We start from the raw sequence: 217022 nt of genomic DNA, 5'->3' as shown, positions 1-217022 counted from the left end.
GCCGTCGCGCCCGCGATCGCCCGGGAGGCGAACAGGTTCCTGGCCCGGCTGGGTCTCGGGCAGGCCGGTGTGCTGCGGTTCGCCACCACGCACACGGTGCGCCGCCGGCTCGCCGCCGAGCACGCGCCGAACCTGCTGGCCCTGCTGTCGTCACGACGCTCCGTGATCGCCCGCCGCGCCCAGCTGGCGCGGCCGCTGCCGGTCGACCCCGCCGACGTCAGCTACCCGGCGGCGCCGGAATCAGCTGGCACGTGATCCGGGCGGTGCACACCCGCTTGTCCCGCTCGTCGGTGATGACCACCTCGTACGACGTCGTCGTACGGCCGAGGTAGATCGGGGTGGCGACGCCGGTGACCACGCCGTCGCGGACCGCGCGGTGGTGGGTGGCGTTGATGTCGACCCCGACCGCGACCTTGTCGTAGGCCGCCGCGTGCAGGGCCGAGCCGATCGAGCCGAGGCTCTCGGCCAGGACGCAGGACGCGCCGCCGTGCAGCAGTCCGTACGGCTGGGTGTTGCCCTTGACCGGCATGGTGGCGACGATCCGCTCGGGAGCGGCCTCCTTGACCACGATGCCCATCAGACTCAGCAGGGTGCCTTCGGTGCCCATCCCGGGGCCCAGATCCATGGCGTCATCACTCACATGCGCAGACTACGTCAGGAGCTGTGACAGAACTGTCGGCAGGAACCACTAGAGTCGGTACGTGGCTCCAGAAACCAACACCTCGACGATGACCAAGGACACCCCGCAGCCGGGCGCCGGCCGGCCGCGGATCCTGCTGCTGGACGGGCACTCGCTGGCGTACCGGGCGTTCTACGCGCTGCCGGTGGAGAACTTCTCCACCACCACCGGGCAGCACACCAACGCGGTGTACGGGTTCACCTCGATGCTGATCAACATGCTCCGCGACGAGCAGCCCACCCATGTCTGCGTCGCCTTCGACGTGTCCCGCAAGACCTTCCGCTCCGAGCAGTACGCCGAGTACAAGGCGGGCCGGTCGAAGTCGCCGGACGAGTTCAAGGGGCAGGTCTCGCTGGTCAAGGAGGTGCTCGAGGCGCTCCGGATCCCGACCACCGAGATCGACGGCTGGGAGGCCGACGACGTCATCGCGACGCTGGCCACGCAGGCGGCCGAGCAGGGCTTCGAGGTGCTGATCAGCAGCGGTGACCGGGACGCGTTCCAGCTGGTCAGCGAGGACGTCACGGTGCTGTACCCGAAGCGCGGCGTGTCCGAGATCGCCCGGATGGACCCGGCCGCGGTCGAGGAGAAGTACGGCGTGACCCCGCGGCTGTACCCGGATCTCGCGGCCCTGGTGGGGGAGTCCAGCGACAACCTGCCGGGTGTGCCCGGGGTCGGTCCGAAGACGGCGGCGAAGTGGCTGAACCAGTTCGGCTCGCTGAACGACGTGGTCGACCGGGTGAACGAGATCAAGGGCAAGGCGGGCGAGTCGCTGCGCGAGCACCTGGCCGACGTGATCCGGAACCGGCAGATCAACGAGCTGGTCCGCGACCTGACCCTGGACGTCACTGTGGACGACCTGGTCCGCACACCGTGGGACCGGGAGAAGGTGCACACGCTGTTCGACAGCCTGGAGTTCCGGGTGCTGCGCGAGCGGCTGGTCGCCGAGCACGAGGAGGTCGACGCGACCGTCGACCACGGCTTCGAGCTCGACGGCGTGCAGCTGAAGCCCGGTGAGGTCGCCGGCTGGCTCAAGGAGCACGTGAGCGGCGGTGAGCGGGTCGGCGTCGCGGTGCAGGGCAGCTGGGGTCGCGGCACCGGCGAGATCACCGGCTTGGCGCTGGCGAACACCTCGGGTGCGGCGGCCTGGTTCGACCCGACCACGCTGACGGCGGACGACGACGCGGCCTGGCAGGCCTGGCTCGCGGATCCGAAGCAGCCGAAGGCACTGCACGACGCGAAGGGCCCGCTGCTCGGCTTCCTGGAGCGCGGCTGGTCGCTGGCCGGGCTGAGCTCGGACACCCAGCTCAGCGCGTATCTGGCCCGGCCGGACCAGCGGTCGTACGACCTGGCCGACCTGACCGTCCGCTACCTCAAGCGCGAGCTGCGCAACGAGGAGGCCGACAACGGCCAGCTCAGCTTCGACGACGTCGAGGGCGGCCCGGCCGCGGACCACACGATGCTGCGCGCCCGGGCGATCGCCGACCTGGCCGACACCCTGGACGCCGAGCTGGAGAAGCAGGCCGGGACGGCGCTGCTGGCCGACGTCGAGCTGCCGCTGATCGACGTCATCGCCGGCATGGAGCGGGACGGGATCGCCGTCGACCGCCCGTACCTCGAGGAGCTCGAAGCGCGGTTCGCCACCGGGGTCCGGGAGGCCGCGACGTCGGCGTACGAGGTGATCGGCAAGGAGATCAACCTCGGGTCGCCGAAACAGCTGCAGGTGGTGCTGTTCGACGAGTTGCAGATGCCGAAGACGAAGCGCACCAAGACCGGCTACACCACGGACGCGGACTCGCTGCAGGCGTTGTTCGAGAAGACCGAGCACCCGTTCCTGGCGTACCTGCTGGCGCACCGGGACGCGACCCGGCTGCGGCAGACGGTCGAGGGGCTGCTGAAGACGATCAGCCCGAAGGACGGCCGGATCCACACCACGTTCAACCAGACCATCGCGGCGACCGGCCGGCTCAGCTCGACCGACCCGAACCTGCAGAACATCCCGATCCGGACCGAGGAGGGCCGCCGGATCCGGCAGGCGTTCGTCGTCGGGGAGGGCAACGAGTCGCTGATGTCGGCCGACTACAGCCAGATCGAGATGCGGATCATGGCGCACGTGTCCGCCGACGAGGGGCTGATCTCCGCGTTCAACTCGGGGATGGACTTCCACTCGGTGACCGCGTCCCGGGTGTTCTCGGTGGAGCCGTCGGAGGTCACGCAGGAGCAGCGGGCCAAGATCAAGGCGATGAACTACGGTCTCGCCTACGGCCTGTCGGCGTACGGGCTGAGCCAGCAGCTGAAGATCGGGGTGGACGAGGCGAAGGGGTTGATGGACGAGTACTTCGAGCGCTTCGGCGGCGTCCGCGACTACCTGCGCAGTATCGTCATCGACGCCGGCAAGAGCGGCTACACCGAGACGATCCTGGGCCGCCGGCGCTACCTGCCGGACCTGACCAGCGACAACCGGCAGCGCCGCGAGATGGCAGAGCGGATGGCGCTGAACGCCCCGATCCAGGGCTCGGCCGCGGACGTGATCAAGATGGCGATGCTGAAGGTCGACGCGTCGCTGCGCGAGTCCGGCCTGAAGTCGCGGATGCTGCTCCAGGTGCACGACGAGCTCGTCTTCGAGATCGCCCCGGGTGAGCGCGAGCCGCTCGAGGAGCTGGTCCGCCGCGACATGGGCCACGCCGTCGACATGGCCGTCCCCCTCGACGTCTCGGTCGGCGTCGGCCGCACCTGGCACGAGGCGGCACACTGACCTGACGGTGCTCCAGAGGTCCGACGTCAACTGGTAGAGCGCTTGAGCCGCGAGGCCGGCCTCAACGAACGTGAATTGCGTGACGTGCGTCTCGCGCTCAGGCGTTAGCCGCGGGCGAAGACCGGGGTCGGGTCGGGGGAGAGGGCGTTGACGATCGCCTGCTGTTCGTGGGGAGACAGCGGGGGAAGGTCCGACAGCGGGAACCAGGCGACCTCCAGCGACTCGTCGTCGTTGACGCGAGGGTCGCCATGCAGTGGGCGGCAGCGGAAGCAGAGGTCGAGGAACTGGACCTGGTCGCCGTTCGGGTAGCTGGACGGCGGCAGCGACTCCACGCTGATCAGGCGTTCCACCTCGACGGTGACCGCGGTCTCCTCCTGGATCTCCCGGACCAGGGCGACCGCCGGCTGCTCACCGGGCTCGAGGATGCCGGCGACCAGAGCCCAGCGGCCGTCGTCCGCACGCCGTACCAGCAGCACCTGCTCGGCGTCGTCCAGGACCACGCCGCTGATGCCGGTGAGCCACAGCAGGTCGTGGCCGATCTTCTCGCGGAGCTCGAGGATGAACTTCGGGGTCGCCATGGTGTGAACCCTATAGAAGCCGGGAAGACCCCTTAGTTTCCGCAAGAAAGTTGACCGCGGAACAGCAAAGGCAAGCGTTTTCCACGCAAGACACGGACAGTGCCGACTCGGTCCCGGTCAGTTAAGAGCGAACCCTTCCGAAGTCATCCGATCTGTGCCATTCTCCCGCCAAAGATCCGAGATCCTATCGGATATTTCGTCTCTTCTGTCCTAGACCGCCTTGGAGGACCCCATGCCGAAGAACGTTGCCGGGCCGACGGGACTCAGCCGTCGATCACTCATCGCCGGCGCGCTCGGACTGACCGCCGCGACCGCCGGTGGAGGTCTGCTCAGTGGCTGCAGCAGCTCGGGGAACGCGAGTGGCGCCGCCGGTGCCGCCGCGGGCCAGGCCGCCGCCCCCAGCGTCACGCTCGGGCCGAAACTGGCGGGGGTGCTGTACCCGGACGGCTACGTCGGCCCGGTGGCCCGTGAGCACAAGCTGCTCACCAACGAGAAGGTCACCTTCAAGATCGTGGTCAAGCAGGACGTGACGATCGGCGACTGGAAGACGAACGCCTTCACCAAGTGGCTGGAGCAGAAGACCAACGTTCACATCGAGTGGAGCCAGATCGGTGGCACCGACGACGACGTGATGACGAAGGTGAACGCGATGATCGCGGCCGGCGACATCCCGGACGCCTTCATGGGGATCGACTTCAGCCGCTCCCAGCTGTTCCTGTACGGCTCGCAAGGCCTGTTCGCCGACGTCGACCAGTACATCGACGGGTACGCGCTCAACCTGCAGCAGGCCATGAAGGACTACCCGGACGCGCGCAAGCTGGTGCAGGCGCCGGACAAGAAGATCTACTCGTTCCCGAACATCAACGACTGCTACCACTGCCGGGCCAGTGCCGGCCGGTCGTTCCTGAACACCAAGTGGATCAAGCAGGTCGGTCTGGCCATGCCGAAGACCACCGACGAGTTCCTCGAGGTGATGCGCGCGTTCAAGAAGGCGGACCTGGCCGGCAACGGCCGGACCATCCCGTTCGCCGGCTACAAGGACGCCAAGATCGATCCGTTCTTCATGAACGCGTTCCTCTACAACCCTGGCGACCCGTGGCTGGTCGTCAAGGACGGCAAGGTCGACGTCACCTTCAACAAGGACGAGTGGCGCGAGGGCCTGAAGTACATGAACACCCTGTACGGCGAGGGTCTGATCAACCGCGACGTGTTCACCGCCGACGAGGACCAGTTGCAGCGGTACGGCAACGCCCCGGGCAAGCCACTCATCGGGGGCGCCCGGGTGAACTACTGGGGCAACTTCGTCGACATCGACCAGAAGGACCCGAACGCCCGGTGGCGTGAGTACGAGGCGTGCCCGCCGCTGGAGGGACCGAACAAGGTCCGGTACGCGGCCTGGGACTACCTGAACGTAGGCGTCGAAGTGTCCCAGCTGGTGATCACCAAGAAGTGCGCCAAGCCGGAGCTCCTGGTCCAGTGGGCGGACGCGCAGCTGGAGCTGGAGGCGATCCTGCGTGCGTACGCGGGTCCGCAGTTCGCGTGGGCGAAGAAGGGTGAGCTCGGTATCAACGGCAAGCAGGCCGTCTACGGCTACGCGGCCACCTGGAACACCTCGAAGAACATCAGCTGGAGCCAGGACAACCCGATGTACCGCTCCCAGGACTTCCGCCTGAGCGAGCGGGTGGACCCGAAGGATCTCACCTTCGAGCAGCCGCTCTACCAGCAGACCAAGGACAGCTACTTCCCCTACAAGCAGCCGCAGGACCTGCAGTTCCCGCCGGTCACCTTGGACCAGGACCAGGCCGCGCAGGAGGCCGAGCTGAAGACCAACCTCGCGGGCGAGGTGGAGCAGTCGTTCGCCAAGTTCCTCACCGGGCAGCTCGACCCGAACGACGACGCCGCGTGGAACGACTACAAGGACCGGGTCGAGAAGATCGGTGTGAAGCCCTATCTCGAGCTGCAGCAGGCCGCCTACGAGACCTACAACTCATGACCGCCACCCCAACGCTGCCGCCGGACGAGAAGCGGATGGCGGTCGGGGCGCCGATCCAGGACACCCGGGGCGACAAGATCGCGCTGGCGTGCATCTACACCGCGCTCGGACTGTTCTGCCTGGCGGTGCTGTACCCGATCGTCTACGTCCTGAGCGCCTCGGTCAGCAACACGAAGCGGGTGGCGGCCGGTGAGGTCTGGTTGTGGCCGGTCGGCTTCACCCTGGACGCGTACAAGGCGATCTTCGACTACGACGCGATCGTCAGCAGCTTCGGCAACTCCGTGTACTACGCGGTGGTCGGAGCGGTCGTGGCCACGGTCCTCACACTGCTGGCGGCGTACCCACTGTCCCGGAAGGGGCTGCCGGGCAAGGGCTTCGTCATGGCCGCGTTCGTGTTCACGATGATGTTCAGCGGCGGCATGATCCCGACGTACCTGGTGGTGGACCAGCTGGGCCTGCTGAACACGCGGTGGGCGATGATCCTGCCGACCGCGCTGGCGGTCTGGAACGTGATCATCACCCGGACCTACTTCATGGTCACGATCCCGGAGGAGCTGGTCGAGGCCGGCAAGGTGGACGGCTGCAGCGACTTCGGGTTCTTCTGGCGGGTCGTGCTGCCGCTGAGCAAGCCGATCATCGCGGTGAACCTGCTGTTCTACGCGGTCGGGCAGTGGAACTCGTTCTTCAACGCGCTGATCTACCTGACCAACGAGCACCTGTTCCCGTTGCAGGTGGTGCTGCGGCAGATCCTGATCCAGACCAAGGTCGATCCGTCCCAGATGCCCGACACGAGCAAGCTGGCGCAGCTGAAGGAGCTGCAGCAGCAGCTGAAGTACTCGCTGATCGTGATCGGCATGATTCCGCCGTTGCTGGTCTACCCCTTCGTGCAGAAGCACTTCGTCAAGGGGGCCATGATCGGCTCGCTGAAGGGGTGACGAGATGACTGCTTCGACGGAAACCCGCGTCCAGCCCACCGCCAAGCCGCCGGCCCGGCACCAATCGCCGGGCCGGAAGAAGCGCCGTGCCAAGGAGCCGAAGCCTTCGGTCCGGCTGGGCATCCGGATGCGCCGGAACTGGCAGCTGTACGCGATGCTGGCGCTGCCGCTGATCTGGCTGGCGATCTTCGCCTACTGGCCGATGTACGGCGTCGTCATCGCCTTCAAGGACTACAACGTGGTGTCCGGGATCTGGGGCAGCCCGTGGGCCGGTTTCAAGTACTTCGACCGGTTCATCGAGTCGTACCAGTTCTGGAAGCTGATCAAGAACACCGTCTACCTGCACGTGTACGAACTGGTCGCGACGTTCCCGTTGCCGATCATCCTCGCGCTCTGCCTGAACACGGTCCGGAAGAAGTGGTTCAGCCGGTCGGCTCAGCTGATCACCTACGCGCCGCACTTCATCTCGACCGTGGTCGTGGTCGGCCTGATCGTCGTGCTGACGAACCCGAACACCGGGGTCTCGAACCAGCTGCTCGGCGTGTTCGGCATCGCGCCGGTCGACCTGATGGGTGACTCCGGGATGTTCCGGCACCTGTACGTGTGGTCGGGTGCGTGGCAGACGATGGGCTTCAGCGCGATCATCTACCTGGCCGCACTGACCAGCGTGCCGCCGGAGCTGCACGAGGCGGCGATCGTGGACGGCGCCTCGCGGCTGCGGCGGATGTGGCACATCGACCTGCCGGCGATCGTGCCGGTCGCGGTCATCCTGCTGATCCTGAACATCGGCTCGATCCTGTCGGTCGGGTTCGAGAAGGTGCTGCTGATGCAGAACAGCCTGAACCTCGACACCGCCGAAGTGATCGACACCTACGTGTACAAGATCGGTCTGGCCTCGGCGGTGCCGCAGTTCAGCTACGCGACCGCGATCGGGTTGTTCAGATCGGTGATCGGGTTGGTGCTGCTGGTGCTGGCGAACACCTTCGCCCGCCGCTTCGCCAAGTCGAGCCTCTGGTGAGTCAGTTGCTGTCGGTGGTCTGGCGGTGCAGTCCGGCCGCCAGAGCCACCGACAGCAGTACGGCGCAGCCGCTGGTCATTGCCACCAGCACCTTCACGCCGGCCATGCCGGTGGCGATGTCGGTGCCGAGGACGATCCCGGCGCCGATCGCGAGCACGACCAGGCCGATCCAGATCAGCAACGCGGCCCGCTTCTCCTGCTGAGCGATCGCGGCGTAGACGACCAGCTGCAGTACGGCGTACGCCGAGCCGGAGATCGCGAACAGCCAGGTGTACGGACCGAGTGGCGCGTAGTGCTCCTTGCCGCCGATCACGGCCACAACCAGGTCGGGCAACAGCAGTGCGCCGAGCACTGTGCACACACCGAGCCCCGCAACGGCCTGGATCGCCCGGCGCAGGCGGATCGTGTCGCCAGGGGAGCTGGCCAGCGACGGGAACACGATGACGATCACGAACTGCGGCAGGAACAGGCAGGCCTTGGCCACGATCACACCGGCCGCGTAGTACCCGCTGTGCCGGCCGTCGAGCAGTGCACGGGCGAACAGCACGTCGGCGTTGGCGATCGCGAAGAACGCGAGCAGCGTGTGCGTGCCGTGCACCGTCTCCCGCAGTACGTCCTTGACCTGCGCGGACGTACCGCCATTCGACCCACGCAGCAGGAAGCCACCCAGCAAGGCCGGTACTGCGGCTCCCAGCGCGAGACCGGCCATGGCTGCATTCAGGGACGGGTGGATGAGCAGCGCGCCGCCGCCCAGCAGCAGCCGCCCGACACCGACCGCGGTGTAGACGCCGGCGAGCTCGGTCCAGCGTTGACTGCCCTGGAGTACGCCGAGCTGCGAACCCATCAGCGTGAGACAACCGAGAGTGGGAGCGAGCAGCAGGATCGCGACCACGGAGTCGATGTGCAGCAGCCAGATGAACAGCGGCGTCGCCAGCAGGCAGACGACCGTCAGTCCGAGTGCGGCCCGGCGGCCTGCCTTCAGCATGGCGTCGGCCAGCACCTCGGCGCCCGTGCCGCTGTGGGTGGCGAGCTGGCGGGCGCCGGTCGCCTGCAGTCCGAGTGACGCGACGTTCCCGATCAGCAGCAGTCCGAGCAGCGCGGTGATGGCGCCGAACTGCTCCGGCACCAGCCGGTGGACGCAAATCAAGGTGAAACCGTAGGCGGCGACGTTCATGATGGCCATGCCGACGGCGACGACCGTCGCGCTGCGCAGGAAAGCGAGTCGCGGTGCCTTGGGCTCTTGCTCAGGGGTGGTCTCTGCGCTCATGCTCTACTGCCTTGTGAGGGAGCTACGGAGGGAGAGGTGGTCATGTCAGAACGTGCCGTGCGCGTTCTGTCCTGGCTGTGGCCTGTCCTGCTCACCCTGTTGATCACTGCTCCGCTACTCGCTCCGGGCTACGTGGTCGGCTACGACATGGTGTTCGTGCCGGACCTCACGGTACGACTTGACCTGTTCGGTGTCACAACGGCCATGCCACGAGCGGTCCCGTCGGACGTGCTCGTCGCCGTACTGGACGAGGTGGTCGGTGGCCAGGTGCTGAACAAGGTCGTCCTGGTGGCCATCCCGCTGCTGTCCGGGCTGGGCATGACGGCGCTGTGGCGTGAGCTCCGGCTCGGCGCCGCACTGCCCGGTGCCGCGGCCGTCACCCTCTTCGTCTGGAACCCGTTCGTCGCCGAGCGCCTCCGCCTCGGCGCCTGGGCCCTCCTACTCGGGTACGCCGCTCTGCCGTGGCTCGTGCGGTCCGCACTGCGACTGCGGAAGGGGACAGGGTGGCCGGGCTTCCTCCTGGCCTCCGCAGGCTGCGCGCTGACCGCATCCGGGGGAATCGTCGGCCTGCTGGTCGCCGGGCTCATCCTGCTGTGGCCGGGGCGTCGCGTGGTCTGGCCGCTCGGTGCGGCGGTGCTGCTCAACGCTCCCTGGTTGGTGGCAGGCCTTGTGCACGGCGGCAGTGCCACGGTCGACCCCGCCTCGGTGACGGCGTTTGCGGCTCGCAACGAGGGCTATGGGGGAGCGCTGCCGACGCTGCTCACGCTCGGCGGTGTCTGGAACGCCGACGTTGTCCCCGGCAACCGAGGCGACCTGCTGCCGGTCATCTTCGCGTTCATCATGCTGCTCATGTCGCTCGCAGGTGTCGTGCTCTGGTGGCGGCAGGACCGCATCGTCGGCGCACTGGTCGTGGCAGCGGTCGTCGCCTTGCTGGTGGGCATGGCCGGTGTCGTCGCGCCGGGTGCCTTCGCGGAGGTCGTGGCCAACGTCCCCGGCGCCGGCCTGTTCCGCGACGGCCAGCGCTACCTGGGTCCGCTCGTGTTGCTCGAGTCGATCGGCTTCGGTGTGGCTGTCCATGCGCTGCTGCAGCGCGTCCCACTGCACCGGGTCGTGGGGGTGACCGCCGTACTGCTGCCGATCGCGGCGCTGCCTGCGCTGGCGGGTGGGGCCGGGCTCAAGGTGTCGAACTACCCGGCGGAGTGGGTGCGGGCGCAGCAGGCTCTGGCCGGGCCGTTCATCCCGTGGCCGTTCGAGTCCTACCGGGCGCCGGTCTGGAACGACCGCCGTCCGGTGCTGGACCCGATGCCGCGGTACTTCGACCAGCCCGCGGTCGTTCCAGACGAGCTCATCGTCGCCGGCCACCGCCTGGCCGGCGAGGACGCACGCGCTACCGCAGTGGCGACAGCAGTCCGTACGGCGATGCGCGACGGGGCCGACCCGACTCCGGCGCTCCTGCAACAGGGCGTCGGCTGGCTCGTCTACGACCGTGATGCCGGCGGAGCGCCACCGCGCGACTCGATCCACGGACTGACCGAGGTCTACTCAGCGATGACGGTGAGCGTTTACCGCTTGGCCGGAACCCCTGTCCCACAACACGATCCGCCGTGGCGCGTCGCCGTCGTACTGGCCGCGTGGGCGGTCGCCGGGGTGACCCTGGCGGCCGCCCTGGCCGGTCTGGTGAACCGTCGCTCCATGGTCTGGCGGAGTCGCTGAGCGGTTGTTACTCTTCGGTTCACTTATCGAGGAGGGGACACGCTTCATGGGATCACTGATTGGCGCGGCCATTGCCGTCTTCGCGGGCCTGGCAGTGGCTACGACCACGGTTGTCGGGGTCGTGCAGTCGGTGCAGGAAGACCCGCAGCCGCCGGCGGGACAGACGCAGGGACAGGCTGACGTTCCGGTCGTGGGGTACGGCTCGAAGTAGTCAGCAGCCGATCGAAGGCCAGTGCGGTCGCTCCCCAGGTGAAGTTGCCCGCACTGGCTGCCGCTCCCTTCGACAGCCGCCGCCGAAGCTCTGCGTTCCGGAGCAGCTCGATGATCGCCGCGGTGAACTCACTCGGGTCGTCCACCAGCACACCTGACTCCCCGTCGTGCACCGACTCGGTCGGACCACCCGCACTCCGGTAGGCCACCGTCGGCACGCCATGCCCGGCGGCCTCACCGACCACCAGGCCCCAGCCCTCCTTCAGGCTTGGCAGCGCCTGTACCCACGCCTCGTCGTACGCCGCGTGCTTGTCGTCCTCGCTGACGTGGCCGAGGAACTCGACGGCGTCCTGCAGACCGCGCTCGGCGACGTACGTCTTCAGCGAGTCCTCCCACCAGCCCGAGCCGACCACGACCAGTCGCGCGTCGGGCAGCACCTTGCGTGCTTCGGCGATCGCGTCGACGGCGTGCTCGACCTGCTTGTGCGGCACGATGCGGCCGACGCACACCACGGTCGGTACGGCGGCCTTCGGTCGCTGCCGTGGTGGCGCCGGATCGGTGCCGTTGTGGATCACGTCGATGCTCTGCACGCCAAGGCTCGCCAGCTCGTCGCGGGAGGCCGACGACACGGTGACGTAGCGGCAGTCGGCGTACAGGCGTGGTGCGGCGACCGACTCGAGCCACCAGCCCAGCCGGCCGCGCCAGCCCGGGTACACGACCTGCCACTGCTCCTGGTGGACGTGGTGGACGAGGACGACGACGCCGGTGCGACGTACGAGGCGGGTAAAGAATGGGAGGCCGTTCTGCACGTCGATGACGTGGTCCGGACGCCGCAGCCAGGTGTGCAGCATGCCCCGGAGGTACACCGTCACCTTGGTGCCGCGGTACAGGTACCGCACGTCGTACCGACGCGACTCCCGTGGACTGCCCGGATAGGCCGCGCAGAGCACGGTCACTCGCCAGCCCAATGCCGCAAGGCCTCTCGCCACCTCCTCGACGTACCGCTCGGAACCCCCACCCTCCGGGTTGGTCGTGTCCCGCCAGTTCAGCAACAGCACGCTCTGCGCACGCACTCTGATAGCCCCACCCTCCGGTAACCTCCCCCGAGGTAATGGGGCGGGACGTTACCAAGGAGTAACGATGTCCGCCAGACCTCGCGAGATCCGTTAATGTCCCGCCTGTGCCAGTGATGACGAACCCCACAGCGAGTAGCGCGTGGACAGCCGACCTCGGTCGCGCCGTCCGGCTGTTCCGGGCGTTCGGGGTCGAGCAGACGGACCCGGATCACTTCTACGGCACGCTGGCCGCGGACTCGGTCGGCCAGCTCGGCCAGTACGTCGACCTGCGCGACTCGCTGATGCTGGACGTCGGCGGTGGTCCCGGGTACTTCGCGGACGCGTTCCGCCAGGCCGGAGCGACGTACTACGCGATCGACTCCGACCTGGGTGAGCTGAGTGGCCGTGGCGAGCCCGAGCCGGGCACTGTGCTCGGCAGCGGCATGGCACTGCCGGTCGCCGACGCGTCTGTCGATGTCTGTTTCTCGTCCAACGTGCTGGAGCACGTGCCGGACCCGTGGCTGATGGCCGACGAGATGGTCCGGGTGACCAAGCCGGGTGGAACGGTCTTCCTGTCGTACACCGGCTGGTGGGGACCGCACGGCGGCCACGAGACCGCGCCATGGCACTACCTCGGCGGGCACCGAGCGGCCCGTCGCTACGAGCGGACGAATGGCCACCCGCCGAAGAACCGCTTCGGCGAGTCGCTCTACCCGATCACTGTCGCCGGCGGATTGCGCTGGGCCCGTGCTTGCACCGGAGCGGACCTGGTCGCCGCAGTGCCGCGGTACCACCCGCGCTGGGCGTACGGCGTACTTGCGCTGCCCGGCGTCCGTGAAGTCGTGACCTGGAACCTCGTCCTGGTGCTCCGGCGGCGATGAAGAGGCTGAGGGCAGGCAGCACTGAGCAGGTGGTCTGGCGAGCGCGACTCGTACTGGGCTGCCTGGTCCTAATTGCCCTGTGCTTCCACCAAGCGCCGGGCAAGATCGTGCCGGACACCAAGCTCGACCTCACCGCCGGTCCTGGCGGCTTCCTGGCCCGCTCGCTGCACCTGTGGGACCCACAGGGCGCGTTCGGACAGCTGCAGAACCAGGCGTACGGCTACCTGCTGCCGGTGGGTCCGTTCCACTGGCTGCTGGACTCGCTGTCGGTGCCCGACTGGGTGACGCAACGACTGTGGTGGTCCGTCGTCCTCTGCGTCGCGTTCCTCGGCGTGTGGAAGCTCTGCAACGCCTTCGACTACGGCGTGCCCTGGACTCGGTTCGCTGCCGCGCTCCTGTACGCGCTGAGCCCGCGCATGCTCGGCGAAGTGTCGATCACCTCGATCGAGGTGTGGCCGATGGCGATGGCGCCGTGGGTGCTGCTGCCGCTGGTGACACCGCGGGCACGGTCGGGCTGGTGGCGGGTCGGCTGGTCCGCTGTGGCGTTCGCACTCGTCGGCGGTGTCAACGCGGTCGCCACAGGCGCGACGCTCGTACTGCCTGCGCTCTGGTTGGTCACCCGGCGGCTGGATCGGTCGACGCTGAAGGTCGCGGTCGGCTGGCTGGGCTGTGTGGTCGCCGTGTCGGTCTGGTGGCTTGTGCCGCTTGTGCTGCTCGGGCGGTACAGCCCGCCGTTCCTGGACTGGATCGAGGACGCCGCGGTCACCACCGGCACGGCGAGCGTCTTCGAGTCCTTCCGCGGTACGTCGCAGTGGCTCAACTTCCTGACCGGCTCCGGAGGGCCGAGCTGGCCGGCCGGCTGGCTCTACGTCACCCAGCCGATGCTGATCCTCACGACCGCAGTCATCGCGCTGCTCGGCCTCGTCGGGCTGGCGATGGGGTCGTTGAAGCACCGCGGCTTCCTGAAGCTCTCCTTCGTCGTCGGACTCGTGCTGGTCACCCTCGGCCACGCCGGTGCCGCCGGCTCGCCGCTGGCTCCGCAGCTGCACGACCTGCTCGACGGACCGCTCGCAGCGCTCCGCAACACGCACAAGTTCGAGCTCGTCGTCCGCCTGCCGCTCGCACTCGCTGCCGCGCATGCGATGAGCAAGCTGGCCGTGTTGGCGACCGCTCGAGGCCTCCACCGCCGGGTTGTCCCGGTGCTGGTCGCCTGCGTGATCGTGTCGGTCGCGGCGCCGGCGATCTTCGGCCAGCTGCCCAGACGCGAGGGGTACGACGCCATCCCCGCACACTGGCGTGAAGCCGCGACCTGGCTCGACACCCAGACGACCAGCGGCAGTGTCCTCGTCGTACCCGCTGCCTCGTTTGCCGACTTCACCTGGGGCTCTACCAAGGACGAGCCGTTCCAGGCGTTGCTGAAGCGACCCATGGCCGTGCGGGACGCCGTACCGCTGGGTTCTGCCGGTGCGACGCGGTGGCTGGACGAGGTGGAGCGGCGACTCGGCACGGGCGTCGGCGACCAGGGCCTGCGGCAGGCGCTGACCCGCGCCGGAGTCCGGTACGTCGTCGTGCGCAACGACCTCCGGTACGACGCGCAAGTGACGCCGACTGTGGCCGTGCACGAGAGCCTGGACGAGTCCGGCCTCAAGCGGGTGGCGTATTTCGGACCGGCGACCGGCAGCACCATCGAGCAGCCCGGTGTGACGCTCGACGGACACACCCGGCTGCCGTATCCGGCTGTGGAGATCTACGACGTCGGTGACACGAGTGCAGCCCGCCTGGTCCCGCAGTCGCAGCTCGTGGAGGTCCGTGGCGCCGCCGAAGACGTGCCAACCGCACTGACCGCGCTGGGCGGCGACCGCGACGCCGTGACCACCTCTGACGCCACCGGCAAGCTCACTGGCCTGCCACTGATCCAGACCGACGGCATGCAGCGTCGCGAGGTGTCCGTCGGCCGCCCGGCAGAGAACTACTCACCCGTCCTCACCGCATCGGAAGCCGGTCGCCAGGGCCGCCGCACCCTCGGGTACGACGTCAACCCGGCAGCACCGACGACGACGCGGACGTGGTCCGGTGGCGTGGTCGACGTACGGGCGTCGTCGTCGGCAGCCGACGCGACCGCCACGCTGCGCACCGGACCTGGCAACGGGCCGGCCGCAGCCGTCGACGGGGATCCGTCGAGCCGCTGGATCTCCGGCACGTTCGGACGCAGCAGTGGGGAGTGGCTGGAGCTGACGTTCGCGTCGCAGCGGTCAGTGGATGGGCTGAAGGTCCAGTTCTCGCTCGCGCCACCGACCACCGAGCCGGTCCGGACGCTGCAGGTGGAGACCGACGCGGGTTCGCTGACCTCGGTGGTGACGGGGTCGAGCGCACCGCAGAACATCCCGGTGCCGCCGGGCAAGACCCAGCGGCTGAGGCTCAGTGTCGGGATCACGGACGGCAAGAACCCGAACGGCGTGTCCATCGCCGAGGTGAGCCTGCCCGGGATGCTCGCGGTCAGCCGGCTGGTGGTGCCGTCGGAGGGCCGTCAGCCGAGCGCCCTGGTGTTCAGGAACCAGCAGATCGGCCGGTCTGCCTGTCTGCACGTGGCCACGCGACCGCTGTGCCGGCAGAGCGTTGCCAAGGACTCCGAGGAGCCGACGGGGATTCAGCGGAGCGTGGAGCTGCCGAAGAGTGCGTCGTACCAGCTGCACGGGACGGCACTGCCCAAGGACGGTGCGACGCTGGAAGGCCTGCTGGCCGTTCCGGGAGCCATCACTGCCTCCGCCTCGTCGCGCGCCGTCACGGCGCCGGAGGGGAGGCCGGGCGCAGCGGTGGACCGTGACCTGGGCACCGGCTGGGTCGCGGACCCGTCGGACGCTCGGCCGTCGCTGACCTTGAAGTTGCCAGCCGCAAGGAAGCTGAGCGGTCTGCAGTTCCTCACCGATCCCTACCTGACCGCGTCGCAGCCGGCCGAGCTCCTGATTCGGTTCGACGGTGGCCCGTCGACCGCGGCCAAGGTCGACGCGGAGGGCTACGTGCGGTTCGCCGCTCGGACCGCGCGGACGGTCCAGCTGACCTTCGCCGGCACCAGACCGCTGGTCGATTTCGACTCCGCGACCGGCTACGCGAACAACGCACCGGTCGGCGTGGCAGAGGTCCGGGTGCTGGGTGCAGACGATCTGCGCAAGGAGCTCGACCTGGACGCCCAGACCGGTGCGTTATGCGGCTACGGGCCCGGCGTGCGACTGGACGGCGTACCTGCGGACACGCAGGTGACGGCCACGGTGCGAGACATCCTGCAGCGGCGGCCGGTGACGTTCACGACGTGCGGCGAGGACAGCACAGTCGCTCTGCAGGCCGGACGGCACGACGTCGACGTCCTGGCCGGCGGTGGCTTCGTGCCGATCGAGACGACCTGGTCCAGAGCGGGCTTCGGCAACGTGTCGAAGTCGCCGGTGCAGTCCGTGGACGTGTGGCGAGCCGACCCGGCCGAGCTGACCGTCGAGGTGCCGGCCGCGGAAGAGCCGTCGGTGCTGACCATCGCGCAGAACTACAACGAGGGTTGGGAAGCGTACGACGGCAGCGGGCGCAAGCTCACGCCGATCCGGGTCGGCGGCTGGCAGCAGGGTTGGGTGCTGCCGGAGGGGCTCGAGCAGGTGGTCACTGCGCGCTTCATGCCCGACCGCACCTATCGGGCCGGCCTGCTGGTTGGACTGCTCGCTCTGCTGTCTGTGCTCGCGATGGCGCTGTTCTTCCGGCGCGGGTCTCGGCACTACGGGCACCGGCTGCGCGAAGGTCGCTTCGTGGGCCCATGGGTCGCTGGAGCAGTCGGGCTCGTTGCGGGTGCGTTCATCTCCGGCTGGATCGGCGTGGTGGCAGTCCTTGTCGCAGCAGCGTGCACGTGGTTCCTGTCCGGCCGGCGAGTGATCGCCGTCGCTGCTGGCGTGGTCCTGGCCAGCACGCTGATCGCTGCGGTTCAGCCTTGGCCGGACGGGGGAGCGGGACTCACTTCCGGAGTCGTCCAGGCGTCGGTCTTGTTCGGCTGTGCGCTGGTGCTGTTGTCGCGGCCGAGCGGTGAGACGTCGTAGCCCTTGTCACGCCGGCCGAGCCGCATGATCGGGCGTTCCATCCCGTAGTAGCTCGCGGCCGCGACGGCGCCCGACACCACCAGCGTCGGGAAGAACAGCAGCGCGAACTTCCCACTGAACAAGGTGTAGTCGCTGACCTGCTCCACGACGCTCAGCACGATCACGTGGTACGCGAAGACGCCGTACGAGATGTCACCGGCGATGTGACCGACCCTGCCGCCGAGCACCCGCGCAGTCCGCGCTGTCGGGCTCAGCGCCGGGAACAGAACGCAGGCCGCGATTCCTGTGTAGAGGATGCTCTTCACGAGGGCCTGGCCGGGTGTCGGCGCCGACAGGTTGTACGGGCCGGCCACAGGGGAAGCGGCGACGACCAGCAGCGCGACAGCGACGCCCCAGACCGTGCCAGGGATCTTGGTGAGGGTGTCCAGCGCGGACGGCCCGAGCCGCCCACTGCTACGGGCCACCTGCCACAGCGCAAGCCCCATGCCGACTGCGAACCAGCCGACGTACCCGGGCAGCCAGAGGCCGGCACGCGCGTGGTCAGTTGCGTTGACGCCGGCCATCCAGACCGGACCGAGCAGGGTGAACGCACCCAGCACGGCGAGCCGCCAGCGGACGCTGCGTCGAGTGGGACGCTCGTACCCCGTCAGAAGCTTCGCCAGCACCGGCAGCAGCAGGTAGAACGCGACCTCGGTCGCCAGGCTCCACATCTGCGTGAGCCCATCGGCCGCGATGCCGTCGAAGTAGATCTGGGTGAGCGTGGCGTGCTGGAGGTACGTCGTCCACGCCACGCCGTCCTTGTGCGGGACGACGAGTGCGGCGAGCAGTACGGCGACCCAGAGCGCGGGCAGGATCCGGAGCGCGCGGTTACGCAGGTACGGCAAGGTGAGCGGCGGCAGCGTGCCCTCGAACCACGCCACCACGTGCGGCCGGTAGAGCAGGAACCCGGAGATCGCGAAGAAGATCGCCACCCCGACGTCGAGCCGCGCCAGCAGCCCGGCGAGCGGGCCGTTCAGCGACGCGCCGCTGTGAAACCCGGCATGCGTCGTCAGCACCGCGAGCGCCCCGATCGCACGCAGCCCGTCGAGCGCCGGGAATCTCTGTCTCATCTGGGCAGTCCGATCTCGAGGTTCTCCACGCACAGGTTCGTCGCGGGATCGGAGGAGCGTAGCCGAACCTCCGTGGCGGTGATCCGCCGCGACGGACCGAAGTACATGGTGCCGACCCCCGCGGTCCACTTCGCGGCCGGCAGCGCCGCGACGTCGCCCGCGGCGTCGACGAGCTCGATGGTCACGTCGTTCTCCCGGTCCGAGAAGTACGCTGCCTTGACGAACCAGCTCGCGGTCGCGACCTCGTTCTGGGTCGGGGTCAGCGGAATGGTGAGCGGTTCGGTGCCGCGAACCAGCAGGTTGCAGAAGGGATTGCCGCGCGACGCCGGTTCGGCGCGCGACCACACCGCGAACTGAGCGGGCCGGAGCTTCCCGGTGTCGTCCACCAGCAGCGGTTCGCTGCCCGGCTGCTGCAACCGGAACGGGATCCGCGCCATTCGCAGTACCTGCGACAACCGGCTGTCCTTCATGAGCGCGGTGCCGATCGGGTGCGGCATCGGTGTGTCCCACAGGTTCACGTTGGGGCCGGCCCGGTCGAGGTCGGCGGTGACGTTCGCGAAGTACGGCTTCGCCGGGTTCGCCGCCCATGTCCTGGCAAAGCCCGCGTCGGACACCACGACGCCGACCAGCACGGCGCCCAACGCCAGGACCGGCACGAGCCGGGGGAGTCGCAAAGCCTTGGCGCTCAGGACGACGGCCAGCGTCAACGGGATCGAGAGATCGGACCAGTAGTGGTAGTGCACGGTGAAGACAGTGCCGAAGACCGAGAAGCGGCCGTAGGACACGAGCACGACGGTGACCAGCACGTAGCCGAGGACGGACGCCCACAGCAGCAGTGCTCGCCGGTCGTGCCGCCACGCGGCTGACAGGAGTACGGCGGCCATCAGCCCACCGACCACGAGCGCCCCGACGCCCGGATCGGCGAAGCTGAACGGCTGCCCGCTCTCGGCCCACGTCCAGGGTCCACCGGCCAGGGCAGACAACGGCACCTTGAAGCCGCGCGCGGCGAGCTCGAGCAACTGTCCGGCGGGGAGCCGGCCACGGGACGGGCTGCCGTGGGTGACGTAGAGGGTGCCGAAGGCAACTACGGCCGCGGTGAGAGCGGCGGCGAACGGCCAGGTACGGCGGAGCCAGCAGCGGATCGGCTCCTCGCGGACGTAGAGCGCCAGCGCGACGACCGTGAACAGGATCAGCGCGGACTTCTCCCAGCAGGCGAGGGAGACGAGCAGGGCCAACGGGCCGTAGCCGAGGGCCCGGCGGCGGCCGTCGTACCAGTCGATGGTTGCGTGTAGCAACAGCAGGCCGAAGACGTGCGCGGACAGGTTGTTCACGCCGCTCGACAGCGACATGAACGACGGCATGCTCAGCGGAGTGAGCGCGTAGATCAGGGTGCCGGCGACGACCCACCAGGTCGGGCCGAGGATGCGGAGCAGCAGGCGGCCGAGGAGGAAGATCGCCACGGCCTGCATCAGCACCCGCCAGGCGACGGTCAGGTCGTGGTTCAGCGGCGCGACCTCGGCGAAGACCGCGTAGACGAACCGCAGACCGGGCGCGATGTGGTCGTTGACCGGCGTGAGCAGCTCGGCCGGCGCGAACCCGCGGCTGCCCTGGACGAGGAACTCGAGGTCGTCGCTCAGCCACGAACCCCGCCGCGCGAGCAGCCCGAGCACCGTCGCCTGGACGACGGCGATCGCGATGACCAGCCCCTTGAGCACCGATGTCTCGGGCCCTCGGTCCAACGCCGTCGGCAGCCCGGTGATCCCCCTCATGCGGCGCGACTATATGTCAGTTCGGACACCGGCGAATTTTGTGTACTCCGCAGTCTGTTCAAGAGGGCTACCCGCTGGTAGCGTCCCGCGGACAGACCGGGAGGGGAAGCAGTGGGGACTCGTAGTCGAGCGACGTTGATCGGGCTCGGGGTGTTCTTCGTGGGCGTGGCCGCGCTGGCCAGGTTCTACGCGTATCCGGCGCTCGCGGTGGCGCCGGCGGACCAGGTCGCGCACACGGTGTCGGCCGGGCCGGACGCGACGATCTTCAGCATCGCGGAGCTGAAGGAGAAGCATGACGTCGAGCTGGAGGCCCGCCGGACCGTCCGCGGTGACGTGGTCGCGGCCGAGAAGATCAGCAAGGCGCTGAACCGCAAGGTCGTCGTGTTCGACACCGCCGTGGTGACCGACGACTCGAAGAACTACCAGTTCCCCGACGACGCCTCGAAGACCGCGGACCTGCCGCTGAGCTTCGTGCAGGAGCGGGTCGTGCTGGACGCGCACACCGGTGAGGCGGTGCGCTGGAACCCGTCGGGTGACGACAACAGCGGCGAGTACATCGCCACCACGATCGAGAAGGCGGACCGGCTGCGGCCCGACCCGAACAGCCCGCTGTTCAAGGGGCACGAGGGGTTGGTGCTGAAGTTCCCGTTCGGCACCGAGAAGACGACCTACCAGTTCTGGGACAGCACGCTGCGCAAGGCGTTCCCGATCCACTACAAGAAGACGGACACGCTCAAGGGCCTGAAGGTCTACGTCTTCGAGCAGGAGGTGCCCAAGCAGGAGGTCGCACTCGCGAAGCCGCTGCTGGTGCCGGGCAACCTGGTCGACGAGCCGGGCCGCGACTCGGTCGAGGTGCAGCGCACGTACAAGAACACCCGGACCCTGTGGGTCGAGCCGATCACCGGCGCGATCATCAAGGGCAGGGAGCAGCAGCAGGCCACCATCGCCTACAACGGCGAGGACAAGCTGACCGCGACCCAGGTGTCGATCGAGTACGACGACGCGACCGTGACGAAGAACGTGAAGGGCGCGGTCGAGAACGACGTCGCCGAGGGTGGCTACCAGTCGAAGGCGTTCCAGCTGAACCTGATCGGCTTCTGGGTGCCGCTGGTGTCGCTGATCCTCGGCCTGCTGCTGCTCGCGGCAGTCGCGTTCTTCCAGCTGCGGCCGCGCTCAGAGCCGGTGGGCGGACCAGATGGCGGTGCCGGGGACTAGCGGGCCACGGTCGGGCCCCCAGCCACCCCAGACCAGGTCGTGGCCGGCGGGCCACTCCGGCTCCAGCAGGTCGTCGACGACGAAGCCGGCTGTGGTGAGCGCGCGGATCCAGTCGCCGGTCGTCCGGTGGTGCTCGGCGTAGATCGGCGTACCGGTGTCGTCGACCTCGACGTACGGCGTGCGGTCGAAGTAGGAGTGGGTGATGCGCAGGCCGGACGGCGACGGGTCGTCCGGCATGGTCCAGCGGAACGGGTGGGTCACCGAGAACACCAGCAGCCCGCCAGGCTTGAGAGTCCTGGCGATCTCCTGGAGTGCGGTGCCCGCGTCGGCGACGAACGGCAGGGCTCCGAAGGCCGAGCAGACGATGTCGAAGGTCGCGTCCCGGTACGGCAGGGCCGTCGCGTCCGCGGCGACGGTCCGTACGGCGGTGCCGGTCCGCGCATCGAGTTGCCGGGCGATCCTGAGCTGCTCGAGCGAGATGTCGAAGGCGACCACGTCGGCGCCCTGCCCGACGAGCCAGCGCGAGCACTGGGCGCCGCCGCAGCCGACTTCGAGGATCCGTTTGTTCCGCACCGGGCCGAGCAGCCGGGCGTGCTCCTCGTCGACACCCTCCGGGCACCAGACGAAGCGGTCGTCGCCGAGGAACTCGCCATGCTCCGCGAGGTACTCCTTCGCCGCGGAGTCCCAGTAGGTGCGGCTGGCTCGTGAGGTCTGGGACTCGGTCAGCTCTACTCTGCGCGGCTCGGCCACCCGGTCAGGTTACGCGTCCAGCCGGTTGTCGGCGTACACGGCCATCGCGTCCCGCAGGTACTCGACCAGGGCGTCGTCGCCGCTGCCGATGTTCTGCCGGAAGCGTTCGTCGTCGACGTACATCTGCCCGAGGTTCTTGTACGCCGTACGTGCCGGCGTCCAGAACAGGCAGGTGACCTCGTAGTGCAGCTGGATCAGCTCCTGCACACTCAGCTCGACCACGTCGGTCCCCTTCGCCTTCAGCGCGGCCAAGCCCTCGTGCACCCGGGTGTAGCCGGTGCGGGCCTTCTCGGCGTCCGCCTCGGACCAGCCGCGCATCCGCTCGTAGCTGGCGTCCACGGCTTCGTCACCCCAGCGCTCACGAGCCTCGGCCTCGTACGGGTTGTGCTCGAACCCTTCGAAGACCTTCTCCGGTGACATCTCTCCTCCTTTCCTCAGGTTCTCGATCGTCGAGTCGACGGTCCGTACCAGCTGCCCGAGCCGCAGCTGCTCACGCAGCAGCCACTCCTTGTGCCGGGCAAGCACCTCGATGGTGTCCTGGCTGCTCCGGTGCTCGATGACCTCGGCAACCACGTCGAGGCTCAGCCCGAGGTCCCGCAGCAGCAGGATCTGCTGCAACCGCAGCAGCTGCTCCTGCTCGTAGTACCGGCGCCCGTTCGGGGCGGTCCGCGCCGGCGCCAGCAGCCCGATGGAGTGGTAGTGCCGCAGCGTGCGTGAGGTGACACCGGATGCCCGGGCCACCTCCGCGATCGACCACGCCATCGTGCTGCTCCTCTCCGTCGACACGCTCGACCCTAGATGTTGCCGCTACGTCAACTTCAAATCTATTTGGCAGGATCTCCGGCATGACTGATTTCGCGGCCAGCGCCGTGCCGCTGACGGGTGGGTACGGCGGTCAGACGTATGCGGTCAGCGCCGCGGGTGAGGACGCCGTGCTGAAGCTGTACGTGAAGGACCCGGAGCGGGCGGCTGTCGACGCGGCGTTGCTGCAGCTCGTGCGGGGGCTGCTGCCGGTGCCGCGGATCCTGGACGCGAAGCGGGAGGGCTCGCCGGAGGATCCGCCGTACGTGCTGACCGAGCGGCTGCCGGGGGTCAACCTGCAGCTCTACCTGGAGACGGCGGGCGCCGAGGACCGGCGGCGGGTCGGCGAGCAGTTGGGTGAGTTGCTGGTCCGGCTGAGCGGGATGCCGTTCCTCACTTTCGGGATGTTCCGCGGCGGCGAGCTGGCCGTGGAGCCATTCGGGTCCGGTGACCTGGAGGAGTACTTCGACAGTCTCGACCTCGGGTTCGACCACGAACAGGTCGCCGGCTTCCGGAAGGTCGTCGAGTACGCCGGTGACGTGCTCGCCGACGGGGTCGACCGGGTCTGCCTGGTGCACAGTGACTTCAATCCGAAGAACCTGCTGGTGGACCCGGCGACCGCGCGGATCACCGGGCTGATCGACTGGGAGTTCGCGCACGCGGGGTCGCCGTACACGGACTTGGGAAACCTTTTCCGGTTCTGTCAGGACCCGGTGCTCGCCGGTGCCGTGCTGAGCGTGCTCCGGGGGAGCGGGCTGGACCTGGGTGAGCCGCTGGTGGACCTCGGCCGGGCGGCGGACCTGTGGGCGCTGCTGGAGCTCGCCGCGCGGTCGACCGAGCACGAGATCGCAGCGGCTGCACACGATCTGGTTGCTCGGATGGCGGACACGAGTACGCTCGCTGGAGGACGGCCCGCCCTGGACGTCGTACATTGAGATGAGTGGCACGTCGGGACACCTCGGCGGGCGGCCGGTAGGGACCGGGTGCCCCAGGTTGTGCTGCCTTCGTCAAGACCGGTATTCTGTGATGTGCGCTATGGGCCCGCGCGACCTCGGACGGAGCAGGCTCGTGCTCGCAGCAGCTCGGTGGTGAATCTGTGCTCTTCAGGCAATCCAGCGGTTTGGTGCGATCCAACGGTTCATGACGCAACCGCACGACACCACCAGTCCACGGAGCAACCCACCACATGACGGCCAGCATCGAGGCACCTCTCGACCCCGCAGTGCGCAACACCCCGCAGGTAGCGGTCAATGACATCGGGTCGGAGGAAGACTTCCTCGCGGCGATCGATCAGACCATCAAGTACTTCAACGACGGCGACATCGTCGAGGGCACCATCGTCAAGGTCGACCGGGACGAGGTCCTGCTCGACATCGGTTACAAGACCGAAGGCGTCATCCCCTCCCGCGAGCTGTCGATCAAGCACGACGTCGACCCGAACGAGGTCGTCAACGTCGGCGACCACGTCGAGGCCCTCGTTCTCCAGAAGGAGGACAAGGAAGGCCGTCTGATCCTCTCGAAGAAGCGCGCCCAGTACGAGAAGGCCTGGGGCACGATCGAGAAGATCAAGGAAGAGGACGGCGTCGTCACCGGAACCGTCATCGAGGTCGTCAAGGGTGGTCTCATCCTGGACATCGGCCTGCGCGGCTTCCTGCCGGCGTCGCTCGTCGAGATGCGCCGGGTCCGCGACCTCCAGCCGTACGTCGGCCAGGAGATCGAGGCCAAGATCATCGAGCTGGACAAGAACCGCAACAACGTGGTCCTGTCCCGCCGGGCGTGGCTGGAGCAGACGCAGTCCGAGGTGCGGATGAACTTCCTCACCCAGCTGCAGAAGGGCCAGATCCGCAAGGGTGTCGTCTCCTCGATCGTCAACTTCGGCGCGTTCGTGGACCTCGGCGGCGTCGACGGCCTGGTGCACGTCTCGGAGCTGTCCTGGAAGCACATCGACCACCCGACCGAGGTGGTCGAGGTCGGCCAGGAGGTCACCGTCGAGGTGCTGGACGTCGACATGGACCGCGAGCGCGTCTCGCTGTCGCTGAAGGCGACCCAGGAAGACCCGTGGCAGCAGTTCGCCCGGACCCACCAGATGGGCCAGATCGTGCCCGGCAAGGTCACCAAGCTGGTTCCGTTCGGTGCGTTCGTCCGCGTGGAGGAGGGCATCGAGGGTCTGGTGCACATCTCCGAGCTGGCCGAGCGGCACGTCGAGATCCCGGAGCAGGTCGTCCAGGTCAACGACGACGTCATGGTCAAGATCATCGACATCGACCTGGAGCGGCGCCGGATCTCGCTGTCGCTCAAGCAGGCCAACGAGGGTGTCGACCCGGTCTCGGACGACTTCGACCCGACGCTGTACGGCATGACCGCGACGTACGACGAGCAGGGCAACTACGTCTACCCCGAGGGCTTCGACCCGGAGACCGGCGAGTGGCTCGAGGGCTTCGACAAGCAGCGTGAGGAGTGGGAGCGGCAGTACGCCGAGGCCCACGCGCGCTGGGAGGCCCACAAGAAGCAGATCGAGGAGGCCAAGACGGCCGACGTCGAGGCCGGCGAGGCGTCGACGTACTCCTCCGCCGCGGCTCCGAAGGACGACGCTCCCGTCGAGGGCGCGCTCGCTTCCGACGAGGCGCTGCAGGCCCTCCGCGAGAAGCTGACCGGCCAGGGCTGAGCCTGACCACAGCAGGACCCGAGACCCCCGCACCCCCGTACTGGGTGCGGGGGTCTCGCACGTCGATAGGGTGCTGCCTGTGCTGAGAGTGGGACTGACCGGCGGGATCGGGTCCGGGAAGAGTGCGGTGTCGGCGCGGCTGGCCGAGCGCGGCGCGGTGGTGATCGACTCCGACGTGCTGGCGCGCGAGGTGGTCGCGAAGGGCACCGCCGGGCTGGCCGAGGTGGTCGAGGTGTTCGGCGACGGCGTACTGACTGCCGAGGGTGAGCTGGACCGGCCGGCGGTCGGGCGGATCGTGTTCGGCGACGAGGCGGCCCGGCGGAAGCTGGAGGCGATCATCCACCCGCGGGTCCGGGCCCGGGCAGCCGAGATCGAGGCGTCCGCGCCGGCCGGTGCGGTGGTGGTGCACGACATCCCGCTGCTGGTCGAGACCGGTCAGGCCGGCAAGTTCGACGTGCTGCTGATCGTCGACGTACCGGTCGAGGTGCAGGTCGAGCGGCTCACCGCGCAGCGCGGGATGACCGAGGCGGAAGCACAGCAGCGGATCGCCAGCCAGGCGTCCCGGGAGCAACGGCTGGCGGTGGCCGACGTCGTCGTTGACAACTCAGGCAGTCTCGCGGACCTGGACCGCCGGGTCGCCGAGGTGTGGGAAGAGTTACAGACCCGCGCGAGCTGATTCAGGGCACGGTCCGGACACGAAAGCGTGACCCCTGCGCGGTAAATGATGAATCCTGGCCGGCCTGTACAAGAATCTGTCCCGGTCCGGCCCAGGCGACTGGGTCGCGAGCACCGCCGGCGCGGCCCGCGCCGGTGCGGACGTCCGAGGTTGGGAGGATGGCGTGGTCTGTCCGCGCTGCAACTCAGACGTCCCCGAGGTGTCGCACTTCTGCCACCACTGTGGCAACGACGTGCGCTCCGGGGACGCCGAGCGGAAGAAGGCGTACGCCGCCAGGCCGGATGAGCCGGTGGCGTCGTTCCGGCTGGTCTCCACGATCATGCCGCAGGGCTCGGGCAAGCAGCCCTACACGTACAAGGTCGCGCTGGGCATCGCGCTGCTGCTGACCGTGGTCACGGCCGCGCTCGGCGCGCTGCCGGTGGCGATCATGGTGGCCGCCTTCTCCATCCCGATCGTCTACATCCTCTACCTGTACGACGTGAACCTGTGGGAGGACGAGCCGATCCCGGTCGTCGCGGCCGCGTTCGTGCTGACCGGCGTCCTGGCCGCGGTCTTCACCTGGCTGTGGTCGGACAAGCTCGTGCTGTCGATCGACACGATCGGCGGCACCGACGCCGGCCCGGCCGCGCGGGACCTGCTGATCCTGCTCCTGCTGGTGCCGGTCGTGTCGGAGCTGATCCGGCAGGTCGGCCCGCTCTACCTGGCCTCGCGGCCGCGGTACGACGACCTGATGGACGGCTTCACGTTCGGCGTGGTGGCCGGAGTCGGGTTCGCCTGCTTCGAGACCCTGGTGCTGCACTGGGGCTGGATCAGCGGCGGGTTCGCCGGGCCGGGCAGCAGCGCCGGCACCTGGATCTCGATCGTGGTGCTGCACGGGTTCATCAAGCCGCTGATCTACGGGTCCGCGACCGGCCTCGCCGCCGCCGAGTTCTCCGGCCTGGGCGAGGGGTACGACGGGTTCACCCCGCGCTGGGTGGCCGGAGTCATCCAGGCGATCGCGGTCAACGCGCTGTTCCAGGGCGGGGTCTACCTGCTCGGGTTCGTCGGCGGCCACGGCTCGACGGTCGGCTCGATCCTCGGCGTGGTCTGGGGCCTGTTGCTGCTCGGCGCGCTGATCATCCGGGTCCGCTCGGTGCTGCACAAGGGCCTGCTCGAGGCGGCGCTGGAGGCGGCCGCGCGCGGCGGTTCCAACCACGCGTCGGGCGACCTGGCGTTCTGCTCGCGCTGTGAGATGCCGCTGCTGCCACACTCCGACTTCTGCTCCGCCTGCGGCAACTCGGTGCGATCCGTGCCGAAGTCCGCCCGCGGAGTGGCAGCGCCGGCTGCAGCAGGTGGGTACGAGGCGACGACCGGGGAGACGCAGGCATGAGCAACCAGCAACCGCCCTACGGGCAGGGCGGCCAGGGGCAGCAGCCGTACGGCGGCCAGCCGGGCTACGGTCAGCAGCCCGGCCAGCAGCCTGGGCAGCACCCCGGTCAGCAGCCTGGCTACGGACAGCCGGGTCAGCCGCAGCCTGGCTACGGGCAGCCCGGTCAGCCGCAGCCTGGTCAGCAGCAGCCGGGGTATGGGCAGCAGCCGGGTCAGCAGCCTGGGTACGGGCGGCCGCAGCAGCCTCCGCCGGGCTACGGTCAGCCGGGTCAGCCGCCGTACCAGGGCCAGCAGCCCGGTGGCCAGCCTGGTGGCCAGCAGTACCCCGGCCAGCAGCAGTACCCGGGTCAGCAACAGCAGTACCCGGGCCAGCAGGGCTACCCGCAGCAGCAGGGCTACGGCCAGCAACAGCAGCAGTGGGGTCAGTACGGCGGCCAGCCTCCGCGGGGCAAGGGTGGCAACAAGATCCTGTACCTGGCCGGCGGCGGCCTGGCCGTCGTCGCGGTGATCGGTGTCGTCCTGGCGCTGATCTTCGGCCGCGGTGACGAGAAGGAGGCGGCCCCGAACCCGGAGCCGACCACCACGACCACCGAGAACCCGTCGCCGTCGCCGTCGCCGGAGCCGACCAACGCCGACGAGGGCATCGAGGTCGGCGAAGGCGTCTACGTGAAGCCGCAGCCGGGCTACATCCGCAAGAGCCTGGACAACTTCAAGGGCGTCTACCTGCTCAAGCAGGGCGAGGCGTACTTCATGGTGAACGTGTTCAAGGCCGAGGGTGAGACCACGGCGACGGTGCTGCCGCAGCTGCTGAAGGCCGAGACCAAGGGCCTGTCGAACGTCAAGACGAACTCGCCGCGGGAGACCAAGCCGGGCGAGAACGACAAGACCCCGGTCAAGGTCGTCACCACCCAGAGCTACTCGGCGGTGTCGACCACCCAGAACGGCAGCCTGCAGGTGGTCGGGTTCGTCGGCGTCGTCGAGCGCGAGGACGGCGTGATCACCGTGATCCGGGTGTACGCGCGCAAGGACAAGGTCGCGACCGCCGAGGCGGACACCACCAAGATGCTGCAGTCGGTGGTCAAGAGCCAGTGAACGGCAAGCGCGACAAGGGTTCCGGCGGGGGCAACCCCTGGGTCAACCAGCCGGGACCCGACTCCGACGAGGCGGCAGCTGCGAAGGAACCGGAGCTGCCGCCCTCGCCGTGGAACCTCGAAGTGCCTCCGCCACCCAGTCCGTGGACGGATACGCCGGGCCCCGGCCCCGGTCCGGCCACGGAGACGAGCTCCGCCTGGGGCGAGAAGGTCGGACCGCCCTCGCTGCGCCGGCCGCCGCCGGAGAAGAAGGGCCCGCGGATCCCGCCGCTGCTGCTTCCGATCGGCGCCGGGCTGATCGTGGTCGTGCTGGTCGCGGTCGCGCTGGTGCTGCTGTCCGGTGGTGGCGACGACACCGCCGAGCAGCCGCCGACGCCGGCTCCGACGGTCAGCACGCCGGTGACGTCGTACGCGCCGCCTGCCAACGCGCTCCAGGTCGGCTTCGGCGTGTCGGTCGTACCGGTGGAGGGCTGGAGCCTGCTGGCGAAGGAGACGCAGGGCAAGGAGCTCGTCACGTACGCGCCGAACGGCGAGCCGCGGGCGTTCTTCTGGGTCCGGCAGAAGCAGAACGTCACCGCGCAGGCGTACCTGCTGGCGATCGTCGAGGGCGAGACCGAGAACGAGATCGCCCAGCTCGGGAACACCCGGAACCTGCCGTGCCCGAAGGACGTCTTGGAGGAGTGCGTCGCGATCAGCTACACCTCCACCGCCAAGGACAAGACCGGGCAGGACGTGAAGGTGCAGGGCTACGTCGAGGTGTACCGGCGCAAGGACAACGTGGCCACCGCCCTGGACTTCCGCACCAGGGTCGACTTCGCCCAGAAGGCCGAGGCGGACGCCGAGACGATGAAGAAGTCGGTGCTCGACAGCCTCTGATGACCACATCGATGACATACCGCGAGGAAGAACCATGAGTCAGCAGTACGGGCCGCCCCCGGGACCGCCACCCGCCCCCTCGGCCGGCGGCTGGGGCCAGGCCCCCTACGCCGGCGGGCCCGGTGGACCCCCGGCCGGCGGTTGGGGGACCGGACCGCAGCGGCCGCAGCAGCGGAAGTCGAACCGGTCGCAGTGGATCATCATCGTCGGCGCGGTGCTGGCCGTCGTCCTGGTCGCGGTCGGTGTGGTCCTGCTGGTCACCGGCGGGGACGACGAGACGCCGGTCGCGGAGCAGACGCCGAACCCGGTCGGCACCCTGTACACGCCGCCGACGCCGACCAAGCCGGTGATCACCAAAGGCCCGAACGACACCGGCGTCGAGGTCGGCGGCGGGATCTGGTTCACCCCGGCCCGGGGCTGGCTGCCGGACTGGGACAAGTCCAAGGGCGGCAAGAACTACATCCTGCAGCAGTTCAACGCGCGCGGCCTGATCGACGGCTACTACTGGGTCCGGCAGACCGAGCTGTACGACGCCAAGGGCTTCGCCGAGCACCTCGTCGACATCGAGTCGAACGACATGAAGAACGTCAAGATCGGCAAGGGCGTCACCTGCAAGCCGGCCAACGAGGCGATCAAGGCCTGCTACGCGCTGTCGTACAGCGGCATCTGGGTGGCCAAGAACGGCCGCCAGATCAAGATGCAGGGTTTCGTGACCGCCTACCAGGACCAGTTCGACAAGGTCACCGCGACCGACGCGGCGCTGGAGTCCAGGGTCTACAAGCGCCGGGTCGGCGAGCTGATCTACATGAACAACACCCTGGTCAAGAGCTTCTGAACAGCGTCTGACCTGGGGTTTTTAGAAACTGTCGGCGGCGCGCCGTACGGTGGAGGGCATGAGACAGGTCTCGGATCTCCAGCGGATGGTCGCGCCGCTCAAGGTCGTGTCGGATTTCGAGCCGGCAGGCGACCAGCCGACCGCGATCGCGGACCTCGAGCGCCGGATCAACTCCGGCGAGCAGGACGTCGTCCTGCTCGGCGCCACCGGCACCGGCAAGACGGCCACCATCGCCTGGCTGGCCGAGCGGATCCAGCGGCCGATGCTGATCCTGCAGCCGAACAAGACGCTCGCCGCCCAGTTCGCGAACGAGCTGCGGCACTTCTTCCCGGCCAATGCCGTCGAGTACTTCGTCTCCTACTACGACTACTACCAGCCGGAGGCGTACGTCCCGCAGACGGACACCTACATCGAGAAGGACTCCTCGATCAACGAGGAGGTCGAGCGGCTGCGGCACTCGGCGACCTGGTCGCTGCTGACCCGCCGCGACGTCGTCGTGGTCGCGACCGTCTCCTGCATCTACGGCCTGGGCTCCGCCGACGAGTACCTGAACCGGATGATCCACGTGAAGGTCGGCACCGAGATGGACCGCGACGGGCTCCTGCGGAAGCTCGTCGGGGTGCAGTACGCGCGCAACGACCTGGCCGGCACCCGGGGCACGTTCCGGGTCCGCGGCGACACGCTCGAGGTGTTCCCGGTGTACCAGGAGCTCGCCGTCCGGGTGGAGTTCTTCGGTGACGAGATCGAGCGGGTGATGACGCTGCACCCGCTGACCGGTGAGGTGCTGAGCGAGGAGGACGAGGTCTACATCGGCGCCGCGACGCACTACGTCACCGCGCCGGAGAAGATGGAGCGCGCGATCACCTCAATCGAGGCCGAGCTCGAGGAGCGGCTGGCCGAGCTGGAGCGCAACGGGCAGTTGCTCGAGGCGCAGCGGCTGCGGATGCGCACGACGTACGACATCGAGATGATGCGCCAGATCGGCACCTGCTCGGGCATCGAGAACTACTCCCGCCACACCGACGGCCGCGAGCCGGGGTCGGCGCCGCACTGCCTGCTGGACTACTTCCCGGAGGACTTCCTGCTCGTCATCGACGAGTCGCACGTGACCGTCCCGCAGATCGGCGGGATGTACGAGGGCGACATGTCCCGGAAGCGGACGCTGGTCGAGCACGGGTTCCGGCTGCCGTCGGCGATGGACAACCGGCCGCTGCGCTGGGAGGAGTTCCTGGAGCGGATCGGCCAGACCGTCTACCTGTCCGCCACCCCGGGGCAGTACGAGCAGGACAAGTCCGACGGGTTCGTCGAGCAGATCATCCGGCCGACCGGCCTGGTCGACCCCGAGGTGATCGTGAAGCCGACCAAGGGCCAGATCGACGACCTGATCCACGAGATCCGGCTCCGGGTCGAGCGCGACGAGCGGGTCCTGGTCACCACGCTGACCAAGAAGATGTCCGAGGACCTGACCGACTACCTGCTCGAGATGGGTATCCGGACCAGGTACCTGCACTCCGAGGTCGACACCCTCCGCCGCGTCGAGCTGCTCCGCGAGCTGCGGATGGGGGAGTACGACGTCCTCGTCGGCATCAACCTGCTGCGTGAGGGCCTCGACCTGCCGGAGGTGTCGCTGGTCGCGATCCTGGACGCCGACAAGGAGGGCTTCCTGCGGTCCGGCCGGTCGCTGATCCAGACCATCGGCCGTGCCGCCCGGAACGTGTCCGGCCAGGTGTTCATGTACGCCGACAAGATCACCCCGTCGATGGAGCAGGCGATCGACGAGACGAACCGGCGCCGGGCCAAGCAGATGGCCTACAACAAGGAAGCCGGGATCGACCCGCAGCCGCTGCGGAAGAAGATCGCCGACATCACCGACATGCTGGCCCGCGAGGACGCCGACACCGCTGAGCTGCTCGGCTCCGGCCGGACCCAGTCGCGCGGCAAGGCGCCGGTCCCGGGCGGCGGCAAGGCGAAGGCGGGGGAGAAGGCGAAGGAGCTGGCCGGCGGCCTGCCGTCGTCGGACCTGGCCGACCTGATCCAGCAGCTGACCGACCAGATGCACAACGCCGCGGCCGAGCTCCAGTTCGAGGTAGCCGCCCGGTACCGCGACGAGATCTCCGAGCTGAAGAAGGAGCTCCGCCAGATGACCGCCGCCGGCGCCAAGTAGCCGGCCGGTTGTCGGGGGCCCGCGTCGGCTAGGCCGGCCGGGTCAGGCCGGCGGCCTCAGGTCGGCGGGCTCAGGTCGGCGTTGCTCACGGACGCCGGACGACGGTCGGCTTGGGGGACTCGTCGACAGTGAGGGTGAAGACGTCCGGGCGGGCGTAGTGCCCGTCGGCGTCGAAGTCGAACTTCGCGCGGTCCAGGTCGCCGAGATCGAGCTCGGCGACCAGGACGCCCGGACCGCCGCGCAGCGGTCCGGCGAGCACCTCGCCGAGCGGCGAGACGAACACGCTGCCGCCGTCGATGAGCACGGTCTCCGGCGCGTCGCCCTGGATCGGGTGGACGTCGTCCGGCAGGTCGGCGCGGGTGAGGTACTGGTTCGCGCTGATCACGAAGCACCGGCCTTCGAGCGCGATGTGCCGCATGGTGGCCTGCCACTGGTCGCGGTCGTCGACCGTCGGCGCACACCAGAGCTGCACGCCCTTGGAGTACATCGACTGCCGGAACAGCGGCATGTAGTTCTCCCAGCAGATGGCCGCGCCCAACACGCCGACCTCGGTCTGCACGGCCGGCATGGTCGAGCCGTCGCCCTGTCCCCAGAGGTAGCGCTCCGCCGCGGTCGGCATGAGCTTGCGATGCGTCGCGACGAGCCCGCGCTGCGGATCGATGAAGACCGCGGTGCAGTACAGCGTTCCCCCGGCCCGCTCGATCACCCCGGCGACGAGGTGGACGTCCAGCTCCGCGGCCAGTTCTGCCAGCCGGGCGATCTCCGGCCCGGGCAGCTCCACCGCAGCCTCGCGGTACCGCCGGAAGACGTCCCGGCCCTCCGGCGACCGCGAGCCGACCGTGATCCCGAAGTCGAGCCCCTTCGGATACCCGCCCAGGAACGCCTCCGGCAGCACGATCAGCCGCGCGCCACCCGCCGCGGCCTCCCGCACGTACCGCTCCGCCGTCCCCAGCGTCGCGGGCGTGTCGAACAACGTCGAGCCGGCCTGCACGGCGGCAACCACAACGGAAGTCATGTCCGGCAGCGTACGGTTTCGTCGTGCGGGCGTAGGCGTGGCTGGAGGGGAAGTGGGATGACGAGACTGACCGGTGACGACGTGCTGGAGCACTGCCTGGGGAAGCCGGGGGCTTGGCAGGACGAGCCGTGGGAGGGGGACCTGGTGGCGAAGGTCGGCGACAAGATCTTCGCGTTCCTCGGTGGCGACGGGGTCGGGATCAAGTGCGGCGCCAACCGGGAGGAGGCCGACGAGCTGGTCGACACCTATCCGGGTGACGTCGAGAAGATGGCGTACATCGGCCGGTCGGGCTGGAACACGGTCCGGCTCGGCGGCGCCGTGCCCGACGACGAGATCCTCGAGCTGATCGACACGTCGTACGAGACGATCGTGGCCAAACTTCCGAAGTCGAAACGGCCGTGACGCCGGTCACACCGGGTGGTCGCCGGGTCGGTACGGTGGGTATACAGTACGCCGTACACAATCTGACTGGGTGTGATGAGGGCGACATCTGCGTACAACCAGTGACCGAATGGGGATATTCCCACTGCGGGCCGTGATCATTCCGACAAGAGGATACGGCGCTCCGGATTTGGTGACTTGGACATCGACCGGTCAGAATAGGGGTGGAGAAGGGGAGTATTCCTTCGCGGCGGTATCGTCATCACGGTCAAGGGACTCGCTTCCCGCGCCCGGTGCCGCCGGCCAGGCTCGTCGAGCGAGTCTGGCGGAAGAGACCTTCGGAGTCCTGTTCCGTCTGCGCTCCGGAGGTTTCTTGTGCACGTTGCTGACTACGTTTGGTACATCACCGTCGGTGTGCTGCTGGCGTTGCTCGCGTTCGATGTCTTCATCATCGGGCGGCGCCCGCATGAACCGACGACCCGGGAGTCGGCGACCGCGATCGCGTTCTACGTCGGTCTGGCGATTGTCTTCGGCCTCGGGGTCTGGGTGTTCTCCGGTGGTCAGTACGCGGGAGAGTTCTTCGCCGGCTGGCTGACCGAGTACAGCCTCAGCGTCGACAACCTGTTCATCTTCCTGATCATCATGTCCAGGTTCGGCGTGCCCAGGAAGTACCAGCAGACCGCGCTGCTGGTCGGCATCATCCTGGCGCTGGTGTTCCGCGGCATCTTCATCGCGGTCGGCGCGGCCGCGATCAACCAGTTCTCCTGGATCTTCTACCTGTTCGGCGCGTTCCTGGTCTACACCGCCGTCCACCTGGCCATGCAGGGTGAGAACGACGACGACGACTACAAGGAGAACGCGGTCATCCGGTTCGCCAAGAAGCGGCTGAACGCGTCCGACGAGTACAACGGCGTCAAGCTGACGATCGTCAAGAACGGCAAGCGACTCGTCACCCCGATGGCGATCGTGATCATCGCGCTTGGCACCACCGACCTGCTGTTCGCGCTGGACTCGATCCCGGCGATCTACGGCCTCACCCAGGAGCCGTTCCTGGTCTTCACCGCGAACGTGTTCGCCCTGATGGGTCTGCGGCAGCTGTACTTCCTGCTCGGCGACCTGCTGAAGCGGCTGGTGTACCTGTCGATCGGCCTGTCCGTCGTGCTCGCCTTCATCGGCGTGAAGCTGGTCCTGCACGCGATGCACGTGAACGAGCTGCCGTTCATCAACGGCGGTCACCACATCGAGTGGGCCCCGGAGATCCCGATCTGGTTCTCGCTGGGCTTCATCATCATCACTCTGGGCATCACCACGGTCGCCAGCCTCCGCAAGTCCGCCAAGAACCCGCCGCACTGGCACACGGACTCAGACGGCGGCGGCGAGCTGGACGAGTCCACCCCGGTCGAGACCCCGAACGGCAAGACCGAGCCGGCGATCGACGACAAGACCAAGGCGGAACTGGACTCCATCCCGGAGCCCGAGCAGTCGGACGCCAAGAAGCGCTGAGCAAGAACACAGTTCGCCCCAGACCATCATTTGGTCTGGGGCGAACGTGTGTCTGCAGGTGCTACAGACGGGCGGCTGCGACCAGGGTGCCGCGGCGGTCGTCGGTGAGGGGTTCGTTTTCGAGGCGCTTGCCGGTTTCGGAGGCGTGGAGCATGCCTTCGGGGGAGACGAAGCCGACGTGGTGGACGGGCTTGCCGGGGCGAGCGAAGAAGTAGAGGTCGCCCGGTTGGGCTTCGGCGATCGGGATGTTCTCCAGCGTGTCCGCCTGGTCGTGGGCGTCGCGCGGGGTGCGAAGGCCGAGCACCCGGCTCACCGTGTGCACCAGACCGGAGCAGTCCAGCCCGTAGGCCGACGTACCGCCCCACAGGTACTCGAGCCCGAGGAACTGCGCCCCCAGCGCCAGCCGATCCTCGGCCGACCCTGCGCCGGACCGCAGTGCGCTGTCAGCCAGCCAGCCCGACCCACCATCCGGTGTCGCCACCCGCGTGTACCCGTCCGCATGCTCAACCGACGCAAGCACCGTGGCAAACGACAAGTCACCCAGGACCCGAGCATCACCCGCCGGCTCAGCGAGCAGAGCAGCAGTCGGTACTGCGATGGCGACCGGAGCCGACGCGGCCGACGGCAACTCGCCCAGGTGGCTCGACGGCACCCAGCCCGGGTACCCCAGCTCGTCCTGCGACGACGGCTGCCACGGCGCGACGATCTCCGACCACCCGTCCCGTTCCGACCGCACCAGCACAGGCTCGGCGAACAGCAGTTGGGTGAGCGTCCGGTCGTGCAGTCCGAGGCGGGTCTCGGTGTCCATCGACTTCGCCCAGGCAGCCACGTCGGGCTGGGCGGCGATCGCGGGGGCGTCGATGTCCCGGGGCGCGTCCGGTGCGGTCCACACCGTGCTGACCGGGACTTTGGCGGCGACTAGCTTCATGCGGTCAAGCCTGTCACGCCGAGTCCGGGAGCCGACGGCAGGTGGATCAGCGCGCCTTCGTACCGGATCCCGCCGGTCACCGGCGCCTCCCGAAGCCACCACGCCGCGTCCAGGTCGTTGACCGCCGACGTCGGGTACGCCGACACCAGCGCAGCCGCCGCGCCGACGCCGACCGGACCTTCCATCATCGACCCGACGATGGTCTGGATCCTGTGCTCCCGGGCCAGTTCCAGCAGCGTCCGGGCCGGCCCGAGCCCACCGCACTTTGCCAGCTTCACGTTCACCATGTCCGCGGCGCCGTGCCGGATCACGGCCACCAGGTCGCGGACGCCGTACACGGACTCGTCGGCGAGGATCGGTGTGCTGACCCGGTCCGTCACCCACGCCATCCCGTCGAGGTCGGCCGCGGGCACCGGCTGCTCGACAAGCTCGAGGTCGCAGCCGGCGTCCTCCATCGCGCGGATCGCGGTCACCGCGTCGCGCCGCGACCACCCCTGGTTGGCGTCGAGCCGGAGCGACGGGCCGGGACCGATCGCCGCACGGACCTGGCGGACCCGCTCGAAGTCGGCGCGCGCGTCGCCGGTGCCGACCTTGATCTTGAGCACCGTGAAGCCATCGGCAACGCGAGCTTGTGCGGCGGTGGCGAGCGCGTCGGCATCGCCGACCGACAGCGTGACGTCGGTGGCGACCGTGTCCACCGTCGAACCGAGGAAGTTGTGCAGCGACTGCCCGCGACGCCGGGCGGCCAGGTCGTGCAGAGCGACGTCGACCGCGCCCTTGGCGCCGAAGTTGCCGACGGCAGCGTTCTGCACCCGGCGCAGCGCCTCGGTCAGGTCGTCCGGCTCGAGCCCGTCCAGCGCGGCCGCGATCGGTCCCTCGACACACGCCTGTGCGCCGGCGAGCGACTCCCCGGTGACCTTCCAGACCTGCGGTGCCTCGCCCCAACCGCTGACCGAGCCGTCGCTGATCTCGACCAGCAGCGAGTCGGCGTGCGTCGCCGTACGCAGGGCCGTCACGAACGGGGTGTGCAGCGGCGCCGACACCAGGTGCGTGGAGAGCTTCATCGAACGGCCTCCAGGTCGTGCCGGTGGTTCCAGGCCTCCAGCGCGATCGAGGCGATCAGCTTCTGTGCGTCCGCATCGGGCAGGTCGGACGTCGTGCACACCACGAGCACGAACGGTTCCGCGTCCGGCGGGCGGACGATGCCGCCGTCGTGCCGGATCCGGGTATCCCAGCCGTTCTTGTGCTCGACCCGGGTCCCGGTCGGCAGCAGCGCGGGGATCTCGCCGTTCCACTGGTTGCCGGCCAGCAGGTCGCGCAGGTACGTGCCGGAGGCGCCGTCCTGATTGCCCACTGCAACCAGTACGGCGGCCAGCCCGGCCGGGCTCATCTCGTTGCTGATCCCGGCCCGGCGCGCCGGGATGTCATCGATCCCACGCCGGATCGCGCTCGGTCCCGGCCGCAGCTCGGCATCGGCTGCCTCGACGCCGGTCAACTCCAGTACCAGGTTCGTCGCGAGGTTGCTGGACAGCGTGATCATCTCGGTCGCGAGCCAGCCCAGCGGCACCTGCGTGCCCAGCTTGGTCCAGGTCGCGGGCGCGTCGTCCTCGTCCTGGCGCACGCCGAACCGCCCGCCGGCCGCGGACGCGAAGTCGTTGTGCACGGTCACCAGCTGGTCGAGCGCCAGCTCACCCGCCTCGACCTTGCGCATCATCGCCATCGCCACCGGCAGCTTCATCGTGCTGGCGGAGTAGTGCGTCCGCTCTGCCTCGTGCTCGAACACCGGTACGCCGTCCAGCCGGCCCAGCCACACCCCGAAGTCGCCGCTCCCGTCGACCTCCCGGAGCAGTTCCGCGATTCCCATGCCGCTCACCCTTCCACACAGCCGCCTGGCAGACTGCCGAGGGTGTCCAGAGCATTGGGTCTGATCCTCGGCTTCGCCGCCGACCGTGTGCTCGGCGATCCGCGCCGCTTCCACCCGGTGGCCGGCTTCGGCCAGGTCGCGACCCGCCTGGAGCGCCGCTGGTACGGCGACTCGCGCGCAGCCGGCGCGGCCTACACCAGCGCCCTCGTCGGTACGGCGCTCGCCGGCGGAGCGCTCGTGGAGCGGCTGACCCGGAACCGCCCGATCCTCCACACCCTGGTCACGGCTGCCGCGACCTGGACCGTGCTCGGCGCCCGCAGCCTGGACCGCGAGGCCGAGCACATGGCCGGCCTGCTCGAGGAGAAGGACATCCCGGCAGCGCGCTCCCGGTTGAGCCACCTGTGCGCGCGGGATGCGACCGACCTGGAGGCCGATGAGCTGGCCCGGGCGACCGTCGAGTCGCTCGCCGAGAACACCTCCGACGCCTGTGTCGCGCCACTGCTGTGGGGCGGTGTGCTCGGAGTGCCCGGCCTGCTCGGGTACCGCGCCGCGAACACGCTCGACGCGATGGTCGGCTACAAGTCGGCGAAGTACCTGAACTTCGGGTGGGCGGCTGCCCGGCTCGACGACGTACTCAATCTGCTGCCGGCGCGGGCGTGCGCCGTACTGACCGGATTCGCCGCCGGGCGGCTGCGCGAGGCGGTCGGAGTCTGGCGACGGGACGCGTCGAAGCATCCGAGTCCGAACGCCGGTCCGGTCGAGGCTGCGTTCGCCGGCGCGCTGGACCTGCAGCTCGGCGGGCGGAACAGCTACGGGGACTATCAGGAGGACCGTGGCACGCTGGGAGACGGACCCACGCCGACGGTCGCGGACGTCCGCCGTACGGCTGCCCTCGCGCGGCGCGTCGGCGTCGCGGCGGTGGGAGTGGCGGCGATGCTGGCCGGAATGAGCCGGCGGAGGGGGAGACGCGTTGGGTAAGGACCTGAGCCGGCGGCCGCGGCGGATTGCGCTGATCCGGCACGCCGAGTCCGAGGCGAACCTGGACAAGACGATCTTCGAGCGCGTCCCCGACCACGCCATCCCGCTGACGCAGCACGGCCACGAGCAGGCGATCCAGGCGGGGAAGCGGCTGCGGGAGCTGTTCGACAACGAACCGGTCCGGGTCTACGTCTCGCCGTACCTGCGGGCCTGCCAGACACTGGAGTCGCTCGGCATCGACGACCTGCTGGAGGTCGTCCGCGAGGAGCCGCGGCTGCGGGAGCAGGACTGGGCCAACTTCCAGGACACCGCGGACATCGAGCGGCAGCAGCAGCTCCGGGACTCGTACGGGCACTTCTACTACCGGTTCACCCACGGCGAGTCCGGCTCCGACGTGTACGACCGGGTGTCCACGTTCCTGGAGACGATGCACCGCGACTTCGAGACGCCGGACGCGCCGCGGAACGTGCTGCTGGTCTCGCACGGGCTGACCATGCGGCTGTTCTGCATGCGCTGGTTCCACTGGTCGGTCCGGTTCTTCGAGACGCTGCGCAACCCGGACAACGCCGAAACACGCGTCCTGCTGCGGCAGCCGGATTTCCGGTACAAGCTGGACCGGCCGTTCGAGCAGTGGACACCTTACGAACCGACGGAACGGGAGCGATCGGCATGGTTGTAGAGCAGACCCGGGAGGCGGTCCTCGAGCTGCTGGCGAGCCTCTCGCCGGCCCAGCTGGACAAGATCAGGGCAGCGTTCGACACGCCCGACCACAAGGACTGGACGTACCTGCCCGGCGACCGGCCCGGGCTGCCGCTGGCCGAGCTGAACCCGGCCCAGCAGCGGCTCGCGGAGCGGCTGATCGAGGTCGGCTGCAGCGAGCGCGGCGTGGCCGACTCGATGGCCGTGCTGGAGGCGGAGGTGATCCTGCGCGAGATCCCCGACCTGCCGCCGACGGGGGAGTGGGAAGGGTCCGTGCTGGGTCAGCGGTACTTCCTCCGCGTGCTCGGCGACCCGTCCGACACGGAGCCGTGGGCCTGGCGGCTGAACGGTCACCACCTGGCTCTGCACGTGACGCTGGTCGACGGCGCGATCGCGTTCACGCCGCAGTTCATCGGGTCGAACCCGGCCGAGGTGAGGTCCGGCCCGCAGGCGGGCCGGCGGTTCCTGGCCGCCGAGCAGGACCTGGGCTTCCAGCTCCTGCACGCCCTCGACTCCGGCCAGCGCGCGGTCGCCGTCGTCTCCGACGAGGCGCCCGACGACATCCTCACCCGGCACGACCCGGTCGCCGACGCGTCCCTGCTGCACCGCGGCCTCGCGTACGGCGAGATGACCGCCGAGCAGCGCCAGGTGTTCAGCCTCCTGATCGGCCAGTACGTCGGCCGCGCCGCCGGGCCGATCGGGTTGCAGACCTGGCAGGACATCACCGACCACGGCATCGAGCGCCTGACCTTCGCCTGGGCCGGCAAGACCGAACCGGGCGTAGGCAACCGGCACTACTACTCGATCGCCGGCCCGACCTTCCTCGCCGAGTACGACAACACCCAGGACAACGCCAACCACATCCACTCCGTCTGGCGCGACCTCCGCAACGACTGGGGCACCGACCTCCTCGCCGCCCACTACGCCACGCACCGCTGAGTAGGGGACCGCCAGACCATCACAACCGCCACCCAACGGCGGCTCCACGCTCAGCGGCGAGCGACTGGCGCAATTGTGATGGCCTGGCGCTCCGGCCCTCTCAAAGCCGTCGGCTAGAGTCGGCGACGTCAACCGACGGCATCAGCAGGAACCCGGTGTGAGTCCGGGACGGTCCCGCCACTGTGACCACCTCGCGTGGGAGTCAGGAACTGCCGCCGTCGAACCTCCGGACGGGGCGTGGACACCCCGAGGAAGGACTCGTGGCGCGTGCCCGCGAACCTGCTGCTGCTCTCCACCGCCGACACCGACCTGCTGGCTGCCTCTGAGGCGGACGCGGGCTGGAAGGTCGCGAACCCCGCCCGGCTCGACCTGGCCGAGCTCACCCCGCTGCTTGACTCCGCCGAGGTCGTGGTCGTCCGCCTGCTCGGCGGCCGCCGGGCCTGGGAGGAAGGGCTCGACGCGGTGATCGCGTCCGGCAAGCCGGCCGTGGTGGTCAGCGGCGAGGCCGCGCCCGACGCCGAGCTGATGTCGCTGTCGACCGTGCCCGCCGGTGCGGTCACCGAGGCGCTCGCCTACCTGCGCGAGGGCGGCGCCGGGAACCTCCGGAACCTGGCCGGCTTCCTCCGCGACACGATCTTGCTGACCGGCGACGAGTTCGACCCACCGCAGGCACTCCCGGCGTACGGCGTCCGCGGCACCTTCGTCGAGGACCAGCGGCCGGTCGTCGGCATCGTCTACTACCGCGCGCACGAGATCTCCGGAAACACCGCGTTCGTCGACGCACTGGCCGCGGCTGTGTCGAACGCGGGCGCGCAGCCGCTACCTGTGTACTGCGGCACCCTCCGCGGACTGGATCCGACCAGCGCCGAGAACGCCGGCCTCTTCGAGCTGCTGCGCAAGTGCGACGTTCTGGTCACCACTCTGCTCGCCGCCGGTGGATCCGTCGCGGCGGACGCGAGCGCAGGCGGCGCGGACGACGCCTGGGACGCCGGTGCGCTCGCGTCGCTCGACATCCCGCTGCTCCAGGGCCTCGCGCTGACCTCGACGCGCGAGCAGTGGGAGGCCAGCGACGCCGCGGTGAGCCCGCTGGACGCGGCGACCCAGGTGGCCATTCCGGAGTTCGACGGGCGGCTGATCACGATCCCGTTCTCGTTCAAGGCGTACGACGAGGACGGGCTCGCTCGTTACGCGCCCGACCCGGAGCGTTGCGACCGGCTGGCCGGGATCGCGGTCGCGCATGCCCGGCTCCGGCACGTCCCGGTCGCCGAGAAGCGGCTCGCTCTGGTGTTGTCGTCGTACCCGACGAAGCACGCGCGGATCGGGAACGCGGTCGGTCTGGACACTCCGGCGTCCGCAGTCGTGCTGCTCGGGCAGCTCGAGGCGGCCGGGTACGACCTCGGCGGGCTCGACCTGAGTGAGCTGCAGGGCGCGGACGGCGCCGACGGGCTGATCCACCGGCTGATCGCGGCCGGCGGGCACGACGTCGACTGGCTGACCGACGAACAGCTGGCGAACGCGGTGGCGAAGGTCCCGCTGTCGACGTACCAGCAGTGGTTCGGCCGGGTCCCGGAGTCGTTGCGTGAGGCAATGACCGAGGCCTGGGGAGCGCCGCCGGGGGAGTTGTACGTCACCCCGTCCGGTGAGATTGCGCTTGCGGCCTTGCGGTTCGGGAACGTCGTCCTGATGATCCAGCCGCCGCGTGGGTTCGGCGAGAACCCGGTGGCGATCTACCACGACCCGGACATGGCGCCGTCGCACCACTACCTGGCGGCGTACCGCTGGCTGGAGGCCTCGGTGGACGAGGGCGGCTTCGGTGCGCACGCCGTCGTACACCTGGGCAAGCACGGGACGCTGGAGTGGCTGCCGGGCAAGGGCATCGGGATGGCGGCCGACTGCGCGCCGGACGCCGTACTCGGGAACCTGCCGATGGTCTACCCGTTCATCGTCAACGACCCCGGCGAGGGGACACAGGCGAAGCGGCGGGCGCACGCCACCGTCGTCGACCACCTGGTGCCACCGATGGCCCGGGCCGAGACGTACGGCGACATGGCGAAGCTGGAGTACCTGCTCGACGAGTACGCGACTGTGCAGGCGCTGGACCCGGACAAGGTGCCGACGCTGCGGGCTCAGATCTGGACGCTGATCCAGGCGGCGCAGCTGCACCACGACCTGCACACGTCGGAGAAGCCTGAGGACGACGACTTCGATGAGTTCGTGCTGCACCTGGACGGCTACCTGTGCGAGATCAAGGACGTGCAGATCCGCGACGGGCTGCACGTGCTCGGCGGTGCGCCGGCCGGCGAGGCGCGGGTCAACCTGGTGCTCGCCGTGCTGCGCGCCCGGCAGCTGTGGGGTGGCTCCTACTCGATTCCGGGTCTGCGTACGGCGCTCGGCGACACCTTCGGCGTTTCCGAGGCCGACCTGCTGGCCGACCCCGGAAAGGCCGTTGACCTCGCCGACCTGGCGACGCTGGCCGATCTGCCCGCGGTGACCGGCGCGGACGGTGTCGACCTGCTGGAAGCGGTCGCCCGGAAGCTGGTCGTCGGGATGGAGACGCTGAGCTGGGACGCGGCGAAGGTCCCGGTGGTCGTCGCCGAGGTCATCGGCCGGTCGTCCGCCGGCGTCGAGGCCTCGCTGACCTTCGCCGCGACCGAGGTGGTGCCGCGACTCGCGAGAACCGGTGACGAGCTCGCCAACATCCTGCGCGCGCTGGACGGCCGCTTCGTCGAGGCCGGTCCGTCGGGATCGCCGACCCGCGGTCTGGTGAACGTGCTGCCGACCGGCCGCAACTTCTACGCCGTCGACCCGAAGGCGATCCCGAGCCGCAATGCCTGGGACGTCGGCGTTGCGCTTGCAGACTCGCTGCTGAACCGGCACCAGGCCGAGACAGGGGAGTGGCCGCGATCGGTCGGCCTGACGGTGTGGGGTACGTCGGCCATGCGCACCCAGGGCGACGACCTCGCCGAGGTGTTGTGGCTGCTCGGCTGCCGCCCGGTCTGGGACGACGCGTCCCGCCGGGTCACCGGTTTCGAGGTGGTCCCGCTCGACGAGCTCGGCCGCCCGCGGATCGACGTCACGGTCCGGATCTCCGGGTTCTTCCGGGACGCCTTCCCGCACGTCGTCGCGCTGCTGGACGAGGCGGTCCGCACGGTCGCCGCGCTGGACGAGCCGGCCGCGGACAACTATCTTCGCGCGCATGTGGACGCCGATGTTGCTGAAGGCAATGATCTGAGGTCGGCCACCGCACGGGTCTTCGGCTCCAAGCCCGGCTCGTACGGCGCCGGCCTGCTGCCTCTCGTGGACGCGCGGAACTGGCGCACCGACGCAGAGCTCGCCGAGGTGTACGCCGTCTGGGGCGGGTACGCCTACGGCAAGGACCTCGACGGCGCCGAGGCCCGCGGGTCGATGGAGCGTGCGTACGCGCGGATCCAGGTGGCGGCCAAGAACGCGGACACCCGCGAGCACGACATCATGGACTCCGACGACTACTTCCAGTACCACGGCGGCATGATCGCGATGGTCCGCCACCTCACCGGCGCGAACCCGAAGGCGTACGTCGGCGACTCCGCCGTACCGGCGCAGGTCAAGACGCGGACGCTCGAGGAGGAGACCAGGCGGGTCTTCCGGGCCCGGGTGGTGAACCCGCGCTGGATGGCGGCGATGCGGCGGCACGGGTACAAGGGCGCCTTCGAGATGGCCGCGACGGTCGACTACCTCTTCGGGTACGACGCGACCGCCGGCGTGGTCGACGACTGGATGTACGAGACGCTGACGACCGAGTACGTCGCCGACCCGGAGATGGCCGAGTTCTTCCGCAAGTCGAACCCGTGGGCCCGGCACGGGATCGCGGAGCGGCTGCTGGAGGCGGCCCAGCGCGGTCTGTGGTCGGAGCCGTCCGCCGAAGCCCTCGAAACGCTACGCAGCGCAGTCCTTGAGACGGAGGGTGACATCGAGGACCGCGGCTGATTGGGTAGAGGTATGGCGCCGGAGAACCTGAGAGTCCTGATCACCAACGACGACGGCTACCAGGCTCCGGGCATCCGGGCACTCGCTCCCGCGATCGCCGAGCTCGGGTACGACGTACTGGTCGTGGCGCCGCTGGACGACCAGAGCGGTGTCGGCTCGGCGCGTGCCGGGATGGTCGGCCGCCCGATCCGGACCGACTCGGAGACGGATGGCGGCATCACTTACCACGGCATCGACGGGACGCCGGCGCTCGCGGTGACGCTGGCGGCCGTCGGGGCGTTCGGCGCTGTTCCGGACCTGGTCGTGTCGGGGATCAACCGTGGCCACAACATCGGTGTGCCGATCTTCCACTCCGGCACCGTGGCGGCGGCCCTGACCGCAGCCGGGCAGGGGTTGTCGGCGGTTGCCGTGAGCATCGACTCCGAGGACCCCGCGCACTGGGGCACGGCGGGTGCGGTGGCTGCCGAGGCGCTGACCTGGATCGTGCCCGAGCCGGCCGGGACAGTGCTCACCATCAACGTGCCGGACCGTCCGCTCGACCAGTTGGCCGGCGTACAGCACGCATCGCTGGCGCCGATCAAGCGGTCCCGGATCACCGGTGCGACCGCGCCGACCGGCGAGCCGATGATCGAGCTCTCACCGCCGGCCGCGAATCCGGTCCCCGGCTCCGACGAGGCCCTCCTCGCCGCCGGGTACGTCGCGGTGACCCCGATCATCGGCATCCGCGAGGTCAAGGACGACGCGGCCGCCACCGCCCTGGCGAAGCGACTGTCCAGCTACCGATGAAGCTGTACGTCGCGGAGTACGGCCCGCCGGATGCTCCACCGCTCCTCTTCATCCACGGCCACGGCGGGGGCTATCACTACCAGCGCTGCCAGGGCGATCGGCTCGGGCTTCGGCTGATCGCTCCCGATCAGCGCGGTGTTCTCCACTCGGGTCCGTTGGGTCCCGACGAGCCGATCAACCTCGACGTACTCATCGCGGACTTCGAGGAACTGCGCGAAGACCTTGGCATCGAGCGATGGGCGATCCTCGGGCACTCGGCCGGCGGCAACTACGCGGTCGAGTACGCGATTCGGCATCAGTCCGCGGTCAGCGCGGTTGTCTTCGACTGCCCGTGCTGGGACTTCGACGCCAACGACCGCCACCGGCTGCCGATCTTCGCCCGCCTGTACGACGAGCTCGGCGACCACGAGCGCGCGGCCCGCTGCCGGGAGCTGGCAGCCGTCGATCGCCGGCTGACGGCGGACGACAAGACGTACGAACTGGCCTGGGGCCTCGGCGACCGCTTCCAGGACCTGTCGTTCCACGATCCGTCCCGGCGGGCGGAGTTCCACCGGATCGGGGAGTCGGCCGGCTTCACCGACGAGATGTGGGAACGCGGCAACAGCCACCTGGTGACGCTGCCCGAGCTCTACACCTCCAAGCTCGACCGCCTGGCTTCGATCACCCAGCCGACCCTCCTGATCGAGGGCGTCGACGACCTCGCCACCGACCCGGTCTCGGTCCAGGCCTACCGCGACAACGTCCCCACCGGCCACGTCGTCACCTTCGCCCGCTCCGGCCACTTCCCGCACTTCGAGGAACCGGAACGCTACGCCGACCTCGTGCGCTCGTTCGTCCTAGAGGAAGCCCAGTAGCTCCGCGTTGGACCGCACCGGCTGCCCTTCCGGCCCGCTGAGCATGTCCTCGAAGCCGACCCGTACGTCGTACCCACGCCCGACGGCCCACCGCAGCACCGGCCAAGCCCACTCGTTCTCCCCGTGCACCAGCACGTCCCCTGTCGGCAGGACATCCAGCACCGCCTGGGCCGCCTCGATGCCGTCGGCCCCTGGCGAGATCCCCGGAATCGCCTCCACCAGCACCCGAGTCACCGGCCCACCCCACGCCAGATACTTCTCCGCGGCCGCCGGTGTGAACAACCCAGCCTCAACCCCGATCCCCTTCCCCAGCAGGCACTCCGCAACGTCCTCGGCCCCCACCTCATGAAAGTTCACACTCGCAAAGTCGGGCCCCCGCTCCCACCGGGAGATCAACTCCAACCGCCGCGCAAGCTCAGGCTCGATCCCTTCCCGGGTAGACACCCCCACCGGCACGCCTGGACACCGCGCCTGCACCGCGTCGACCGCGCGCCGAACGTCCTCCCACCGCAAACTCTCCAGCCCATCACCCCCACGCGGATGAACATGCACCGCCCCCACCCCGCCCCGAACCACACCCTCCGCGTCCCACCCCAACTCCTCCGCACTCACCGGCACCCCAGGGTGATCCCCCTTCGACCGATCCCCGTTCAAACAACCCTTGATCAACACCATCCCAAGCTATAGCCGCGCGTTCGTGTTCAGTCAGCCGGTCGCCGCTGCTCGGCCAGCGCGGCGGCAGCCACCCGGGGCGGTTCGGCAGACCACCTTCGGCGGGATCGCGGTGTGGTCGATGAAGCGCGATAAGCGCAAGCAGGGTGGATGGGAGCGCGCGGAGCGGGCGCGAAAGAGGAGCGGCTGGGGGAGCGTGCGTGGGGAAGATCTCTTGGCTTGTCGCTGAGGGAGGCGGTGAGGTGTGCCATGATCGGGCGGACGGGTGTGGAGGAACACCGGTGACCGGCTTGGCCGGGAGTCCGGGGCGGTCCCGCCACTGTGACCGGGGTGACCCGGGAGCCAGGACATCTGCACGCCGTCCGCCGGTTCGCGATCTCCGCGGTACGGCGTACCAGCTGCCGTAGCGGGCGTGGACACCCGCTCGACGAAGGGACCCCGCCGATGCGGCCTGCAGTTCAGAGCTTCCCGTTCACAGCGGTCGTGGGGATGGAGGAACTGCAGCTCGCGCTGGTGCTGTCCGCGGTCTCCCCGGCGATCGGCGGCGTCCTGATCCGCGGCGAGAAGGGTACGGCGAAGTCGACCGCCGTCCGCGCGCTCACCGAGATCCTGCCACCGGTGGACGTCGTCCCGGGCTGCCGCTTCTCCTGCGACCCCGACCACCCCGAACCAACCTGCCCCGACGCCCCCCACCACGACGGACCGCAGCACGGTGAGCGTGCTGTTCGGCCGGCTCGGTTGGTTGAGTTGCCTGTTGGCGCGACCGAGGACCGGGTGCTCGGGTCGTTGCATCTCGGGCGTGCGTTGGCCGAGGGCGTCACGGCGTACGAGCCCGGTCTGCTCGCCGCCGCGCACCGCGGCCTCCTGTATGTCGACGAGGTCAACCTCCTGCACGACCACCTGGTCGACGTCCTGCTCGACGCCGCCGCGATGGGTCGCGCGACCGTCGAGCGCGACGGCGTGTCGGTCACGCACCCCGCGCGGTTCGTCCTGGTCGGCACCATGAACCCGGAGGAGGGCGAGCTCCGCCCGCAGCTCCTCGACCGCTTCGGCCTGACCGTCGACGTGGTCGCCAGCCGCGATCCCGCCGTACGCGTCGAGGTGATGCGCGCCCGGCTCGCGTACGAGGCCGACCCGGACGCCTTCATCGCGAAGTACGACGGGGCGCAGCGCGAGCTCGCGGAGCGCATCGTGAAGGCGCGCGCCCTGCTGTCCGAGGTGATCCTGACGGACTCGGCGCTGCGCCAGATCGCCGAGATCTGTGCGTCCTTCGACGTCGACGGGATGCGCGCCGACCTCGTCACCGCGCGTACGGCGGTCGCCCACGCCGCCTGGTCCGGCCGGACGGTCGTCGAGGTGGACGACGTACGCGCCGCCGCCAAGCTCGCACTGCCGCACCGCAAGCGCCGGAACCCCTTCGACGCACCCGGCCTCGACGACGAGCAGCTCGAAGAGGCAATCAGGAACAGCACGCCCCCACCGGATCCGGACGACGACCCGGACGGCGGACCGGACGACCCCGGCGGTCCCGGCGGCCGCCCGGATGGCGAGGACGGCCGGGATGGCGACGGTGGCCCCGACAGCCCGGGCGGCGTCGACTCGGAGAACGAGTCGAAGGGAGATCAGCCTGCAGCGGGTAAGTCAGGCCCGGCTCCGGCGGGTGAGGTCGTCGCGAGCTCGGAGCCGTACAAGGCCCGCCTGCTCAGCGTCCAGTCGCCCGGCGCGGGCGTCGCGGGCCGGCGGTCTCGGGCGATCACCGACGTGGGCCGCGTCGTGGGCGATCGCCCGCGGATCGGGCGCGAGTCCGGCAGACCGCACCTGCTGGCGACGATCCGCTCAGCCGCGCCGCACCAGCAGGTCAGAGGACGCACGGGCCGCGGTCTCCATGTCCAGCCGGCCGACGTGCGGCTGGCCGTGCGGGAAGGCCGTGAAGGCAACCTCGTCCTGTTCTGCGTCGACGCGTCCGGCTCGATGGGCAGCAAGAAGCGCATGGGTGAGGTGAAGACCGCGATCGTCTCCCTCCTGCTCGACGCCTACCAGCGTCGCGACACCGTCGGCCTCGTCACCTTCGCCGGCGCCACCGCCACGGTCGCGCTCCCTCCCACCGGCAGCGTCGAGACCGCCGTACGACGCCTCGACAGCCTGCCGACCGGTGGACGCACGCCACTCGCCGAGGGCTTGCTGCAAACAGCGGAGGTACTGCGAATCGCGGCCATCCGTGATCCCCGTCGCCGCCCACTGCTGGTGCTCGTCACCGACGGCCGCGCGACCCACGGCGACAACGCCTTCGCCCGCGCCAAGCAGGCCGCCGGCTGGGTCGCCCAGCAAGGAATCGCCGCCGTCGTCGTCGACTGCGAACCGCGCCGCGGCGTACGGCTCGGCCTGGCCGCCGAGCTGGCCGGCGACCTGTCCGCGGAGTACCTGGATCTCGGAGAAGTTGCCGCTGGCAACCTCATCCGCACGGTCACCGAACGGCGGGCAGCCTGATGCCGAAGGGACAGCCGACCGTCGTCCCGCAGGACGGCCTGACCACCCGGCAGCGCCGGAACCGGCCGCTGCTGATGGTGCACACCGGTGAGATGAAGGGGAAGTCCACGGCCGCCTTCGGGCTGGCGCTGCGCGGCTGGAACCAGGGCTGGAACATCGGCGTGTTCCAGTTCGTGAAGAGCGCGAAGTGGAAGGTCGGCGAGGAGAGCGCCTTCAAGGCCCTCGGCCAGGTGCACGAGACGACCGGCCAGGGTGGTCCGGTCGAGTGGCACAAGATGGGTGAGGGCTGGAGCTGGTCGCGCAAGGCCGGGTCCGAGGAGGACCATGCCGCCGACGCGCTCGAAGGCTGGCGGGAGATCCAGCGCCGGATCCAGGCCGAGACGCACGACCTGTACGTGCTGGACGAGTTCACCTACCCGATGAAGTGGGGCTGGGTGGACGTCGACGAGGTGGTCGACACCCTGGTCAACCGCCCCGGTCACCAGTACGTCGTCATCACCGGACGGAACGCCGACCAGCGGCTGCTCGATGCCGCCGACCTGGTCACCGAGATGACCAAGGTGAAGCACCCGATGGACGCCGGCCAGAAGGGCCAGAAGGGCATCGAGTGGTGATCCCACGGCTGGTGGTCGCCGCGCCCGCCTCGGGCGCGGGGAAGACGACGGTCGCGGTCGGCCTGATGGCGGCGCTGCGGCAGGCCGGGCACACGGTCGCGGGGTTCAAGGTCGGCCCTGACTACATCGACCCGGGATTCCACGCGGTCGCGACCGGACGTCCGGGGCGCAACCTCGACCCGATGCTGCAGGGGGAGGAGCGGGTCGCCCCGCTGTTCGCGCACGGTGCCGCGGGCGCCGACCTGGCCGTCGTGGAAGGCGTGATGGGGCTGTACGACGGTGCCCTCGGGACCGAGGGCTACGCGTCGACGGCGCACGTCTCGAAGTTGCTGAAGGCGCCTGTCGTCCTCGTCGTCGACGCCTCCGCCGCCGGTCGCAGTGTCGGTGCCGTCGTCAACGGTTTCGTTGCCTTCGACACCGAGGTGCGGATCGTCGGCGTGATCCTGAACAAGGTCGGGTCGGACCGCCATGAGGCCGAGGTCCGGGCCGGCGTCGCGCCGACCGGCGTACCGGTTCTCGGCGTACTGCGACGGGACACGCGGCTCACCGTGCCGAGTCGTCACCTCGGTCTGGTCCCGGCCGACGAGCAGCGCGAGCAGGCGTCCGCCGCCGTCGAGGCAGCCGCCGAGCTGGTCCGGCAAGGCGTCGATCTCGAAGCCTTCGTCACCGCCGCACGTGCCGCCGGCACCGAACAAACTGAGGCATGGGATCCGGCCGCCGAGGTCGCTCCAGCGGAGGCGGGAGCGGGGGCCGAGGCCGCAGCTCGGGCGGCGGCGGGGGCGGCAGCTAGAGCGGGGTCGGGAGCGGGAGCCAGGCGGGTGGGTGGGCGGCCGGTTGTTGCGGTTGCCGGGGGGCCGGTGTTCTCGTTCCGCTACACGGAGACGACCGAGCTGCTCGTTGCCGCGGGTGCCGAGGTCGTCACCTTCGACCCGCTGTCCGACCCGTTGCCCGAAGCAACGGCCGCGCTGTACCTCGGCGGCGGCTTCCCCGAACTGCACGCCGAGGCATTGTCCGCCAACGACAAGCTCCGCAGCCAGGTGGCGTCCGAGGTCGCGGCCGGCCTGCCGGTGATCGCCGAGTGCGCCGGCCTGCTGTACCTGTGCCGCGAGCTAGACGGCCATCCGATGACCGGCGTCCTCCCCGCGACCGGCCGGATGACCGGCAGCCTGACCCTCGGCTACCGTACGGCGATCGCCGCGACCACGACCGCGTTCTTCGACGAGGGCCGCCGCGTCCGCGGCCACGAGTTCCACCGGACCAGCATCGACGTCGACGGCAACGTGGATCCCGCGTGGCACCTCCCGGGCGGTGCCGAGGGCATCACCCGGACCCGACTCCACGCGTCGTACCTGCACCTGCACTGGACCGCGACGCCCGATGTCCCCGCCCGCCTGGTCGCAGCGGCCCGCATCCACGCCGGGCTGGCGAAATGAACCTCGTCGTAGGCATCGGCCTGCGGTCCGGTACGTCGTACCGCGAACTGCGGGACCTGGTCGATGCAGCACTGACTGCAGCAGGCGGGGGAGTCGTGCGGATGGTGGTCACCATCGACGGCCGCGAGACCGAACCAGGCCTACAACGACTGGCAGCCTCCCTCAACGCACCCCTGCACACAGCGTCCCCCGACGAGCTGGCCCGTCAGCCGGTTCCGACACCGAGCCAGCAAGTAGCGAGACTGAAAGGTACGCCGAGCGTCGCCGAGGCAGCCGTAGTCCTGACCGGCGCCGAGCTGGTGGTCACCAAGCGCCGCTCGATCAACGCCACCGCAGCGGTCGGCCGACTGCATGCTGCACCCGGCTATCCACCGACCGAGCGGGACGTGGTGCACCGCGTGCTGGCCGAGCGCCGCGACGTACGGCGCGGCTTCGTCGACAAGCCGATCGCGGACGACGTCCTGATGCGCGTGCTGGAGTCTGCACACCGGGCTCCGAGCGTGGGATTGAGCCAGCCGTGGGACTTCCTGCTGATCCGCGACATCGCCACCCGGCGCAAGGTGCACGACCTCGCCACCGCCCAGCGGGACGCGTTCGCCGCCTCTCTCCCGCCGGACCGGCGACAGGCGTTCGACGGCCTGAAGATCGAGGCAATCCTCGACACTCCGCTGAACATCGCGGTCACCTGCGACCCCGGCCGCGGCGGCAGGCACGTGCTGGGCCGCCACGCAGACCCGCAGACGACCTGGTTCTCAGCGGCCATCGCGATCCAGAACCTCTGGCTTGCCGCGCGTGCCGAGGGCCTCGGTGTCGGTTGGGTGTCGTTCTTCGAGCCCGGCGAGGTTGCGGCGGTGCTGGACCTGCCCGCTCACATCGAGCTCGTCGGCTACCTCTGCGTCGGGCATGTGGAGGAGTTCGCGCCTGCACCCGAGCTGGTGCGGTCCGGCTGGGCTGCCCGTCGTCCGCTCGCCTGGGCCGTCCACCATGAGGAGTGGGGTCGGCGCAGCTCGTCGCCAGAGGACGACGCCGCGCAGGCCAGTGCGGACACAGTGGCCGCCGTCGGCACCCAGCGGGTGCGCCTGGTCATCGACGGTGACCCTGCAGAGCATCTGGGTGCCCCTGACGTGCTCGTCGTACTGCTGGGACCAGACAGGCCCACTGCGGACTTCGGTGTGCTCTGGCGGCCGGCTCGGACACCGGTGGAGGCCGTAGAACTCGGTGTCGAGGTCGCGAGGGACCTGGCGCTGCAGGGGGTCGGGCAACTCGCCGTACAGGTAGTAGAAGAGTCCGAGCGCGCAGATGGCTTCGTCCGCGGGCTCCGGGCGGGTGCAAGAGCCTGCGGGGTGAAAGACTTCCAGGCATGACAGTTCCACCGCAGGGTCAAGCAGCCATGTACGTGCCCGCGTTCTCGATGAAGCAGCGGATCACGATGATGGCGAACAAGTACGAGCTGATCGCCACCAATCCGGACGGCTCGGACGGGCAGCTGCTGGCGTTCGCGCAGCAGAAGCGGATGGCCTTCAAGGAGCAGGTCACCTTCTACAGCGACGACACCAAGACGCAGCCGGTGTTCTCGTTCAAGGCGCGCAAGGCGATCGACCTGGGCTCCGGGTACGACGTCCTCGACGCGAACGGCCGGCCGATCGGCTGGTTCAAGAAGGAGTTCGGCAAGAGCCTGCTGCGGTCGAGCTGGCAGCTGGCCACGGCCGGCCTGGAGGCGGACGGCACCGAGCGCAACCAGACCATCGCGATCGTGCGCCGGGTCTGGGAGTTCGTCCCGTTCGTCGGCGAGATCCCGCTGCCGTTCATCTTCCACTTCGACTACACCGACCGCGCGACCGGCCAGCTGGTGCTCTCGGTCGAGCGCAAGGTCTCGGTACGTGACCGCTACCGGATCAGCGTGCAGGACCCGCGCCTGGACTTCCGGGTCGCCGCCGCGATGACGGTGGCGCTGGACGCGCTCCAGAGCCGCTGACATCAACCCAGCGCAGTACGCCGTACGCCCGGCGTACTGCGCTCGTCGTATCCGGCCCTCACTCTTTTGGGGGAACAGCCCCTGAGACCACTTGGTTCCACGTTGTCACGGTGCGAGTCTTGAGACATGGGGATAGCGCAACGCGGTCGACGGTGGTTCGTACCGGTCACGGCAGTCGCGGTGGTCGCGGGGGTGGGCACGCTCGGTCCGGTGGTTGCGGACGCGTCACCCAACCTGCCCGACATCACCGCGCAGGAGCTTCTGACCAAGGTTCAGACCGCCAAGGTCGACGGCCTGAGCGGGACCGTCCGATCGGCGGCGGACCTCGGCCTGCCGGCGCTGCCCGGCGTCGAGGGCGGTAACCAGGTCCCCGACCTGCTGAGCGGTGAGCACACCGCCCGGGTCGCCTTCGCAAGCCCGAACAAGGCCCGCGTCTCGGTGCTCGACAACATGGCCGAGCGGGTCTGGACGACCGACGGCAAGACGGCCTGGGCCTATGACTCCTCCGAGCGCGAGGCGGTCAAGCTGACGCTGCCGGAGCGCGCCCAGCAGCCGAAGAAGGCGCCGGTCCGGCCGGAGTCCTACGACCCGTCCGCGGTCGCCAAGCAGTTCCTGGACGCGATCGACCCGACCACCAAGGTCGAGGTGAGCGGGACCCAGGAGGTCGCCGGCCGGGACGCCTACAAGCTGCGCCTGCTGCCGAAGACCGACAAGTCCACGGTCGGCTCGGTCACGCTGGCGATCGACGCGAAGAACTGGGTGCCGCTCGAGGTGACCGTGATGCCGAAGACCGGGGACGACCCGGCGGTGCAGCTCGGCTTCTCCTCGGTGTCGTTCGACGTGCCCTCGGCGAGCACCTTCACCTTCACCCCGCCGAAGGGTGTCAAGGTGAAGGAGGAGAAGGTTCCGGCCTGGAAGGCCCCGAAGGCGGGCGAGCCCAAGCGGCAGGCTCCGAGCGCCGGCGACAAGCCGACGGTGATCGGCGAGGGCTGGGAGAGCGTGGTCGCCGTCCGTGACGTCGACATCGACCGCTCCGGCCCGGTCGGCCAGCTGCTCGCGAACGCCCGCACGGTCGAAGGTTCCTGGGGCACGGGCAAGATCCTGACCAGCAAGATGGTCAACGCGCTGATCACCGACGACGGCCGCGTCCTGGTCGGCCTGGTCAGCCCGGACACGCTGGTCGCCGCCGCACCGAAGGCTCCACGCTAGCCGTGACAGGTCCCGCCTCGTCACCACCGGTGGTGACCAAGGGGCTGACCAAGCGGTTCCGGGGTGGGCAGGTCGCGGTCGACGCGATCGACCTCGAGGTGCCCGCCGGGAGTGTGTTCGGGTTCCTGGGGCCGAACGGGTCCGGGAAGACGACGACGATCCGGATGCTGCTCGGGCTGATCGCTCCGACGGCGGGCTCGGTCGAGCTGCTGGGCGAGTCGATGCCGAAGGCCCAGCTGCGGGTGCTGCCCCGGGTCGGAGCGCTGGTCGAAGGACCGGCGTTCTACCCGTTCTGGAGCGGGCAGGCGAATCTGCTCCGGTTCGACGCGGCCGATCGGACCGCCGACCCGACGACGCGCAAGGCGCGGGCCGGCCTGGCGCTGGAGCGCGTCGGGCTGTCCAACGCGGCGAACAAGAAGGTGCGCGCCTACTCGCTCGGCATGCGGCAGCGCCTGGCGATCGCGGTCGCGCTGATGCAGCGCCGCGAGCTGCTGGTCCTCGACGAGCCGACCAACGGCCTCGACCCGCAGGGCACCCGCGAGGTCCGGCACCTGATCCAGGAGCTCGCGAGCGACGGCACCACGATCTTCACCTCGACCCACCTGCTGGCCGAGGTCGAGCAGGTCTGCACCCATGCCGCCGTGATGTCCCGCGGCCGAATCGTCCGCCAGTCCACGGTCGCCGACCTGCGCGCCGAGCTGCGGCCCCGGCTGGTGGTCCGAACACCGGACCTCGGCCAGGCCGCCGAGACGCTGAAGAGCCTCGGTGTCACCGACCTGAAGACCACCGCCGAGACCGTCGAAGGTGACGCCGGTGAGCTGCCGATCGAGAAGTTCGCCGCCGCGCTGGTCGCCGCCGACGTCCGCATCCACGGCTTCGGCCTGGAACGCCCCAGCCTCGAGGACGCGTTCGTGGCACTGACCGGGGAGGGCTTCGATGTCGCCGAGTGAGACCGCGCCGTCGAGCCGGGACGCCGGTGGCACGGCCGTCGCCGAGACGGTGAACGTCGGCCGGCCCGGCGCCGGGCGGCACACGCTCGCGCTGTTCCGGTCCGAGCTCCACCTCGTCTTCGGGCGCGCCCGGACCTGGGTGCTGCTCGCCGTCCTGGCCGCGGTCCCGGTGATGATCGGGGTCGCGATCAAGCTGTCCGGCTCGGAGGGCGGCGCCGAGGGCTTCATCGGCCAGGTCGCCGGCAACGGGTTCTTCCTGATCGTGGCGAGCCTCGCGGTCTCACTGCCGTTCTTCCTGCCGACCGCCATCACGGTGGTGTCGGGGGAGTCGCTGGCGGGTGAGGCGAGCCTCGGCACGTTCCGCAACCTGCTGACGGCGCCGGCCGGCCGGTCCCGGCTGCTCGCGGCGAAGATGGTCGCACTCGCCGTGTTCTGCCTGGCCGCGACCCTGGTCATCTGGCTGTCCGGCCTGATCGCGGGCGTGGTGCTGTTCCCGGTCGGCGACGTCCTGCTGCTGTCCGGGACGACGGTCTCACTCGGCGACGGCCTGATCCGCGCGCTCGGCATCGCCGTACTGATCGGGCTGTCGATGCTCGGGCTGGCCGGGATCGGGTTGTTCGTCTCGTCGCTGACGTCGACCCCGCTGGCGGCGATGGCGGCCACGTTCGGCGCGTTCATCGTCTGCGGGATCCTCAGCGCGATTCCGCAGATCGACGTGATCCACCCGTGGCTGCTGATGTACGGCTGGCCGTCGTTCGCCGACCTGCTGCGCGACCCGCCGTACTGGGGCGCGATCGGGCGCAACCTGCTCCTGCAGGGCGCCTACCTGGTGGTCTTCTACGCGGCCGCCTGGGCCCGCATCACCAGCCGCGACATCAACGGCTGAGACAATGGGGCGGTGGATGCCGACCTGGTCACCGTGCTGCGCTGTCCCGTCTGCAGTGACGCGCTGGCGCTGACCGGGCGTACGGCGAGGTGCCCGCGCGGCCACGCGTACGACCTGGCCAAGCAGGGCTACCTCAATCTGTTGCCGTCGGCATCGACTGGGATCGACGGCGACTCGGCCGCGATGGTCGGCGCCCGCACGGTGTTCCTCGGCGGCGGCCACTACGCGCCGATCCGGGACGCGTTGATCCTGGCCGCGGCCGGCATGGGGGAGGACGACCTGCTGGTCGAGGTCGGCGCCGGCACCGCCTACTACCTGTCCGGCGTCCTCGGCACCGCACCCGGCCGCCGTGGGATCGCCCTGGACGTCTCCAGGTACGCCGCGCGCCGGGCAGCCAAGGTGGACCCGCGGATCGGGTCCGTGGTGTGCGACGCGTGGCAGGAGCTGCCGCTGCTCGACGACTCGGCGCAGCTGATGCTGAACGTGTTCGCCCCGCGCAACGCGGCTGAAATGGCCCGCGTACTCGCGCCCGGCGGCACGCTGCTCGTGGTCACGCCGAACCAGGAGCACCTGGCCGAGCTGGTCGGCGTACTCGGGCTGGTGAAGGTCGATCAGGAGAAGGAACGCCGGCTGCAGGAGTCACTGGCCGGGAAGTTCGAGCAGACCGGCACTGAGCTGGTCGAGTCGGTGATGCAGCTCGACCGGACCGCGATCGAGCAGTTGGTGATGATGACACCGAGCGCGCGGCACCTGAACCATCACGAGCTCGCGGCGCAGATAGCCGTACTCCCGGGGCCGGCGGTCGTCACGCTGTCGGTCACGCTGTCCACCTGGCGAGTCGCCTGAGTGATGCCGGCTCGAGCTCGGCACCACCGCGACGCGCTGCCTAAAGCAGACGTCAGGCGGCGTTGGCGGTGAGTTCGCGGGCCACCACGGTGCCGTGCTGCTCAGCGATGACGTGCGCCTCGGACTCGGACACCTTCGAGGCGTCGATGAGCTCTTCCATGCCCGGGGTGACCGGCGCGAGGGTGAGCTCGGCAGCGGCGGTCCGGATGTTCATGCCGAACACGTCGCCGAAGATGCGCTCCAGGTACGGCGTGGCGTGGTCCCAGCCGTGCTTCGGGGTGCCGGGGCTGTAGCCACCGCCCCGGGCGAGCGTGAGGATGACCGGCCGGCCGGCGATCGGGCTCGGGCCGTAGACCAGCTCGGGGTCGATCAGCAGCAGGTCGATCCAGGTCTTCACGTGCTGGGCGATGCCGTAGTTGTACAGCGGAACAGCGAGCAGGACCGCGTCGGCGGCCTTGATCTCGGCCGCGAGCTCCTCGGCCAGCGCCTTGGCCCCGGCGAGCTCCGGACCGGCGTCGCCGCCGAGCTTTGCGGTCACCAGCGCCGGCCAGGCGGCCACCGGGAGCTGGTGCTGACCGAGGTCCCGCCGGACCACGACACCGTCCGGGTGCTCCGCCTTCCAGGCGGCCTCCGCGCTGTCCGCCAGGGCGCGGCTGACCGATCCGTCGAGCCGGAGGCTGGCGTCGACACGTAGCAGGGTGGACATCAGGTTTGTTCTCCATCGTCGTGAGGGGGCGGCTCTGAATGAGCTGCTCCGAAGATAGTCTGTGGAGCAGAACATATTCAAGTCAGATCGTATTCCGGGTGGCGTACACCACGTACGATGGGGACATGACCAGTACTTCGCCCGACGTCAAAGGCCGGATCGCCCGTGAGGTGGCGCGCCGGGGCGCCGGCGGGATGGAGCCGCGGGTCGCCAGTGGCGCCCCGGTCGAGTCCGACCTGGGCTGGGCGCTGGGCGTGGTCTTCCGCCGGTACGCGAAGGCCGCTGCCGAGTCGCTCGACGACGTGCCCGGTGGGCCGCGGGGCTATCAGGTGCTGGCGACGACGGTCGCCGAGGGACCGAGGCGCCAGCTCGATCTGGCTGCGCAGCTCGGCGTGGACCGGACGGTCATGACATACCTCCTGGACGACCTGGAGAAGGCCGGCCTGGTGCAGCGGCAGGCCGACCCGGCCGACCGGCGGGCGCGGTTGATCGTGCCGACCGACGAGGGCAAAGAGACCCTGTGCGATCTCGAGCGGCGGCTGTCCACCGCCGAGGACGAGATCCTCGGCAGCCTGGACCAGGCCGAGCGCGCCAGCTTTCGGATGCTGCTCCAGCGGGTGGCGATGAAGGCGAACGCGGTCGACCCGCTGCACAACGCCTGCGCGCTGGCCGAGACGGACGACCCGGCCAGCACGTAGGTCGAGACGGACGACCGGGCAGCAGCAGGTCGGGACGGCCTAGTGCAGCGGGACGAAGCCTGACTCGTAGGCGCGGATCACGGCCTGGGTGCGATCCCGGGCGTTCAGCTTGGCGAGCACGTTCGCGACGTGCGTCTTGACCGTCTGCAGGCCCAGGATCAGCGCGTCCGCGATCTCGGCGTTCGACAGCCCCTTGGCCATCAGGCGCAGTACCTCCTGCTCCCGCTCGGTCAGCTGGTACTCGTCCAGGCCGTTCTGCTTCGACTGCTCCGCGCCCACGTGCGCGAGCGCCAGCGCGCGGATCGCCTCCGGGAACAGCAGCGACTCGCTGCCCGCGACCGTCCGGATCGCGGCGATGATGTCGTCGGGCGGCGTCCGCTTCAGCAGGAACCCGGAGGCGCCGGCCCGCAGCGCGTCGTACACGTAGTCGTCGTTCTCGAAGGTCGTCACGACCAGCACCCGGGGCGCCGGATCGAGGTTCTCGAGCAGCAGCCGGGTGGCCTGGATGCCGTCGACCGCGGGCATCCGGACGTCCATCAGCACGACGTCCGCGCCGGTCCGGCGGACGATCGGCAGCACCTCGGCGCCGTCGCCGGCCTCGCCGACCACCTCCAGGTCGGGTTCGGCGTTGATGATGGCGCGCAGCCCGCTGCGGATCAACGGCTCGTCGTCGACCACGACCACCGACAGGTTCATCTCAGCCCTTCGTCGTCACTGCGACCGGAAGTGTCACTGCGAGCCGCCACACGTCGCCGACCAGTCCGGCGTCGACGGTTCCTCGCAGTACGGCGACTCTTTCACGGATCCCGGCCAATCCACGGCCACCACCTGCGTGGTCCGTGCCGCCAGTGACCGGGTTGGTCAGCTCGAGCCGCAGCCCGGAGTCGTCCAGCCGGATCGACAGGTCCACTCTGAGCGCACCGGCCGGGCGGCCCGCGTGCCGGATGGCGTTGGTGAGGCCCTCCTGGACGATCCGGTACGCCTCCCGGGAGACCGCCGCCGGCAGCCGGCCCAGGTCGCCGTCCTGCTGGACCTCGACCGTGATCCCGCCCGCCCGGGTGGCCTCGACCAGCCGGGGGAGATCGCCGAGAGTCGCCTGGGGCGCGATCTGCGAGCCCGGCCGCCGGTCGTCCCGGAGCAGGCCGAGCACGTGGTCGAGGTCCTCCAGCGCGTCGCGGGCCGACGTCTCCATCGCCGCCAGCGCGGTCTCGGCGAACTCCGGGTCGGTCGCCAGCACCCGGCGCGCCGCGGCCGCCTGGATGGTGACCAGGCTCAGCGCGTGCCCGACGCTGTCGTGCAGCTCCCGGGCCAGACGGTTGCGCTCGGCAAGTGTCGCCGTACGGCGCTCGAGCAGCTCGATGCGCTCCGCCGGAGTCGGCCCGAGGACGCGCGGGGCGAGGTAGGCCAGCAGCGCGCCGACCGCGGCGGACAGGAAGAACAACCCGACGATCCCGCCCAGCGCGGCCGCGGGCATCCAGAGGTCGGTCCAGCCACCGGTGATCCGGTAGCTGATGTCGGGCATCAGCTCGTGCCGGCCGGGGGAGCGGAAAGGTGCCGCGAGCAACACGGCGCCGAGGCCGAACACGATCGTGCTGAGCGTGCCGACGATGCCGCCGGTGATCAGGTGCAGGCAGAACCAGGTCGTGGTCCGGCGGCGCTGCGCCCAGGTCCGGGCCGGGCCGAGCGGGCGCTCCTCGAACCGGACGCCGAGCAGCGACTCGACCGCGATGCCCTCGACCTCGCGGACCGCGGGCAGGGTGCCGATCGCGATCGGCGGGCCGACGACCAGGATGCCGATCAGGATGCCCGCGGCAACGGCCGGCAGGTCCAGGTCCTGCGCGAGCGCCCCGAGCGCGCTGTCGACCAGGATGAACGCCAGCACCAGCGCCGCCCCGAGCAGCAGGTAGACCCAGCGCAGGTACGTCGACGCGCGGCCGAGGCAGCCGGCGCCGCGGACCAAGGCAGCCGCCGTCCGCGCGAGCCTGCCCGCCGGACGCGCCGCTGCGCGCCCGGAGGCCGCCGACTCAGGTACCAGCCCGTCCACCACCCCACCATCGTCCCAAACCCCGGCTCGGCACACCTCCCTCCCCGGAGGGAACAACTGTTCGAGCAAATACGTGGGGTGGGTCACCCGCCACGGAGGGTTTACGCAAATTTGACGGGGGAAGGACCGGTTCGGAGCCGATCGGCGTCGCGATCTGCTGTCGAGGCATGTACGGTCTGTGGTCGGGGCGGGATGCCCGTCCGGTCCGGACAGGTATGGGGAACGGCTCCAGGACGGGTGGCAAGCGGGCTCTGTGGGGACCCGGCGCGGTGGACGTAAAGTCACTGTGAAGTCCCCGGGGGCCGATTGACCACCCTTCCATATTTGATGTTTGATCAAATATCGGAGGAGAGAGGTCGATATGAGGTTGAGGCGTTCCGCCGTCGCCCTGATGGCGGTCCTGGGGCTCGCCCTGGTCAGTGCGTGCAACAACAGCGGCAACGAGGGCCAGAGCCAGGACTCGGGCCTGCAGAAGGTCAGCTATCTGACCTCGTTCAACACCTTCGGTCGTGAGGCCTACGCGTACGTCGCCCTGGAGAAGGGCTACTTCAAGGACGCCGGGTTCGACGTCACCATCAACCCCGGCTCCGGCACCGTCGACGTGATGAAGCTGGTCGCGGGGGGCCAGGCCGACTACGGCATCGGCGACTTCACCGCCACCGTCATCACGCTCGGCAAGCAGAAGCTGCCGGTCACCACGGTCGGGATGATCCACCAGCGCTCGCTGGCCGCGATCGCGGTGCTCGAGGGCGGCCCGATCAAGACGCCGCAGGACCTGGTCGGCAAGCGGATCGGCGACCAGCCGGGCTCGACCAACCAGGTGATGTTCCCGGTCTACGCCAAGGCCATCGGCATCCCGGCCGACTCGGTCACCTTCGTGCCGTCGCCGCCGCCGGCGCTGCCGCAGCTGCTCGCCTCCAAGAAGGTGGACGGCATCGGCCAGTTCGTGGTCGGCGTCCCGCTGGTGGAGAAGGCGGCCAAGGCGAAGGCCCGCACCCTCCCGTACGGCGAGAAGCTGCCGGACCTGTACGGCAACGCGATCATCACCCGCTCCGACCTGGCCAAGGACCACCCGGACCAGGTCAAGAAGTTCACCGAGGCACTGCTCAAGGGCCTGCAGGACACCATCGACGACCCGGCCGCGGCGGCCACGATCCTGAAGAAGTACGTGCCGCAGACCGACCTCGAGGTGGCCACCAAGGAGCTCGAGCTGATGAAGCCGTACGTGAAGCCGGACGACTTCAAGGGCCCGCTCGGCGCCGTCGACCCGACCCGGGTGCAGAAGATCATCTCTGTGCTCGACAACGCCAAGGCGATCGAGCCGGCCGGCTCGGTCAAGCCCGCCGACGTGGTCACCGTCGACCTCGCCCCGAAGGGCTGAGGCCGGCTCACGATGATTCGGCTGGACGGTGTGGGGCAGGTCTTCGACGGACGCGAGGGCCGGGTCGTAGCCCTCGAGGAAATCGACCTGCACGTCCGGCCGAACGAGTTCGTCACGCTGATCGGCCGGTCCGGGTGTGGCAAGTCCACCCTGCTCCGGCTGATCGCGGGACTGCTGCCGCCGACGTCCGGCACGGTCGCGGTGGCGGGGGAACCCGTCACCGGGCCGCGCCGGGACGTCTCGTTCATGTTCCAGCGCCCGGCGCTGCTGCCGTGGCGGTCGGTGCTGTCCAATGTGATGCTGCCGGTCGAGATCGACGGCGGCGAGGGTGACCGGGGCAAGGCGGCGTACCGGGACCGGGCCCATCAGCTGCTGGAGCTGGTCGGCCTGCGCGGATTCGAGCGGCGGCTGCCGCACGAGCTGTCCGGCGGCATGCAGCAGCGGGTTTCGCTGTGCCGCTCGCTGATCCGCGACCCGCAGGTGATGCTGATGGACGAGCCGTTCTCCGCGCTCGACGCGCTCACCCGGACCGAGCTGTCCGAGGAGCTGCAGCGGATCAAGATGGAGCTGTCCACCACGATCGTGTTCGTCACGCACTCGATCGAGGAGGCCGTCGTACTGGCCGACCGGGTGGTCGTGCTGACGCCGCGGCCGGGCCGGTTGCGTGAGGTCGTCGACATCGACATCCCGCGGCCGCGCAGCCTGGGCCAGAACGCGCACCTGACCGAGGTCGCGCAGATCAGCGGTCTCCTGCACGGTCTGCTGGCGGAGAAGGCCGGTCAACCGATGGATGGTCGCCCGGTCGACGAGGTGCGGCCGTGAAGAAGCGCTCCTGGCTGACCACGTCACCGACCGCCGCCGTGCTGCTGCCGATCGTCGGCCTGATCGGAGCGATCGCGCTCTGGTGGGTGGCGACCGTCGTCTTCTCCATCGAGTCCTACCTGCTGCCCGGCCCGTACGACGTGATCCGGACGTTCCTCGACCAGCCGGCGTACCTGCTGAAGGAGACCGGCGTCTCGTTCCTGGAGACGATCGAGGGCTTCCTGCTGGCGATCGTGATCGGCGTCCCGATCGCGCTGCTGATCGTCCGCTCGGTGATCCTGGAGCGCCTGGTCTACCCGCTGCTGCTGATGGTGAACGCGATCCCGAAGATCGCGATCGCCCCGCTGCTGGTGGTCTGGATGGGCTTCGGGCAGTGGCCCAAGGTCGTCATGGTGCTGCTGATGTGCTTCTTCCCGATCGTGATCTCGACCGCGCAGGGGATGAAGTCGACACCGGTCGAGCTGGTCGAGCTGCTCCGGTCGCTGAACGCGAGCCGGGCCCAGGAGTTTTTCAAGCTGCGGCTGCGCTACGCGATGCCGCAGATCTTCACCGGCCTGAAGGTGGCCATCTCGCTGGCCGTGATCGGCTCGGTGATCGCCGAGTTCGTCGGCGCCACCCAGGGCCTCGGGTACGTGATCCAGCAGTCCGGCGCGAGCGCCGACACCGCGCTGGCGTTCGCGGCGATCACACTGCTCAGCATCATGAGCATCATCTTGTTCTACGGCCTGGTGCTGCTGGAGTACCTGTTCCTGCCGTGGGCGCAGGAGACCCGATGACAGCCCAAGCCTCCGACGCCGACCGCCGGGTCCTGGTCCGGCCCGCCTGGCTCGAGGCCACTGTCTCGGCCGTCTTCAGCGCGCTCGGCTTCGACCCGGCCGACTCGGCCAAGATCGCCACCGCGCTCGTCGAGGCGGACCTGCGCGGCGTGAGCTCGCACGGCATCATGCTCGTCCCGATGTACGTCGAACGCCTGAACGCCGGCGGTGTCACAAGAGAACGCGAGCTGGACGTTCTGTACGACGCCGGCGCCGCGCTGGTCGTGGACGCACGCGGCGGCATGGGCCAGCTGTCCAGCCCACAGGCGATGGGGCACGCGATCGAACGCGCCGGCCGGTACGGGATCGGCCTGGTGTCGGTCCGCAACGCGCACCACTTCGGCGCGGCCAGCCGCTGGGCCATGCAAGCCGGCGAGGCGGGCTGCGTCGGCGTCGCGATGTCCAACACGACTCCGCTGATGCCCGCTCCCGGCGGTGCCGAGCGGATCGTCGGCAACAACCCGCTGGCGGTCGCGGTGCCGACCTCGGCCGGCGTGGAGATCGTCCTCGACATGGCCCTGTCGGCTGTTGCCCTCGGCAAGATCCGGCTCGCCGCGTCGGCCGGGCGGCCGATCCCCGACACCTGGGCGACCGACTCGGCCGGGACTCCGACCACGGATGCCGAGGAAGCCGTCCTCGGCATGCTGCTGCCGGCGGCCGGGCACAAGGGCTTCGGGTTGGCGCTGATGATCGACGTACTGACCGGCGTGCTGAGCGGCGGCGGCTGGGGCGACCAGGTCCGGCCGTTGTACCGGGAGCCGGGCCGGCCGAACGACTGCGCGCACCTGTTCCTGGCGATCGACCCGGAGCTGCTGGGCGGGGTGGAGAGCTTCCGGCGCCGCTCGTCCGGCTTGGCCGCCCGAGTGCGCGGCAGCGCGACGGCACCGGGGGTGAGCCGGCTGTACCTGCCGGGGGAGATCGAGGCGGAACGGGCCGCGCACCAGCGGCGGCACGGTGTGCTGATCGAAAGGTCCGGGCTGGACGGCCTGCTGGCGGCCGCGCGCGCGGTCGGTGCCGTCGTCCCGGCGGGAGGGGTGTTCGACTGATGCCGAAGACACAGGTTTCGACGACCGACCTGCACAGCCCGAACGGCGTGTTCTCGCAGGCCACCACGGTGGAGGCGACCGGGCGGATGGTGTTCGTCTCCGGGATGACCGCGCGCCGGCCGGACGGCAGCATCGCCGGCGTCGGCGACGTCCGGGAGCAGACCCGGCAGGTGATCGAGAACGTGCAGGCGGCGGTGCGGGCGGCCGGTGGCACGCTCGCGGACGTCTGCCGGGTGGATGTGTACGTGCGCAACATGGAGGACTTCGCCAAGATCCACGAGATCCGGGCGCAGTACTTCACCGAGCCGCTGCCGGCCTCGACGATGGTCGAGGTCAGCAAACTCGCGCACCCCGACTATCTGATCGAGATCAGCGCGATCGCGGTGGTCTCAGAACCTGGGGGGTAAGCATGCGTGGCGTCGAGTGGACCTGAGATGCGGTACGTGATGGTGGAGCACGCCGGCCGGGAACGGCCGGGCGTGCTCGACGGGGACTCAGTGTCGTTGCTCTCGGCAAACGACCTGGTCGGGGTGATTTCGGATCCGGGCGCTGTGATCGGCGAGATCCCTTATCGCGAAGAGATTCTGCGGCCGCCGCTGCGGCGGTTCCGGCGGGACATCCTGTGCACCGGGTGGAACTACTGGGACCACTTCGAGGAGAGCCGCGGCAAGCGGGAGGGCCAGGACGTCGACCGGCCCGAGCACCCGGCCTTCTTCACCAAGGGACCGGACACGGTCATCGGCCCGTACGACGACATCGCCTGGGACCCCGCGATCTCGGCCAAGTGGGACTACGAGGCCGAGTTGGCGCTGGTGATCGGCAAGACCGGTCGCAACATCGCGGTCGCGGAAGCGCTCGACCACGTCTGGGGCTACACGCTGGCCAACGACGTGTCGCAGCGGGACCTGCAGCGGGCGCACGGCGGACAGTGGCTGAAGGGCAAGAGCATCGACAACACCATGCCGCTCGGCCCCTGGATCGTGACGGCCGACGAGCTCGGTGACCCGCAGGACGTGCGGCTGCAGTGCCTGGTCAACGGTGAGGTCCGGCAGGACGCGTCGACCAAGCAGATGGCCTTCGACGTCGCCACGCTCATCAGCGAGCTGTCGTTCGGTATGACGCTGCGCCCTGGCGACCTCCTGCTCACCGGGACGCCTGCAGGCATCGGTAACGCCCGGGAGCCGCAGGTCTTCCTGCAGGACGGTGACGTGGTCGTCACCCGCGCCGACAAGATCGGTGAGCTTCGCAACAAGGTGACGCGCGCATGAGCGGTCCGCTGGAGTTGCTACCAGGTGGGGGTCGCGGCGGGCGCCGTACGCTCGCCGAGCATGCTGCCGCCGAGTTGCACCAGCTCATCCTGTCCGGCGAGCTGCCCAGCGGTACGCCGTTGCGGCTGGTCGAGCTGGCGAGTCGCCTGGAGATGAGCCAGATGCCGGTCCGGGAGGGTCTCCGCCGGCTCGAGGCGCTCGGACTGGTCGAGATCATCCCGCACCGGGGCGCCTGGGTCCGGGACCTGTCGCTGGCCGACCTGCGGGACACGCACGAGACCCGGCTGGCGTTGGAGAGTCTCGCCGTACGCGCGGCTGCGGAGCATTTCGCCGAGGAGGACTTCCAGAAGGCGACCGCCGCGCTGGCCGAGCACCTCCGGCTGTCTCGCGCAGAGGACTCGGTGGGCGCGCGGCAGGCGCATGCGGACTTCCACTTCGCGATCTACCGCGCCGGCGGGTCGCAGTGGCTCGCCCGCGCGATCGAGCCGGTGTGGCAGAACAGTGAGCGGTACCGGTTCGGCAGCCGGCCCACCGCGGCCCTGATCGAGCGGAGCCGGGTGGAGCACCAGGCGATCCTGGACGCGTGCGTCGCGCGCAACCCCGAAGCGGCCGAGCAGGCGTTGCGCAACCACCTGGCTGGCGCGTTCCAGCGGATCACCGAGACCATGACGAGGCGGGCCGAGGGGGATCAGCGCGGCCCGTCGAAGAAGGAGACGTCATGAAGGTGAGCTTCGACGCGACCGGTGAGGTCGTGGTGATCACAGGTGGTGCGCAGGGCATCGGAGCGGCGCTGGCCCGGGCGGTGACTGCCTGCGGAGGCACTGCGGTCGTCTTCGACGTGGCGAAGCCTGACTTGGGGGTCGAGTACGTCGAGGTGGACGTCGCGGATCGCTCGTCGGTGGAGTCGGCCGTCGCGACCGTCATGTCTCGCTACGGGCGGATCGACGGACTGGTGGCGGGCGCCGCGGTGCAGCCTCGGTCGCCCGTGGTCGGGATGGACCCGGCCGAGTGGACCAGGACGCTGCAGGTGAACCTCGACGGGGTGGTGTGGGCGTGCCAGGCCGTCGTACCGCACATGGCGGCGCGGCGGTCCGGGTCGGTGGTCGTGTTCACGTCGGGCATGGCTGTCACCGGGTGGGCCGGTGCGGCGGCGTACGCGTCGAGCAAGGCCGCGCTGATCGCCTTCGCGAAGTCCCTGGCCGCCGAGGTGGCCGAGCACCGGGTGCGGGTGAACATCGCCGCGCCGGGCGTGATCGACACCGAGCAGTTCCGAGGAGCGAACGCCGGTGCGGACCGGGCGCACTGGCAGGACACCATAGGTATCGGAGACCCCGAGGACGTGGTCGGTCCACTGCTGTTCCTGCTGTCCGACGCGGCCGCGATGACCGGGTCGGTGCTGACCCGGGAACGCGCCTTTGCCAAGCTCACAACCTTCACGGAGTGAATGAGTGACTGCTGATCAGTTGCCCGTCGCGATCGTCGGAGCAGGCCCGATCGGCCTGACGACGGCGCTCGGCCTGGCGCACTACGGCGTGCCGTTCGTGCTGCTCGAGGAGGACGCGGTCCTGTCCTCGGACACCAAGGCCGGTACGACGCTCAGCCGCACCCTGGAGATCTGGAACAGGTACGGCGCGGTCGACGGCATCCTGGCCGCGGCGCTGCGGATCGACGAGATCGGTGACATCGACCGGGCCAGCAACACGCCCCGTGCCTCGGTGCGGCTGGCCGAGCTGGTCAACGACACCCAGTTCCCGTTCGTGATCAACCTGCCGCAGCAGAAGATGGAGCCGATCCTCGCAGCCGCGCTGTCGCAGCCCGTCCGCACGCAGCACCGGTTGACCTCCTTCGAGGTGCGTGACGACCGGGTCGTGCTGCAAGTGGAGACCCCTGACGGGTCCCAGGAGATCGAGGCCTCGCACCTGCTGGCGTGCGACGGCGGCCGGAGCAAGATCCGCGACGCGCTCGGCGTGACCGTGGTGGGGGAGACCCTGCCCGAGCGGTACATGCTGATCGACGTCGTGGTCGACCTGGACGTCGACAACGCCCGTGACTACCCCTACCTGGCGTACTTCGCGGACAAGGCCGAGTGGATGGTGCTGATCCGGCAGCCGGACAACTGGCGGTTCCTGTTCCCGCTCGGTCCGGGCGCCGAGCCGCCGGGGGACGAGGACCTGCTGGTCAAGGTCAAGCAGTTCATCGGTGAGGTGGACCGGATCGAGCTGCTCGGCTCGGTCGTCTACAACGTGCACCACCGGGTCGCGGACCAGTGGTCCGTGGACCGCAGGGTGTTCCTGATGGGCGATGCGGCCCACCTGATCACGCCGATGTGGGCGCTGGGGCTGAACACGGGTGCGCTGGACGCGTCCAACCTGCCGTGGCGGCTCGCCTGGGTGCTGCGAGGCTGGGCGGACGAGGCCCTGCTGGACGGGTACGAGCAGGAGCAGCGGCCGGTCGCGATCAACGGGTCTGGCGAGATGGCCGAGGCGGCCCGCAAGTACATGTCCCACCAGCACGGTGCGGTGACCGCGTCCGGCAGTGACTGGGCGACGGCGTACACGCGGACCCTGCTGAGCGTGCGGCTGGACGTGACGGGCGAAGGGGACTGGTCGATGGTGGCGACCGCGCCCGAACCACCCGCCGTACGAGCTGGTGACCGGGCGCCGGACCTGCAGCTGCAGGGCCCGTCCGGTCGGGTGACGATCCACGAGCTGTGCCGGCACTCGTTCGTGGCGCTCTACTTCACCGACGTACGGCGTCGGCCGGACATCCCACTCAACGAATCGCCGGCGTTGAAGCACTACGCCGTCTCCCGGTGGGACGCGCCGCACGACTCCGGCCTGCGGGACCGGGCTCTGTTCGATCCGGGGAGCATCGCCACCGACAGGTACGGCGTGGGCCTGGACACCGTCGTCCTCGTCCGGCCGGACGGGCACATCGCCGCAGTGGCGCCCATGCGAGCCGGCGTGGCGGACGAGCTCTACTCCGGCATCACCGGCCGACCCGTGCCTCGGGAGATCTGATGGCTTCGTTTGACGAGCCGCTGCGCGAGTTGCTGCTGCAGACGGACGACCTGGAGTGGGTGGACAAGTCCCTGGGCGGGCTGTCCCACAAGATGCTCTGGCGTGACCCGGAGACCGAGGCGTCGATCGCGCTGGTGCGGTTCGAGAAGGGGTCGGGCATCCCGTCCGAGCACAAGCACGCGTCGAACCAGTTCATGTTCTGCCTGTCCGGGCGGTACGTGTACCTGCCGACCGGGACGACGCTGACCAAGGGCAGCTTCTACTGGAACCCCAAGGGCAACGTGCACGGGCCGACGCTCGCCGAGGAGACGTCCGTCCTGCTGGAGGTGTACGACGGGCCGCACTACCCGGAGCGCCCGTCGTTCTACGACAACGACGAGGACGCCCGCTGACATGGCCGGTTGGGACGTCCACACCCACCTGATCCCGCCCACTGTGCTCTCCGCTGCGCACAAGGGTGAGTTCGGCCTGTCCGTCGACAACGGCGCGCTGGTCGTCGACGGACAGCGGCTGCCGTTGGGTCGGCTGGCCGACCCGGCCGCACTCCTGCGATGGATCGACGAGCAGGACCTGGACGGTGCTGTGGTCTCCGTGCCACCCGCACTCTTCCGGTACGACGCCGGCGTCGAGTGGGCCGAGTTGGTGAACCAGGGCCTGCGTGAGCTCGCCACACCCCAGTTGCGGGTGCTGGGCCAGCTACCACTACTCGATGCTGCCGCACCTGCGGTAGCTGCTGCCCTGGCTCGCGAGGGCGTCTTCAGCGGCTTTGCCTTGGGGACGCCGAGCTACGAAGGGCTGGATCCCGTGTGGAAGGTGCTGCACGCGCTGGAGGCCTTCACGCTGATCCACCCGGGGCACAGTGACGACAAGCGGCTCGAGTCGTTCTACTTGACGAATCTGTTGGGGAATCCGTACGAGACCGGGCTGGCCGCGGCCGGCCTGATCTTCGCGGATGTGCCGGGGCGGTTTCCGGGGATCCGGTTCTGCCTGTGCCATGGGGGTGGTGTGACGGCGGCGCTGGCCGGCCGCTGGCAGCGGGGGATCGACACGGCGCGGCCGGGGATCGAGCCGCCGTCGCTGGCGGTGGCGGACGCGTTGCGCCGGTTCTACGTCGACGACTTGGTGCACGACGACGCCGTACTGGAGTTGCTCGGCTCGACGTTCGGTCCGGAGCGGGTGCTGGCCGGCAGCGACTGGCCGTTCCCGATGGGCAGCGACTCCGTGTCCGGGCCGCGGGCGCTGGCGGCCGGTGAGCTGACCGCGCCGCTGGCGAAGGAGGTCGTCGCGCCGTGAGACGGCCTTTTCGTCAGGACAAAGTTGTGATCAGATATCAAATCATGGGGGTAGAACGATGAGCGCGCGGACGGGGGCTGTGCTGCGCAGTCATGGGCCTGGACAGCACTTGAAGGCCGAAGAGGTCGAACTGGTCGCCGGCCCGGGGGAGACCCTGGTCGAGATGCGCCTGGCCGCGGTGACGCAGGCCGACAGGTCGGTGCTGGCCGGCAAACAGCCGACACAACCTTTCGTGCCCGGGTCCGAGGGCGTCGGTGTCGTGGTGACCTCTGCCGACCTCGAGCCTGGGACGCCGGTGCTGATCCGTGGCGAGGGCGTCGGGGTGTCGCGGCCGGGCCTCTGGGGCCGGTACGCCGTCGTGCCCGATGCCGCCGTACATCGGCTGCCTGCGGAGTTGGACGGTGTCGTTGCTCTTGCTCTGCTGACGCCGGCGTTGACTGCGCACACGGCAGTGCGGCGCGTTGCCGCCGTACTGGAAGGCGAGACGGTCGTGGTCACTGGGGTGACCAGTTTGCTGGGGCGTCTGTGTGCCGCGATGGCGCGTGCGGCCGGCGCGCGGAAGGTGATCGGGCTGGCGTGGATTGGCGAGGCTGTGGACGCGGCTGCGCCGTTGGTCGACCAGATCGTGCGCGTGGACGAGTTGGGTCAGGTCGGGCGTGAGCTGCCGTGGTGCGATGCGGCGATCGACACTGTCGGCGGTCCGGTCACCAGTGGGGTGCTTGGCCAGATCACACCGGGCGGGCGGATCGCCGTACTGGGTTACAGGGCTGGTGAATTCACCACGATCGATCTGCACCAGCTGATCGGGCGAGACCTTCGGGTGCTGCCGGTGAACCTGCAACGAACAGTCCTCGAACCTGGTGCGGTCAGCGAGGCGCTGGCTGCGGTCGCGCCGGTGCAGGTGCGGCCGGACGTCGAGGTGGTGACTGCCGACCGGGCCGGCGACGCACTGGACCGGATCGCACCCGATCGCAGGGTTTTCCTTGATCTGACGGGGTTCTGACGCAGCTACCGGTTCGGTCCGCTGGACTAGACCAATCAGTGTTGCTGAGCAATCTGCTGTCGGAGTCCCGCAGATCACCCGCTGCCCGCTACGGTTACCTCCCAGAGTTGTGCAGTGGAGGAGAGAGGCAGCCCGCACCCTATGACCCGACGACTCGAGCTCACGCCCGGGGGACCGACCGGCCGTCGTACCCTCGCCGAGGAGGCGGCCGCCGAACTGCACGAACTCATCCTGTCCGGCGAGCTTCCGAGTGGTACGGCGCTCCGGCTCGAGGAGCTCGCGAAGCGGCTGGACATGAGCCAGATGCCGATCCGCGAAGGGCTGCGGCGGATGCAGGCGCTCGGGCTGGTCGAGATCGTTCCGCACAAGGGCGCGTGGGTGCGCGAGCTGTCGATGGAGGACCTGCGCGACACGCACCAGACCCGGCTGGCGCTGGAGTCCCTCGCCGTACGGGCGGCCGCGACTCGCTTCTCCGACTCCGACGTCACGCTGGCCCGGGCCGCGCTGGCCGAGCACGTGCGGCTGTCGAAGGCCGGCGACAACATCGCCTCCCGGCAGGCGCACACCGAGTTCCACTTCGCCATCTACCGGGCCGGTGGGTCGCGCTGGCTGCCGCGCGCCATCGAGCCGGTGTGGCAGAACAGCGAGCGCTACCGGTTCGGCTCGCGCCAGACCAAGGCGCGGATCGAGCAGACCCGGCGTGAGCACCAGGCGATCCTCGACGCGTGCGTCGCGCACGACGAGGCCGGCGCGGAGGCCGCGCTGCGCGAACACCTCGAGGGCGCGATGCAGCGCATCACCCAAACGATGGAGCGTCGCTACCAGAAGAGCTGAGCACTTCGAAGCGGTCTGTCTGCCAGCCACTCGCGTCGAAGATCGCACGCAGCAGCAGGGAGTCGCCGCGTCTGCCGTAGGTGGTGACGAGCTCGGAGATGTCCGTCGTACCAAGGCCGTTGTAGTACTGGTCCAACGCTTTGCGGCGCCGTTGGGCTGCTTCCGCTGTGCTGGTGATCTCTTGCAGGTCTGTTTCGCAGCCGACAACCAGGCCGGAGCCCACCTTCTCTCCGGGCAGCAACTGCTGCAGGTGGTTGTGACCTGCCTGCACGTCCTGCGCTCGCAGCCTTGCACCCAAGGCGTGACACCGCTGCTGTTGCACGGCTCGTGAGATGGCGATGTGGTCCGGGTGTCCTGTGAGCCCGTCCCTGCCGACCGTCAGCACCAGGTGCGGTTGGACCTCGCTGACGGCCCGCGCGACCTCTGCCGCGACCTCACCCGGCTCTGCACTCGCCAACGTGTGCGGACCGCCGGATCCACCGTCGTCGACCCAGCGGCCCGCGGTGCTCAGCCAGTCCCACTCGTCGATGCCGAGCAAGTCGCACGACGCTTGCAGCTTGTCCGCCGCGTCGCCGATCCCTGGTGTGGCGACCCGCAGTACGACGTGCCACCCCGCAGCGCTCAGCACTGCGGTGGCGGCACCGGTAGCGAAGACCTCGTCGTCCGGGTGCGCGTGGACGACGAGCGCCGTACGCACGCTCAGTCGGCCAGGCGGGCCGGGAAACCACCTGTCGCGACCGGGCCCCAGCGCTCCGGGGTGATGCGGATCAGGCACTTGCCCTGCGTTCGCATTGCCTCGCGGTACTCGTCCCAGTCCGGGTGCTCACCGGAGATCGACCGGTAGTACTCCACCAGCGGCTCCACTGCGTCCGGCAGCTGGATCACCTCGCCGCTGCCGTCCACCTGCACCCACGGGCCGTTCCACTCGTCCGACAGCACAACGACGCTGGTCTGCGGGTTCCGCTCCACGTTGGTGCTCTTGGCCCGCTCCGGGTATGACGAGATGACGATGCGGCCCTCGCTGTCCACCCCACCCGACACCGGGGACGCCTGCGGCGTCCCATCCGCCCTCGTGGTGATCAGCAACATGTGGTGCCGCGGCCGCACGAACTCCAGCAGCTCCTCGACCCCGACCTTCGTATTGGTGGCAATAGTCCTCGGCATGCCCCCACCCTATGTTTGCTCACGGCACCCGTGTCTCCTGCACGCCCAGCCACCGGACGCGGTCCCCGCCCGGCACCAGCACCGCGGTCGTCCGGCGGCTCGCTCCGATCGAGTGCCGCTCCAGGAACCTGACGATCGCCACCTGCTCGGTGCTGAGCACCACCTCGAACTCCTCGATGCCGATCTGCAGTCCCGGTACGGCGCTGTGCGCCTTCTCCAGCCCGGTTGTCAGGGCAGCGAGGTCGAGGCGGTCGCCGTCGATCGTCACGAGGATGAAGTCCGGGTGGTGCGCGGCGGTGAAGGTCTCCAGCAGCTCTGGACCTGCCGCACCGCCCAGCCAGTCGGCGAGGTGGTCGTGGTGGCGGACGACCTCGTCGTACAGCTGGTCCATCAGGTGTCCTTCCGTAGCAGGTCGTCCGGGGTGAGGAGTTGTTCCAGCTCTTCGTCGGTGAGGTGGTTGATGAGGTCTTTGGCGCGTTGGGCTTGCGGGGTGGTCGGGAGGGCGCCGGCGAGGAGGTCGGGGAGGAAGAGCTCGTATCCGGCGCGGGCCCGGGGCGTGTACCTGTGCCTGGTCCTGGCGACCGCCGAGGAGACCCGGATGGCGTGCTCGTTGCCCGGTGGTACGTCGGGGCGGTCGACCTCACGGGCAGCGAAGCGGAAGCCGTTCGCCTTGTCGCAGCTCACGCACCCGGCCGGGCCGGCGCCGAGGCCGGAGCCACACTCGCTGCACGTCAGCTGCTTGAGCGCACCGTCCACGACTCGCCAATCGAACTCGGAGGTGTCCTGCAGAACGACCTCGGCCAACTCCCGCTCGTCCGCCGTACCGGCTGTGACGCCCGACTCTGCGCAGAACGCCCGCCAGGCGTCGTCGATACTGTCCTCGACCGCCCGAAGCGCGTCCGTCAACCGCGCGTGCTCCACCCGCCGCATGCGCTGGACTCTAGTGTCCCGGTGGGCTGTGGACGACCGGATTGACATGTTCGAACAGGTGTTCGAACATGGATTCATGACGGGGAGAACGGCATCGGATCGAGCGCCGGCGGTCACGGCGCTGGATCAGGCGCGCACGCTCCTCGCCCGGGCCAAAGCCCAGAAGGCAGCGAGGGCTCAGGAGGTGGCTGAGACCGCTGAGCCGGTGCGGCTGAGGCCGGTGGTGGCGGCGCCGCGGACCACCGAGACGCGGGTGCAGCAGGCGTTGGACACCGCGAGTGTGGACCGGGTGCTGCCCACGGTGCCGGCGGTTTCCGAGTTGCTGGCGGGGGCGGGGTTGCGTGGTGGCGCGGCGTACTCCGTGCGGGGTTCGTCGGCGCTGGCGATGGCGATGATGGCCGGTCCGTCCGCGGAGGGTGCGTGGTGCGGGGTGGTCGGGTTGCCGTCGTTCGGGGCGGAGGCTGCGCGGGCGCTCGGGGTGGATCTCGAGCGCCTGGTCCTGGTGCCGGATCCGGAGCAGGACTGGCTGAACGTCGTCGCCGCTCTGGTCGACGCTCTGACGGTGGTGGTGGTTCGTCCGCCGGGGGAGGTGACGCCAGGTGAGGCGTCCCGGCTGGCCGCGCGCCTGCGGACCCGGGGTGCGGTGCTGATCGCGGTCGGCTCCTGGCCGGGGAGCGAGGCGCGGCTGGAGGTGGAGAGCAACGTCTGGAGCGGCTTGGGGTTCGGCGAAGGCCTGCTCACCGCCCGGCAGGCGACCGTCGTGGTCACCGGCCGGCGAGCCGCGGTGCGCCAGCGCCGGCACCAGCTCTGGCTTCCCGGACCGGACGGCGCCATCCGCTCGATCGGCACCGCGCCGGACACCGCCTTTCGCCCGGCCTCCGCGGACAGCGCCATTCGCTCGGTCGACACCGGGGACGGCGCTGTTCGCGCGGCGGACGACGCCTTTCGTTCGGTCGAATCGGGTGGCGCAGAGGGGCCGCGGTGGCAGGACGAGGCGGTGGGGTGATGGGGCGTGGGCTGACTCGCACGATGGTGGTCTGGGTGCCGGACTGGCCGGTGACAGCGGCCGCGGTGGCGGCCGGGCGTTCCCCGGACGAGCCCATCGCCGTGCTGGAGAAGGGCAAGGTGCTCGCCACCTCCGCCGCGGCCCGGGCCGGAGGCGTGCGCCGCGGTCTGCGCGCCCGGGACGCGCAGTCGCGCTGTCCGGAGCTCGTCGTGCTGAAGTACGACCCGGTGATCGACGCCCGCTCGTTCGACCCGGTGATCGGCTGCCTGGAGGCGCTCATCCCCGGCATCCAGGTGATCCGCCCCGGGATGTGCGCGTTGAAGGCGCGCGGTCCGTCCCGGTTCTACGGCAGCGAGCCGGCCGCGGCGGAGAAGCTGCTCGACCGGCTCGAGACGTTCGACGTGCCGGGGAGCCGGGTGGGGATCGCCGACGGCCCGTTCGCCGCCGAGCAGGCGGCCCGGTCGAGCTCGCCGGAGACGCGGATCCTGGTGGTCCCGCCGGGGGAGTCGGCGGAGTTCCTGGCGCCGTTCAGCGTCGACACGCTCGAGCAGCCGACGCTCACTGACCTGCTCCGCCGGCTCGGGCTGCGGTCGCTGGGTGCGTTCGCGGGGCTGTCTCCCACCGAGGTGCTGACCCGGTTCGGCCCCGACGGCGCCTTCGCCCACCGGCTTGCCTGTGGGTACGACGATCGCTCGGTGGTCGGCCGCGAGGTTCCGCCGGAGCTCATCCGCACCCTCGACTTCGAGCCGGCGGTGGACCGGGTCGACCAGGTCGCCTTCGCGGTCCGGTCGGTCGCCGACGAACTGATCGCCCGGCTGACCGAGCTCGGCCTGGTCTGCACGACGCTGCGGGTCGAGGCCGGCACCGAGTCCGGCCGGATCCACGAGCGGGAGTGGTTGCACCCACGCTGGTTCACCGCGGCGGACGTGGTGGACCGGGTCCGCTGGCAGTTGCAGGGGAGCGGGACGGCGACCACCGAGCTGACGTCACCCGTCGTACGGCTCCGGCTCGTGCCCGAGCAGGTCGACCCGGTCGGCGCGCATGTCGACGGGTTGTGGGGTGGCGGACCGGACGAGCGGATCCACCGGGCGCTGTCGCGGGTCCAGAGCATGCTCGGTCACGGGGCCGTCGCGTCGGTGGTGATCGGCGGCGGCCGCGGGTACGCCGAGCGGCAGACGCTGGTCCCCTGGGGCGACCGCCCGGTGCCGGCCCATCCCGCGGATCAGCCGTGGCCGGGCTCGATCAGCTCCGCCGACACCACGCGCTGGCCCACCCTCGCGCCGACCACCATCTTCCCCGCCCCGCTTCCCGCCCAGGTCCTCGCCGAGGACGGCACCCAGGTCTCGGTCAGCGCCCGCGGCGCGCTCTCCGGCACCCCCACCGCCTTCCGCCTCGGTCCCGCCGCTCAAGTTGCCGACAGCAACAAGCTGCACCCGATCACCGCCTGGGCGGGCCCGTGGCTGGTCGACGAACGCTGGTGGGACCCGGACACCGAGTCCCGCCGCGCCCGCTTCCAGTTCACCACCGCCGACACCCGGGCCTGGCTTTTCACTCTCCACCAGACCACCTGGCAAGCCGAAGCCACCTATGACTGACGATGGAGAGGAACAGGAGCGCCATCAGGACCGCCCCCGCCCACATGGACTGCTGCCAGCCGCTGACGAAGGACTCCTGAGCCGCCCGGATCAGGGCCTCTGCGTGGGGTCCGGCTTCGGGAGCGACTGCGACAGCGTTGGCGATGCCTTCGCGAGCGGTGTCCGCGGCTGGTTCGGGGATGCCCACGAGTCGCTGGTCGATGGCGTTGCGGTAGCCGGCCGACAGCACCGCTCCGAGCAGCGCGACACCAAGCGCGGTGCCGAATTCCCGGGTCACGTCGTTCAGCGCGGAGGCGACGCCTTGCCGTTCCCGCGGCAGCGCGCTGGTGATCGCCTCGGTGGACGGAGTCATCGACAAGCCCATCCCGAGTCCCATCGCGAGCATGCCCGGCAGGATCGAGACGTAGCCACCGGCCACGGAGACGAGCGTCGCCATCAGGACCAGACCGACGCCCCCGAGCAGGATCCCGGCCGCCATCGTCGCGCGGCCCCCGATCCGCGCAGCGAGCCCGGAGGCGAACATCATCAACAGCGCCATCGGCAGCAGCGCAAGCGTGGAGCGCAACCCGGACCAGCCGAGCACAGCCTGGAAGAACGGGAACAGTACGACGAAGATCCCGGCCTGCACACCGAACACCGTGACCAACGACACCGACCCACTTGCCAAACCACGCTTGCGAAACAGCCGTACGTCGAGCAGCGGCGCCGGCCGGCGCAGTTCCCACATCACGAAGGCGACCGCGCCGATCACACCCACCGCAAGACTCAGCAGCGTCAGGGGCGCGCCCCAACCCCGCTCCGGCCCCTCGTGCAGCGCGAGGACGAAGCCGACCACGGCCACAACGGAAGCCAGCGAACCGGCGAAGTCGAACCGGTGCGCCGACACCTCACGCGAGTTGGGCACCGCTCGCAGCGCCATCACAATCGCCACCACGACCAGAGCGACCGGCAGGACGAAGAGCCAGCGCCAACTCGCCAGGTCGACCAGGACGGCGGACAGGTACATACCGAGGATGCCGCCACCACCCGCGACCCCGGTCCACACGCCGATCGCCTTCGAACGGTGCTCGTCCGGGAAGGCCGAGGTGATGACGGCGAGCGTGACCGGCATGATCATCGCCGCGCCGACACCGCTGAGAAACCGGGCCGCGAGCATCATCTCCGACGACGTGGCCAAGCCGGCTGCTGCGCTGGCCACGCCGAACAGCACCAGACCGGCCAGCAGCACCGGTTTGCGGCCCCACCGATCGCCGGCCGCGCCGAGTGGCAGCAGCAGCGCGGCCAGGCTGATCGTGTAGAGGTTGATGAACCACAGGACCTCCGTCTGGGACGCGCCGAACGTGACCGCGAGCTCGGGCTGCGCGACGTTCAAGCCGGACACCGAGGCGATCACCGCCATCAGCGCGACACAGACCGCGACCAGGATCGTGCGCCGCCGGCGGGGGTCGTCGATGGTCGGCGCAGTGGCCGCCACGTGGGTACTCATGGGCTTCCCTTCACAACGTCGAGATTCACCACCGATGGTCCCGAGTGAGCTGCCAAATCAGCAAAGCTTGTTGCCGAATGGCAAAATGGGGCGCATGAGTGAAGCGGTGAACAGAACGCTGGACGCGGTCGGGCCCAGGCTGAAGCAGCTGCGCCTGCGACGCGAGGTCACGCTCGCCGACCTCGCCGACGAGACCGGCATCTCGATCAGCACGTTGTCCAGGCTGGAGTCAGGGCTGCGGCGGCCGACGCTGGAGCAGTTGCTGCCGCTCGCGGGCGCCTACGGGGTCACCCTCGACGAGCTGGTCGACGCGCCGCCTACCGGCAACCCGCGCATCAACCTACGCCCGATCGCCTGCGGCGACGGAATGGTCGTCCTGCCGCTCACCCGCCGGCCCGGCGGCATCCAGGCATACAAGTTCGTGCTCCCGGCCGCCCGCGACGACCAAGTTCCCGACCTTCGCACCCACGAGGGGTACGACTGGGCCTACGTCCTCAACGGCCGGCTCCGGCTTGTCCTCGGCGACCAGGAGCTCATCCTCGAGCCGGGCGAAGCCGCGGAGTTCGACACCCGCACTCCGCACTGGTTCGGCGCCACCAGCGCAGGTCCGGTCGAGTTCCTGAGCCTGATCGGAAAACAAGGCGAACGCGCCCACGTCCGCGCAGCCCCCAAGCGCAAACCGGCAGCCACCTGACGCTGTCGTCCGCACCAGCCACCAGCAGCTACGCGCGGGAACTGTCGGCGGTGGGGGTGAGAATGGCGCGATGGACGAACTGGGGCAGTTCGGGCCGCACCGGTGGTCGGCGGGGTACCACGGTGCGGACGAGAGATTTCGCGGGGCGACGTTCATGGTGGCGGATCTGCGCGGCGCGCGGTTCGTCGACTGTGATCTGACCGGGGTGAAGATCGTCGACGCGGCACTGGTCGACGTCGACATCTCCGGGTGGGTGAGCAACCTGGTCGTCAACGGCGTCGACGTCACCGAGTACGTCGACGCCGAGCTCGACCGCCGGCACCCCGAGCGGGTCCAACTGCGGACCATCCAGGACGCAGGCGGCTTCCGTGCGATGTGGGCGACGCTGGACGGGCTGTGGTCGGAGCTGACCGCCCGAGCCGAGCGGTTGCCCGAGTCCGTTCGCCACGAGCGGGTCGCGGACGAGTGGTCCTTCGTCGAGACGTTGCGCCACCTGATCTGGATCACCGACTCCTGGGTGAGCCGCACGATCCTCGACCAGGACCGACCGTTCCACCCGCTCGCACTCCCGCAGACCGCCTACAACCCCGCGGACGCCGCGACGCTGGGCATGGACCTCGACGCCAAACCGGCGTACGGCGAGGTCATCGAAGCACGCGCCGACCGGCAAGCAGTAGTCAGCGCTGTCCTCGAAGATCTCACCGACACCGCCCTCGGCCGCCGCTGCCCACGCTCACCCGCCCCCGGCTACCCCGAGGAAGACCGCACAGTCGCAGACTGCCTCGGAGTCCTCATGGACGAGGAGTGCGAGCACTACCGCTTCGCCCTCCGCGACCTCACCACCCTGGAAGCTCTCAGCGAGCGGCGACGGTCAGGGTGACGGTCGCGCCCGGTGCGAGCATCGTGCCGGGCGCGGGGGAGACGCTCAAGACGTCGCCGGGGAGGTAGTGCGAAGACTTCTTGGGCTGGATCTTCGGCGTCAGACCCAGTCTGGTGAGCGCCGCGGCGTACGTCTGGCCGGCACGCTCCGATCCACTCCCTCCGCGAACCGCCTGCTCGTCCGGCACGCCGACCCGGTTGGGCACGATCTGGATCCACGAGAGGATGCGATCGACCTCGGCGGCGTTCGTGGACGACTCGGCCCAGAACCACGTGTCCAGCGACGGGATGCGCACGACCCCCGAGCAGGTTCTGACCTCCCCGATGTTCTCGTCGGTGCAGGTCGTGCGCTGGCGCTCGGCGGGGACCCCGTCGATCTCGACGTTCTCGTCGGCGGTGAACTCGAACAGCGTCGGAGTGCCGAGCCCCAGTTGCACGCTCTCGACACCCGATGGACGGGGCGTCGCACACAGATGCCCGTCTCGGGCGAGGATGACCGTGTCCTGATAGGGCGTGAGGCAATGCGTTCGATCGGTGCCCCAGTTCTTGGGGATGGGGATCGCGGCGTGGCCTAGGCCTACCAAGCGCGTCTCGGTGGGCGCGACCTGCGGGCTGGTGGAGGCGACCTGTGGTGGGGTGACCGAGGCGCTGGGTCTGGTGAGGAGGGCGGTGCCGCCGGCTGCGGCCACCACGGCGACCGCGGCGGTGACACAGACCGCCACGGTGCGGCGGCGGCGTACTCGGGTGGCGTGGGCGTGCATCGCGTCGATCGGGGGCGGCCCGACGGTGGTGCGCTCGGCGGCGCGGTCGAGCAGGTCGGTCAGTTTGGACTCGTTCATCGGGTTCCCCGCAGTTCGGCCAGGTCCGGGTCCTCGGCCAGGGCCTTCACGGCTCTGGACAGCCGGGTGGTGTGGTCGACGCCGCCGCACTCGGGCACCAGCACGGCTGAGCGCACCAGCCCCGCCCAACGCGCCGCCACGTACTCGCTGAAGTCGTCGCTCAAGCCACCCGCTCTCCCCGTACCCCTCTCACGGTATAGACAGGCGAGGCCCGGGCCGAGGTTCCAAGCGGAGGATCAGAAGTCGATGCGCATCACCGTACGGCGCACGGTCGGCCGAGTGACCTCCTTGAAGCCGGCCTCCTCGAAGGCCTGGCGCGGCCCGACGTGCAGCTCGCCCCACGTGATCTGCTTGCCGGCTTGGGTGACCATCGGATAGGCCTCGAGCGCCCGGGCGCCGCGCGTCCGGGCGTGCTCGATGGTGGCGCGGGCAAGCAGATAGGTGAGGCCGCGGCCGCGGTAGCCTTTGCGGACGACCATGCAGGTGACCGACCAGACCCCGTCGTCGTCCTTGTCCTCCGACCGGCCGGTCCACGGGATGCGGGAGGTGCGGAGCTTCGGGTACGCCGTCCGCGGCTCGACCGCTACCCAGCCGGCCGGTGTGCCGTCGACGTACCCGACCAGACCGCTGGTCGCCGGGGCGGCGGGATCGCCGCAAGCGGTCTGGTCCTGCAGCATCGCCGTCCGCTCGTCCTGGGTGGAGTCGCGCCAGATCCAGCCGCGGATCTTGAACCGCTGGCACTGGCAGTGGCCGGCGTCGGCGGTCCCGAAGACCGCCTGCAGATCCTCCCAGGACGCCTCGTTCGCGGGGACGACGGTCAACTGCTCCGCCTCGATCGGCGCGTTCACCCTGTTCATGCCTGGCACGTTAGCCCGGGTTCCGGACGCTCTACTTCCGGAACACCTGCGCGAGCCGATCCGCGAAGTCCGCCGGGAACTCGTGGGCCACACCCGGCAACCACTCCACCGCGACCCCGAACCCGCGCAGCTGCTCACCAGCCTCCTCGACCACGTCACGCAGCTCGTCGTCCGTCCCCATCAACACCACCGCCGGCTCCAGCGCACCCTGCGCGGCATCCGGCAGCTGCCGAAGCGCAGGAGCCAGTACGACGACGCCGGCAACAGACCGCGGCTGTGCGGTGAGAGCCCAGTCGAGCGCCACCCGACCACCTGCGGAGAACCCAGCCGCGACGAGAGGCAGCGACTCCAGGTCCGCAGGCAACGCGGCGAGCGCCGAAGCCACATCGTCACGAGACTGTTCCGGAGAAGGCCAAGTGCGGTACATCGGTGACATCTGCTGCGACGACTCCACACACAGGAGCGCGTAGCCGAGTGACGTCACACTCGCCCAGTCGCGCCCCGCACGCGTAGCCCGCTGCCCGGCACCATGCAACGCGACCACGACGCCCTGCACCGCACCATCGGGCAGCTGCAAGATCGGTGCCGCAGGAGGCGTGACTGCGCGCTGCCTTCGAGAGATGTCGAGCAGCTCGGTGAAGCCCGGCAGCTCCTGGAGACTCGCCAGGTCGTCGTCCTCGGTCAGAAGCGACTCGTCCCACCAGGCGCCGGCCGCAGCGGCGGACTGGAGTACAGCCAGGCCTTCCGCCGGTCGACCGAGCACGCCAAGGAGACAAGCGCGCGTGTGGGTCAGCTCCGCCAGCCACGGGAGCACCGAGTCGTCGGCCTCGTCGAGCACATCCAGAGCTTCCCGGTAGGAGCCCTGCTCGTAGAACACGTCAACCCGATCGATCAGATCGTCGTACGTCGCTTCCGGTGTCTGCACTGGTCGATTCTGACCCACCTCAGAGGGCATCAGCGCGCGACTGCAGATAGCGCTGCTCAGGCACGCTGCCGGTGAGCCGGGCCGCCTGCTGGTAGGCGGCCCGGGCAGCGGGCAGGTCGCCGGACAGCTCCAGCAGATGCGCGCGTACGGCGGCCACCCTGTGATGGTCCTTCAACGCCGGATCCACGTCGTCGAGCAGCGCGAGCCCGCGGTCAGGCCCATGCACCATCGCGACGGCGACGATCCGGTTGAGGGTCACCATCGGCCCGGGCGCGGCGGACTCGAGCAGTTCGTACAGCATCAGGATCTGCCGCCAGTCGGTGTCCTCGGCACGCCGAGCCTGGTCGTGTACGGCGGCGATCGCGGCCTGCAACTGGTACGGCCCGACCGGTGCCGTGCGCAACGTCGACTCGATCAGCTCGGTGCCCTCGGCAATCGCGTCGGCGTTCCACAGCGACCGGTCCTGCTCCGGCAACGGCACCAGCGCGCCGTCGGCCGTCGTACGGGCCGGTCGCCGGGCGTCCGTCAGCAGCATGAGCGCCAGCAGCCCGGCAACTTCGCCCTCGGCCGGCAACTGCTCCCGGAGCTGCCGGGTCAGCCGGATCGCCTCGGCGCTCAGCTCGACCCGGTGCAGCGACGCACCGGACGACGCGGTGTACCCCTCGTTGAAGATCAGGTACAGCACATGCAGTACGGCGGCCAGCCGCGACGGCAGCTCGTCCGCCGGCGGCAGCGCGAAGCCGGCGTCCCGCAGTTTCGCCTTCGCCCGGCTGATCCGTTGGCCGATTGTTGCTTCCGGCACCAGAAAGGCCCGGGCGATCTCACCGGTGGTCAGCCCGCCGACCGCCCGCAGGGTCAGCGCGACCTGGGACTGCGACGTCAGCGCCGGGTGACAGCAGAGCATCAGCAGGGTCAGCGAGTCGTCGACCGAAGACGACTGTTCCGCCTCCGGCCACGCTGCCACCGTCTCCTCACGCCGTACCCGGGCCGCCTCGCTGCGCAGCACCTCGATCCGCCGCCGGGCCGCGACCGTGATCAGCCAGCTCCGCGGGTTGTCCGGCACGCCGTCCGCCGGCCACTGCTGCGCCGCCGCCAGCAGAGCCTCCTGGACGGCATCCTCGCAGGCGTCGAAGTCGCCGTACCGGCGGACCAGCGGCCCGAGCACCTGGGGAGCGAGCTCGCGCAGCAGCTCCTCGATCACATCAACGCGCCGAGGTCCCGGACCGGGCGGATCTCGACGATGCTGAACGGCGCCTCCGGGATCTGCGGCACGATCTCGACCGCGCGCTCCATGCTCTCGCAGTCGAGCAGGTAGAACCCGGCCAGCTGCTCCTTCACCTCGGCGAACGGCCCGTCGGTGGTCAGCGCCCGGCCGTCCTGGACCCGTACCTGCTTGGTCAGCCCGGGGTCGTCGAGCGACTCCGAGGCGAGCAGCTCGCCGCGCACGGCCAGCGCCTCGTGCAACGCCGTGTAGCCGGCCATCCCCTCCCGCTTCTGCTCGTCGGTCAGCGAGTCCCACACCTTCCGGGACTCCGGGTTCCCGTAGATCAGCACCAGGAACTTCACCAGCTCTCCTCCCGTTCAGGTCAGCGTAGAGGCACCACAAGCATCACCCTCCGATATCGATCGGGTCACCGGTTCGCAGCAGGCGTAGCGGGGACGGAGCGGCGGCGTTCAGGTATCAGGGGAAAGGCAGGGGCTGCCCCGGAGTGGCCGGGCGTAAACCTGTCGGGGCGGACAAGTAGAGTTACGACGGGTATCAGGGTGAGAGAGGGAGGGGTCGCGTGCCGGACTTGGAAGTGTCCGACCGGGTACTGACGATCCCGAACGCGCTCAGCTTCCTCCGGTTGCTGGGTGTGCCGCTGTTCCTGTGGCTGATCCTCGGGCCGGAGGAGGACGGCTGGGCGCTGCTGGTGCTCGCCGTCTCCGGCTTCACCGACTGGGCCGACGGCCAGATCGCCCGGCGGATGAACCAGACCACCCGGCTCGGCCAGATGCTCGACCCGGTCGCCGACCGGCTCTACATCTTCGCCACCGTGCTCGGCCTGGCGCTGCGCGACATCATCCCGTGGTGGCTGGCGATCGCGTTGCCGCTGCGCGACCTGCTGCTGACCTTCACCCTGCCCGCCCTGCACCGCCGCGGCTTCAACGCGCTGCCGGTGCACTTCCTCGGCAAGTCGGCCACGTTCTGCCTGCTGTACGCGTTCCCGCTGCTGCTGCTCGGTGACGGCGACAGCACGCTGAACCTGCTCGCTCGGGTGTTCGGCTGGGCGTTCGCGATCTGGGGCACCGGGCTGTACTACTGGGCCGGCGCACTGTACTTCGCTCAGCTGCGCCACCTGGTCCAGACGGTGCCACCGATCAAGGACCCGGCCGGGTAGACCCGTGACACAGCAAGCCCCACCGCAGGAAGGCCCACCCAAGAGGCGTGTCGATGCCTCGATGTCGCTGCTCAACAACCTGATGGCCCACCCGCTCGACGAGGGCTACGCCGTCGCCGCCCGCCGCCCGAAGCAGGACGGCAAGCCGGCCCGGACCAGGCACCGGGTCATGCTGGTGGCCGCCACCCTGGTGCTCGGCTTCCTGCTCGCGGTCGCGGCCTCGCAGAACTACCGCAGCGCGCCCGAGGCGGAGAAGCAGCGCAAGGAGCTGATCACCCGGATCAACCAGGCCGACACCCGGCTGACCGGGATGCGCACCCAGCAGACCCAGCTGGCCGACGAGGTACGGCGGTTGCAGGCCAGCGGACTGAGCAACACCAGCTCGGGCGCCGCCCTGCAGCAGCAGCTGGACACCCTGGAGCTGCAGACCGGCGCGATCGCCGCCACCGGCCCGGGGATCAAGGCCGTGGTGGACGACGCGAAGGACGCCGGCAAGGAAGGCCGGCTGCTCGACGTCGACCTGCAGCAGCTGGTCAACGGCCTGTGGACCTCCGGCGCGGAGGCGATCTCGGTGAACGGTCACCGGCTCACCTCGATGACCGCGATCCGCGGCGCCGGCAGCGCGATCACCGTCGACTACAGCTCGCTGACCCCGCCGTACACGGTGCTCGCGATCGGCGACACCGCGACCATGCCGGCCCGGTTCGCGCAGAGCTCGGGCGGCCAGTGGATGCAGTACCTGGTCAGCAACTTCGATGTCCGGATGACGATCACGACGGAGGACTCCTTGCTGGTGCCGGCCGATGCGACCATCGCGTTGCGCTACGCGAAGGTGGGACCGAGATGATCGCCGTACTCGGACTGGTGATCGGGGTCGTGGTCGGCCTGCTGGTCGCGCCCGACGTCCCCGAGTGGGCCCAGCCGTACCTGCCGATCGCGGTGGTGGCGGCCCTGGACGCGGTGTTCGGGGCGCTGCGCGCGTTCCTGGACGGGATCTTCGACGACAAGGTCTTCGTGGTTTCGTTCATCTCCAACGTGCTGATCGCGGCGCTGATCGTCTACCTGGGCGACCAGCTCGGGGTCGGCTCCCAGCTGTCCACGGGCGTGGTCGTCGTCCTGGGCATCCGGATCTTCACCAACATGGCCGCCATCCGGCGGCACATCTTCAGGGCCTGACATGAGCGACGACAAACCCGACCAGACCCCGGCCGCGAAGCCCGTGCAGCCCGAGGCGAAGCCCGTGCAGCCCGTGCAGCCCGAGGTGAAGCCCGTGCAGCCCGAGGCGAAGCCGGAGCAGCCCGAGGTGACGCCCGAGCCGGCCGCGGAGGTGGCGCACCCGGGGGAGCCGACGCCGATGCCGCAGCCGAAGAAGCCGCGGACGCCGAACCTGGCCTGGCGGCGGCTGAAGGCCGGGTTCAAGCCGTCCCGCGGCCAGGCGATCGTCGCCGTCGTGCTCGCGCTGGTCGCCTGCATGGCGGTCGTCCAGGTCCGGGTGAACCGGGCCGACGACGGCTACCAGAACGCCCGCCGCGAGGACCTGATCGCGATCCTCGACGGCCTCGGCCAGAACACCCGCCGGCTGGAGAGCGAGATCGCCGAGCTGGATGAGCGCAAGAACACCCTCGAGTCCAGCGCGGACAAGGCGCAGACCGCCCGCGAGCAGGCCGAGGCGCAGGTCCGGGTGCTCGGCATCCTGGCCGGCACCCTGCCGGCCCAGGGCCCGGGGGTGCGGATCACGCTGAACGACCCCGAGGGCAAGATGACCTCGAGCAACCTGCTGGACGCGATCGAGGAGCTGCGCGACGCCGGCGCGGAGGCGATCCAGATCAACGGCTCGGCCCGGGTGGTGGCCAGCACCGACTTCGTCGACGACTCGCCCGGTATCCGGATCGACGGCCAGAAGGTCACCTCGCCGTACGTGATCGAGGCGATCGGCGAGTCGCACAACCTCGCCGAGGCGGCGAACTTCCCCGGCGGCCTGGTCAGTGAGGTGACCGGTCCGCAGGTGGGTGGAACGGCCGAGGTGAACGAGCTGACGCAGGTGTCGATCACCGCCTTGCACGCGCCCGAGGAGCATCGTTACGCTCGCCCGGCGCCCAGCCCGACCAAGTAGCTGACGGACAGATCTGTACTTGAGTGAAAGAGGACCAAAGGTGTACCCCGAAGACCTGAAGTACACGGCCGAGCACGAGTGGGTGAAGGCCGACGGCGACGGACCGGTGCGGGTCGGCATCACCGACTTCGCGCAGGATGCGCTCGGCGACATCGTGTACGTGCAGCTGCCCGACGTCGGCAGCAAGGTGCGCGCCGGCGACGCCTGCGGCGAGCTGGAGTCGACCAAGAGCGTGAGCGACCTGTTCGCCCCGGTGAACGGCACCGTGACCGCGGTGAACGAGTCGCTGGCCGACCAGCCGGACCTGGTCAACACCGACCCGTACGGCGAGGGCTGGCTGCTCGACATCGAGGTCGAGGACGTCGAGGAGGTCGAGGCGCTGATGGACGCCGAGACCTACCAGGGCCAGCTCGACCAGAGCTGAGCCGCACCGGCCGCCTGGGTGCCTGGGCACCGCCCGTAACGGGCTTGGCGGCTCCTGATAGGTTGGCCGGACCTCAACCGCTGGTAGAGGGTTGAGGTCCGCGCTTTGGCGTCCACACTTGTTCATACGGGGTCTATCGAAAACGTCGCCGGACCGCCGGCGATCGGGAGGATCACAGCATGCCGTTCTGCAACCAGTGCGGGCACGAGAACTCCGAGGGCAGCCGGTTCTGCTCGCAGTGCGGAGCGATGCTCCCTGGCGCGGACCGCCCGGCGGCAACCCCGGCGGCACCCGGTGTCACGCCCGGTGTCACCGACACCGCGATGCTCACCCCGATCGGCGTCGAGCCCGAGCCGGCCGGCACCGGTGAGCCGCTGTCGGCCGACGACGAGGCCGCGGTCGGCGCGCTGCCGGCCGGGTCCGCCCTGCTGATCGTCCAGCGCGGGCCGAACGCGGGCAGCCGGTTCCTGCTCGACGTCGACGTGGTCACCGCCGGCCGGCACCCGGACAGCGACATCTTCCTCGACGACGTGACCGTGTCGCGCCGGCACGCGGAGTTCCGCCGGGACGCGTACGGCGTGAAGGTCCGCGACGTCGGCAGCCTGAACGGCACCTACGTGAACCGCGACCGGATCGACGAGGTCCAGCTCAACAACGGCGACGAGGTCCAGATCGGCAAGTACCGGCTGGTCTACTACGCCAGTGGCCAAGCCTGAGCCGTCCGCCGAAGGCCCTGTCGACGGCAGGGGCATCGGTGCGGTGCTGCAGCTGCTGCAGGCCGAGTTCGACGGCGTCACCATCTCCAAGATCCGCTTCCTCGAGGCCGAGGGGCTGGTGACGCCGGCCCGGACCGCGTCGGGCTACCGCAAGTTCAGCGCCGCCGACGTCGACCGGTTGCGGTACGTGCTGACCGCGCAGCGCGACCAGTACCTGCCGCTGCGCATCATCAAGGAGCACCTCGCCGCGATGGACCGCGGCCTGCGCCCGGCGGCCGCGGGCCCGCCGGTGGCCCCGAGCTCGCTGCCGGAGACCCCCGGCCTGCCCGCCGCCGAGGACTTCGGTGCCTACGGCACCGAGCTCAGGCTGACCCGGGACGAGCTGCGGACCGCGGCCGGTATCGAGCCGGAGCTGCTCGACCAGCTGGAGAACCACGGCCTGGTGGTGGCCCGTGGCAACCACTACGACGGCGACGCGATCCTGGTCGCCAAGCTCGCCGGTGAGTTCGCCGGCCACGGGATCGAGCCGCGGCACCTGCGCCTGTTCCGTACGGCGGCCGACCGCGAGGCCGGCCTGATCGAGCAGGTCACCGGGCCCCGCCGTACCGCGCAGACCGAGGAGCTGGCGGCGCTGGCCGTCCGGTTGCATGCGGCACTGGTCCGCTCCCGCCTCCCGCGCTGAAGCACGAGTTGTCCACCGGCGCACCCGAGGGCCTGCCCGGGGCTGCCCCGCGGAGTAGGCTGAAGGTGTGCGCGAAGTCGACGTAATCGGAGTCCGGGTAGAGATGCCCTCGAGCCAGCCGATCGTGCTGCTCCGGGAGGTCGGGGGCGAGCGGTACCTGCCGATCTGGATCGGCGCGGCCGAGGCGAGTGCGATCGCTTTCGCCCAGCAGGGCATGGAACCACCCCGGCCGCTGACGCACGACCTGTTCGCCGAGACCATCCGGGTGCTCGGGCACACCCTCAGCCAGGTCCGGATCGTGAACCTGACCGACGGCGTGTTCGAGGCGATCCTGGTGTTCGACGACAAGACCGAGATCTCCGCGCGGCCGTCGGACTCGATCGCGCTGGCGCTGCGCACCGGGACGCCGGTGTTCTGCGCCGAGGAGATTCTGGCCGAGGCCGGCATCCCGGTGCCGGAGAGTGAGACGTCCGGCGCCGACGAGGTGGAGGAGGAGGAAGAGGTCGAGCGGTTCCGCGAGTTCCTGGACCAGGTGACCCCGGAAGACTTCGACAAGAGCTGACCTACTGACCGGTCAGCTGTGGCAGATTTGAACGGTCTGGTACAAGGCACGCAAGGTAACGATTGAGGTCAGGGTTGCGACACGCTCTCGGACCAGGGCGGTGATCGTTGACCCTCCCTGATCGGCGGCTTACCTTGAAGGAGTTGTGGGGTGTTGTCACTCCACGGATGTGACCCGTTCCAGTCGGTACCCAGGGAGGCTCAGGCGTGACACGCACCGGCGACACGGATCTGACGGCGCAGTCGACGTCCGAAGCGCACGCCGAGGCGGCCGCTACCGCCGGCGTCCAGGGTCTGCTCTTCGACGACGACCTGCGGCCGATGCCGGAGGACGTCGGGTTCCGCGGGCCGACGGCGTGCGCCGCGGCCGGGATCACCTACCGTCAGCTCGACTACTGGGCCCGCACCGGCCTGGTCTCCCCGTCGGTTCGCCCGGCGACCGGCTCGGGCACGCAGCGGCTGTACGGCTTCCGCGACGTCTTGTTGCTGAAGGTGATCAAGCGCCTCCTGGACGCCGGGATCTCGCTGCAGCAGATCCGGACCGCGATCGCGCACCTGAGCAAGCGCGGGATCGACGACCTGACCCAGATCACCCTGATGAGCGACGGCGCCTCGGTCTACATGTGCACCTCGCCGGACGAGGTCATCGACCTGCTGGCCGGCGGCCAGGGCGTGTTCGGGATCGCGCTCGGCGGTGTCTGGCGGGAGGTCGAGGGCTCGCTGTCCGAGCTGCCGACCGAGCGCGCCGACGGGCACGACGACGGCGACCACCACGCGAACGACGAGCTCGCCGCCCGCCGCCGCGCCCGCATGACCGGCTGACCGACCCGAACCACAGTGCTGGACGAGTTCCTGGCTGCGGTCGGTGACTGGGCGGCCCGGCCGGTCGCGCGGAGGCTGCTGCCCGAACTGTTCGGCGATTCCTGGTAGCCTCGGGACAGCCGTACACAGCACTCGGGAGAGACCCGCTGACCCGGGCGCCGAAGGGGCAATTCCTCCCCGGAACCTCTCAGGCCCATGGACCGAGTGCCACAGGCGACTCTGGAGCGCGCACCGGGCGTGACAGAGGGGGAGGCCACCGGCAGAACTGTCAGCAACGGAGCCTCTAGTGAACGACACGCCACAGGTCTCGGCCGCCTTCGCCGACCGCCACATCGGACCGCGCCCGGACGAGGTCGCGCGGATGACCCAGCTTCTCGGGTACGACGACGTCGACGCGCTCGTGGACGCCGCCGTCCCCGCGTCGATCCGGTCCGCCGAGGCGCTCCGGCTGCCCGACCCGGCCTCCGAGGTCGACGCGCTGCACGAGCTGCGCCAGCTCGCCGCGCGCAACAACGTCGCCACCTCGATGATCGGCCAGGGGTACTACGGCACCTTCACCCCGTCCGTCATCGTCCGCCGCCTGGTCGAGAACCCTGCCTGGTACACGGCGTACACGCCGTACCAGCCGGAGATCTCCCAGGGCCGGCTCGAGGCGCTGCTGAACTTCCAGACCGTGGTCTCCGACCTGACCGGCCTGCCGACCGCGAACGCGTCGCTGCTCGACGAGGGCACCGCGGCCGCCGAGGCGATGACGCTGGCGCACCGGTCGAACAAGAAGAGCAAGTCGGACCGGTTCCTGGTCGACGCGGACTGCTTCGCCCAGACCATCGCGGTGGTGCAGACCCGGGCCGAGGCGCTCGGGATCGACGTCGTGGTCGCCGACACCACCGACGGCCTGCCCGAGGGCGACTTCTTCGGCTTCCTGGTGCAGTACCCGGGCGCCGGCGGCGTGGTCCGCGACCTGAAGCCGCTGGTCGAGGCCGCGCACGAGCGCGACACCCTGGTCGCGGTCGCGTCCGACCTGCTCGCGCTGACGTTGCTGGAGGCGCCGGGCGAGGTCGGCGCCGACATCGTCATCGGGTCGTCGCAGCGCTTCGGCGTACCGCTGTTCTACGGCGGTCCGCACGCCGGGTTCATGTCCGTGCGCACCGGCCTCGAGCGGTCGTTGCCGGGTCGCCTCGTCGGGGTCTCGGTCGACGCCGACGGCGCACCGGCGTACCGGCTCGCGCTGCAGACCCGCGAGCAGCACATCCGCCGTGAGAAGGCGACCTCGAACATCTGTACGGCGCAGGTCCTGCTGGCCGTGGTCGCGTCGATGTACGCGGTCTACCACGGGCCGGACGGCCTGAAGGCGATCGCCGCGCGCGTCCACGACTACGCCGGCAAGCTCGCCGAGTCGCTGCGGGCCGGCGGCGTGGAGGTTGTCCACGACAACTTCTTCGACACCGTGCTGGCCCGGGTCCCGGGCCGCGCCGCCGACGTGGTCGACGCCGCCCGGCAGAACGGCATCTGGCTGCGGCTCGTCGACGCCGACCACGTCGGCATCTCCTGCGACGAGAAGACCGACGCCCACGCGCTCCGCTCGGTCTGCGACGCCTTCGACCTGCGGTACGACGGCGCGGTGTCCGTGACCGCGTTGCCCGAGGCGGTGCGCCGTACCTCGGACTACCTGACCCACCCGGTGTTCAACACGCACCGGTCCGAGACCGCGATGCTGCGGTACCTGCGCAAGCTGTCGGACTACGACTACGCGCTGGACCGCGGGATGATCCCGCTCGGCTCGTGCACGATGAAGCTCAACGCGACCACCGAGATGGAGCCGGTCACCTGGCCGGAGTTCGCCGACCTGCACCCGTTCGCGCCGGTCGAGGACGCGGCCGGGTACGTGAAGCTGATCGGTCAGCTGGAGCGCTGGCTGGCCGAGGTGACCGGCTACGCGAAGGTGTCGATCCAGCCGAACGCCGGCTCCCAGGGTGAGCTGGCCGGCCTGCTCGCGATCCGCGGCTACCACCGGGCGAACGGCGACCAGGACCGCAACGTCTGCCTGATCCCGGCCAGCGCGCACGGCACCAACGCCGCCTCCGCGGTGATGGCCGGCATGAAGGTGGTCGTTGTCAAGGGCAACGACGACGGCACGATCGACCTGGACGACCTGCGCGCGAAGGCGTCCGAGCACGCGGACAAGCTCGCGGCGATCATGATCACCTACCCGTCCACGCACGGCGTGTACGAGGAGAGCGTCACCGAGGTCTGCCGGATCGTCCACGACCACGGCGGCCAGGTGTACGTCGACGGCGCGAACCTGAACGCGCTGCTCGGCCTGGCCAAGCCGGGTGAGTTCGGCGGCGACGTCAGCCACCTGAACCTGCACAAGACGTTCTGCATCCCGCACGGCGGCGGTGGCCCGGGGGTCGGCCCGGTGGCGGTCGCTGAGCACCTGGCGCCGTACCTGCCGAACCACCCGCTGCTGGACCAGGCCGGGCCGGAGTCCGGCGTCGGCCCGATCAGCGCGGCGCCGTTCGGGTCCGCGGGGGTGCTGGCGATCTCCTGGGCCTACATCCGGATGATGGGCGCCGAGGGCCTGACCGCCGCGACCAAGGCCGCCGTGCTCACCGCGAACTACGTGGCGAAGCGGCTCGAGGGCGTCTTCCCGGTGCTGTACACCGGCGAGAACGGCCTGGTCGCGCACGAGTGCATCCTCGACCTGCGGCCGATGACGAAGGAGACCGGGATCAGCGTCGACGACGTCGCGAAGCGGCTGATCGACTACGGCTTCCACGCGCCGACGATGTCGTTCCCGGTGGCCGGCACGCTGATGGTCGAGCCGACCGAGTCCGAAGACCTCGGTGAGCTGGACCGGTTCTGCGACGCGATGATCGCGATCCGGCACGAGATCGACCGGGTCGCGGCGGGGGAGTGGCCGGCCGCGGACAACCCGCTGGTGAACGCGCCGCACACCGCCGAGTCGGTCATCAACGACAAGTGGGACCACGCCTACACTCGCGAGGAGGCCGCGTTCCCGCGCTCGGTCGACCGCACGTCGAAGTACTGGCCGCCGGTCCGCCGCATCGACGGCGCGTACGGCGACCGCAACCTCATCTGCTCCTGCCCATCCCCGGAGGCCTTTGAGTGAGTTCTGTTCGCCCTGACACCGCCGCTGCGCTGTTCGCTGAGCTTGCGGCGGCGCAGAGTGAGTGGAAGTTGCCGTCGGTCAATGCCGGGGTGGTCCGGGACGGGGCGCTGGTGTGGACCGGGTCGCGCGGGCAGTTCGCGACGGCGGACGGCGGGGCGCCCGGTCCGGACGTGCAGTACCGGATCGGGTCGATCACGAAGACGCTGACCGCCGTTCTCGTGATGCAGTGCCGCGACGACGGGTTGCTGACGCTGAACGATGCTGTGGGCAAGCACCTGCCCGGGATCGCCTTCGGCGACAGGACGATCCGGCACCTGCTCGCGCACAGCGGCGGTATGAACGCCGAGCCGGAAGGCCCGTGGTGGGAGCGGAACCCGGGCGTCTCGTTCGAGCAGCTGGCGGCCGCGATGGACGAGTCGCTGGCCGCCGGTCCGGCCGACCGGCGGCACCACTACTCGAACCTCGGCTACGGCCTGCTCGGTGAGCTCGTCGCCCGGCTGCGTGGCGCGTCCTGGCTCGAGCTGGTCCAGGAGCGCATCCTCGACCCGCTGGAGATGCGGCGTACGTCGTACTTCCCGGCCGGACCGTCCGCGCAAGGGTTCTCGGTACATCCGTTCAGCGGGCAGTTGGTCGATGAGCCCGCGTACGACGCAGGTGCGATGGCGCCGGCCGGGCAGTTGTGGAGCACGATCGAGGACCTGGCCCGCTATGCGATGTTCTGGATCGATCCGGTCTACGAGGTGCTCAGCCGGGACACGGTGGAGGAGATGGCGGCGCCGTCGGCTGCGGATCCGCGGGAGGGGCTGACCGCGTCGTACGGGCTCGGCCTGCGGCTGATCGCCGACGACCCGCACCTGCTGATCGGCCACACCGGCTCGATGCCCGGCTTCCTGGCCGGGCTGTTCGTCGACCGGGCCCGCCGGATCGGTGCGGTGACGCTGGGCAACGCGACGTACGGCCGGGTGGCGTCGCTGCCGCCGGACCTGCTCCGCATCCTGGTCAGCCACGAGCCCTTGCTGCCGCAGGAGTGGGTGCCGGAGCCGACGCTCGACCAGGGCTCCGAGCTGCTCGGCCACTGGTACTGGGGCAACTCACCGCTGATGATGTCCGTCTCCGGCGGCATCCTGCAGCTCACCGGCGCGCTCACCTCACGCTTCTCGCCGCTCGGACCCGACCTCTACCAGGGCCGCGACGGCTACTTCGCCGGCGAAAAACTCCGCGTGATCCGAACCAACGGCTCGACCCACCTGAACCTGGCCACCTTCATCCTGACCCGGACTCCTTACGACGCTTGATCCTGCGCCGGGATCCGCAGCACATAGGTCCCTGCGGTCGGGCGCTGCTTCTGAAGCGCGGCCAGCTCATCCTCGAGCGGCCGTGCTTCGTCGTGGCGTCCGAGCGTGCGCAATGTGCGGATGACCGGCTGCAGAGCGTCGGAGATCGACTGCGCGTCCGGTTCCTCAGCGGAGCGGTAGACGTCCAGCACCTCGCTGTACGCAGCCAGGGCCTCCTCGTGGCGGTGTAGATCACGCAGGTCGTCGGCGAGCAGGCCGAGCGCCCAGGTGACTCTCTCGACGGCCTTCGGATGTGGCTCGTCGGAGTGCAGGTCGGCACGGAAGATCTCGACCGCCTCCGCCCCGGCGATCGCGGCGTCGTCGTACCGCTGGAGTTCGCGGAGGCTCCCGGCCAGGTTGAACAGGAGACCGGCGAGCCGGTTCGGGTCCAGGTCGTCGAGCGTCCGGCGGATCTCCACCGCTTCGGCGTATGCGGCGCGGGCACGGTCGTACTCGCGGAGTTCGGTCAGGCAGTGGCCCAGGTCCGTGAGGGCCGACTCGAGCTTGGCGCGTGCGTTCGGGAGGTTGCGGCGGATGCGGACCAGTTCCTCGAACAGGGGCAGGGCAGCGTCGTGCTCCTGCAGGTCGGTGTGCTGCTCGGCGACGAGCGCGAGCGCCCGGGCATGCCGGTTGCCGGCGTCGTTCGCGATGTCCGCGCGCACCATGATCAGCTCGTCGGCTGCCGGTCCGACGCGTTCGCCGGGAAGCGCAGAGACGCTGCACTCGAGCAGTTCGAGAGCATCGGCGAGGTAGATCCGCTCCCGGTGGCTCCGAGCGGCAGCGATTCGTCCGACGGCGACCGCTTCCTCGGCGATGACCAGCGCGTCCGCGTGCCGATCGAGCTTCGTCAGCACGGACCAGAGCGAGGTCAGGGCCTGGCTGAGCTGTTTGACGTCGGCAGGCCGGGCGAACACGAGCTTCCGCGCGTTCCGGACCCACCCGGCTGCGTCCTCCTCAGCCTCCTCGTAGCGGCCGGCCGCGGACAGCTTGAGGGCGCGCCTGCCGTGGACGATGGCAAGGCTGAGGTACCACGCACGGACGTTGTCGGTGTTGCCGCCCAGTACCGCGACGAAAGCGCCGACCACCGCTACCGTCCTGCCCATCCCGAGACCGGCGATCCACAGTCCCACTCCGGCGATCGTCAGCAGCAGCCCGAGCGCCCCGATCGGCCGGCGCCGCAGCATGGTCTTCACACCCACCACCCCCTTGGCAAGGTTTGATGCTTCCCGCGCGCGGTCGGTTGCATCGACGGGGCGGGAATTTACCGGTGCCGCGGCCGGGGCGGAGATCAGCCACGTGAAGCTCGCCACACCTCAGGGTCGGCGATGGGTGTTTCTCCTGCAGGGATTGGGGTTTCAGCTGTTGGACAGCCACGCAGCGGAGTTGACACGGTACTGATCGGAAGGACTAAGTTAGGGCTGCCTTACTAAGGTTTACCTAACAACTTCTTCGGGAGATCTGGATGCCGCAACCCGCGCGTCTGACTGCGCTGCCCGCCCCGGTGCGCAGCCCGTTCACCTCGTGGCCACTGGCCTCGACCGTCGCCGACCCGGGCCGTGGACCGTTGCCGGCCGGTTCGCCCGCCGACGTGTTGCGGCGGACCGCCGACGTACTGGGCGAGCCGCGCATTCCCTCGACCGGGGTCGGTGAGTCGGCCGCGCTGGACCTGATCGCGGGGCTGCTCGCGGACAACGGGATCGACCTCAGCCACCCGCACGCTGCGGCCCACCTGCAGCCGCCGGTCCTGCAGGTCGCGGTCGACGCCGACGCCCTCGCCTCGGCGAGCAACGCGTCGATGGACACCTACGACTCCGGCCCGGCGACGCTGGCGATCGAGCGCTGGGTCGTCCAGGCGCTGGCCGGCCTGGCCGGCTTCGGTGCGGACGCGGACGGCGTACTCACTCCGGGTGGTTCGATCTCCAACCTGCTCGCCGTACTGATCGCCCGCGACAGCGCGGCCGCGACGGTCGGCGTCGACGTACGGCGCAACGGCCTGCAGGGGCTCGACCACCCGGTCGTGTTCTGCTCCGAGCTCGCCCACTTCTCGGTCCAGCGCGCCTGCGCCGCCCTCGGGCTCGGCGAGGATGCCGCGGTCACCATCGCCGCCGACGAGAACTTCCGGATGCGCACCGACGTGCTGGCCGACGAGCTCGCCAAGCCGGGCCGTACCCCGGTCGCGGTGGTCGCGACGGCCGGTACGACGGACTTCGGATCGGTCGACCCGATCGCGCTGATCGCCGAGCTGGCCCGGCAGTACGGCGCCTGGGTGCACGTCGACGCGGCGTACGGGTTCGGCGCGCTGTTCTCCGACCAGCTCGCGCCGCTGCTGGCCGACCTGCCGCACGCGGACTCGGTGACGCTGGACCTGCACAAGATCGGCTGGCAGCCGGCCGCGACCAGCGTGCTGCTGGTGGCGGACAAGAACCGGTTCGCCTCGTTCGGCCGCTCGGTCGACTACCTGAACCCGGCCGACGACATCGACTCCGGTCTGGACGGCCTGCTCGGCCGGAGCCTGCAGACCACCCGCCGTCCGGACGCGGTCAAAGTCGCCACCACGTTGACGGCATACGGGCGGGCCGGGCTGGGCACAATGCTCGACACCTGTCACGAGCTCGCGCACGCCGCCGCGGCCCGGGTCGTTGCCGACAGCAACCTGGAGTTGCTGGCGCCGGTGACCCTGACCACGGTGCTGTTCCGGGTCGCGGGGGAGGGCCTGGAGGCGGCCGAGGCGGACGCTCTCCAGGGGGAGGTCCGGCGCCGGTTGCTGACGTCCGGACGGGCGCTGATCGGCCGGACCAAGCTGCCGGCGCGCGCCGGCCGGCCGGCCGCAGTCGCGTTGAAGCTGACGCTGCTGAACCCGAACGCCACCGCGACGGACATCGAGGAACTGCTCGACCAGGTCGTCGCCACCAGCCTGGACGTCCGCGCGGAGAGTGGCGAAGGAGCCGCGTGACAGTGCCGGGAGGCCCCATGACCTCAACAGCAGTTGCTGCCCACCTCAACGCGATTCTGCGGTGCTACACCCGGGAGACGCCGGTCCAGGTCGCGGTCGGTCCGCTGGCGTTCGACGTCGGTGAGTCGACCGTGACCGCGCGGGTCGAGCACGCGTCCCGGACCGGTTTGCACCAGTTCACCGACGTGCTGGTGGACGGCGTGCCGCCGGCGCCGGAGGACCTGGTGCGGTTGCTGTCCACCGATGCGGACCCGGCCGAGGTCGACGACCTGGCGACGCGTACGGCGGAGTCGGTCCGCAACGTCGACCGGTTCGTCGCCGAGGCCGACGGCGAGCGTGGTCCGGGCCGGTTCCTGGAGTTCGAGCAGGCGCTGCTGTTCGGGCATCTGAACCACCCGGCGCCCAAGAGCCGGGACGGACTGAGCGGTGACGAGCTGGCGGCGTACTCGCCGGAGCTCGGCGGCCGCTTCGCTGTGCACTGGTTCGAAGCCGACGCCGAACTGGTGTCGTCGGACCAGGTGGCCGGCGCGCCCGCACTGCAGGGACTGGACGCTCTGCAGCTGATGGGCGCGCTGGCGGGCATCACTCCGTCGGCGGGCCGGGTGCTGATCCCGGCCCACCCCTGGCAGGCGGCGGCCGTGCTGCAGCGTCCACGGGTGGCCGAGCTCGTGTCGGCCGGCCGCGTCAAGGCGTTGGGTCCGCAGGGGGCCCAGTGGTACCCGACGTCGAGCCTGCGGACCGTGTACCACCCGGACCTGCCGGTGATGCTGAAGCTGTCGCTCGGTCTGCGGATCACCAACTCGCGGCGTGAGTCGACGCCGACCGAGCTGCGCCGCGGTCTGGAGATCAACCGGTTGCTGGACGCGGCGTACAACGCCGGTACGGCGACCGCGCACCCGCGGTTCACCATCGTCCGCGATCCGGCGTGGGTGGCCCTGGACGAGGGCGGACCCACGCTGACCGGGCTGGACGTCGCCGTACGGGAGGTGCTGGCCGACGTCGACAGCTACGCGTGTCTGGCCGGTCTGGTCGCGCCGCGGCCCGGCGGGGTCAGCCGGTTGAGCGAGTACGCGGCTGAGGACCCGGCCGCGTGGGTGGCGTCGTACATCGACAACGTGCTGATCCCGATGCTGCACCTGTACGCCGAGACCGGGATCGGGCTCGAGGCGCATCAGCAGAACACGCTGGTGCGGCTGGACGGCGTCGGGCGGATCAAGGGCGGGGCGTATCGGGACAACCAGGGTTACTACCTGGCTTCGTCGTACCTGCGTGGCCTGTTGGGCGTGACCGGGTTGCGCGACTCGACGCTGGCGGTTGTCGATGATCCGATTGTCGACGATCGACTGACCTACTACCTGCTGCACAACCAGGCTCTGGCCGTGGTCGGCTGTCTGGCCTACGACGGGATCGCCGACGAGGACGCGCTGCTCGGGGTGGTGCGTGATCGGCTGACGCTCGCGTTGCCGCTGCTGAAGGCAGCCGGGCCGGATGGTGATCGGCTGGCTCGCCGGTGGCTGGAGGCCGAATCGTTGCCGTGCAAGGCGAACATGCTGACGCGGCTGCGCGGCATCGACGAGGTGGTGGCCCCGCTGGATGCGCAGTCGGTCTACTTAGACATTCCCAACCCACTCCGGCCAGGTGACCGTGCTGTGTGAGGTCGGGCCGATGTTGCATCTGGACAACGGCTTCGACCTTCGGCCCGCAGGGCCTGACGACGCCGCCACGATCGCGCTCTGGATGGCGCAGCCGCACATCAAGCGTTGGTGGCACCAGGACTGGTCGGTCGAGCGGTGGGTGGAGGAGCTCGGCACGCAGACGGCGGGCGAGCACTCGACTCCTTGTGTGGTGTCGGTCGACTCGGAGGACTTCGGGTACGTCGAGCTGTACCGGGTGCGGTACGACCGGCTGGCCGAGTACTACCCGAGCGACGACCACGACTGGGGAGTCCACGTCGCCATCGGCGACCTGACGCGCATCGGCCGCGGCCTCGGCCGCCGGTTGCTGCGCGCACTGGCCGACGCCCTGCTGGAGTCCGACCCGGACTGCCGCCGGGTCGTGGCCGAGCCCGACATCGACAACACGCAGTCCGTCCGTGCGTTCGCCGCGGCCGGGTTCGTCCGGCACGGGGAGCTACAGCTCCCCGACAAGACAGCACTACTGATGGTCCGCACCCGGACCGTGGAGGCATGACATGAACACCGCCCCTTATGACGTGATCGCGATCGGCTGTGGCCCGTTCAACCTCGGACTGGCCGCGCTGGCCGACGGTGTCGACGACGTACGCATCGCGGTGCTGGACAGCCGTCCGGAGTTCACCTGGCACCGCGGGCTGATGTTCGACGACGCGATGCTGCAGGTGTCGTTCCTGGCCGACCTGGTCAGCCTCGTCGAGCCGGCGCATCCGCTGTCGTTCCTGTCGTACCTGCGGGACAACGACCGGCTGTACCAGTTCTACGTCCGGGAGAAGTTCCACCCGACCCGCCGGGAGTACGAGGCCTACCTGCGCTGGTGTGCGGCACAGCTGGACTCGCTGCACTTCGGCCACCACGTCCAGGACGTGTCGTGGGACGGCTCGGTGTTCCAGCTGACCGTGGAGCGCACCGACGGAGTGGAGGTGTTGGCGGCGCGGCATCTGGTGGTCGGTGTGGGTACTGAGCCGTTCGTGCCTGCTGCGTTGAGCGGGCTGCCGCAGGAGCGCTTCCTGCACTCCGCCGACTACCTGTTCCGCCGGGACGACTTGCTGCGGGCAGGGCGAGTCACCGTCGTCGGCTCGGGTCAGTCCGGCGCCGAGTGTGCACTCGACCTGCTGCGCGCCAACGGCTCCGGTGGTCCTGCAGTGTCGTGGCTGACCCGTACGCCGTCGTTCGCGCCGCTGGACTACTCGAAGCTCGTGCTGGAGATGACGACGCCGTCGTACGTCGACTACTTCCATGCACTGGACGAGTCCACCCGCGACAAGCTGGTCAAGGACCAATGGCGGCACTACAAGGGCATCTCGTCCGACACGCTCGACGACATCCACGACGTGCTCTATCAACGAGACCTCGGCGCTGCGCCAGTCGCACCGGTCGAGCTGCAGTGTGGCGTGGGCGTCGTGTCCGCGGTGGCCCGTGCCGACGGCATCGAGTTGACGCTGCACCACGCCGACAGCGGCAAGAACTTCCAGCACTTCACCGACGCGGTCGTGGCCGCGACCGGCTACCGCAACCGCCCGCTGCCCTTCATGACTGCGCTGGAAGACCAGGTACGGCGGGACGCCGCCGGTCGATGGATCATCAACCGGGACCACAGCGTCGCCACCGAGGACACGCTGACCGGCCGGCTCTTCGTCTCGAACGCCGACCTGCACAGCCACGGTGTCGCGGCGCCGGACCTCGGGATCGGTGCCATCCGCAACGCCACCATCCTCAACGCCGTGGCCGGCCGCGAGGTGTTCCGGTTGCCCAAGTCCACCGCCTTCACGAACTTCGCCCTCCCCGGATGAGCACGGCCCGGATGAACGACTGGACCCGGTGCTCGGCGGAGCTGCTGGCGAAGCTGATCTCGCAGTTCTGCACCGAGAACCTGCTGCAGCCGGTCGACAATCGCCTGGACCTGGGGACGGTGTCGTACACCTTTGCCGCGACGCGAGGCGCGTTCGGGAGTTGGCGGGTGGCGCCGGACTCGGTACGCCGTACGACTGCTGGGATCCTCGGCAACGACGAGAGTGAGGTCGCGACGGACCCAGTGCAGTTTTTGGTCGACGCGGCCGACGTACTGGGGCTGGACGGGTCCACTGTGGCCGGGTACGTGGCGGAGTTGGCCAGCACGTTGGCGGCCGACGTACGGATGGCGTCGTCGGCTGCCGCGCGGTCCGAGTTGCTGGACCTGCACCACAGTCGGCTGGAAGGACATCTGACCGGACACCCGTTGCTGGTGGCCAACAAGGGGCGGCTGGGCTTCTCTGCCGAGGACAGCCGGCGGTATGCGCCGGAGGCACGGACCCCGCTCCGTCTGGTGTGGCTCGCCGTACGCCGGGGGCTTGCGGAGTTCCGTGGTACGCCGGACCTGTCGGAGCACGCGGTGGTCGGACGCGAGCTGGGGCCGGAGGCGCTGGAGGTGTTCCGGGGTCAGTTGGTCGATCCGGACTCGTACGTGTGGTTGCCGTGCCACCCGTGGCAGCTGGACCACGTCGTACGGACGCAGTGGGCGCGTGAGCTGGCCAACGGGGAGATCGTCGTACTGGGGGAGGGTCCGGACGACTACCTGCCGACGCAGTCGATCCGGACCATGGTGAACATCTCCCAGCCGCTGCGCTACCAGGTGAAGCTGCCGCTGAAGATCCTCAACACCTCGGTGTACCGCGGCATCCCCGAGCACTGCACGCTGGCGGCGCCGATGATCACCCAGTGGCTGCGCGGCCTGTGGTACCGCGACGAGGTGCTCGGCCGACTCGGCACCGAGTTGCTCGGCGAGGTCGCGTCCGTCACCGTCCGGCACCCGCAACTCTCGAGCGCCCCCGGCATCCCGTACCAGTGGACCGAGACCCTCGGCTGCATCTGGCGTGACCCACTGGATCCACGCCTGCTCCCGAACGAGACCGCTTGGGCGCTGGCCGCCGTACTGCACACAACCCCCGAAGGCCCTCTGGTCCAGGCCTTCATCGAGAAGTCCGGCGCTACCGCCCACGAATGGACCTCACACCTCCTCTCCGCCGTCCTCCGCCCGCTCCTGCACCTGATGCACCACTACGGCATCACGGTGAACCCCCACGGCGAGAACCTGGCCGTCATCTGCGGCCCCGAAGGCCTCCCCGCCCGCATCGTCATCAAGGACCTCGTCGACGACATCAACATCTCCACCACCCCCATCCTTGCCCGAGGCCCCGAACCCGACTCCCACGCCAGAGTCCTCCCTCGCAAACCCTGGCCCATCCTCCGCCAGTACCTGGTCGACGCCCTCTTGCTGGGCGTCCTCAACCCCCTCGCCAACCTCCTGGAAGAAACCAACCTCCTCGACCCCGACGCCTTCTGGGGCCTGACCCGAGGCGAACTGGACCTCTACGCCGACACCTTCCCCGAACACGCCGACCGCCTGTCCGCCACCGCCCTCACCGGCAGAACCTTCACCCGCTACCCCCTGAACACCTACCGCCTAACCCTCGGCTACACCGACTTGGACACCCGCCCACCCATCCCCAGCACCGGCACCATCCCCAACCCGCTGCACGCCGCCGACTCGATCCCGCCGCTGCGCTCCTGGTAGAGGCCAGCGCTTCCTGGGTAGATCTCCAGGTGCACGACGAGGGGGGATCGATGAAGAGTCTGCTGTTGCTCTCGTCCGACCGCCGACTGCGCTACGCGGAGGACATCCAGACCGTGCTGGCGGCTCCGGCGGGGGCAGTCGTCCAGCTCCGCTACCTCGAGAAGTTCGTGACGCCGACGGTACGGCGGGCGGTGCCGAGTCATCAGGCCGAAGGGCTGACTGCGGTTGTGGGGTTCGTCGGAAGCGCCGAGCCGTTTCTGCTGCCGATCCGCTACGCCACCGTTGCCAAGGCGGAGTACGTCGCCGACATGATCATCTTCAAGCTGCGCGTCGGCGGATACGTGAATCTGCAGCAGTACCCGCGGTCGCGGGCGGACCTCGTCGCGATGAGCCGGCACCTGATCGGTCAGCTGGAGACGGACCAGGCCGGCGTCTTCTACCCAGCGACCTCCAACTTCCCCCAACTGCCCGAGGAAGTCACCGACGACGTACCCGAGCGCTGGCTCGCCGCGGCCCGGCGCCTGGCGGTGCATCCCACCTTCGAGAAGTCGTACTTCCTGCGGGTTGCGCCAGTCGAGACCCAGCGGGGCAAGGCGTTGGCGTTCGACGAGGCCGGCCGAATGCAAGCCGTCGACGGGCAGTCGCTGCGGCTCGTCACGAACATCTGGAGCGACCACTACGACCCGGAGGCCGAGTTCACTCTGACCTGCACCCCGGATGGCACCAACCTTCGGCCGGCCTCGAACGAGGTGTACCGCGTTGCACTGAAGTACGACGTGGTGGAGTTCTGGCAGTTCCTGACAGCGCAGAGCTTCGACACGTTCTCCCGGGTGACGATCAGGCTCGCGAGCGAGAAGGCGGCGCCGCAGACGATCCCGGCCCTCGTCGAACTCCCACTGGTCGTGAGTCGATCGCGCTCGAGAATGTTCCGCCGTTGGACTGCCGCCAGTGCAGGCGCCGTACTGGTGGCTCTGCCTGCGATTCTCGGGGACGGATCGCCGGTGGGAGTGCGGATTGGGGCGGCGTTGGTGGGGGCTGGGTTGCTGGCGTTGAGTGGGGCTGTGCTCAGTGGTCCGAAATAGCGGTTGGGGGGCCGTGGCGCCAGAGTTGGAGGTCTTCGTCTATGCGGATGCCCAGGGACAGGAGGTTGGCTTCGTGTTCGGGGAGGGTGGCTAGCGAGAGGCCGACGGGGAGGGCGCGGGCGTCGAAGCCGGCGGGGACGCTGAGGGCGGGGAAGTCGGCGATGGACCAGGGGACCGAGAGGCGGATGCGGGGGCCTTTGGGTGGGCGGGTGTGGTCGATCACCGGGGGAGCGGCGTCGATGGTGGGGTGGGCGATCGCGTCCAGGCGATGGGACAGCATGAGTTGTCGCCAGTCGCGGGTCCACTGGTCGCGGAGGCGGAGCGCCGCGTTGTAGCGCTCTGGACTGATGCGCTCGCCCTTGCGCACGCGTTCGCGGACCTGGGGTGTGTAGAGATGGCTGTGCGGGACGAGGGCGTCGTGGATCTGGTGCGCTTCGCTTTCGTTGATCGTGTCGAACACGCCGGTGGACTTCTCCAGGACCACCTTGGTGCTCGGCGGGTTCTCGATCTCGACCAGTACGGCGCCGCGGCCGACGAGCAGGTCGAGCGCTTCCCGGCAGACCACCGCGATCCGCTCGTCGACGCGTTGCCAGGACATCTCGATCGGCAGGCCGATCCGGACCCCGGTGAGATCGTCCGGTGGCTCGAGCGGGTACGGCGGGCACGGTTCGTCGAGAGACGCCGGGTCGCGGGGATCGTGGCCGGCCAGCACGCGCATCAGGATCGAGATGTCGAGCATCCGGCGCGCCATCGGGCCGGCGACGTCGAACGACGGGCTCAGCGGGATGACGCCGTACCGGGAGATGCGGCCGCGGGCGCTGCGCAGGGTGGAGACGCCGCAGGCGGCCGCCGGGATGCGGAGCGAACCGCCGGTGTCGGTCCCGGTCGCGATCGGGACCATGCGTCCGGCGAGCGCGGCCGCGGATCCACCCGACGATCCACCAGGGGTACGGCGAACGTCCCACGGGTTGGCCGTCGGGGTGGACGCCGTACCGTAGGCGAACTCGTGGGTCGTCGTCTTGCCGAGCATCCCGGCGCCGGCGGCGGCGAGACGTTCCCAGACGGCGGCATCCTCGGCCGGGACGTAGTTGGCCAGCACCTGGCTGCCCGCGGTCGTGAGCACTCCTTTGGTGAGGAACACGTCCTTCACGGCAACCGGTACGCCGGCCAGCGGGCCGACCGGCTCGCTCGCCGCCCTCGCTTCGTCCGCCCGGACTGCGGCCTCCAGCGCCAGCTCGGGAGTGAGGGTGACGAAGGCACGGACGGCGGGCTCGGCCAGGTCGATCCGGCGCAGGCAGTCCTCGACGAGCTCGCGCGCGGAGAGCTTGCGCTGCCCCAGTAATCGGAGCACCTCGGTCAGGCTGAGATCCGCGGCGGAGTCACTCACGTCTGCGAGCCTACGAAAAAATACCCGCCCGGGGAGCCCCGGGCGGGTGTCGAGCGGCTGAGATTGCGGCTGGAGATCAGCGTCCCATCGCGGCGGCGACGTTGTAGAGGCCGAAGCAGAAGACCATGACCACTCCGAAGAGCAGAATGAACAGGATCTGTTTCCAGAAGGAGATCAGGAGTATCGCACTGGCCAGCACGACGACGGTCGCGACGAATTCGTTGGGAGGCATGGCGTTTCCTCTTTTCCTTCGGTTCACTTCCCTTGGTTGCTTGTCTTTCGCCGCTCCTGGGTTAGAGTGAGTCGGCGTATCGGCGGTTCTGGTTACGCTTTCAGTGAACGTCACGACAATCGGTTGTCAATCCAGAAAAATTGGCACCACCGGCTATGTCCGGACATGATTTTGGCATCGTGCCCGCAGCGGTGGTTGCGGCTTTGGCGGCGTCCGGCGGTACGCCGGCGCGTTTCGGCGTACCGTTTCGCGCCAGTTGGCAAACCTTGGCTGCCAACTGGCAGCCAGGGGTCCAACACGCCGCCAAAACTCGTTTGTTTGGGAAGTTGCGATGACGCCGCAGCGGTCGGTTAGCATGCAGGCGTGGTGATCAGCGCCGCCGGCCCGGCGGCTCCCGCGGTCGTCCCACCGCCTCCAGTCCCAGCAGCCGCGCCTCCCCGGGCCGACCGGTTCTCGCTCGATGATTGCCGACGGCCCGCTCCGGAGTTCGCCGACCTGCTGGCCGATGCCGTGCGCCGGCACGAGGTGCCGCACCGGGCCCTGAGTGTCCGCACCCTGCTGCACCTGCCACGGCTGGCGCGTCCGAACGGGACCGTCGGCCGGAACCAGGTGGTCGCCGAGCTGAATCGCAACGCGGGCCGGCTGGCGCACGACCAGCGAAGTATCCAGAAACTGATTCCGACCGACAAGTACGCACTTCCGGACCTGCGTTTCGTGCGGCTCGGACATCTCGAGGCGGACCAGATCTTCAGCCGTCTGCATTACCTGCGCAGCGCCCGTCCGGGATCACTCAACTTCGCCCTGGTGGATCCGGTGAACAAGCTCCCGGTGACGTTGTGCAGCGTTTCGTCGCTGGAATGGATGCGGGTCGGACGGCAGTTGCAGGCGCAGTTCGGGGTGCCGCTGGGCGCGGCCTGGGACGTGTCCCGGGTGTATTCGTTCGACGTCGCGCCGCCGAATGCGATCTCCTTTCTGCTGGCGAAAGTCCGGCAGGTGATCCGGCGGGAGATTCCAGCGGTTCAACTGCTCACCACCGCGGTCGATCCCAATTTGGGATTCGTCGGTTCGAGCTACCGGGCGGCCAACTGGCAGCAGTGGATGTCGATCGAGGCACGCCCCTACCTGTACGTCGACGGCGTCTACGCGAGCCCGCGTCAGCTCCGGACCCGCTTCGGCGGCGCGAACCTGGCCGAGTTGCGGGCCGCCTACCCACACGGTCGGTTCGAGCAGAGCCGGGCCAAGCTGCTCGACTCGGTCATCTACTGCTGCCGCATCCGCGGCGAGACCGAGGCCGTTCCCCTGGTCGAGCAGCGCCGCCTCCGTCGCTGACGTTCAGGCGGTGCCGCCGTTCGCGCTGAAGGGGGAACGCGCGAGCAGACCCTCGATGCGCTTGCGGTCGGGCATGGAGTTGGAGAGCGGGAAGTCGGCGGTCGCGCACGACATGGCGGCGGCGGCCCAGATCGCCACCTTCTCGGTGAACTTCCGGTCGTTGTCGATGAGCTTGGCCGCGAGCGCCGCGCAGAAGGCGTCCCGGGCCGCCGACGACTCCTTGTAGATGGACGGGATCGTCGGCACCATCAGGACGTCGTGGGCCGGGCCGGAGTACACCGTGCAGCCGCCGTTGACCAGCATGCAGAGCGTCTCGACGCCGAAGGCAAGCAGGTTCCGGGCGACCGGGTCCGGGTCGAACGGGCCGTGTCCCTGCGAGGCGAAGCTGCCGAGCTCCCAGGGGTGCGCGACGAGGTAGTCGATCCGGCCGAAGGTGTCACCCGAGATGCGTTCGTCCTCGTACGGCTGGCCCGGGGTAACGATCGCCACCGGGCGGTTGTCCGGGTCGCGGTGGGCGATCGCGAGGGTGTGCTGCATCGTCGCCCGCGGCACCTCGAACGTCATCAGCAACGCGTCGCACTCGATCAGCTGCTCGTACCGATCGTCCATGTCCTCCGGGGCCAGGTAGACCTCGGCCTGGTTGCGCCAGTTGACCGCGATGCTGTCGCCGAGTTCCTTCTCGAAGACTCCGGTGAACGGCGTCCGTCCGCCGCGCACCCGCTTGACCAGTGAGGTGTCGACGCCTTCGTCCCGCAGGTACTGCACGATCTCGTCGCCGAAGCGGTCGTCGGCGACCGCGGCGATCAGGGAGGTGTGCAGGCCGAGGCGGGCCGCTGCGACCGCCTGGTTCAGGCCTTTGCCGCCGGGCGACAGGTCGAAGCTGTAGGCCTCGCTCGACGTCTCGGGTGCCGGCAGTGTTCGCATCCGGAAGGTCGCGTCCATCACCGCGCCGCCGACCACGATGATCCGGCCGGCCGGTGCGACGTCGACGGCCGGGGCGGCGTCGATCATCACGACGGTCTTCGAGCCGACCGAGTAGATGTCGCGGCGGATGAGTTGGTTGGCGAGTTCCCGCAGTACGGCGGGTTCGGTGGTGCCGCGGAGCGCACGGTCGCTCGGGGCCTCGCCAGGCTGGTGGCCGAGGGCCTGGTGCAGGCGGTGCCAGTTCGCGAGCAGGGTCTCGCGGCGGCGGCCGAGGGACGTGCTGTAAAGCGAACGTGTGATGCGGTCCTCGATGCCGGCCTGGTTGTGGTTGTCGGTGTGCAGGCCGAGGGCGAGGATCGCGTCGGCGACGATCTGCTGGGTGCCGTGCAGGTCGTCGCGGACGCAGGTGGCGACCAGGTCGAAGGCGGCGGAGGCGACGTCGAGCTCGTGGACGGTGGCGAACCGGCGGGTCGCGGCCAGCTCCATCAGTGGGGCCGCGATGCCGGTCCGGGTGGCGTGCAGCCGGGCGACGGTCAGCCCGTCGTGGGTGCGCAGCTTTTCGAGCACGCTGGCAAGCAGCAGCACGTCCGCCGTCTGCTTGTCGCCGCGGTTGGTCATCCGGCCCCCGGGTCCCTGATCCGTCTCGAACCAAGTATGCGGATCAGCGGGCCACCGGGGAAACCGGATGCGCGCGTCAGCGGAGCGCGGTGAGCCAGGCGGCGGCTTGTTTGGCTTGGGTGAGGCGGCGTTCGTAGGTGGCGCCGACGGCGAGGAGGATGGCGCCGGCGGTGCCCAGGGTGATCCAGCGGGGGATGAGCGGGGCCACCTCGAGGAACTGCCAGATGCCGATCTTGGCGAGGACGGCGGCGCCGATGACGAAGGGGGCCTGGAGGCCCAGTTGGGCGCCCAGGACGATGACGGTCAGGGCGGCGGCCACAACGAGGGTGACGCGGATCCAGCTGTCGTTGCCGTCAGCAATCAAAGCCGACGGGACCAGGCCGATCAGCAGGCCGGGGCCGAGGAAGATCCAGCTCGGCTGGTCGCGCCAGGCCAGGACGCCGATCGCGATCATCACGATCGCGGGCGGGACGGTGAACCACTCGATCGTGGTGGCGCCGGCGGCCAGGACGAACGCGGTGTTGGCGACGATCAGCAGCAGACCGGCCACCAGCAGGGCCGGGCGGCGGGCCGCGTTCATGCCGTACGCAACCAGCGGCGCGGCGGCGATCGTGAGCACGACCCCGGTGGCGCTCTCCGTCGACACCAGCACCGCGACGATCTCGGCGACCAGTACGGCGCTCGCCGACGACCACATCAGGACACGCTCCAACCGCTGGCCGACGTACCGGCAGGCGAGCCCGATGCCGCACGCCCCGATCACGGCGAGGCTGACCGCACCCGCCCACAGCCCGATGAACTCGTCCAGCACGAACATCACGACGGCGAACTGCGCGCCCGCACTCGCCACCCCGGCCGCCGGGACCGCGTCGACCGCCTTGCGCAGCGCGGCGAAGACGGCCAGTACGGCGACGATGCCGGCGATGAACCCGAGCTGCCGGACGTCCGCCTGCCACAGGCAGAACACAAGGTTGACCGCGGCAACGGTGATCGTCGCCGTGTGCAGGATCAACGAGCTCGTTCCGGTACGGCGACCTCGCAGGATCACCGCGATTCCGAGAACCGCAAAGAGGCCGGTTGTCAGCCAGCGGCCCGGTCCGGGGACCTGCGGCAGGCACGTCGCGACGACGAAGCCGGCGGCGGCAGCGCAGACGGCCTCGCCGAGGCCCTGGGTGATGGATGCTGGGAGCGGCCGCTTCCGCAGGATGAGGATGCCGGTGACCGCGGCGACGCAGACAACCACGGTGGTGGCGACCACCGTCGCGAGTGGCGCCTCGAACGACGTGTCACCGAGGACGCCGGACAACGACGTACGACTGAAGTCGACGGCGTAGTCGGCCAGCAGTGCCGTGAAGGTCCGGACCATGCCGGTGGCAAGGATGCCGCAGAAGACGACCGCCGAGGTGATCTCTCCGGTACGGCGGACGATCGCCGTACCCTTCGCCGACAGGACGAGTGTCGCGACCACCTGGGCGAGCAGGGCCGCGAGCAGCCACGGCAGGCTGACCCGGTCGACGAGGACCAGCGGAAGGGGAAGCTGGCCGGCGATGACTGTGGTGACGCCGAAGGTGACGACCTTCGGTGCCAGCCGAGTCATGAGGAGGTTGACCAGGGCAACGGCGGCGAAGACGATCGCGCTGTAGGTGAGGTCGTCGACGGTCTCGGCGGAGAACAGTCCGAGGGCGCGGGCGCCGTACAGGTCGAGGATGAGGAGGCCGGAGCCGAGGATGCCGAGGGCTTCGGCGGACGCGGCGAGGGAGCTACGGCTGGCGGGGACGGCTCCGGCGAAGGCGAGGGCGGCGAGGGTGCCGATGATGCCCGCCTGCGCGGCGACGGGCAGGCTGTCCCAGTTGACCGCGAGGAAGGTGACGCCTGCCGCGAGCAGCAGGAGTACGCCGAGGCTGAGCAGGGTGGCCTGTGGACTCAGCCGCCGTCGCGGTGGGGTGGGTCGGCGTACCGGCTGAGGTGGCGGTGGGAGAGGCTGCTGGAAGCTAGTCGCCGGTCGGCGCACCGGCGGAGGGGTATGAACAGGCGCCGGGACTCCACGTGGCGGAGGCGGTGGGTAGTAGGGCGCAGGCGGGTGGACTGGCGCCGGCGGAGCTGGGGGCGGGAAGGCCGGCGCGGGCTGTGGGGGTGCTTCCACCGTGAGGTGTAGCAGTGTGTGACAAGCCGGGCACTCCAAGGGGGCGGAAACCTGCGTGTTCATGGCGTTCCTCCTGAGTCTCACCTCACTATCGCGAGCCGGAACGGGTGCCCGCGTGAGTACGTCTACTCAATTCGTGACGTAGGCTGCTGCGGTCTGCCGGTCGTCCAGATTGGCGTGACGAACACGGGGAGCACCATGAACACTGGACATGTCGAGCTCGCGAGGGCTCAGCAGGAACGCTGGCAGACGGCGTACAAGCAGCAGCCGCACCTGCACGGGACGGAACCGTCCGCGGCCGCGCGCTGGGCCGCCGAGGCATTCGGTGCCGCAGGCATCGATGACGTCCTGGAGCTGGGCGCCGGGCAGGGGCGCGACGCGCTCTTCCTCGCGCGGCAGGGATTCAGCGTGCACGCCACCGACTTCTCCGAGTCCGCGCTCGACCAGCTCCGGCTGGACGCGCAGCGCGAGGGCCTCGACGACCGGGTCACGGCGGCGCTGCACGACGTCCGCGACCCGCTGCCGCCCGCCGACGCGACCGTCAACGCGGTGTTCGCGAACCTCCTGCTGAACATGGCGTTCGCACGCGGCGAGCTTCGCTCACTGGTCGGCGAGATCCACCGCGTCCTACGGCCGGGCGGGCTCTTCGTGTACGCCGTCTGGTCGGCCGACGACCCGTGCTCGGCTCATCGGCAGCAGCTCGAGGACGGGCTGTCGGAGCACGACGGATTCGTGGGCCGGTTCTTCGACGAGACGCTGATCCGCGAGCTGGCCGACCGCTGGCGGGTCGACGACACCACGTCGTACGCCGAGGGCGCCCGCCGGCTGTGGCGGGTGGCGCTCGCGAAACCCAACCCAGCAAGCTGATTGCGCACTCCCCGGCGGGAAGCTGAAGCCGGCTCTAGCAGTACCCGGTTCCGAAAAGGTGAAGTTCACTCTAGCTGCGGCGCGCCAGGTTGCGGTGTGGTCACCAAAGCGAAAAGTTGCATTGACGAACCCGACCGGTTCCGACAGGCTCTGTCCGCGTCTCACATTCGACCATCGGAGAATCAGCAATGCAGTGGTACATCGAGGTCCTCAAGAAGTACGCCGTGTTCGACGGGCGAGCCCGGCGCAAAGAGTACTGGATGTTCGTGCTCTTCAACGTCATCGTCTCGATCATCCTGAGCATCATCGACAACATCATCGGGACGACGTACGGCTCGGCGAACTCGGGTGTGATCAGCTCGATCTACAGCCTGGCGGTCCTGCTGCCGTCCATCGGTGTGGGCATCCGCCGGATGCACGACACCAACCGCAGCGGCTGGTGGATCCTGATCAACCTGATCCCGTGTGTCGGTTTCATCTGGTTCATCGTGCTGGCCGCCCAGGAGGGCACCGTCGGCGACAACCAGTACGGCCCCGACCCGAAGGCCGCCGAGCGCTTCGGCCAGCCGGGCGCGGGTCCGGCCGAGCCGGGCTACCCGACGGTCTGAGCTGCCCGTTCAGAGCTGACACAACGCCCCGCGAACTCAGGTTCGCGGGGCGTTGTGCTGTCCTGTGGAAATCTTCGGAAAATGTGGACCTGTGGATAAGTTCTGGCCTTGTGGACAGAGAATCAGCTGGCCTGGCTGACCGTCGACATGTTGAAGTCCGGTACGAGCAGCGGCGGCGTCGCGGTCCGGGAGAAGTAGTCGCCCCACTCGCGGGAGAACGACGGCACGGTGGCGCCGGCCTTGGTGAAGCGGGCCAGCAGGTCGACCGGGCTCTCGTTGAACCGGAAGTTGTTCACGGCGCCGGTCACCTCGCCGTTCTCGACCAGGTACACGCCGTCACGGGTCAGCCCGGTGAGCAGCAGGGTCTGCGGATCCACCATCCGGATGTACCAGAGGCAGGTCAGCAGCAGCCCGTGGTCGAGCCCGGCGACCAGGTCGTCGGTGGAGCCGCTCGCGCCGTCGACGGTCAGCACGTAGTTGTCGATGTCCGGTGTCTCGGCCTGCGCGCCGATCAGGTCGGCCGTGTGCCGGCTGGTCATCAGCGCCTCGAGCTTGCCGCCGCGGATCCAGTCCGTCGCGCGCAGCCTGAGCCCGTTGTCGAACACGCTGGACGAGCCACCGGACGACCGGGCCACCGCGAACGGATACGTCTCCAGCCCGGGGAACTGCGGGTCGGACCGCAGGTGCACCGGCTGCGGCGACAGCACCTCGCCGACCCGCGTTCCACCTGACGGTTTGGCGAACACGCTGCGCCCCTCGAACGCCTCCCGCCCGTCCAAGCACCAGTACAGGTACGTCGTGAGGTCGGCAACCGCAGCCGGTGGCAGCACGGTCGGGTGTCGGCCGGCCTCCACCGAGACGGTCCGGCGCGCCCAGCCGAGGCGACGGGTCAGCTCGGCGTCGATCGCGTGCGCGTCGATGTCGGTGAAGTCGCGGGTGGCGGCGCCGACCCACGCGGACTGGCTGAGGTCGCCCGACTTGCCGGTCGCGGTGACGAAACCGCGGGGGAGGGCCTGCCGAAGCCGCAGTCCGGCGGACGAACCGACATACAGAGTGGTGACCTGGTGGTCGGCGAAGCCGTAGAGCCAGCGGTTCTCGTGGCCGGCCCGCTTGAGGGTGTCGCCGAGGGCGGGCGCGAACTTCTCGTAGACGCTGACCGAGGTCTCCTCGGGCTCGGCGTCCCAGTCCGCGCCGGCGGAGCCGTCGACCAGCGGGCGGGCGTCCTCGGCCGGGCTCGACGACCGTGCGGTCGCCACCGCGGCAGCCACGATGTCCCGCAACGAGGCGTCGGTGACCGAGGAGCGGCCGACCACTCCGGCCGCCGTACCCTCGCCGGCTCCGACGGTCGCGATCACGGTCACGCTGGAGCCGCGCATGGCGCCGTTGGTGGTCAGGGTGTTGTTGGCCCAGCGCAGGTTCGTGCTCGACGTCTCGGTGACGATGACGACGCAGCCGTCGGCGCCCTCGGCCGCGGCCTGGGCGAGACCCCGCTCGATGGTGTCCTGCGGGGTGAGCTGAATGGCGGTCGTCACCGGCCGGCCTCCTGCGTGGTGTTGAGGATGTTGACGCTGCGGAACAGGGCGGACGGGCAGCCGTGGCTGACGGCGCCGCTCTGGCCGGGCTGGGCCTTGCCGCAGTTCAGCGCGCCGCCGAGGACGTACGTCTGCGGGCCGCCGATCGCCTCCATCGAGCCCCAGAAGTCGGTCGTGGTCGCCTGGTACGCGACGTCACGGACCTGGCCGTCCAGCTTGCCGTCGGTGATCTTGTAGAACCGCTGGCCGGTGAACTGGAAGTTGTACCGCTGCATGTCGATCGACCAGGACTTGTCGCCGACGATGTAGATGCCGTTCCGCACCCGGGAGATCAGCTCCTCGGTGGACGGGCCGCCGGGCGCCGGCTGCAGCGAGACGTTGGCCATCCGCTGGATCGGGATGTGGCCGGACGAGTCGGCGTACGCGCAGCCGTTGGAGCGCGGCGTGCCGAGCAGGTCCTCGTTGACCTTCGCCATCCGCCGGTCCACCTGGTAGCCGACCAGGACGCCGTCTTTCACCAGGTCCCACTGCTGGCCGGCCACGCCCTCGTCGTCGTACCCGACGGTGGACAGGCCGTGCTCGGCGGTGCGGTCGCCGGTGACGTGCATGATCGGCGAGCCGTACTTCAGCGTGCCGAGCTTGTCGATGGTGGCGAAGCTGGTGCCGGCGTAGTTGGCCTCGTAGCCGAGCGCGCGGTCGAGCTCGGTGGCGTGGCCGATCGACTCGTGGATGGTGAGCCAGAGGTTGGTCGGGTCGATCACCACGTCGTACACGCCGGCCTCGACGGTCGGGGCGGCCATCTTCTCGGCCAGCCAGCCGGGGAGCTGGGCCAGTTCGTCGTCCCAGTTCCAGCCGGTGCCGGTGAGGTACTCCCAGCCGCGGCCGGCCGGCGGCGCGCAGGTGCTCATCGAGTCGAACCGGCCGCTGTCCGCGTCGACCGCGAACGCGGTGATCTTCGGACCGATCCGGACCCGCTGCTGGGTGTACGACGTGCCCGCGGAGTTCGCGTAGTACTTGCACTCGTGGATCGAGGCGACGCTGACGCTGACGTGGGCGACGCCGTCGGCGTTGAGCAGCCGGTCGCTGTAGTCGGTCAGCAGCGCGATCTTCTCGGTGCGGGGCAGGCTGAACGGGTCGATCTCGTACGACGACACCCAGGTGACCCCGGTGTAGACGGGCTCGTCGGCCAGCTCGATCGTCTCGGCGTTGATCGGCCGGGACACCTGGGCCATGTTCACGGCCTGCTCGGCGACCTGGACTGCCTCGTCCTTGGTCAGCGCGACGCCGGCGGCGAACCCCCAGGTGCCGTCGTGGATCACCCGGACCGCGAGGCCGAGGTCCTCGTCGTCCTGGGCGTTCTCCAGCTGGCTGTCGCGCAGCGAGATCGACTCCGACCGGATCCGCTCCAGCCGGAACTCGGCGAAGGTCGCGCCGAGGTTCTTGGCCCGCTGCAGGGCGGCCTCGGCAAGCTCATGACGGGGAAGGGCGAGAAAACTCGCATCGACTTCTGGCACATCACGACCCTATACACGGAACCTGCTGTGCGCCTGCGGTGTAGTCACAATGTCAACAGGTTGACCAGGAGGCGCGATCAGCGGAGGCGGCGAGGCGGAGATCTTGGCTCGGGTGCGCGGCGGGGAGTCTGCCGCGTACGGCGAGCTGGTGGTGCTGCATGCCCAGGTGGCGAAGCGTACGGCGGTGTTCCTCGGGGCCGGTGCGGATGCGGACGACGTCGTGCAGGAGGCGTTCGTCAAGGCGTACCGGGCACTCGGGAGCTTCCGGACCGGCGCCGCATTCCGGCCGTGGCTGCTGCGGATCGTGGCCAACGAGACGCGGAACGTACTGCGGTCGCGCAGCCGCCGGTTCCGCCGCGAGGAGCTGGCCGCGCCGCTGGACGTCGTACTCGACCCTGCCGAGGAGGCTGTGTCGCTGGAGCGGCGGCGGGAGTTGCTGGCTGCTGTGCGGTCGCTGCCCGAGCCGTTCCGCCTGGTGGTGACCTGCCGCTACCTGTTGGACCTGGACGAGCAGGAGACGGCCGTGGTGCTCGGCTGGCCGCGCGGGACGGTCAAGTCCCGCCTGCACCGAGCACTGGGACGCCTACGGGAGTCACTACCTGACAAGGAGGTGCAGCGATGAACTTGGACGACGAGCTGAGGGCTCTCGGCCGTTCCACCGTCGTACCTCCGGTAGACGAGGGCCTGACGGCTGCCGTGCTCACCCGCGTGGCCGACGTGCCGATCCGGCGCTCGCTGCGGGACCGGTGGCGGACGTTCCTGGCCCTGTTCCTCGTGCTGGTCGCAGGTGCGGTTGCGACGCCACCAGTCCGGGCGACCGTGGCGGAGTGGCTCAACATCGGGGGAGTGCGGGCCCAGCCTGTGGCGAGTGCACCCACCAGTCCGCCGACACTGCCTGCGGTCACTGGTCAGCTGTCGCTGGCAGAAGCGGAGCGCATCGCGGGGTTCAAGCCCGGTGTGCCTGCCGAGCTGGGCGCGCCGGCGGGTGTCGAAGCCTCGCCGGGCTTCGTAGCGGTCGGCTGGACCGGCGTGCGGCTGGAGCAGTTCCGCGCCGAGGTGTCGCCGATGTACGTGAAGAAGTACTACAGCAGCCTGCAGCATGTGCCGGAGCTCGACGGCTACTGGTTCGACGGGCCGCACGAACTGGTACTGGAAGAGGCCACCGGGACCGAGCGGCGCGTCCGCGTGGCGGGTCCGACGCTGGTCTGGGTGGACCGCGGCGTCACCTTCCGCCTGGAAGGGGTCGCCGACAAGGCACGCGCGATCCAGCTGGCGCAGGGAACCTCGTAGCCGTCGGCGGTGTACCAGGGGTAGTCATCGTTCCCAGGGGAGGACTGCCATGGTCCGCCGTACTCTTGCGTTCTGCATCGCGCTGTTAGCTGTCGCCGCCGTCGGAGTCGCGCCTGCCCAGGCCGGCGGGCCGACCAGCGTGGTGCTCAGCAGCCCGCCCAAGGTGGTTGCCATCGGCTACGAGGATGGCGAGTACGCCGAGCTCCAGCGACTGACCGACGTCAGTGGCGCACGCGACCCGGTCGGCAAGGAAAACCATGAGGTCGGCCGGTTCGTCCGTGCCACCTGGCTGATCCACGACATGTCGGTCTGGCGCATCGACATCATCTACCCGGACGCGCCCGGCGGCCCCTGGATCGCGACCAGGGCGTCGACGGACGGCAGCAACCTCCCCGAGAAGCCGGTCTGGCACACCGCCAACGACCGCGTGGCCCTGCTGAAGCTCCTCAACTCCATGCAGCTGCTCAACGGCGACGCCTGGGGCGGGCCGACCGAGTCCTACGGGCAGGTCGACGCAGCCCCCGCGGCCGAGGAGCCCGCGGCGGAAGCGCCGGTCGCCGAGGCCTCGACCACGGGCTTCTTCACCGGCTGGCGCTGGACCATCCCCGGCTTCCTGCTCGGTGCGGTCGTGGCGGTGATCGCCGTACGCATGCTGCCCAAACGCCGCGACTGGCAGCTGGTAGACGCCGAGTGACCGCTCAGACCGGCTGAGCGGCCAGCTCGAACCCGGCGAACAGCCTCCCACCGTGCTGGTCGAGGATGCGGTCCACGTCCTCGACCAGCGCAGCGGTGTCTCGTACGCCGGCCAGCAACACGCGTGCGTGGTCCGTCCCGTGTGCTGCGTCGTACGACTTGAGCTCCCGCAGCAGTCCCTTGCCCGTGCCCGACCAGTGCCGCGAACCAGTCAGCAGCAGCCTGGCCGCGTCCTGCCACAGCACCGACGCGATGGCCGTGCGTACGTCGTCAGTCGCAGCGTCGGTCAGGTCGTCCAGGAGACAAGTGATCCCGTAGCGGAACAGGTCGAGCTCGGCAGTCGTCAACGGCCGCGGACCGGCCGCGACCTGATCGAGGCAGGCCTGCTGCAGCCGTGCTCCGGACCCGTCGGTGTCGAGCAGCACGATCGACTCGCCGACGAGCCGCATCATGGTCGGTTGCCGCCGCTGCCGGTCCTTCTCGCTGAAGTGCTCGAGCGAGGCCTCGGTGTGCACGAACAGCTCGACCGGCCAGTCGCCGTACTCGAGCGAACGCCGCATCGGCGCCGGCGGACCGCTCAGCAGCACGGTGATGTCCAGGTCGGACGTCGAGGAGGCGTCGCCGCGTACGACGCTGCCGCCGAGCCACGCGGCCCGCGCGTCCGGGTACTCCTCGTCCACCAGTTGCCGTGCGACCTCCGCCGCGTCGATTGCCATTGGACCAGTGTCCGCTGGCCTGCTGCGGGACTCCACCGAGTTTCAGGCCTGTACAGGGGACGCGATGACGACAGTGACGTCGGCCGAGCTGTCGTTCGTGTGGTAGCCGTGGGGTGCGTCGCCTGCGAAGGCCAGCAGATCGCCCTGGGCGAGCTGGCGGAGGTCTCCGGACGGTCCGGCCGCCAGGTGACCCGCGGAGACCAGCAGGTGCTCGTTGGTGCCCGGGGCGTGCGGTACGCCTTCCACGGAGGTGTTCGGCGGCAGGCGGAGTCGCCAGATCTCCAGACTGTTGCCGCCGCTGATCCGCCGGAGCAGCTCTCTGGTCGGCCCGTCAGCGTCGGCCTTGGTCGCCTGCAGGTGCAGCGTCCCGGTGTCGGCAGGACGAGTCAGCAGGTCGGTGAGGGGGAGTGCCAAGGCGACAGCGATCGCGTCGAGCGTGTCGATCGTCGGATTGCTGGCACCGGCCTCGAGCTGGGACAGCGTCGCCTTGCTGAGGCCGGTCCGCCGCGCCAGCTCGGCCTGACTCATCCCGCGCTGCTGGCGACGTCGCAGTACCTGCAGGCCGGCCGCCGCGGCCGCACTGCTGACCGACCGCGTCACCGCAACGGCCGATGCGTCGCAGTGTAGGAGACGCGGATGCGCCCCTTCTTCACCTTCACGCCGGAGACAGTGACCGATGCCAGGTCCGCAAGGCTGCGTACGTGCGTCCCGCCGCACGGCGCCTCGTGCAGGTCCCCGACGCGCACCACCCGGAGCCCGTCTCGCTCGGTCGCAGTGACCACCAGCTCTGCGGCGATCGCCGCCTCCACACCGGCCTGAATCTGCTCGGCGGCGTCAGTCAGCTCGACGGCATCAGGTGCGGAGAACTCGATGCGAGCCTGCCCCGGGAAGTGGTTGTTGCCCGCCCACGTCCACCCCAGACCACGAGCGATTCCGTCCACCAAGTGCCCCGCGGTGTGCAGGGCCGCGTGGAGAAGCCGGGCTTCGGCATCCACCCGCGCCCGCACGACGTCGCCTACCTCCAACGGTGCCGGCTCTGAAGTCACCAGATAGACGAGCCCGTCCTCACCCCGGACCGGAACACCCAGAAGGTCGCCGACCCATCCCTGGTCCGCGGGCTGGCCGCCACCCTGCGGATGGAACAGGTTCTCCCGCACCGCAATCCCGGTGTCCCCGACGGCGAGGACTCGCGTCACCACCTCGGTCAGGTAGCTGTCCTCGAGGTAGATCGGGTGCTGGGCGACTGGTGCAATCTGCTGAACCATACGTTCACTATATCAAACGCCGTTATGCTGGAGGTCGTGCACAAGAAGCTGACCCTGCAACCCGCGGCGCCGGACGAGCTCGCCGACGTGCTCGCCGTACTGGACGAAGCCGCCGCCTGGTTGCGGGACTCGGGGATCGAGCAGTGGCCCGACAGCTTCAAGGCCAGGTGGGTCGAGCCGGCGATCGAACGCGGCGAGACCTGGCTCGCGCGGATCGACGGTGCGGTCGTCGGGACGATCACGCTGGACTGGGACGACCCGCTGTGGGAGGACGTGCCCGGGCTGGCGGGCTACGTGCACCGGATGGCGGTCCGGCGGTCGGCGAGCGGTTTGGGCGCCGCGCTGCTCGACTGGGCTGCGGCCACCAGCAGCGCGCTCGGCTGCAGGTATCTCCGGCTGGACTGCGTCAGGTCGAACAGCCGGCTCCGGGCGTACTACGAAGCCCGCGGGTTCCAGCACCAGGGCGATGCCGAGATCGGCGTCCCGCTGACCTGGGTGAGCCGGTACCAGCTGGCGCTCTGAAGCGACCAAATTCTCGAGTTCTCGAGTTGAGATTCTCGCCATTCGAGATGGCACCCGGCGGGTGCAAGGATGCGGCCTAACGTTTGTCGGCTGCATGCATCGATCTGTCGGGAGTGCTTGTGAGTTCGTCGGTCGCCGGGACCGTTTCGCCGACCCGGCAGGCGTTGCGCCGGGTACGGCGTGATCGCAGCGCGCGCGTCGGGGTGGTGATCGTCGCCGTGCTGATCGTGGTCGCGGCCGCGGCGCCGTTGCTGGTCAAGCTCGCCGGGCAGGACCCGTACACGTACCACATCGACCTGCTCGATCCGGCCCGCGGCAACGCGCCGAAGGGCCCGATGGGCGGCGTGAGCAGTGAGCACTGGTTCGGCGTGGAGCCGTTGACCGGTCGCGACCTGTTCTCGATCGTGGTGTACGGCCTGCGCACCTCGCTGGTCATCGCGATCGTGGTCACCGCCGTCACCACGGTGATCGGCACCCTGGTCGGCATCAGCGCGGCGTACTTCGGCGGCTGGTACGACGCGGTCGCGTCCCGGCTGCTCGACTTCCTGTTCGGCTTCCCGCAGCTGGTCTTCATGATTGCCCTGGGCATCGTCGTGCCGGCCAGCGTGCCGCGGACGCTGCTGCTGTGCGGGGTGCTCAGCGTGTTCGGCTGGGCGACCTTGGCCCGGCTGATCCGCAACCAGGCGCGGTCGCTGGTCAACCGCGAGTTCGTCGAAGCCGCCCGCAGTGTCGGGTCGAGCGGCTGGCACGTGATCGCCCGCGAGCTGCTGCCGAACCTGCTCGGCCCGGTCCTGGTCATCGCGACACTCGCGATCCCGGGCTATATCGGCGCCGAGGCCGCGCTGTCCTTCCTGGGCGTCGGCGTGCCGCCACCGACGCCGAGTCTCGGCCGGTCCATCTCCGACTCGATCGCCTGGGTCTACACCGGCGCGGATCCATGGTTCCTGGTCTTCCCAGGGGCTGCGCTGTTCCTCGCCGTTCTCGGGTTCACGCTGCTCGGTGACGGGGTCCGGGATGCCTTCGACGTCCGGCTGCGGAGGGCGAACTGATGCCTGACCTCGCCTGGTTCGTCGTACGGCGGCTCGCTGCCACCGTCCTGGTGATGCTCGCGCTGAGCCTCGCCGTCTACCTGATCTTCTACGCGATCCCGGCCGACCCGGCCCACCTTGCCTGTGGCAAGCCGTGCACGCCGGAACGGCTCGAGCAGGCCCGGCACTTCATGCAGCTGGACCAGAGCACGATCCAGCAGTACCTGAACTTCCTCAAGGGCATCTTCGCCGGCCGCACGTTCGGCGAAGGCGCGGCGGCGGTCCACTGCGAGGCACCCTGCTTCGGGTACTCGTTCCCGCTGGCCCGGCCGGTCACCACGCTGATCCTCGAACGGCTGCCCGTGACCGCCTCGATCGCGATCGGCGCCGCCGTACTGTGGCTGCTCGTCGGTGTCTCGCTCGGTGTCGTCGCGGCACTGAAGCGGGGGAAGCTGACCGACCGGCTGGCCGTCGGCTTCGCGCTGATCGGGATCGCGTCACCTTCGTTCCTGGTCGGCCTGCTGGCCATCCTGGTGTTCGGGTTCTGGCTCAACATGGTCCCGGTCAACGGCTACGTTCCCCTCACCGAGAGCCCGGTCGACTGGGCCTGGCACCTGATCACGCCCTGGCTGGTGCTCGCGCTGCTGCAGGCGGCGGCGTACATCAGGCTCACCCGCGCGCAGATGCTCGAGGAGCTGAACCTCGACCACATCACCACCGCCCGGGCCAAGGGCGCGGGGGAGGCGCGGGTCGTCCTGACCCACGGACTGCGTGGCGCGCTGGTGCCGATCGTGACGCTGTTCGGACTCGACCTCGGCGCCCTGCTCGGCGGCGCGATCCTGACCGAGAAGGTGTTCTCCATGCAGGGCCTGGGCGAGCTGCTGATCAGCGCGGTCGGCCAGCTCGACGTCGCCGTGGTGGTCGGTACGACGCTGTTCTCGGCCTTCCTGATCATCCTCGCGAACCTGGTGGTGGACATCGTGCACGGTGCGCTCGACCCGAGGGTCAGCCATGCCTGACCGGCCGGTGCTGGAGGTCCACGACCTGCACGTCACGTTCCGGACCGAGGGCGGCCTGGTCCCGGCCGTCGACGGTATCGACTTCGCGGTCGCACCCGGCCGGACACTGGCCATCGTCGGCGAGTCCGGCTCGGGCAAGAGCGTCAGCTCGGCCGCCGTGATGGGGCTGCTGCCGGCGAACGCCGACGTCAAGGGCGAGGTGCTGCTCGACGGCCGCGAACTCGTCGGCCTGTCCAACGAGGAGCTCCGCAGCATCCGCGGCAACGACATCGCCCTGGTCTTCCAGGACGCGCTGTCGGCGCTCAACCCGTACTACAGCGTCGGCTGGCAGGTTGCCGAGGCGTACCGCCTGCACCACGACGTGCCGAAGAAGGAGGCCCGCCGGCGCGCGGTCGAGCTGCTCGACCAGGTCGGCATCCCGGACGCCGCCCGCCGGGCGAACAACTACCCGCACGAGTTCTCCGGCGGAATGCGGCAGCGGGTCGTGATTGCTATGGCTCTGGTGAACAACCCGAAGGTGCTGATCGCGGACGAGCCGACCACCGCGCTCGACGTCACCGTGCAGGCGCAGATCATGCGGCTGCTGGAGGACGTCCAGGCGGAGTTCGGTACGGCGCTGGTCCTGATCTCGCACGATCTCGGGGTGGTCGCCGAGGCGGCCGACGACGTCCTGGTGATGTACGCCGGACGCGCCGCCGAGCGCGGCACGGTCCGTGACCTGTTCCAGCGGGCGGCGCATCCGTACAGCCTCGGTCTGCTCGGTGCGATGCCGCGGGTCGACGTACCGCCGAAGCCGCGGCTCACCACGATCCCGGGCAGTCCGCCGTCACCGGGGTCCATCACGACCGGTTGCCCGTTCCAGCCGCGCTGCGCCTACACCGCACAGGTCGGTGAGCGCTGCACCACCGAGCGACCCGAGCTGACGCCGCGTCCGGGCGAAGGCGATCACGAGGCGGCCTGCCACCTGGGGCGGAGGCCGTCGGATGTCTGAAGAACTGCTCCGCCTCGACGGAGTCCGGAAGTACTTCGGTGTGCGCGGCGCACCCTGGCGATCCGGCAAGTCGGTCAAGGCCGTCGACGGTGTCGACTTCGTCGTCCGCAAGGGCGAGACGGTCGGGCTGGTCGGCGAGTCCGGCTCCGGCAAGTCGACGCTCGCCCGGGTCGCGACGCGACTGCTCGACCCGACGGACGGCCGGGTCGCGATCGCCGGCGCGGACGTCACGAAGGTCAGCGGGCGCAAGCTGCGGCCGGTGCGCCGCAAGGTCCAGATGGTGTTCCAGGATCCGCAGGCCTCGCTCAACCCGCGGCAGTCGGTCGGCACGATCCTGACCACGCCGTTCCGGGCGCAGGGCGTTCGTCCGACCCGGGCGCAGCTCGTGGAGCTGCTTCAGCAGGTCGGGCTGTCCGAGGAACACCTCGAGCGCTACCCGCACGAGTTCTCCGGCGGCCAGCGTCAGCGCATCGGCATCGCCCGAGCCCTGTCGGTGCAGCCCGACCTGCTCATCTGCGACGAGCCGGTCTCCGCGCTCGACGTGTCCGTGCAGGCGCAGGTGCTGAACCTGCTCGCCGACCTCCGCGACGAGCTCGGCCTGTCGTACGTCCTCGTCGCGCACGACCTGGCCGTCGTACGGCAGGTGGCGAGCCGGGTGGCCGTCATGTACCTCGGCACGATCGTGGAGGAGGGACCGGCGGCCCAGGTGTACTCGGCTCCGGCTCACCCGTACACGAAGGCCCTGCTGTCCGCCGTACCTGTGCCCGCGCCCGGGATCGAGCGGGACCGGATCGTGCTGTCGGGTGATGTGCCGACGCCGATCGATCCGCCGTCCGGGTGTCCGTTCCGGACCCGCTGCTACAAGGCCGAAGCCGTCTGCGCGACGAAACGGCCGGTGCTCGAGCCCGTCGAGGGCAGCACCGAGCACCGGGCCGCCTGCTACTTCCCTGAGCCCCCCACCCCCTGAGAGGACCATATGAAGCGCGTTATCCGAGCGGCCGCGGTTGCGGCCGCGTTGGCGTTGGCGGCGGCCGCCTGCAACGCCAACAACCAGTCCACCAGTGGTGGTGGCAGCACGTCGGCGGCCGCTGAGGCAGGCGGCACGTTCCACGTCCTCAGCACCAGCAAGGAGATCAGCCTCGACCCGGCCAAGAGCCAGAACCTGGGCACGAGCACGATCCACCTGGTGCTGCGCGGCCTGACCTCGTGGAAGACCGCGCCGGACAAGGCGGCCGAGCTGGTCCCGGACCTGGCCACCGACACCGGTCAGGTCAGCGACGGCGGCAAGACCTGGACCTACAAGCTGAAGCCGGGTCTCAAGTACGCCGACGGGTCGCCGATCGTTGCCGCCGACATCAAGTACGGCATCGAGCGGTCGTTCGCGCCGGAGCTGTCCGGCGGCCTCGGCTACCACAAGTCGCTGCTGGTCGGCGGCGACAAGTACACCGGCCCGTACAAGGGCGCCCAGCTGGCGTCGGTCGAGACGCCGGACGACACCACGATCGTGTTCAAGCTGAACAAGCCGTTCGGCGACTGGCCGTGGGTGGTCAGCATGCCGGCCTTCTCGCCGGTGCCGAAGGCGGCCGACAAGGACCCGGCGCACTACGGCGAGGACCCGGTCGCGAGCGGCCCGTACCAGGTGAAGGCGTACACCCCCGGCTCGAAGCTCGAGCTGGAGCGGAACCCGAACTGGGACAACGCGACCGACGAGGCCCGGACCGGTCTGCCGGACTCGATCGTGATCGACATGGGCCTGCAGGCCGACGTGGTCAACCAGCGGCTGATCGCGGACGCGGGCGACGACAAGTTCGCCGCCGCCACCGGTGTCTCGGTGCCGGCCGCGCTGATCCCGACCGTGTCGGGCAACCCGGCGGTCAAGTCCCGGGTCGCGACGTCGCCGTCCGGCGCGCTGCAGTACCTGGCGATGAACACCAAGCGCCCGGCGCTGGCCAACCCCGAGGTCCGCAAGGCGATCCAGTACGCCGTCGACAAGCAGGCCGTCCAGGTCGCCGAGGGCGGACCGGAGTACGGCGGTGAGATCGCCACCACCCTGATCACGCCGGGCATCGAGGGTTACCAGAAGTACGACCTGTACCAGGCGCCGCCGCAGGGCGACCCGGAGAAGGCCAAGTCGATGCTCGCGGCGGCCGGGGTGAGCAACCTGAACCTGGTGCTGGCGGCGGACAACGCGTCCGGCCTGAGCGTCGCCCAGGCGATCCAGCAGGGCCTGAAGCGGGCCGGGATCACGGTCACCATCAAGCCGCTGGACACCGAGCCGCTGACCGACCTGATCACCGGCAACAAGCCCGACTTCGACCTGACCGTGTCGAGCTGGCTGCCCGACTACCCGAGCGCGCTCGGCAACATCCAGCCGCTGTTCGCGTCCTCGGAGGCCGGCAACGGTGGGTACAACATCTCGCGCTACTCCAACCCGGCGGTAGACGCCGCGATCGCCGCGGCCACGGCCGAGTCGGACCCGGCCAAGGCGGCCGCGGCCTGGGGCGCGGTGGACCAGCAGATCATGAAGGACGCCCCGATCGTCCCGCTGATCTACGCCCGGAACGCGTTCCTGCACGGCTCGAAGGTGCAGAGCTTCTACCTGCCGCCGTACCCGCCGTACCCGAACGTGCTGATCGTCGGACTGAGCAAGTAGGTCGTGCCTCAGGTCCGGCCTTCGGTCTCCTGAGCTTCGAAGAGGGTCGGCTGGGTCTCGGCGTCGAGTCCCCAGTCGGCCCTCAGCACGGTGTACCCGGCCTTCTCGGCCGCCGCGCACACCTTCACGTCGTCGTCGACCAGGACGGCGACCGGGCGCTCCGCGGCCAGCCGCTGCAGCCGGCCGAGCTTCATCGTCACCGACGGGCGGCGGTCGGTGTTGCCACGCATGTAGACCTTGCCGTCCGGGAACCCGTTGTCCTTCAGCCACCTGAGCGTGTCCCGGCGCAGCCGCTCGGGCCGGCCGGTCAGGTAGACGATCTCGTGGTCGGCCGCCAGAGTGGTCGCGACCGCGAGCCCCTCGTCCAGGACGGCGTCCTCCTTCGCGTGCGCGAAGAACGAGTCCCAGTCCTTCGGCCGCTTCTCGATGAAGTGGATCCGCTGACTGGTGTCGGACAACGTGGCGTCGATGTCCAGGACGGCGTACGGGCGTTGATCGTCAGGCACGTCGTCCAGCTTCCCAGGTACGGCGGTCGACGGCGTACTCGACCTCGCCGAACTCGGTGCCGGGCAGCGGGTCGTCGAAGTGCTCGTGGAAGATCCGCACGAACCGCAGCCCGGACCGCCGCATCACCGCCCGGGACCGGTGGTTGACCGCCATCGTGTCCGCGACGACCTTCTCCATGCCGAGCTCGCCGAACGCCTTGTCGATCAGCGCCCTGGTGCCCTCGGTCGCGTACCCCTTGCCCCACGCGACCCGGTTCAGCCGGTAGCCGACATCCACGGTCTGCGGCTCCTTGGTCGGCTGCAGCCCGAACCATCCGACGAACTCGCCGTCCGCCTTCTGATGCGCCGCGAACGTGCCGAGCTGCGGATGTTCGCCGTACACCTTCAGGATCTCGGGCAGGACGACCCGCTCGATCTCCTCCCGCGGTGTCGGCTGCCCGGTCAGGAACCGCATCACCTCCGGATCCGAGTCCAGCCCGGCCAGCAGCTCCACGTCGTCGGCGGTGAACCGTCGCAAGGTCAACCGCTCGGTCTCGAGATACCCATCCACGCGGCCCATCTCTACCATTCACGATGACGCCGCCGGAGCGCCGGGCTGTTCGGATGGCGGGCATCCGGACCGGTTCTGGTGTGTTGGGTTGGGTGGTTGTCGGTGGGTCGGGTTAGCGTTCTCAGCGCGATGGAAGACTCGATCACGTTTCTGCACAGCTCGGACTGGCAGCTGGGGATGATGCGCCGGTTCCTGGGGCCGGACGGTCAGGCCCGGTGGGGCCAGGCCCGGCTGGATGCTGTCGCGCGGATCGGTGACGTCGCAACCACCACCGGAGCGGCCTTCGTGGTCGTCACCGGCGACGTGTTCGAGCACAACCAGGTCGAGCGGCAGACCATCCTGCGGGCCTGTGAGGCCCTCAAGGCGATCCCGGTCCCGGTCGTCCTGCTGCCCGGCAACCACGACGCCCTCGAGCCGGGCTCGCTGTGGACGTCGGCGCAGTGGCAGGCGCACGCGCCCGAGCACGTGACCGTCCTGACCGACACCCAGCCGCTGGAGATCCTGCCGGGGGTCGAGATCATCGGCGCGCCTTGGCGTTCCCGCCGCCCGCTGTCGGACCCGGCAGCTCCCGGGTACGGCGACCTGAAGCCGACGCCGGCCGGGACGACGCGGGTCCTGCTCGCGCACGGCCAGCTGACCAGCCTCAGTGGCGGCATGTCCGACGTGCCGACCATCGACCAGGCGGCCCTCGAAGCGGCTGTCGCGGACGGCCGGCTGCAGTACGTCGGTCTGGGCGACCGGCACTCCACGACCCGGGTGACCGACCGGATCTGGTTCTCCGGGACGCAGGAAGTGACGACTCCGGAGGAGACCGATCCGGGCAACGTGCTCAAGGTGACCATCGGCGCGGGTGCGATCGACGTCGAGCCGGTCCGCGTCGGCGCTTGGCACATGGTCGACCACCGGGTCGAGCTGTTCGACGAGGAGTCGCTGGACGCGCTCGAGGACTGGTTCGCGGAGCTTCCGGACAAGGAGCGGACCTACGTGCGGCTGGCCGGTGACGGGTCGCTGCCGCTGCCGCTGCACAGTCGGCTCGACATGCTGATCGACGCGCAGGGCGAGGTGTTCGCGAGTGTCGAGCGGTGGGCGAAGTTCTGGACCGTGCGGCCGGCTCCCGACGCGGCCGACCTGGATGCGTTGCAGTTGAGCGGACCGGCGCGGGCCGCGATGGAAGAGCTCCGGCAGGCGCTGGCCGCCGGTGACGAGGGCGCCGGCGCGGCGCTGTCGCTGATGCACCGCCTGGCCCGGGACGCGGGATGAGGCTGCATGCTCTGACGCTGCGGGACTTCCGCGGCGTCAAGGACCGTACCGTTCGGCTGCCCGCGCTCGGCACCACCGTCGTGGTCGGCGACAACGAGGTCGGCAAGTCCAGCCTGGTCGAGGCGTTCGCGCTGATCTTCGACCTGCCGGACGACTCGAAGTCGACCCGGATCCGCGACATCCAGCCGGTCGGGCAGGACGTCGGGCCCGAGGTGACCGCCGAGCTCACCCTGGGCGGGCGCGAGCTGACCTACACGAAGCGCTGGCTGAAGAACCGCGCCACCGAGCTCACGGTCGTCGACGGCGATGGACGCCGTACCTCATGGACCGGGCGCGAGGCGCACAACGAGGCCGAGCGGCTCTTCCACGAGCACGTCGACCCGGTGCTGTGGCAGACCTTGATGGTCAGCCAGGGGCAGTCGCTGGTGCTGCCGACGCCGGCCGATGCCGAGCCGTTGATCACCGCGGTGAACGCAGAGTCGGGGACGCCGATCGACGGTGCGTCGATGCCACTGGTTTCCGCGGTCGAGCACGAGTACCTGCGCTACTGGACTCCGCGCGGCCGGCCGACCGGCGACTTCGCTCGGTCCGAGAAGGCCGTGGCCGCCGCCGAGCTGACCGCGGCGCAGGCGCTGAAGGCGATGGAAGAGGTCCAGCAGGACATCCGCCGCGCCGAGCGGCTCGCCCTCGACCTCGAGGACGTGACCGGTCGCCGCAGCGATCACCTCACGTCGGTCGAGGAGCTGCGCGAACGCAAGAAGGCGACCGACGAGATCCTGCTCCGCCGCGACTCGGTGCGGGCGCGGGCCGAGACGGCTCGGGCGCGGTTGGAGAACCACACCCGGACCCGGGTCGAGCGGGAGCGGCTGCTCGACGAGGTCGAGCGGTTCACCAAGGCCGACGCCGAGCTGACCAAACGCCGTACCGAAGCCGAGACGGTCGCCAGGACCGCGGCCGAGACCGTGCACGCGGCCGAGGCGGCGCTGGCCGAGGTGGTCGAGCTCAAGGACGCACGCCGTACCGACGTCCAGGAAGCCGAGCGCCGGGTCGCGGAGTTGATGGACCGCGCCGAGCTGGACCGCTTGCTCGGCCAGCAGGCCGAGCTGGTCGACGTCCGGGCGCGGATCGCCGTCGCCGGGACGATCCTGGACCGGATCAAGGTCGACGACGCGAAGGTCGCCGCCCTCGAGGACGCGCACGCCGCGGTCGTCGAGGCTCGCGCCGCGCTCGCCGCCGGCGTACCGGAAGTCTCGGTACGGCGACTTGGCGCCGAGCCGGTCGAGTTGTCGGGGACCGGGCTGGACGTGACCGCCGGCGCGCTGCCGTCGGAGTTGGGCTTCGACGAGTCGGCCGAGGTGCTCGTCTCCGGCGAGCTGGTGGTCGGCGTTCCGGGGCAGGTCGAGGTGACCGTCCGGGCCGGTGGGGAAGCGGCGACCCTGCGATCCCGCGTAGACGAGGCGGTCCGGCGCGAGAAGGACCTGCTGAAGAAGGCTGGGGTGAAGGATGTCGCCGCTGCGCGGGAGCTGCTGCGGAAGGCGGACATCGCCACGGCCGAGTTGAACGAGGCGCGGCGGACCGAGCGATCGCTGACCGCCGGGGGTGATCCGGGGGAGCGGATCGCGGTGCTGACCGCGCGGCTCGGGACGGACGAACCCGAGGAGACCGCGGACAAGCAGGCTGCGGTCGAGGGTGTCCCGGGACAGATGTCGCTGTTCGAGGAGTTCGCCTCGCCGCTCGACACGCTCTTCGAGGGTTTCGAGCCGCCGGCCGCCGAGCCTGGCGATCTGGCCGGTGCGCAGGCGTTCCTCGAGGAGGCCCGGTCCGCGCTGGCCGAGGTGGAGCGGTTGCTGGGCGACGCGGAGTTCGCGGCGGCGCAGGCCCGGAAGGCGGCGGACGAGGATCGGTCCGAGGCTCAGAACGCGCGGGCCCGGTCGGAGATCGCCGCCGAGCGGCTGGCTGCGGCAGTGGAGGCGTTGGAGTCTGCTCGGGCTGTCATCGACGACGACGCCGTGGCCGCGGCCGAGACCGCGGCGACCGCTGAGGTCGAGGCGGTGCTGGAGGAGCTGACCGCCGTACAGGAGCAGGCCGATGCGGCCGGGGCCGATCAGGTCGCCGGTGAGTTGGCGGACGCCTTGGCGGTTGCCGAGCGGTTGCAGGCGGAGCGGGACACGCTGCGCGATGCGCTGCGTACGACGGAGGGCCGGCTGGAGCAGTCGGGGCGGGACGGGCTGGCGACGCGGCGCGACGTGGCCGAGTTGGAGCTTGCCGCCGTACGCGCTGAGCATGACAGCTTGCGGCGCCGGGCCGAGGCGGCCCGCCGGGTGTACGAGACGTTGAGCCGGCATCGGGCCGAGGCGCAGACGAAGTACTCTGAGCCGCTGCAGAGCCGGATCGAGTCGCTCGGGCGCAGTGTGTACGGGCCGTCGTTCCGGGTCTGGCTGGACGACGACCTCGCGGTGTCGGAGCGCGAGCTGGACGGCACACGACTGCCGGTCGAGGCGCTGTCGACGGGTGCGCAGGAGCAGTTGGCGATCATCACCCGGCTGGCGATCAGCCACCTCGTCAGCACCGGCGAGGGCAGCGTGCCGGTGATCTTCGACGACGCGCTCGGCTGGTCGGACAAGGCCCGGCTGCGCGACATGGGCGCGCTGCTCGGCCGGGCCGGCGACCACGGGCAGGTCATCATCCTGACCTGCATGCCGGACCGCTATGAGTACGTCCCGCGGGCCACCTTCATCAAGCTGGACGCTTGATCCGTTCCGGCGCGCTGTAGACGACGCAGCGGTCGCCGCGGACGAAGCCGGCGACCGTGACGTCGAAGCGGCGTGCGAGGTCGACGGCCAGGCTGGACGGCGCGCCGACGGCCACGATCATCCCGATCCCGGCGGCGACTGCCTTCTGGACGATCTCGTAGCCGGCGCGGCCGCTGACCGCGAGGATCAGGCCCTGGCGGCTGTGGTTGTTGAGGACGGTCCAGCCGACCACCTTGTCGACGGCGTTGTGGCGGCCGACGTCCTCCTTCACCACGACCTGCCGGCCGTCGGCGGTGAACAGGCCGGCGGCGTGCAACCCGCCGGTCCGGGAGAACATCGGCTGGCCCTCGCGCAGGAGGTCGGGCAGCCGCCGTACGACGTCGAGGTCTGCCTCGACCGGGTCGACGGGGGAGTAGTCGCGCTCGGCCAGCTCGTCGAGGCTCTGCTGGCCGCAGACACCGCACGCTGCCGATGTCACGCCGTACCGCTGGGGTGGCTCCCGGTCGGGCGGGCCGTCGAACGTGACGGTGACCGTGTTGAACTGCTGGTCGGGCGTCAGTTGCTGATCGGTGCAGTAGGCAACGGTCTTGATCGCGTCCGGGCGGACCGCGAACCCCTCGCCGAGGCAGAACCCGGCCGCCAGCTCGAAGTCCGAGCCCGGCGTCCGCATCGTCACCACCAGCGGCTCGGGCGCGCGGCCCGGCCACTCCAGCCGGAGCTCGAGCGGCTCCTCGGTGACGACGACGTCCTCGCGCCGGGACGTCCGGTCGCCGTCCAGCACCTCGACCTTGAACCTGGTGGTCGGACGTTTGGTCATACCTTCACCGTAGCCACTCCCGCCGTACCGCGAGCCAGTCGAGGAAGGTCCACGCGTAGAACCGCTGGTGCTCGCGCAAGGCGGGGGTGCAACCGAACGGCGGTGGCGCGTCCGCGTTCTTCATCATGTACGCCGCGACGGCCGCGATGAAGCAGTCGAGGTGGTCGGCCGGTACGCCGGCCGTCAGCGGGCTGCTCCGGATCGCGGCGGCGGTGTCGATCCCGTGGTGCTGCGCGACCGGGAGCAGGCCGACCCAGTCCATCCACCGCGGACCCAGGGCCAGCCAGTTCCAGTCGACCGTCCAGCAGGCGCCGTCGCCGTCGATCAGCAGGTTGTCGGGCCGCAGATCGCTGTGCGTCGCCGTCTCCCCAGCGAACGCCTCCGGCGCCAACTCCAGGAGACTGATCACCTCAGGCAGAACCTTCGGCACCCACGGCTGCAGTCCCGTCGGCAGCGGCGCCTCCCCGGCCAGAATCCGAGCCGGCGTCTGCAGCGGCGAGTCGCCCGCGTCCAAATCCTCCAGAAAACTCCGCAACCCCTCCAACGGACTCGGCTCCATCACCTCCGCAACCCCCTCACAAGCCGCAGTCACAACTGCAAAGTCCCCCGCCGTCCAAGGAGTCCCCGGCATCCGCCCCACCACCCACTCGGACGCCACCGCAAACCACCGCCCGCCTCCCGCGGGCGGGACGGGCTGGCGAGCGCCATCCGGCCCATCGGCACAGTGCGCGGCTCCTGCCGACCCGGCATCGCCCGACGTCCGGCGCTCGTCCACCGCGTGGGCAGTTGCCAGGATGGCCGGCACCCGGATCTCCGGCGGGAGTTGCGGGACTACCTCCGCCTCGCGTTGGTAGGCGCGGTAGGAGTGGAGTGAGTCGTCCGAGGCCTTCACGAAGACGCGTCGGCCGTCGGCCAACCGCAGGGGTGCGGCGAAGCCGCCGGTGAAGCCTGAGCTGACGGACGGGCCGGCGGACACCACCTCGCTGCCCAGGGCAACGGTCAGGTTTTCGCGGAGGCCGGCCGGGAGCGCATGCCAGTCAGGGCGCAGCGAGGTGGCGGTGTAGTCGACGTCAGGCGCTCCGGTCATGTCCACAGACGATAGAGCGGCCGGGGAGCCGGCGCCTGTGGTTTAGCGTGCGGTGCATGGCTCTGCATGTGCTCGACCTGGTCGGGATCTTCGTGTTCGGCATCACCGGCGCGCTGGTCGGCGTACGCAAGAAGCTGGACGTGTTCGGCATCCTGGTGCTCGCGCTGGTGACCGGGCTCGGTGGCGGCTTCGTCCGGGACGTGCTGATCGGCGCGACCCCGCCGGCCGCGCTGGAGGACTGGCGCTACCTCGTCGTCCCGGTCGCGGCCGGGCTGGTCACGTTCTTCCTGCACCCCGGGATCGGCCGGGTCGAGCGGTTGGTGAACATCTTCGACGCGGCCGGCCTCGCGCTGTTCTGCGTGATCGGCGCCCGGAAGGCGATCGAGGCCGGCCTGTCGCCGCTGTCGGCCGCCCTGCTCGGCACCATCTCCGGTATCGGCGGCGGCGTGATCCGCGACGTGCTCAGCGGCCGCGTCCCCGTCGTACTGCGCGCGGAGATCTACGCCACGCCGGCGTTCCTCGGCGCGGGCATCGTGGTGATCGCGGCGGCTCTCGAGTACCACGCGCTCTGGGTGCCGATCGTCGCCGCGTTGACCTGCTTCGGCATCCGCCTGCTCGCGATCCGCCGCGGCTGGAACGCTCCGCTACCCCGCGGCTCGTGACGGCGGCGCCCAGCCGTTGACCACGGCGAGCAGCTCCAGGTAGCGGTCCCAGCGGGGATCCGCCTCGGTACGACGGAGCTCGATCAGCCGGCTGCGGAGCTCAGGATCCCGCCAGTCGTCGGCGAGCGCGCGGTAGCCGACGGCCATCCGCCGTACCGATGACCGGAAGGCGTCGTCCTGGACCAGCGCCGCCAGCTCCAGCCAGGCCTCGACCTGCCGGGCGTCGGCGTCCTCGGAGAGCATGGGCGTGAGGTTCTGCCGGATCGCGGCGAAACGGGGGTCGTCGCCGAGCGTCGAGGTCAGGAAGTCGGCGATCAGGGCGCGGCGCTGCTGCTCGGAACGGGTGGTCAGTTCGTGCATGAGTTCGAGGTCCTCCGGGGTCGAGTGCCGACGGGCGACGACCGACAGCACCGCGTGCTGCAGCTGCAGCGTCCGGATCTGTACGGCGACCGCGTCGGCATGTGCTGTGAGTACGTCGGCGAGCGTGCGCTCCTGGTTCAGCACGGCGCGGACCGTGGCCAGATCGATGCCCAGGGCACGCAACGTCCGGATCAACTCGAGCCGCGCCGGCGCGCCGCCGTCGTACCGGCGATGCCCGGCCGCCGTACGGCGAGACGCCAGCAGCCCCTGGTCCGAGTAGTACCGAACCGTCTTCACCGAGACCCCGGCCCGCCGCGCCAGCTCACCGATCGAGTAATCCACGGGACGACCCTCACATCTCCCCTCGGAGGAGATACAAGCCTAGTTGTGCGCGAACCTCGTCTTCGGCCGCGCGAAAGTGGTGGACACAGCCGCGACGAGGGCGCAGGCGATGCCGATGGCGAACGGGACCCAGTAGGCGGTGGATGCGCCCCACAGGTCGACGGCGTGGCCGGCGGCGGCGTTGCCGGGGGCGACGCCGAGCAGGATGCCGGTGACGGTCCAGGTGATCGCCTCGGTGAGGCGCTGCGGCGGGACCCACTCCTCGACGCAGGCGGTGACCGCGACCATGGTCGGCGCGATCGTCATACCGCAGCCGAACAGGACCACGCCGAGCAACCACACGCTGTTGACCCAGGGCAGTGGCGCCAGCGTGATCGCGAGCAGGATGGTGCCGATCAGCAGCCGCCGCTCGACTGGGGCGCGCCAGTGCACCGAGCCGTACCAGAGACCGGCCAGCAAGCTGCCGAACGCCCAGACGGCCAGTACGACGCCGGACATGCCGGCCTGGCCGCGCTCGGTGGTGAACGCGACCGTGATGACCTCCGCGCCACCGAGAGTCGCGCCGAGGCCGAGCCCGATCAGACTGAGCAGCAGGATCGAGACCCAGGGGAGTGGCGCCTGCTCGGTCCCGTCGGACTTACCCCGGCCCGGCGGGTCGGACGCCCGCAGCAGCGCCAGCCAGATGCCGCCGGCCAGTCCAAGCACTCCGGCTGCGGACAGAGCGGCGTACGGGCTGACCTGAGTCGCGAGCAACGTGACCAGCACCGGCCCGACGATGAAGACGACCTCGTCACCGACCGCTTCGAGAGCGAATGCGGTCTGCAGCGCCCGGCCCCGGCCGAGCAGGTGCGTCCAGCGCGCGCGGACGAACGACCCGACCTGCGGACGGGTGCCACCGGCAACGAACGACAGCAGGTAGAGCACCCAGGTAGCGGCGTCGGCACGTACGGCGACCAGCAGCGCGGCCAGCGCGATCGTGCAGACCACGGAGCCGATGATCAGCAGCAGGCGCTGCCCGAACCGGTCCACCATCCGGCCCTGGATCGGACCGGTCAGCGCACCCGCGATCACGGCCACACCGGACACCGCGCCGGCCAGGCCGTACGAGCCGCTCTCCTGCGCGATCAGGATGACGATGCCGAGCCCGATCATCGAGATCGGCATACGCCCGAGGATCCCGGCGGCGAAGAACGCGCTGGCGCCGGGACGGCGCATGAGGTGGACGTAAGGCTTGAGCATGAGGGACCGGCAACACCCTAACTGGTGGGACCGCCAGGCCATCACAACCACCGGCGCCGACCCCGGGCGGCGCTCGATCGGCCCGAGGCGGCGCGATTGTGATGGCCTGGCGGTCCGCGCCCCGACCCCAACTGCGAAACTTGGGGTATGGCTGTGGATGCTTCGCCGTACGACGCGGTGCTGTTGCTGTCCTTCGGGGGACCGGAGAAGCCGGACGACGTGCTGCCGTTCCTGCAGAACGTGACCCGGGGCCGGGGGATTCCGGACGAGCGGCTGAAGGAGGTCGGCGAGCACTACTACTCGTTCGGCGGCAAGAGCCCGATCAACGACCAGAACCGGGCCCTGCTCCAGGCCTTGCGGGAGTCGTTCGACGAGATCGGCCTGGACCTGCCGATCTACTGGGGCAACCGCAACTGGGCGCCGTACCTCACCGACACCCTGCGTGAGATGGCCGCCGACGGCATCCGCCGGGCCGTCGTCATCGTGACCTCCGCGTACCCGTCGTACTCGGGCTGCCGGCAGTACCGCGAAAACCTCGAGGACGCCGCGAAGCAGGTCCCGGACGCGCCCCGGATCGACAAGCTCCGGCACTACGCGAACCACCCCGGCTTCGTCGGCTCGTTCGTCGAGTCGACCGCGAAGGCGCTCAGCGAGCTGCCGGACGGCTCAGCGATCGCCTACGTGACGCACTCCATCCCGAACGCGATGAACGCCACCAGCGGACCGGACGGCAACGGGTACGTCGACTGGCACCTGGACGTCGCCGCGGAGATCAGCGCCGAGATCGAGCGCCGTACCGGCCGGACCCGGCGGACCGACCTGGTCTACTGCTCGCGCTCCGGCCCGCCGCAGGTGCCGTGGCTCGAGCCGGACGTGAACGACCACCTGGAGGCGCTCGCCGCGGACGGCGTACCCGGCGTGGCCGTGGTCCCGATCGGGTTCGTCAGCGACCACATGGAGGTCATCTACGACCTCGACACCGAGGCCGCCCAGACCGCCGAGAAGCTGCGGCTGCCGATGGCGCGGGCCGCGACCCCCGGCGCCGACCAGCCGTTCGTCACCATGCTGCGCGACCTGGTCGTCGAGCGGGCCGCGGCCGAGCGCGGCGAGCAGCCGGCCCGGCCGTGCGTCGGCAAGCTCGGCCCGGCCTGGGACGACTGCCGCCACGACTGCTGCCCACCGCTTCGCCGTCCTACCTCTAAGGAAGCCGTATGACAGACCCCCAGGACCTGCTCAAGTTGGCCGTGGAGGTGGCGGAGGAGGCAGCGAGGCTGATCGTCGAACGCCGCCGCGGCACGATCACGGTCGCCGACACCAAGAGCACCGTCACCGACGTGGTCACCGCGGTCGACCGGGAGTCCGAGGAGCTGATCCGGGCCCGGATCCTGCAGGCCCGCCCGGACGACTCGTTCCTCGGCGAGGAGGGTGACGACGTACTCGGCACCAGCGGTGTCCGGTGGGTCGTCGACCCGATCGACGGCACCGTGAACTACCTGTACGACCTCCCGACGTACGCCGTCTCGATCGCGGTGGAGTACGACGGCCGGACCGTCGCCGGCGTGGTCGTCGACGCGCCGAAGGGTGAGGTGTTCACCGCGACCCTCGGCGGCGGCGCGTTCCTGGACGGGAAGCCGATCCAGGTCTCGGGGTGTACGGACCTGAGCAAGGCCCTGGTCGGCACCGGGTTCGGCTACGACCCGGAGCGGCGGCAGGTGCAGGCCGAGGTGATCCAGCAGCTGATCACCAAGGTCCGCGACATCCGGCGGATCGGGGTCGGCGCGATCGACCTCTGCTACGTCGCCTGCGGCCGGCTGGACGCGGTCTACGAGCGCGGACTGAACCCGTGGGACTACGGAGCGGGTGCGCTGATCGCGGCCGAGGCCGGCGCGGCCGTCGGCGGGCTGAACGGGGCCGAGGTGTCGCCGGAGATGTCGATCGCGGCCAGTCCGGCGCTGTTCGAGCCGTTCCACGAGCTGCTGGCCGCGTCAGACCCGTTGCGGGCCTAGACGCCGCTGAGTGCTCGTTAGTGCGTGTACTGAGCATTAACGAGCATTTTCGTGTTCGGTACTGACATTTGTTGCGACACGCTGGCCGGAAGGTGGACCCTGACGCGCGCGTAGGGTCCTTCATAGGGCACAATCCCGTCCTCGGGAACGGTTGTTGCCGGTCCCGGCCTGGCTGTCAAGGGTTTCGGGGGACGAAAGATTCAGCGCGCTGTCCCGGCGCGGAATTTCTCGGCCGCTCTACCCGTTCAAGGGCTCAGCAGGCAACACCACGGGTACGAAGAGGGCAGGGAAACACCATGGCGACTGATTACGACGCCCCGCGCAAGACGGACGAGGATGCTTCCGAAGAGTCGATCGAGGAGCTGAAGACTCGCCGTCACGACAAGAACTCCGGGAAGGTCGACGAGGACGAGGCCGAGGCGGCGGAGAGCTTCGAGCTGCCCGGCGCCGACCTGAGCCACGAAGAGCTGGCGGTGCGGGTGCTCCCGCGCCAGGCCGACGAGTTCACCTGTTCGAGCTGCTTCCTGGTTCACCACCGCAGTCAGCTCGCAGAGACGAAGAACGGGCAGCTGATCTGCCGCGACTGCGCAGCCTGACACCAGCGCCCTACTTCGCCGAAACCACGAGCGGGACCACCCCATCCCTGGGGAGGTCCCGCTCGTTTTGCCAAACACCACCCATCGCCCCGCCAGAAGCAGAGTCAGGTGGGGTCTTAGTCGTCTTGTTTCTTGCTCAGGGCGGTGTCCGTGCCCTTCACCAGCACCCCGTTGACCGCGTCCTGCTCGTAGCCCGGGGGTGCGTACCCCGTGGACTTCAGCCAGTACGCCGCCGCCCGCCGCTCGGCGAACAGCTTCGCGGCAGCCGCCGCGGCTCCACTCGCGACCGCCCACGTCACCACCTCGGCGTAGCCGCCCTGGCCGCCCTTCGGCGGCTTCCCGCCCGAGCCGAGCTTCCAGGCCGTACTGACCGCCTTGTTCGCGACCAGGCCCACGACCAGCGTGAACGCGGCCAGCACCAGCTTCCAGCCGATCTTCGCTCCGACCACAACAGCCTCCTAACGGCAAGTCCCCGACATCAGGATCTTGCCACGCTGTTCCCCGTCAGGGCCGCTGCCAACCTGTCCGGGTGCCGCGTCGCGATCACCCAGTACGGCGCCGGGTCGCGCGGATCGGTGATCTCGACCCGGACCGCGCCCCGCACGTAGCTGCGCAGCAGCAGGTACGCCTTCGGGTCGCAGTCCCGCCCGAACGCGTGCCGGGCGTCGTCCCCGGTCAGCGCCTCGACCTTGCCGAGGTGGGCCCGGCCGATCACGGCCCGCCCGGCCCGGAGCCGTTCGCCGTCCACCTCGACCACCGCGGCGCCGTACTGCAGGAAGAAGAGGACCACCAGGAGCGCGGCCAGGCCGCCGACGAAGGCGCCGCCGAAGCTCCCGACCGGCACGTAGGTGATGACGAACAGCGTGATGACCAAGGCGGTGGCGATGATCCACCAGGACACCGGCACGCTCAGGCGTTCGCGATAGCTACCCACGAGGACCAGCCTGGCACGTGGCCGGCGCAGGCGGGTCGGTAGGGTCGCCTCCCGTGACCGAGGTTTTGATCCAGCGACTCGACCCCGACCTCCCGCTGCCGTCGTACGCGCATCCCGGCGACGCCGGCGCGGACCTGGTGGCGGCGAGCGACATCACTCTCAAGCCCGGCGAGCGCGGCCTGGTCGGCACCGGGATCGCGATCGCGCTGCAGGACGGCTTCGCCGCCTTCGTGCACCCGCGCTCGGGGCTGGCCGCCAAGCACGGCGTTTCGATCGTCAACGCCCCGGGCACTGTCGACGCGGGCTACCGCGGCGAGGTCAAGGTCTGCCTGGTGAACCTGGACCCGCACGCCGAGGTCACCCTGCGGCGCGGCGACCGGATCGCGCAGCTGGTGATCCAGCGGGTGGAGAAGGCCCGGTTCGTCGAGGTGGCCACGTTGCCGGGGTCGGCCCGCGGCGACGGGGGGTACGGCTCGACCGGCGGCTTCGGTGGTGTGACACGCTGATCAGGTGCGTCCGTTGACCTGACGGATGCGCGAGACTACGGCGGCTGTAGGAATTCAAGAACCAGGAAGTAGGCAAGAGGCTGTGATCTTCCGCCGCAAGGCAAAGAACGAGGAGCCCGGGATCGCCGACGAGGCGGCCGAGGACGCGACGCCGGAACCCCGCGCGGAGGGCCCGTTCGACTCCACCGAGGTCGACGCCGAGGTGCTGGAGGCCGAGGACCGGATCGACCTCGGCGCCCTCGTGATCAGCGGCCGGCCCGGCATGGAGCTGCGGCTGCAGGTCGACGAGCAGTCCGGCCAGGTGCAGGCGATCCTGCTGGTGCTGGAGGACTCCGCTCTCGAGCTGCGCGCGTTCGCGGCGCCGAAGACCAGCGGCATCTGGACCGAGGTACGGCGGGAGATCGCCGCCGAGGCGAGCCGGATGGGCGGGACCGCGACCGAGACCGAGGGCCCGTTCGGCACCGAGCTGGTGCTCGTCGTGCCGGTCGAGGACCCGGACGGCCAGATCTTCAGCCAGACCTCGCGGGTGATCGGTGTGGACGGGCCGCGCTGGCTGCTCCGGGCGACCGTGCTCGGCCGGGCCGCCGTCGAGCCGGACGCGGCGCCGCCGATGGAGGAGACGCTGCGTAGCACCATCGTGGTCCGCGGCAGCGAGCCGATGGCCGTGCGTGAGTCGCTGCCGTTGCGGCTGCCGCCGGGCGCTCAGCCAGCTCCCGAAGCCGAAGCCTGACGGACTACACTCGAAGCATGGGTAGCGACAAACCCGCGGGGCTGTTGCGGCGTGCCTTCCGGGGCTTGGCCGGCGACCGCGAGCAGCAGGACGCCGAGGTCCTCCGGGACTTCGCGCAGGACTGTGGCGCGCGGTCGATCACCGGCTGCCACGACCGGGAGCTGGTCACCCTGTTCGGCACGCTGCGCACGATCACGTTCAGCCCGCGCGGCGGCGTACCTGCCTTGGAGGGCGAGTTGTACGACGGAACCGGCACGGTCAAGCTGATCTGGCTCGGCCGGCGCAAGATCGCCGGGATCCACCCGGGGTCCGAGCTGATCGCCTCCGGGCGGATCGGTGTGGTGGACGGCGACCGGGTGATGTTCAACCCGCGCTACGAGCTGCGTCCGCAGGCAGCGCATGGCTGAGCCGCGGCGCGACCAGGTCGACGACGACGAGCAGGCCGAGTCGGGCCTGCGCAAGCAACTGGACGATCATCTCGACGAGCAGCTCGTCGAGATGCTGCGTCCGGAGGTCGAGGCGGCCGAGGCGGAGCTGACCAGCGACGAGACCAAGGCGAAGTCGCCGTCGAGTGACAAGGACTTCTTCCACGCCCTCGGCGGCTGGGGCGCCCTGCTCGACATCGGGCTGCCCTGGATCGCGTTCCTGATCGTCTACGCGGCCAGCGACCACAACCTGCGGCTCGCGCTGATGGTCGCGATCGGCGGTGCGGCCGCGATCGCCGTACTGCGCCTGCTCCGCCGGCAACCGCTGCGGAACGTGTTCGGCGGCTTCGTCGGCGTGCTGATCTCGGCCTGGGTCGCGAACCGCACCGGCAACGCCAAGGACTTCTACGTCCCCGGCCTGCTCACCAACCTCGGGTACGGCGCTGTCTACCTGATCACCGTGCTGATCCGCTGGCCGCTGTTCGGCGTCCTGTACGGCGTGATCACCCAGACCGGCACGGCGTGGCGCAAGGATCCGGCCATGCTGCGCGGGTTCTCCCGGGCCACGATGGTGTTCGTCGGCCTGTTCGCGATCCGGCTGATCGTGCAGGTGCCGCTGTACTTCACCGGCAGCCTGAACGCGCTCGGCATCGCGAAGATCGGCCTCGGGCTCCCGTTCTACGCGCTCGCGCTCTGGCTCGCGTACGCCGTACTGCGTGGATCGCTGCCGCAGGACAAGTGGGACGAGGCCCGCGACCACGTCACGCACCTGCTGCGCGGCAACAAGAAGTAGGTCGTCGAAGACGAAGCGCCCGGGGAGTCCCCGGGCGCTTCGTTCATTCCGACTTGCGGTGGTGCGGCGAGAGCATGTCCTCGAGCTGTTCCTCGGTCTCGTCGGCCGCGACGAACAGCAGTTCATCGTTGAGCTCGAGGGTGCCTTCGGGGTCCGGGCGCAGTACCCGGCCCTCGCGCAGGATCACCACCAGCGCGGTGTCCAGCGGCCAGTCGACGTCGCCGACCCGCTTGCCGATCATCGGGGAGTCCTCGGGCAGGGTCAGCTCGACCAGGTTCGCGTCGCCCTGGCGGAAGGTGAACAGCCGGACCAGGTCGCCGACCGAGACCGCCTCCTCGACCAGGGCGGACATGATCCGCGGCGTGGACACCGACACGTCCACACCCCAGGCCTCGTTGAACATCCACTCGTTCCGCGGGTGGTTGACCCGGGCAACGGTCCGCGGGACGCCGAACTCGGTCTTGGCGAGCAGCGAGACGACCAGGTTGACCTTGTCGTCGCCGGTGCTGGCGATCGCGACCTGGCAACGCTGCAGCGCCGCCTCCTCCAGCGAGGACAGCTCGCAGGCGTCGGCCAGCAGCCACTCGGCCCGCGGCACCGACTCGGCCTTGATCGCCCGCGGGTCCTTGTCGATCAGCAGCACCTCGTGGCCGTTCTCCAGCAGCTCGGCGGCGATCGAACGGCCGACGTTGCCGGCGCCGGCGATGGCTACCCGCATCACAGCTCCTCAGGCTTGGTGCCGAGCTGGGACTCGACGGCGGCGGCGTCCCGTTCCAGCATCACGACGTGGACCAGGTCACCCTCCTGGATGACCGTGTCGGCCTTGGGCAGCAGACCCTCGCCCAGCCGGGTCAGGAACGCGACCCGGGCACCGGTGGCCTTCTCGATGTCGAACGCGGGCCGGCCGACCCAGCCGGAGTGCACGTGCACCTCGGCCAGCCGGGCCGTGCCGGACGGGTCGCGCCACTCCGGCTCGGAGCCCTCCGGGAGCAGCCGGCGCATCATCTGGTCCACGGTCCAGCGCACGGTGCCGACGGTGGGGATGCCGAGCCGCTGGTACACCTCGGCGCGGCCCGGGTCGTAGATCCGGGCCACCACGTTGTTCACGCCGAACGTCTCCCGGGCCACCCGGGCGGCCAGGATGTTGGAGTTGTCGCCGTTGGACACCGCGGCGAACGCCTCGGCCTCCTCGATCCCGGCCTCGATCAGGATCTCGCGGTCGAACCCCATGCCGGTGATGGTCCGGCCGGTGAAGTTCGGGCTCAGCCGGCGGAACGAGTCGGCGGACTGGTCGATGATCGCGACCGTGTGGCCCCGCTTCTCCAGGGTCCGCGCGAGCGTCGACCCGACGCGGCCGCAGCCCATGATGACGACGTGCACTCGGCTTCACTCCTTGCCCCGCGAGGGGCCACTGGCATCGGTTCGGCAGGGATAGACGCTACACCGGACCGGGGCTCCCTCTAACATCACCGGTGTGACTCCCGCTCTCGGCGATATCGGCAAACGGCTGCTGCTCGGCCGCAAACTGCGAAGCACCCAGTTGGGTGAGACGCTGCTGCCCAAGCGCATCGCCCTGCCGGTGTTCGCCAGCGACGCGCTGTCATCGGTCGCCTACGCGCCCGACGAGATCTTCCTGACGCTGTCGCTGGCCGGCCTGACCGCGCTGACGATCTCCTGGAAGGTCGCCATCGTCGTCGCCCTGGTGATGCTCGTCGTGGTGGCGTCGTACCGGCAGAACGTGCACGCGTACCCGTCGGGTGGTGGCGACTACGAGGTGGCGAACGTCAACCTCGGGCCGACCGCCGGCCTGACTGTGGCCAGCGCGCTGCTGGTCGACTACGTGCTGACTGTGGCGGTGTCGATCTCGTCGGCCGCGCAGTACGCCGCCTCCGCGATCCCGTCGCTGGAAGGGCACCAGGCGACCGCGGCGGTGATCGCGGTGCTGTTCCTGACCACGATGAATCTGCGCGGTATCCGCGAGTCCGGGGCGGCGTTCGCCATCCCGACGTACATCTTCATGGTCACGATCCTCGGGATGGCCGCGTTCGGGTTCGGGCGGATGGTGTTCGGGACGCTGCCGCCGGCCGAGACCGCCGGCCTGGACCTCGTCGCCGAGGACCCGTTCGTCCAGGGCGCGGGTGGCCTGGCGATGGGGTTCCTGGTGCTGCGGGCGTTCTCTTCCGGGTGCGCGGCGCTGACCGGTGTCGAGGCGATCAGCAACGGCGTGCCGGCCTTCCGGAAGCCGAAGAGCAAGAACGCGGCGACCACGCTGCTGCTGCTGGGCTGTATCTCGATCGCGATGATGATCAGCGTCGTGGCGCTGGCCAACGTGATGAAGGTGCGGTTCGCCGAGGACCCGGCGCACCAGCTGCTGCGGAACGGCGTACCGGTCGGGGACAGCTACCACCAGGACCCGGTCATCGGGCAGCTGGCGCAGGGGATCTTCGACCACTTCTCGCTCGGCTTCTACCTGGTCGCGGCGGCCACCGGCGTCATCCTGGTGCTGGCCGCGAACACCGCGTTCAACGGCTTCCCGGTGCTCGGCTCGATCCTGGCCCGCGACGGCTACCTGCCGCGCCAGCTGCACACCCGCGGTGACCGGCTCGCGTTCAGCAACGGCATCATCATCCTGGCCCTGTTCGCGATCTTCCTGATCGTCGCCTTCGACGCCGAGGTGACCCGGCTGATCCAGCTCTACATCGTCGGCGTGTTCGTGTCGTTCACGATCAGCCAGACCGGCATGGTCCGGCACTGGACGCGCTTGCTGAAGACCGAGACCGACGGGGCGAGGAGGCGGCAGATGCACCGGTCCCGGATCATCAACACGATCGGCCTGACCATGACCGGCGTCGTGCTGGTGATCGTGCTGCTGACCAAGTTCACCCACGGCGCGTACATCGCGATCATCGCGATGGCGGTGCTGTTCCTGATGATGAAGGGCATCCGCCGGCACTACAACGCGGTCAGCAAGCAGATGGCGGCCGAGGGCGACGAACAGCTGATGCTGCCGTCGCGGGTGCACTCGATCGTGCTGGTGTCGAAGCTGCACAAGCCGACCCTGCGGGCGCTGGCCTTCGCCAAGGCGGCCCGGCCGTACATGCTCGAGGCGGTCACGGTCGACGTCGACCGGGAGGAGTCCGAGGCGCTGCAGGCCGAGTGGGACCGCCGTGGCATCCCGATTCCGCTGAAGCGGCTGGCCTCGCCGTACCGGGAGATCACCCGGCCGATCCTGCAGTACGTGCGGGACATCCGGCGGCAGTCCCCGCGGGACGTGGTGATGGTCTACATCCCCGAGTACGTCGTCGGCCACTGGTGGGAGCACATCCTGCACAACCAGAGCGCACTCCGGCTCAAGGGGCGCCTTTTGTTCACACCTGGTGTGATGGTTACGTCCGTTCCTTACCAGCTGATCTCGTCGCAGGCAGCCGAGGAGCGGCACGACCGGGAGGAACGGGTGGCAGGCCAGGTACGGCGTGGAGCCCGCAAGGCGTCAGGAGATCGGTGACAGACGAGAACATCGTCGGGACGGTAGTCGAGCTGGAAGTGGGGCCAGTTGCCCACGGGGGACACTGTGTAGCCAGGCACGAGGGGCAGGTGGTCTTCGTCCGGCACGCGCTGCCGGGTGAGCTGGTCCACGCCCGCGTGACCGAGCAGAACGCCAAGTACCTGCGTGCCGACGCCGTACAGGTCCTGACGCCGTCGCCGCAACGGATCGATCCGCCCTGCCCGTACGCCGGGCCGGGGCTGTGCGGTGGGTGCGACTTCCAGCACGCCAACATCGTCGAGCAACGGCGGCTGAAGGCGACCGTGGTCTCGGACACGCTGCGGCGGATCGGCGGGATCGAGCGCACGATCGTGATGGAGTCGCCGGGCGACGACGGCCTCGGCTGGCGGACCCGGATGCGGTACGCCGTGGTCGACGGGCGGCCCGGGATGTACGCGCACCGGTCGCACGACCTGATCAAGATCGACAGGTGCCTGATCGCGCACCCGGACAGCCCCGATGTGCTGGGGGAGCGGTGGCCGGACGTCACGTCTGTGCAGTCCGTGGTGTCGTCGGAGGGCAAGACCGCCGTACTGACCGACGAGGCGCCTGGTGGACGTGTCGTCGAGGTTGTGCGCGGTCGGCGGTTCCGCGTGGAGGCCGGCGGGTTCTGGCAGGTGCATCCGGCGGCTCCGGAGACGCTGGTGGACGCCGTACTGAGTGGACTGGAGCCGGCGGCGGGGGAGACGGCGCTGGATCTCTACTCGGGTGTGGGGCTGTTTGCTGCCTTCCTGGCTGAGGCTGGGTGCCCGGTGCTGGCCATCGAGGGGGACAAGGACGCGGTGCGCAACGCACGGCGGAACCTGCACGACCTGCCGGACGTGACGCTCGAGACCGGTGACGTCGACCGTGTGCTGAACGCGGCCGCGGGACAGGGGCTCGAGCACGTGGACCTCGTCGTCCTGGACCCACCACGGACGGGCGCCGGGAAGGACGTCGTACGGCGGATCGCGGCGCTGACCCCGCGTCGGGTCGCGTACGTGGCCTGCGATCCGGCCGCCCTGGCCCGGGACCTGAAGTCCTTCGCCGGCCTCGGGTACGGGATCGCGTCGCTGCGGGCTTTCGACTTGTTCGGGATGACCCACCACATTGAGTGCGTGGCCATTTTGGAGCCTGTGGACAGTTGAGTCGCGAGTGTCGGGGGGCTCGGGTAGCGTTCTGGCCCTGGATTCCAATGCGCTGGAGACCTGATGCCGCTCGTTGACCTGGACGACCCGGAGGAGTTGCGTGCCCGCTGGGCCGCACTCGCCGCGGTCGCCCATGCCACCGGGTTCGACCGGCGCTGGTACGCCGACGAGGCGGGCTACCACCATCAGGACGAGACTGCGTCCTTCCTGAACCTGGTCCGCCTGGACGGCGGGCGGGCGGTGCTGTTCGGGTTCCACACCCAGCACAGCCAGACCGCCGGGGCGGACCTGCTCGCGGGCTCGCCGGACTGGATCGGCCAGCCCCAGGTGCGGCAGCTGATCGCGGCGGGCGAGCTCGGGTTCGTGTACGGCGCGTTCAACGGGACGTGGGCGCGGGCGCCGTACCCCGGAGATCCTTGGCAGCCGGCCGACGACGGGTTCGCGCCGATCGGGCAGTGGATCACCTCCGACGAGGACACTGCCGCGGAGATGGTCGAGTGGGTCGCCGAGTGGTGCGACTACCTCGGCGGACTCGACGAGCTGGTGCCGTTCGGGGTGCAGCTGATCCGGGCCGGGGTCACTGTGGATTCCTTGGCGGAGTTCTTCGGCATTTTCGGGATCGATCCGCGCTCGCCGGTGCAGCCGGACCTGCCCGCCGGGGTGGCCGCGGCCGGGGACTTCAACCTTGCAGTCGCAGAACAGTTGGCCGACGAGCCTGACACAGCCGAGGTCTCGGTCGTTGAAGATGTCGTGATTGGAGCACCCGAGGACCCTGAGGACGAGGAGTCGTACGTCGTTCCGCCCGGCATCAGCCCGTTCACCGGCCAGCCGATCGACGAATCGGCGGCCGGGCCTGCTTATGCCGAACCGGGGCCCTACTCCGAGCAGGCGCCGTACCGGGCGCCCGCGCGCGACGACGACTACGGCGTGGTCTCCAAGAAGCAAGGCTGGCTCCGCCGCCGGAAACACGACGACGCCCCCGACGCCGCCCCGGCCGGCGAGCAGGGCGCGACTGCCTCGGGGTTTCCCGGGGGTGCCACGCCGGGCGGTCCTGCCCCCGGCGCCTTCGTCCCGGACGGCGTCGTCGGCTCCGGCCTCCCGTACGGCGCCCTGCCCTCGTCCGAGCCGCCTCGAGTAGGCGGCGGAGTCCACGAAGGCGAAGACTTCTACGCCAGCCTCTTCGCCGACGCCCCCGCAGCCGCCTACCAGCAGCCCGCCGCCCCCGCCGACGAACAGGACTGGGAAACCACCGAACAACCCTCCTGGTCCGACGAAGACGCCACCAGCGAGTACAACCCCTTCCCCGGAGACCCCACCCCAGCCAACCCCTGGGTAGGCGGCGCCTGGATCAACGGCGAATGGGTAGAACCCCCCAACTCCGAGACACCCTCCCCGAACACCCCCACCCCCCACGCAACGACCACCCCTGGCACCCACGCTCCCGACACCCACGCTCCCGGCGCTCAGCCGTCTGCCCTGCATCAGCCGGGTGCCCAGCCGTCTGCGACCCGTGAGCCCGGCCCCCAGCCGTCCGCCCCGCACCCGTCGGGTGCCCAGCCGTCTGCGACCCGCGAGCCCGGCCCCCAGCCGTCCGCCCCACACCAGCCGGGTGCCCAGCCGTCTGCCACCCGTGAGCCGGGTGCGCAGCCGTCCGCCCTGCACCCGCCGGGTGCCCAGCCGTCTGCGACCCGTGAGCCGGGTGCGCAGCCGTCCGCCCTGCATCAGCCGTCCGCCCTGCACCAGCCGGGTGCCCAGCCGCCCACCACCCGCGAGCCTGGCTCGCACCCGTCCGGCGCGGATGTCTCCTCGCCGTTCGCCCCGTCGGCTCCCGGCCCCGAGAACTCCACCGCCTTCCCGCCGGCACCAGAGCCAGCCCTCCAAAACCCATTCCTCCCCGCCCCGGACCCCGCCACGGCCGCGGCACCCCCGGACCTCGAAGACGACGACGCCCCCACCGCCGAAATCGCCGCCGTCCTCGACCCCACCGACGACGAAGAGGACCTGTCCTCCTTCACCGGCCCATCCCCCTTCGCCCCAGTAACCCCCACCGAGCACCCCGCACCCCCCACCGAGCACCCCGCACCCCCCGCCGACGACCTCCCAGCTCCCGCCGCCCGCCTCAACACCCCCGCCGAGCGGCAGCCCAGGCCCACCGACCACCGCCCGCCCCCAGCCGAAGGCCCGCCCGCTCTCGGCACCCATCCGAGCACCCCGGTGGACAGACCCTCCGGTCCAATCGGCCGCCCCGACCAGACCGACAGCCACCCGCCGGAGCCCGCCGGCTACACCGACGCCTCACCCAGCCGGCCCGACGACCCCAGGTCACGCCCCGGACCCTCCATGGATGCGGCGCCTGGTCCGTCCAACCGCGCCGACGAGCCCACCGCCCGCCCCGGAGCCTCCACCGGCGACGCGCCCGTGCCGCCAGGCCTCACCATCGAGCCCGCAGCCCGCTTCGCCGACCGCCTCGACACGCTTGAGCCCACCAACCACCACGGTCCTACCGCGACTGCACCAGCGCCTCCCACCACGCGCCCCGACGAGCCCGCAGCCCAGCACCCAACTGCGCACTCCGACCAACTCGACGCTGACCTCCACCGGCCAACGGCGAACGTTGACTCGGATGACGCTGGCCGCGACCAGCAGGCGGTGCAGTTCGGCCGGGCAGACGCCGGCCTTCACGAGCCGGCCGCGCGCGTTGACCAGGCGGACGCTGGCCGCCGCGAGCCGACCGCGCACGATGACCGGGCTGATGCTGGCCTCGGTGGGCCGACCGTGCAGCTCGGCCATGCCGGCGGTCGGCTTGACGAGGCGCATGGCCGGGCGGAGCGGGCTGGCGAGGCGGTGGCGCAGGACGGGGATGGGTCGTACGACTCCGGCGTACCTGGCGCGCAGTTCGACGAGTCCGAGGATGATCTGACTGCGGAGATCCCGGTCGTGTCGGACGAGCCTCCGGCTGCCGAGCAGGTCGTGGAGGCTGCTGGGCAGGTGGGGTCGGCTGTGCCTGCGTTGCGCTTCGACGTGCCGGATCCGGATGCTGAAGAGGATGAGGTCTTCGGTACGGCGCCGGCGGCTAGAGGTCAGGTTGAGCCTCACCCTCAACCGCAGCCCTGGCCACAACCCCGCCCCGAGCCGTGGCCCCAACCCGACCCGCATCCGCCCTGGCCCCAGCCCGACCCTCACCGCGAGCCGGCCCCGCACCCCGAGCCAACGCCCGGTCCCGAGCCCACGCCCGGCCCCGGCCCCACGCCAGGCCCCGGCCCGACACCAGGCCCGCAGCCGACCCCGGGCCCCGACCCGATCCGGCCGGAGCCGACGCCTGAGCCGATGCCGGGGCCGATTCCTGGCCCCGGTCCGGAGCCTGAGCCGTGGCCGGAACCTGAGCCCCAGCCCACGCCGGAGCCGACCCCGGAGCCCACTCCGCAGCCGGAGCCCGAGCCCGAGCCTGAGCCCGGCCCCTGGCCAGAACCCGAGCCACAGCCGGAACCAACCCCCGAGCCGATGCCCTGGCCGGAGCCCGAACCGTCCCCACAGCCGGACCCCATGCCCCGCCCCGAGCCCACCACCCACGTGGCGCCCGCGGCTCACCACGACCCTCTGAACACCCACCCCCACCACCCCGCCCCAACGCAGGCGGGTGCGGCGTACGACGGTGCTACCCAGGCCGCGGGGGGAGAGTCGCCGTTCGGCGGTGCGGCGCAGACGACCCAGCGCGAGTCGGCGTACGACGACGCACGGCAGGCGGATGCGGCGTACGACGGTGCCACGCAGGCGGCTCGGGCAGACTCGCCGTTCGGCGGGAGGACGCAGGAATCCCCGTACGACGTCGGCACAGAGGCAGCCCGCCGCGAGCAGGCGTACGGCGACCCGACGCAGCCGGATGCGCTGCACGACGGCCCCGCGGGGCCGTCGTACGACGATTCGGGGCAGGCGGCTCGGCAGGAGTCGACCTTCCGCGACTCGGCCCGGGCGGATGCGCTGTACGGCGACCCGACGCAGGCGGACGCGGAGCGGTACGACGACTTCGCGCAGGCGGGTCGGTGGGAGTCGGCGTACGAGGACGCGGCGCAGGCGGAGGAGCCGTACGACGACGTCCATGCAGCTCGGCGGCAGTACGACGACTCGGACGAGTTCGGGGCGCCGTATGACGAGGACGCCAATCGGCAGGAAGCCGCGGATGCGCAGGCGGCCTACGCGGCCGCCGGGTTTGCGCTCGACGCGGATGATGACGAGCCCACCAGCTTCATTCCTGTGATCGGGGATGAGCCGGCCGATGTAGCCGCTGTGGTTCGGATGTCTATTCCAGGGCTGGGTCTGGTCGGGGCCGACGGGCCGCGGATTCAGCCGGTGCCGGGGTCGATCGAGGAGGCGATGCGGGCCGAGGTGGAGCGCCCGCGGCCGCGGCCTCGGGAGTCGGAGGCGTTCGAGGCCCTGCATGCGTGGTGCCGGGCGCGGACTGCGCTCGTTCCGTCCGGGTTCACGATTCAGGTCCAGGTGCTCGACCCGGCGGCGCCGTCGTACCGGTTCGACCTGGAGCCGCCGGAGGTGGACGATCCGGAGTTCGCCGCCGACAAGCTCAGCGGTCTGCTCGGCGACCTGTGGATCACCGAGGCGGCCGGCGACCAGGGCGGCTGGTTGTTCGCACGGATCGACGCGGCCGGCCGGACGTTGCGGATCGACCGGTGGTACGACCAGGTGCCCGACTGGTGGGACAACCCGGTGGAGCCGCGGCTCGACGTGCACGGCTTGGTACGGCGTCTGCACGACCGCGGTCCCGAGTGGCAGCCGTCTTACCTGGAAAGGCTGTACACCACCGCGAGATAGCGTGGTCCGCATGCTTCTCAGGATCTTCACCGAACCCCAGCAAGGTGCCTCGTACGACGATCTGCTCGCGGTGGCACGCAAGACCGAGGAGAACGGTTTCGACGCGTTCTTCCGGTCGGACCACTACCTGGTGATGGGCGACCACGACGGCCTGCCCGGACCTACCGACTCGTGGATCACGCTCGCCGGCCTGGCCCGGGAGACGAGCCGGATCAAACTCGGCACGCTGGTCAGCTCGGCCACGTTCCGCAACCCCGGCGTGCTGGCGATCTCGGTCGCGCAGGTCGACCAGATGAGCGGCGGCCGCGCCGAGCTCGGGCTGGGCGCCGGCTGGTACGAGGCGGAGCACAAGGCGTACGGCCTGGACTTCCCGGACACGCCCGGCCGGTTCGACCTGCTGACCGAGCAGCTGGAGCTGATCACCGGGCTGTGGGACACGCCGGTGGGGGAGAAGTACGGGTACGCCGGCAAGCACTACCAGCTGACCGACTCGCCGGCGCTGCCGAAGCCGGTCCAGCAGCCGCACCCGCCGATCATCATCGGCGGCGCGGGCAAGAAGCGTACGCCGTCCCTCGCGGCGCAGCACGCGGCCGAGTTCAACGCCGGGTTCCGCTCGGTCGAGGAGACCGAGACGCTGTTCAAGCGCGTCCGCGCGGCCTGTGACGCGATCGGCCGCGACCCGCAGACGCTGGCGCTGTCCACCGCCCACACCGTCGTGGTCGGCAAGGACGACGCCCAGGTCAAGCAACGCGCCGCCGCCATCGGCCGCGACGTCGAGGACCTCAAGCAGAACGCCATCGCCGGCACCCCCGCCGAGGTCGTGGACCGCCTCGGCCAGTTCGCCGCCGCCGGCTCCCAACGCCAGTACGTCCAAATCATGGACCTCCAAGACCTCACCCACCTCGACCTCATCGCCGCCGAGGTCCTTCCCCAGGTCTCCTGAGGGCAAGTCGGAACAACGAGAGCGTTATTCCGAGTTAGACTGCCTAAGTCGGAATAAAGCCGAGTAGTTCCGACTTGGAGGCAACCCGGTGACGTCCGAGCGAATCGACAGCCCGGATCCGGAGAAAGGCAGTCCGGATCCGGGCTGGTCGGCGCACGTGCCCGACGTCCGCCCGTGGCGCCAGCGCGCCCGAGGCGGTACGGCGGCCGACCGCATGGTCACCGAAGTCGTGACGATGCGACCACCGTTGATCGGGGATCGCGACGTACGGCTGAGTCCGGAGTTGGCCGCCGCCATGGAAGCGTGTGTGATCGAGATCGCCGCGCTCGACCACTCGCACGGTGCCGAGCTCGGCGTACTCGAGACGCTCCTGCTGCGAACCGAGTCGGTCGCCTCGTCGAAGATCGAGCACATCCACGCATCGGTCGACGATTTCGCCAGGGCGCTGCACGGCATCAAGTCGAACCCGTCGGCGACCTCGATGGTCGCGTCCACTGCTGCGCTGGCCGCGCTGGTCGGTTCGGTCGACGAGGGCGGGGACATCGAGGTCGCGATGATCCTGATGGCCCACCTGGCCCTGATGGTCGACGACCCGCACGAGCATGCGTACGCGGGCCGGTTCCGCGACATGCAGAACTGGATCGGCGGCAGCGACCACTCACCGCGGAACGCGGTCTACGTGCCACCGCCGCCGGAGACGGTGGCTGAATATGTGGCCGACCTCGTGAAGTTCGGCAACCGCACCGACCTGCCGGTGCTTGCTCAGGCGGCGATCCTGCACGCGCAGTTCGAGTCCGTGCATCCCTTCACCGACGGCAACGGCCGGATCGGCCGCGCGCTCATCAACACGGTGCTGCGTCGCCGCGGAACCACCCGGCGCGTGGTCGTCCCGTTGGCCTCCGCGCTCGTGGCGCGGCGCGACGACTACTTCGACGTACTGGGTGCATATCGCGAGGGCAGGGTCGAGCCGATCATCCGGTCGTTCACCGCGGCATCCACCGTTGCCGCGCGGGAGTCACGGGTGACCGCGGCGAGGATCGCCGCGTTGCAGCCGGCTTGGCGCGAGAAGGTTGCTGCCCGGCGTGGCAGTGCGGCGTCCCGCTTGCTCGAGGGCCTGATCGCGGCGCCGATCTTCTCGGCGAGCGAGGCCGAGGAAGCCATCGGTGGCGCGACGAGCAGTGTGTACGCCGGGATCGAGCGACTCCATGAAGCCGGGATCATCCGCCCGCTGACGAACCGGACGAGAAATCAGGTCTGGGGAGCAGCCGATCTGCTGGACGAACTGGACGACCTCGCGGCCAGGATCGAAGCAGCAATGCGCTGACCCGAGTCTCCAGTACCGGCGGGTTGTCCACAGTCGGGAAGTTGGGGTGCTGGGGTGGCTCGATGTCGTGTATCTTGATGTCGAGAGAGTTTGTGGTGTGAGGTTAGGGGAGCCTGATCTCGCGGCCGGGGGCGGGGCTCGGCAGGATGGGCACAGCGGAACTGGACCGGATAGAGGAGCAGGTTGATGGCGAGCGTCGACAGCTTCGGTGCCAAGGGGGCACTCGAGGTCAACGGACAGTCGTACGAGATCTTCAGGTTGGCGGGTATCGAGGGTGCGGAGACGCTGCCCTACTCGCTCAAGGTGCTGCTGGAGAACCTGCTGCGCACCGAGGACGGTGCGAACATCACCGCCGAGCACATCACCAAGCTCGGCAACTGGGACGCCAACGCGGCGCCCGACACCGAGATCCAGTTCACCCCGGCCCGGGTGATCATGCAGGACTTCACCGGGGTGCCGTGCGTGGTCGACCTGGCCACGATGCGCGAGGCGGTCGCGGAGCTCGGTGGCGACCCGACCAAGATCAACCCGCTGGCTCCGGCCGAGTTGGTCATCGACCACTCGGTCATCATCGACGTGTTCGGCCGGCAGGACGCGTTCGAGCGCAACGTCGAGCTCGAGTACCAGCGCAACCGTGAGCGCTACCAGTTCCTTCGCTGGGGCCAGACCGCCTTCGACGAGTTCAAGGTCGTTCCGCCCGGCACCGGCATCGTGCACCAGGTGAACATCGAGCACCTGGCCCGGACCGTGATGGTCCGCAACGGCCAGGCGTACCCGGACACCTGTGTCGGCACCGACTCGCACACCACGATGGTCAACGGCCTCGGCGTGCTCGGCTGGGGCGTCGGCGGGATCGAGGCCGAGGCGGCCATGCTCGGCCAGCCGGTGTCGATGCTGATCCCGAAGGTGGTCGGCTTCAAGCTGTCCGGCGCGGTCCCGGCCGGCGCGACCGCGACAGACGTCGTGCTGACCATCACCCAGATGCTGCGCAAGCACGGTGTGGTCGGCAAGTTCGTCGAGTTCTACGGCGACGGCGTGGCCGCGGTGCCGCTGGCGAACCGGGCCACGATCGGCAACATGAGCCCCGAGTTCGGCTCCACCTGCGCGATCTTCCCGATCGACGACGTGACGCTGGAGTACCTGCGGCTGACCGGCCGCTCCGACGACGACGTCGCGCTGGTCGAGGCGTACAGCAAGGAGCAGGGCCTCTGGCACAACCCGGCGATCGAGCCGCGCTACTCGGAGTACCTCGAGCTCGACCTGTCGACCGTCGTCCCGTCGATCGCGGGCCCGAAGCGGCCGCAGGACCGGGTCGAGCTGAGCGAGGCCAAGGAAGCCTTCCGCGGCGCGCTGACCGACTACGCGACCGAGGAGCTGGACGTCGACCCGTCGGAGACCGGGAGCTTCCCGGCCAGCGACGCGCCGAACGGCCACGGCAGCAACGTGAACGACGAGCCGCACGTGCCGCACGGCAGCAAGGGGCGTCCGTCGAAGAAGACCACGGTCAGCCTGGACGGCCAGGAGATCGAGCTCGACCACGGCCACGTCGTGATCGCCAGCATCACCTCCTGCACCAACACGTCGAACCCGTCGGTGATGCTGGCCGCCGCGCTGCTGGCCAAGAACGCGGTCGACAAGGGCCTGGCGTCGAAGCCGTGGGTGAAGACGTCGCTCGCGCCCGGGTCGAAGGTCGTCACCGACTACTACGAGAAGGCCGGCGTCACGCCGTACCTGGAGAAGCTCGGGTTCCACCTGGTCGGGTACGGGTGCACCACCTGCATCGGCAACTCCGGCCCGCTGCCGGAGCCGATCTCGGCCGGCGTCCAGGAGGCCGACCTGGCGGTCGTCTCGGTGCTGTCCGGCAACCGGAACTTCGAGGGCCGGATCAACCCGGACGTCAAGATGAACTACCTGGCGAGCCCGCCGCTGGTGATCGCCTACGCGCTGGCCGGGACGATGGACTTCGACTTCGAGACCGATGCCCTGGGCAAGGACACCGACGGCAACGACGTGTTCCTGCGCGACATCTGGCCGAGCGCCGACGAGGTGGAGCGGACGATCGCCTCCTCGATCAGCAAGGAGATGTTCACCAAGGACTACGCCGACGTGTTCGCCGGTGACGAGCGCTGGCAGTCGCTGCCGACCCCGGAGGGCAAGACGTTCGCCTGGGACCCGGAGTCGACGTACGTGCGCAAGCCTCCGTACTTCGAGGGGATGGCGCACGAGCCGGCCCCGGTCACCGACATCGCCGGCGCCCGGGTGCTGGCCAAGCTGGGCGACTCGGTCACCACCGACCACATCTCCCCGGCCGGCTCGATCAAGGCCGACAGCCCGGCCGGCAAGTACCTGGCCGAGCACGGTGTGGCGCGCAAGGACTTCAACTCGTACGGGTCGCGGCGCGGCAACCACGAGGTGATGATCCGCGGCACGTTCGCGAACATCCGGCTCCGCAACCAGATCGCGCCCGGCACCGAGGGCGGGTTCACCCGCGACTTCACCCAGGCCGACGCGCCGGTCACCACGATCTACGACGCCGCGCAGGCGTACGCCGCGGCCGGCACGCCGCTGGTGATCCTGGCCGGCAAGGAGTACGGCTCGGGTTCGTCCCGCGACTGGGCAGCCAAGGGTACGGCGCTGCTCGGCGCGAAGGCCGTGATCACGGAGTCGTTCGAGCGGATCCACCGGTCGAACCTGATCGGCATGGGCGTGCTCCCGCTGCAGTACCCGGAGGGGGAGACCGCGGAGTCGCTCGGCCTGACCGGCGAGGAGACGTTCGACATCTCCGGCGTGACCGAGCTGAACGAGGGCACGATCCCGCGCACCGTGCACGTCAAGGCCACCTCGCCCGACGGCTCGGAGAAGGAGTTCGACGCGGTGGTCCGCATCGACACCCCGGGTGAGGCCGACTACTACCGCAACGGCGGCATCCTGCAGTACGTCCTGCGGTCGCTGATCGCGGGCTGATACACCACGTGAGGAGCCGGTCGGGGTCAACCCGGCCGGCTCCTGCATTTCCAGCAGTGTCGGTGGCCGCAGCTTTACTGGTGTCATGACCGACAGGCAGCCACCGCGCGAGATCGTGCTCGAGGCGTGCGCGCGGTACGGCGAGGATGCGGTGATCGACTTCGCGATCGCCGTACTGACCGGTGAGGTGAGCCCGGAGGAGGCGTTCACCACGGAGGTCGGCAGGCTGAGGTGGCTGGTCGGGCCGACCGTTGGCGGGTGGGCGAAGCTCGATCCGGTCAACTTCTACTGGGCGCGCGTGTGGGCGGCCCGGGTCTTTCTGTATGTGTGGCGCGACGATGCGGTCGACGCCCTGCTGATCGCCGCCGACGACCCGGCGTGGCGGGTGCGTGAGCACGTCGCGCGGGTCACCGCTCAGCGGGAGCTTGGCCAACTGGTCGACGCGTTGCTCCCTGGGCTGACCTACGAGCTGCCCCGGGTTCGGTCGGCCACTGCCCGGGCGGTGGGTGCGGCCGGCGAGGCCGAGCACGCCGAGGCGTTGCAGGAGCTCCTCAACGACCCAGACCACACTGTTCGTGCCGCCGCCGAGAAGGCGCTCGCCCGGCTGGAGACCAGGCTGGACCGCAGCCTCCACTAGCGACAAGCCGAGTCTCCCGGACGGTAAAAGTTCGTCGCCGTCACCCAGTGGCCATCTGGATGTCAGCGGCCGCACATTCTTGACGGGAACGGTCGGGCGCATGGAGACCTCCCGTAGATCCGTCCTGAAAGCCGGTCTGGCTTCCACTGCGGCCGTCGCCGGCCTGACCCCCGCCCTCGCCCCCTCGACCACCGCCGCCGCGACGCCGGTCCGGCAGAACCCGTTCACCCTCGGCATCGCCAGCGGCGACCCGTGGCCGGACGGGTTCGTGCTGTGGACCCGCCTCGCCGTCGACCCGATCGCCCCGGACGGCCTCGGCGGCATGCCGAGCCGCGCGTACGCCGTCCAGTGGCAGGTCGCCACCGACTCGCGCTTCCACCGCGTCGTCAAGGCCGGTGTCGCGGTCGCCCGGCCCGAGCACGCGCACGCCATCCACGTCACCGTGCAGGACCTCGAGCCCGGCCGCGAGTACTACTACCGCTTCCGCGCCGACGGGTACGTCTCCCGCACCGGCCGGACCCTGACCTCGCCCGCCCGCGGTACGACGCCGCGCGAACTGTCGATGTCGTTCGTCTCGTGCTCCCAGTTCGAGCACGGCTGGTTCACGGCGTACCGGCGGCTCGCCCAGGATCACCCGGATCTCGTGCTGCACCTGGGCGACTACCAGTACGAGTACACCAAGGGCGCGTACGTCGCTCCCGGCGGCAACGTCCGTGACCACGACGGACCGGAGACCACCGACCTGGCGTCGTACCGGCAGCGGCATGCGCAGTACAAGACCGACCCGGACCTGCAGGCCGCGCACGCGGTCGCGCCCTGGCTGGTGGTCTGGGACGACCACGAGCTCGACAACAACTGGGCCGACGAGACCCCGGAGCGGCCCGAGGACGGGTTCCTGGCTCGTCGCGCGGCCGCGTTCCAGGCGTACTACGAGAACATGCCGCTGCGCGCCTCGTCGAAGCCGCGGGGGATCGACATGCAGCTCTTCCGTCGGGTGAAGTGGGGTGAGCTGGCGACGTTCCACATGCTCGACACCCGGCAGTACCGCGACGACCAGGGCTGTGGCGACGGCTACAAGGACTGCCCGGCCGCGGTCGACCCGAAGCGGTCGATCACCGGCGAGCGCCAGGAGAAGTGGCTGATCGACGGCTTCCGCCGGTCCGAGGCGCGCTGGGACATCATCGGTCAGCAGGTGTTCTTCGCGCAGCGCGACAACAACTCCGGCCCGCTCAAGGTGACGTCGATGGACTCCTGGGACGGGTACGTCGCTTCCCGCGACCGCATCACCCGTGGCTGGGTCGACGCCCGGGTCCGGAACCCCGTCGTACTCACCGGCGACGTGCACGCCCACTGGGTCGCGGACCTGAAGCTCGACTACGACGACCCGACGTCGCGCACGGTCGGCTCGGAGCTCGTCTGCTCCTCGATCACCAGCGGCGGCGACGGCGCCGACTCCGCGACCGGCTCACACCCGTGGTTCGCCTGGAACCCGCACCTCCGCTTCCAGAACAACCTCCGCGGCTACGTGAACACCACGATCACCCGCGAGTCCCTGGTAGCCGACTTCCGCACGGTCCGCGCCGTCCAGACCAAGGACGCCGAGGTCTTCACCCGAGCCCAGTTCACCATCGAAGACCGCAACCCCGGCCTCAACCTAACCGCCGACAACCCACCAGCCACCGCAACCACCCGCACCTTGGCGGCCACCGCAGACGACACGGTGGCTTGGGAGACAGCCCGCCCGTAGCAGCCCAACCAAACACGTTGGTGAGCCCGCGCCCCCGGGCTCACCAGCTCGCGTCGGTGTGCTAACCCGCCAGGGCGGCGCGGAGTTTGCCGGCGTATTCGGAGGCTTCGGTGTCGTCGGTGTACTTGGTGCGTGGCCAGAAGAACCCGCGCAGTCCGTCGCCCTTCGTCCGCGGCACCACGTGGACATGAAGATGCGGCACGGACTGCGACACCACGTTGTTGACAGCAACGAACGACCCTTGCGCGTCGAACGCCGTACGCACGGCCGCGGCCACCGACCGTGCCGCACCGAACAACGGCACCGTCAGCTCATCAGGCAGCTCAACCAGCGTCGGAACATGCTGCCGCGGTACCAGCAGCGTGTGCCCCTTGAACACCGGCCGTACGTCGAGGAACCCGACGACCTCCGGGGTGTCGAGCACGATCTGGGCCGGCGTGGACCCGGCGATGATGGAGCAGAACAGACAGTCGGCCATCAGCCAAGCTTCTCGTCCTCGAAGCACCAGCGCCAAGTCTCACCCGGCTCGAAGCTCCGCATCACCGGGTGCTTGGTCAGCGCGTAGTGCTTGCTGGCGTGCTTCATCGGCGACGAGTCGCAGCAGCCGACGTGCCCGCAGCCGAGGCAGAGCCGCAGGTGCACCCACGTGCCGCCCGTGGCCAGACACTCCTCGCAACCCTCCGGCGTGTTCGGCGTCAGCACCAGCGGGGCGCTCTCGAGGTGCTCGCACGCACCGGCAGCGGACGGCGGCACCCGCAGGTCCTCCGACCGCCCACCGACGTCGTCGTCCTCCTCGCGATCGAGCATCGACTCCTCGACGTCGAGCGCGATCTGCGCGCGCTGCAGCACCTCGTCGGCCACCAGACCCGCGTCCCGCACCTTCAGGATGTGCGCACGCTCGGCCTCCAGCATCTCCATCCGCAGCCGCCGGTACGCCTCACTCGGCGTCTCGTACTCGGTCTCCGGTCGCCCGAGCCGCTCCCAGGCCGCCTGCGCCCGCGACTCGCCGCGCTGCCGGAGCACCTTGAGCACGATCGGCGGGTCGTCCGGAGTGGACACCTCGTCCAGCTTCTCCATCGCCGCCCGGTGAGCACCTTGCAGTACGGCGGCCTCCTGCAACGCATCCTCCGCCGGATCCGGCCCGGGCAGGCGCAGTCGCCGTACCAACCAGGGAAGCGTCGACCCCTGGACCAGCAGCGTGCCCGCCGTCACGGCCAGCGCGATGAAGACGAGCACCTCGCGATGCGGGGTGTCCTCGGGCAGCGTGAACACCGCCGCCAGCGTGACCACGCCGCGCATCCCGGCCCACGAGACGACGACCAGGCTCTGCCAGGACACCGGTCCGGGCCGCGACCGGCCGAGGATCTTCCGGGACAGGAACGTGGTCGGGATGACCCAGATCGGCCGGAGCAGGACGACGGCCAGGAACACCGCGATCGTCGAGGCCGCGATCAGCCACCCGGGCAACGGGCTGTCGGCGAGGTCGTCGAGGATCCACCGGGTCTGCAACCCGATCAGCAGGAAGACCGTGTTCTCCAGCAGGAACTGGAACGTCCGCCAGTTGGTCCGCTCCGACATCCGGGACTTGGCCGACTGGATGATCGGCGCCTTGTGGCCGAGGATCAGGCCGGCGACGACGACGGCGAGGACGCCGGAGGCATGGATCTCTTCCGCGGCGATGTAGGCGATGAAGGGCGCGGTCAGGCTGAGCGTGGTGTCGAGGACCGGGTCGGTGAACCGCTTGCGGATCTTCGCCAGCAGGATCGCCACGACGAGGCCGACCACCAGGCCGCCGCCGGCCGCCAGGAGGAAGTCGAGGCCGACGTCCAGGACCGTCGGTGTGACGGCTGCGGCCGCGATCGCGGTCCGCAGGCAGACCAGCGCGGTCGCGTCGTTGACCAGGCTCTCGCCCTCGAGGATCGTGACCACGCGGCGGGGGAGACCGACCCGCTTGGCGATCGCGGTCGCGGCGACGGCGTCCGGCGGCGCGACCACGGCGCCGATCGCGAACGCGGCCCACAACGGCAACGGCTCCTGGCCCTGCGCCTCGGCGACGGTGCCGAGCAGCCAGTACGCGACCGCGCCGACACCGAGCGTGGTGAACGCGACCAGGCCGACCGACAGCAGCCCGATCGAGCGCCGGTGCTTGGTGAAGTCGACCAGGCTGGTCCGGATCGCGGCGGCGTACAGCAGTGGCGGCAGGAAGCCGACCAGGACCACCTCGGGCTCGAGCTCGACCCGGGGGACGAACGGGAGGTACGACGCGGCGACCCCGAGGACGACGAGCAGGAGAGGAGCCGAGATCCCGAGCCGCCGGGCCAGCGCGGCCCCGGCCGCGACCACGGCGACGAGGGCCACGACCTCGATCGCGATATGCACGAGGCACAGTCTCGCAGCTTCCGGCGCCTCGTTCGCCCACAGCGAAGCCGGGATCTGGTCAGCGTCGCCGCGGTCGTCTAGCGTGTGCGCAGCGGGATCCGTCGATCACGGGGAGTGACTGATGCATCGTCGTGTGGCTGCACTTGCCGGAGCGCTCGGTTTGCTCGGTTCCTCGCTGGTCGCGCTGCCGGCCGCAGCCGGCTCTGGTTGCCTGGAGTCGGTGCCGGAGCCCGGTACGACGACACCGGTCAAGATCTGCTACTCGCTGTTCAAGCCGGCCGGCGCTTCCGCGTCGCACACCGTCCCGATGATCATGCACAGCCACGGCTGGGGCGGCAGCCGGACCAAGGACCCGGCCGCGTTCAAGACCTGGCTCGACGCGGGCTTCGGCGTCCTGAGCTTCGACCAGCGCAGCTTCGGCGAGAGCACCGGCGTCGCGCACGTGATGAACCCCGACTACGAGGGTCGCGACGTGGTCAAGCTCGTCGACCTGGTCGCCGGGCTGGACTGGGTGACGAAGCAAGGGCCTGGTGACCCGTTGCTCGGCGCGATCGGTGGGTCGTACGGCGGTGGGTTCCAGTTCGCCGGCGCGTTCACCGAGCTACGCGACAGCGGGCGCACGCGATTCGACGCGCTGGCACCCGAGGTGACCTGGTGGGACCTGAAGCAGAGCCTCGCGCCGGACGAGGCGGCCCGGACGATGTGGCTCTCGCTGCTGTACGCGGGTGGTGGCACGCACCTGCCACCGGCCGTCTCGGCGGCGTTCGTCGTACTGATCGCAACTGGAGCCTGGCCGCCGGGGAAGGCTGGGCGGGACCTGGACGAGTTCTTCGCTCGCAATGGACCCGCGTGGCATGTCGCGCAGGGACGGAGGCTAGATATCCCGGTGCTGTTCGGGCAGGGGATCTCGGACAACCTGTTCAACCTCAACCAAGGGCTGGCCAACTTCGAACGGGCCCTGACCCCGCGGGCGCGGGCGCGGTCGATCTTCGTCGGCTACAACGGCGGTCACACCCTCCCGAGCGTGCTGCCGCCGGGGTACGCCATCCCAGGGGACCCGTGCTCGATCGCGCTCGGCTCGGCGAGCTTCTCCGGCCTCGCGCTGCGGTTCATGTCCACGAAACTGCTGGGCAAGACAACGGCTCTGTCCGGGTACGGCGCCTACCACCTGGCGACCGCGGACGGGCGTTGCCTGACGCAACAGAACCTGAAGGCCAACGCCCGCTACAAGCTCGGCAAGATCCTGACACCGACCGGCGCCGGCCTGCCGCTCAACCTCAAGGTCGCCACCGGTCCGCTGACGGTGTCCGGCGTACCGCGCCTGGACGCCCGCGTCTACACGGTGCTGCCGGACGCGGGAGCCTTCTTCGCCCTGAGCGTCGGAACGAACCCGTTGACCGCGAAGGTCGTGCAGAACAACACGATGCCGCTACGCGAGCAGCGGGTGCTGAGGGGGGAGCGCCGGTCGATCGAGCTGCCGGCGATCGCGGTCGACGTACCGGCGGGGAAGAACCTCTACCTCACCGTCACCCCGGTCGCCGACATGTTCGCCGGCCAGCGCGGACTCCTGCCCGGCGCCCTACTGCTGAAGGACACCTCGCTGAGTGTTCACCGCACCCTGTCGAGGTAGGTCTTGTAGACGCTGAGGAACGGCTCCTCGGTCGCGACCACGCCGGCCAGCCAGTCGCACGTCGCCCGCGCGGTCTGGATCACGTCGGCCGGATAGCCGTACTTCACCTGGTGCTCGGCGAACTCGTCCTCGTCGTCGATGATGACCGTGCCGTCGCGCTTCTTGATGACGTCCAGGTCGAGGTCGATCATCGTGAACACGTCCTCGCCGAACTCCACCGGCGTGGTGATGTCGCAGTAGATCTCCGTCGACCGCGGCTCGTCGTTGAACATCGCCGTGAACCACTGGTCCCGCGGAAACAGTTGCACGTGCGCCTGCTCCTGCACGACTTCCGGTTCGTCCCCACGCTGCGACACCGACTGCGGCGGCGCACCGAGCCAAACACCGTACTCGTCCTCACCCAGATACCGCATCCACTGATGCCAATGCAGCCCCTCGTCGTACTTCCGATACACCACCCGGACATCACGCATGCCCCAGAACCTATCCCGCGCGGGTGTTACACGAATTGCAGGTTGCTGCAGTTTCGTGGACCTGGACGGGGTGCGTCGACGAGGATGACCCGTCGGTCGATCCTGGGAGGGGACCAATGGTCGGGTGGAGTCAGCGGAGCCGGCTACGGCTCGCGGTGGCGGTCGCGGTGGCGGCGCTGGGCATCGGAGTGCTGTCAGGGCCGGCGGCCGCTGTGGACGAGCCGCCGACGCCGCCGACGGTGACGGCGACCTATCAGGGCGCCGAGCTGGCGAACTGTCTGAACCAGCCGGTCTGCCCGAAGGTCGTGGTGTTCGACGACGCGGTGACCTTCACCTTGACGGCGACCTCGCCTGATGTGGTGCGGTTCCGGTACTACTTCCTCGGCGGGAACTACAGCGAGGTCGAGGGCTCGACCGCGACGCTCGACCTCCGGCCGCCGGACGACGGACTCATGCGGCTGGCGGTCCAGAGCATCAACTCGATCGGTCAGTTCAGCACCACGACGTACTTCATGTTCAACGTCGCTCCGTCGCCGGGGCCGGTCGGCTCGTGGACCTTCGACGACGGCAGCGGTACGACGGCGGCCGACGGACCCGGTCTGACGCACCCGCTCACGTTGCACGGGGGAGCGGCGTTCGACGGCAAGGGACGGCTGCAGGGGGCGCTGGCGCTGGACGGCGTCGACGGCTACGCGCAGGCGAGCGAGTCGGTCATCGACACGTCGAAGAGCTTCACGATCGCGGGCTGGGTGCGACCGACCAGCGTGTCCAAGCTCGGGGTGGTCGCGGCGGTCAACGGCACCAACAGTCCGTCGGTGGCGCTCGGGTACGACCCGTCGAGCAAGCGGTGGGTGTTCGCCCGTACGTCGGCCGACGTACAGGCGCCGACGCTCTACCGCGCCTCGTCGAAGGAGGCTCCGGTCGACGGCGCTTGGTCCCACCTGTTGGCGTCGTACGACGCTACCTCGCAAGAGCTCCGGCTGTTCGTCAACGGCCGCCTGCAGCAGACCACGGTCGTCCCCGCGACGGCCGCTTGGAAGGCCTCGGGTCCGTTGACTGTGGGGCGGGGTATCTACGCGGGTACGGCGATTGGTTCGTTCGCGGGCTCGTTGGACCACCTGCAGGTCTGGCAGCGGGTGCTTCGCGCCGAGGAGATCTCCGGGCTGCAGGAGCCCCGCAGTCCCAACGGTCCGATCGAGTCCGGGATCGCGGCGCACTGGCCGCTCGACTCCGCCGTACGTGGAACCGATCGGGTCTGGCGGACCGCGGAGACGGTGCGTGGCGCGGACATGACGGTGTCCGGGTTCGGAGGTGACCAGTCGAGGGCGCTCGTCGACGACCCCGAGCGTGGGCGGGTGCTGGCGATGACGGGTAGCTCCCGGGAGTCCGTCAGCCTCGGTCGGCCGGTGATCGACGGGAGCGCGAGCTTCTCGGTGGCGGTCTGGGTGAAGGTCGGCGACCCGTCGAAGCCGATGGTCGTCGCCCGCCAGGGGACCAGCACGACGGACACTTGGCGGTTCGAGTACAAGCCCGTCGACGAGTACTCCTACGAGTGGTCCTTCGCCCGCGCGAACGCCGACTCCGACACCGACACGATCGCCACCTCGACGGTCGACCGCGAGCTCCAGCCGCCTGACGGTTGGCACCTGCTCATCGGCACCTACGAATCCACCGGCCAGAACGCCTTCGGCGACCCCACCGGCGAGATCACCCTGACGGTCGACCTCAGAGCCGGCAACGGCAGCACCCAGACCTTCCTCGCTCCCACCCGCACCGGCAGCACCGTCCTAGGCACCCCCGGCTCCACCGGCACCCCCTTCACCGGCCGCCTGGACGACATCCGCATCTACGCCGGCCCCCTCGCCCAGTCCAAAGCCTGCACCGAATGGCCCGAGCTACAGAACTGCGGCTCCTGACGCCCCTCTCCCTCGCCGCCGTAGGGGGCCTATCCGGCGAGGGAGAGGGCCTGCCGGCGAAGGGTTCGGCTGGTAGTGGAAGTCGTCGCATGAGCAGGTTTGTGGCCCGCAGTACGGCGGGGGAAGGCCCGAGGACGCTGGGGCTGGACGCCTTCGTCGAGGAACTTGCCCTCGGCCGGCCGTGGAGACGTTCTCAGTCCGCACCGACGATCGCCGGTGGCTTGCGCTGCTTGACTCGGGTGGTCAGGTGGTTGCGGTGACCGCCGTTGTGCGCGATCCAGGGCTGGAGAAACGCAGAGATCAGGAATGGGACGAGCGCTGAACGAGATGACCGCTCGCCGGTGCCGCTCTATTTGCTGAGGGCGCGGGTTTGGTCTAGGTAGGGCTTGTAGGCGGTGGTGAAGGGTTCTGTGGTGGTTATGTGGGTGGCCAGCCAGGTGCAGGTGGCTTGGGCGGTGGCTACTACCTGGGGTGGGTAGTTGTACTTCAGCTGGTGGGCGTGGAACTCGTCTTCGTCCATGACGCGGACGGTGCCGTCTCGCATCAGGCGGATGTCCAGGTCGAGGTCTACGGCGGTGACGGTGTCGACGCCGAACTCCGGCGGCATGGTGACGTCGCAGTAGATCAGGGTCTGGTGCGGTTCGTCGTTGAAGAGGGCGCTCCACCACTGGCCGCGCGGGAAGAGCCGGACGCGGTGGTGGTCGATCGTCTTCCAGCTGCCGTCGGCGCGCTGGCCCTGGGTGCCGGGGACCGAGCCGACCCACAGGCCGTGCTCGTCCTCGCCGAGCCGGAACGCTTCCACGAGGCGATGCGGCTGCCCGTCGTACTTCCGGAACAGCGTCCTCACCATCTCCATGCCGTCACTCTAGGTGAAACCCGAACAAAGTCCGCCGACCCGGCGTCTTGGAGTGTGAGATTCGCCCGGAGACCCTTGCGAGTTCGGAAACCGGGCGGCGGGTGCATAGACTCAAGCATTCGAGGACGATCCGCGGGAGGAGCTCGATGCGCGTGCTGGAGACGGTCGGAGGGCCGGCGGACCTCAAGAAGCTGACCGGTCAGCAGCTCACCGATCTCGCGGCGGAGATCCGGGACGTGCTGGTCGAGACGGTGTCGCGGACCGGCGGCCACCTGGGTCCCAACCTGGGCATGGTGGAGATCACGCTGGCGATGCACCGGGTGTTCGACTCGCCCCGGGACCGGCTGGTCTACGACACCGGGCACCAGACCTACGTGCACAAACTGCTGACCGGCCGGGCGCCGAAGTTCGACACGCTCCGTCAGCAGGGCGGCCTGAGCGGCTACCCGAGCCAGGCCGAGTCCGACCACGACATCGTCGAGAACAGCCATGCCTCGACCGCGCTGTCGTACGCCGACGGCCTGGCCAAGGCCTACCGGCTGCGCGGCGAGGACCGGCACGTGGTCGCGCTGATCGGCGACGGCGGCCTGACCGGCGGGATGGCCTGGGAGGCGCTGAACAACATCGCCGCCGCCAAGGACCTGAAGCTGGTCGTCATCGTCAACGACAACGGCCGCTCCTACAGCCCGACCGTCGGCGGCCTGGCCACGCACCTGACCAGCCTGCGCACCAACCCGCGGTACGAGAAGGTCCTCGACCTGATCAAGAAGAACCTGGGGCGTACGCCGTACGTCGGCCCACCGATGTACGAGGTGCTGCACGGGATCAAGAAGGGCCTGAAGGACATGCTCGCCCCGCAGGGCATGTTCGAGGACCTCGGCCTCAAGTACGTCGGTCCCGTTGACGGGCACGACCGTCAGGCCATGGAGGACGCGCTCCGCAACGCCAAGTCGTTCGGCGGGCCGGTGATCGTGCACGCGGTGACCCAGAAGGGCTTCGGGTACGCCGCCGCCGAGCAGGACGAGGAAGACAACTTCCACCAGGTCCGGCCGGCGAACAAGCCGCGCGGCTGGACCGACGTGTTCGCCGACGAGCTGGTCCGGATCGGTCACCGCCGGTCGGACGTGGTCGCGATCACCGCCGCGATGCTGCACCCGACCGGGCTGGCGCCGTTCGCGCAGGAGTTCCCGGACCGCATCTTCGACGTCGGCATCGCCGAGCAGCACGCGGTCACCAGCGCGGCCGGCCTGGCGATGGGCGGCATGCACCCGGTCGTCGGCCTGTACGCCACGTTCCTCAATCGGGCGTTCGACCAGTTGCTGCTCGACGTCGCGCTGCACAAGTGCGGCGTCACCTTCGTGCTCGACCGCGCGGGTATCACTGGTGACGACGGCCCGAGCCACAACGGCATGTGGGACATGTCGATCCTGCAGCTCGTCCCCGGCCTCCGGCTGGCCGCGCCGCGCGACGGCAAGCGGCTGGAGGAGCTGCTGAACGAGGCAGTCGACGTCTCCGACGCCCCGACCGTGCTGCGGTACGCCAAGGGCGAGGTGTTCCCCGACATCGAGGCGATCGACCGGATCGGTGAGCTCGACGTCCTCGAGCGCACCGGCACCGACGTGCTGCTGGTCGGCATCGGCTCGATGGCGGCCACCGCGATGGACGTCGCCAACCGGCTGGAGGCCCAGGGCTTCGGCGTCACCGTCGTCGACCCGCGGTGGGTGAAGCCGGTCGACCCGAAGCTGGTCGAGCTGGCGGCGAAGTTCAAGTACGTCGTGACCATCGAGGACAACGGCCGGGCGGGCGGCTGCGGGTCGATGATCTCGCAGGCGCTCCGCGACGCCGGGGTGACGACGCCGGTCCGCGACTTCGGCATCCCGCAGCAGTTCCTCGACCACGCCAAGCGTCCCGCCGTACTGCAGGAGATCGGGCTGACCGGGCAGGAGCTGGCCCGGGACATCACCGAGCTGATCGCGCAGCGCTCCGGCGACCCGATCAGCGAGCCCGACCCGGCGCGCGGTCGCCCCGGCGGCGCCTGAGTCGGCCGACATGTCCGGGCGTCACGCCGCGCCCCCGAAGAGCAGGCACGCGGCCGCCAAGGGCACGAGGTTCTGGCCGCTGCTGCTTTCGCTGGCCCTGGTGGTCGCCGCGGTCGGGGGCGGTCTCGCCCTGCACCGGTCGAGCGACCGCGCCGACGGGGCCGGCACGTCGACGCCCAGTACGCCGGACATCGACCTGGCGGCCCGGTCCGCGGCGGTCGACCTGGTGCTGAGGAAGCGGGCCCAGGCCGTGCTTCAGGACGACCAGGCCGCGTTCCTCGCCGACGTCGACCCGGGCAACAAGAGCCTGGTCGCCCGGCAGCGCACCCTGTTCACGAACCTGCGCCAGTTCGGCCTCGCCCGGCTCGTCTATCAGCAGTTGAGCCAGCAGTACGACGAAGCAGTCACCACCAAGTACGGCCCGTCGACGTACCTGGTAGCGGTCGCGATGACGTACCAGATCCGCGGCATCGACGCCGTACCGGTGCGGGCCATGCTCGGCTACACCTTCACCGAGCGGGCGGACGGCCGCTGGATGCTGGTGTCGGACACCGACCTGGACAAGCGACTCCCGCGCGGCTCCCACCAAGAGGCCTGGGACACCGGCGACGTGCTGGTCAAACGCGCGCCCCGAGTCCTGGTGGTGGTCGAGAAAGGGCAGGACCAGCTCGCGACGAAGCTGCTCGGCCAGGCGGCCAGCGCGGTGAAGGCGGTGAGCAAGAGCTGGCCGGGCGGCTGGACCGGCTCCGGTGTGGTGATCGCCCTCGACGACAAGGTCGTCCGCGGCGCCGACTACACCGTGCCGAAGAACGCCGAGGACGCGATCGCCATGGCGACCTGGGTCTACCGCACGCTGCCGGGCGAGGTCAACGGCGAGGGCCAGCGCGCCGACTCGTACGTCGTGGTCAACCCGCGCAACCGCACGAAGGTCGACGCCCGCACGCTCGCCCACGAGTTCACTCACGTGGCGACCGCGCCGTACGGCGCCCAGGCGCCACGCTGGTTGGTCGAGGGCGCGGCGACGTACGTCGAGTTCCTGCCGATGGACGGCGCGGACAACCTGGCGCTGGACAGCTATCGGCAGGCAGTCCGGACCAGGTACCTGGCAAAGGCGAAGAGCCTGCCGGCCGACGCGGTCTTCTTCCAGCAGTCCGACAGCTCGTACCCGCTGTCCTGGCTGGCCGTCGACTACCTCTTCGAGAAGTACGGCGCGACCGAAGTCGGCACGCTCTACCAGGAGATGTCGGCCCTCGGCTCGACCCAGGCCGAGCGGGACCGGATCATGCTCGAGCACCTCAACCTGACCGAAGCCGGCCTCTTCCAGGCACTCCAGGCGGCCGCCGTTTGACGGCGTGTCGGTGGTGGAATCCGGGGAACCGAGTAGGGTAGCCGGGCTGCAGCAGACGGGTACTCGGAGGATCGACCCGACGTGAGTGTGTCCACCCCTAGCGCCGGACCGCCTGGCGCTCAGGCGCCGCCCCATGGCCCCCGCCGCTGGCTGGGGTTGCTGGTGGCGGTCGCGCTCGTCTCCGGCGGCGTGGTGTACACCGTTGAAGATCGGGAACGGGATGCCCGGGCCAGGCCCACCGCGACCCTGACCCCCGGACCGAACCAGTCGTCCAAACCCTCGAAGACCGCCGCCGCGGTCGCGGCCCGCCGCATCGCCATCGACACCATCCTGATCCGCCGGGCCCAGGCAGTGCAGACCGTCAACGAGGCGATGTTCCTGCAGGACCTCGACCCGGCCGACAAGCGGCTGCGGGCCGAGCAGAAGGTGCTGTTCGCGAACCTGGTCGAGCTCGGCTTCACCGAGCTCGGCTACAGCCAGGCCGAGGAGCGGTTCGCCCCGGACGTGGCCAGGGCGCACGGCCGGACGACGTACCTGGTCCGGATCCTGATGCGGTACCAGATCCCGAAGGTCGACCAGGCGCCGGTGACCAGCGAGCTCGGGTACACGTTCATCAATGTGCGCGGGCGCTGGGTGCTCACCGACGACGACGACCTCGACAACGACCTCGGGCCGGGCGCGCACAAAGAGGCCTGGGACCTCGGCCGGATCGAGGTGCACCGTGGCCCCCGGGTGCTGGCCGTGGTGGAGAAGGGCGACACCCAGCGCGGCCGGGCGATCGTCGCCGAGGCGACCGAGGCGCTGAACCAGGTGACCGCGTACTGGCCACGGAAGTGGCGCGGGTCGGTGTTCGTGATCGCGCTGGACGAGCTCGACGTGCGCGACGCCCGGTTCGCCGACGAGGACATCGAGTCGGCCGCGAGCGCGGGCTCGACGTTCTCCTCGCTGCCCGGCCAGGACACCGCCGACGGCACCGTCGCGGGCGCGTACATCGTGATCAACCCGAACGAGCGCGACCGGGTCGACGAGATCCTGCTGTCGCACGAGATCACCCACGTCGCCACCGCGGACCTCGGCGGCTACGAGCCGCTGTGGCTGGCCGAGGGCGCGGCCGAGTACGTGTCCTGGCGGGGGATCGAGGCGATCAGCGGCGCCGGCGAGGTCGGCAAGTGGGAGCAGGAGGTCATCGACGACGCGCTGCCGGCGCTGACCGCGCTGCCGAGTGACGCCGGCTTCTACCAGAACAGCACCGACGTGTACGGCGTCAGTTGGCTGGCGGTCCGGTTCCTGGTGCAGCGGCTCGGGCTGCTGAAGGTCGAGGAACTGTACGAGGACATGGCCCGGCACGGCATCGACCAGGCGGCCCGCGACCGGATCCTGCAGAACCGCAGCGGGCTCACCGAAGTGACGTTGTGGACGTCACTCAAGTCCTACCAGCCGCAACGCTGAGTGGCGGTTTGACCTCGCGGTGTCAGAGGGGCAATCTCGAATGGGTCCGTCCACTTCGAGGAGGCGCAGATGAGTCTGTTGCGGAAGAAGACGATCGAGCAGTCGATCGCCGACACCGACGAGCCGGAGTACCAGCTCAAGAAACGCCTCACCGCCGTCGATCTGACGGTCTTCGGTATCGGCGTGATCATCGGCGCCGGCATCTTCACCCTGACCGGCCGGGCGGCGAAAACCTACGCCGGGCCGGGGATCGCGCTCTCGTTCGTCCTCGCCGCGATCTGCTGCGCCCTGGCCGCGCTCTGCTACGCCGAGTTCTCCTCCACCGTGCCGGTGTCCGGGTCGGCGTACACGTTCTCGTACTTCTCCCTCGGTGAGATCTTCGCCTGGATCATCGGCTGGGACCTGTTGCTGGAGTTGATGCTCGGGGCAAGCGTCGTGGCCCAGGGCTGGTCGACGTACGCCGCCTTGTTCCTGGAACAGATCGGGTTGGGCTGGCCCGAGTCGATCGGGCCGGACAGCAGTGTGAACGTGCTGGCGATGCTGCTCGTGCTGGTGCTGGCGACGCTCGCCACGATCGGCATCAAGGAATCGCTGCGGGTCAATCTGGCGCTGGTGGCGATCAAGCTGTTCGTGGTGCTGTTCGTGATCGTGGCCGGCCTGTTCTACGTCAAGGGCTCGAACCTGACGCCGTTCATCCCGCCGAGCGTGCCGTCCGAGAGCGGTGACGTCACCATCACCACGCCGCTGTTCCAGGCGCTGTTCGGGTTCACCCCGTCGACGTTCGGCGTGATGGGCATCATCTCCGGCGCCTCGCTGGTGTTCTTCGCGTTCATCGGGTTCGACGTGGTCGCGACCACCGCCGAGGAGGCGAAGAACCCGCAGCGCGACCTGCCCCGCGGCATCATCGGCTCGCTGGCGATCTGCACCGTGCTGTACGTGCTGGTCTGCATCGTCATCACCGGCATGATCAACTACACCGACATCAACAGCGAGGCGGCGCTGGCCGAGGCGTTCCGCTCGGTCGGCCGGCCGGGGTTCGCGACGCTGATCTCCGCGGGCGCGGTGGCCGGCCTGACCACGGTGGTGCTGACGCTGATGATCGGCGCCGCCCGGGTGGTGTTCGCGATGAGCCGCGACCACCTGATGCCGCGTGAGCTCGGCAAGACGCACGCCAAGTGGGGGACGCCGTACCGGCTGACCATCGGGATCGGCATCCTGGTCGCGATCGTGGCCGGGCTGACGCCGATCGGCAAGCTCGAGGAGATGGTGAACATCGGCACGCTGGCCGCGTTCACCATGGTGTCGATCGCGGTCCCGATCCTGCGCAAGCGCCGGCCGGACATCAAGCGGTCGTTCCGGGTGCCGGGCAGCCCGGTGATCCCGATCCTGGCCGCGGCGATCTGCGTGTACCTGATGCTGAACCTGTCGCTGGAGACCTGGCTGCGGTTCGCCATCTGGATGGCGCTCGGCTTCCTGGTCTACTTCCTCTACGGCTACCGTCGCAGCCGCGTCGGTATCGAGGAGCGCACCGGCGAGAGCACGCGCGCCTAGGTCGGGTCTGGACCACTCCGGGTCGGCTGGCGATAGGATCCGTCAGCCGACCACTGGAGGGGGACACGATGAAGCACCCGCGGCGCCTGTTCGCAGGCCTGGCCGCGCTCGTGCTGGCGGGGACGTCCGGGGTGGTCGCCGTACGCCTGCAGCAGGGCGGCTCGGTGCCTGGCAGCAGCGCGGTCGCGGTCAAGGCCACGGCGACGCCCGGCCAGCTGACCGACGCGCAGAAGGCGGCGCGGAAGACCGCGGTCGACGCGATCCTGGCCAAGCGGTCCGCGGCGGTGCTGAAGGGTGACCTGAAGGGCTTCCTCGCGGTCGTCGACCCGAAGCAGCCGGAGCTGGTCGCGCGGCAGCGGATGCTGTTCACGAACCTGCGGACGTTCAAGTTCACCAACCTGAAGTACTTCGTCGAGGACGAGCGCCGGTCACCGGAGCTGATGGCCAAGTACGGCGCGGCCGTCTTCTCGACCCGGGTGATGATGCGCTACCAGCTGACCGACCTGGACCGGAGCCCGGTGCAGACCGACCTGGGCTACGCGTTCGTGCCGCGCGGCGGCGGCTGGGTCCTGGTCGAGGACAGCGCGATCGACGAGGCGCTGAGCCCGGACGGGCACCGGCAGCCGTGGGACTTCCAGGAGATCGCGGTGATCCGGCGCGGCCGGGTGCTCGTGGTGGTCGACGAGGGCGAGCAGGCGCTCGGCCAGAAGATCGCACGAGTGTCGCAGGGCGCGGTCGACGGCGTACGGCGGCACTGGAAGCGGTCCTGGAACGGCGCCGTGATGGTGGTCGCGATGTCCGAGCCGCGGGTGATGGCGACGCTGTGGAAGGCGGGCAGCAACTCCGGCTGGACGATCGCGGCGAAGGCGGTCTCGCTGTACGACGGTGATCCGTGGAAGCAGAAGTCGGTGCCACCGGTGAGCAGCAGGATCGTGGTCAACCCGGAGGTCCGCAAGAAGCTGGCCGAGGACCTGCTGGTGCACGAGATGACGCATGTCGCGACCCTGCAGCTAGGGGTCCGGACGCCGATCTGGCTGGTCGAGGGGATCGCGGAATACGTCCGGTGCGCGTCGATCGAGGACGATCCGCAGTGGTCGGTCGACCCGTACCGCAAGACGGTCCGGACCAAGTACCTGTCGTCGATGAAGGTGCTGCCGGACCGCGCCCAGTTCGACGCGGCCGGCGACCGGTCGTACGGCCAGAGTTGGTGGATCACGTCGTACCTGGTCGACGAGCTGGGGGAGAAGGGCGTGGCCGCCCTCTACACCGACCTGGCCCAGCACAACACCACCCAGACCCGCTACCTGGCCATCCTCAAGAAGCACACCAACAAGACCCCAGCCCAGCTGGTAGCCGCGACCAAGAAGTTCAAGGGCTGATGGTTCGTTCAGCGGGTGCCGGTGACCACGAGCATTTCGCAGGGGCCGGCGAAGCCGTCGGGGGCTTCGAACTGGGTCAGCTGGTCCGTGATCTCCTTCCAGGCCGCGGCTCGGGCGGACTCGTCGAGGCCCGACAGCATCTGGTGGAGGGCGCCGAAGGACTCGCGTTCGAAGCGGACGCAGTCGGCGGCGGTGGGCAGCCGGACCGGGGACGGTACGACGTCCACGGCGATGTCGTGGAAGCCGGCCGTGGTGAAGGCCTGTTCGGCGACACCCGGGTTGCCCAGGCTGAACGGACCAGGCTGGCCGGGTGCCGGCGGTGGGAGCTCGGCCCGGCGGCGGATGATGCCGACCGGAATCGAGAAGAAGCCGTTGCGGTCCGGTGTCGAGTAGACGACCGCGGAGAACTTCCCACCTGGCCGAAGCGCCCGACGGATGCCGCGCAGAGCAGCCTGCTGGTCCGGGAAGTAGATCAGGCCGACGCGGGAGATGGCGGCGTCGAAGCTGCCCTCGTCGAGCCCGGACAAGTCCTCGCCGTCCGCCTCCAGGGTTTCGACCGTCTCCAGCCCGGCTTCGGCAGCCTGGCGGTCGGCGTACCCGAGAATGGCCGGCGAGATGTCGGTTGCCAGCACCCGGCCGGTCGGCCCGGCCAGCCGTGCCGCGGCGAGCGTTTGCCCACCGGCCCCGGCGGCCACGTCCAGGACGCGTGCGCCGGCGCTGATACCGGCGGCGCGGAGCATGGCCGAGGTGGCGTCGCCGAGCCAGTCCTCGATGGTCGGGCCCCAGCGGTGCCAGGCCTCCGCGGCGTCTTCCCACTGCGCGCGGGTGGTCTGCTTGTAGACCTTCGGGTCGAAAGTGACGGTCATGATCCCCTCCTGTGATGAGGGTCCCAGCGCATCAGCCGAGCGGTACGACGGACTAGTACTGGTTCTGGACCTGGCTGGTACACATCCTGGACCGGGGCGCACAATGAGCCATGCGAGACTACGGCCAGTACTGTCCGGTGGCTCTGGCGAGCGAGGTGCTGGCCGACCGCTGGACGCCCCTGATCGTGCGCGAGCTCGTGCTCGGGAGCCGGCGGTTCAACGACATCGACCGCGGTCTGCCCGGCATTTCCCGCACGTTGCTCAAACAACGCCTGAACCACCTTGAACGCAAGGGCGTGCTCGAGCTGGTCCCGGTCGCCCGCGGCCACGAGTACCAGCTCACCCCGGCGGGTCGTGACCTCGAGGGCGTCATCATGTCGATCGGGGAGTGGGCGGTGCGGTGGATGTTCAGCGAGCCACAGCCCCGGGAGGTCGATCCCGTCACGCTGACCTGGTGGATGTCGCGGCGGGTCGATTTCGGGAAGCTGCCCGGGCAGCGGGTCACCGTCGAGTTCGAGTACCGCGGTGACGACCCGACCCGGATCTGGTTGATCCTCGACCGGCGGGAGGCCTCGGTGTGCACCGACCACCCCGGGTTCGACTCGGACGTCGTCCTCACCACGGAGCCGGTCGGCTTGATGCGCGTCTTCTCCGGCATCGTCAGCCTGACCCAGGCGACCAGGGACGGGACGGTCACCCTGGCCGGCCCGCCACGGCTGCTCAAGGCCCTTCCGACCTGGTTCCTCTGGAGCCCCTTCGCCCCGGCTGTCCGGGAACGAATCGGCTGACCAAGGTGCTGGGGGCCGGAGCGGGCTTCCGGCTCCGCACCGACCCCCAGCGGTACTAGGTGAGGCTGGCGAGGCCCTTCGGCAAGAAGCGGGTTCCGTTGACCTTTTCCGACAGGCCCGTGCGGTCAAGGTACGGGGTGATGCCGCCCAGGTGGAAGGGCCAGCCGGCGCCCAGCAGGAGGCAGAGGTCGATGTCCTGGGCCTCGGCGACCACGCCCTCGTCGAGCATGATGCGGATCTCCTCGGCCAATGCGGTCAGGACGCGGGTACGAAGCTCCTCAGGAGTCGACGGCTGGTCGCCGACGGTGACCAGCTCGGCGACCTCGGGGTCGACGACCGGCTTGCCCTCCGGCCAGACGTAGAAGGAACTCTTGCCGGCGGCAACGACCTTGGCGAGGTTCTCCGAGACCGCGAACCGGTCCGGGTAGGCCCGGTTCATCGTCTCCGCCACGTGCAGCGCGACCGGCAGGCCGACCAGCTGCAGCAGCACGAACGGCGGCATCGGCAGCCCCAGCGCGGACAGCGCCTTGTCCGCCTCCGGGATCGGCGTCCCCTCGTCGACCGCCGCGCTGACCTCACCCAGGAACCGGGTCAGCAGCCGGTTCACCACGAACGCCGGCGCGTCCTTCACCAGCACGCACGACTTCTTCAGGGTCTTGCCGACCGCGAACGCCGTCGCCAGCGTCGCGTCGTCGGTCTGGTCCGCCCGGATGATCTCCAGCAGCGGCAGCACCGCGACCGGGTTGAAGAAGTGGAACCCGACCACCCGCTCCGGGTGCTCCAGGTCCGCGGCCATCTCGGTGACCGGCAAGGACGAGGTGTTGGTCGCGAGTACGGCGTCCGGCCGGATGATCTTCTCCAGGTCGGCGAAGATCGTCTTCTTCAGCTGCAGCTCCTCGAAGACGGCCTCGATCACGAAGTCCGCGTCCGCGAACACCGCCCGGTCGACCGACCCGGTCACCAGCGCCTTCAGCTGGTTCGCCTTGTCCGGCCGGATCCGGCCCTTGCCGAGCAGCTTGTCGATCTCACCGTGCACGTACCCGACCCCGCGGTCCACCCGCTCCTGGTCCAGGTCCGTGAGCACGACCGGAACCTCGAGCCGCCGGACGAACAGCAGCGCCAGCTGGCCCGCCATCAGACCGGCCCCGACGACACCGACCTTGGTGACCGGCCGGGCCAGCGACTTGTCCGGCGCACCGGCCGGCCGCTTGGCCCGCTTGTTCACCAGGTCGAACGCGTAGAGGCCGCTGCGCAGCTCCTCGCTCATGATCAGGTCGGCGAGCGCCTCGTCCTCGGCCCCGAACCCGCGGTCGCGGTCGTTGTCCTTCGCCGCGGTGATCAACTCGAGCGCCCGGTACGGCGCCGGCGCCGCACCACTCACCTTGAGGTCGGCGAACGCCTTGCCCCGGGCCACCGCCGCGTCCCACGCGTCACCACGGTCGATCTCCGCCCGCTCGACCGTGACCTCGCCCGTGAGCACCTTGCTCGCCCAGCTCAGCGACTGCTCGAGGAAGTCGGCCGAGTCCAGCAGTACGTCGCCGATGCCGAGCTTCACCGCCTCCGGCCCGCTGAGCATCTTGTTCTGGTTCAGCGCGTTCTCGACGACGACCTTGACCGCGTGGTCCGCGCCGATCAGGTTCGGCAGCAGGAAGTTGCCGCCCCAGCCCGGGATCAGGCCGAGGAAGACCTCCGGCGTCGACAGCATGCCGGCGGCCACCGAGACGGTGCGGTACGTCGCGTGCAGGGCGACCTCGAGGCCGCCGCCGAGCGCGACGCCGTTCACGAACGCGAACGACGGCTTGCCGCCGTCGACCAGCTTGCGCATCACGCCGTGCCCGATCCGGCCCAGGTTCAGCGCCTGCTCCCGTTCGGTCAGCTTCGGCACACCGGTCAGGTCGGCGCCGGCGGCCAGGATGAACGGCTTGCCGGTGACACCGATCGCGACGACCTCGTCGCGCGCCAGGGCCGCGTCGATCGCGGTGTTCAGCGACGCCAGGCCCTTGGGCCCGAACGTGTTCGGCTTGGTGTGGTCGTGCCCGTTGTCCAGCGTGATGAGCGCCATCGTCCCGGCCTTGTTCGGGAGTACGACGTCCCGCGAGTGCGCGAGCGTGACGACCTCGTCGGTCTCGATCGCAACGGCCTCGTCAATCAGAGCCTTCAGGTCCGTCACTTCGCGTTCCCTTCCCAGTTCGGGTTCTCCCAGATGACCGTTCCGCCCATGCCGAGGCCGACGCACATGGTGGTCAGGCCGTAGCGGACCTCGGGGCGCTGCTCGAACTGCGTGGCCAGCTGGTTCATCAGCCGGACGCCGGACGACGCCAGCGGGTGGCCGTACGCGATCGCGCCGCCGTACGGGTTGACCCGGGGGTCGTCGTCGGCGATGCCGTAGTGCTCCAGGAACGCCAGCACCTGGACGGCGAACGCCTCGTTCACCTCGAAGGCCTCGATGTCGTCGATCGTCAGCCCGGCCAGCTTGAGCGCCTTCTCGGTCGCCGGGACCGGGCCGACACCCATCACCTCGGGCTCGACGCCGGCGAAGCCGTAGGACACCAGCTTCATCTTCGGCTTCAGCCCGAGCTCCGCGGCCGCCTCGGCCGACGTCAGCACGCAGGCGGTCGCGCCGTCGTTGATCCCGGCCGAGTTGCCGGCCGTGACCCGGCCGTGCGGGCGGAACGGCGTCTTCAGGCCGGCCAGGTCCTCGGCCGTCGTACCAGGGCGCATCGGCTCGTCGGTGGTCGCGTAGCCCCAGCCCTGCTCGGCCGAGCGGGTCGCGATCGGGACCAGGTCGGGCTGGATCAGGTCGTTGGCGTAGGCCTTGGCGGCGCGCTCCTGCGAGGCCACGGCGAACGCGTCCGCGCGCTGCTTGGTGATGGTCGGGAACCGGTCGTGCAGGTTCTCCGCGGTCGACCCCATCACCAGGGCCGAGGTGTCGACCAGCTTCTCGGAGATGATCCGCGGGTTCGGGTCGACGCCCTCGCCCATCGGGTGCCGGCCCATGTGCTCGACTCCGCCGGCCACGACCACGTCGTACGCGCCGAACGCGATCCCGGCGGCGGTGGTGGTGACGGCGGTCATCGCGCCGGCGCACATCCGGTCGATGGCGTAGCCGGGCGTGGTGTTCGGCAGGCCGGCCAGCAGGGCCGCGGTCCGGCCGATGGTCAGGCCCTGGTCGCCGATCTGGGTGGTGGCCGCGATCGCGACCTCGTCCACCCGCTCCGGCGGGAGCTCCGGGTTGCGCCGCAGCAGCTCCCGGATGCACTTGATCACCAGGTCGTCGGCGCGCGTCTCGGCGTACTGGCCCTTGGCCTTGCCGAACGGGGTGCGAACGCCGTCGACGAACACGACATCGCGGATCTCACGGGGCACGAGGGCCCTCCTCTGGGGGTCGGGAAAGCTACCCCGATGCTACCCGCCGGTAACAGAACCGCCAAGGAAGCCGGGCCTGTGCGGCTGCTCACAAACCACAACCATGTGGTCACGCAGGCCTAACCCGTGGCGAACACCGGCGAATCGGCGCATGCTGGTGGCAGGTAGCTATGGGGAGCCGTTCTATGAACAACCTTGATCTCGCCGTACCGGTCCTGAGCCGGGGCAAGCACCGCAATCCGCGCAAAGGCGCCTGCTTCATGGAGTTCGCCTCCTACCTGGCCGGCGAGCCGTGGTCGGACCACCCGGCCTGCACGCACGCTCTGCTGGCGGGTGTCGCGCGTGACGTCAACGACTGCACGACGGATGCCGGCCGGTCCCGGCTGGCGCCGTTGATCCCGTCCGTGATCGGGCTGACTCCGGACGACCCGCACGTGGTGCCGCGGGTGACGGCGGTCTGCATCCAGCACGCGCTGCCGATCGTGTCCCAGGAGCGGCAGTACATCCTCGCCGTCGCGCTGCTGGTGGGGGAGCGGCACCTGGCCGCGCTGGACGGGCGGCCGCTGGACGACCTCGAGCCGGCCTCGCAGGCGGCGCTGGAGTCGGTCCCCGCCGCGACCAAGTGGGCGCGGTCCTTCACCTCCCGGGCCCACCGGGGTACGCCGGACTTCGCGAAGCGGACCGCCCCACGCGCCGTGTCGTGCGCGGTGGAGGGGATCTCGCAGGCCTGCGTGCCGGACCCGGACGACCGGCTGTACAAGCTGCTCACGTCGGCGATCGACGAGTGCAGGAGCTGGATGCCGCAGCCGACACCAGCGCCGGCCGAACCGGTCAGGCAGCCGGCGGAGGAGGCCGTGGAAGTTCGCTAGGCGACCAGTAGGCTTCACCGTGTGACCTTGGAGATCGATACCGGTACGGGGTTGATGCCAGTCCACGAGTGGAATCCCGAGGGTGACAGACCCGGGGTGCTGCTCCTGCAGGAGATCTTCGGGGTCTCCGGCTACATCAGGCAGCGGGCCGCGGACCTGGCCGCCCTCGGGTACTACGTGATCGCTCCGGAGATCTACTGGCGCCTGGACGACACCGACCTGGACGAGTCCGCGCCGGACGTGCTCGAGAAGGCGATGGCGCTGGTCGGCCGGCTCGACTGGGACCTGGCCGTCTCGGACTCGGTCGCCGCGCTGGAGTACCTGCGCGGCCGCGACCTCGGCACGGGGATCGTCGGATTCTGTTTCGGCGGCGGACTCGGGTTCAACGTGGCCGCGGCGTCGGCTCCGGACGTGCTCGTGAGCTACTACGGCTCCGCGTTGCCGCAGCTGCTGGAGCTGGCCCCCAAGGTGAACGTCCCCAGCCTGCACCACTTCGGCGACGCCGACACCTACCTGAACGCCGACGACGTCATCCCCGCGCTCGGCGACGCCGAGATCCACCGCTACCCGGGCGCCGGTCACGCGTTCGACAACCCGATGCCCGCTTTCCACCACGCCGAGGCCTCCGAGCTGGCGTGGCGGCGTACTGTCGCCTTCCTGTCCCGTGAACTTCCGACCTCCCAAGGATCCTGATGATGAGCCTGTACGACATCCCGCTGACCACCCTCGACGGCGCGGCCACCTCGCTCGGCGACTACAAGGGCAAGGCCGTCCTGGTCGTGAACGTCGCCTCGAAGTGCGGTCTCACCCCGCAGTACGAGGGCCTGGAGAACCTGCAGAAGAAGTACGCGTCCCGCGGGTTCACCGTGGTCGGCGCGCCCTGCAACCAGTTCGGCGGTCAGGAGCCGGGCACGTCGGAGGAGATCTCCACCTTCTGCTCGACGACGTACGGCGTGACGTTCCCGCTGCTCGGCAAGCTCGAGGTCAACGGTGACGGCCGGCACCCGCTGTACGCCGAGCTCACCCGGACGCCGGACGCCGCGGGCGAGGCCGGCGACATCCAGTGGAACTTCGAGAAGTTCCTGGTCAGCCCCGAGGGCACGGTCGTCGCCCGATTCCGCCCCCGCACCGAGCCGGAGTCCCCGGAGGTCGTCGAAGCGATCGAGGCCCAGCTGCCGAGCTAGCTAGGCCGTGCCTGGCAATTCCCCGCCTACTGCGCGGAATTGCCACACGACCTAGTCGAGCGGTTTCACCGGCGCTTCCGCTGCCATGGCGTCCGTGATGACTTCGGCGGTGAGGCCGATCTGCCACTCGCGGGCGCCGTGGTCGCGCAGGAACGCGCTGACGACCTCGAGCGTCGGGTCCGGCGGCGGCGCCCAGGCCAGGCGGCGGATGGTGTCCGGCGCCATCAGGTTCTCGGTCGGGAGGCGGTGTGCCTCGGCGATCTCGCCGACCGCGGCCCGCGCCGCCGACAGCCGAGCCGCCGCGTCCGGGTCCCGGTCGGCCCAGGCGCGGGCCGGCGGTGGACCGTCGTACCGCGGTCCTTGCTTCGGGAGCTGGGACTCGGGCAGCCGGCGCGCGTGGTCGATGGCCTCCCACCAAGTCCGCATGTGCCGGTGTGCGCCGCGGCCCTTGAACGCGGTGAGCCGCTGCAGCGTGTCCCGGTCGGCCGGCATCGCCGACGCGGCCTCGACGATCGCGGCATCCGGCAGGATCCGGCCGGGGGAGATGTCCGCGGACTCCGCGATCTGGTCGCGCGCCTCCCACAGGGCGCGTACGACGGCCAGGCTGCGGCGGTTGCGGACTCGGTGCATCCCCGACGTCCGGCGCCATGGGTCCGGCTTGGGCTCCCGCGGGGGAGCGGACAGGATCGCGGCGAACTCCTGCTCGGCCCACTCCCACTTGCCCTCGCGGCGCAGCTCGGCCTCGATCGCGTTGCGGAGCTCGATCAGCATCTCGACGTCGAGCGCGGCGTAGATCAGCCAGGGCCCGGGCAGCGGGCGGGTCGACCAGTCGGCCGCCGAGTGCTCCTTGCGCATCCGGTAGCCGAGCACCTCGCTGACCAGCGAGGCGAGGCCGACCTTCGGGTACCCGAGCAGGCGGCCGGCCAGCTCGGTGTCGAACACCTTCCGCGGCACCATCCCGACCTCGGCCAGGCAGGCGAGGTCCTGGTTTGCGGCGTGGATGATCCACTCCGCGTCGACGATCGCGTCGCCGAGCGTGGACAGGTCGCCGAACGGGATCGGGTCGACCAGGGCCGAGCCGGCGCCGTCGCGGCGGAGCTGGACCAGGTACGCGCGGTGCGAGTACCGGTAGCCGGAGGCACGCTCGGCGTCGACGGCGACCGGGCCGGTCCCGGACCGGAACGCCTCGACCACCTCGGTCAGCGCGGAGTCGGTGTCGACGACCTCGGAGAGGCCGTCACGGAGTTCGAGCAGTGGCAGGTGCGCGGTCGGGTCGTCCGGTACGGGCGACTGCTGGGTCTCGGCTGGGCTCATCGGCCCCGCTGTCCACGCCGGGTCGGCATCGCCACCACCCCCGGCGGCACCGGCGGCAGTCCGGCCGCCGTGCAGAGCACCTCACCCCATGCCTCTGCGTGCCTGGTCACGTCCACGGTGCCGGTGCCACCAGGTCCCGGCACCGGACTCCAGGACGCGCGGATCTCGATCTCCGCCGTCGCGTCGTCGTCGGCCATCCCGCCGAAGCTTTCCGAAACCACCCTGGTGACGGTACCGCTCGGGGCCAGGAACTCGGCACCCCGGTCGGTCAGCGCCTCCATCAGCCAGGTCCAGCCCACGCCGCCGAGCAGCGCGTCGGTCACCATCTCCGGCTCGACGGCCGCACGCACGTACGCGACACAGCGGAAGGTCGACTGCCAGGCGTCGTTCCCGTCCGGGTCGTAGAGGATGACGAGCCGGCCGGTGGCGACGTCGTCGCCGTCGACCGTCACGTCGGCGCTGACCGCGGCCGCGTGCGGTGCGATCCGCTGCGGCGCGGGCATCTCCTCGACGAATACCTCGGGCCGGAACCGGGCACTGCGCAATTGCGACACTGCCTCGGCGAACTCCGCGGGTGGCGCGTCGACCTGCTTGCGGGCACCCATGCTTCGCAGCCTACGACTGATTACTCACAGACGCTGGTCTCGACGCGCCGGTGACCGTGCCCATGGCCCCGCGACGGCCCCTCACGGGCGCAATTACGGGCGTGGGATCATCGCTGTGTGCCCCTGACACCACCTGCTGCCTCACGCAGCGCGACCGAGCACTCTCCCTTCCTGCTGGCGGCCCGGGGTGAGCCCGGTCCGCACACGCCGGTGTGGTTCATGCGGCAGGCCGGGCGCTCGCTGCCGGAGTACCGGGCGGTCCGCGAGGGCACCACGATGCTCGAGTCCTGCATGCGTCCCGACCTCGTCGTCGAGATAACGCTCCAGCCGGTACGCCGTTACGGCGTCGACGCGGCCATCTACTACTCCGACATCGTGCTCCCGCTGAAGGCAGTCGGCTTCGACATCGAGATCAAGCCGGGCGTCGGTCCGGTCGTCGCCGCCCCGGTGCGGGACGCGGCGGGCCTGGAGGCGGTCCGCCCGGTCACCCAGACCGACGTGCCGTACACCACGGACTCGGTGAAGCAGTTGGTCGCGGAGCTGGGCAGTACGCCGCTGATCGGGTTCGCGGGCGCTCCGTTCACGGTGGCGTCGTACCTGGTGGAGGGTGGGCCGAGCAAGGACCACGCGAAGACGAAGGCGCTGATGCACAGCGACCCGGCGCTCTGGCACGCGCTCGCGGACCGGCTTGCCGACGTGGCGATCGCGTACCTGTCGGTGCAGGTCGAGTCGGGTGCGTCCGCGATCCAGTTGTTCGACTCGTGGGCGGGCGGGCTGTCGCCGCGGGACTACGAGCGGTTCGTGGCCCCGCACTCGGCGAAGGTGTTCGAGGCGCTCGCGCCGTACGGCGTGCCCCGGATCCACTTCGGCGTGAACACCGGCGAGCTCCTCGGTCACATGAGCGAGGTCGGCGCGGACGTCGTCGGCGTGGACTGGCGAGTGCCGCTGGACGAGGCGATACGGCGGATCCAGGCAGCCGGATCGCGGCCGAAGCCGGTACAGGGCAACCTGGATCCGGCCCTGCTGTTCGCCGGCTGGGACGCGCTGGAGCCCGAGATCGACCGGATCCTCGCGGAAGGCAAGGCGGCACCCGGACACATCTTCAACCTCGGCCACGGAGTCCCACCGGACGCGGACCCCGAGGTGCTGCACCGGATCGTCCGTCACGTCCAGACGAAGGCGGCCCATGTACCTGCCTGATCACGACGTCACCCTCGAGCTCCTCACCGAAGCACACGCGGAGCCGCTGCTCGCCTTCGAGCGGGAGAACCGCGCCTACTTCGCGGCCTCGATCGAGGACCGTGGGGACGCCTTCTTCGAGGAGTTCGCGGCGCGGCACGCGGCGCTGCTGGCCGAGCAGGAGGCAGGGATCTGCCGGTTCCACGTGCTCGTCGACGGCTCCGGCGCGGCGGTCGGCCGGGTGAATCTCTACGACCTCGAGAACGGCTCCGCGGAGCTCGGCTACCGGATCGCGGAGAAGGCTGCCGGGAAGGGCCTGGCCACGGCCGCGGTGCGGGCGGTCGCCAGGCTCGCGGCGTCGGAGTACGGGCTGACGATGCTGCGGGCCGGGACGTCGGACCGGAACCTCGCCTCGCAAGCGGTCCTGACGCGGGCCGGTTTCCGCCAGGTCGGTGCCGAGGGTGACCAGCGGACGTTCGAGTTGACGCTGGCGGACGCGTGACCTCGGTGGTCGTCGTCGGTGGCGGGATCAGCGGGCTGGCCGCGGCCCACGCGCTGGCGACCGGTCCGAATCCACCGCGGATCACGGTCCTGGAGGGCTCACCCCGGCTCGGCGGCAAGCTGTTCGGCGACGAGCTCGAAGGTGTCCCGGTCGACCTGGGCGCCGAGTCCGTGCTTGCCCGGCGGCCGGAGGCGATCGACCTGATCAAGGCGGTCGGGCTCGGCGACGACCTCGTGCACCCGGCGACGACCTCGGCCGGGCTGTGGATCGGCGACCGGATCCGGGCGATCCCGCCGACCGTGATGGGTGTCCCCGTCGATCCGGCCGCGACTGCCGACGTACTGGGTGCTTCGGCGTCCGAGCAGGTCGCGCACGAGGCGGAGCTGCCGGCGCCCGCGCTGACCGAGGACGTCGCGATCGGGCGGTTCGTCGCCGAGCGGATGGGGTCCGCGGTGACGGACAAGCTGATCGACCCGCTGCTCGGTGGTGTGTACGCCGGCCGTGCGGAGGAGATCTCGCTGGCGGCCGCCGTACCCGATCTGTTCGCCAAGCTGCGCACCGCGCCGAGCCTGCTCGCGGCGACCGCTGAGCTGCGCGAGGCGGGCCAGAAGCGGGCCGGCCAGCCGGTGTTCGCGGGCATCGTGGGCGGGGTCAACCGGCTCATCTCCGGGCTCGAGAAGGATCTGATGGGTCGCGGCGTGCAGATCAGGCGCCAACTGGCGGTACGGCGGATCACGCGCAGCGCTGACGGCTACGAGTTGGAGGCCGGACCGGTGCCGGCTCCGACGTTCTTCAGTGCGGATGCGGTGATCGTCGCCGTACCGGCATCACCCGCGGCCCGGATGCTGTCCGAGCTGGTGCCTGCCGCGTCGGCCGAGTTGGGCACGATCGAGTACGCCAGCATGGCGATCGTGACGCTGGCCGTGCGTAAGCAGGACTGGCCGGCGGATGCGGTCGGCTCCGGCTTCCTGGTGCCGTCGGTGGAAGGGCGGACGATCAAGGCGTCGACGTACTCGCATGTGAAGTGGCAGTGGTCGAGTGACGCCGGGGGAGAGTTGGCTGTGCTCCGCGCCTCGGTAGGGCGGCTGGCCGAGGAGTACGTGCTGCAGCGGTCCGACGAGGAGCTGGTGGAACTGGCCACCGCGGACTTGCGGGTCGCGATGGGGCTGCAGGCACCGGTAGTCGGCTCAGTGGTGACCAGGTGGGGCGGTGGGCTTCCGCAGTACGCCGTGGGGCACCTGGACCGCGTGGACCGGGTGCAGGCGGCGGTCGCGGCGGAGCCCGGGTTGGCTGTGTGTGGAGCGGCGTACCGGGGTGTGGGGATCGCTGCGTGCGTGGCCTCGGGCAGTAAGGCGGCTACCCGGGTGCAGGGCTATTTAGACACATTGGAGACAATGGCTCCGTGACGGAGAAGCCGAAGGCGCGTGAGCTGAACAATGTGATCCGGTACACCCTGTGGTCGGTCTTCAAAGTGGAGACGCCGCTGGGTGACCTGGACCGCGACGAGCTGACCGCCGAGCTGTCGGACCTGATCGGGAAGCTGTCGGCCGACGACGTCGTGATCCGCGGGATCTACGACGTCGAAGGGTTCCGGGCGGACGCGGACTTCATGATCTGGTGGCACGCGCCGACGTCGGACGCCCTGCAGAAGGCGTACCACGCGCTGCGGCGGTCCCGGCTCGGCCGGCACCTGGCGCCGATCTGGTCGCAGTTCGCGCTGCACCGGCCGGCCGAGTTCAACAAGAGCCACATCCCGGCCTTCCTGGCCGACGAGGAGCCGCGGGCGTACGTGTGCGTCTACCCGTTCGTGCGGTCCTATGAGTGGTACCTGCTGCCGGACGAGGAGCGCCGGGCGATGCTGGCCGAGCACGGCAAGATGGCCCGCAGCTACCCCGACGTCCGGGCGAACACGGTGGCCTCGTTCGCGCTCGGCGACTACGAGTGGATGCTGGCCTTCGAGGCCGATGAGCTGCACCGGATGGTCGACCTGATGCGCGACCTGCGCGCGTCCACAGCCCGCCGGCACGTGCGCGAGGAAGTGCCGTTCTACACCGGGAAGCGGACCGAGCTCGGCGAGCTGGTCGCCAACCTGGCCTGACCGGCATGCACCGCAAGGCGTTCCCGGTGCTGTACGTCTCCAACGTGCGCCGCTCGGTCGAGTTCTACACGCTGCTCGGCTACGAACCGACGTACCAGTTCCCGCTCGAGGGCGATCCGCACTACGTGGGTCTCGAGCGCGGCGACTCCTCGCTCGGCCTGTCCGACGCCAACTGGCCGGAGGCCCAGCTCGGCATCACCGTCGGTGCGGCGCCGCGCTTCGAGCTCTTCGTGTACGTCGACGACGTCGACGCCGAGGTGGAGGCCTTCCGGAACGCCGGTCACGCCGTCCTGCAGGAGCCGGCCACCATGCCCTGGGGCGAACGCCAGGCCTACATCGCCGACCCGGAGGGCAACCCGGTCGCCCTCGCGACCCCGATCTAGCTGCCCGGGCGCTGCAGCAGGTAGTCCTCGGCGCGCATCGAGGTCGGCTCCTTGACGTCCTCTGGGAGCAGCTCGCGCAGGTCGCGCTCGGTCAGGCTGTCCGGGTCGCGCTCGGACAGCCGGGTGGCCTGGTTGGCGATGGCTTCCTCGAGCACGTTCCGGATGAACCGGCCGTTGCCGAAGTTGTGGCCGCGCGGCGCGGGCGGGATGACCTGCCGGACGACGTCCAGCACGTCGTCGGAGTAGAGCATGCCGCGCTGCCGGGCCTGCAGCTCGAAGATGGCGACCAGCTGGTCGTTGTCGTACTCGCTGAACGACAGCAGCTTCGGGAACCGGGACGCCAGCCCGGTGTTGGACTCCATGAACCGCTGCATCTCGCGGTGGTACCCGGCGACGATCACGACGCACTCGTCGCGGTGGTCCTCCATCAGCTTCAGGATGGTGGCGACCGCCTCCAGGCCGAAGTCACCCGGGCTGTTCTCCGGCACCAGCGTGTAGGCTTCGTCGACGAACAGCACCCCGCCGAGCGCCTCGCGGAACTTCGCCGCGGTCAGCGGCGCGGTGGTGCCGACGGTGGAACCGACCAGGTCGGACCGGTCGACCTCGACCACGTGGCCCTTCTCGAGCACGCCGAGCTGGCTGTAGATCCGGCCGACCAGCCGGGCGATCGTGGTCTTGGCGGTACCGGGCTTGCCGACGAACACCATGTGCCGGGCGCGCTCGTGACTCGGCAGGCCGAGCTCCTTGCGGCGCAGGTTGGTCTTGATCTCGGCCACCATCCGGCGGACCGCTTCCTTGATCGACTCCAGCCCGATCAGCGAGTCCAGCTCGGCGAGCGGGTTCTCGCTGAAGTCGACCGGCTTCGGCAGCGCCGGCTCCGCCGAGTCCGCCGCCTCGACCCGGGGCAGCGGGACCACCTTGGCCAGCGGCTCGGGACCGCCGGCGGGCTTGCCGGCCGGCCGGCGCTCTCGGTCGAGGACCCGGTAGAACGCGTCCAGGTCCGGGACCTGCGGCTCCGGCCACGGCGCGTCCGTCAGGACGCCGGACAGGTGGACCGACACCCGGGTGGCTGCGGCGGCCCAGGACCGCGCGAGCACCCGCTGATTGCCGCGTACGGCGCGAGCCAGCCACTCGGTGTTGACGGCCAGCCAGGCCTGCGGGTCGAAGCCGCTCCTGATCTCGGAGAGCGCCTTCTCCACGTCCTGGGCGGCGGGGCCGAGGATCTGGGCGACGGCCGGCGGAAGGCCGCCCAGACCGGCGCTCAGGACCAGTGGGGACAACAATTGGGCGAAGTCGCCGGTCTCGGCGTCCGGCATCGCCATCAGCAGCTTGGCGTGCGCGTCCCGCAGCGAGTTGACCGAGTACCGCAAAGCCGCCGAGGACCCGGCCAGCTCCGGCAGCACCACCCGCTCGGTGTCGGTGAGCGCGGAGGTCCGCCAGAACTGCACGATCGTCTCGTAGTCGGCGGTGGCGTGCATCCGGGTGTTCTCGCGGTCGGCCAGCACCCGGTCGAGCGCAGCGGTCAGAGCCCGGGCGCGGACCGCCATCGGCGGCGCGTCGACGAACAGGCTCACCACGTCCCGAGTCAGCTTGAGTGCTTGCCGCCGGCCCTCCTCACGGAAGCCGCGGACACCCGACACGACCTGCAGCGGCCAGTCGGTGGCGCCGTACCGGACCACGTAGCCGGCGCCGCCGAAGCGGTACGCCGGCCGGTAGAAGTCGCGGGCCAGCTCGGTGCCGATGTCGGCGTACTCGCCGTGCAGCACCGGGATCCACCCGGTCAGCAGCGGCGCGACCTGATGGGTGAACCACACCGGCGCCGGCGTGCCGCTCACGAACCCCGGGAACGCGTCCGCCCGCAGCGGCCGCAGCGTGTTCGGGTCGTCGCCCCAGGCGCGCAACTGCCGCCGTACCCGGGCCACCCACTCGGCCGGCACCTCCCAGGCCTGATCGGCGGCGAGTACGTCGAGAACCCGTCGCCCGCGGGTGTCGTCAGCCACGCAAAACCCTTTCACCCGTCCCGGCACCTTGGCTGGCCGAGTCTAGTCCGTCACCAGCCGATCACCGGGGGCAGGCGGGCCCGCGAATGATCACCCCTGCCTTTGAAAGGCGTACCTGGTGTTCACGTGTTGGACCTTGGCCGGGACCGGTGCCGGTGTGAGAATCCGGCCATGTCTGCCCAGTCCCGACCACGGCGCCGCCTGGGCGCCCTCGTGGTCACCTCAAGTCTCGTCCTCACCGGCGCCGCGATCGGCATCGTGGCCGCGCCGGCGGACGCCGCCTCGTCCACCGTGGTCATCACCGAGGTGTACGGCGGTGGCGGCAACACCGGAGCGCCATACACCAACGACTTCATCGAGCTGACCAACAACAGCTCCACCCCGGTCGACCTGACCGGCTGGTCGGTCCAGTACGCGTCCGCCGCCGGCACCACCTGGGCAGTCACCCAGCTGACCGGCAGCCTCGCGCCGGGCGCCGCCTACCTCGTCCAGGAGGGCGCGGGCGCCGGCAACGGCCAGCCGATGCCGACTCCCGACGCGACCGGCAACATCGCGATGTCCGCGGCGTCGGGCAAGGTCGCTCTGGTCTCGTCCACCACCGCGCTGGCCTGTGGGGCGACCTGCTCGACGGCCGCCGGTGTGGTCGACTTCGTCGGGTACGGGACGGCCAACGACTTCGAGACCGCCGCCGCGCCGGGGCTGTCCAACACGACGTCGGCGACCCGCAAGGTCCCGACCACGGACGCGGACAACAACGGCGCCGAGTTCGCCGCGGTCAACCCGTCGCCGAAGACGCTCACCTCGACGCCGCCGGACCCGGACCCGATCGACGCCAAGATCCACGACATCCAGGGTGCGGCCCACCTGTCGCCGCTGAACGGCAAGCTGGTCGGCAACGTGACCGGCGTGGTCACCGCGAAGAGCGCCAACGGCTTCTGGTTCCAGGACCCGCAGCCCGACGCCGACCCGGCCACCAGCGAGGGCCTGTTCGTCTTCACCAGCTCCGCGCCGACGGTGAACGCCGGCGACGCGGTGACAGTCAAGGGCACGGTCGCCGAGTTCCGCCCCGGCGGCTCGGGCGGCACCGACAACCTGACCACCACCGAGCTCACCAACCCGACGATCACCGTCACCGGCACCGCTGCCGTTCCGGCCGCGACGATCGTCGGCCCGGGTGGCCGGGTGCCGCCGTCGACCGTGATCGACGACGACTCCAACGGTGACGTCGAGACGACCGGCACGTTCCAGCCGGCCACCGACGGCATCGACTTCTGGGAGTCGCTGGAGGGCATGTGGCTGGGCATCGACCAGCCGCAGGTCACCGGCCCGACCAGCTCCTTCCGCGAGCTGTCCGTCGTACCGGCGGGCTCGAGCGTGCGGACCGTCCGCGGCGGCATCGTGTTGCAGAAGACCGACAGCAACCCCGAGCGGGTGCTGCTGGACGACGTACTGACCCCGATCCCGGACGCGAAGACCGGGGACAAGCTGGCCGGTGTCGTGACCGGTGTCCTGGACTACTCGTTCGGGAACTTCAAGTTCCTGCCGACACAGACCCCGACCGTCGTCGACGGCGGCGTGACGCGGGAGACCACCAAGGCCACCTCGCCGCTGCAGGTCTCGGTGGCGACGTTCAACGTGGAGAACCTCGACCCGTCCGACGGCGAGGCCAAGTTCGACGGGCTCGCCCAGGCGGTGGTGCGGAACCTCGCCTCGCCGGACATCATCGGCCTGGAGGAGGTGCAGGACAACGACGGCGCCACGAACTCCGGTACGACGGCCGCCGACGTGACCCTGGACACCCTCGTGGCCGCGATCGTGAAGGCCGGCGGCCCGAAGTACGCCTGGCGGCAGATCGACCCGGTGAACAACGCCGAGGGCGGCGAGCCGGGCGGCAACATCCGGGTCGCGTTCCTCTACCGCACCGACAAGCCGGTGAAGTTCGTCGACCGGGCCGGCGGCGGCTCGACGGTCCCGACCACGATCGTCACCGACCGGTTCGGCCGGCCGCACCTGAGCTCCTCGCCCGGTCGCGTCGACCCGGCGAACCCGGCCTGGGCGGCTGCCCGGGTCCCGCTGGCCGGTGAGTTCACCTGGCACGGGCAGAGCCTGTTCGTGGTGGTCAACCACTTCAGCTCCAAGGGCGGCGACGACCCGCTCTGGGGCCGGACCCAGCCGCCCGTGCAGGTGACCGCGGCCAAGCGGCACCAGCAGGCCCAGTCGGTGCGCGGGTTCGTGGACCAGATCCTGGCCAAGGACACGGGCGCCAACGTCATCGTGCTCGGCGACATCAACGACTTCGACTTCTCCGAGACCACCGACATCCTGGTCGGCTCCGGGAAGACGGCGCTGATCGACATGCCGCGGACGCTGCCGCTGAACGAGCGCTACAGCTACGTGTTCGAGGGCAACAGCCAGATCCTGGACCAGATCCTGATCTCGCAGAACCTCCGGCCGGCCTCGTCGTACGACATCGTGCACATGAACGCGGAGTTCCCGGACCAGATCAGCGACCACGACCCGCAGGTGGCCCGCGTCGTCCCGCTGCCGTCCTGGGTGCGCTGACGGGACGCTTACGTCGGTGGCCCGGGCGGGGTTTTCCTTGCCCGGGCATCGATACTGGAGTCGTGACAGATGACACCAAGCAGTACGCCGTACAGAAGTCCGAGGCGGAGTGGAAGGCGCAGCTGACGCCCGCCGAGTTCCACGTACTGCGCAAGGCCGGCACCGAGCGGCCGTTCACCGGCGAGTACACCGACACCAAGACGGTCGGCGTGTACAAGTGCCGGGCGTGTGACGCGGAACTGTTCCGGAGTGAGACCAAGTTCGACTCGCACTGCGGCTGGCCGTCGTTCTTCGCGCCGCTGGCCGAGGACCGGGTCCAGTACATCGAGGACTCCACCCTCGGGATGAAGCGGGTCGAGGTCCGCTGCGCGAACTGCGGATCCCACCTGGGCCACGTCTTCGAGGGCGAGGGCTACGGCACGCCCACCGACCTCCGCTACTGCATCAACAGCATCAGCCTGACCCTCCAGCCGGCCTGAGCACTCAGGCGTCCTGACCGATCAGGCGTCCGGGGCGATCAGGCGTCCCGGGCGGTCAGGGCGACCAGGCGGTAGACCTCCAGCGGCTCTGCCTTGCCCTTGAGCTCGAGGCGGCCCAGCGACTCGGTGACGGCCTCCGGGAGGAGGGCCTTGGTGGCGGGGCCGATGGCCACGCCACCGCCGGGCGCCTTGCCCTCGATCCGGGACGCGACGTTGACCGTGTCGCCGATGACCGTGTGGGTGCGGCCGCCCTCGGTGCCGAGCAGGCTGACCGAGGCGACACCGCTGTTGATGCCGACCCGGAACCGCGGCCACTGCGGATGCGCCATCTGGACGGCGGTCGCCGCCTCCTGCAGCGCCAGCCCGGCCGCGGCGGCCCGCTCCGCGTGGTCCGGCTGGTCACCGCGCTTGTTGAAGGTCACCATCAGCGCGTCGCCGATGATCCGGTCGACGTCGCCGCCGTGCCGCCGTACCACTGGCGGGACGACGACCTGGAAGTATGTGTTGAGCATCGCGGTGACCTCGGACGGGTCGTGGTGCTCGGAGAACGTGGTGAACCCCTGCAGGTCGGCGAACAGCACGCTCAGCTCCCGCCGCCCGGACACCGTGTCCTCGAGGTAGAGGTCCGCGAACCGCTCCTCGTGCCACTGGATCCGGACGCCGACCACGACCAGCACGAACGCGGCGAGCATCAGCACGTGCCACTCCCACCACGACAGCGCCCAGTTCCGTGCGAACACGAGCGCGACCATCGCCTCGGCGAGCAGGACGAACGCGGCGACCATCGACAGCAGCATCAGCGACGGCCGTTCCCACCAGGTCCGCAGATACCGCCCGGCCGCGATCGCGTAGAGCAGGATGGCCGGTACGGCGAGTGCGGCCAGGATGCCGTCCGCAGCCTCCGGTACGACGGTGTCGTGCAGCGGAGGCAATCGCAGTACGGAGGCCAGCGCCCACAACGCCATCAGCGTCAGCAGCCCAGCACGGAGCCGACGCCCCCACCGCACCGCCGAGGCGACCCGCTCGCCGGAGAAGTTCAGGCTCGACAGGACCGCGAACACCGACCCCAGCGCCACGCCGACCGGAGTCGCGAGGATGAATCCCGCGTTCGGGGTGTCGAGCAGGACCTTCGGCGTGGCCAGCGCGTGCAACCCGAGGAACCCGGCCGCCGACAGGAACGCCAGCGAGACCAGCAACACCCGAGGATCGCCCCGCCGCACCGCAGCCGCGCCGGTTCCATACGCGAGTACGGCGCTCAGCACCGCCGTGGCAAGCACCAGCCAGAAGTGCGCCGGGTGATGCTGCCAGTGCACGTCCAGCTCTGGTCGCCGCAGCAGCAGGAACAGCCCGGCCAGCGGGACGAGCAACGCGAGGGTCGTCAGGCCGATCATCGCCGGCGTGTAGACGAACCGCCGTTCAGGCATCGGCAGAGACCTTCAGATGGGTGTGGACCTGCGAGACCACCACCGAACCCTCGCCGACCGCCGACGCGACCCGCTTGACCGAACCACAGCGCACGTCGCCGATCGCGAACAGCCCGGGCAGCGTGGTCTCGTACGGCTGCGGCGGCCGCGACTCGTTCCACTGCGGATCGGCCGCGGCGTCCGTCCCGGACAGCACGAACCCGCGCGCGTCCCGCCCGACCTTGTCCGGCAACCAGTCGGTGCCGGGCACCGCGCCGATCATCACGAACAACCCGTTGACGGGCAGCGACTCCTCGGCGCCGTTCCGCCGGTCCCGCAGGGTGATGTGCTCGAGCCGGCCGTCGCCGCCACCGCCGACGACCTCGCTGTTCGCCCGCAAGGTCACGTTGGGTGCGGCATCGATCTCGTCGATCAGGTACTGCGACATGCTGGCCGACAGATCGTTGCCACGGATCACCAGCGTCACGTGCCGGCAGTAGCGGGCCAGGTGCAGGACGGCCTGTCCGGCCGAGTTCCCGCCGCCGACCACGCAGGCGTCGCGCCCTTGCAGACCGTGGGCTTCCGACACGCTCGCGCCGTAGTACACGCCGTTGCCCATCAGCTCCTCGAGCGATGGCACATCCAGCCGCCGGTACGAGACTCCGGTCGCCAGCACGACCGCGCGGGCCGTCACCTCACCCACGTCGCCGATGACCGCGCGGAAATGGTTGTCCTCCTTCTCCAGCGAGACGATCGACCGCATCAGCACGAAGTGCGCGCCGAACACCCAGGCCTGCTGATACCCGCGCTGCGCGAGCTCGGAGCCCCGGATGCCGCGCGAGAAGCCCAGGTAGTTGCGGATCAGCGAGCTCGTCCCCGCCTGCCCGCCGATGGACTCCCGCTCCACCACGAGCGTGCGCAACCCCTCGGACGACGCGTACACAGCCGCGGCCAGCCCACCCGGACCCGCCCCGATCACCAGCAGGTCGAAGGCGGTCTCGCCGTCGGCCAGCGTCGTCGGCACACCCCAGGCCTCGGCGATCTCCGCATCGGTCGGATCGTGCAGTACGGCGCCGCCGACAGCCGGCATCCACACCAGCACCCCCTCGCCGGGATCCGGTTCGCCGATCCACCGCAGCGCAGCCTCCGCCAGCGCCGAACCGCTGACCCGGAACGCGCTCGGGATCCCGTTGCGCGCCAACAGGCTGCGGATCGCCTGCCCACGGACGGAGTGGTCGGAAGCGATCACCACGACCTCGCGCAGGTTGGCGACCTCGTACCGCGACCACTCCTGGATGAACTCCGCGACCGTCCGGTGGAACAGCTCGTCCCGCTCGATCCACGGCTTCAGCACGTAGTAGTTGATGTCGCCGACCGACATCGCGGTCAGGATCGCCGCGGCCGTCGACCGGTCCGCCCACGATCCCCACTCGATCAGCAACGCCCGCCGCGCGTCCGGATGCAACGTCCGCGACAGGTCGAAGATCGCGGCCCGCTCGGCGTCGGCCAGCACGTGGTCGACCAGAACGACGGCTACTCGCTGCTCCAGTTCGTGCGCGAGCCGCAGGCAGTCGGCCGCAGCGGTCGCGGTCAGCTCGCCGCGTACGCGAAAGTCCACGCCGAACGCGCGCTCGAGCTCTGTCTCACTTCGTTCCAGCCGCATCGGATCGGCGTCGACGACCAGCAACAGCGGTCGTGCCTCACGCAGGCTGGACCTTTCCCCGGGTTCCCCTCCCATGCTTGCGACGGTAGGTCCGCGTGCAGCGATGGGCAATGGAGAAAGCGTTTGTTCGCCGGTCCTGTCCGCCCCAGTGGGACAGGACCGGCGAAGTTCAAACGGTCAGTTGACGCTCACGGCCGACCACGCCGCGGCGACGACCGCGCGTTCGGTGCTGCTCGCGCCGTACAGGTCGGTGGCCGCGTTCAGCGTCGCGGTCCGGGCCTGGGCGTACGTCGTACCCGTCGTCATGTAGGTGGTCAGCGCGCGGTACCAGATCTTGCCGACCTTGTCCCGGCCGATGCCGGTGACCGTGGAGCCGTTGCAGCTCGTCGAGTTGTGCGGCAGCCCGCCGAACTCCTTGGCGCCGGTGCCTTCGGCGGCGAGGTAGGCGAAGTGGTTCGCCACGCCGGAGGAGTAGTGGACGTCCAGGTTGCCGACGCCGGAGTAGTAGCAGTCGACCGAGTTGCCGTCCTTGCTCGGCTTGTCCATGTACCGCAGGGCCGGCCGGTCCTTCATGATCTCCTCGCCGATGTAGTAGTCACCGGGGTCGGAGGCGTTGTTGGCGTAGAACTCGACAAAGGTGCCGAAGATGTCGCTGGTCGCCTCGTTCAGGCCACCGGACTCACCGGAGTAGGTGAGGTTCGCGGTCGCCGTTGTGACGCCGTGGGACATCTCGTGACCGGCCACGTCGATCGACACCAGCGGACCGGCCACGACGCCGTCGCCGTCGCCGTACGTCATCTGCTTGCCGTCCCAGAACGCGTTCACGTAGTTGCTGCCGTAGTGCACCCGGCTCGGGACGCCCTTGCCGTCGTTGAAGATGCCGTTCCGGGCGTGCTGGGTCTTGAAGTAGTCCCAGGTCTTCGCGGCACCGTAGTGCGCGTCGACCGCGGCGGTCTGCCGGTTGGTGTTCACGCCGTTGCCCCAGTGGTTGTCGGCGTCGGTGAACCGGGTCGGGACCGGGCAGCCGAAGCCGAAGATCTGGCACAGGATCGAGTCGGTCTTGTTGTTCGCGTCGGCGGTGTAGCCGTTGCCGCGAGTCGGGTCGGTCAGCGTGAACCCGCCGGTGGCCGGCGTGCTCTCGATCGGCACGGTCCCGCTGTACAGGCTCTGGCCGTCGCCGGAGGCGGTGTGGATGTGCTGCTCGGAGACCAGCCTCGCTCCGGTCAGCGCGTCGACCGTGGTGGTCACGTGGCTCGGTGTGCCGTCCGCCTGGGTCCCGCCCGAGGCGACCAGGTAGGCCAGCCGCGGCGTGCCCTTGCGGGCCTCGATCACCAGCGTCGGCTTGCCCTCGGCCTTCTGGCCGCGGGTCAGCGCCTTGGCGGTGGCGCTCGCGACGCTGATCTTCGGCGTCCGGCTCACGTCGGCGCTGCGGCTCAGGGTCAGGCTGGCGCCCTTGAAGGCGCCGTCCTTGGCCTGGTGGACGACGACGTCGCCACCGAGCACCTTCAGCCCGCCGATGGTCCGGTCCATCCGGACGTGGCTGGAGCCGTCGGCGTCCACGATGACGTCCCGGACGACGAACGCGTCCGCGCCGGTGGCCTTCAGTACGGCGAGATGGTCGCCGATCGCGGCCTTGGCCCGGGCGACGGCCGCGCTGGGGCTGGGGATGGGGTCTGCCGTCGGCGCACCGGTGGCGGTGGTGGCGCTGGTCAGACCGAGGGCGGTGGTGGTCGCCACTGCGGTGGCAGCGGCGAACAGGGCGGATCTGTTCATCCTCGCGCTCCTTCAAGAGGTGTCCCGGGGGCCTCACGCCCCAGGAACGAGGTGCAGGAACGTTACCGCTCGGTCACCTACCGTGGCCAGAGGTTGGGAAAAGTTGCCTTTCCCGCGGAATTCGCCGGGATTTGTCCGGGCCGGGCGGTAGCGTCGCGGCATGGCGGCGACCAAGGCAATCGAGCTGGAGATCGCGGGGCGGACAGTGCGGGTGAGCAACCCGGACAAGCCGTACTTCGCGGACCGCGGGCTCACCAAGCTCGACATCGTGAACTACTTCGTCGCGGTCGGGGACGGCATCCTCGGCGCGCTCCGGGACCGGCCCACGACGCTGGAGCGCTGGCCGGGCGGCTGGTTCGAGGGCGCCAAGCTCTCGACCCGGGCGGACAACCGCGGTGACGCGTTCTACCAGAAGCGGGTCGCCAAGGGCGCGCCCGACTGGGTCGAGACCGCGACCATCAAGTTCCCGAGCGGCCGGCCCGCCGACGAGGTCTGCCCGACCGAGCTCGCCGTCGTCGCCTGGGCGGTCAACCTGGGCACGCTGACCTTCCACCCCTGGCCGGTACGGCGTCCGCAGCTCGACAACCCGGATCAGCTCCGGATCGACCTCGACCCGCAGCCGGGGACGGACTTCAAGAGCGCGGTGGTGGTCGCGCCGGTGCTGCGTGAGCTGCTCGCCGAGCACGGTCTGGAGGGGTACCCGAAGACGTCGGGTGGCCGCGGCCTGCACGTGTACGTGCCGATCGAGCCGCGCTGGGACTTCATTCAGTCGCGGCGGGCGGTAATCGCGGTCGGCCGGGAGCTGTCCCGGCGGATGCCGGAGCAGGTCACGGTGAACTGGTGGAAGGAGGAGCGCGGCGAGCGTGTGTTCATCGACTACAACCAGATGGCCCGCGACCGCACGATCGCCTCGGCCTACTCGGTCCGCCCGAACGCCCGGGCCCGCGTCTCGGCGCCACTGCGCTGGGAGGAGCTCGAGGACGTCGTACCGGACGACTTCGACGTGCTCACCATGCCGGCTCGTTTCGCCGAGGTCGGCGACCTGCACGCGGCCGTCGGCGAGAAGGCGTTCTCGCTGGAGTCCCTGCTGGAGCTGTCCGCCAAGCACGAGCGCGACCACGGCGAGGGCGACCTGCCCTACCCGCCGGAGTACCCGAAAATGCCCGGCGAGCCAAAGCGAGTCCAGCCCTCCAAGGACCGCGACCGCCCCAAGGACTGAGCTGCGGATCAGCGTCGCATGTCGCCGAGCATGCGGCGTGGATTCTGCTTGACGTTGAGCCCGAGGCCGCGGAGGTCGTCGGGGATCCGTCGGATGATGTCCTGCGGTGTCACGTTCTCTGCCACCGCGAGCAGGACGATCAGCTCGCTGAGATTGCCTCGCAGCGAGCTGTCGGTTCGGCGAAGCTGAGCTGAAACGCGGTTTGGGTCGAGTGCCGGTGCCAACTGAAGCTCCCAGCCGAACAGCTGTGCGGCTCTCGCCAGCAGAGCTGCATCGGCCGGTCCGTCGCTGGCGGACTCAACCTGCACCTCAGACCAGCTCTTCGTAGTGTCCATCGTCTCCCCCTTGCACAGCTGTTTCTCCGTGCCTGCCACATCGCAGGTGCGGAGAGAGCTGTTACGCCGGGTGAGCTAGATACCGCGCAGTGCGCCGCCGTCGATGGGGATGATGGTGCCGGTCAGGTAGGAGGCGGCGGGGGAGAGGATGAAGGCGGCGACCCGGCCGAACTCGTCCGGGGTGCCGTAGCGGCGCAGCGGGATGGTCTTCTCCGAGGCGCGGCGGGCCGCGTCGGGGTCGCCGCCCTTGGCGTCGAGCTCCTTGAGCCGGTCGGTGGAGATCCGGCCGGGCATCAGGCCGTTGACCCGGATCCCGTTCGGCCCGAGCTCGTCGGCGAGGGTCTTCGCGACCATCGCCAGGCCCGGGCGCAGACCGTTCGAGATCGCCAGGCCGGGGATCGGGGACTTCACCGACGACGACAGCACGAACGCGATCGACGTGCCCTCCGAGCCGGCCCGAGCTACCGAGCGGGCGATCCGCAGGCCGCCGAGGAACACGCTGTCGAAGGCGTTGCGCCAGTCCTCCTCGTCGGTGTCGAGGGCCGTCCCCGGGCGCGGGCCGCCGACGCTGATCAACGCGCCGTGCAACGCGCCCCACTTGGCGATCGCGGTCGCGGCGAGCCGCTCCGCGCTCTCCGGGTCGGCGTTGTCGACCGGGATGCCGACCACGTTCTCACCGAGCTCGGCCGCGGCGCGCGCGATCGACTCCTCGTTCCGGCTGGAGATGACGAGCCGGGCGCCTTCCGCGGCCAGCGCCTTCGCCGTGGCGAAGCCGAGGCCGGCGCTGGCGCCGGTGACGATGTACGTGCGATCGCGCAGTCCGAGGTCCACGGCACCATCCTGCCTCACGGGTGCGGATCTCGCATGCCGAGGCCTGTTGGTGGCCGACGGCAAGTTCTTGGTCAGGCGTCAGTACGCCGACCGGCGCAGCGGACTCTCGCTGTTGTTGAGGTGCCAGGCGGTGTTGACCAGCCCGAGGTGCGAGAACGCCTGCGGGAAGTTCCCCAGCATCCGGCCGCTGGCCGGGTCGTACTCCTCCGCGAGCAGCCCGACATCGTTGCGCAGGGCAACGAGTCGCTCGTACAGCTCGCGGGCCTCGCCGACCCGGCCGATCAGGGCCAGCGAGTCGGCCAGCCAGAACGAGCAGATCAGGAACGCGCCCTCGTCACCCGGCAGCCCGTCGTCGGTGTGCTCGGTGTGGTACCGGCGGACGAAACCGTCGTACCCGAGCTCCTTCTGGACGGCGTCGACCGTGCCGGCCACCCGCGGGTCCTCCGGCGGCAGGAACCCGACCTGCGGGATCAGCAGTACGGCGGCGTCCAGCGCCTTGCTGCCGTAGGCCTGCGTGAACGTGCCCCGATCCGCGTCGAACGCCTTCTCGCAGACCTCGCGGTGGATCTGGTCCGCGGTCGCGCGCCACTGCTTGGCCGGCCCGCTCATGCCGAACCGCTCGACCGCCCGGGCGGCGCGGTCGAACGCGACCCAGGCCATCACCTTCGAGTACGTGAACTGCTGCCGCCCGCCGCGGACCTCCCAGATCCCTTCGTCCGGCTGGTCCCAGATACCGGTCAGGTGCCGCATCAGGCCGCGCTGCATCGCCCAGGCGTCGTCACTCGGACCGATCCTCGACTCGCGCGCGAGCGCGAGCACGTCCATCACCTCGCCGTACACGTCGAGCTGCAGTTGCTCCGCGGCGGCGTTGCCGATCCGCACCGGCTGCGCGCCGCCGAAGCCGGGCAGCCAGTCGGCCTCGAACTCCGTCAGCCGGCGTTCACCGGTGACGCCGTACATGATCTGGAGGTCGGCCGGGTCGCCGGCGATCGCCCGGAGCAGCCAGTCCCGCCACGCGGCCGCCTCCTCGGTGAACCCGGACCGCAGCATCGCCGCCAGCGTCATCGTGGCATCGCGCAGCCAGCAGAACCGGTAGTCCCAGTTGCGCTGCCCGCCGAGGCTCTCGGGCAGCGAGGTCGTCGGCGCCGCCACGATCCCGCCGGAAGGCGCGTACGTCAGCGCCTTCAGCGTCAGGATCGACCGGGTGACCTCGTCCTCGAACCCGTCGGCGTCGGTCGTCTGGCCGATCCACTCGGTCCAGTAGCTCTCGGTCGGCTCGAGCGAGGCGATCGCGTCGGTCGGATCGGGCACCGGGTGGTGCGACGGGTGCCAGGTGAGCACGAACCAGGCCTGGTCGCCGGCCGACACCTCGAAGTCCGCGTACGTCGCGAAGTCGCGGCCGTACTGGTGGACGTCGGACCGCAACGACACCGCGTCCGGCCCGGCGATCGCGACCACCTGGCCGTCGACCCGCCGTACCCACGGCACCACATGCCCGTAGTCGAACCGCAGCCGCAGCTCGGACCGCATCGACACGGTCCCGCTGACCCCTTGCACGATGCGTACGACGTCCGGCGCCGCATCCCGTGGTGGCATGAAGTCGATCACCCGCACCGAGCCACCAGGCGTGGTCCACTCGGTCTCCAGCACCAGCGTGTCGCCGCGGTAGTGGCGGCTGCTGGTCGCGTCGGCGTCGCGGGGTGAGAGCCGCCAGTGCCCGTTGTCGTCGGTGCCGATCAGGGCCGCGAAGCAGGCCGGGGAGTCGAACCGCGGGAAGCACAGCCAGTCGATCGAGCCCTGCTTCGACACCAGTGCGGCCGTCTGCAGGTCACCGATCAGCGCATAGTCCTCAATCCGGCGCTCCGGCACGGACTTCGGGCCGGTCCTGCCCTGCCGCGGCGGCTTCGGTTGCGTCGGGTGCGGAGTCACTGCGGAGCTCCTGTCGGGAGAAGTAGACCAGCCCGCCCAGGGCCAGCAGGGCGAAGAAGAACCATTGCAGCCCGTAGAAGAAGTGTGGCCCGTCGTCGATCTCCGGACCCGGGAACGCGCCGAACGCGGCGTCGTTGGCCGGCTCCTGCCGGTCGATGGTCAGGTAGCCGTCGTACAGGTTCAGGTCGAGGACCTTGGCGAAGTCCGGGCCGTTGATCAGGCGCGCCGTGCCGTTGTCCGGTGTGCCGCCGTTGGTGCTCCCGCCGCGCTCGCTGCGCCGCAGCCGGCCGGTGATCGTGACCTCGCCGGACGGGACCGCGGGAATATGGCCGGGAGCGAGCTCGGCGCCCTGGCGGGTCAGGAAGCCGCGGTCGACCAGGACCGCCTTGCCGTCGGGGAGCAGCAGCGGGGTGACGATCTCGAAGCCGGGCCGGTCGTTCACGTTGCGGTACCGCAGGACGATCTGCTTCGAGGCGTCGTACCGGCCGGTGACGACGGCCGTCCGCCAGGCGTGCTGGTCGCCGACCACACCGTCCGCGCCGACGATCCGGTCGATCGGGGCCGGGGGAGCGGCCAGGTTGGCGCGGGTGACGTCGTTGCGCGCCTTGCGCTCGTCGAGGCGGTGGAACTGCCAGCGGCCGAGCTGGACGCACACCCCGGCGAGCACCAGGACCGCCAGTGCGGCGGCGATCCAGCGGACATTCATCAGGCGACCCACATCTCGAACTTAAGCCATGCCCTGAAACAGTCGGTGCCCGGCACGTAGGCTGGGGGCGTGACGGCTACCGAAGAGGTGACGCAACTGGGCCTGGCGGACAGGTTCGGCCGGGTCGCCACGGACCTGCGGGTCTCGCTGACGGACCGTTGCAACCTGCGCTGCTCGTACTGCATGCCGGAGGAAGGCCTCGACTGGCTGGCCAAGCCGGAGCTGCTGACCGATGACGAGGTGGTTCGGCTCGTCTCCGTCGCGGTCCGGTTACTCGGTGTGCACGAGATTCGCTTCACCGGCGGTGAGCCGCTGCTCCGCCGCGGCCTGGTCGACATCGTCGCGCGGACGACGGAGCTCGTGCCGCGTCCCCAGGTGTCGCTGACCACGAACGGGATCGGCCTGTCCCGGCAGGCGTCGGCCCTGAAGGAAGCCGGCCTGGACCGGGTGAACGTGAGCCTCGACACGATCCGGCAGGACACGTTCAAGGAGCTCGCCCGCCGGGATCGCCTGAAGGACGTGCTGGCCGGCCTCGAAGCCGCCCAGGCGGCCGGGCTGACACCGGTGAAGGTCAACGCAGTGCTGATGCGCGGCGTGAACGACACGCAGGCGCCGGAGCTGCTGGAGTTCTGCCTCGAGCACGGCTACGAGCTGCGGTTCATCGAGCAGATGCCGCTCGACGCCCAGCACGGCTGGAACCGGGCCACCATGGTCACCGCGGACGAGATCCTCGCCCAGCTCGCCGAGCCGTTCGGTCTCGAGCCGACCGACGCGGCGGCCCGGGGGAGTGCGCCCGCCGAGTCCTTCACCGTGCGCGGCGGGCCGCAGACCGTCGGCATCATCGCCTCCGTCACCCGCCCGTTCTGCGGCGACTGCGACCGGGTCCGGCTGACCGCCGACGGCCAGGTCCGCGACTGCCTGTTCGCCCGCACCGAGTCCGACCTGCGCACGGCGTTGCGGTCCGGGGCCGACGACGAGGAGCTGGCCGACCGCTGGCGGCGCGCGATGCGGAACAAACTTCCGGGTCACGGGATCAACGACCCGAGCTTCCTGCAGCCGACCCGGCCGATGTCCGCGATCGGCGGCTGAACCCGCCTCAACTGGTTGGAAGGGCGCGAAACCGGCCCAATCCGGAAATGCAGTTTTTCGGGTGTCCGCGGATTCACCCGGAGAAAGGCTCGACCTCACGCAGGAATGACCGGCGGTCGAGGAAGTCGGACAGGCTGTCCTTGTGTTCGTCGCACGCCAGCCAGGTCTTGCGCCGATCCGGGGTGTGGATCTTCGGGTTGTTCCAGAGCAGCGCCCACCGTGCCGGCGCGCCGCAACCCCTGGCAGAGCAGGTGGACGGCAGGACTTCTTCGGTCATCACGGCCATTCCTGGGGGATTGTTGCTGACCACTCAATAATCAAAAGAGTGGGGAAAATGAAGCGACGTCGGACAGCCACGGGGGGAGCCGTCCGACGCCGCATCAAGTCCCTGAATTTCATCAGTGAACTTCAGAGCACGCGGGAGATTCTGACACGGATGGTGCCAAAGTTTCCAGTCCCGGCCCAGATCACTTTTCGGTGTCGATCTTGCGGCCCGGATCGGGGTCGTCGGCAGGGTTCGCGATGACGACCGGATGCGATCCGATCGCAGGGCGTTCGGGCGCCACGAAGGGGTCGGCCGCGTCCAGTTTCGTGGTCCGGTGCGCGTTCGCCAGCACGACCGCGACGTACGGCAGGAAGACGGCCGCGACGATGAACATCCAGCGCCACGGCGACGGGGTGAGGACGGCGAGCACGAAGCAGACGATCCGGATCGACATCATCCACGCGTAGCGCACGATCCGGCTGTCCAGATCCTCGGACCGGCCCGGCTGTGCACTCGTCACCGAAATGACGGTCTCACCGGCCCGCTCACGGTGTCGTGACATCTATCCTCCTCACCAGGAACAACGGTACGCCGCGTCGTTCGCCCGGGCGCAGCCAGGATGGAGAGGTTCGTCTCATGACCGATCGCACCTACCGCGTGACCGAGATCGTCGGCACCTCCAGGGAAGGGGTGAAGGAGGCGATCACCAACGGCATCACCCGGGCCGGGGAGACGCTGCGGCACCTCGACTGGTTCGAGGTCACCGAGATCCGCGGCCACATCGTCGACAACCAGATCGACCACTACCAGGTCGGGATGAAGGTGGGCTTCCGCCTCGAAGACTCCTGACCCACCCCACCCTTCGAGGGGATATCCCGCCGGGTGCTGGGTTCTCCCCTCGTACGCCGACAGAGAACCCACCGTTCGGGGGGATAACCCCTCGAACGGTGGTGCCGGTGGCCGCGATAGCGTTCGGTCGACTGGCGACGTGTGAGGAGTGATTGTGAGCAGGTCTGTGTTGGTGACTGGGGGCAGCCGGGGCATCGGGCTGGCGATCGCGACCGCGTTCCGGGAGGCCGGCGACCAGGTCGCCGTCACCTACAACACCAGCCCGCCGCCGGAAGGCTTCCTCGGGGTCAAGTGCGACATCACCGACCAGGAGCAGGTCGACGCGGCGTTCGACACGATCCAGGACCAGCACGGCCCGGTCGAGGTGCTGGTGGCCAACGCCGGCATCACCCGCGACACGCTGCTGCTGCGGATGGGCGACGACGACTGGTCCGCGGTGATCGACACGAACCTCACCGGCTCGTTCCGGGTCGCCCGCCGCGCGGCCAAGGGAATGCTGCGGCTGCGCAAGGGCCGGATCGTGTTCATCTCCTCGGTGGTCGGCCTGCTCGGCTCGCCCGGCCAGGTGAACTACGCGGCCAGCAAGTCCGGCCTGATCGGCATGGCCCGCTCGATCGCCCGCGAGCTCGGCAGCCGCGGGATCACCGCCAACGTGGTCGCACCCGGCTTCGTCGAGACCGACATGACCGCGGTACTGCCGGAAGAGACCCAGAAGCAGTACCTGAGCCAGATCCCGCTCGGCCGGTTCGGCCTGACCGAGGAGATCGCGAACGCGGTCCGCTGGCTCGCCTCCGAGGAGGCCGGGTACATCACCGGCGCGGTGATCCCGGTCGACGGCGGCATCGGCATGGGCAACTAGCCAACACCAACTCTAGAAAGGGACGCCGGTGGGCATCCTCGACGGCAAGCGGATCCTGGTCGCCGGAGTCACGCTGGACTCCTCGATCGGCTTCGCCACGGCCAAGGTGGCGCAGGAACAGGGCGCCACCGTGCTGATCTCGAACTTCGGCCGCGCGCTGAGCATCACCAAACGGATCGCCAAACGCCTGCCTGTCGAGCCGCCGGTTCTGGAACTGGACGTCACCGATCCCGACCACCTGGCCGCGCTGCCGGACGCCGTCCGCGAGCACGTCGACGGCCTGGACGGCGTCGTGCACTCGATCGCGTACGGGAACCCGGAGACCATCCTCGGCGGCAAGTTCCTGCACGGTCCGTGGGAGGACGTGTCCCAGGCCGTGCACGTGTCGGCGTACTCGCTGAAGGCTCTTGCCGTGGCCTGCGCGCCGCTGATGAGCCGTGGCAGCAGTGTCGTCGGGCTGACCTTCGACGCGACCGTGGCCTGGCCCGGGTACGACTGGATGGGTGTGGCCAAGGCCGCGCTGGAGTCGACGAACCGGTACCTGGCCCGCGACCTCGGCGCCCAGGGCATCCGCTGCAACCTGGTCTCGGCCGGCCCGCTGAAGACGCTGGCCGCGAAGGCGATCCCGGGCTTCGAGAAGTTCGAGGAGCCGTGGCTGGACAAGGCCCCGCTGGGCTGGGACCCGGCCGACCTCGAACCGACCGGCCGGACCATCGTCGCCCTGCTCAGCGACTTCTTCCCCGCGACCACCGGCGAGATCGTGCACGTCGACGGCGGCTACCACGCGATGGGAGCGTAGGGGTTGGCCACATCGCTGGTTGAGCTCCGCGTCCTGGACGGAGCCAACCTCTACTTCAGCCGTGCCGCCGTCAAGCTCACGCTCGACATGTCCGCGCTCGTCGACGCCCCGGCCCCGGCCGCGAAGGCGTACGCCCAGGCCATCGGGCTGGGCGCCACCCGGCCCGGCCGGATCGGCTCCGGCTTCCGGCAGCGGTTCGCGATCCGGGTCGCCGGTCACGTCGTACGGCGGATCGCCCGCGAGGCCGGCATCGGCCGGATCGGCGTCCGGGTCCGCCCGGAGTCCGACGTACGGCGGCTCGTCGTCGCCTTCCCGTGGGCGCACGAAGGCCGGGCGCGGGCGCTCGGCGCCGCGATCGTCGAGGTCCTGGACGCGTTCGGCGCCGACGACCTGAGCGACCTGATCGGAACCGTCGGGGACCGGGTGCGCAACGAGCCGCCGGGCAACCCGCCGCCGACCCTGCGGCCGAAGGTGCCGGTGGTCGCGGTGACCGGGACGAACGGCAAGACCACCACCTCGCGGATGATCGCGCACATCGGCCGCGCCGCCGGCCTGCACGTCGGCTGGTCCAGCACTGACGGCGTGTACTTCGACGGCAAGCTGGTCAAGTATGGCGACTTCTCCGGCCCGAGCGGCGCCGGTCAGGTGCTGTCCCAGCCCGGGATCCAGCTCGCGGTCACCGAGACCGCGCGCGGCGGCATCCTCCGGCGCGGCGTCGGCGTCACCTCGAACGACGTCTCGGTGGTCACCAACGTCACCGCCGACCACCTCGGCCTCGGCGGTATCGACACGGTCGATCAGCTGGCCGAGGTGAAGGCGGTGATCACGCAGATCACCCGGCCGCGGGGCTGGTGCGTGGTGAACGGCGACGACCCACGGACGTTCGCGATGCGGCTCGGCTCGCCGGCCAAGTGCTGGGTGTTCTCCCGCGACGCCGACTCGCCGTCGATCCGGACCGTGCTGGACGAGGGCGGCCGGGCGACGACCGTGCTCGACGGGTTCATCACCGTGCTCGACCAGGCCAGCGACCCGGAGCCGTTGCTGAAGGTCGTCGACGTGCCGATGACACTGTCGGGGCTGTCGCACTTCAACGTGGAGAACGCGCTGGCCGCGGCGTCGGCGGCGCTCGGGCTCGGGCTGCCGCGGGCCGCGGTGATCGAGGGCCTGAGCTCGTTCGCGCCGAACGAGAACAACCCCGGCCGGATGAACATGTACTCGCTGCGCGACTTCACCGTGGTGATCGACCTCGCCCACAACGAGGCCGGCCTGGAGGCGCTGCTCGAGATCATGAACGGCGTCCGGCCGCCGGATGGCCGGCTGCTGCTCGCGCTCGGGTCACCAGGCGACCGGGCCGACGACATGGTGCTGGCGCTCGGGGCGATGGGCGCCCGGGCGGCGGACCGGGTGATGATCGGCCACAAGAGCGACTACCTGCGTGGCCGGCCGCCGTCGGAGCTCGACGCGGTGTTCCGGGAGGGGGCCGCGTCGGTCGGCGTGGACGACGTCCCGTCGTACCCGACCGAGCTGGAGGCGGCGCAGGCGCTGGTCGGCGAGGCCAAGCCCGGGGACGTGGTCGCGGTGATGTCTCTGCAGGATCGGGCGAGTCTTGACGCCTGGTTGCGGGCCGAGGGGGCTACCGTCGACACACCGGAGATCTTGAAGGCCAAGGTCGAGAGAGCCCAGCACTAGCCCCTGCCCGCCCGCGGTCGGGGCGGGAACGGGGTGAAGATGCGCTACCTGTGGTCGGTGCCGTCCGCGGTTGCCGCCTGGTTCGTGGCGGGTTTCGCCGCCACCTACCTGAAGGGGCTCCCGGACGGTACGACGCTGTTCGTGCCGTCGCGGCTGGACCTGCTCATCCTGGGCGGGTACGCCGGCGGGATCGCGGCCGGGCTGTTCGTCCGGCGGATCCGGATGACCCTGCCGCTCGTGCTGGTCGTTGCCGCGGGCATGTGGTGGCTGACCGGGAACGCCTTCACAGACACCGAACTCCTGCTCACCTTGCTGGTGGCAAGCGTCGTCGGCGGGCTGTTCGGGGCCCTGGGCACCCGAAGCTCGGTGGTGGCCGCGTTCGCGCTGGCGATCCCGGTGGCGTGGCTGGCGCTGCGGCCGGCCAACCAGCTGCAGGACTGGCGCTGGCTGTGGCAGCTGAACGGGCTGCTTGTCGCGGTCGGTCTGGCGCTGCTGCTGTACGTCGCCTGCTGGCGGCGTGGCTGGCGGTCGGCGTACTTCTGGGTGCCGCTGGCCGGCTTCTACCTGGCGTCCTTCGGCATCGTCGCCGGCGTCCGGGTGATCAGCCTCGCGCCCACCGGCCAGCCGGTCGACCAGACCGCTGACGCAGCAACCGACGCGTTCTTCCGGTCCTTCGAGCCGGTCCTCCGGGAGTACTGGCCGTGGCTGGTCCTCGCCGTACTCCTCGCGATCCCCATGGTCGCCCTCAAACTCCGCGCTCTGCCGCCACCCCCGCCGCCACCCGACCCGTACGCCAACCGCTCGAACGACGCCGTTCTGTCTGAGGACCTCGACTGGATCGACCGCGACGAACCCAAACGCCGCTGGCTGACACGCCGCCCCGAACCACTTGGCTGAAGGTTCAACTATAGGCTTCAGGGGTCAGGTAACCGCCCTTACCTCTGGAGATCTTCGTGCATCGTCGTGTGCTTCTCGGCGCCGCTTCAGCGGTCGCCCTCACGCTCGGGATTCCCGCCGCGCCGGCCTCCGCCTCCGCGCTGGAGTGCGAGCCCGGACTCGCCTGCTTCTTCGAGACCGTCAACTTCACCGGCAAGGTCGTGCGGTACGACGACGTGCCGGACGAGTGCACCCGGTTGCCGTTCGCGCCGGGTGCGTTGTTCAACTGGTCGGACGAGGACGTGCTGCTGTACCGCACGGCCGACTGCAGCGGGACTGCCTCGCTGGAGCCGGCGAACAACTTCCACAGCTACCCGAGCGCGACCTTCCTGAGCTTCCGCGCGGGATAGGCCGTGCGGTGCGGGGAGGAATGTCCTCCCCGCCCCGCGTGGATCACTTGGCGGGGGTGGCGGTCGCGCACTGGGGGGTGCAGGCCATGCCTGCCGGTACGCCGGTCGGGGCGCCGACCACGTTGCCCTTGGCATCGACCGGGGTCAGCTTGATGTCCGTCACGTCCTTGTCCGGCACGACGACGGCGAAGAAGCGCATCCGGTTCGTCGCCGGCGTGGCGACGGCCGGGAGGTCGTAGCTCCGGCCCGGGACCTGGAGTTTCACCCTGCGTGCGTCGGCCGACACCGCCCCGAAGATCAGCGTGGCGGCGATCTTCGTCGCGCTCTTCTCCTTCGCGTGCCCCTGGACCACGTGGTAGTTGACCTTCTGGCCGGGCGTCCAGTTGTTGAAGCAGACCCACGGCCGGCCGAAGCTGACCGCCGGGCTCTCGTCGCTGACCATGCAGCCGAACTCCGAGAACGCCAGCATCGCCCAGCTCCCGGCCGGGATGCTGCCCTTCGCGACGTAGTAGGCCTTGGGCAGGTACGCATTCGCGTCCGGCTCTTTGGTGAACACCTCGTCCGACCAGGGCGCCGGCAGCACGGTCTTGTGGTCGCCGGTCGGCGACACCATCGGAGAGTACGGCGACACCCGCGCCGACGGGATCGTGGCGCCGAAGCCGGCGACGCCGGGCTCGCTACCTGCCTGGTGGAGTGAACCGAGGATCGGACCCGCGGCGAGGACCGCAGCGGTGGCGGCTGCGACGGCCACGATGGCCGCCGTACCGCGGCGACGGCGACGGCGACTCTCGATGCGCTGACGAATCGGCGCCGCCGGGTCAGCCGGCTCCGGCCGGTCTTCGGTCAGTACGGCGAGCTTCGTGCTGAGGTCGTCGGTCATGCGATCCCCCTCCCGGCCAGGTCGGCCAGTTCGTCGGGCGTGCTGAAGTCTTGGTTTGTGCGCAGGGCGTCGAGGCCGCGGCGGGTGTGCTGTTTCACGGTGCCGACCGAGCAGCAGAGCAGGTCGGCCACGGTCTGTTCGGACAGGTCTTCGCCGTACCGGAGGTACACCGCGGCGCGCTGGCGTGGGCTCAACCGGGCCATCGCCGCGCGGAGAGCGAGTCGTTCGTCGACCTGTCCGGTGCCGGAGCCGACTGCGGTGTCGGGTGGTGACTCCGTCGGGCGCTCACCGATCCAGCGGCGGCGCCGGCTGGACAGGAAGAGCGTGGTGACGATCTTGCGCAGGTACGCCTCCGGGCTCCCGTCGCGCACCTTGTGCCAGTGGAACCACAACTTCGTGAAGGCCTCCTGCGCGAGGTCTTCCGCCCGCTGGTGATCCAGGGTCAGCGCGTACGCGAGCCGCGCCGTCGCGGTCCACCGTGCCCGCACAAAGGCATCGAAGTCGTTCGAGTCTTGTCTCATCGGCATCCTTCCTCCACCCCCTCGAACGCCGTCGCCAGCGTCGCAGGGTGACAGGTCAGCCGAGAAGGTTCTGGGCCAGCCAGCCGCCGGGCTGGAAGCCGGGTGGGAGGGCGAAGACGGCGGAGCCGATGGTGGTGGTCCACTCGTTCAGGGCGTCGGCCGCGTCGAGGCGGGCCAGCAGGGGGAGGAACTGGCCGGCGACGTCGGCCTGGTAGCTGAGGAAGATCAGGCCGGACTCGCGGTTCGGGCCGGAGTCCTGGACGTAGTTGAGGCCCTTGCGGAAGATCCGGCGGCCGTCGTTCTCGGAGTGGTGGGACAGGCGGGCGTGCGAGTTCTCGGCGATCACCAGCCGTCCGTCGGCGTCGCGGGCCTGGAGGTCGAGCTCGTCGTGCTCGGCCGTGCCGGTCAGCGGTGCGCCGTTCGACAGTTTCCGGCCGACCGCGCGCTCCTGCTCCGACCGGGTGAGCTCGTCCCAGGTGTCCAGGTTCATCCGGATCCGCCGTACGACGAGCGTCGTACCACCGTGGAACCAGTCCGGGCCGTCGGTCGACCACACCGTGCTGTCGAACTCCGGCGTCCCGACAGCAGGATTGCCGGTCCCGTCGACCTGGCCGAACAGGTTGCGGCCGGTGACGGGCTGTCCGTCGGAGCCGGTCCCGTTCCAGAACCCGGTCTGCCGCCACACCGGCGTGGCGAACGGCTTGGCGTCGGCGACCAGCCGCCGTACGGCGTGCACCACGCTGACGGCGTCGTCGGCGCCGACCATCACCAGCAGATCGCCACCCGACCACGCCGGGTCGAGCCGATCGTGCTTCATCACCGGCAAGGCGTCGAGCCCGGCCGGCTTCTGCCCGGTCAACCCGAACACCCGCGGCCCGAACCCGACCGTGGCCGTCAACGCGACATTCGCCACCGCAAGCTCGGGCGCCGTATCCCCAGGCGCCGGCCGCCCTCCGGCCAGCGCCACGATGTCGTTGCTCCACAACCGCATCAACCGGGCCAGTGCCGCCTTGTCCGTCCCGGGCAGTAGCTTCAACCCCACCAACTCGGCGTGCTTCGGGGTAGGAGCAGCGATGGCGGGCTGGTGCTCGCCATACGGCCCAATCAGCCGGGCTCCTGCGGCTGCCTGCGGTGCATCGGTGCCGATGGCAACAGCACCGCCGGCTGCGGCCGCGGCGCCGACGGCGGCCGCTCCGGCATAGCCAAACAACCGGCGCCGCGACGGCCGCGCCGCCCCACCCGCCTGTCTCCCCGCCGAAGGCGGGGACGCGGAAGAGCCCGGAGGGGGTGTGGAACCGGTCACTGGGGTGTCGGCGTCTCGCTCGGGTGGTAGTGCTCTTCTTCCTCGGTGAAGGCCTTCACGGGCAGTGTCAGGTCGTGGCTGCTGCCGTCGGAGAACTTGAGCGTGACCGGGACTTCGTCGCCGGGCTTCAGCGGCTGCTTCAGACCCATCAGCATGACGTGGTCGCCGCCGGGGGAGAGGTGCGTGTGCGAGGTCGCGGGCACGGTGATACCGCCGGCCTTCTCCTGCATCACCATCTTGCCGTCCTTCGTCGCCATCTCGTGCAACTGCACCATCCCGGCCACCGGAGATGTTGCCGAGGTCAACTTGATGTCCGTGTTCCCGGGGTTCGTCAGCGACATGAAGGCCGCCGTCATGCTGGTGTCCTTCGCCCCGACCGTGGCTCGCACCCAGGCGTCCTCGACCAGCACCGACGGTGTGGTCGCGGCGGCCTGGGTAGCCGGCTCAGGAGGGGATCCACAGGAGGACACCAACAGGACGGCCAGCGTGGCAGTCAGCAACTTCAGCTTCACGGACAGGCCAACGAGACTTGCCCCAGGCAAGTTCCCGTCGTGGTCACGTCAGTCGTCGCCCGGCTCCTCGTCAGGCTGGACGAAGTCCGGGTCGCCACCCTCGTCACCCGACCGGGCACCGGCCTGCGCCAGGTGCGAGACCGACTCGAGCTCCGTCAGCACAGTCTGGTGCTGATCGACGCAGAGTACGACGAGGTCGCCCCGGTTGGACCGCCCGAGCGCATGCCGGATCGCGGCCAGCTCCTCCAGCTCGATATCGACCTGCCGGCAGCGCGCGCCCTTCTCCATCGCGGCCCGGACACCAGCCTCGACCAGCGCCGCCGACTCGCCCCGCTTGCGCCCACGCAACCGGACGTCCTCGCGGACCACGACCACGTCGAAGTGCTGCGCCGCGACCTCGCCGAGCTCACGGATGTCGTCGTCGCGCCGGTCGCCCGCGGTCGCGACCACGCCGATCCGGGACGGCCGCCCGAGCTCCGACGAGGCGCTCAGGCTCTCGCCGAGCCGGTCGACGAAGTCACCGAGCATCCGCATCGCCGGCGCGTTGTGGCAGTAGTCGACGATCACGGTCCGCCCGTCCACGTCGATCTCGTTCAACCGGCCCGGCGACAGGTAGTACGACGTACTGAAGGTCCGAAGCCCCTGCCGGATGTCGTGCAGCGGCGCCCCGGCCGCGAACGCGGCAGCCGCGGCGGCCATCGCGTTCTGCACGTTCATCATCGCCCGCCCGCCGAACGTTGCCGGGAGCAAGTGGGTCCAGGCCAGCTGCATCGACCGGCGGCCGTGCTTGACCACGATCATGTCGCCCAGGTCCGACCGCTCCAGGACCACCGCGCGCCCGCCGCGCCGGCAGTGGCTGTCGATGTAGTCGCGGACCTCGCTGCCCGCCTCGGCCATGCTGAACCACACCACCTGGCCGGAGCACTTCCGCCGCATCTTGCGCACCAGCGGGTCGTCCGCGTTCAGTACGGCGTACCCCGACCGCGGCACCGCCTCGACGAGCACCGCCTTCACGTCGGCCAGTTGCTCGAGCGTCTCCACGCCGCGCAGGCCGAGGTGGTCGGGCTGGACATTCAGCACGACCGCGATGTCGTTGCGCTCGTAGCCGAGGCCCTCGCGCAGGATCCCGCCCCGGGCCACCTCGAACACGGCGAAGTCGACCCGCGGGTTCTGCAGCACCATCCGGGCCGACTTCGGGCCGGACGCGTCCTGCCGGATCACCAGCCGCTCGTCGATCACGATGCCGTCGGTCGAGGTCATCCCGACCTTGCGGCCGAGGCCCTTGAAGACGTGGCTGATCATCCGCGACGTGGTGGTCTTGCCGTTCGTCCCGGTCACCGCGACGATCGGGATCCGGCTGGTCGCGCCGGGCGGGAACAGCATGTCGACGACCGGCTTGGCGATGTACTGCGGCTCGCCGATCGTCGGGTTGGTGTGCATCCGGAAGCCCGGCGCCGCGTTCACCTCGCAGATCGCGCCGCCGGTCTCGCGCACCGGCTGGGTGATGTCCGGGCAGATGAAGTCGATGCCGGCGATGTCCAGCCCGATCATCCGGGCCGCCTCCTCGGCGATCTCCACGTTCTCCGGGTGCGCCTCGAAGGTCCGGTCGATCGAGATCCCGCCGGTGGACATGTTGCCGGTGAGCGTCAGCTTCACCATGGTGTCTTCGGGCGGTACGTCGTCCAGCTCGAAGCCCTGGTTCCGGACCAGCTCCCGGGCGGCGTTGTTGATCGTGATCCGGGTCAGGATCTTCTCGTGCCCGACCCCACGCCGCGGGTCGGCATTGGTGATGTCGACCAGCTCGGCCACCGTGTGGACGCCGTCGCCGACCACGTGCGCCGGCACGCGTTCGGCGATCGCCTCCATCCGGCCGTTGATGATCAGGCAGCGGTAGTCCTTGCCGGTGACGAAGTTCTCCACGATCACCCAGCCGCGGCGGGACTGCTCGGCCGCGATCGGGAAGGCCTCGCGGACGGCGTCGGCGTCCTGCAGGTTCAGGCACACGCCACGGCCGTGGTTGCCGTCGAGCGGCTTGCACACGACCGGGTACCCGATCTTGTGGGCGATCGCGACCGCCTCGTCGACCGTCCGGACCGACTCCGACCGCGGCACCGGCAGGCCGGCCGACGCGAGCAGTCGCGTGGTCAGGTCCTTGTCGCTGGCGATGTCGACCGAGATCGACCCGGTCTCGGACGTCATCGTGGCCCGGATCCGCTTCGCGTGCACGCCCTGGCCGAGCTGGACCAGGCTGGCCTTGTTCAGCCGGATCCACGGGATGTCGCGGGACACCGCCTCGTCGACGATCGCCTGCGTCGACGGCCCGAACGCGGTCCGCTCGGCCTGCTTGATGAACTTCTCCAGCTCGGTGGTGAAGTCGAACGCCGGGTCCGGCTGGACCAGATGGTTGACGAACCGTACGGCGAGCTCGCCCGCGGCCAGTCCGACCGCCTCGTCGGCGTACGCGTAGGTGATGTTGTAGCGGCCCGGGACACCCTTCACCTGACGGGTCTTCCCGCGGCGCATGTCGTGACCGGCCTCCTGCTGCAGCTGGAGGGCGACGTGCTCGGCGATGTGGCCGAGCCAGGTGCCCTCGTGCAGCCGCTCGATGAAGCCGCCCTTGCGGCCGCGCGAGCAGTGGTGCTGGTCGAGCCGCGGCAGGTCCGCGAGCAGCTTCTCGGTGAAGCCGGGGATGGTGTTCGACGGGAAGCTCTCCAGCGAGCCCAGGTCGACGACGAGATGGATGGCCGGTTCGTAGCTCCAGACGTTCGGGCCGCGGTAGACGCGGGTCTCGATGATCTTGAGGTCAGGAGCAGGGGCGCCGTGCGTGTCGGTCATGCGTGTCCATTGTCTGGTTGCGTGCGGTCGGGGAGGTCGAGTTCGGCGCCGGCCGTGATCGGCTCGGTCGCCTCCGGTCTGGACTCCCCGGCCGCCACCGGCCGTTTCGACGTACGGCGACCGGCCCGGCGCTTGCGATCCGCGTAGTACTTGGGTGACACGCCCTCGGCGGCGATCTCCTTGGCCAGCTTCCGCAGGTCCCGCTCGGCGGCCTGCAGCTCGGCGATCTCCTCGGCCGGCGGCTGCGGCCCGTAGGACAGCAGGACCCGCGCCTGCAGGTCGAACGTCGCGGTCGCGGGCAGCACGTGCAGTACGACGCCGGACGCGAGAATCGGCTCGGATCGCTTGGCGTAGTGGGCGTTGGAGGTGATCCGGCTGCCGTCGAAGATCGTCACCGCGCCACGGCCGACGACCTCCAGGTGGGAGCCGCGGACCACTGCCGCGGTGTCCTCGTCGACGCCGATGCCGAGCAGCCCGGGGGACTGGGCGACCAGGGACAACAGCCGGCCGTACCGGTTCCGCTGCGCGAAGTGCTGGTCGACGATCGCGCCCTGGACCAGGCCGAGGCCACCGGCCAGCTGGCTCATCCGCTGCCGCGGGGTCGCGCCGGCCCGTCCGAACGCGATCATGTGCTCGGCCAGGATGCTCGCGCCGGCCGACGTGCCGCCGACTGCCGCACCGCGGGCGTGCGCGGCGGTCACCGCGCGTCCGAACGCCGTACCGGTGACGACACCGGCGAGCTTGAGCTGGTTGCCGCCGGTCATGAACACGCCGGTGGCGTCGTGCAGCGGCTCGATGAACGCCGGGTCGTCGGCGTCCTCCCGGGTCTCCGGGCGGACACCGACGACGCTCTCGGCGCCGAGAGCGGCGAACAGGGCGTGGTAGACGTCGACGACATCCGGACCCAGCGCGGACGCGGTAGGCACAACCACGATCCGCGCCTTCGCCCCACCAGCCGCCTCGACGAACTCCTGCAGCACCGTGCGCTTCTTCAGCTTGTCCTCGGCACCACCGATCGCGAACAGGGCCCCCGGCCCACTGCTCACCCCACCCTGCTGTTCAGACATAGCCGAAGGATAGGTGCTGCCCCCCTCCGAAGCCGTATCCGGTCAGCGGGTGAAGGTCAGCCAGTTGAGGTTGACGTAGTCGGCGGGTTGGCCGCTGGTGAAGGTCAGGTAGACGTCGTGGACTCCGGTGACGGCGGAGATGTTGGCGGGGACGGTGCGCCAGGACTGCCAGCCGCCGGTGTTCGCGATGGCGAAGCTGCCGATGGGTGGGTTGGAGCGGCTGTCGAGGCGTACTTCGACCAGGCCGCTGACACCGCCGGCCGCGCCTGACGCGACCCGCGCGACGAACTGGGTTGCGGCGGTGCTGCCGAAGTCGAGGCCTCGGTAGAGCGCCCAGTCGCCGTTGCCGATCTGCATGAGGTTCTGGCCGCCGCCGGTGTCGGTCGTCGTCTCCACGCCCATGCCGGACTGCAGGCTGTTCGACTCGGCCTGGATCGTGCTGTAGGCACTGCTACCACCAGGCGGCGGAGTGGTCGGGGGAGTCGTGCCACCGCCACGCGACCACACCGCGACGTAGTCCACGACCATCGGATGGCCAGGGACGGTCTCCGGTCGTGGTGTCGGTCCGTTCAGCGCATCCGGGAACGCGCCGCCGATGGCCACGTTCAGCAGGATGAAGTACCCGGCGTGCGAGGTCATGTTCGTCCACGTGTCCGCGGGCAGCTGGCCTTGGCTGATCGCGTGGTATTGCTGCCCATCGACGTACCAGCGCAACTGGTTGGGCGTGCTGCTCGTGTCCCACTCGAAGCGGTAGGTGTGGAAGCCGGACTGGCAGGACGAGCCCGGGCAAGCGCGGCTGGCGCCGAGGCCGCTGGTCTCGTTGCACGGGCCGCCCGGGTTCACACCGCAGTGCAGCACGCCCCAGACGGAGTTGATCCCGTTGACGTTCTCCATGATGTCGAACTCGCCGATGCCCGGCCAGTTCCAGTAGTTCCCCCGGTACGGCGCTCCGAGCGCCCAGAACGCGGGCCAGTACCCGAGCGCCGCGTTGCCGGTGACGTTCGGCATCTGGATCCGGCTCTCGATCGCGAGCACACCACCGGCCGGCGGCTTGAAGTTGCTGCGCTGGGTCTCGATCCGGGCCGACGTCCAGTTGCCGGCCGAGTCCCGGCGCGGCGTGATCCGCAGGTTGCCGGCGCCGTCCAGGGCCAGGTTGTTCGTGCTGTTCGTGTAGTTCTGGATCTCGCCGGTGCCCCAGTTGGCGGGGCCGCCGGGGTAGCCGTGGCCGGTGTCGATGATCCAGTTGGCGCTCGACGGCAGCGTGCCGCTCGGTCCGTCGAAGTCGTCGCTCCAGACGGTCGTCCAGCCGGACGCGGGCGGCGGCACGCTGGCGTCCGCGGCGACAGCCAGCGCGCCGGTGACGAGAAGTGGGGTGAGCAATGCGGCGATCAAGGGGCGGGAACGCATAGCGACCTCCAGGGGTTGGTGAGGTCAATGTGAGCGCTCTCATGGCAACGTGTCAACAGCTCGTCACGGTCCGGATCAGAGCTGGCGGCGGTAGACCGTCGTACTGCGGCGCACCCGCATGCCGAGGCGTTCGTACATGGCGAGCGCGCCGGTCCCGGAGTGCGTCCAGAGGATGCAGTCCCGACGCCCGAGCCGGCCGAACTCGGCGCAGGTGGCGTCGAGCATGGCGCGAGCGACGCCCTTGCGGCGCTGGTCCGCGCGTACGGCGAGCTGCTCGACGTACCCCTCTCCGGTCTCCGGCAGGTCGAGCGCGACGATGGGGCCTGTCGACGCTCGGCAACCTCGGAGTCCGCTGCCCGGACGACGTCACGCTGA

198 protein-coding genes, 2 pseudogenes and 3 riboswitches are annotated in these 217022 nt (G+C 69.9%); of the genes and pseudogenes, 126 read left to right on the top strand and 74 right to left on the bottom strand.

All coding sequences use genetic code 11. The features are described 5' to 3' along the window. Positions 1-255, top strand: a pseudogene (locus tag ACWCOV_RS07505) (GNAT family N-acetyltransferase); the annotation flags it as partial. Here ACWCOV_RS07505 and ACWCOV_RS07500 read toward each other — a convergent pair. After that, on the bottom strand, positions 218-625 hold the full coding sequence (locus ACWCOV_RS07500) for a hotdog fold thioesterase (RefSeq protein WP_449828400.1): 408 nt from the start codon (positions 623-625) through the stop codon (positions 218-220). The pseudogene ACWCOV_RS07505 and the gene ACWCOV_RS07500 overlap by 38 nt on opposite strands. A 103-nt stretch (positions 626-728) precedes the next feature. On the opposite strand from ACWCOV_RS07500, the gene polA reads away from it, so the two are divergent. Continuing rightward, positions 729-3431, top strand: coding sequence for a DNA polymerase I (polA, locus tag ACWCOV_RS07495; protein ID WP_449828399.1), 2703 nt, complete (start codon positions 729-731; stop codon positions 3429-3431). A 104-nt stretch (positions 3432-3535) separates the two neighbouring features. Here the strand turns inward: polA and ACWCOV_RS07490 are convergent, their stop codons facing one another. Next, entirely contained in the window at positions 3536-4009 is a 474-nt protein-coding gene (locus ACWCOV_RS07490) for an NUDIX hydrolase (RefSeq protein ID WP_449828392.1), read from the bottom strand. Positions 4010-4241: 232 nt separating this feature from the next. Here ACWCOV_RS07490 and ACWCOV_RS07485 point away from each other — a divergent pair, with 232 nt between their 5' ends. Genes ACWCOV_RS07485 through ACWCOV_RS07475 form a run of 3 tightly spaced genes read left to right on the top strand, consistent with a single transcriptional unit; the run spans position 4242 to position 7955 of the window. Continuing rightward, positions 4242-6002 carry an extracellular solute-binding protein gene (locus ACWCOV_RS07485; protein WP_449828391.1) on the top strand — a complete coding sequence of 587 codons (1761 nt, stop codon included), beginning with the start codon at positions 4242-4244 and terminating at the stop codon, positions 6000-6002. Beyond that, positions 5999-6937, top strand: coding sequence for a carbohydrate ABC transporter permease (locus ACWCOV_RS07480; protein WP_449828390.1), 939 nt, complete (start codon positions 5999-6001; stop codon positions 6935-6937). The genes ACWCOV_RS07485 and ACWCOV_RS07480 overlap by 4 nt, the downstream gene beginning before the upstream one ends. Before the next feature lie 4 nt (positions 6938-6941). After that, a complete protein-coding gene (locus ACWCOV_RS07475; RefSeq protein ID WP_449828389.1) occupies positions 6942-7955 on the top strand; it encodes an ABC transporter permease in 1014 nt (337 codons plus the stop codon). A 1-nt stretch (position 7956) separates the two neighbouring features. On the opposite strand, the gene ACWCOV_RS07470 is transcribed toward ACWCOV_RS07475, so the two are convergent. Continuing rightward, complete coding sequence (locus ACWCOV_RS07470) at positions 7957-9222, bottom strand: polysaccharide biosynthesis protein (protein ID WP_449828388.1); 1266 nt, start codon at positions 9220-9222, stop codon at positions 7957-7959. 42 nt (positions 9223-9264) lie between these two features. Here ACWCOV_RS07470 and ACWCOV_RS07465 point away from each other — a divergent pair, with 42 nt between their 5' ends. Further along, positions 9265-10935 carry a hypothetical protein gene (locus tag ACWCOV_RS07465; RefSeq protein WP_449828387.1) on the top strand — a complete coding sequence of 557 codons (1671 nt, stop codon included), beginning with the start codon at positions 9265-9267 and terminating at the stop codon, positions 10933-10935. Between the two features lie 46 nt (positions 10936-10981). Continuing rightward, positions 10982-11080, top strand: a pseudogene (locus tag ACWCOV_RS07460) (DUF2613 family protein); the annotation flags it as partial. On the opposite strand, the gene ACWCOV_RS07455 reads toward ACWCOV_RS07460, so the two are convergent. Then, on the bottom strand, positions 11034-12218 hold the full coding sequence (locus tag ACWCOV_RS07455) for a glycosyltransferase family 4 protein (protein WP_449828386.1): 1185 nt from the start codon (positions 12216-12218) through the stop codon (positions 11034-11036). The pseudogene ACWCOV_RS07460 and the gene ACWCOV_RS07455 sit on opposite strands and share 47 nt — an antisense overlap. A 116-nt stretch (positions 12219-12334) precedes the next feature. Between ACWCOV_RS07455 and ACWCOV_RS07450 the strand changes: the two genes are divergently transcribed. After that, positions 12335-13081, top strand: coding sequence for a class I SAM-dependent methyltransferase (locus ACWCOV_RS07450; RefSeq protein WP_449828398.1), 747 nt, complete (start codon positions 12335-12337; stop codon positions 13079-13081). Continuing rightward, entirely contained in the window at positions 13078-17151 is a 4074-nt protein-coding gene (locus tag ACWCOV_RS07445) for an alpha-(1->3)-arabinofuranosyltransferase (RefSeq protein WP_449828385.1), read from the top strand. Before ACWCOV_RS07450 ends, ACWCOV_RS07445 begins: the two co-directional genes overlap by 4 nt. Here the strand turns inward: ACWCOV_RS07445 and ACWCOV_RS07440 are convergent. Beyond that, positions 17040-18260: an acyltransferase family protein gene (locus ACWCOV_RS07440; protein ID WP_449828384.1), complete on the bottom strand. Its 1221-nt coding sequence runs from the start codon at positions 18258-18260 to the stop codon at positions 17040-17042. The genes ACWCOV_RS07445 and ACWCOV_RS07440 overlap by 112 nt on opposite strands. After that, on the bottom strand, positions 18257-20029 hold the full coding sequence (locus ACWCOV_RS07435; RefSeq protein WP_449828383.1) for a hypothetical protein: 1773 nt from the start codon (positions 20027-20029) through the stop codon (positions 18257-18259). The genes ACWCOV_RS07440 and ACWCOV_RS07435 overlap by 4 nt, the downstream gene beginning before the upstream one ends. 111 nt (positions 20030-20140) lie before the next feature. Here ACWCOV_RS07435 and ACWCOV_RS07430 point away from each other — a divergent pair, with 111 nt between their 5' ends. Continuing rightward, complete coding sequence (locus tag ACWCOV_RS07430; protein ID WP_449828382.1) at positions 20141-21244, top strand: DUF3068 domain-containing protein; 1104 nt, start codon at positions 20141-20143, stop codon at positions 21242-21244. Here the strand turns inward: ACWCOV_RS07430 and ACWCOV_RS07425 are convergent. Beyond that, the gene (locus ACWCOV_RS07425) at positions 21203-21994 is read right to left on the bottom strand and encodes a class I SAM-dependent methyltransferase (protein WP_449828381.1); all 792 of its coding nucleotides are present in this window, start codon (positions 21992-21994) and stop codon (positions 21203-21205) included. The two genes, ACWCOV_RS07430 and ACWCOV_RS07425, sit on opposite strands and share 42 nt — an antisense overlap. A 9-nt stretch (positions 21995-22003) precedes the next feature. Next, entirely contained in the window at positions 22004-22756 is a 753-nt protein-coding gene (locus tag ACWCOV_RS07420) for a MerR family transcriptional regulator (RefSeq protein ID WP_449828380.1), read from the bottom strand. Between the two features lie 83 nt (positions 22757-22839). Here ACWCOV_RS07420 and ACWCOV_RS07415 point away from each other — a divergent pair, with 83 nt between their 5' ends. The 8 genes from ACWCOV_RS07415 to uvrB all read left to right on the top strand — a co-directional run bounded on the left by ACWCOV_RS07415 (position 22840) and on the right by uvrB (position 32470). After that, positions 22840-23730, top strand: a complete 891-nt coding sequence (locus ACWCOV_RS07415; protein ID WP_449828379.1) for a phosphotransferase family protein — start codon at positions 22840-22842, stop codon at positions 23728-23730. Between the two features lie 251 nt (positions 23731-23981). After that, the gene (rpsA, locus tag ACWCOV_RS07410; RefSeq protein ID WP_360535636.1) at positions 23982-25460 is read left to right on the top strand and encodes a 30S ribosomal protein S1; all 1479 of its coding nucleotides are present in this window, start codon (positions 23982-23984) and stop codon (positions 25458-25460) included. Positions 25461-25542: 82 nt separating this feature from the next. Then, positions 25543-26136, top strand: a complete 594-nt coding sequence (gene coaE / locus ACWCOV_RS07405) for a dephospho-CoA kinase (protein ID WP_449828397.1) — start codon at positions 25543-25545, stop codon at positions 26134-26136. Between the two features lie 163 nt (positions 26137-26299). Continuing rightward, positions 26300-27505 (top strand): PrsW family intramembrane metalloprotease, encoded by a 1206-nt coding sequence (locus ACWCOV_RS07400; protein WP_449828378.1) that lies wholly within the window; start codon positions 26300-26302, stop codon positions 27503-27505. Next, a complete protein-coding gene (locus ACWCOV_RS07395) occupies positions 27502-28596 on the top strand; it encodes a hypothetical protein (RefSeq protein WP_449828377.1) in 1095 nt (364 codons plus the stop codon). The genes ACWCOV_RS07400 and ACWCOV_RS07395 overlap by 4 nt, the downstream gene beginning before the upstream one ends. Beyond that, on the top strand, positions 28593-29471 hold the full coding sequence (locus tag ACWCOV_RS07390; RefSeq protein ID WP_449828376.1) for a hypothetical protein: 879 nt from the start codon (positions 28593-28595) through the stop codon (positions 29469-29471). Before ACWCOV_RS07395 ends, ACWCOV_RS07390 begins: the two co-directional genes overlap by 4 nt. A gap of 34 nt (positions 29472-29505) precedes the next feature. Continuing rightward, positions 29506-30306 (top strand): hypothetical protein, encoded by an 801-nt coding sequence (locus tag ACWCOV_RS07385; RefSeq protein ID WP_449828375.1) that lies wholly within the window; start codon positions 29506-29508, stop codon positions 30304-30306. Between the two features lie 58 nt (positions 30307-30364). Beyond that, entirely contained in the window at positions 30365-32470 is a 2106-nt protein-coding gene (gene uvrB / locus ACWCOV_RS07380) for an excinuclease ABC subunit UvrB (RefSeq protein WP_449828374.1), read from the top strand. Positions 32471-32555: 85 nt separating this feature from the next. Here the strand turns inward: uvrB and ACWCOV_RS07375 are convergent, their stop codons facing one another. Beyond that, positions 32556-33485 carry a carbon-nitrogen hydrolase family protein gene (locus ACWCOV_RS07375; RefSeq protein ID WP_449828373.1) on the bottom strand — a complete coding sequence of 310 codons (930 nt, stop codon included), beginning with the start codon at positions 33483-33485 and terminating at the stop codon, positions 32556-32558. A 57-nt stretch (positions 33486-33542) separates the two neighbouring features. Between ACWCOV_RS07375 and ACWCOV_RS07370 the strand changes: the two genes are divergently transcribed. Together ACWCOV_RS07370 and ACWCOV_RS07365 are read left to right on the top strand one after the other, a co-directional pair. Beyond that, positions 33543-33887, top strand: coding sequence for an MmcQ/YjbR family DNA-binding protein (locus ACWCOV_RS07370; protein WP_449828372.1), 345 nt, complete (start codon positions 33543-33545; stop codon positions 33885-33887). Between the two features lie 354 nt (positions 33888-34241). Then, a complete protein-coding gene (locus ACWCOV_RS07365; protein WP_449828371.1) occupies positions 34242-35369 on the top strand; it encodes a TerC family protein in 1128 nt (375 codons plus the stop codon). Positions 35370-35430: 61 nt separating this feature from the next. Here ACWCOV_RS07365 and ACWCOV_RS07360 read toward each other — a convergent pair whose 3' ends face one another. From ACWCOV_RS07360 to ACWCOV_RS07350, 3 genes are read right to left on the bottom strand one after another with little or no spacing between them, the layout of a single operon-like run. After that, the gene (locus ACWCOV_RS07360; protein ID WP_449828370.1) at positions 35431-36297 is read right to left on the bottom strand and encodes a C40 family peptidase; all 867 of its coding nucleotides are present in this window, start codon (positions 36295-36297) and stop codon (positions 35431-35433) included. Then, positions 36294-37361, bottom strand: coding sequence for a mandelate racemase/muconate lactonizing enzyme family protein (locus ACWCOV_RS07355; RefSeq protein ID WP_449828369.1), 1068 nt, complete (start codon positions 37359-37361; stop codon positions 36294-36296). The genes ACWCOV_RS07360 and ACWCOV_RS07355 overlap by 4 nt, the downstream gene beginning before the upstream one ends. Further along, complete coding sequence (locus tag ACWCOV_RS07350) at positions 37358-38161, bottom strand: serine hydrolase (RefSeq protein WP_449828368.1); 804 nt, start codon at positions 38159-38161, stop codon at positions 37358-37360. Before ACWCOV_RS07350 ends, ACWCOV_RS07355 begins: the two co-directional genes overlap by 4 nt. A gap of 42 nt (positions 38162-38203) precedes the next feature. On the opposite strand from ACWCOV_RS07350, the gene ACWCOV_RS07345 reads away from it, so the two are divergent. The 6 genes from ACWCOV_RS07345 to ACWCOV_RS07320 all read left to right on the top strand — a co-directional run bounded on the left by ACWCOV_RS07345 (position 38204) and on the right by ACWCOV_RS07320 (position 46383). Further along, entirely contained in the window at positions 38204-39139 is a 936-nt protein-coding gene (locus ACWCOV_RS07345) for a cobalamin biosynthesis protein (protein WP_449828367.1), read from the top strand. Next, the gene (locus tag ACWCOV_RS07340) at positions 39132-39818 is read left to right on the top strand and encodes a histidine phosphatase family protein (protein ID WP_449828366.1); all 687 of its coding nucleotides are present in this window, start codon (positions 39132-39134) and stop codon (positions 39816-39818) included. Before ACWCOV_RS07345 ends, ACWCOV_RS07340 begins: the two co-directional genes overlap by 8 nt. After that, positions 39809-40777 (top strand): DUF3500 domain-containing protein, encoded by a 969-nt coding sequence (locus ACWCOV_RS07335; protein ID WP_449828365.1) that lies wholly within the window; start codon positions 39809-39811, stop codon positions 40775-40777. Before ACWCOV_RS07340 ends, ACWCOV_RS07335 begins: the two co-directional genes overlap by 10 nt. A gap of 103 nt (positions 40778-40880) precedes the next feature. Then, positions 40881-41008, top strand: a riboswitch (cobalamin riboswitch). 36 nt (positions 41009-41044) lie between these two features. Next, on the top strand, positions 41045-44743 hold the full coding sequence (gene cobN / locus ACWCOV_RS07330) for a cobaltochelatase subunit CobN (protein ID WP_449828364.1): 3699 nt from the start codon (positions 41045-41047) through the stop codon (positions 44741-44743). A 12-nt stretch (positions 44744-44755) separates the two neighbouring features. After that, positions 44756-45529 (top strand): 5'/3'-nucleotidase SurE, encoded by a 774-nt coding sequence (gene surE, locus ACWCOV_RS07325; RefSeq protein ID WP_449828363.1) that lies wholly within the window; start codon positions 44756-44758, stop codon positions 45527-45529. After that, entirely contained in the window at positions 45526-46383 is an 858-nt protein-coding gene (locus ACWCOV_RS07320; RefSeq protein ID WP_449828362.1) for an alpha/beta fold hydrolase, read from the top strand. Before surE ends, ACWCOV_RS07320 begins: the two co-directional genes overlap by 4 nt. On the opposite strand, the gene ACWCOV_RS07315 is transcribed toward ACWCOV_RS07320, so the two are convergent. Beyond that, on the bottom strand, positions 46366-47058 hold the full coding sequence (locus tag ACWCOV_RS07315) for a 3-keto-5-aminohexanoate cleavage protein (RefSeq protein WP_449828361.1): 693 nt from the start codon (positions 47056-47058) through the stop codon (positions 46366-46368). The two genes, ACWCOV_RS07320 and ACWCOV_RS07315, sit on opposite strands and share 18 nt — an antisense overlap. A gap of 245 nt (positions 47059-47303) precedes the next feature. Then, positions 47304-47429: riboswitch (cobalamin riboswitch) on the top strand. 70 nt (positions 47430-47499) lie between these two features. Between ACWCOV_RS07315 and ACWCOV_RS07310 the strand changes: the two genes are divergently transcribed. The 9 genes from ACWCOV_RS07310 to ACWCOV_RS07270 all read left to right on the top strand — a co-directional run bounded on the left by ACWCOV_RS07310 (position 47500) and on the right by ACWCOV_RS07270 (position 57455). Then, a complete protein-coding gene (locus ACWCOV_RS07310; RefSeq protein ID WP_449828360.1) occupies positions 47500-49542 on the top strand; it encodes a putative cobaltochelatase in 2043 nt (680 codons plus the stop codon). Next, positions 49542-50156, top strand: a complete 615-nt coding sequence (gene cobO / locus ACWCOV_RS07305) for a cob(I)yrinic acid a,c-diamide adenosyltransferase (protein ID WP_449828359.1) — start codon at positions 49542-49544, stop codon at positions 50154-50156. Before ACWCOV_RS07310 ends, cobO begins: the two co-directional genes overlap by 1 nt. After that, the gene (locus ACWCOV_RS07300; RefSeq protein WP_449828358.1) at positions 50150-51589 is read left to right on the top strand and encodes a cobyrinate a,c-diamide synthase; all 1440 of its coding nucleotides are present in this window, start codon (positions 50150-50152) and stop codon (positions 51587-51589) included. Before cobO ends, ACWCOV_RS07300 begins: the two co-directional genes overlap by 7 nt. Further along, entirely contained in the window at positions 51586-52953 is a 1368-nt protein-coding gene (gene bluB / locus ACWCOV_RS07295; protein ID WP_449828357.1) for a 5,6-dimethylbenzimidazole synthase, read from the top strand. Before ACWCOV_RS07300 ends, bluB begins: the two co-directional genes overlap by 4 nt. Next, on the top strand, positions 52950-53564 hold the full coding sequence (locus ACWCOV_RS07290) for a hypothetical protein (RefSeq protein ID WP_449828356.1): 615 nt from the start codon (positions 52950-52952) through the stop codon (positions 53562-53564). Before bluB ends, ACWCOV_RS07290 begins: the two co-directional genes overlap by 4 nt. Positions 53565-53690: 126 nt before the next feature. Continuing rightward, positions 53691-54773: a LolA family protein gene (locus ACWCOV_RS07285; RefSeq protein ID WP_449828355.1), complete on the top strand. Its 1083-nt coding sequence runs from the start codon at positions 53691-53693 to the stop codon at positions 54771-54773. Positions 54774-54775: 2 nt separating this feature from the next. Further along, positions 54776-55723, top strand: coding sequence for an ATP-binding cassette domain-containing protein (locus ACWCOV_RS07280; RefSeq protein ID WP_449828354.1), 948 nt, complete (start codon positions 54776-54778; stop codon positions 55721-55723). Beyond that, entirely contained in the window at positions 55710-56609 is a 900-nt protein-coding gene (locus ACWCOV_RS07275; RefSeq protein ID WP_449828353.1) for an ABC transporter permease, read from the top strand. Before ACWCOV_RS07280 ends, ACWCOV_RS07275 begins: the two co-directional genes overlap by 14 nt. A 12-nt stretch (positions 56610-56621) precedes the next feature. Further along, positions 56622-57455: a putative RNA methyltransferase gene (locus ACWCOV_RS07270; protein WP_449828352.1), complete on the top strand. Its 834-nt coding sequence runs from the start codon at positions 56622-56624 to the stop codon at positions 57453-57455. A 52-nt stretch (positions 57456-57507) separates the two neighbouring features. Here ACWCOV_RS07270 and ACWCOV_RS07265 read toward each other — a convergent pair whose 3' ends face one another. After that, entirely contained in the window at positions 57508-58161 is a 654-nt protein-coding gene (locus tag ACWCOV_RS07265) for an FMN-dependent NADH-azoreductase (protein WP_449828351.1), read from the bottom strand. Between the two features lie 125 nt (positions 58162-58286). On the opposite strand from ACWCOV_RS07265, the gene ACWCOV_RS07260 reads away from it, so the two are divergent. After that, complete coding sequence (locus tag ACWCOV_RS07260; protein WP_449828350.1) at positions 58287-58859, top strand: MarR family winged helix-turn-helix transcriptional regulator; 573 nt, start codon at positions 58287-58289, stop codon at positions 58857-58859. 39 nt (positions 58860-58898) lie between these two features. Here ACWCOV_RS07260 and ACWCOV_RS07255 read toward each other — a convergent pair whose 3' ends face one another. Both ACWCOV_RS07255 and ACWCOV_RS07250 read right to left on the bottom strand, forming a co-directional pair. Next, entirely contained in the window at positions 58899-59555 is a 657-nt protein-coding gene (locus tag ACWCOV_RS07255) for a response regulator (RefSeq protein WP_449828349.1), read from the bottom strand. 1 nt (position 59556) lies between these two features. After that, entirely contained in the window at positions 59557-60906 is a 1350-nt protein-coding gene (locus ACWCOV_RS07250; RefSeq protein ID WP_449828348.1) for a sensor histidine kinase, read from the bottom strand. Positions 60907-61264: 358 nt separating this feature from the next. Here ACWCOV_RS07250 and ACWCOV_RS07245 point away from each other — a divergent pair, with 358 nt between their 5' ends. The 13 genes from ACWCOV_RS07245 to ACWCOV_RS07185 all read left to right on the top strand — a co-directional run bounded on the left by ACWCOV_RS07245 (position 61265) and on the right by ACWCOV_RS07185 (position 72385). Continuing rightward, a complete protein-coding gene (locus ACWCOV_RS07245) occupies positions 61265-62284 on the top strand; it encodes an ABC transporter substrate-binding protein (protein WP_449828347.1) in 1020 nt (339 codons plus the stop codon). A 12-nt stretch (positions 62285-62296) separates the two neighbouring features. Then, positions 62297-63106 (top strand): ABC transporter ATP-binding protein, encoded by an 810-nt coding sequence (locus ACWCOV_RS07240; protein ID WP_449828346.1) that lies wholly within the window; start codon positions 62297-62299, stop codon positions 63104-63106. Further along, positions 63103-63882, top strand: coding sequence for an ABC transporter permease (locus ACWCOV_RS07235; protein ID WP_449828345.1), 780 nt, complete (start codon positions 63103-63105; stop codon positions 63880-63882). Before ACWCOV_RS07240 ends, ACWCOV_RS07235 begins: the two co-directional genes overlap by 4 nt. Further along, the gene (locus ACWCOV_RS07230) at positions 63879-64967 is read left to right on the top strand and encodes an Ldh family oxidoreductase (protein ID WP_449828344.1); all 1089 of its coding nucleotides are present in this window, start codon (positions 63879-63881) and stop codon (positions 64965-64967) included. The genes ACWCOV_RS07235 and ACWCOV_RS07230 overlap by 4 nt, the downstream gene beginning before the upstream one ends. Beyond that, on the top strand, positions 64967-65374 hold the full coding sequence (locus ACWCOV_RS07225) for a RidA family protein (protein ID WP_449828343.1): 408 nt from the start codon (positions 64967-64969) through the stop codon (positions 65372-65374). Before ACWCOV_RS07230 ends, ACWCOV_RS07225 begins: the two co-directional genes overlap by 1 nt. Positions 65375-65401: 27 nt before the next feature. Next, entirely contained in the window at positions 65402-66235 is an 834-nt protein-coding gene (locus ACWCOV_RS07220; protein WP_449828342.1) for a fumarylacetoacetate hydrolase family protein, read from the top strand. After that, positions 66232-66957: a GntR family transcriptional regulator gene (locus ACWCOV_RS07215; protein ID WP_449828341.1), complete on the top strand. Its 726-nt coding sequence runs from the start codon at positions 66232-66234 to the stop codon at positions 66955-66957. The genes ACWCOV_RS07220 and ACWCOV_RS07215 overlap by 4 nt, the downstream gene beginning before the upstream one ends. Next, positions 66954-67679, top strand: a complete 726-nt coding sequence (locus ACWCOV_RS07210; RefSeq protein WP_449828340.1) for an SDR family NAD(P)-dependent oxidoreductase — start codon at positions 66954-66956, stop codon at positions 67677-67679. The genes ACWCOV_RS07215 and ACWCOV_RS07210 overlap by 4 nt, the downstream gene beginning before the upstream one ends. Before the next feature lie 4 nt (positions 67680-67683). Beyond that, positions 67684-69255, top strand: coding sequence for an FAD-dependent monooxygenase (locus ACWCOV_RS07205; protein ID WP_449828339.1), 1572 nt, complete (start codon positions 67684-67686; stop codon positions 69253-69255). Continuing rightward, on the top strand, positions 69255-69647 hold the full coding sequence (locus tag ACWCOV_RS07200; RefSeq protein ID WP_449828338.1) for a cupin domain-containing protein: 393 nt from the start codon (positions 69255-69257) through the stop codon (positions 69645-69647). The genes ACWCOV_RS07205 and ACWCOV_RS07200 overlap by 1 nt, the downstream gene beginning before the upstream one ends. A 1-nt stretch (position 69648) precedes the next feature. Beyond that, on the top strand, positions 69649-70548 hold the full coding sequence (locus tag ACWCOV_RS07195) for an amidohydrolase family protein (RefSeq protein ID WP_449828337.1): 900 nt from the start codon (positions 69649-69651) through the stop codon (positions 70546-70548). A 58-nt stretch (positions 70549-70606) separates the two neighbouring features. Further along, positions 70607-71551, top strand: coding sequence for an alcohol dehydrogenase catalytic domain-containing protein (locus ACWCOV_RS07190; RefSeq protein ID WP_449828336.1), 945 nt, complete (start codon positions 70607-70609; stop codon positions 71549-71551). 141 nt (positions 71552-71692) lie between these two features. Next, the gene (locus ACWCOV_RS07185; protein WP_449828335.1) at positions 71693-72385 is read left to right on the top strand and encodes a GntR family transcriptional regulator; all 693 of its coding nucleotides are present in this window, start codon (positions 71693-71695) and stop codon (positions 72383-72385) included. Here ACWCOV_RS07185 and ACWCOV_RS07180 read toward each other — a convergent pair. From ACWCOV_RS07180 to ACWCOV_RS07165, 4 genes are read right to left on the bottom strand one after another with little or no spacing between them, the layout of a single operon-like run. Beyond that, positions 72348-73082 (bottom strand): PIG-L family deacetylase, encoded by a 735-nt coding sequence (locus ACWCOV_RS07180; RefSeq protein ID WP_449828334.1) that lies wholly within the window; start codon positions 73080-73082, stop codon positions 72348-72350. The genes ACWCOV_RS07185 and ACWCOV_RS07180 overlap by 38 nt on opposite strands. A 2-nt stretch (positions 73083-73084) precedes the next feature. Continuing rightward, positions 73085-73549, bottom strand: a complete 465-nt coding sequence (locus ACWCOV_RS07175; RefSeq protein WP_449828333.1) for a PPOX class F420-dependent oxidoreductase — start codon at positions 73547-73549, stop codon at positions 73085-73087. Between the two features lie 19 nt (positions 73550-73568). Further along, the gene (locus ACWCOV_RS07170; RefSeq protein WP_449828332.1) at positions 73569-73940 is read right to left on the bottom strand and encodes a hypothetical protein; all 372 of its coding nucleotides are present in this window, start codon (positions 73938-73940) and stop codon (positions 73569-73571) included. Beyond that, entirely contained in the window at positions 73940-74479 is a 540-nt protein-coding gene (locus ACWCOV_RS07165) for a hypothetical protein (protein ID WP_449828331.1), read from the bottom strand. The genes ACWCOV_RS07170 and ACWCOV_RS07165 overlap by 1 nt, the downstream gene beginning before the upstream one ends. 184 nt (positions 74480-74663) lie before the next feature. Between ACWCOV_RS07165 and ACWCOV_RS07160 the strand changes: the two genes are divergently transcribed. Next, entirely contained in the window at positions 74664-75485 is an 822-nt protein-coding gene (locus ACWCOV_RS07160) for a hypothetical protein (RefSeq protein WP_449828330.1), read from the top strand. Then, complete coding sequence (locus ACWCOV_RS07155; protein ID WP_449828329.1) at positions 75485-77080, top strand: DNA polymerase Y family protein; 1596 nt, start codon at positions 75485-75487, stop codon at positions 77078-77080. The genes ACWCOV_RS07160 and ACWCOV_RS07155 overlap by 1 nt, the downstream gene beginning before the upstream one ends. On the opposite strand, the gene ACWCOV_RS07150 is transcribed toward ACWCOV_RS07155, so the two are convergent. After that, positions 77034-78566, bottom strand: coding sequence for an MFS transporter (locus ACWCOV_RS07150; protein ID WP_449828328.1), 1533 nt, complete (start codon positions 78564-78566; stop codon positions 77034-77036). The two genes, ACWCOV_RS07155 and ACWCOV_RS07150, sit on opposite strands and share 47 nt — an antisense overlap. A gap of 94 nt (positions 78567-78660) precedes the next feature. On the opposite strand from ACWCOV_RS07150, the gene ACWCOV_RS07145 reads away from it, so the two are divergent. Both ACWCOV_RS07145 and ACWCOV_RS07140 read left to right on the top strand, forming a co-directional pair. After that, positions 78661-79260 (top strand): helix-turn-helix domain-containing protein, encoded by a 600-nt coding sequence (locus tag ACWCOV_RS07145; RefSeq protein WP_449828327.1) that lies wholly within the window; start codon positions 78661-78663, stop codon positions 79258-79260. Positions 79261-79330: 70 nt separating this feature from the next. Then, the gene (locus ACWCOV_RS07140) at positions 79331-80140 is read left to right on the top strand and encodes a DinB family protein (RefSeq protein WP_449828326.1); all 810 of its coding nucleotides are present in this window, start codon (positions 79331-79333) and stop codon (positions 80138-80140) included. Here the strand turns inward: ACWCOV_RS07140 and ACWCOV_RS07135 are convergent. From ACWCOV_RS07135 to ACWCOV_RS07110, 6 genes are all read right to left on the bottom strand, one after another. Further along, positions 80115-80978: a PASTA domain-containing protein gene (locus ACWCOV_RS07135; RefSeq protein ID WP_449828325.1), complete on the bottom strand. Its 864-nt coding sequence runs from the start codon at positions 80976-80978 to the stop codon at positions 80115-80117. The two genes, ACWCOV_RS07140 and ACWCOV_RS07135, sit on opposite strands and share 26 nt — an antisense overlap. Continuing rightward, on the bottom strand, positions 80975-81142 hold the full coding sequence (locus ACWCOV_RS07130; RefSeq protein WP_449828324.1) for a hypothetical protein: 168 nt from the start codon (positions 81140-81142) through the stop codon (positions 80975-80977). The genes ACWCOV_RS07135 and ACWCOV_RS07130 overlap by 4 nt, the downstream gene beginning before the upstream one ends. A gap of 72 nt (positions 81143-81214) precedes the next feature. Then, positions 81215-81835: a GNAT family N-acetyltransferase gene (locus tag ACWCOV_RS07125; protein WP_449828323.1), complete on the bottom strand. Its 621-nt coding sequence runs from the start codon at positions 81833-81835 to the stop codon at positions 81215-81217. 31 nt (positions 81836-81866) lie between these two features. Then, positions 81867-82760: an alpha/beta hydrolase gene (locus ACWCOV_RS07120; protein WP_449828322.1), complete on the bottom strand. Its 894-nt coding sequence runs from the start codon at positions 82758-82760 to the stop codon at positions 81867-81869. 19 nt (positions 82761-82779) lie between these two features. Beyond that, a complete protein-coding gene (locus ACWCOV_RS07115; protein ID WP_449828321.1) occupies positions 82780-83961 on the bottom strand; it encodes an RNA polymerase sigma factor in 1182 nt (393 codons plus the stop codon). After that, on the bottom strand, positions 83958-84326 hold the full coding sequence (locus ACWCOV_RS07110) for a YciI family protein (protein ID WP_449828320.1): 369 nt from the start codon (positions 84324-84326) through the stop codon (positions 83958-83960). The genes ACWCOV_RS07115 and ACWCOV_RS07110 overlap by 4 nt, the downstream gene beginning before the upstream one ends. Before the next feature lie 218 nt (positions 84327-84544). On the opposite strand from ACWCOV_RS07110, the gene ACWCOV_RS07105 reads away from it, so the two are divergent. From ACWCOV_RS07105 to ACWCOV_RS07055, 11 genes are all read left to right on the top strand, one after another. Next, the gene (locus ACWCOV_RS07105) at positions 84545-85141 is read left to right on the top strand and encodes a CDP-alcohol phosphatidyltransferase family protein (protein ID WP_449828319.1); all 597 of its coding nucleotides are present in this window, start codon (positions 84545-84547) and stop codon (positions 85139-85141) included. 61 nt (positions 85142-85202) lie between these two features. Next, the gene (locus tag ACWCOV_RS07100) at positions 85203-85988 is read left to right on the top strand and encodes a DUF881 domain-containing protein (RefSeq protein ID WP_449828318.1); all 786 of its coding nucleotides are present in this window, start codon (positions 85203-85205) and stop codon (positions 85986-85988) included. Further along, entirely contained in the window at positions 85985-86317 is a 333-nt protein-coding gene (locus tag ACWCOV_RS07095; RefSeq protein WP_360529296.1) for a small basic family protein, read from the top strand. The genes ACWCOV_RS07100 and ACWCOV_RS07095 overlap by 4 nt, the downstream gene beginning before the upstream one ends. A gap of 1 nt (position 86318) precedes the next feature. Further along, positions 86319-87254, top strand: coding sequence for a DUF881 domain-containing protein (locus tag ACWCOV_RS07090; RefSeq protein ID WP_449828317.1), 936 nt, complete (start codon positions 86319-86321; stop codon positions 87252-87254). Positions 87255-87294: 40 nt separating this feature from the next. Beyond that, the gene (gene gcvH, locus ACWCOV_RS07085) at positions 87295-87678 is read left to right on the top strand and encodes a glycine cleavage system protein GcvH (RefSeq protein WP_449828316.1); all 384 of its coding nucleotides are present in this window, start codon (positions 87295-87297) and stop codon (positions 87676-87678) included. Positions 87679-87857: 179 nt separating this feature from the next. After that, positions 87858-88394 (top strand): FHA domain-containing protein, encoded by a 537-nt coding sequence (locus ACWCOV_RS07080; protein WP_449828315.1) that lies wholly within the window; start codon positions 87858-87860, stop codon positions 88392-88394. Continuing rightward, on the top strand, positions 88381-89076 hold the full coding sequence (gene ftsR, locus ACWCOV_RS07075; protein ID WP_449828314.1) for a transcriptional regulator FtsR: 696 nt from the start codon (positions 88381-88383) through the stop codon (positions 89074-89076). The genes ACWCOV_RS07080 and ftsR overlap by 14 nt, the downstream gene beginning before the upstream one ends. Positions 89077-89143: 67 nt before the next feature. Beyond that, positions 89144-89638, top strand: coding sequence for a bifunctional nuclease family protein (locus ACWCOV_RS07070; protein WP_449828313.1), 495 nt, complete (start codon positions 89144-89146; stop codon positions 89636-89638). Between the two features lie 206 nt (positions 89639-89844). Next, positions 89845-90459 (top strand): MerR family transcriptional regulator, encoded by a 615-nt coding sequence (locus ACWCOV_RS07065; protein WP_442914690.1) that lies wholly within the window; start codon positions 89845-89847, stop codon positions 90457-90459. A gap of 123 nt (positions 90460-90582) precedes the next feature. After that, a riboswitch (glycine riboswitch) is annotated at positions 90583-90672 on the top strand. A gap of 148 nt (positions 90673-90820) precedes the next feature. Next, on the top strand, positions 90821-93592 hold the full coding sequence (gene gcvP, locus ACWCOV_RS07060; protein ID WP_449828396.1) for an aminomethyl-transferring glycine dehydrogenase: 2772 nt from the start codon (positions 90821-90823) through the stop codon (positions 93590-93592). Beyond that, positions 93589-94887 (top strand): serine hydrolase domain-containing protein, encoded by a 1299-nt coding sequence (locus ACWCOV_RS07055; protein WP_449828312.1) that lies wholly within the window; start codon positions 93589-93591, stop codon positions 94885-94887. Before gcvP ends, ACWCOV_RS07055 begins: the two co-directional genes overlap by 4 nt. Here ACWCOV_RS07055 and ACWCOV_RS07050 read toward each other — a convergent pair. Beyond that, entirely contained in the window at positions 94875-96110 is a 1236-nt protein-coding gene (locus tag ACWCOV_RS07050) for a tetratricopeptide repeat protein (protein WP_449828395.1), read from the bottom strand. The two genes, ACWCOV_RS07055 and ACWCOV_RS07050, sit on opposite strands and share 13 nt — an antisense overlap. A 278-nt stretch (positions 96111-96388) precedes the next feature. Between ACWCOV_RS07050 and ACWCOV_RS07045 the strand changes: the two genes are divergently transcribed. From ACWCOV_RS07045 to ACWCOV_RS07020, 6 genes are read left to right on the top strand one after another with little or no spacing between them, the layout of a single operon-like run. Continuing rightward, positions 96389-97879, top strand: coding sequence for a pyridoxal phosphate-dependent decarboxylase family protein (locus ACWCOV_RS07045; RefSeq protein WP_449828311.1), 1491 nt, complete (start codon positions 96389-96391; stop codon positions 97877-97879). A gap of 17 nt (positions 97880-97896) precedes the next feature. Continuing rightward, positions 97897-99534, top strand: coding sequence for an IucA/IucC family protein (locus tag ACWCOV_RS07040; RefSeq protein WP_449828310.1), 1638 nt, complete (start codon positions 97897-97899; stop codon positions 99532-99534). Positions 99535-99544: 10 nt separating this feature from the next. Beyond that, positions 99545-100069 carry a GNAT family N-acetyltransferase gene (locus tag ACWCOV_RS07035; protein ID WP_449828309.1) on the top strand — a complete coding sequence of 175 codons (525 nt, stop codon included), beginning with the start codon at positions 99545-99547 and terminating at the stop codon, positions 100067-100069. Position 100070: 1 nt separating this feature from the next. Further along, on the top strand, positions 100071-101363 hold the full coding sequence (locus ACWCOV_RS07030; protein WP_449828308.1) for a lysine N(6)-hydroxylase/L-ornithine N(5)-oxygenase family protein: 1293 nt from the start codon (positions 100071-100073) through the stop codon (positions 101361-101363). Further along, positions 101360-103123: an IucA/IucC family protein gene (locus ACWCOV_RS07025; RefSeq protein WP_449828307.1), complete on the top strand. Its 1764-nt coding sequence runs from the start codon at positions 101360-101362 to the stop codon at positions 103121-103123. Before ACWCOV_RS07030 ends, ACWCOV_RS07025 begins: the two co-directional genes overlap by 4 nt. A 50-nt stretch (positions 103124-103173) precedes the next feature. Continuing rightward, the gene (locus ACWCOV_RS07020) at positions 103174-104205 is read left to right on the top strand and encodes a hypothetical protein (protein WP_449828306.1); all 1032 of its coding nucleotides are present in this window, start codon (positions 103174-103176) and stop codon (positions 104203-104205) included. Here ACWCOV_RS07020 and ACWCOV_RS07015 read toward each other — a convergent pair. Both ACWCOV_RS07015 and ACWCOV_RS07010 read right to left on the bottom strand, forming a co-directional pair. Further along, positions 104189-105592: an amidase gene (locus tag ACWCOV_RS07015; protein WP_449828305.1), complete on the bottom strand. Its 1404-nt coding sequence runs from the start codon at positions 105590-105592 to the stop codon at positions 104189-104191. The two genes, ACWCOV_RS07020 and ACWCOV_RS07015, sit on opposite strands and share 17 nt — an antisense overlap. A gap of 76 nt (positions 105593-105668) precedes the next feature. Next, positions 105669-105824: a hypothetical protein gene (locus tag ACWCOV_RS07010; RefSeq protein ID WP_360529241.1), complete on the bottom strand. Its 156-nt coding sequence runs from the start codon at positions 105822-105824 to the stop codon at positions 105669-105671. A gap of 363 nt (positions 105825-106187) precedes the next feature. Here ACWCOV_RS07010 and ACWCOV_RS07005 point away from each other — a divergent pair, with 363 nt between their 5' ends. After that, the gene (locus ACWCOV_RS07005; RefSeq protein ID WP_449828304.1) at positions 106188-107153 is read left to right on the top strand and encodes a Mom family adenine methylcarbamoylation protein; all 966 of its coding nucleotides are present in this window, start codon (positions 106188-106190) and stop codon (positions 107151-107153) included. Between the two features lie 3 nt (positions 107154-107156). On the opposite strand, the gene ACWCOV_RS07000 is transcribed toward ACWCOV_RS07005, so the two are convergent. Together ACWCOV_RS07000 and ACWCOV_RS06995 are read right to left on the bottom strand one after the other, a co-directional pair. After that, positions 107157-108695 carry a PfkB family carbohydrate kinase gene (locus ACWCOV_RS07000; RefSeq protein WP_449828303.1) on the bottom strand — a complete coding sequence of 513 codons (1539 nt, stop codon included), beginning with the start codon at positions 108693-108695 and terminating at the stop codon, positions 107157-107159. Positions 108696-108771: 76 nt separating this feature from the next. After that, positions 108772-110706, bottom strand: coding sequence for an SCO7613 C-terminal domain-containing membrane protein (locus ACWCOV_RS06995; protein ID WP_449828302.1), 1935 nt, complete (start codon positions 110704-110706; stop codon positions 108772-108774). A 330-nt stretch (positions 110707-111036) separates the two neighbouring features. Here ACWCOV_RS06995 and ACWCOV_RS06990 point away from each other — a divergent pair, with 330 nt between their 5' ends. Then, positions 111037-111705 carry a class I SAM-dependent methyltransferase gene (locus ACWCOV_RS06990; RefSeq protein ID WP_449828301.1) on the top strand — a complete coding sequence of 223 codons (669 nt, stop codon included), beginning with the start codon at positions 111037-111039 and terminating at the stop codon, positions 111703-111705. A gap of 188 nt (positions 111706-111893) precedes the next feature. Then, a complete protein-coding gene (locus tag ACWCOV_RS06985; protein WP_449828300.1) occupies positions 111894-112313 on the top strand; it encodes a DUF805 domain-containing protein in 420 nt (139 codons plus the stop codon). Between the two features lie 122 nt (positions 112314-112435). On the opposite strand, the gene ACWCOV_RS06980 is transcribed toward ACWCOV_RS06985, so the two are convergent. Together ACWCOV_RS06980 and ACWCOV_RS06975 are read right to left on the bottom strand one after the other, a co-directional pair. After that, positions 112436-113845: a metallopeptidase TldD-related protein gene (locus ACWCOV_RS06980; protein WP_449828299.1), complete on the bottom strand. Its 1410-nt coding sequence runs from the start codon at positions 113843-113845 to the stop codon at positions 112436-112438. Then, positions 113842-115359 (bottom strand): TldD/PmbA family protein, encoded by a 1518-nt coding sequence (locus tag ACWCOV_RS06975; protein WP_449828298.1) that lies wholly within the window; start codon positions 115357-115359, stop codon positions 113842-113844. Before ACWCOV_RS06975 ends, ACWCOV_RS06980 begins: the two co-directional genes overlap by 4 nt. Positions 115360-115471: 112 nt before the next feature. On the opposite strand from ACWCOV_RS06975, the gene ACWCOV_RS06970 reads away from it, so the two are divergent. Genes ACWCOV_RS06970 through ACWCOV_RS06960 form a run of 3 tightly spaced genes read left to right on the top strand, consistent with a single transcriptional unit; the run spans position 115472 to position 117343 of the window. Beyond that, a complete protein-coding gene (locus tag ACWCOV_RS06970; protein ID WP_449828297.1) occupies positions 115472-115981 on the top strand; it encodes an RNA polymerase sigma factor in 510 nt (169 codons plus the stop codon). After that, the gene (locus ACWCOV_RS06965) at positions 115978-116649 is read left to right on the top strand and encodes a hypothetical protein (protein WP_449828296.1); all 672 of its coding nucleotides are present in this window, start codon (positions 115978-115980) and stop codon (positions 116647-116649) included. Before ACWCOV_RS06970 ends, ACWCOV_RS06965 begins: the two co-directional genes overlap by 4 nt. A 49-nt stretch (positions 116650-116698) precedes the next feature. Beyond that, entirely contained in the window at positions 116699-117343 is a 645-nt protein-coding gene (locus ACWCOV_RS06960; protein ID WP_449828295.1) for a hypothetical protein, read from the top strand. A gap of 4 nt (positions 117344-117347) precedes the next feature. Here ACWCOV_RS06960 and ACWCOV_RS06955 read toward each other — a convergent pair whose 3' ends face one another. The 3 genes from ACWCOV_RS06955 to ACWCOV_RS06945 are packed head-to-tail and all read right to left on the bottom strand — an operon-like array spanning position 117348 to position 119323. Continuing rightward, positions 117348-118058, bottom strand: a complete 711-nt coding sequence (locus tag ACWCOV_RS06955; protein WP_449828294.1) for a nucleotidyltransferase domain-containing protein — start codon at positions 118056-118058, stop codon at positions 117348-117350. 42 nt (positions 118059-118100) lie between these two features. Further along, positions 118101-118658 carry a helix-turn-helix domain-containing protein gene (locus ACWCOV_RS06950; RefSeq protein WP_449828293.1) on the bottom strand — a complete coding sequence of 186 codons (558 nt, stop codon included), beginning with the start codon at positions 118656-118658 and terminating at the stop codon, positions 118101-118103. After that, on the bottom strand, positions 118655-119323 hold the full coding sequence (locus tag ACWCOV_RS06945; protein ID WP_449828292.1) for a hypothetical protein: 669 nt from the start codon (positions 119321-119323) through the stop codon (positions 118655-118657). Before ACWCOV_RS06945 ends, ACWCOV_RS06950 begins: the two co-directional genes overlap by 4 nt. Before the next feature lie 36 nt (positions 119324-119359). Between ACWCOV_RS06945 and ACWCOV_RS06940 the strand changes: the two genes are divergently transcribed. The 6 genes from ACWCOV_RS06940 (at position 119360) to ACWCOV_RS06915 (ending at position 125536) form a co-directional block, all read left to right on the top strand. Then, positions 119360-119845, top strand: a complete 486-nt coding sequence (locus tag ACWCOV_RS06940) for a GNAT family N-acetyltransferase (RefSeq protein ID WP_449828291.1) — start codon at positions 119360-119362, stop codon at positions 119843-119845. Between the two features lie 119 nt (positions 119846-119964). Then, positions 119965-120894: an ABC transporter permease gene (locus tag ACWCOV_RS06935; RefSeq protein WP_449828290.1), complete on the top strand. Its 930-nt coding sequence runs from the start codon at positions 119965-119967 to the stop codon at positions 120892-120894. Continuing rightward, complete coding sequence (locus ACWCOV_RS06930) at positions 120894-121892, top strand: ABC transporter permease (protein ID WP_449828289.1); 999 nt, start codon at positions 120894-120896, stop codon at positions 121890-121892. The genes ACWCOV_RS06935 and ACWCOV_RS06930 overlap by 1 nt, the downstream gene beginning before the upstream one ends. Beyond that, complete coding sequence (locus tag ACWCOV_RS06925; protein WP_449828288.1) at positions 121885-122883, top strand: ABC transporter ATP-binding protein; 999 nt, start codon at positions 121885-121887, stop codon at positions 122881-122883. Before ACWCOV_RS06930 ends, ACWCOV_RS06925 begins: the two co-directional genes overlap by 8 nt. Continuing rightward, positions 122876-123850 (top strand): ABC transporter ATP-binding protein, encoded by a 975-nt coding sequence (locus ACWCOV_RS06920; RefSeq protein ID WP_449828287.1) that lies wholly within the window; start codon positions 122876-122878, stop codon positions 123848-123850. The genes ACWCOV_RS06925 and ACWCOV_RS06920 overlap by 8 nt, the downstream gene beginning before the upstream one ends. A 9-nt stretch (positions 123851-123859) precedes the next feature. Continuing rightward, on the top strand, positions 123860-125536 hold the full coding sequence (locus ACWCOV_RS06915) for an ABC transporter substrate-binding protein (protein ID WP_449828286.1): 1677 nt from the start codon (positions 123860-123862) through the stop codon (positions 125534-125536). A gap of 8 nt (positions 125537-125544) precedes the next feature. Here the strand turns inward: ACWCOV_RS06915 and ACWCOV_RS06910 are convergent, their stop codons facing one another. Further along, positions 125545-126042, bottom strand: coding sequence for a phosphatase domain-containing protein (locus tag ACWCOV_RS06910; RefSeq protein WP_449828285.1), 498 nt, complete (start codon positions 126040-126042; stop codon positions 125545-125547). Further along, the gene (locus ACWCOV_RS06905; protein ID WP_449828284.1) at positions 126035-126601 is read right to left on the bottom strand and encodes a GNAT family N-acetyltransferase; all 567 of its coding nucleotides are present in this window, start codon (positions 126599-126601) and stop codon (positions 126035-126037) included. Before ACWCOV_RS06905 ends, ACWCOV_RS06910 begins: the two co-directional genes overlap by 8 nt. A 120-nt stretch (positions 126602-126721) precedes the next feature. Here ACWCOV_RS06905 and ACWCOV_RS06900 point away from each other — a divergent pair, with 120 nt between their 5' ends. Further along, positions 126722-127852, top strand: coding sequence for a metallophosphoesterase family protein (locus ACWCOV_RS06900; RefSeq protein ID WP_449828283.1), 1131 nt, complete (start codon positions 126722-126724; stop codon positions 127850-127852). After that, a complete protein-coding gene (locus ACWCOV_RS06895) occupies positions 127849-130605 on the top strand; it encodes an AAA family ATPase (RefSeq protein WP_449828282.1) in 2757 nt (918 codons plus the stop codon). Before ACWCOV_RS06900 ends, ACWCOV_RS06895 begins: the two co-directional genes overlap by 4 nt. On the opposite strand, the gene fdhD is transcribed toward ACWCOV_RS06895, so the two are convergent. After that, complete coding sequence (gene fdhD / locus ACWCOV_RS06890; protein ID WP_449828281.1) at positions 130589-131422, bottom strand: formate dehydrogenase accessory sulfurtransferase FdhD; 834 nt, start codon at positions 131420-131422, stop codon at positions 130589-130591. The two genes, ACWCOV_RS06895 and fdhD, sit on opposite strands and share 17 nt — an antisense overlap. A 4-nt stretch (positions 131423-131426) precedes the next feature. Then, the gene (locus ACWCOV_RS06885; RefSeq protein WP_449828280.1) at positions 131427-132509 is read right to left on the bottom strand and encodes an aminoglycoside phosphotransferase; all 1083 of its coding nucleotides are present in this window, start codon (positions 132507-132509) and stop codon (positions 131427-131429) included. Positions 132510-132565: 56 nt separating this feature from the next. Here ACWCOV_RS06885 and ACWCOV_RS06880 point away from each other — a divergent pair, with 56 nt between their 5' ends. Next, positions 132566-133171, top strand: a complete 606-nt coding sequence (locus tag ACWCOV_RS06880; RefSeq protein WP_449828279.1) for a trimeric intracellular cation channel family protein — start codon at positions 132566-132568, stop codon at positions 133169-133171. Here ACWCOV_RS06880 and ACWCOV_RS06875 read toward each other — a convergent pair. Together ACWCOV_RS06875 and ACWCOV_RS06870 are read right to left on the bottom strand one after the other, a co-directional pair. Continuing rightward, entirely contained in the window at positions 133154-133873 is a 720-nt protein-coding gene (locus tag ACWCOV_RS06875; RefSeq protein WP_449828278.1) for a MerR family transcriptional regulator, read from the bottom strand. The two genes, ACWCOV_RS06880 and ACWCOV_RS06875, sit on opposite strands and share 18 nt — an antisense overlap. A 39-nt stretch (positions 133874-133912) precedes the next feature. Then, the gene (locus ACWCOV_RS06870) at positions 133913-135112 is read right to left on the bottom strand and encodes an MFS transporter (RefSeq protein WP_449828277.1); all 1200 of its coding nucleotides are present in this window, start codon (positions 135110-135112) and stop codon (positions 133913-133915) included. Positions 135113-135259: 147 nt separating this feature from the next. Between ACWCOV_RS06870 and ACWCOV_RS06865 the strand changes: the two genes are divergently transcribed. The 3 genes from ACWCOV_RS06865 (at position 135260) to ACWCOV_RS06855 (ending at position 137714) form a co-directional block, all read left to right on the top strand. Beyond that, entirely contained in the window at positions 135260-136327 is a 1068-nt protein-coding gene (locus tag ACWCOV_RS06865) for a ferrochelatase (protein WP_449828276.1), read from the top strand. Next, entirely contained in the window at positions 136324-137118 is a 795-nt protein-coding gene (locus tag ACWCOV_RS06860) for an inositol monophosphatase family protein (RefSeq protein ID WP_449828275.1), read from the top strand. The genes ACWCOV_RS06865 and ACWCOV_RS06860 overlap by 4 nt, the downstream gene beginning before the upstream one ends. A gap of 296 nt (positions 137119-137414) precedes the next feature. Further along, positions 137415-137714 carry a DUF4193 domain-containing protein gene (locus tag ACWCOV_RS06855; protein ID WP_130379292.1) on the top strand — a complete coding sequence of 100 codons (300 nt, stop codon included), beginning with the start codon at positions 137415-137417 and terminating at the stop codon, positions 137712-137714. A 116-nt stretch (positions 137715-137830) separates the two neighbouring features. Here ACWCOV_RS06855 and ACWCOV_RS06850 read toward each other — a convergent pair whose 3' ends face one another. Together ACWCOV_RS06850 and ACWCOV_RS06845 are read right to left on the bottom strand one after the other, a co-directional pair. After that, positions 137831-138163: a DUF4235 domain-containing protein gene (locus ACWCOV_RS06850; RefSeq protein WP_449828274.1), complete on the bottom strand. Its 333-nt coding sequence runs from the start codon at positions 138161-138163 to the stop codon at positions 137831-137833. Positions 138164-138192: 29 nt separating this feature from the next. Next, entirely contained in the window at positions 138193-138648 is a 456-nt protein-coding gene (locus ACWCOV_RS06845; protein WP_449828273.1) for a DUF3093 domain-containing protein, read from the bottom strand. A gap of 53 nt (positions 138649-138701) precedes the next feature. Between ACWCOV_RS06845 and dut the strand changes: the two genes are divergently transcribed. From dut to ACWCOV_RS06825, 4 genes are all read left to right on the top strand, one after another. Beyond that, positions 138702-139154 (top strand): dUTP diphosphatase, encoded by a 453-nt coding sequence (gene dut, locus ACWCOV_RS06840; RefSeq protein WP_449828272.1) that lies wholly within the window; start codon positions 138702-138704, stop codon positions 139152-139154. An 82-nt stretch (positions 139155-139236) separates the two neighbouring features. Continuing rightward, positions 139237-139884, top strand: coding sequence for a DUF3710 domain-containing protein (locus tag ACWCOV_RS06835; RefSeq protein ID WP_449828271.1), 648 nt, complete (start codon positions 139237-139239; stop codon positions 139882-139884). Positions 139885-139901: 17 nt separating this feature from the next. Continuing rightward, positions 139902-140291 carry an OB-fold nucleic acid binding domain-containing protein gene (locus ACWCOV_RS06830; protein WP_449828270.1) on the top strand — a complete coding sequence of 130 codons (390 nt, stop codon included), beginning with the start codon at positions 139902-139904 and terminating at the stop codon, positions 140289-140291. Beyond that, complete coding sequence (locus ACWCOV_RS06825; protein ID WP_449828269.1) at positions 140284-141102, top strand: DUF3159 domain-containing protein; 819 nt, start codon at positions 140284-140286, stop codon at positions 141100-141102. The genes ACWCOV_RS06830 and ACWCOV_RS06825 overlap by 8 nt, the downstream gene beginning before the upstream one ends. A gap of 43 nt (positions 141103-141145) precedes the next feature. Here the strand turns inward: ACWCOV_RS06825 and ACWCOV_RS06820 are convergent, their stop codons facing one another. Together ACWCOV_RS06820 and ACWCOV_RS06815 are read right to left on the bottom strand one after the other, a co-directional pair. After that, a complete protein-coding gene (locus tag ACWCOV_RS06820; RefSeq protein WP_449828268.1) occupies positions 141146-141820 on the bottom strand; it encodes a potassium channel family protein in 675 nt (224 codons plus the stop codon). Further along, a complete protein-coding gene (locus ACWCOV_RS06815; RefSeq protein ID WP_449828267.1) occupies positions 141820-142482 on the bottom strand; it encodes a potassium channel family protein in 663 nt (220 codons plus the stop codon). The genes ACWCOV_RS06820 and ACWCOV_RS06815 overlap by 1 nt, the downstream gene beginning before the upstream one ends. 94 nt (positions 142483-142576) lie before the next feature. Here ACWCOV_RS06815 and ACWCOV_RS06810 point away from each other — a divergent pair, with 94 nt between their 5' ends. The 8 genes from ACWCOV_RS06810 (at position 142577) to ACWCOV_RS06775 (ending at position 158212) form a co-directional block, all read left to right on the top strand. Next, entirely contained in the window at positions 142577-144607 is a 2031-nt protein-coding gene (locus tag ACWCOV_RS06810; RefSeq protein ID WP_449828266.1) for an APC family permease, read from the top strand. Further along, on the top strand, positions 144604-145773 hold the full coding sequence (locus tag ACWCOV_RS06805; protein WP_449828265.1) for a class I SAM-dependent RNA methyltransferase: 1170 nt from the start codon (positions 144604-144606) through the stop codon (positions 145771-145773). The genes ACWCOV_RS06810 and ACWCOV_RS06805 overlap by 4 nt, the downstream gene beginning before the upstream one ends. 63 nt (positions 145774-145836) lie before the next feature. Continuing rightward, entirely contained in the window at positions 145837-150597 is a 4761-nt protein-coding gene (locus ACWCOV_RS06800; RefSeq protein WP_449828264.1) for a hypothetical protein, read from the top strand. A gap of 10 nt (positions 150598-150607) precedes the next feature. After that, complete coding sequence (locus ACWCOV_RS06795) at positions 150608-151540, top strand: LLM class F420-dependent oxidoreductase (protein WP_449828263.1); 933 nt, start codon at positions 150608-150610, stop codon at positions 151538-151540. 88 nt (positions 151541-151628) lie between these two features. Beyond that, a complete protein-coding gene (locus tag ACWCOV_RS06790; protein ID WP_449828262.1) occupies positions 151629-152864 on the top strand; it encodes a Fic family protein in 1236 nt (411 codons plus the stop codon). A 186-nt stretch (positions 152865-153050) separates the two neighbouring features. Beyond that, on the top strand, positions 153051-155828 hold the full coding sequence (acnA, locus tag ACWCOV_RS06785; RefSeq protein ID WP_449828261.1) for an aconitate hydratase AcnA: 2778 nt from the start codon (positions 153051-153053) through the stop codon (positions 155826-155828). A gap of 85 nt (positions 155829-155913) precedes the next feature. Next, a complete protein-coding gene (locus ACWCOV_RS06780; RefSeq protein ID WP_449828260.1) occupies positions 155914-156465 on the top strand; it encodes a HEAT repeat domain-containing protein in 552 nt (183 codons plus the stop codon). A gap of 100 nt (positions 156466-156565) precedes the next feature. Then, the gene (locus tag ACWCOV_RS06775; RefSeq protein ID WP_449828259.1) at positions 156566-158212 is read left to right on the top strand and encodes an alkaline phosphatase D family protein; all 1647 of its coding nucleotides are present in this window, start codon (positions 156566-156568) and stop codon (positions 158210-158212) included. Between the two features lie 61 nt (positions 158213-158273). Here the strand turns inward: ACWCOV_RS06775 and ACWCOV_RS06770 are convergent, their stop codons facing one another. Both ACWCOV_RS06770 and ACWCOV_RS06765 read right to left on the bottom strand, forming a co-directional pair. After that, positions 158274-158690 carry an HIT family protein gene (locus tag ACWCOV_RS06770; protein ID WP_449828258.1) on the bottom strand — a complete coding sequence of 139 codons (417 nt, stop codon included), beginning with the start codon at positions 158688-158690 and terminating at the stop codon, positions 158274-158276. Continuing rightward, on the bottom strand, positions 158690-160591 hold the full coding sequence (locus ACWCOV_RS06765; protein ID WP_449828257.1) for a Na+/H+ antiporter: 1902 nt from the start codon (positions 160589-160591) through the stop codon (positions 158690-158692). Before ACWCOV_RS06765 ends, ACWCOV_RS06770 begins: the two co-directional genes overlap by 1 nt. A gap of 121 nt (positions 160592-160712) precedes the next feature. Between ACWCOV_RS06765 and ACWCOV_RS06760 the strand changes: the two genes are divergently transcribed. Beyond that, positions 160713-162221 (top strand): alpha/beta hydrolase, encoded by a 1509-nt coding sequence (locus tag ACWCOV_RS06760; RefSeq protein WP_449828256.1) that lies wholly within the window; start codon positions 160713-160715, stop codon positions 162219-162221. Here ACWCOV_RS06760 and ACWCOV_RS06755 read toward each other — a convergent pair. Further along, positions 162200-162694: a DUF402 domain-containing protein gene (locus ACWCOV_RS06755; protein ID WP_449828255.1), complete on the bottom strand. Its 495-nt coding sequence runs from the start codon at positions 162692-162694 to the stop codon at positions 162200-162202. The two genes, ACWCOV_RS06760 and ACWCOV_RS06755, sit on opposite strands and share 22 nt — an antisense overlap. 116 nt (positions 162695-162810) lie before the next feature. Between ACWCOV_RS06755 and ACWCOV_RS06750 the strand changes: the two genes are divergently transcribed. Further along, positions 162811-164610 (top strand): LamG-like jellyroll fold domain-containing protein, encoded by a 1800-nt coding sequence (locus ACWCOV_RS06750; protein WP_449828254.1) that lies wholly within the window; start codon positions 162811-162813, stop codon positions 164608-164610. Between the two features lie 349 nt (positions 164611-164959). On the opposite strand, the gene ACWCOV_RS06745 is transcribed toward ACWCOV_RS06750, so the two are convergent. Then, a complete protein-coding gene (locus tag ACWCOV_RS06745; protein ID WP_449828253.1) occupies positions 164960-165466 on the bottom strand; it encodes a DUF402 domain-containing protein in 507 nt (168 codons plus the stop codon). 146 nt (positions 165467-165612) lie between these two features. Here ACWCOV_RS06745 and dxs point away from each other — a divergent pair, with 146 nt between their 5' ends. The 5 genes from dxs (at position 165613) to ACWCOV_RS06720 (ending at position 173232) form a co-directional block, all read left to right on the top strand. Continuing rightward, the gene (gene dxs / locus ACWCOV_RS06740) at positions 165613-167505 is read left to right on the top strand and encodes a 1-deoxy-D-xylulose-5-phosphate synthase (RefSeq protein WP_449828252.1); all 1893 of its coding nucleotides are present in this window, start codon (positions 165613-165615) and stop codon (positions 167503-167505) included. Positions 167506-167515: 10 nt separating this feature from the next. Beyond that, positions 167516-168853, top strand: a complete 1338-nt coding sequence (locus ACWCOV_RS06735) for a hypothetical protein (RefSeq protein WP_449828251.1) — start codon at positions 167516-167518, stop codon at positions 168851-168853. An 81-nt stretch (positions 168854-168934) separates the two neighbouring features. Further along, complete coding sequence (locus ACWCOV_RS06730) at positions 168935-170302, top strand: hypothetical protein (protein WP_449828250.1); 1368 nt, start codon at positions 168935-168937, stop codon at positions 170300-170302. 69 nt (positions 170303-170371) lie between these two features. Continuing rightward, positions 170372-171853: an amino acid permease gene (locus tag ACWCOV_RS06725; RefSeq protein ID WP_449828249.1), complete on the top strand. Its 1482-nt coding sequence runs from the start codon at positions 170372-170374 to the stop codon at positions 171851-171853. 68 nt (positions 171854-171921) lie between these two features. Beyond that, a complete protein-coding gene (locus tag ACWCOV_RS06720; protein ID WP_449828248.1) occupies positions 171922-173232 on the top strand; it encodes a peptidase MA family metallohydrolase in 1311 nt (436 codons plus the stop codon). A gap of 8 nt (positions 173233-173240) precedes the next feature. On the opposite strand, the gene ACWCOV_RS06715 is transcribed toward ACWCOV_RS06720, so the two are convergent. After that, positions 173241-174098, bottom strand: a complete 858-nt coding sequence (locus ACWCOV_RS06715; RefSeq protein ID WP_449828247.1) for a class I SAM-dependent methyltransferase — start codon at positions 174096-174098, stop codon at positions 173241-173243. Positions 174099-174208: 110 nt separating this feature from the next. Here ACWCOV_RS06715 and ACWCOV_RS06710 point away from each other — a divergent pair, with 110 nt between their 5' ends. After that, positions 174209-174886, top strand: a complete 678-nt coding sequence (locus tag ACWCOV_RS06710; protein WP_449828246.1) for a winged helix-turn-helix transcriptional regulator — start codon at positions 174209-174211, stop codon at positions 174884-174886. 55 nt (positions 174887-174941) lie between these two features. On the opposite strand, the gene ACWCOV_RS06705 is transcribed toward ACWCOV_RS06710, so the two are convergent. Together ACWCOV_RS06705 and ACWCOV_RS06700 are read right to left on the bottom strand one after the other, a co-directional pair. After that, positions 174942-177056, bottom strand: a complete 2115-nt coding sequence (locus ACWCOV_RS06705; RefSeq protein WP_449828245.1) for a 3-hydroxyacyl-CoA dehydrogenase NAD-binding domain-containing protein — start codon at positions 177054-177056, stop codon at positions 174942-174944. Then, positions 177053-178252: a thiolase family protein gene (locus tag ACWCOV_RS06700; RefSeq protein ID WP_449828244.1), complete on the bottom strand. Its 1200-nt coding sequence runs from the start codon at positions 178250-178252 to the stop codon at positions 177053-177055. The genes ACWCOV_RS06705 and ACWCOV_RS06700 overlap by 4 nt, the downstream gene beginning before the upstream one ends. A 185-nt stretch (positions 178253-178437) precedes the next feature. Between ACWCOV_RS06700 and ACWCOV_RS06695 the strand changes: the two genes are divergently transcribed. From ACWCOV_RS06695 to ACWCOV_RS06685, 3 genes are read left to right on the top strand one after another with little or no spacing between them, the layout of a single operon-like run. Further along, entirely contained in the window at positions 178438-179121 is a 684-nt protein-coding gene (locus tag ACWCOV_RS06695; protein WP_449828243.1) for a hypothetical protein, read from the top strand. Positions 179122-179142: 21 nt separating this feature from the next. Beyond that, a complete protein-coding gene (locus ACWCOV_RS06690; RefSeq protein ID WP_449828242.1) occupies positions 179143-179814 on the top strand; it encodes a dienelactone hydrolase family protein in 672 nt (223 codons plus the stop codon). A gap of 2 nt (positions 179815-179816) precedes the next feature. Then, positions 179817-180305, top strand: coding sequence for a glutathione peroxidase (locus tag ACWCOV_RS06685; RefSeq protein WP_449828241.1), 489 nt, complete (start codon positions 179817-179819; stop codon positions 180303-180305). Positions 180306-180356: 51 nt separating this feature from the next. Here the strand turns inward: ACWCOV_RS06685 and ACWCOV_RS06680 are convergent, their stop codons facing one another. After that, entirely contained in the window at positions 180357-181619 is a 1263-nt protein-coding gene (locus ACWCOV_RS06680; protein WP_449828240.1) for a ribonuclease D, read from the bottom strand. After that, positions 181616-182224 (bottom strand): DUF3000 domain-containing protein, encoded by a 609-nt coding sequence (locus ACWCOV_RS06675; protein ID WP_449828239.1) that lies wholly within the window; start codon positions 182222-182224, stop codon positions 181616-181618. Before ACWCOV_RS06675 ends, ACWCOV_RS06680 begins: the two co-directional genes overlap by 4 nt. A 117-nt stretch (positions 182225-182341) precedes the next feature. On the opposite strand from ACWCOV_RS06675, the gene hemE reads away from it, so the two are divergent. The 5 genes from hemE to ACWCOV_RS06650 are packed head-to-tail and all read left to right on the top strand — an operon-like array spanning position 182342 to position 186386. Then, the gene (gene hemE, locus ACWCOV_RS06670; protein WP_449828238.1) at positions 182342-183424 is read left to right on the top strand and encodes a uroporphyrinogen decarboxylase; all 1083 of its coding nucleotides are present in this window, start codon (positions 182342-182344) and stop codon (positions 183422-183424) included. Beyond that, positions 183411-183905, top strand: a complete 495-nt coding sequence (locus tag ACWCOV_RS06665; RefSeq protein ID WP_449828237.1) for a GNAT family N-acetyltransferase — start codon at positions 183411-183413, stop codon at positions 183903-183905. Before hemE ends, ACWCOV_RS06665 begins: the two co-directional genes overlap by 14 nt. Continuing rightward, entirely contained in the window at positions 183902-185311 is a 1410-nt protein-coding gene (gene hemG / locus ACWCOV_RS06660; protein ID WP_449828236.1) for a protoporphyrinogen oxidase, read from the top strand. Before ACWCOV_RS06665 ends, hemG begins: the two co-directional genes overlap by 4 nt. Then, the gene (gene hemQ, locus ACWCOV_RS06655; protein WP_449828235.1) at positions 185308-186003 is read left to right on the top strand and encodes a hydrogen peroxide-dependent heme synthase; all 696 of its coding nucleotides are present in this window, start codon (positions 185308-185310) and stop codon (positions 186001-186003) included. Before hemG ends, hemQ begins: the two co-directional genes overlap by 4 nt. 5 nt (positions 186004-186008) lie before the next feature. Continuing rightward, complete coding sequence (locus ACWCOV_RS06650; RefSeq protein WP_449828234.1) at positions 186009-186386, top strand: VOC family protein; 378 nt, start codon at positions 186009-186011, stop codon at positions 186384-186386. Here ACWCOV_RS06650 and ACWCOV_RS06645 read toward each other — a convergent pair. Next, a complete protein-coding gene (locus ACWCOV_RS06645; RefSeq protein WP_449828233.1) occupies positions 186383-188386 on the bottom strand; it encodes an AAA family ATPase in 2004 nt (667 codons plus the stop codon). The genes ACWCOV_RS06650 and ACWCOV_RS06645 overlap by 4 nt on opposite strands. 171 nt (positions 188387-188557) lie before the next feature. Between ACWCOV_RS06645 and ACWCOV_RS06640 the strand changes: the two genes are divergently transcribed. Both ACWCOV_RS06640 and msrB read left to right on the top strand, forming a co-directional pair. Continuing rightward, positions 188558-190948 carry a lamin tail domain-containing protein gene (locus tag ACWCOV_RS06640; RefSeq protein ID WP_449828232.1) on the top strand — a complete coding sequence of 797 codons (2391 nt, stop codon included), beginning with the start codon at positions 188558-188560 and terminating at the stop codon, positions 190946-190948. Between the two features lie 62 nt (positions 190949-191010). Then, positions 191011-191427 carry a peptide-methionine (R)-S-oxide reductase MsrB gene (gene msrB / locus ACWCOV_RS06635; RefSeq protein WP_360536101.1) on the top strand — a complete coding sequence of 139 codons (417 nt, stop codon included), beginning with the start codon at positions 191011-191013 and terminating at the stop codon, positions 191425-191427. A 38-nt stretch (positions 191428-191465) separates the two neighbouring features. Here msrB and ACWCOV_RS06630 read toward each other — a convergent pair whose 3' ends face one another. The 3 genes from ACWCOV_RS06630 to ACWCOV_RS06620 form a co-directional block, all read right to left on the bottom strand. Further along, entirely contained in the window at positions 191466-192851 is a 1386-nt protein-coding gene (locus ACWCOV_RS06630) for an adenylate/guanylate cyclase domain-containing protein (protein WP_449828231.1), read from the bottom strand. After that, positions 192844-194568: an FAD-dependent oxidoreductase gene (locus ACWCOV_RS06625; RefSeq protein WP_449828230.1), complete on the bottom strand. Its 1725-nt coding sequence runs from the start codon at positions 194566-194568 to the stop codon at positions 192844-192846. Before ACWCOV_RS06625 ends, ACWCOV_RS06630 begins: the two co-directional genes overlap by 8 nt. Before the next feature lie 102 nt (positions 194569-194670). After that, on the bottom strand, positions 194671-196266 hold the full coding sequence (locus ACWCOV_RS06620; RefSeq protein ID WP_449828229.1) for a M4 family metallopeptidase: 1596 nt from the start codon (positions 196264-196266) through the stop codon (positions 194671-194673). A 160-nt stretch (positions 196267-196426) separates the two neighbouring features. On the opposite strand from ACWCOV_RS06620, the gene ligD reads away from it, so the two are divergent. Next, the gene (ligD, locus tag ACWCOV_RS06615; protein ID WP_449828228.1) at positions 196427-197485 is read left to right on the top strand and encodes a non-homologous end-joining DNA ligase; all 1059 of its coding nucleotides are present in this window, start codon (positions 196427-196429) and stop codon (positions 197483-197485) included. 8 nt (positions 197486-197493) lie between these two features. Here ligD and ACWCOV_RS06610 read toward each other — a convergent pair whose 3' ends face one another. From ACWCOV_RS06610 to ACWCOV_RS06595, 4 genes are all read right to left on the bottom strand, one after another. Next, a complete protein-coding gene (locus tag ACWCOV_RS06610) occupies positions 197494-197820 on the bottom strand; it encodes a hypothetical protein (protein ID WP_449828227.1) in 327 nt (108 codons plus the stop codon). Between the two features lie 75 nt (positions 197821-197895). Further along, positions 197896-198651, bottom strand: a complete 756-nt coding sequence (locus ACWCOV_RS06605) for an SDR family oxidoreductase (protein WP_449828226.1) — start codon at positions 198649-198651, stop codon at positions 197896-197898. A gap of 78 nt (positions 198652-198729) precedes the next feature. Then, entirely contained in the window at positions 198730-200580 is a 1851-nt protein-coding gene (locus tag ACWCOV_RS06600) for a glycoside hydrolase family 15 protein (protein WP_449828225.1), read from the bottom strand. Then, complete coding sequence (locus ACWCOV_RS06595; RefSeq protein WP_449828224.1) at positions 200501-201286, bottom strand: SURF1 family cytochrome oxidase biogenesis protein; 786 nt, start codon at positions 201284-201286, stop codon at positions 200501-200503. The genes ACWCOV_RS06600 and ACWCOV_RS06595 overlap by 80 nt, the downstream gene beginning before the upstream one ends. 69 nt (positions 201287-201355) lie before the next feature. Between ACWCOV_RS06595 and moaA the strand changes: the two genes are divergently transcribed. Then, positions 201356-202375, top strand: a complete 1020-nt coding sequence (moaA, locus tag ACWCOV_RS06590; protein WP_449828223.1) for a GTP 3',8-cyclase MoaA — start codon at positions 201356-201358, stop codon at positions 202373-202375. 73 nt (positions 202376-202448) lie between these two features. Here the strand turns inward: moaA and ACWCOV_RS06585 are convergent, their stop codons facing one another. Further along, positions 202449-202652 (bottom strand): hypothetical protein, encoded by a 204-nt coding sequence (locus ACWCOV_RS06585; RefSeq protein WP_449828222.1) that lies wholly within the window; start codon positions 202650-202652, stop codon positions 202449-202451. A 190-nt stretch (positions 202653-202842) separates the two neighbouring features. Then, on the bottom strand, positions 202843-203202 hold the full coding sequence (locus ACWCOV_RS06580; RefSeq protein ID WP_449828221.1) for a DUF3099 domain-containing protein: 360 nt from the start codon (positions 203200-203202) through the stop codon (positions 202843-202845). A gap of 74 nt (positions 203203-203276) precedes the next feature. On the opposite strand from ACWCOV_RS06580, the gene ACWCOV_RS06575 reads away from it, so the two are divergent. The 6 genes from ACWCOV_RS06575 (at position 203277) to ACWCOV_RS06550 (ending at position 208122) form a co-directional block, all read left to right on the top strand. Further along, on the top strand, positions 203277-203489 hold the full coding sequence (locus ACWCOV_RS06575; protein ID WP_360538310.1) for a dodecin: 213 nt from the start codon (positions 203277-203279) through the stop codon (positions 203487-203489). A gap of 154 nt (positions 203490-203643) precedes the next feature. Continuing rightward, on the top strand, positions 203644-204348 hold the full coding sequence (gene fabG / locus ACWCOV_RS06570; protein ID WP_449828220.1) for a 3-oxoacyl-[acyl-carrier-protein] reductase: 705 nt from the start codon (positions 203644-203646) through the stop codon (positions 204346-204348). A 28-nt stretch (positions 204349-204376) separates the two neighbouring features. Further along, entirely contained in the window at positions 204377-205147 is a 771-nt protein-coding gene (gene fabI, locus ACWCOV_RS06565) for an enoyl-ACP reductase FabI (RefSeq protein WP_449828219.1), read from the top strand. A 3-nt stretch (positions 205148-205150) separates the two neighbouring features. After that, complete coding sequence (locus ACWCOV_RS06560) at positions 205151-206836, top strand: Mur ligase family protein (protein WP_449828218.1); 1686 nt, start codon at positions 205151-205153, stop codon at positions 206834-206836. Positions 206837-206875: 39 nt separating this feature from the next. Further along, entirely contained in the window at positions 206876-207733 is an 858-nt protein-coding gene (locus tag ACWCOV_RS06555) for a hypothetical protein (protein ID WP_449828394.1), read from the top strand. Positions 207734-207789: 56 nt separating this feature from the next. Next, positions 207790-208122 carry a peptidase inhibitor family I36 protein gene (locus tag ACWCOV_RS06550; protein ID WP_449828217.1) on the top strand — a complete coding sequence of 111 codons (333 nt, stop codon included), beginning with the start codon at positions 207790-207792 and terminating at the stop codon, positions 208120-208122. Between the two features lie 43 nt (positions 208123-208165). Here ACWCOV_RS06550 and ACWCOV_RS06545 read toward each other — a convergent pair whose 3' ends face one another. The 8 genes from ACWCOV_RS06545 to ACWCOV_RS06510 form a co-directional block, all read right to left on the bottom strand. Then, the gene (locus ACWCOV_RS06545) at positions 208166-209002 is read right to left on the bottom strand and encodes a hypothetical protein (RefSeq protein WP_449828216.1); all 837 of its coding nucleotides are present in this window, start codon (positions 209000-209002) and stop codon (positions 208166-208168) included. Next, the gene (locus ACWCOV_RS06540) at positions 208999-209523 is read right to left on the bottom strand and encodes a SigE family RNA polymerase sigma factor (RefSeq protein WP_449828215.1); all 525 of its coding nucleotides are present in this window, start codon (positions 209521-209523) and stop codon (positions 208999-209001) included. Before ACWCOV_RS06540 ends, ACWCOV_RS06545 begins: the two co-directional genes overlap by 4 nt. A 55-nt stretch (positions 209524-209578) precedes the next feature. After that, positions 209579-210826, bottom strand: coding sequence for a Dyp-type peroxidase (locus ACWCOV_RS06535; RefSeq protein WP_449828214.1), 1248 nt, complete (start codon positions 210824-210826; stop codon positions 209579-209581). Further along, a complete protein-coding gene (locus tag ACWCOV_RS06530; protein ID WP_449828213.1) occupies positions 210823-211338 on the bottom strand; it encodes a copper chaperone PCu(A)C in 516 nt (171 codons plus the stop codon). The genes ACWCOV_RS06535 and ACWCOV_RS06530 overlap by 4 nt, the downstream gene beginning before the upstream one ends. A gap of 48 nt (positions 211339-211386) precedes the next feature. Then, positions 211387-214173, bottom strand: coding sequence for a cyanophycin synthetase (gene cphA / locus ACWCOV_RS06525; protein ID WP_449828212.1), 2787 nt, complete (start codon positions 214171-214173; stop codon positions 211387-211389). Further along, the gene (locus ACWCOV_RS06520; RefSeq protein WP_449828211.1) at positions 214170-215240 is read right to left on the bottom strand and encodes a cyanophycinase; all 1071 of its coding nucleotides are present in this window, start codon (positions 215238-215240) and stop codon (positions 214170-214172) included. Before ACWCOV_RS06520 ends, cphA begins: the two co-directional genes overlap by 4 nt. A 42-nt stretch (positions 215241-215282) precedes the next feature. Beyond that, positions 215283-216647 (bottom strand): carbohydrate-binding protein, encoded by a 1365-nt coding sequence (locus ACWCOV_RS06515; RefSeq protein ID WP_449828210.1) that lies wholly within the window; start codon positions 216645-216647, stop codon positions 215283-215285. Positions 216648-216722: 75 nt separating this feature from the next. After that, positions 216723-216950: a GNAT family N-acetyltransferase gene (locus tag ACWCOV_RS06510; protein ID WP_449828393.1), complete on the bottom strand. Its 228-nt coding sequence runs from the start codon at positions 216948-216950 to the stop codon at positions 216723-216725. Positions 216951-217022 lie beyond the last annotated feature (72 nt).

The organism is Kribbella sp. NPDC002412 (genome assembly GCF_053592935.1).
The sequence above is the reverse complement of the archived record's forward strand: the minus strand, read 5'-3'. Positions and strand labels throughout refer to the sequence as shown.

Coding starts and splice junctions, on each gene's coding strand:
- ACWCOV_RS07500 (WP_449828400.1), bottom strand. CDS start 625: ATGGATCTGGGCCCCGGGATGGGCACCGAAGGCACCCTGCTGAGTCTG.
- polA (WP_449828399.1), top strand. CDS start 729: ATGACCAAGGACACCCCGCAGCCGGGCGCCGGCCGGCCGCGGATCCTG.
- ACWCOV_RS07490 (WP_449828392.1), bottom strand. CDS start 4,009: ATGGCGACCCCGAAGTTCATCCTCGAGCTCCGCGAGAAGATCGGCCAC.
- ACWCOV_RS07485 (WP_449828391.1), top strand. CDS start 4,242: ATGCCGAAGAACGTTGCCGGGCCGACGGGACTCAGCCGTCGATCACTC.
- ACWCOV_RS07480 (WP_449828390.1), top strand. CDS start 5,999: ATGACCGCCACCCCAACGCTGCCGCCGGACGAGAAGCGGATGGCGGTC.
- ACWCOV_RS07475 (WP_449828389.1), top strand. CDS start 6,942: ATGACTGCTTCGACGGAAACCCGCGTCCAGCCCACCGCCAAGCCGCCG.
- ACWCOV_RS07470 (WP_449828388.1), bottom strand. CDS start 9,222: ATGAGCGCAGAGACCACCCCTGAGCAAGAGCCCAAGGCACCGCGACTC.
- ACWCOV_RS07465 (WP_449828387.1), top strand. CDS start 9,265: ATGTCAGAACGTGCCGTGCGCGTTCTGTCCTGGCTGTGGCCTGTCCTG.
- ACWCOV_RS07450 (WP_449828398.1), top strand. CDS start 12,335: ATGACGAACCCCACAGCGAGTAGCGCGTGGACAGCCGACCTCGGTCGC.
- ACWCOV_RS07445 (WP_449828385.1), top strand. CDS start 13,078: ATGAAGAGGCTGAGGGCAGGCAGCACTGAGCAGGTGGTCTGGCGAGCG.
- ACWCOV_RS07440 (WP_449828384.1), bottom strand. CDS start 18,260: ATGAGACAGAGATTCCCGGCGCTCGACGGGCTGCGTGCGATCGGGGCG.
- ACWCOV_RS07435 (WP_449828383.1), bottom strand. CDS start 20,029: ATGAGGGGGATCACCGGGCTGCCGACGGCGTTGGACCGAGGGCCCGAG.
- ACWCOV_RS07420 (WP_449828380.1), bottom strand. CDS start 22,756: ATGGCGTGGTCGATCGCGGAGGTGGCCCGGGCATCCGGTGTCACCTCA.
- ACWCOV_RS07415 (WP_449828379.1), top strand. CDS start 22,840: ATGACTGATTTCGCGGCCAGCGCCGTGCCGCTGACGGGTGGGTACGGC.
- rpsA (WP_360535636.1), top strand. CDS start 23,982: ATGACGGCCAGCATCGAGGCACCTCTCGACCCCGCAGTGCGCAACACC.
- ACWCOV_RS07395 (WP_449828377.1), top strand. CDS start 27,502: ATGAGCAACCAGCAACCGCCCTACGGGCAGGGCGGCCAGGGGCAGCAG.
- ACWCOV_RS07385 (WP_449828375.1), top strand. CDS start 29,506: ATGAGTCAGCAGTACGGGCCGCCCCCGGGACCGCCACCCGCCCCCTCG.
- uvrB (WP_449828374.1), top strand. CDS start 30,365: ATGAGACAGGTCTCGGATCTCCAGCGGATGGTCGCGCCGCTCAAGGTC.
- ACWCOV_RS07375 (WP_449828373.1), bottom strand. CDS start 33,485: ATGACTTCCGTTGTGGTTGCCGCCGTGCAGGCCGGCTCGACGTTGTTC.
- ACWCOV_RS07370 (WP_449828372.1), top strand. CDS start 33,543: ATGACGAGACTGACCGGTGACGACGTGCTGGAGCACTGCCTGGGGAAG.
- ACWCOV_RS07360 (WP_449828370.1), bottom strand. CDS start 36,297: ATGAAGCTAGTCGCCGCCAAAGTCCCGGTCAGCACGGTGTGGACCGCA.
- ACWCOV_RS07355 (WP_449828369.1), bottom strand. CDS start 37,361: ATGAAGCTCTCCACGCACCTGGTGTCGGCGCCGCTGCACACCCCGTTC.
- ACWCOV_RS07350 (WP_449828368.1), bottom strand. CDS start 38,161: ATGGGAATCGCGGAACTGCTCCGGGAGGTCGACGGGAGCGGCGACTTC.
- ACWCOV_RS07335 (WP_449828365.1), top strand. CDS start 39,809: ATGGTTGTAGAGCAGACCCGGGAGGCGGTCCTCGAGCTGCTGGCGAGC.
- surE (WP_449828363.1), top strand. CDS start 44,756: ATGGCGCCGGAGAACCTGAGAGTCCTGATCACCAACGACGACGGCTAC.
- ACWCOV_RS07320 (WP_449828362.1), top strand. CDS start 45,526: ATGAAGCTGTACGTCGCGGAGTACGGCCCGCCGGATGCTCCACCGCTC.
- ACWCOV_RS07315 (WP_449828361.1), bottom strand. CDS start 47,058: ATGGTGTTGATCAAGGGTTGTTTGAACGGGGATCGGTCGAAGGGGGAT.
- ACWCOV_RS07310 (WP_449828360.1), top strand. CDS start 47,500: ATGCGGCCTGCAGTTCAGAGCTTCCCGTTCACAGCGGTCGTGGGGATG.
- cobO (WP_449828359.1), top strand. CDS start 49,542: ATGCCGAAGGGACAGCCGACCGTCGTCCCGCAGGACGGCCTGACCACC.
- bluB (WP_449828357.1), top strand. CDS start 51,586: ATGAACCTCGTCGTAGGCATCGGCCTGCGGTCCGGTACGTCGTACCGC.
- ACWCOV_RS07290 (WP_449828356.1), top strand. CDS start 52,950: ATGACAGTTCCACCGCAGGGTCAAGCAGCCATGTACGTGCCCGCGTTC.
- ACWCOV_RS07285 (WP_449828355.1), top strand. CDS start 53,691: ATGGGGATAGCGCAACGCGGTCGACGGTGGTTCGTACCGGTCACGGCA.
- ACWCOV_RS07275 (WP_449828353.1), top strand. CDS start 55,710: ATGTCGCCGAGTGAGACCGCGCCGTCGAGCCGGGACGCCGGTGGCACG.
- ACWCOV_RS07265 (WP_449828351.1), bottom strand. CDS start 58,161: ATGTCCACCCTGCTACGTGTCGACGCCAGCCTCCGGCTCGACGGATCG.
- ACWCOV_RS07260 (WP_449828350.1), top strand. CDS start 58,287: ATGACCAGTACTTCGCCCGACGTCAAAGGCCGGATCGCCCGTGAGGTG.
- ACWCOV_RS07255 (WP_449828349.1), bottom strand. CDS start 59,555: ATGAACCTGTCGGTGGTCGTGGTCGACGACGAGCCGTTGATCCGCAGC.
- ACWCOV_RS07245 (WP_449828347.1), top strand. CDS start 61,265: ATGAGGTTGAGGCGTTCCGCCGTCGCCCTGATGGCGGTCCTGGGGCTC.
- ACWCOV_RS07240 (WP_449828346.1), top strand. CDS start 62,297: ATGATTCGGCTGGACGGTGTGGGGCAGGTCTTCGACGGACGCGAGGGC.
- ACWCOV_RS07230 (WP_449828344.1), top strand. CDS start 63,879: ATGACAGCCCAAGCCTCCGACGCCGACCGCCGGGTCCTGGTCCGGCCC.
- ACWCOV_RS07225 (WP_449828343.1), top strand. CDS start 64,967: ATGCCGAAGACACAGGTTTCGACGACCGACCTGCACAGCCCGAACGGC.
- ACWCOV_RS07220 (WP_449828342.1), top strand. CDS start 65,402: ATGCGGTACGTGATGGTGGAGCACGCCGGCCGGGAACGGCCGGGCGTG.
- ACWCOV_RS07215 (WP_449828341.1), top strand. CDS start 66,232: ATGAGCGGTCCGCTGGAGTTGCTACCAGGTGGGGGTCGCGGCGGGCGC.
- ACWCOV_RS07210 (WP_449828340.1), top strand. CDS start 66,954: ATGAAGGTGAGCTTCGACGCGACCGGTGAGGTCGTGGTGATCACAGGT.
- ACWCOV_RS07200 (WP_449828338.1), top strand. CDS start 69,255: ATGGCTTCGTTTGACGAGCCGCTGCGCGAGTTGCTGCTGCAGACGGAC.
- ACWCOV_RS07195 (WP_449828337.1), top strand. CDS start 69,649: ATGGCCGGTTGGGACGTCCACACCCACCTGATCCCGCCCACTGTGCTC.
- ACWCOV_RS07190 (WP_449828336.1), top strand. CDS start 70,607: ATGAGCGCGCGGACGGGGGCTGTGCTGCGCAGTCATGGGCCTGGACAG.
- ACWCOV_RS07185 (WP_449828335.1), top strand. CDS start 71,693: ATGACCCGACGACTCGAGCTCACGCCCGGGGGACCGACCGGCCGTCGT.
- ACWCOV_RS07175 (WP_449828333.1), bottom strand. CDS start 73,549: ATGCCGAGGACTATTGCCACCAATACGAAGGTCGGGGTCGAGGAGCTG.
- ACWCOV_RS07170 (WP_449828332.1), bottom strand. CDS start 73,940: ATGGACCAGCTGTACGACGAGGTCGTCCGCCACCACGACCACCTCGCC.
- ACWCOV_RS07165 (WP_449828331.1), bottom strand. CDS start 74,479: ATGCGGCGGGTGGAGCACGCGCGGTTGACGGACGCGCTTCGGGCGGTC.
- ACWCOV_RS07155 (WP_449828329.1), top strand. CDS start 75,485: ATGGGGCGTGGGCTGACTCGCACGATGGTGGTCTGGGTGCCGGACTGG.
- ACWCOV_RS07150 (WP_449828328.1), bottom strand. CDS start 78,566: ATGAGTACCCACGTGGCGGCCACTGCGCCGACCATCGACGACCCCCGC.
- ACWCOV_RS07145 (WP_449828327.1), top strand. CDS start 78,661: ATGAGTGAAGCGGTGAACAGAACGCTGGACGCGGTCGGGCCCAGGCTG.
- ACWCOV_RS07140 (WP_449828326.1), top strand. CDS start 79,331: ATGGACGAACTGGGGCAGTTCGGGCCGCACCGGTGGTCGGCGGGGTAC.
- ACWCOV_RS07135 (WP_449828325.1), bottom strand. CDS start 80,978: ATGAACGAGTCCAAACTGACCGACCTGCTCGACCGCGCCGCCGAGCGC.
- ACWCOV_RS07125 (WP_449828323.1), bottom strand. CDS start 81,835: ATGAACAGGGTGAACGCGCCGATCGAGGCGGAGCAGTTGACCGTCGTC.
- ACWCOV_RS07100 (WP_449828318.1), top strand. CDS start 85,203: ATGTCGCTGCTCAACAACCTGATGGCCCACCCGCTCGACGAGGGCTAC.
- ACWCOV_RS07095 (WP_360529296.1), top strand. CDS start 85,985: ATGATCGCCGTACTCGGACTGGTGATCGGGGTCGTGGTCGGCCTGCTG.
- ACWCOV_RS07090 (WP_449828317.1), top strand. CDS start 86,319: ATGAGCGACGACAAACCCGACCAGACCCCGGCCGCGAAGCCCGTGCAG.
- ACWCOV_RS07080 (WP_449828315.1), top strand. CDS start 87,858: ATGCCGTTCTGCAACCAGTGCGGGCACGAGAACTCCGAGGGCAGCCGG.
- gcvP (WP_449828396.1), top strand. CDS start 90,821: ATGACCCAGCTTCTCGGGTACGACGACGTCGACGCGCTCGTGGACGCC.
- ACWCOV_RS07050 (WP_449828395.1), bottom strand. CDS start 96,110: ATGCTGCGGCGCCGGCCGATCGGGGCGCTCGGGCTGCTGCTGACGATC.
- ACWCOV_RS07045 (WP_449828311.1), top strand. CDS start 96,389: ATGCCGCAACCCGCGCGTCTGACTGCGCTGCCCGCCCCGGTGCGCAGC.
- ACWCOV_RS07040 (WP_449828310.1), top strand. CDS start 97,897: ATGACCTCAACAGCAGTTGCTGCCCACCTCAACGCGATTCTGCGGTGC.
- ACWCOV_RS07035 (WP_449828309.1), top strand. CDS start 99,545: ATGTTGCATCTGGACAACGGCTTCGACCTTCGGCCCGCAGGGCCTGAC.
- ACWCOV_RS07030 (WP_449828308.1), top strand. CDS start 100,071: ATGAACACCGCCCCTTATGACGTGATCGCGATCGGCTGTGGCCCGTTC.
- ACWCOV_RS07025 (WP_449828307.1), top strand. CDS start 101,360: ATGAGCACGGCCCGGATGAACGACTGGACCCGGTGCTCGGCGGAGCTG.
- ACWCOV_RS07020 (WP_449828306.1), top strand. CDS start 103,174: ATGAAGAGTCTGCTGTTGCTCTCGTCCGACCGCCGACTGCGCTACGCG.
- ACWCOV_RS07010 (WP_360529241.1), bottom strand. CDS start 105,824: ATGCCTCCCAACGAATTCGTCGCGACCGTCGTCGTGCTGGCCAGTGCG.
- ACWCOV_RS07000 (WP_449828303.1), bottom strand. CDS start 108,695: ATGACCAACCGCGGCGACAAGCAGACGGCGGACGTGCTGCTGCTTGCC.
- ACWCOV_RS06990 (WP_449828301.1), top strand. CDS start 111,037: ATGAACACTGGACATGTCGAGCTCGCGAGGGCTCAGCAGGAACGCTGG.
- ACWCOV_RS06985 (WP_449828300.1), top strand. CDS start 111,894: ATGCAGTGGTACATCGAGGTCCTCAAGAAGTACGCCGTGTTCGACGGG.
- ACWCOV_RS06965 (WP_449828296.1), top strand. CDS start 115,978: ATGAACTTGGACGACGAGCTGAGGGCTCTCGGCCGTTCCACCGTCGTA.
- ACWCOV_RS06960 (WP_449828295.1), top strand. CDS start 116,699: ATGGTCCGCCGTACTCTTGCGTTCTGCATCGCGCTGTTAGCTGTCGCC.
- ACWCOV_RS06955 (WP_449828294.1), bottom strand. CDS start 118,058: ATGGCAATCGACGCGGCGGAGGTCGCACGGCAACTGGTGGACGAGGAG.
- ACWCOV_RS06945 (WP_449828292.1), bottom strand. CDS start 119,323: ATGGTTCAGCAGATTGCACCAGTCGCCCAGCACCCGATCTACCTCGAG.
- ACWCOV_RS06930 (WP_449828289.1), top strand. CDS start 120,894: ATGCCTGACCTCGCCTGGTTCGTCGTACGGCGGCTCGCTGCCACCGTC.
- ACWCOV_RS06925 (WP_449828288.1), top strand. CDS start 121,885: ATGCCTGACCGGCCGGTGCTGGAGGTCCACGACCTGCACGTCACGTTC.
- ACWCOV_RS06920 (WP_449828287.1), top strand. CDS start 122,876: ATGTCTGAAGAACTGCTCCGCCTCGACGGAGTCCGGAAGTACTTCGGT.
- ACWCOV_RS06915 (WP_449828286.1), top strand. CDS start 123,860: ATGAAGCGCGTTATCCGAGCGGCCGCGGTTGCGGCCGCGTTGGCGTTG.
- ACWCOV_RS06905 (WP_449828284.1), bottom strand. CDS start 126,601: ATGGGCCGCGTGGATGGGTATCTCGAGACCGAGCGGTTGACCTTGCGA.
- ACWCOV_RS06900 (WP_449828283.1), top strand. CDS start 126,722: ATGGAAGACTCGATCACGTTTCTGCACAGCTCGGACTGGCAGCTGGGG.
- ACWCOV_RS06895 (WP_449828282.1), top strand. CDS start 127,849: ATGAGGCTGCATGCTCTGACGCTGCGGGACTTCCGCGGCGTCAAGGAC.
- fdhD (WP_449828281.1), bottom strand. CDS start 131,422: ATGACCAAACGTCCGACCACCAGGTTCAAGGTCGAGGTGCTGGACGGC.
- ACWCOV_RS06885 (WP_449828280.1), bottom strand. CDS start 132,509: ATGACCGGAGCGCCTGACGTCGACTACACCGCCACCTCGCTGCGCCCT.
- ACWCOV_RS06880 (WP_449828279.1), top strand. CDS start 132,566: ATGGCTCTGCATGTGCTCGACCTGGTCGGGATCTTCGTGTTCGGCATC.
- ACWCOV_RS06870 (WP_449828277.1), bottom strand. CDS start 135,112: ATGCTCAAGCCTTACGTCCACCTCATGCGCCGTCCCGGCGCCAGCGCG.
- ACWCOV_RS06865 (WP_449828276.1), top strand. CDS start 135,260: ATGGCTGTGGATGCTTCGCCGTACGACGCGGTGCTGTTGCTGTCCTTC.
- ACWCOV_RS06860 (WP_449828275.1), top strand. CDS start 136,324: ATGACAGACCCCCAGGACCTGCTCAAGTTGGCCGTGGAGGTGGCGGAG.
- ACWCOV_RS06855 (WP_130379292.1), top strand. CDS start 137,415: ATGGCGACTGATTACGACGCCCCGCGCAAGACGGACGAGGATGCTTCC.
- ACWCOV_RS06830 (WP_449828270.1), top strand. CDS start 139,902: ATGGGTAGCGACAAACCCGCGGGGCTGTTGCGGCGTGCCTTCCGGGGC.
- ACWCOV_RS06825 (WP_449828269.1), top strand. CDS start 140,284: ATGGCTGAGCCGCGGCGCGACCAGGTCGACGACGACGAGCAGGCCGAG.
- ACWCOV_RS06820 (WP_449828268.1), bottom strand. CDS start 141,820: ATGCGGGTAGCCATCGCCGGCGCCGGCAACGTCGGCCGTTCGATCGCC.
- ACWCOV_RS06800 (WP_449828264.1), top strand. CDS start 145,837: ATGCCGCTCGTTGACCTGGACGACCCGGAGGAGTTGCGTGCCCGCTGG.
- ACWCOV_RS06795 (WP_449828263.1), top strand. CDS start 150,608: ATGCTTCTCAGGATCTTCACCGAACCCCAGCAAGGTGCCTCGTACGAC.
- acnA (WP_449828261.1), top strand. CDS start 153,051: ATGGCGAGCGTCGACAGCTTCGGTGCCAAGGGGGCACTCGAGGTCAAC.
- ACWCOV_RS06780 (WP_449828260.1), top strand. CDS start 155,914: ATGACCGACAGGCAGCCACCGCGCGAGATCGTGCTCGAGGCGTGCGCG.
- ACWCOV_RS06775 (WP_449828259.1), top strand. CDS start 156,566: ATGGAGACCTCCCGTAGATCCGTCCTGAAAGCCGGTCTGGCTTCCACT.
- ACWCOV_RS06770 (WP_449828258.1), bottom strand. CDS start 158,690: ATGGCCGACTGTCTGTTCTGCTCCATCATCGCCGGGTCCACGCCGGCC.
- ACWCOV_RS06760 (WP_449828256.1), top strand. CDS start 160,713: ATGCATCGTCGTGTGGCTGCACTTGCCGGAGCGCTCGGTTTGCTCGGT.
- ACWCOV_RS06755 (WP_449828255.1), bottom strand. CDS start 162,694: ATGCGTGATGTCCGGGTGGTGTATCGGAAGTACGACGAGGGGCTGCAT.
- ACWCOV_RS06750 (WP_449828254.1), top strand. CDS start 162,811: ATGGTCGGGTGGAGTCAGCGGAGCCGGCTACGGCTCGCGGTGGCGGTC.
- ACWCOV_RS06745 (WP_449828253.1), bottom strand. CDS start 165,466: ATGGAGATGGTGAGGACGCTGTTCCGGAAGTACGACGGGCAGCCGCAT.
- dxs (WP_449828252.1), top strand. CDS start 165,613: ATGCGCGTGCTGGAGACGGTCGGAGGGCCGGCGGACCTCAAGAAGCTG.
- ACWCOV_RS06735 (WP_449828251.1), top strand. CDS start 167,516: ATGTCCGGGCGTCACGCCGCGCCCCCGAAGAGCAGGCACGCGGCCGCC.
- ACWCOV_RS06725 (WP_449828249.1), top strand. CDS start 170,372: ATGAGTCTGTTGCGGAAGAAGACGATCGAGCAGTCGATCGCCGACACC.
- ACWCOV_RS06720 (WP_449828248.1), top strand. CDS start 171,922: ATGAAGCACCCGCGGCGCCTGTTCGCAGGCCTGGCCGCGCTCGTGCTG.
- ACWCOV_RS06715 (WP_449828247.1), bottom strand. CDS start 174,098: ATGACCGTCACTTTCGACCCGAAGGTCTACAAGCAGACCACCCGCGCG.
- ACWCOV_RS06710 (WP_449828246.1), top strand. CDS start 174,209: ATGCGAGACTACGGCCAGTACTGTCCGGTGGCTCTGGCGAGCGAGGTG.
- ACWCOV_RS06695 (WP_449828243.1), top strand. CDS start 178,438: ATGAACAACCTTGATCTCGCCGTACCGGTCCTGAGCCGGGGCAAGCAC.
- ACWCOV_RS06685 (WP_449828241.1), top strand. CDS start 179,817: ATGAGCCTGTACGACATCCCGCTGACCACCCTCGACGGCGCGGCCACC.
- ACWCOV_RS06680 (WP_449828240.1), bottom strand. CDS start 181,619: ATGAGCCCAGCCGAGACCCAGCAGTCGCCCGTACCGGACGACCCGACC.
- ACWCOV_RS06675 (WP_449828239.1), bottom strand. CDS start 182,224: ATGGGTGCCCGCAAGCAGGTCGACGCGCCACCCGCGGAGTTCGCCGAG.
- ACWCOV_RS06665 (WP_449828237.1), top strand. CDS start 183,411: ATGTACCTGCCTGATCACGACGTCACCCTCGAGCTCCTCACCGAAGCA.
- ACWCOV_RS06650 (WP_449828234.1), top strand. CDS start 186,009: ATGCACCGCAAGGCGTTCCCGGTGCTGTACGTCTCCAACGTGCGCCGC.
- ACWCOV_RS06640 (WP_449828232.1), top strand. CDS start 188,558: ATGTCTGCCCAGTCCCGACCACGGCGCCGCCTGGGCGCCCTCGTGGTC.
- ACWCOV_RS06630 (WP_449828231.1), bottom strand. CDS start 192,851: ATGCCTGAACGGCGGTTCGTCTACACGCCGGCGATGATCGGCCTGACG.
- ACWCOV_RS06625 (WP_449828230.1), bottom strand. CDS start 194,568: ATGGGAGGGGAACCCGGGGAAAGGTCCAGCCTGCGTGAGGCACGACCG.
- ACWCOV_RS06620 (WP_449828229.1), bottom strand. CDS start 196,266: ATGAACAGATCCGCCCTGTTCGCCGCTGCCACCGCAGTGGCGACCACC.
- ligD (WP_449828228.1), top strand. CDS start 196,427: ATGGCGGCGACCAAGGCAATCGAGCTGGAGATCGCGGGGCGGACAGTG.
- ACWCOV_RS06610 (WP_449828227.1), bottom strand. CDS start 197,820: ATGGACACTACGAAGAGCTGGTCTGAGGTGCAGGTTGAGTCCGCCAGC.
- ACWCOV_RS06595 (WP_449828224.1), bottom strand. CDS start 201,286: ATGAATGTCCGCTGGATCGCCGCCGCACTGGCGGTCCTGGTGCTCGCC.
- ACWCOV_RS06585 (WP_449828222.1), bottom strand. CDS start 202,652: ATGACCGAAGAAGTCCTGCCGTCCACCTGCTCTGCCAGGGGTTGCGGC.
- ACWCOV_RS06580 (WP_449828221.1), bottom strand. CDS start 203,202: ATGTCACGACACCGTGAGCGGGCCGGTGAGACCGTCATTTCGGTGACG.
- ACWCOV_RS06575 (WP_360538310.1), top strand. CDS start 203,277: ATGACCGATCGCACCTACCGCGTGACCGAGATCGTCGGCACCTCCAGG.
- ACWCOV_RS06555 (WP_449828394.1), top strand. CDS start 206,876: ATGCGCTACCTGTGGTCGGTGCCGTCCGCGGTTGCCGCCTGGTTCGTG.
- ACWCOV_RS06545 (WP_449828216.1), bottom strand. CDS start 209,002: ATGACCGACGACCTCAGCACGAAGCTCGCCGTACTGACCGAAGACCGG.
- ACWCOV_RS06540 (WP_449828215.1), bottom strand. CDS start 209,523: ATGAGACAAGACTCGAACGACTTCGATGCCTTTGTGCGGGCACGGTGG.
- cphA (WP_449828212.1), bottom strand. CDS start 214,173: ATGACCGACACGCACGGCGCCCCTGCTCCTGACCTCAAGATCATCGAG.
- ACWCOV_RS06520 (WP_449828211.1), bottom strand. CDS start 215,240: ATGTCTGAACAGCAGGGTGGGGTGAGCAGTGGGCCGGGGGCCCTGTTC.
- ACWCOV_RS06515 (WP_449828210.1), bottom strand. CDS start 216,647: ATGCGTTCCCGCCCCTTGATCGCCGCATTGCTCACCCCACTTCTCGTC.